The 230,686-nt window shown below is 43.0% G+C and carries 192 protein-coding genes, 4 tRNA genes and 3 rRNA genes (1 of these 199 cut by a window edge); 120 read left to right on the top strand and 79 right to left on the bottom strand.

Annotated features, from left to right (window positions below):
* Positions 1-30: 30 nt before the first annotated feature.
* Positions 31-121, bottom strand: a tRNA-Ser gene (locus Q6344_13745).
* Between the two features lie 158 nt (positions 122-279).
* Between Q6344_13745 and Q6344_13740 the strand changes: the two genes are divergently transcribed.
* From Q6344_13740 to Q6344_13730, 3 genes are all read left to right on the top strand, one after another.
* Positions 280-1,143 carry a DNA/RNA non-specific endonuclease gene (locus Q6344_13740; GenBank protein WLG13639.1) on the top strand — a complete coding sequence of 288 codons (864 nt, stop codon included), beginning with the start codon at positions 280-282 and terminating at the stop codon, positions 1,141-1,143.
* 87 nt (positions 1,144-1,230) lie between these two features.
* Positions 1,231-1,494, top strand: a complete 264-nt coding sequence (locus Q6344_13735) for a hypothetical protein (protein WLG13638.1) — start codon at positions 1,231-1,233, stop codon at positions 1,492-1,494.
* Positions 1,495-1,751: 257 nt separating this feature from the next.
* On the top strand, positions 1,752-2,135 hold the full coding sequence (locus tag Q6344_13730) for a DUF2147 domain-containing protein (protein WLG13637.1): 384 nt from the start codon (positions 1,752-1,754) through the stop codon (positions 2,133-2,135).
* A gap of 115 nt (positions 2,136-2,250) precedes the next feature.
* Here Q6344_13730 and Q6344_13725 read toward each other — a convergent pair whose 3' ends face one another.
* The 4 genes from Q6344_13725 to Q6344_13710 form a co-directional block, all read right to left on the bottom strand.
* Positions 2,251-3,513, bottom strand: coding sequence for an ammonium transporter (locus tag Q6344_13725; protein WLG13636.1), 1,263 nt, complete (start codon positions 3,511-3,513; stop codon positions 2,251-2,253).
* A 75-nt stretch (positions 3,514-3,588) separates the two neighbouring features.
* The gene (locus Q6344_13720; protein WLG13635.1) at positions 3,589-3,927 is read right to left on the bottom strand and encodes a P-II family nitrogen regulator; all 339 of its coding nucleotides are present in this window, start codon (positions 3,925-3,927) and stop codon (positions 3,589-3,591) included.
* 455 nt (positions 3,928-4,382) lie between these two features.
* Positions 4,383-5,237, bottom strand: a complete 855-nt coding sequence (locus tag Q6344_13715; protein WLG13634.1) for a universal stress protein — start codon at positions 5,235-5,237, stop codon at positions 4,383-4,385.
* 174 nt (positions 5,238-5,411) lie between these two features.
* The gene (locus Q6344_13710; protein WLG13633.1) at positions 5,412-6,911 is read right to left on the bottom strand and encodes a SulP family inorganic anion transporter; all 1,500 of its coding nucleotides are present in this window, start codon (positions 6,909-6,911) and stop codon (positions 5,412-5,414) included.
* Between the two features lie 662 nt (positions 6,912-7,573).
* Between Q6344_13710 and murD the strand changes: the two genes are divergently transcribed.
* Both murD and ftsW read left to right on the top strand, forming a co-directional pair.
* Complete coding sequence (gene murD, locus Q6344_13705) at positions 7,574-9,010, top strand: UDP-N-acetylmuramoyl-L-alanine--D-glutamate ligase (protein WLG13632.1); 1,437 nt, start codon at positions 7,574-7,576, stop codon at positions 9,008-9,010.
* Between the two features lie 389 nt (positions 9,011-9,399).
* Positions 9,400-10,524 (top strand): putative lipid II flippase FtsW, encoded by a 1,125-nt coding sequence (gene ftsW / locus Q6344_13700; GenBank protein ID WLG13631.1) that lies wholly within the window; start codon positions 9,400-9,402, stop codon positions 10,522-10,524.
* 92 nt (positions 10,525-10,616) lie between these two features.
* Here the strand turns inward: ftsW and gluQRS are convergent, their stop codons facing one another.
* The 6 genes from gluQRS to Q6344_13670 all read right to left on the bottom strand — a co-directional run bounded on the left by gluQRS (position 10,617) and on the right by Q6344_13670 (position 16,230).
* A complete protein-coding gene (gluQRS, locus tag Q6344_13695; GenBank protein WLG13630.1) occupies positions 10,617-11,558 on the bottom strand; it encodes a tRNA glutamyl-Q(34) synthetase GluQRS in 942 nt (313 codons plus the stop codon).
* A 247-nt stretch (positions 11,559-11,805) separates the two neighbouring features.
* Entirely contained in the window at positions 11,806-12,243 is a 438-nt protein-coding gene (dksA, locus tag Q6344_13690; GenBank protein ID WLG13629.1) for an RNA polymerase-binding protein DksA, read from the bottom strand.
* A gap of 493 nt (positions 12,244-12,736) precedes the next feature.
* Positions 12,737-13,582, bottom strand: a complete 846-nt coding sequence (locus Q6344_13685; protein WLG13628.1) for a metallophosphoesterase — start codon at positions 13,580-13,582, stop codon at positions 12,737-12,739.
* A gap of 251 nt (positions 13,583-13,833) precedes the next feature.
* Positions 13,834-14,652, bottom strand: a complete 819-nt coding sequence (locus Q6344_13680) for a metal ABC transporter permease (GenBank protein ID WLG13627.1) — start codon at positions 14,650-14,652, stop codon at positions 13,834-13,836.
* A gap of 106 nt (positions 14,653-14,758) precedes the next feature.
* Positions 14,759-15,556 (bottom strand): metal ABC transporter ATP-binding protein, encoded by a 798-nt coding sequence (locus Q6344_13675; GenBank protein WLG13626.1) that lies wholly within the window; start codon positions 15,554-15,556, stop codon positions 14,759-14,761.
* Between the two features lie 80 nt (positions 15,557-15,636).
* Positions 15,637-16,230, bottom strand: a complete 594-nt coding sequence (locus Q6344_13670; protein WLG13625.1) for a transcriptional repressor — start codon at positions 16,228-16,230, stop codon at positions 15,637-15,639.
* Positions 16,231-16,424: 194 nt separating this feature from the next.
* Between Q6344_13670 and Q6344_13665 the strand changes: the two genes are divergently transcribed.
* From Q6344_13665 to Q6344_13605, 13 genes are all read left to right on the top strand, one after another.
* Positions 16,425-17,315, top strand: a complete 891-nt coding sequence (locus Q6344_13665; GenBank protein ID WLG13624.1) for a zinc ABC transporter substrate-binding protein — start codon at positions 16,425-16,427, stop codon at positions 17,313-17,315.
* A gap of 291 nt (positions 17,316-17,606) precedes the next feature.
* Positions 17,607-18,005: an ATP synthase subunit I gene (locus tag Q6344_13660; GenBank protein ID WLG13623.1), complete on the top strand. Its 399-nt coding sequence runs from the start codon at positions 17,607-17,609 to the stop codon at positions 18,003-18,005.
* Between the two features lie 684 nt (positions 18,006-18,689).
* The gene (atpB, locus tag Q6344_13655; protein WLG13622.1) at positions 18,690-19,556 is read left to right on the top strand and encodes a F0F1 ATP synthase subunit A; all 867 of its coding nucleotides are present in this window, start codon (positions 18,690-18,692) and stop codon (positions 19,554-19,556) included.
* 33 nt (positions 19,557-19,589) lie between these two features.
* Positions 19,590-19,838: a F0F1 ATP synthase subunit C gene (gene atpE, locus Q6344_13650; protein ID WLG13621.1), complete on the top strand. Its 249-nt coding sequence runs from the start codon at positions 19,590-19,592 to the stop codon at positions 19,836-19,838.
* A 117-nt stretch (positions 19,839-19,955) separates the two neighbouring features.
* Entirely contained in the window at positions 19,956-20,426 is a 471-nt protein-coding gene (locus Q6344_13645; protein WLG13620.1) for a F0F1 ATP synthase subunit B, read from the top strand.
* Positions 20,427-20,439: 13 nt separating this feature from the next.
* Positions 20,440-21,063: a F0F1 ATP synthase subunit delta gene (locus tag Q6344_13640; GenBank protein WLG13619.1), complete on the top strand. Its 624-nt coding sequence runs from the start codon at positions 20,440-20,442 to the stop codon at positions 21,061-21,063.
* Positions 21,064-21,156: 93 nt separating this feature from the next.
* Positions 21,157-22,701, top strand: coding sequence for a F0F1 ATP synthase subunit alpha (atpA, locus tag Q6344_13635; protein WLG13618.1), 1,545 nt, complete (start codon positions 21,157-21,159; stop codon positions 22,699-22,701).
* A 226-nt stretch (positions 22,702-22,927) separates the two neighbouring features.
* Entirely contained in the window at positions 22,928-23,809 is an 882-nt protein-coding gene (gene atpG, locus Q6344_13630; GenBank protein WLG13617.1) for a F0F1 ATP synthase subunit gamma, read from the top strand.
* 50 nt (positions 23,810-23,859) lie between these two features.
* On the top strand, positions 23,860-25,293 hold the full coding sequence (atpD, locus tag Q6344_13625) for a F0F1 ATP synthase subunit beta (protein ID WLG13616.1): 1,434 nt from the start codon (positions 23,860-23,862) through the stop codon (positions 25,291-25,293).
* Between the two features lie 104 nt (positions 25,294-25,397).
* Positions 25,398-25,814, top strand: a complete 417-nt coding sequence (locus Q6344_13620) for a F0F1 ATP synthase subunit epsilon (GenBank protein ID WLG13615.1) — start codon at positions 25,398-25,400, stop codon at positions 25,812-25,814.
* Between the two features lie 656 nt (positions 25,815-26,470).
* Positions 26,471-27,187 (top strand): response regulator, encoded by a 717-nt coding sequence (locus Q6344_13615; protein ID WLG13614.1) that lies wholly within the window; start codon positions 26,471-26,473, stop codon positions 27,185-27,187.
* A gap of 314 nt (positions 27,188-27,501) precedes the next feature.
* A complete protein-coding gene (locus Q6344_13610) occupies positions 27,502-29,190 on the top strand; it encodes an ATP-binding protein (GenBank protein ID WLG13613.1) in 1,689 nt (562 codons plus the stop codon).
* A 202-nt stretch (positions 29,191-29,392) separates the two neighbouring features.
* A complete protein-coding gene (locus Q6344_13605; protein ID WLG13612.1) occupies positions 29,393-29,572 on the top strand; it encodes a hypothetical protein in 180 nt (59 codons plus the stop codon).
* A 76-nt stretch (positions 29,573-29,648) separates the two neighbouring features.
* On the opposite strand, the gene Q6344_13600 is transcribed toward Q6344_13605, so the two are convergent.
* Positions 29,649-31,127, bottom strand: a complete 1,479-nt coding sequence (locus Q6344_13600; GenBank protein WLG13611.1) for an ATP-binding protein — start codon at positions 31,125-31,127, stop codon at positions 29,649-29,651.
* Between the two features lie 459 nt (positions 31,128-31,586).
* On the opposite strand from Q6344_13600, the gene rpsP reads away from it, so the two are divergent.
* The 4 genes from rpsP to rplS all read left to right on the top strand — a co-directional run bounded on the left by rpsP (position 31,587) and on the right by rplS (position 34,008).
* Positions 31,587-31,856, top strand: a complete 270-nt coding sequence (rpsP, locus tag Q6344_13595) for a 30S ribosomal protein S16 (GenBank protein WLG13610.1) — start codon at positions 31,587-31,589, stop codon at positions 31,854-31,856.
* 185 nt (positions 31,857-32,041) lie between these two features.
* A complete protein-coding gene (gene rimM / locus Q6344_13590; GenBank protein WLG13609.1) occupies positions 32,042-32,575 on the top strand; it encodes a ribosome maturation factor RimM in 534 nt (177 codons plus the stop codon).
* 87 nt (positions 32,576-32,662) lie between these two features.
* Positions 32,663-33,433: a tRNA (guanosine(37)-N1)-methyltransferase TrmD gene (trmD, locus tag Q6344_13585; GenBank protein WLG13608.1), complete on the top strand. Its 771-nt coding sequence runs from the start codon at positions 32,663-32,665 to the stop codon at positions 33,431-33,433.
* Positions 33,434-33,615: 182 nt separating this feature from the next.
* Positions 33,616-34,008, top strand: coding sequence for a 50S ribosomal protein L19 (rplS, locus tag Q6344_13580; GenBank protein WLG13607.1), 393 nt, complete (start codon positions 33,616-33,618; stop codon positions 34,006-34,008).
* Between the two features lie 275 nt (positions 34,009-34,283).
* Here rplS and Q6344_13575 read toward each other — a convergent pair whose 3' ends face one another.
* Positions 34,284-34,841, bottom strand: coding sequence for a DUF4442 domain-containing protein (locus Q6344_13575; protein WLG13606.1), 558 nt, complete (start codon positions 34,839-34,841; stop codon positions 34,284-34,286).
* 515 nt (positions 34,842-35,356) lie between these two features.
* Here Q6344_13575 and Q6344_13570 point away from each other — a divergent pair.
* Positions 35,357-36,883: a DUF3360 family protein gene (locus tag Q6344_13570; protein ID WLG13605.1), complete on the top strand. Its 1,527-nt coding sequence runs from the start codon at positions 35,357-35,359 to the stop codon at positions 36,881-36,883.
* 150 nt (positions 36,884-37,033) lie between these two features.
* Positions 37,034-38,878, top strand: coding sequence for an excinuclease ABC subunit UvrC (gene uvrC / locus Q6344_13565; protein ID WLG13604.1), 1,845 nt, complete (start codon positions 37,034-37,036; stop codon positions 38,876-38,878).
* Between the two features lie 65 nt (positions 38,879-38,943).
* Here the strand turns inward: uvrC and Q6344_13560 are convergent, their stop codons facing one another.
* The 4 genes from Q6344_13560 to lgt form a co-directional block, all read right to left on the bottom strand.
* Positions 38,944-39,297: an energy transducer TonB gene (locus Q6344_13560; GenBank protein WLG13603.1), complete on the bottom strand. Its 354-nt coding sequence runs from the start codon at positions 39,295-39,297 to the stop codon at positions 38,944-38,946.
* Between the two features lie 11 nt (positions 39,298-39,308).
* Positions 39,309-39,878, bottom strand: a complete 570-nt coding sequence (locus Q6344_13555; protein WLG13602.1) for a dihydrofolate reductase — start codon at positions 39,876-39,878, stop codon at positions 39,309-39,311.
* Positions 39,879-39,954: 76 nt separating this feature from the next.
* On the bottom strand, positions 39,955-40,839 hold the full coding sequence (locus Q6344_13550; GenBank protein WLG15225.1) for a thymidylate synthase: 885 nt from the start codon (positions 40,837-40,839) through the stop codon (positions 39,955-39,957).
* Between the two features lie 80 nt (positions 40,840-40,919).
* Positions 40,920-41,804 (bottom strand): prolipoprotein diacylglyceryl transferase, encoded by an 885-nt coding sequence (gene lgt / locus Q6344_13545; protein WLG13601.1) that lies wholly within the window; start codon positions 41,802-41,804, stop codon positions 40,920-40,922.
* 277 nt (positions 41,805-42,081) lie between these two features.
* Between lgt and Q6344_13540 the strand changes: the two genes are divergently transcribed.
* The 3 genes from Q6344_13540 (at position 42,082) to Q6344_13530 (ending at position 45,979) form a co-directional block, all read left to right on the top strand.
* On the top strand, positions 42,082-43,713 hold the full coding sequence (locus tag Q6344_13540) for a DUF4139 domain-containing protein (GenBank protein ID WLG13600.1): 1,632 nt from the start codon (positions 42,082-42,084) through the stop codon (positions 43,711-43,713).
* 78 nt (positions 43,714-43,791) lie between these two features.
* On the top strand, positions 43,792-44,652 hold the full coding sequence (locus tag Q6344_13535) for an NRDE family protein (GenBank protein WLG13599.1): 861 nt from the start codon (positions 43,792-43,794) through the stop codon (positions 44,650-44,652).
* A 232-nt stretch (positions 44,653-44,884) separates the two neighbouring features.
* Positions 44,885-45,979, top strand: coding sequence for an NAD(P)-dependent alcohol dehydrogenase (locus tag Q6344_13530; protein ID WLG13598.1), 1,095 nt, complete (start codon positions 44,885-44,887; stop codon positions 45,977-45,979).
* Positions 45,980-46,075: 96 nt separating this feature from the next.
* On the opposite strand, the gene Q6344_13525 is transcribed toward Q6344_13530, so the two are convergent.
* The gene (locus Q6344_13525; GenBank protein WLG13597.1) at positions 46,076-46,597 is read right to left on the bottom strand and encodes an RNA pyrophosphohydrolase; all 522 of its coding nucleotides are present in this window, start codon (positions 46,595-46,597) and stop codon (positions 46,076-46,078) included.
* A gap of 519 nt (positions 46,598-47,116) precedes the next feature.
* Between Q6344_13525 and Q6344_13520 the strand changes: the two genes are divergently transcribed.
* Complete coding sequence (locus tag Q6344_13520; protein WLG13596.1) at positions 47,117-47,530, top strand: OsmC family protein; 414 nt, start codon at positions 47,117-47,119, stop codon at positions 47,528-47,530.
* A 14-nt stretch (positions 47,531-47,544) separates the two neighbouring features.
* Positions 47,545-47,970 (top strand): MAPEG family protein, encoded by a 426-nt coding sequence (locus Q6344_13515; GenBank protein WLG13595.1) that lies wholly within the window; start codon positions 47,545-47,547, stop codon positions 47,968-47,970.
* A 53-nt stretch (positions 47,971-48,023) separates the two neighbouring features.
* Here the strand turns inward: Q6344_13515 and Q6344_13510 are convergent, their stop codons facing one another.
* The 7 genes from Q6344_13510 to Q6344_13480 all read right to left on the bottom strand — a co-directional run bounded on the left by Q6344_13510 (position 48,024) and on the right by Q6344_13480 (position 54,341).
* Positions 48,024-49,049, bottom strand: a complete 1,026-nt coding sequence (locus Q6344_13510) for a tRNA-dihydrouridine synthase (GenBank protein WLG13594.1) — start codon at positions 49,047-49,049, stop codon at positions 48,024-48,026.
* Positions 49,050-49,153: 104 nt separating this feature from the next.
* Entirely contained in the window at positions 49,154-50,653 is a 1,500-nt protein-coding gene (locus Q6344_13505; protein ID WLG13593.1) for a UvrD-helicase domain-containing protein, read from the bottom strand.
* A gap of 218 nt (positions 50,654-50,871) precedes the next feature.
* Positions 50,872-51,756 carry a twin-arginine translocase subunit TatC gene (gene tatC / locus Q6344_13500; protein ID WLG13592.1) on the bottom strand — a complete coding sequence of 295 codons (885 nt, stop codon included), beginning with the start codon at positions 51,754-51,756 and terminating at the stop codon, positions 50,872-50,874.
* A complete protein-coding gene (gene tatB, locus Q6344_13495) occupies positions 51,756-52,451 on the bottom strand; it encodes a Sec-independent protein translocase protein TatB (GenBank protein WLG13591.1) in 696 nt (231 codons plus the stop codon). Before tatB ends, tatC begins: the two co-directional genes overlap by 1 nt.
* 41 nt (positions 52,452-52,492) lie before the next feature.
* Positions 52,493-52,735, bottom strand: a complete 243-nt coding sequence (tatA, locus tag Q6344_13490; GenBank protein WLG13590.1) for a Sec-independent protein translocase subunit TatA — start codon at positions 52,733-52,735, stop codon at positions 52,493-52,495.
* Positions 52,736-52,923: 188 nt separating this feature from the next.
* A complete protein-coding gene (gene hisIE / locus Q6344_13485) occupies positions 52,924-53,784 on the bottom strand; it encodes a bifunctional phosphoribosyl-AMP cyclohydrolase/phosphoribosyl-ATP diphosphatase HisIE (protein WLG13589.1) in 861 nt (286 codons plus the stop codon).
* Positions 53,785-53,897: 113 nt separating this feature from the next.
* Positions 53,898-54,341: a thioesterase gene (locus tag Q6344_13480; GenBank protein WLG13588.1), complete on the bottom strand. Its 444-nt coding sequence runs from the start codon at positions 54,339-54,341 to the stop codon at positions 53,898-53,900.
* Between the two features lie 598 nt (positions 54,342-54,939).
* On the opposite strand from Q6344_13480, the gene rpmI reads away from it, so the two are divergent.
* From rpmI to Q6344_13455, 5 genes are all read left to right on the top strand, one after another.
* Positions 54,940-55,137 carry a 50S ribosomal protein L35 gene (gene rpmI / locus Q6344_13475; protein WLG13587.1) on the top strand — a complete coding sequence of 66 codons (198 nt, stop codon included), beginning with the start codon at positions 54,940-54,942 and terminating at the stop codon, positions 55,135-55,137.
* Between the two features lie 150 nt (positions 55,138-55,287).
* Positions 55,288-55,644: a 50S ribosomal protein L20 gene (gene rplT / locus Q6344_13470; GenBank protein ID WLG13586.1), complete on the top strand. Its 357-nt coding sequence runs from the start codon at positions 55,288-55,290 to the stop codon at positions 55,642-55,644.
* Positions 55,645-55,996: 352 nt separating this feature from the next.
* Positions 55,997-57,052, top strand: a complete 1,056-nt coding sequence (gene pheS, locus Q6344_13465) for a phenylalanine--tRNA ligase subunit alpha (GenBank protein ID WLG13585.1) — start codon at positions 55,997-55,999, stop codon at positions 57,050-57,052.
* 71 nt (positions 57,053-57,123) lie between these two features.
* On the top strand, positions 57,124-59,538 hold the full coding sequence (gene pheT, locus Q6344_13460) for a phenylalanine--tRNA ligase subunit beta (protein WLG13584.1): 2,415 nt from the start codon (positions 57,124-57,126) through the stop codon (positions 59,536-59,538).
* A gap of 245 nt (positions 59,539-59,783) precedes the next feature.
* Positions 59,784-60,083 carry an integration host factor subunit alpha gene (locus Q6344_13455; GenBank protein WLG13583.1) on the top strand — a complete coding sequence of 100 codons (300 nt, stop codon included), beginning with the start codon at positions 59,784-59,786 and terminating at the stop codon, positions 60,081-60,083.
* 233 nt (positions 60,084-60,316) lie between these two features.
* Here Q6344_13455 and Q6344_13450 read toward each other — a convergent pair whose 3' ends face one another.
* Positions 60,317-60,673 carry a hypothetical protein gene (locus Q6344_13450; protein ID WLG13582.1) on the bottom strand — a complete coding sequence of 119 codons (357 nt, stop codon included), beginning with the start codon at positions 60,671-60,673 and terminating at the stop codon, positions 60,317-60,319.
* A gap of 519 nt (positions 60,674-61,192) precedes the next feature.
* Here Q6344_13450 and Q6344_13445 point away from each other — a divergent pair.
* Positions 61,193-62,083 (top strand): neutral zinc metallopeptidase, encoded by an 891-nt coding sequence (locus tag Q6344_13445; GenBank protein ID WLG13581.1) that lies wholly within the window; start codon positions 61,193-61,195, stop codon positions 62,081-62,083.
* A 184-nt stretch (positions 62,084-62,267) separates the two neighbouring features.
* Here Q6344_13445 and Q6344_13440 read toward each other — a convergent pair whose 3' ends face one another.
* The 3 genes from Q6344_13440 to trxA all read right to left on the bottom strand — a co-directional run bounded on the left by Q6344_13440 (position 62,268) and on the right by trxA (position 65,208).
* Positions 62,268-62,507 (bottom strand): hypothetical protein, encoded by a 240-nt coding sequence (locus Q6344_13440; protein ID WLG13580.1) that lies wholly within the window; start codon positions 62,505-62,507, stop codon positions 62,268-62,270.
* 579 nt (positions 62,508-63,086) lie between these two features.
* Positions 63,087-64,355 carry a transcription termination factor Rho gene (rho, locus tag Q6344_13435; protein ID WLG13579.1) on the bottom strand — a complete coding sequence of 423 codons (1,269 nt, stop codon included), beginning with the start codon at positions 64,353-64,355 and terminating at the stop codon, positions 63,087-63,089.
* Between the two features lie 526 nt (positions 64,356-64,881).
* Complete coding sequence (trxA, locus tag Q6344_13430) at positions 64,882-65,208, bottom strand: thioredoxin (GenBank protein ID WLG13578.1); 327 nt, start codon at positions 65,206-65,208, stop codon at positions 64,882-64,884.
* A 369-nt stretch (positions 65,209-65,577) separates the two neighbouring features.
* Between trxA and Q6344_13425 the strand changes: the two genes are divergently transcribed.
* Both Q6344_13425 and Q6344_13420 read left to right on the top strand, forming a co-directional pair.
* Positions 65,578-66,291 (top strand): RluA family pseudouridine synthase, encoded by a 714-nt coding sequence (locus tag Q6344_13425; GenBank protein ID WLG13577.1) that lies wholly within the window; start codon positions 65,578-65,580, stop codon positions 66,289-66,291.
* 53 nt (positions 66,292-66,344) lie between these two features.
* On the top strand, positions 66,345-67,970 hold the full coding sequence (locus Q6344_13420; GenBank protein ID WLG13576.1) for an NAD(P)/FAD-dependent oxidoreductase: 1,626 nt from the start codon (positions 66,345-66,347) through the stop codon (positions 67,968-67,970).
* Between the two features lie 23 nt (positions 67,971-67,993).
* On the opposite strand, the gene Q6344_13415 is transcribed toward Q6344_13420, so the two are convergent.
* The 3 genes from Q6344_13415 to Q6344_13405 form a co-directional block, all read right to left on the bottom strand.
* Positions 67,994-68,935 carry a D-2-hydroxyacid dehydrogenase gene (locus tag Q6344_13415; GenBank protein WLG13575.1) on the bottom strand — a complete coding sequence of 314 codons (942 nt, stop codon included), beginning with the start codon at positions 68,933-68,935 and terminating at the stop codon, positions 67,994-67,996.
* 199 nt (positions 68,936-69,134) lie between these two features.
* A complete protein-coding gene (locus tag Q6344_13410; protein ID WLG13574.1) occupies positions 69,135-70,091 on the bottom strand; it encodes a response regulator in 957 nt (318 codons plus the stop codon).
* A gap of 79 nt (positions 70,092-70,170) precedes the next feature.
* Positions 70,171-72,483 (bottom strand): ATP-binding protein, encoded by a 2,313-nt coding sequence (locus Q6344_13405; protein ID WLG13573.1) that lies wholly within the window; start codon positions 72,481-72,483, stop codon positions 70,171-70,173.
* 655 nt (positions 72,484-73,138) lie between these two features.
* On the opposite strand from Q6344_13405, the gene rapA reads away from it, so the two are divergent.
* Together rapA and Q6344_13395 are read left to right on the top strand one after the other, a co-directional pair.
* Positions 73,139-76,027 carry an RNA polymerase-associated protein RapA gene (gene rapA, locus Q6344_13400; GenBank protein ID WLG13572.1) on the top strand — a complete coding sequence of 963 codons (2,889 nt, stop codon included), beginning with the start codon at positions 73,139-73,141 and terminating at the stop codon, positions 76,025-76,027.
* A gap of 496 nt (positions 76,028-76,523) precedes the next feature.
* Positions 76,524-77,426, top strand: a complete 903-nt coding sequence (locus Q6344_13395) for an acyl-CoA thioesterase II (GenBank protein ID WLG13571.1) — start codon at positions 76,524-76,526, stop codon at positions 77,424-77,426.
* A 115-nt stretch (positions 77,427-77,541) separates the two neighbouring features.
* On the opposite strand, the gene mutY is transcribed toward Q6344_13395, so the two are convergent.
* A complete protein-coding gene (gene mutY / locus Q6344_13390) occupies positions 77,542-78,810 on the bottom strand; it encodes an A/G-specific adenine glycosylase (protein WLG13570.1) in 1,269 nt (422 codons plus the stop codon).
* A gap of 391 nt (positions 78,811-79,201) precedes the next feature.
* Here mutY and Q6344_13385 point away from each other — a divergent pair, with 391 nt between their 5' ends.
* Positions 79,202-79,717, top strand: coding sequence for a heme-binding protein (locus Q6344_13385; GenBank protein WLG13569.1), 516 nt, complete (start codon positions 79,202-79,204; stop codon positions 79,715-79,717).
* A 93-nt stretch (positions 79,718-79,810) separates the two neighbouring features.
* Here the strand turns inward: Q6344_13385 and Q6344_13380 are convergent, their stop codons facing one another.
* From Q6344_13380 to Q6344_13350, 7 genes are all read right to left on the bottom strand, one after another.
* On the bottom strand, positions 79,811-79,972 hold the full coding sequence (locus Q6344_13380) for a hypothetical protein (GenBank protein ID WLG13568.1): 162 nt from the start codon (positions 79,970-79,972) through the stop codon (positions 79,811-79,813).
* Positions 79,973-80,001: 29 nt separating this feature from the next.
* On the bottom strand, positions 80,002-81,426 hold the full coding sequence (locus tag Q6344_13375) for a P-loop NTPase fold protein (protein WLG13567.1): 1,425 nt from the start codon (positions 81,424-81,426) through the stop codon (positions 80,002-80,004).
* 131 nt (positions 81,427-81,557) lie between these two features.
* Complete coding sequence (ylqF, locus tag Q6344_13370) at positions 81,558-82,514, bottom strand: ribosome biogenesis GTPase YlqF (protein WLG13566.1); 957 nt, start codon at positions 82,512-82,514, stop codon at positions 81,558-81,560.
* Positions 82,515-82,638: 124 nt separating this feature from the next.
* Positions 82,639-85,707, bottom strand: a complete 3,069-nt coding sequence (locus Q6344_13365; protein WLG13565.1) for a DUF2339 domain-containing protein — start codon at positions 85,705-85,707, stop codon at positions 82,639-82,641.
* A gap of 155 nt (positions 85,708-85,862) precedes the next feature.
* A complete protein-coding gene (locus Q6344_13360) occupies positions 85,863-86,333 on the bottom strand; it encodes a hypothetical protein (GenBank protein WLG13564.1) in 471 nt (156 codons plus the stop codon).
* Positions 86,334-86,472: 139 nt separating this feature from the next.
* The gene (locus tag Q6344_13355; GenBank protein WLG13563.1) at positions 86,473-87,264 is read right to left on the bottom strand and encodes an SDR family oxidoreductase; all 792 of its coding nucleotides are present in this window, start codon (positions 87,262-87,264) and stop codon (positions 86,473-86,475) included.
* Between the two features lie 287 nt (positions 87,265-87,551).
* Positions 87,552-88,292, bottom strand: a complete 741-nt coding sequence (locus tag Q6344_13350) for a dienelactone hydrolase family protein (protein WLG13562.1) — start codon at positions 88,290-88,292, stop codon at positions 87,552-87,554.
* 315 nt (positions 88,293-88,607) lie between these two features.
* On the opposite strand from Q6344_13350, the gene Q6344_13345 reads away from it, so the two are divergent.
* Positions 88,608-89,081 carry a YcgN family cysteine cluster protein gene (locus Q6344_13345; GenBank protein WLG15224.1) on the top strand — a complete coding sequence of 158 codons (474 nt, stop codon included), beginning with the start codon at positions 88,608-88,610 and terminating at the stop codon, positions 89,079-89,081.
* A gap of 79 nt (positions 89,082-89,160) precedes the next feature.
* On the opposite strand, the gene Q6344_13340 is transcribed toward Q6344_13345, so the two are convergent.
* The gene (locus Q6344_13340) at positions 89,161-90,522 is read right to left on the bottom strand and encodes a DUF4105 domain-containing protein (GenBank protein ID WLG13561.1); all 1,362 of its coding nucleotides are present in this window, start codon (positions 90,520-90,522) and stop codon (positions 89,161-89,163) included.
* Positions 90,523-90,767: 245 nt separating this feature from the next.
* On the opposite strand from Q6344_13340, the gene Q6344_13335 reads away from it, so the two are divergent.
* The 5 genes from Q6344_13335 to Q6344_13315 all read left to right on the top strand — a co-directional run bounded on the left by Q6344_13335 (position 90,768) and on the right by Q6344_13315 (position 98,226).
* Complete coding sequence (locus tag Q6344_13335; GenBank protein ID WLG13560.1) at positions 90,768-91,667, top strand: transporter associated domain-containing protein; 900 nt, start codon at positions 90,768-90,770, stop codon at positions 91,665-91,667.
* Positions 91,668-91,911: 244 nt separating this feature from the next.
* A complete protein-coding gene (gene lnt, locus Q6344_13330) occupies positions 91,912-93,495 on the top strand; it encodes an apolipoprotein N-acyltransferase (protein ID WLG13559.1) in 1,584 nt (527 codons plus the stop codon).
* Positions 93,496-93,675: 180 nt separating this feature from the next.
* Positions 93,676-94,113, top strand: coding sequence for a hypothetical protein (locus Q6344_13325; protein WLG13558.1), 438 nt, complete (start codon positions 93,676-93,678; stop codon positions 94,111-94,113).
* A gap of 333 nt (positions 94,114-94,446) precedes the next feature.
* Positions 94,447-96,009 carry a peptide MFS transporter gene (locus Q6344_13320; GenBank protein WLG13557.1) on the top strand — a complete coding sequence of 521 codons (1,563 nt, stop codon included), beginning with the start codon at positions 94,447-94,449 and terminating at the stop codon, positions 96,007-96,009.
* Between the two features lie 399 nt (positions 96,010-96,408).
* A complete protein-coding gene (locus Q6344_13315; protein WLG13556.1) occupies positions 96,409-98,226 on the top strand; it encodes an aminopeptidase P family protein in 1,818 nt (605 codons plus the stop codon).
* A gap of 124 nt (positions 98,227-98,350) precedes the next feature.
* Here Q6344_13315 and Q6344_13310 read toward each other — a convergent pair whose 3' ends face one another.
* From Q6344_13310 to Q6344_13300, 3 genes are all read right to left on the bottom strand, one after another.
* Complete coding sequence (locus Q6344_13310) at positions 98,351-99,295, bottom strand: hypothetical protein (protein ID WLG13555.1); 945 nt, start codon at positions 99,293-99,295, stop codon at positions 98,351-98,353.
* Between the two features lie 115 nt (positions 99,296-99,410).
* Positions 99,411-100,661 (bottom strand): beta-ketoacyl-ACP synthase II, encoded by a 1,251-nt coding sequence (gene fabF / locus Q6344_13305; protein WLG15223.1) that lies wholly within the window; start codon positions 100,659-100,661, stop codon positions 99,411-99,413.
* A 225-nt stretch (positions 100,662-100,886) separates the two neighbouring features.
* Positions 100,887-102,239, bottom strand: a complete 1,353-nt coding sequence (locus Q6344_13300; GenBank protein ID WLG13554.1) for an anhydro-N-acetylmuramic acid kinase — start codon at positions 102,237-102,239, stop codon at positions 100,887-100,889.
* 232 nt (positions 102,240-102,471) lie between these two features.
* On the opposite strand from Q6344_13300, the gene tyrS reads away from it, so the two are divergent.
* From tyrS to Q6344_13275, 5 genes are all read left to right on the top strand, one after another.
* The gene (gene tyrS / locus Q6344_13295; protein ID WLG13553.1) at positions 102,472-103,683 is read left to right on the top strand and encodes a tyrosine--tRNA ligase; all 1,212 of its coding nucleotides are present in this window, start codon (positions 102,472-102,474) and stop codon (positions 103,681-103,683) included.
* Positions 103,684-103,777: 94 nt separating this feature from the next.
* A complete protein-coding gene (locus Q6344_13290) occupies positions 103,778-104,905 on the top strand; it encodes an ImmA/IrrE family metallo-endopeptidase (GenBank protein ID WLG13552.1) in 1,128 nt (375 codons plus the stop codon).
* Positions 104,905-105,450 (top strand): DUF4411 family protein, encoded by a 546-nt coding sequence (locus Q6344_13285; protein WLG15222.1) that lies wholly within the window; start codon positions 104,905-104,907, stop codon positions 105,448-105,450. The genes Q6344_13290 and Q6344_13285 overlap by 1 nt, the downstream gene beginning before the upstream one ends.
* 15 nt (positions 105,451-105,465) lie before the next feature.
* Positions 105,466-105,693, top strand: a complete 228-nt coding sequence (locus Q6344_13280) for a DUF1653 domain-containing protein (protein ID WLG13551.1) — start codon at positions 105,466-105,468, stop codon at positions 105,691-105,693.
* A 190-nt stretch (positions 105,694-105,883) separates the two neighbouring features.
* Positions 105,884-106,540 carry a hypothetical protein gene (locus tag Q6344_13275; GenBank protein ID WLG13550.1) on the top strand — a complete coding sequence of 219 codons (657 nt, stop codon included), beginning with the start codon at positions 105,884-105,886 and terminating at the stop codon, positions 106,538-106,540.
* Between the two features lie 24 nt (positions 106,541-106,564).
* Here Q6344_13275 and Q6344_13270 read toward each other — a convergent pair whose 3' ends face one another.
* Positions 106,565-107,317: an SDR family NAD(P)-dependent oxidoreductase gene (locus tag Q6344_13270; GenBank protein ID WLG13549.1), complete on the bottom strand. Its 753-nt coding sequence runs from the start codon at positions 107,315-107,317 to the stop codon at positions 106,565-106,567.
* 80 nt (positions 107,318-107,397) lie between these two features.
* Entirely contained in the window at positions 107,398-108,045 is a 648-nt protein-coding gene (gene upp, locus Q6344_13265; protein WLG13548.1) for a uracil phosphoribosyltransferase, read from the bottom strand.
* Between the two features lie 272 nt (positions 108,046-108,317).
* Between upp and Q6344_13260 the strand changes: the two genes are divergently transcribed.
* The 11 genes from Q6344_13260 (at position 108,318) to Q6344_13210 (ending at position 120,517) form a co-directional block, all read left to right on the top strand.
* A complete protein-coding gene (locus Q6344_13260) occupies positions 108,318-109,016 on the top strand; it encodes a DNA glycosylase (protein ID WLG13547.1) in 699 nt (232 codons plus the stop codon).
* Between the two features lie 727 nt (positions 109,017-109,743).
* Positions 109,744-111,282, top strand: a 16S ribosomal RNA gene (locus tag Q6344_13255).
* Positions 111,283-111,357: 75 nt separating this feature from the next.
* A tRNA-Ile gene (locus tag Q6344_13250) sits at positions 111,358-111,434 on the top strand.
* Between the two features lie 9 nt (positions 111,435-111,443).
* A tRNA-Ala gene (locus Q6344_13245) sits at positions 111,444-111,519 on the top strand.
* Positions 111,520-111,865: 346 nt separating this feature from the next.
* Positions 111,866-114,728 (top strand): 23S ribosomal RNA (locus tag Q6344_13240).
* 187 nt (positions 114,729-114,915) lie between these two features.
* Positions 114,916-115,030, top strand: a 5S ribosomal RNA gene (gene rrf, locus Q6344_13235).
* The 16S, 23S and 5S rRNA genes sit together here with 2 tRNA genes alongside, the layout of an rRNA operon.
* Positions 115,031-115,401: 371 nt before the next feature.
* Complete coding sequence (locus tag Q6344_13230) at positions 115,402-116,463, top strand: TRAP transporter substrate-binding protein (GenBank protein ID WLG13546.1); 1,062 nt, start codon at positions 115,402-115,404, stop codon at positions 116,461-116,463.
* A 17-nt stretch (positions 116,464-116,480) separates the two neighbouring features.
* Entirely contained in the window at positions 116,481-117,008 is a 528-nt protein-coding gene (locus Q6344_13225) for a TRAP transporter small permease subunit (protein WLG13545.1), read from the top strand.
* A complete protein-coding gene (locus Q6344_13220; protein WLG13544.1) occupies positions 117,005-118,294 on the top strand; it encodes a TRAP transporter large permease in 1,290 nt (429 codons plus the stop codon). Before Q6344_13225 ends, Q6344_13220 begins: the two co-directional genes overlap by 4 nt.
* Before the next feature lie 323 nt (positions 118,295-118,617).
* Positions 118,618-119,679 carry a 5'-nucleotidase gene (locus Q6344_13215; GenBank protein WLG13543.1) on the top strand — a complete coding sequence of 354 codons (1,062 nt, stop codon included), beginning with the start codon at positions 118,618-118,620 and terminating at the stop codon, positions 119,677-119,679.
* A gap of 232 nt (positions 119,680-119,911) precedes the next feature.
* A complete protein-coding gene (locus Q6344_13210) occupies positions 119,912-120,517 on the top strand; it encodes a rhomboid family intramembrane serine protease (protein WLG13542.1) in 606 nt (201 codons plus the stop codon).
* 84 nt (positions 120,518-120,601) lie between these two features.
* On the opposite strand, the gene Q6344_13205 is transcribed toward Q6344_13210, so the two are convergent.
* The 3 genes from Q6344_13205 to Q6344_13195 form a co-directional block, all read right to left on the bottom strand.
* The gene (locus tag Q6344_13205) at positions 120,602-121,147 is read right to left on the bottom strand and encodes a hypothetical protein (GenBank protein WLG13541.1); all 546 of its coding nucleotides are present in this window, start codon (positions 121,145-121,147) and stop codon (positions 120,602-120,604) included.
* Between the two features lie 358 nt (positions 121,148-121,505).
* On the bottom strand, positions 121,506-123,374 hold the full coding sequence (locus tag Q6344_13200) for a sodium:solute symporter family protein (protein WLG13540.1): 1,869 nt from the start codon (positions 123,372-123,374) through the stop codon (positions 121,506-121,508).
* A gap of 4 nt (positions 123,375-123,378) precedes the next feature.
* Positions 123,379-123,639, bottom strand: coding sequence for a DUF4212 domain-containing protein (locus Q6344_13195; GenBank protein ID WLG13539.1), 261 nt, complete (start codon positions 123,637-123,639; stop codon positions 123,379-123,381).
* A 1,110-nt stretch (positions 123,640-124,749) separates the two neighbouring features.
* On the opposite strand from Q6344_13195, the gene Q6344_13190 reads away from it, so the two are divergent.
* Positions 124,750-126,246, top strand: a complete 1,497-nt coding sequence (locus tag Q6344_13190; GenBank protein ID WLG13538.1) for an alanine/glycine:cation symporter family protein — start codon at positions 124,750-124,752, stop codon at positions 126,244-126,246.
* A 113-nt stretch (positions 126,247-126,359) separates the two neighbouring features.
* Here the strand turns inward: Q6344_13190 and Q6344_13185 are convergent, their stop codons facing one another.
* Entirely contained in the window at positions 126,360-127,997 is a 1,638-nt protein-coding gene (locus Q6344_13185) for an electron transfer flavoprotein-ubiquinone oxidoreductase (protein WLG15221.1), read from the bottom strand.
* A 613-nt stretch (positions 127,998-128,610) separates the two neighbouring features.
* Between Q6344_13185 and Q6344_13180 the strand changes: the two genes are divergently transcribed.
* The 4 genes from Q6344_13180 to Q6344_13165 all read left to right on the top strand — a co-directional run bounded on the left by Q6344_13180 (position 128,611) and on the right by Q6344_13165 (position 132,328).
* Positions 128,611-129,306 carry a DUF1285 domain-containing protein gene (locus Q6344_13180; GenBank protein ID WLG13537.1) on the top strand — a complete coding sequence of 232 codons (696 nt, stop codon included), beginning with the start codon at positions 128,611-128,613 and terminating at the stop codon, positions 129,304-129,306.
* Between the two features lie 274 nt (positions 129,307-129,580).
* Complete coding sequence (gene murI / locus Q6344_13175) at positions 129,581-130,588, top strand: glutamate racemase (GenBank protein WLG13536.1); 1,008 nt, start codon at positions 129,581-129,583, stop codon at positions 130,586-130,588.
* Positions 130,589-130,753: 165 nt separating this feature from the next.
* The gene (locus Q6344_13170) at positions 130,754-131,752 is read left to right on the top strand and encodes a DUF4062 domain-containing protein (protein ID WLG13535.1); all 999 of its coding nucleotides are present in this window, start codon (positions 130,754-130,756) and stop codon (positions 131,750-131,752) included.
* Between the two features lie 276 nt (positions 131,753-132,028).
* A complete protein-coding gene (locus tag Q6344_13165) occupies positions 132,029-132,328 on the top strand; it encodes a hypothetical protein (protein WLG13534.1) in 300 nt (99 codons plus the stop codon).
* 137 nt (positions 132,329-132,465) lie between these two features.
* On the opposite strand, the gene Q6344_13160 is transcribed toward Q6344_13165, so the two are convergent.
* Complete coding sequence (locus Q6344_13160) at positions 132,466-133,947, bottom strand: lytic murein transglycosylase (protein WLG13533.1); 1,482 nt, start codon at positions 133,945-133,947, stop codon at positions 132,466-132,468.
* Positions 133,948-134,267: 320 nt separating this feature from the next.
* On the opposite strand from Q6344_13160, the gene Q6344_13155 reads away from it, so the two are divergent.
* Complete coding sequence (locus tag Q6344_13155) at positions 134,268-135,983, top strand: DUF262 domain-containing HNH endonuclease family protein (protein WLG13532.1); 1,716 nt, start codon at positions 134,268-134,270, stop codon at positions 135,981-135,983.
* Between the two features lie 99 nt (positions 135,984-136,082).
* Here the strand turns inward: Q6344_13155 and Q6344_13150 are convergent, their stop codons facing one another.
* The 3 genes from Q6344_13150 to msrA form a co-directional block, all read right to left on the bottom strand.
* Positions 136,083-136,796, bottom strand: coding sequence for a DUF1499 domain-containing protein (locus Q6344_13150; protein ID WLG13531.1), 714 nt, complete (start codon positions 136,794-136,796; stop codon positions 136,083-136,085).
* Between the two features lie 61 nt (positions 136,797-136,857).
* Positions 136,858-137,511 (bottom strand): thiopurine S-methyltransferase, encoded by a 654-nt coding sequence (tmpT, locus tag Q6344_13145; protein ID WLG13530.1) that lies wholly within the window; start codon positions 137,509-137,511, stop codon positions 136,858-136,860.
* Between the two features lie 172 nt (positions 137,512-137,683).
* Positions 137,684-138,205 (bottom strand): peptide-methionine (S)-S-oxide reductase MsrA, encoded by a 522-nt coding sequence (msrA, locus tag Q6344_13140; GenBank protein ID WLG13529.1) that lies wholly within the window; start codon positions 138,203-138,205, stop codon positions 137,684-137,686.
* A gap of 203 nt (positions 138,206-138,408) precedes the next feature.
* On the opposite strand from msrA, the gene cmoA reads away from it, so the two are divergent.
* The 4 genes from cmoA (at position 138,409) to Q6344_13120 (ending at position 143,181) form a co-directional block, all read left to right on the top strand.
* Positions 138,409-139,209 (top strand): carboxy-S-adenosyl-L-methionine synthase CmoA, encoded by an 801-nt coding sequence (gene cmoA, locus Q6344_13135; protein WLG13528.1) that lies wholly within the window; start codon positions 138,409-138,411, stop codon positions 139,207-139,209.
* Positions 139,210-139,369: 160 nt separating this feature from the next.
* A complete protein-coding gene (locus Q6344_13130; GenBank protein ID WLG13527.1) occupies positions 139,370-140,728 on the top strand; it encodes a KAP family NTPase in 1,359 nt (452 codons plus the stop codon).
* A gap of 191 nt (positions 140,729-140,919) precedes the next feature.
* Positions 140,920-141,981 (top strand): tRNA 5-methoxyuridine(34)/uridine 5-oxyacetic acid(34) synthase CmoB, encoded by a 1,062-nt coding sequence (gene cmoB / locus Q6344_13125; protein WLG13526.1) that lies wholly within the window; start codon positions 140,920-140,922, stop codon positions 141,979-141,981.
* A gap of 81 nt (positions 141,982-142,062) precedes the next feature.
* A complete protein-coding gene (locus tag Q6344_13120) occupies positions 142,063-143,181 on the top strand; it encodes a DUF1176 domain-containing protein (protein WLG13525.1) in 1,119 nt (372 codons plus the stop codon).
* A gap of 155 nt (positions 143,182-143,336) precedes the next feature.
* Here the strand turns inward: Q6344_13120 and Q6344_13115 are convergent, their stop codons facing one another.
* A complete protein-coding gene (locus Q6344_13115) occupies positions 143,337-143,555 on the bottom strand; it encodes a DUF2788 domain-containing protein (GenBank protein ID WLG13524.1) in 219 nt (72 codons plus the stop codon).
* 726 nt (positions 143,556-144,281) lie between these two features.
* Between Q6344_13115 and argS the strand changes: the two genes are divergently transcribed.
* The 3 genes from argS to Q6344_13100 all read left to right on the top strand — a co-directional run bounded on the left by argS (position 144,282) and on the right by Q6344_13100 (position 148,269).
* Positions 144,282-146,111 (top strand): arginine--tRNA ligase, encoded by a 1,830-nt coding sequence (gene argS, locus Q6344_13110; GenBank protein WLG13523.1) that lies wholly within the window; start codon positions 144,282-144,284, stop codon positions 146,109-146,111.
* Between the two features lie 102 nt (positions 146,112-146,213).
* Positions 146,214-147,029, top strand: coding sequence for an SPOR domain-containing protein (locus tag Q6344_13105; protein ID WLG13522.1), 816 nt, complete (start codon positions 146,214-146,216; stop codon positions 147,027-147,029).
* Between the two features lie 145 nt (positions 147,030-147,174).
* Positions 147,175-148,269, top strand: coding sequence for a PTS sugar transporter subunit IIC (locus Q6344_13100; protein WLG13521.1), 1,095 nt, complete (start codon positions 147,175-147,177; stop codon positions 148,267-148,269).
* 103 nt (positions 148,270-148,372) lie between these two features.
* On the opposite strand, the gene Q6344_13095 is transcribed toward Q6344_13100, so the two are convergent.
* The 6 genes from Q6344_13095 to rdgB all read right to left on the bottom strand — a co-directional run bounded on the left by Q6344_13095 (position 148,373) and on the right by rdgB (position 155,979).
* Positions 148,373-149,323 (bottom strand): c-type cytochrome, encoded by a 951-nt coding sequence (locus tag Q6344_13095; GenBank protein ID WLG13520.1) that lies wholly within the window; start codon positions 149,321-149,323, stop codon positions 148,373-148,375.
* 329 nt (positions 149,324-149,652) lie between these two features.
* Entirely contained in the window at positions 149,653-150,534 is an 882-nt protein-coding gene (locus tag Q6344_13090; protein WLG15220.1) for an SDR family NAD(P)-dependent oxidoreductase, read from the bottom strand.
* A gap of 354 nt (positions 150,535-150,888) precedes the next feature.
* Positions 150,889-152,202 carry an ATP-dependent protease ATP-binding subunit ClpX gene (gene clpX, locus Q6344_13085; protein ID WLG13519.1) on the bottom strand — a complete coding sequence of 438 codons (1,314 nt, stop codon included), beginning with the start codon at positions 152,200-152,202 and terminating at the stop codon, positions 150,889-150,891.
* 115 nt (positions 152,203-152,317) lie between these two features.
* On the bottom strand, positions 152,318-152,965 hold the full coding sequence (clpP, locus tag Q6344_13080; GenBank protein ID WLG15219.1) for an ATP-dependent Clp endopeptidase proteolytic subunit ClpP: 648 nt from the start codon (positions 152,963-152,965) through the stop codon (positions 152,318-152,320).
* Positions 152,966-153,468: 503 nt separating this feature from the next.
* A complete protein-coding gene (gene tig / locus Q6344_13075; protein WLG13518.1) occupies positions 153,469-154,812 on the bottom strand; it encodes a trigger factor in 1,344 nt (447 codons plus the stop codon).
* 513 nt (positions 154,813-155,325) lie between these two features.
* Complete coding sequence (gene rdgB / locus Q6344_13070) at positions 155,326-155,979, bottom strand: RdgB/HAM1 family non-canonical purine NTP pyrophosphatase (GenBank protein WLG13517.1); 654 nt, start codon at positions 155,977-155,979, stop codon at positions 155,326-155,328.
* 575 nt (positions 155,980-156,554) lie between these two features.
* Between rdgB and Q6344_13065 the strand changes: the two genes are divergently transcribed.
* Positions 156,555-157,184 carry a superoxide dismutase gene (locus Q6344_13065; protein WLG13516.1) on the top strand — a complete coding sequence of 210 codons (630 nt, stop codon included), beginning with the start codon at positions 156,555-156,557 and terminating at the stop codon, positions 157,182-157,184.
* A gap of 145 nt (positions 157,185-157,329) precedes the next feature.
* Here the strand turns inward: Q6344_13065 and Q6344_13060 are convergent, their stop codons facing one another.
* The 3 genes from Q6344_13060 to Q6344_13050 all read right to left on the bottom strand — a co-directional run bounded on the left by Q6344_13060 (position 157,330) and on the right by Q6344_13050 (position 160,059).
* A complete protein-coding gene (locus Q6344_13060; GenBank protein WLG13515.1) occupies positions 157,330-157,974 on the bottom strand; it encodes an SLATT domain-containing protein in 645 nt (214 codons plus the stop codon).
* A gap of 115 nt (positions 157,975-158,089) precedes the next feature.
* Positions 158,090-158,908, bottom strand: a complete 819-nt coding sequence (locus Q6344_13055; GenBank protein ID WLG13514.1) for a DUF72 domain-containing protein — start codon at positions 158,906-158,908, stop codon at positions 158,090-158,092.
* Positions 158,909-158,949: 41 nt separating this feature from the next.
* Positions 158,950-160,059 (bottom strand): polyprenyl synthetase family protein, encoded by a 1,110-nt coding sequence (locus Q6344_13050; GenBank protein ID WLG13513.1) that lies wholly within the window; start codon positions 160,057-160,059, stop codon positions 158,950-158,952.
* A 773-nt stretch (positions 160,060-160,832) separates the two neighbouring features.
* Between Q6344_13050 and fadB the strand changes: the two genes are divergently transcribed.
* The 8 genes from fadB (at position 160,833) to Q6344_13010 (ending at position 169,519) form a co-directional block, all read left to right on the top strand.
* Positions 160,833-162,992, top strand: coding sequence for a fatty acid oxidation complex subunit alpha FadB (fadB, locus tag Q6344_13045; protein ID WLG13512.1), 2,160 nt, complete (start codon positions 160,833-160,835; stop codon positions 162,990-162,992).
* Between the two features lie 149 nt (positions 162,993-163,141).
* Positions 163,142-164,314 (top strand): acetyl-CoA C-acyltransferase FadA, encoded by a 1,173-nt coding sequence (gene fadA, locus Q6344_13040; protein WLG13511.1) that lies wholly within the window; start codon positions 163,142-163,144, stop codon positions 164,312-164,314.
* A gap of 124 nt (positions 164,315-164,438) precedes the next feature.
* Positions 164,439-165,368: a hypothetical protein gene (locus Q6344_13035; GenBank protein ID WLG13510.1), complete on the top strand. Its 930-nt coding sequence runs from the start codon at positions 164,439-164,441 to the stop codon at positions 165,366-165,368.
* Positions 165,369-165,385: 17 nt separating this feature from the next.
* Positions 165,386-166,219, top strand: a complete 834-nt coding sequence (locus Q6344_13030) for a hypothetical protein (GenBank protein ID WLG13509.1) — start codon at positions 165,386-165,388, stop codon at positions 166,217-166,219.
* A 6-nt stretch (positions 166,220-166,225) separates the two neighbouring features.
* Positions 166,226-167,104 carry a rhomboid family intramembrane serine protease gene (locus Q6344_13025; GenBank protein ID WLG13508.1) on the top strand — a complete coding sequence of 293 codons (879 nt, stop codon included), beginning with the start codon at positions 166,226-166,228 and terminating at the stop codon, positions 167,102-167,104.
* A gap of 202 nt (positions 167,105-167,306) precedes the next feature.
* Positions 167,307-167,882, top strand: a complete 576-nt coding sequence (locus Q6344_13020; protein ID WLG13507.1) for an isochorismatase family protein — start codon at positions 167,307-167,309, stop codon at positions 167,880-167,882.
* A gap of 286 nt (positions 167,883-168,168) precedes the next feature.
* Positions 168,169-168,798 carry an HD domain-containing protein gene (locus Q6344_13015; GenBank protein ID WLG13506.1) on the top strand — a complete coding sequence of 210 codons (630 nt, stop codon included), beginning with the start codon at positions 168,169-168,171 and terminating at the stop codon, positions 168,796-168,798.
* 115 nt (positions 168,799-168,913) lie between these two features.
* Positions 168,914-169,519 carry a DUF1287 domain-containing protein gene (locus Q6344_13010; GenBank protein ID WLG13505.1) on the top strand — a complete coding sequence of 202 codons (606 nt, stop codon included), beginning with the start codon at positions 168,914-168,916 and terminating at the stop codon, positions 169,517-169,519.
* 290 nt (positions 169,520-169,809) lie between these two features.
* Here Q6344_13010 and asd read toward each other — a convergent pair whose 3' ends face one another.
* Positions 169,810-170,643 carry an archaetidylserine decarboxylase gene (gene asd, locus Q6344_13005; GenBank protein WLG13504.1) on the bottom strand — a complete coding sequence of 278 codons (834 nt, stop codon included), beginning with the start codon at positions 170,641-170,643 and terminating at the stop codon, positions 169,810-169,812.
* A 112-nt stretch (positions 170,644-170,755) separates the two neighbouring features.
* Here asd and dtd point away from each other — a divergent pair, with 112 nt between their 5' ends.
* The 3 genes from dtd (at position 170,756) to phoR (ending at position 173,256) form a co-directional block, all read left to right on the top strand.
* Positions 170,756-171,211: a D-aminoacyl-tRNA deacylase gene (gene dtd / locus Q6344_13000; GenBank protein WLG13503.1), complete on the top strand. Its 456-nt coding sequence runs from the start codon at positions 170,756-170,758 to the stop codon at positions 171,209-171,211.
* A 156-nt stretch (positions 171,212-171,367) separates the two neighbouring features.
* Positions 171,368-172,072 carry a phosphate regulon transcriptional regulator PhoB gene (phoB, locus tag Q6344_12995; protein ID WLG13502.1) on the top strand — a complete coding sequence of 235 codons (705 nt, stop codon included), beginning with the start codon at positions 171,368-171,370 and terminating at the stop codon, positions 172,070-172,072.
* An 80-nt stretch (positions 172,073-172,152) separates the two neighbouring features.
* Entirely contained in the window at positions 172,153-173,256 is a 1,104-nt protein-coding gene (phoR, locus tag Q6344_12990; GenBank protein WLG13501.1) for a phosphate regulon sensor histidine kinase PhoR, read from the top strand.
* Here phoR and Q6344_12985 read toward each other — a convergent pair.
* The gene (locus tag Q6344_12985) at positions 173,253-173,855 is read right to left on the bottom strand and encodes a M23 family metallopeptidase (GenBank protein WLG13500.1); all 603 of its coding nucleotides are present in this window, start codon (positions 173,853-173,855) and stop codon (positions 173,253-173,255) included. The two genes, phoR and Q6344_12985, sit on opposite strands and share 4 nt — an antisense overlap.
* Positions 173,856-174,049: 194 nt before the next feature.
* On the opposite strand from Q6344_12985, the gene Q6344_12980 reads away from it, so the two are divergent.
* A complete protein-coding gene (locus Q6344_12980) occupies positions 174,050-174,736 on the top strand; it encodes a DUF3820 family protein (GenBank protein WLG13499.1) in 687 nt (228 codons plus the stop codon).
* A gap of 39 nt (positions 174,737-174,775) precedes the next feature.
* Here the strand turns inward: Q6344_12980 and Q6344_12975 are convergent, their stop codons facing one another.
* Positions 174,776-175,663: an alpha/beta fold hydrolase gene (locus Q6344_12975; protein WLG13498.1), complete on the bottom strand. Its 888-nt coding sequence runs from the start codon at positions 175,661-175,663 to the stop codon at positions 174,776-174,778.
* 286 nt (positions 175,664-175,949) lie between these two features.
* On the opposite strand from Q6344_12975, the gene Q6344_12970 reads away from it, so the two are divergent.
* On the top strand, positions 175,950-176,627 hold the full coding sequence (locus Q6344_12970) for a TIGR00730 family Rossman fold protein (protein ID WLG13497.1): 678 nt from the start codon (positions 175,950-175,952) through the stop codon (positions 176,625-176,627).
* A gap of 137 nt (positions 176,628-176,764) precedes the next feature.
* Here Q6344_12970 and Q6344_12965 read toward each other — a convergent pair whose 3' ends face one another.
* Entirely contained in the window at positions 176,765-178,381 is a 1,617-nt protein-coding gene (locus Q6344_12965) for an FAD-dependent oxidoreductase (GenBank protein WLG13496.1), read from the bottom strand.
* Positions 178,382-178,909: 528 nt separating this feature from the next.
* Between Q6344_12965 and Q6344_12960 the strand changes: the two genes are divergently transcribed.
* The gene (locus Q6344_12960) at positions 178,910-179,344 is read left to right on the top strand and encodes a hypothetical protein (protein WLG13495.1); all 435 of its coding nucleotides are present in this window, start codon (positions 178,910-178,912) and stop codon (positions 179,342-179,344) included.
* Positions 179,345-179,453: 109 nt separating this feature from the next.
* Here the strand turns inward: Q6344_12960 and Q6344_12955 are convergent, their stop codons facing one another.
* On the bottom strand, positions 179,454-180,542 hold the full coding sequence (locus Q6344_12955; protein WLG13494.1) for a peptidoglycan bridge formation glycyltransferase FemA/FemB family protein: 1,089 nt from the start codon (positions 180,540-180,542) through the stop codon (positions 179,454-179,456).
* 227 nt (positions 180,543-180,769) lie between these two features.
* Positions 180,770-181,393, bottom strand: coding sequence for a YceI family protein (locus Q6344_12950; GenBank protein WLG13493.1), 624 nt, complete (start codon positions 181,391-181,393; stop codon positions 180,770-180,772).
* A 467-nt stretch (positions 181,394-181,860) separates the two neighbouring features.
* Here Q6344_12950 and Q6344_12945 point away from each other — a divergent pair, with 467 nt between their 5' ends.
* The gene (locus Q6344_12945) at positions 181,861-182,142 is read left to right on the top strand and encodes a type B 50S ribosomal protein L31 (GenBank protein WLG13492.1); all 282 of its coding nucleotides are present in this window, start codon (positions 181,861-181,863) and stop codon (positions 182,140-182,142) included.
* A gap of 138 nt (positions 182,143-182,280) precedes the next feature.
* Here Q6344_12945 and Q6344_12940 read toward each other — a convergent pair whose 3' ends face one another.
* The 4 genes from Q6344_12940 to Q6344_12925 form a co-directional block, all read right to left on the bottom strand.
* The gene (locus Q6344_12940; protein ID WLG13491.1) at positions 182,281-183,129 is read right to left on the bottom strand and encodes an SGNH/GDSL hydrolase family protein; all 849 of its coding nucleotides are present in this window, start codon (positions 183,127-183,129) and stop codon (positions 182,281-182,283) included.
* 4 nt (positions 183,130-183,133) lie between these two features.
* Entirely contained in the window at positions 183,134-184,531 is a 1,398-nt protein-coding gene (locus Q6344_12935) for a nicotinate phosphoribosyltransferase (protein WLG13490.1), read from the bottom strand.
* Between the two features lie 133 nt (positions 184,532-184,664).
* Positions 184,665-185,714: a bifunctional nicotinamide-nucleotide adenylyltransferase/Nudix hydroxylase gene (locus tag Q6344_12930; GenBank protein ID WLG13489.1), complete on the bottom strand. Its 1,050-nt coding sequence runs from the start codon at positions 185,712-185,714 to the stop codon at positions 184,665-184,667.
* A gap of 177 nt (positions 185,715-185,891) precedes the next feature.
* The gene (locus Q6344_12925) at positions 185,892-186,851 is read right to left on the bottom strand and encodes an alpha/beta fold hydrolase (GenBank protein WLG13488.1); all 960 of its coding nucleotides are present in this window, start codon (positions 186,849-186,851) and stop codon (positions 185,892-185,894) included.
* An 859-nt stretch (positions 186,852-187,710) separates the two neighbouring features.
* Between Q6344_12925 and nfuA the strand changes: the two genes are divergently transcribed.
* Positions 187,711-188,394 carry a Fe-S biogenesis protein NfuA gene (gene nfuA, locus Q6344_12920; GenBank protein ID WLG13487.1) on the top strand — a complete coding sequence of 228 codons (684 nt, stop codon included), beginning with the start codon at positions 187,711-187,713 and terminating at the stop codon, positions 188,392-188,394.
* Between the two features lie 206 nt (positions 188,395-188,600).
* Positions 188,601-189,917, top strand: coding sequence for an aminotransferase class I/II-fold pyridoxal phosphate-dependent enzyme (locus tag Q6344_12915; GenBank protein ID WLG13486.1), 1,317 nt, complete (start codon positions 188,601-188,603; stop codon positions 189,915-189,917).
* A 147-nt stretch (positions 189,918-190,064) separates the two neighbouring features.
* Here Q6344_12915 and Q6344_12910 read toward each other — a convergent pair whose 3' ends face one another.
* Positions 190,065-191,084, bottom strand: coding sequence for an adenosine kinase (locus Q6344_12910; GenBank protein ID WLG13485.1), 1,020 nt, complete (start codon positions 191,082-191,084; stop codon positions 190,065-190,067).
* 54 nt (positions 191,085-191,138) lie between these two features.
* Positions 191,139-192,107 carry a 16S rRNA (cytidine(1402)-2'-O)-methyltransferase gene (gene rsmI, locus Q6344_12905; protein ID WLG13484.1) on the bottom strand — a complete coding sequence of 323 codons (969 nt, stop codon included), beginning with the start codon at positions 192,105-192,107 and terminating at the stop codon, positions 191,139-191,141.
* Between the two features lie 207 nt (positions 192,108-192,314).
* Between rsmI and Q6344_12900 the strand changes: the two genes are divergently transcribed.
* The 8 genes from Q6344_12900 to hisC all read left to right on the top strand — a co-directional run bounded on the left by Q6344_12900 (position 192,315) and on the right by hisC (position 200,473).
* Complete coding sequence (locus Q6344_12900) at positions 192,315-192,752, top strand: YraN family protein (protein ID WLG13483.1); 438 nt, start codon at positions 192,315-192,317, stop codon at positions 192,750-192,752.
* Positions 192,753-192,968: 216 nt separating this feature from the next.
* Entirely contained in the window at positions 192,969-193,799 is an 831-nt protein-coding gene (locus Q6344_12895; GenBank protein WLG13482.1) for a BON domain-containing protein, read from the top strand.
* 277 nt (positions 193,800-194,076) lie between these two features.
* Positions 194,077-195,084, top strand: a complete 1,008-nt coding sequence (locus tag Q6344_12890; protein ID WLG13481.1) for an alpha/beta hydrolase — start codon at positions 194,077-194,079, stop codon at positions 195,082-195,084.
* A gap of 122 nt (positions 195,085-195,206) precedes the next feature.
* On the top strand, positions 195,207-195,458 hold the full coding sequence (locus Q6344_12885) for a BolA/IbaG family iron-sulfur metabolism protein (GenBank protein WLG13480.1): 252 nt from the start codon (positions 195,207-195,209) through the stop codon (positions 195,456-195,458).
* A 105-nt stretch (positions 195,459-195,563) separates the two neighbouring features.
* Positions 195,564-196,832, top strand: coding sequence for a UDP-N-acetylglucosamine 1-carboxyvinyltransferase (gene murA / locus Q6344_12880; GenBank protein ID WLG13479.1), 1,269 nt, complete (start codon positions 195,564-195,566; stop codon positions 196,830-196,832).
* Between the two features lie 147 nt (positions 196,833-196,979).
* Positions 196,980-197,675 (top strand): ATP phosphoribosyltransferase, encoded by a 696-nt coding sequence (gene hisG / locus Q6344_12875; protein ID WLG13478.1) that lies wholly within the window; start codon positions 196,980-196,982, stop codon positions 197,673-197,675.
* Positions 197,676-197,964: 289 nt separating this feature from the next.
* On the top strand, positions 197,965-199,260 hold the full coding sequence (gene hisD / locus Q6344_12870) for a histidinol dehydrogenase (protein ID WLG13477.1): 1,296 nt from the start codon (positions 197,965-197,967) through the stop codon (positions 199,258-199,260).
* A gap of 79 nt (positions 199,261-199,339) precedes the next feature.
* A complete protein-coding gene (gene hisC, locus Q6344_12865) occupies positions 199,340-200,473 on the top strand; it encodes a histidinol-phosphate transaminase (protein ID WLG13476.1) in 1,134 nt (377 codons plus the stop codon).
* A 123-nt stretch (positions 200,474-200,596) separates the two neighbouring features.
* On the opposite strand, the gene Q6344_12860 is transcribed toward hisC, so the two are convergent.
* Positions 200,597-202,267 carry an anthranilate synthase component I family protein gene (locus tag Q6344_12860; GenBank protein ID WLG13475.1) on the bottom strand — a complete coding sequence of 557 codons (1,671 nt, stop codon included), beginning with the start codon at positions 202,265-202,267 and terminating at the stop codon, positions 200,597-200,599.
* Positions 202,268-202,305: 38 nt separating this feature from the next.
* The gene (locus Q6344_12855) at positions 202,306-203,541 is read right to left on the bottom strand and encodes a beta-ketoacyl-ACP synthase II (protein WLG13474.1); all 1,236 of its coding nucleotides are present in this window, start codon (positions 203,539-203,541) and stop codon (positions 202,306-202,308) included.
* Between the two features lie 496 nt (positions 203,542-204,037).
* On the opposite strand from Q6344_12855, the gene Q6344_12850 reads away from it, so the two are divergent.
* The 15 genes from Q6344_12850 (at position 204,038) to Q6344_12780 (ending at position 224,921) form a co-directional block, all read left to right on the top strand.
* Positions 204,038-205,168 (top strand): EcsC family protein, encoded by a 1,131-nt coding sequence (locus Q6344_12850; GenBank protein WLG13473.1) that lies wholly within the window; start codon positions 204,038-204,040, stop codon positions 205,166-205,168.
* Between the two features lie 512 nt (positions 205,169-205,680).
* A complete protein-coding gene (gene rpsL, locus Q6344_12845) occupies positions 205,681-206,055 on the top strand; it encodes a 30S ribosomal protein S12 (GenBank protein ID WLG13472.1) in 375 nt (124 codons plus the stop codon).
* 206 nt (positions 206,056-206,261) lie between these two features.
* The gene (rpsG, locus tag Q6344_12840) at positions 206,262-206,735 is read left to right on the top strand and encodes a 30S ribosomal protein S7 (GenBank protein WLG13471.1); all 474 of its coding nucleotides are present in this window, start codon (positions 206,262-206,264) and stop codon (positions 206,733-206,735) included.
* A 345-nt stretch (positions 206,736-207,080) separates the two neighbouring features.
* On the top strand, positions 207,081-209,207 hold the full coding sequence (gene fusA / locus Q6344_12835) for an elongation factor G (GenBank protein WLG13470.1): 2,127 nt from the start codon (positions 207,081-207,083) through the stop codon (positions 209,205-209,207).
* A 224-nt stretch (positions 209,208-209,431) separates the two neighbouring features.
* Positions 209,432-210,622, top strand: a complete 1,191-nt coding sequence (gene tuf / locus Q6344_12830; GenBank protein ID WLG13469.1) for an elongation factor Tu — start codon at positions 209,432-209,434, stop codon at positions 210,620-210,622.
* Between the two features lie 378 nt (positions 210,623-211,000).
* Positions 211,001-211,076, top strand: a tRNA-Trp gene (locus Q6344_12825).
* A gap of 51 nt (positions 211,077-211,127) precedes the next feature.
* A complete protein-coding gene (gene secE / locus Q6344_12820; GenBank protein WLG13468.1) occupies positions 211,128-211,616 on the top strand; it encodes a preprotein translocase subunit SecE in 489 nt (162 codons plus the stop codon).
* Positions 211,617-211,673: 57 nt separating this feature from the next.
* Entirely contained in the window at positions 211,674-212,204 is a 531-nt protein-coding gene (gene nusG / locus Q6344_12815; protein WLG13467.1) for a transcription termination/antitermination protein NusG, read from the top strand.
* Between the two features lie 91 nt (positions 212,205-212,295).
* On the top strand, positions 212,296-212,727 hold the full coding sequence (gene rplK / locus Q6344_12810; protein ID WLG13466.1) for a 50S ribosomal protein L11: 432 nt from the start codon (positions 212,296-212,298) through the stop codon (positions 212,725-212,727).
* Positions 212,728-213,429: a 50S ribosomal protein L1 gene (rplA, locus tag Q6344_12805; protein WLG13465.1), complete on the top strand. Its 702-nt coding sequence runs from the start codon at positions 212,728-212,730 to the stop codon at positions 213,427-213,429. It abuts the gene before it with no gap.
* Positions 213,430-213,875: 446 nt separating this feature from the next.
* Positions 213,876-214,403 (top strand): 50S ribosomal protein L10, encoded by a 528-nt coding sequence (rplJ, locus tag Q6344_12800; protein WLG13464.1) that lies wholly within the window; start codon positions 213,876-213,878, stop codon positions 214,401-214,403.
* A gap of 126 nt (positions 214,404-214,529) precedes the next feature.
* Complete coding sequence (gene rplL, locus Q6344_12795) at positions 214,530-214,901, top strand: 50S ribosomal protein L7/L12 (GenBank protein WLG13463.1); 372 nt, start codon at positions 214,530-214,532, stop codon at positions 214,899-214,901.
* Positions 214,902-215,692: 791 nt separating this feature from the next.
* Entirely contained in the window at positions 215,693-219,811 is a 4,119-nt protein-coding gene (rpoB, locus tag Q6344_12790; GenBank protein WLG13462.1) for a DNA-directed RNA polymerase subunit beta, read from the top strand.
* A 188-nt stretch (positions 219,812-219,999) separates the two neighbouring features.
* On the top strand, positions 220,000-224,232 hold the full coding sequence (gene rpoC / locus Q6344_12785; protein ID WLG13461.1) for a DNA-directed RNA polymerase subunit beta': 4,233 nt from the start codon (positions 220,000-220,002) through the stop codon (positions 224,230-224,232).
* Positions 224,233-224,399: 167 nt separating this feature from the next.
* The gene (locus Q6344_12780; protein WLG13460.1) at positions 224,400-224,921 is read left to right on the top strand and encodes a hypothetical protein; all 522 of its coding nucleotides are present in this window, start codon (positions 224,400-224,402) and stop codon (positions 224,919-224,921) included.
* A 185-nt stretch (positions 224,922-225,106) separates the two neighbouring features.
* On the opposite strand, the gene Q6344_12775 is transcribed toward Q6344_12780, so the two are convergent.
* Positions 225,107-227,764, bottom strand: coding sequence for a transglycosylase domain-containing protein (locus Q6344_12775; protein WLG13459.1), 2,658 nt, complete (start codon positions 227,762-227,764; stop codon positions 225,107-225,109).
* Between the two features lie 193 nt (positions 227,765-227,957).
* Between Q6344_12775 and Q6344_12770 the strand changes: the two genes are divergently transcribed.
* The 4 genes in view from Q6344_12770 to Q6344_12755 are tightly spaced (each overlapping or abutting the next) and all read left to right on the top strand, a layout consistent with a single transcriptional unit that may run on beyond the window.
* A complete protein-coding gene (locus Q6344_12770; GenBank protein ID WLG13458.1) occupies positions 227,958-229,013 on the top strand; it encodes a pilus assembly protein PilM in 1,056 nt (351 codons plus the stop codon).
* The gene (locus Q6344_12765; GenBank protein ID WLG13457.1) at positions 229,013-229,675 is read left to right on the top strand and encodes a PilN domain-containing protein; all 663 of its coding nucleotides are present in this window, start codon (positions 229,013-229,015) and stop codon (positions 229,673-229,675) included. Before Q6344_12770 ends, Q6344_12765 begins: the two co-directional genes overlap by 1 nt.
* Complete coding sequence (pilO, locus tag Q6344_12760; protein ID WLG13456.1) at positions 229,672-230,406, top strand: type 4a pilus biogenesis protein PilO; 735 nt, start codon at positions 229,672-229,674, stop codon at positions 230,404-230,406. The genes Q6344_12765 and pilO overlap by 4 nt, the downstream gene beginning before the upstream one ends.
* Positions 230,406-230,686: the 5' portion of a pilus assembly protein PilP gene (locus tag Q6344_12755; GenBank protein WLG13455.1), read on the top strand. The gene runs 253 nt beyond the window's last position; 281 of the gene's 534 nt are visible here — the first part of the coding sequence; the start codon lies at positions 230,406-230,408; the stop codon falls past the right edge of the window. Before pilO ends, Q6344_12755 begins: the two co-directional genes overlap by 1 nt.

The raw sequence follows: 230,686 nt of genomic DNA, 5'->3' as shown, positions 1-230,686 counted from the left end.
AAAAAAATAGGTATTATTATTATATAAGATTGGCGGTGAAGGAGGGATTCGAACCCTCGATACGCTATTAACGCATACACACTTTCCAGGCGTGCGGTTTCAGCCACTCACCCACTTCACCGTTTTTAGACGGCTTAGTATAGCGGATACTGTCTAGAATGTCACGACTTGCACCTTATCTTTCTTTATTTACAAACGCCTGCTACGATAGCGTATACGTAATGACAAGCATAGATGGTTGAAAGTTGAATGATAAGTTTCGGTAGGCTGAATGCCCGTTTGAAAAACAGTATTACAATGACCGTGATGGCGGTGGTCGTAAGTATAACTTCAGCGCATGCTGATGACTTTACTCAGTGTAGCGAGTCTTTTTATGGTGGTGTCTATCCTGAGTTTATTAATACCAAGCTAAGCAACAAAACCCAAGCTTTATGCATGGATGGTTTTGCCATTATGTATTCTGGCGTGTCGCGTACACCGCTTTGGTCGGCAGAATATTTGGATCGCAAGCGTTTACAACAAGCAAAAGAAATTGATCGTGAAGACAGCTTTCATGAAGAAAGTAGGTTACCAAAATCCGCACGCGCCTCATTGTCTGACTATTCAGGCTCTGGCTATGATCGCGGGCATTTAGCGCCCAATGCCGATATGGCGAATCGCAGTCAACAATATGATAGCTTTAGCCTTGCCAATATCGCTCCGCAGTCACCGCGCAACAATCGCTATATCTGGCGTAATATTGAATCAGCCACTCGCTATTTGACCCAGCAATATGGAGAGGTTTATAGCATTACAGGAGTAGCATTTACTGGCAAAACAACCAAGCAATTGGCAGATCGTGTACTGGTGCCCAGTCATTTTTTTAAAGCCGTCTATATACCAGCGATTAATCAAGCAGGGGTCTATTATGCACCCAATGATGAGTCAGAGCGCATAGAGGTTATTAGTATTGATGAACTCTCGACCAGAATTGGTATCGATGTGCTGCCCGTCTTGGATGCCAAAACCAAAACACAGGCATTTGATCTGCCATTAAAGGCGGGTGAAAGCTCCGAGTTGCCCGATGAGCCAACAGAAGAGCCGGCGTGGATGCTGTTTGTTTGGGCGATTCTTGAGTGGGTAATCGCCCAATTGCAAGCATAATGCCTTTGTGACACGAGTCTATATATAATAAAAGGCACAAAAAATCCAAAAATTACGCAAGATATTGTTAATCAAAAGGAGAATCAAATGATTGATCCATTTGCCAATGACCACCAAAGCATGCAAATTGGTGAGCTTATCATCGAAAACCAAACAGATAAAATTATTATATATGGCGATATTGATTTGACTCTTGATGCTACTGGATATGAGCAAGCACAACAGTTACATGAACTAACAAGCAAGATTCTTCAGGCGTTTGAAAATGATGCTATTTACAATAATAGTCAGCATAAGTCAAAAGAAAAAGATGACCGGTTGGATAAAAATATCGACAATCCTTTTTTATAACTATTTGATATAGTTCAATTTTTATAGAAATAATAAACTATAAAAAAATTACTAGGCAAAAGCTTAAAATTGCTTATAATGAGTCAAGACATCGCTTATGTCGTATAAAATTTTGATGAGCAGTTTTTTTAGATGCGCTAATCACTTCCAAAGAGTAGAAAGTCGCATAGCTGTTAATAGGGATTTTAGCGAAGGATAAGCCTAGGAGATCAGAAACATAACGTTTCGAGTAATCATTGTATGAAGGGAATCAGTCTATGAAATTATTTACCAAAACCACTCTAGCTGTTGCAGGTATCAGTTTAGCAAGCATGGCATTCGCCGCTGATCCTTTGGCCAATACCACATGGCAGACATTTGATGAAGGTAAGCCAAAAGGTACCGTAAAGATTACTGAGTCAAATGGTGTACTAACAGGTACGCTTATCGCTACTAACTCAGCCAAAGGTAAAAAGCACGTTGGTACGACCATTATTAAAGGTTTAAAGTCTGATGGTGGTGGCAAATATAGTGGTGGTACGATCACTGATCCTGAAAAAGGCAAAGATTATCGTATGACCGCAAACTTGAGTGGCAACACCTTAAATCTAAAAGGTTATATCGGTCCATTCTCACGCAGTCAAACGTGGAAAAAGAAATAAACCTATCGTTTATTTTTAGTATTAGACCTAATATTTATAAATAAATAAAGATCCCGCAATACCTTTTGGTCATGCGGGATTTTTAGTACATATATTTTAATATTGGCTTCAGAGCTTATCTCACAAATTCTGGATATGCTTCCATACCACACTCTGCTATATCCGCACCTTCATACTCATCTTCTTCAGAGATACGCAGACCAATCACTAATTTGATAACTGCCCAAGTGATTAAGCTGGCGATGAATACCCAAGTAAAGATAGTGGCTGCACCAGCAATCTGACCTACGAACGATGCTGCTGGATTGGTAATTGGTACGATAAGTAGACCGAACAGACCGACTACACCATGAACTGAGATAGCACCCACTGGATCATCTATTTTTATTTTATCCAATGCTAAGATAGATAGCACAACGATAACGCCAGCGATCAAACCAAACAGTGTTGCTTGTAATGCAGATGGGGTTGAGGGTTCTGCTGTGATAGCGACTAATCCTGCGAGTGCACCATTTAAGAGCATGGTTAAGTCAGCTTTGCCAAAGATGATGCGTGCTATTATTAAAGCACCAATTGCACCGCCTGCCGCTGCTGCATTGGTATTTAAAAAGACCATAGCAACCGAGTTAGCACTGGCAATATCACCCAGTTTTAGCACCGAGCCGCCATTGAAACCGAACCAACCCATCCAGAGAATAAGTGTTCCAAGCGCTGCCAGTGGTAAGTTAGCCCCTGGAATGGCGCGTATTTCACCATTAGGGCCATACTTGCCTTTACGTGCACCTAATAATAATACCCCTGCTAATGCAGCCGCAGCACCCGCCATATGGACGATACCAGAACCTGCAAAATCAGAAAAACCCATGTCGCCTAAATTGAACATACCAAATACATCATTGCCACCCCACGTCCAGCTACCCTCTAATGGATAAATGATACCAGTCATCACCACAGCAAATAATAAGAACGACCACAGCTTCATGCGCTCAGCCACCGCTCCTGAAACGATCGACATACAGGTTGCAACAAACACCACTTGGAAGAAAAAATCAGACGCAGCGGAGTAAACAGAATCACCGTCAAAGCCATTTTCAGCGGAGGCTGCTAGGGCATCTGCTACCAGCGTTTCATTACCCGCGATACCGCTCAAGAATAGGTTGCCACCATACATAATGGCATAGCCGCATATCATGTACATGGTACAAGCGGTGGCAAAAAGTGCGATATTTTTGGTTAAAATCTCAACGGTGTTTTTTGAGCGGACGAGTCCAGCTTCTAACATGGTGAAGCCTGCTGCCATCCACATGACGAGCGCCCCGCACATTAAAAAGTAAAACGTGTCAAGTGCGTACTGGAGCTCGAAGATTTGATTTTGCATGTTAATTCCCCCTTGAATTGATGCAATACAGCTATCGGTATGATCTATAAATCTGTGTCTATATGGCCTTGCGCGTTAGATAGCGTCAGGGCCTGTCTCGCCCGTACGAATACGAATAACTTGCTCAAGTGCAGTGACAAAGATTTTGCCGTCACCAATCTTGCCCGTGCTAGCGATGCGAGTGATGGCTTCGATAGCAGGTTCGACCATCTCATCAATAACAGCCACTTCGACTTTTACTTTAGGTAAGAAGTCCACCACGTATTCTGCGCCGCGATAGAGTTCTGTGTGACCTTTTTGGCGACCGAAACCTTTGACTTCAGTAACAGTGACACCTTTAACACCGATGTCAGAAAGCGCTTCACGTACATCATCGAGCTTAAACGGTTTTAAGATCGCAGTGATTAGCTTCATAAAATATTCCTTATTTGTGTGATGCCGCAGGTTGATCGAAGCATTGTGGTGCATCGTATCGCTGCCATGCTTACTATTAGTCATTCAAGAACTGTGCCAATTTACTCAAGGGGGATAGGTAAGATTGGATTTTTTTGTTCAAAAATAGCCATAGTTATGGCAAAAAATACTGGCTATGCTGCAATGGTATAAACCACCGTTATGAGCATAGAGAATGCGAATTAACCTTTAGCGTTGAACTGACGAAAACTTTATTATAACCAACTTTTTAGGTGCTTGGGGAGACCATCCATCTATTTCCTGTGATGATTTGCTAACCTAGTTTGGTATATGAAACGAATCACTTGAGGAGAAAGTAGGGAAAACTGTGTGATACGGTAAGCGGCAGAGCTTAACATTTATGTATAGGCTCTGCGCTCAAAGAGAGAGGGGTGGCTGTGTAGATCGGCTAGAGCCTATACCTTTGGGAAGAGTAGGTAGGGGGTTTTGGTGCTACCGAGCAGTTTTTTTGTGTCGCTACCTTTTAGAAGTTCACGCAGACGAGATTGGCCAAAGGCACCGGTCATCAGCATACCGATATCATTTTCATTTTGATAATAATTCAAAGCCGAAGTGACATCGCGGCAGTCCAGCAAGGCTTTTTTAGACTTGATGCCTGCTTGTTTGAGCCGCGCATAAGCTTCGCGTAGCGCATCGCAATTTTCAGAGTTTTCTTTACCGACCATCACGATATGAACGGTTAATGCGCGCACCAGTGAGGTTTTGCATAGCCAATTGAGCAATTTATGTGAAGTAGGACTGTTGTCAAAAGCAAATAACGCGGTCGTAGGGGGCAAAAATGGTGCATGAGTCACCAAAATGGGGCAGTGGCTGACTCTAATTAACTGGCTCAATGTCGATTTGCAGGTGACATTGTGACCTATAACAATCAATTGTGCTTTGTCATCGACGTAATCGATACTTTCATTGAGGTGTTCATGGCGATGCAGGGTATAGGTTTTTAGTTTTTGTCGCTGCTGCTCGCAATAGGTGGTGGCTTGATGAAGCAAAAGCTTGCCTTGGGCTTTTAGCTCACAATTACTCAAGTGCTCCTTGGTGGTGAATTGCTCAAGCAGCATGTTTTCATCATCGATATTTAGGCAGCCTGAATAATTCACAGCCGCTTTTTGTTGCAAGCTCGGTACAGAATGCAACAGTCCCACAGGTGCTTGTAGACGAGTCGCGGCCCACATGCTGGCTTCTAACACTGCTTGCACGTGGTCTGGGCAGTCCAAGCAGGCAATCACACTATCTGGTTTTAAATTACTCATAAGACCACCACATTATTCCAATATTAAAAAGACAGAATAAAAAGACAGCTGCTTGGCTCAAGGGTGGGGCGATAATGCTTATGCCCAATCCTTTGTACCAATGCAGCTGTTTATTCAACTGTCTATTTATGAGCAGTTAATCAATATTAGCTCAATAAATAGACGTGGCTTTGTTTAATCCAATAAGCCAATATCTCGGCGATCGTGGATAGAGAAGCGATCAATCAGGGTTCGGCTCGCATTATTGAGTCCCACCACTTTGACATCAATGCCCTCACGTTGCAAGCGCATGACCAGTTTGTCCAAGGTGTCTACGGCACTGACATCCCAAAAATGCGCTTGGCTGACATCAATTTGAATACTATCTAAAGCTTCTTTGGTATCGAAGCTGTTTAAGAACTGAGTCGTAGAAGCAAAGAATACTTGTCCTTGCACATAATAATAACGGGTATTAGTACTCTCATCATACTCACTAAATACCGTTAAGAATTGACCAATTTTATTGGCAAACGCCAGCGCCGATAGCAGCACGCCCACGCCCACACCATAAGCTAGGTTGTGCGTAAATACTGTGGTTAAAACAGTCGCTAGCATGACAATATTAAATGACATCGGATGCGTTTTAAATTCGCGAATAGACTGCCAGTTGAAAGTACCAATAGAGACCATAATCATCACAGCGACCAGTGCCGCCATGGGAATTTGACTGACCCATTCACTTAAGAACACTACCATAATGAGCAGTACGATACCTGCCATCAAAGTGGACAGACGTGTACGTCCGCCAGATTTGACGTTGATCATAGATTGACCAATCATGGCACAGCCTGCCATACCACCGAAGAAACCTGATACGACGTTGGCAATCCCTTGACCACGACACTCGCGGTTTTTATCGCTTGGCGTATCTGTCAAATCATCGACGATAGTCGCTGTCATCATCGATTCTAATAAACCAACGATGGCAAGTGCGATAGAGTAAGGCGCGATGATCAGTAAAGTATTTAGGTTCAATGGAATGTCAGGTAATAAGAACATCGGTAATGAATCAGGCAAATCGCCCATACTGCCGACATTACGAATATCGAGATTCATGTACATGGCAACAGCAGTCAAACCAACGATACAGATCAGCGGTGACGGAATCACGCGACCGATTTTAGGAATCAGCGGAAACAAGTAGATAATCGCTAAGCCCGCCGCCGTCATGATATAAACCGTCATGCCAACGCGCTCAGTCATTGGGTTAAGCTCAGGCAGCTGGGCGGCAAAGATCAATATCGCGAGCGCATTGACGAAGCCAATGACTACCGATCGCGACACAAAGCGCATTAAATTACCGAGCTTTAGTATACCCATTATAATCTGAATCCCACCGCACAATAAGGTGGCAGCTAGCAAATACTGCAAACCATGCTCGGCGACTAAGTCAACCATCACCAGTGCCATTGCCCCAGTTGCTGCCGAAATCATGCCTGGACGACCACCGACGAAACTGATCACGACCGCGATACAAAATGAGGCATACAAGCCGACTTTTGGATCAACACCCGCGATAATAGAAAAGGCAATAGCTTCAGGAATCAGCGCTAAGGCAACGACCAAACCGGATAAAACGTCGCCGCGAACATTGGAAAACCACTCGTCACGTAAGTTATCAATAAAAGATGTCATAAGTAAACTGCATAGGGTTAGAGGCAAAAAAAGTAATCATTACTCATTCATAAAATGATCGCATCGCTATAAAAGTAGCTATTCATCTTGCTTTTACGGCAACATGTGCTGTGTCATATTGCGGTATTGAGTTATTAAAGGTCAGTAATAAATAGGTCTATTGATTTACTTACTGGTATCGCTGATACGCTCACCAATAATTGATACGATGATAAATTCAGTGAGACTACCTAAAAAAATAGTTAAAATAAGGTGCTTAAAGCAGGGCGTTTATAAGAGCACCTACAATAACGAATAGCGTCAGCAATGATATGCTGCGGTAGAGGGTAATAAATAATCTATCAAATAAAAATAGCCGCTCGACATGACCCGTCTATAGTAGTAACTTTGCCAAACAGAAGTGACAATAGCGTGCTAACTGTGACAACATGCTAAACTAAAATGCTTGGGTAAATACCCAGTCACTTACAGATTAAGGCAACTATTATAGCATTAGCCACTTAATATAAAAACAGGCGCATAATAGCACATCGTCATAAAAAACCAGTACCGAAATCTGAACGATACCGTTATGATGCGTCTCATCTTGACGGCATCATTTTGCTTCTTTATATACTAGGTTTGTTTGATGCCATTTTGCTCGTCCAATAGAAGGAATAAATATGACCACCAACACTGCAACAGATGCCTTACTTCACAAAGGCAGTGGTCTACAAGTCGTGGTCGGTTTGGGACAATCTGGATTATCAGTTGCGCGCTATTTGGCCAATCAAGGCTATCAGGTTGCTGTCACTGATGCTCAGGTGACACCTAGCTTAGCAGATCAACTGCCCGCTGAGATTAGTGTTCGCCAATTTGGTGCGATTGACGCCGAGCTCTTGCAGCAAGCGGCACGTATTATTATAAGCCCCGGTATCTCACTTGCTACCGAAGCCGTCGCCGCTGCCCGCCAAGCGAATATTCCCGTGGTTAGTGACATTCAGCTATTTTGTCAGGCTTGTACCGTACCAATATTGGCGATTACTGGTTCTAATGCTAAGAGCACCGTGACCACCTTGGTCGGGCAAATGGCCGCGGATGCTGGTGTCAATGTCGGTGTCGGCGGTAATATTGGCGTGCCAGCGCTGACCTTGCTTGATAATCCTGATATGGAACTGGCGGTACTTGAGCTGTCGAGCTTTCAGTTGGAGACGGTGACCAATTTGGGTGCGCAAGTGGCGACAGTTCTGAATATGTCACCTGACCATTTAGATCGCCACGGTGATATGCTGGGCTATCATCAAGCCAAACATCGTATCTTTCAGGGTGCTAAGTCCGTGGTTATCAATCGCGAAGACGCCTTGACGCGTCCGCTAGTGGCTGATAATTTGCCAAGAGTGAGTACCGGTATACATGCTCCTGATAAAGGTCAATATGGTCTTATTACTACTCCTGAAGGCCAGATTTATCTTGCCCACGGTACAGAAAAACTACTGTCGGCAGATAAACTGTTGATTAAAGGTCGTCATAATCTGCTCAATGCACAGGCAGCCTTGGCATTAGGCGAACTTGCTGGTTTGCCATTGGGCAGTATGTTGAATACCTTACAGCAGTTTACTGGACTTGAGCATCGTTGCCAGTATGTGGCAAATGCTGCAGACATTGATTATTTCAATGATTCAAAAGGCACCAATATCGGCTCAACGATGGCAGCTATCGAAGGGCTGGGCGCAGTCTATGCGCCAAAAGATGGCAAGCTACTATTGATTTTGGGTGGACAAGGTAAGGCTCAACAGTTTGGTGAATTGACGCCGTTTATCAATCAGTATGTTAGCCAAGTACTATTCATTGGTGAAGATGCGCCGCTGATCGAACAGCATCTGCGAGCAGCTAAGATAAGCGCCGATGTGGCGTTACATCAATGCCAAACTTTAGAAAATGCCTTTACAACCATTCAACAAATCACGACAAGCAGCCTATCGCAAGTGCAAGCGGTGCTATTGTCACCTGCTTGTGCCAGCTTTGATCAATATAGTGGCTACGCAGCTCGCGGTGAGCATTTCAGTCAGTTGGTTGGTCAATTAGCAACTGAGTCGTCAGATATGATGACTGCCGATTAAAAGGTTTGATGATTTAAGCATTTGCATGATAAGTGCTTAGCGAATATCAGCATTTAATAAAGAGCTCATGTATTTAATAAAGAATAAGGGCAATGCAATAGGATTGCCCTGAATTGACTTTTACGATGTGCGCGCATTTTCTGTATAAATGATTGTTTTGCTTATAGATTGCTGCTACTGTCAATCATAGCCAGCCAGCAACATGAATGGTCAGCTTATTTGCTTAGTAATCTGTCTGGTACTGTCTATTTTCTATTTTTTAAACGGTGGCGTTTAATAGACGCCGTGTTTTTTCGTTCGTTAGTGTATATAAAATTATGGCGCTCTCTTCTCTTTTTCGTTCCTCGTCCCAATCGAAGCAAGTATCTGGCTCAGATGGTATTCTTTCTATGCCGTCAGCACGCGCCATTCTCCTATCGAGTGTTGGCTGTATGTTGGTGCTCAGTTTATTGATGGTGGCTTCCGCTTCTATTCCTTTTGCGCTCAGTCGCGGCATGACAGAGCTGCACTTTTTCAAAAACCAGCTGCTGTATATGATGATCGGTTTGACAGTCGCTACAGTTTCTTATTACAGCGTGTCTCTGCGAACATTATATAAGACTGAAACCCAATTTATCCTATTGGGTATCACTGGCATGCTGCTAGTGGCAACCCTATTTAGTACGCCTATTAACGGCTCCAAGCGTTGGCTGAACCTAGGGGTATTTAATTTTCAGGTGGCAGAGTTGGCCAAGTTAGTGATGATTGTCTTTGTCTCTGATTTTGTGGTGCGTCGCTCTTTTGAAGTTCGTAACGGCTTAGACGGTTTTTTGCGGATTATGTTGGTGGTGGCACTCATCACCATGCTGCTATTGTCACAGCCAGATTTTGGTTCTTTTGTCGTTATTTTAGGTACTATCTTTGCGATTTTTTATATCGCTGGTGCGCCTTACAAGCACTTTTTAGCACTGGGCGCGGCTGCCATCGGTGGTGCGGTATTGATGGTGACGACAGCGCAGTACCGATTGGTACGTGTGATGTCATTTATGGATCCGTTTGATGATGTGCAAGACACGGATTATCAGCTGGCACGTAGTTTGATTGCCTTTGGCCGTGGACAATTTACAGGCGTTGGTTATGGTGAGAGCGTACAAAAACTGTCGCATTTGCCTGAGGCACATACTGATTTTCTATTAGCCATTACAGGGGAAGAGTTAGGCTTTGTTGGGGTTACCATGGTATTGGTGCTCGAAGCGCTGATTATCGGTAGCGCGATGCGTATCAGTTATAACGCGCTCAAACGTCGGCAGATGCGTATGAGTTATACCGCCTTTGGTATCGGCGTGGTGTTCATAGCGCAGACAATTATCAATGCGGCGATGAATATGGGCGCGATTCCAACCAAAGGATTGACCATGCCATTCTTCAGTTATGGCGGCTCTTCGATGTTGATTAGTTTGGTGATGGTTGCGTTATTGCTAAAAATTTATAAAGAAAGCCCTGAAATCGAAAAAAGCCAATGCCGTTATTATTGATAGGTTGAGCATTAGTGATAGGCTCGATGCATCATGACTGGCATTATCCAAAGAAGCGTCGCTCAATAGTGGCGCTTTTTGCTAGCTGGCTTTTATCCATTGGGCATATTTAACTGTTGTTTGCCTTGTAGCGGCGTACTGTTCCATTGAGCAATGGCTTGCTTTAACATACGAGTAGGTGTGTCTCTATCGACGGCTGGTTGCTGTAATAGTTGTAAAGCATCAGCGATAAGTTTACTTGGATCTCGTGTATCAATGGGTTGTGCTAGGTTTTGCTTGGAGAGTTTTTGTCCATCAGCATGACATATCAGTGGCAAGTGATACCAGTGATCGATGGCAGGTAAGCGTGCGGCATCCATGATGCTGATTTGCGCTGTCGTCATGGGTAGGATATCTAGACCGCGCATAATATGTGTCACTTGTTGCAGTCCATCATCAAGGCTGGCAGCCAAAATATAATTGATCATACCATCTTGGCGACGTACCACCATATCACCCAATGTCTGCTGAGGATTATCCCACTGCAATCCTTGAATACCGTCGTTAAAACCAATCTTATAATTCGGTAGCTGTATGCGTAGCTTATGTTGCTCTCTATCAAGGTCAGCGCTGACGCAGCAGCGTGGATAGCGCTTCCTATTTGGTTGCAATGGGTTAGCATCATAAGATGGGCTCAGCTCTTCTTGCGCCCAGTATTGCTCCAAGTCTTTACGCGAGCACTGACAACCATAAGTGAGCGGATGCAGGGCTGAGTGTAGATAATCATTATAAATATCAATACGCTCAGATTGATAAATGATATCACCGTCCCAGTACAATCCAAGCGCTTCCAAATCAATCAAGATTTGCTCAGTAAATTGCTGATCACAGCGTTCGGTATCAGTGTCTTCAATACGCAGTAGCCATTTACCACCAATGGATTTTATATGGCAAAAGCTGGCAAGCGCAGTCGTCAATGAGCCAAGATGCAGTTCACCAGTCGGTGAGGGAGCAAAACGACCAATCGGCTGTACTGGTATGATTGGAGTGGGCATAGGAATAAGGTTAGTTTTCAAAGTAGGAAATTATCGGTAAAAAAGGTAGAAGATAGAATAATAAATATATCCGTAAAAAGATATTTGTGAAATGAGTCTGTTTTGTTAGCAAATCAATATAAGCAAGCTTAAAGCTCTGTATCAGCCATGATCCATTGACTAAAAACCAACCAGCTAAAACGCAATAAGCGACCATGTTATGGTCGCTTATGCTTACATTCTACTATTGAGATGAATCGTAATTCGTTTAAGCGCCTTGATTTTGGCGTTCTTTAATCTCAGACAGGGTCTTACAATCGATACACTGGGTAGCCGTTGGGCGCGCTTCGAGACGACGCAGACCAATCTCTACGCCACAAGTTTCACAAAAACCATAATCATCATTTTCAATTTCTGACATAGATTTATCAATTTTGCGAATGAGCTTACGTTCACGGTCACGCGTACGCAATGCGAGGGCAAACTCTTCTTCTTGGGTGGCACGATCATTGATATCTGGCATAGCACTGGACTCGTCTTGGATATAAGTCTTGGTGCGATCCGCTTCGCCAATCAGTTGGCTCTTCCAATCCAATAATATAGCCTTAAAGTGCTCTAACTGCGCATCAGACATGTACTCTTCGTCTTTGGCAGGCACATAAGGAGTAAACTTAGCTTCACTTGGATTCGTGGTCAGGGTGCTCATATGGGTATCCTACTTTTTTCAAATTAATTCAATAAAACGACGTATCAAAAGACAAGACGCTATCAATGTCATAAACGCTATAATTTGTCCCTTTATAAAACGTTTTACCACTTGGTAACACAAGTAACACAGCGGATCTAATAGTACAGTTATCTTGATATGCTCAAAGCAATCTATCAATGGTCAGGTATATGGTTATGCATATTTTTATTTAAATAGCGTTGTCTTAATAATGCGACAAATCACTGACTGTGAAGACTTAGCTGTGATCGATTTAGCCATCCTAGCTATTATAATTCTACCTAATACCAGATACTAGGCAGTCCTCATTTCGTTTTATACGTTGTATCATTGTTTCTGACAATAATGAAGTCATTTTTCATCATCATGTCGCTTTTACCATGCCAGTCATTGTATTCTGAACTCAGAAATATCAGTCAATAGCTTGGGGTATAAGGGCTCACATCAATATTGGTGTCAATAAATCTGGGCGTCAAGTATCCATTCTTTCTACCCAGCTTGCAACCTTTCCATTGTTGGCTAATTGCAACCAACGGTAACCGGGCGGGACGCTTTTATCATAGGAGAAATCATTCTCATAAGGCTTGAACTGGTAGCAAGTAGATGGCGTACTATAGACCGTGACTCCTTGACGATGGCGAACCTGCTCTTGGTGCGTATGACCACTGATAATGACCTTGAGATGGTCAAATCCTAACAGATGCTGCCAAAAGGCCTCACTATTCTCCGCCATATGCGTGTCAATCCAGTCAGAGTCTACGGGAATGACATGGTGATGTAGAGCAATCAGCGCAGGCTTATCACAAGCATCGAGTCTCTCGCATAACCAGTCAATATCGGTAGGCGTTATCTCGCCCTCGACTTTGCCCGTGATGGATGAGTCTAATAACAACAGCTGCCAACGATCAGTCTCAATGACATGCCGGCTTAGCAAGCGCGGGTCGGCAGGTTGAGCAATCAGTTCGCGCTCAAAGAACGGCAATTCACTGCCTATCTCATCCGTCACATCATGATTGCCTGCGATACAAGCAAAAGGAATATTGGTGGCTTGCAATACCTCAAAAATATGATCGTAAATAGCGGGTTTGACTTCATTGACTAAGTCGCCAGTCACGATAATCAAATCGCAGCGAATGTCGCTACTCAAAGCTTGCTGTAGTACTGTTTCAAAGCACTGCTGACAGACAGAGGCTTCGCTATTGTTAGTATCGCCATCAACACTAGAAGAAACGGGCGTTGATAAATGCAAATCTGTGATTTGTAGTATGTTTACCTGTTCATCTGGTGTGCTAATGTTATTAACAGGATAGCTTAGCATTGGGTCAGTCCCTCATCGAATCGAAACAAGTGATGCTGTTAAAACGAATGATAGATAAATGGATGTCCTGCATCGAGTAGACTAATGAATTTTGGTCTGACCAATATGTTTTTTGGCTTGACGCCGCTAGTATGTCGATGATATTAGGGCAAGTTTATAACATAAAGTCAATGAAAGCTCTATCATATTGATGAAATAAAGTTGGATAAGAGGATAAAAAAACCAGCGGCTTTATGTGAACCATAATCTGTCTAACGGCGCGCTGACCAAATTTTTGCAGTGCTGAGCTTTGAGAAAATCAGCGCGATAAAAAATAAAATGGCTAATATTAATACGATAGCAAGTCCTGTCTGAATATCTAGCCAGATGCTTCCCCAAACGCCTAGCGTCACGCCAAGCTGTGCGATCAGTAGCGATATAACGACCATTTGTTTTGGCGATGATGACCACAAACGTGCCGTTAATGCTGGTAATACCAATAGACCGCTGATTAGTAAACTACCAACCGCTTGCAGGGCAATCGCACAAAATCCCGCCAATACGCCCATGAAGAACAGCCGCTGGCGTGTCGGATTAACACCTTGAATACGCGCCAGTGCTTCATGAGTGGCAAGCTTAATTTGTGCAGGCCATATATACATAAGTAGACCGAGCCCTACCAGCACACTACCGGCAAGTAAGGGCAAGTCTGCCCAATCAAGCTCTAGCAAATTACCAAACAAAAACCCCAGTACGTTTGCTTGTTGGTCAGTCAACTGGGTCAAAGCCAATAAGCCTAAGCATAACAATGACACCGCCACGACGGCCAAAACCGCATCGACAGGCAGGCGCTCATCATCGATTAATACCAGCCCTAGCACCACCATGACGCTGACCAAGGCAATGCCAATGCCCATAGGTAATTGCCACCATACTGCTAAAGCCACGCCAAGCAAGGTGCCATGTGCTAAAGCGTCAGCAAAAAATGCCATGCGTCGCCACAAGACTAAGCAACCTAAAGGCGCTGATAGTAGCGCTAAAATACTGCCAGCGATCCAAGCGGGGGCAATGATGGCTAACCAAGCAGTCATAATAAATATCCGTAAAAGTTTTTATAAAGCTCAACGCTCGATATGTGTTTGATGTATTAAGCTTCGATATATTTTATATTTGTGAATGTTCAACGCGCCTTAATGATTATAGTTCGCTTGGGGCGTGATGCTCACAGGCATGTGGTTGATGTACATAAGGCTGCTCATAATGATGCCCAAATAGCTTTTGAAACTCACTACTAATGGCAAGCTCGCTTGGTTGTCCCTCACAGCAAATATGCTTATTAAGACAAATCACACGTCGACTGCCTTTCATGACCCAATGCAGATCATGCGATACCACCAGCATGGCACAACGCAAAAACTCTGGCAGCTCATCAATAAACTGATAGAGCCAAACCTCAGTATCAGGGTCCAGTCCTTGCATCGGCTCATCTAAAATCAATAAGTTGGGTTTGTCTAACAATGCGCGCGCGAGCAAGACCCTTTGTGTCTCACCACCCGACAGGTGCAGCATTTGTCGCGATAGTAAGTGCGTCAATGACAAGTTATCGAAGATAAATTGACGCTGCTCAGACGTTAAGCGCCTTTTATCCGCTTGTGCCAATAAATCGCAGACTCGTAATGGCAATATCGGCGGTACAGCAAAGCGCTGCGGCACATAGCCAAGCTGTAACTTTTGATGAGAGTTAATGTGCCCTTTAGTTGGCTCAATCAATCCCAAAATAAGTTTAACCAACGTTGACTTGCCAGCGCCATTTGGTCCAATAAGACTGACTGTTTCATTAACCGCAATGTCGATATCAATATGTGAGAGTAAGCGTTGATGCCCAATGTCGTAGCTGATATCGCTTAGGCTCAGCAGTTTACTCGCATTATTAATGGTATTGCCATCAACAGCGGAAAAGTTCGGTTGATTAGACGGTGAGGTAGACAGGCTCATAGTATGACAACCAATAAGTGAATGAGTAATACAAATAAAAAACGGATGACAAAGACTTACGCTTCAGTGGTTAGGGCATGTTACTGGCAGGCTTGGCAACGACCACTCAGCTCAATCACACTGCGTTCCACAATAAAGCCAACGTCTTGCTCAGCAAAACTCATCATTTCCTGTACGGGCACACTGCTACATTCTTGTACACGCTGACATTGACCACAGATTAAAAATGCTGCGGTATGCTGAGCGCGTGGGTGACAGCAGGGCACATAAGCATTGATAGAGGTCAGTTGATGTATCAAGCCTTCACTCAATAGAAACTCCAGACTGCGATAGACAGTGGGTGGCGCGACATTTTTTGGCGCTTGTTTTTTAGAGCTAATTTCTTTAGATGCCGCTTTCATTGGGTGCTGTTGCGAGTTAAGCGCTTCGATGCTGTCATCATTGTTATTGGGCTCTGATAAGCGCATTTGCTGCAATTGCGTGATCAAATCATATGCACCGATAGGTTTATTGGCTGCCAATACCAATTGATATATTTGCTGGCGCAATGGGGTAAAGCGTGCACCGTTCAGGCGACATTGTTCTTTTGCTGCCATTAGGCGCTCGGTCACGTCATGCGGCGTAAAGTCCTGCACATCATGTAAATGTTCGCAGACTGATAAACTGGTGGACATGGTGCAAGCTCCTACAAAAAAATGGCACTGTTATTATAGTAATTTATAATGTTATAGTATAACATACTAAAAATAAGAGCAGATAAGTGATCTTGGCTTATTTATTGATACCTTGATGATCACTCAGATACAACACTGATAACGTCTAAATGTTTCCACTTATATTTTATCTTTCATACATTAAAGAATCTATTATGAACTCAGTTTTCAAATATTTTTTAAGCTCAACCATTATACTACAGCGATGGCTCATCACGGGCATAGTTGCATTAGGCGTCTTTACTGTGAGTGCACAAGCGGCAACAGTCAGCGTGAGTAATTATCCACTGTTTTTATTGAGTCAAGCAGTGACTGAAGGTTCACCGCCCGCCAAGCAGTTATTGCAAGCAGGGGAGGTAGGTCATCATGGCAGTATCAGCCCAGGTGATATTAAAGCCATTCAGGACAGTAAATTTGTCGTGTGGTTTGGTGAGCCACTAGAAAATAACTTGGCGGCAAGCCTTAATACCGCACCCAATGCGATTGCCTTATTTGAATTTGATGCCTTTAATCGTCATCCGCTACGTGACGTCAAAGGCAAGCCTATTACTGGCACGCTTGATCCACATATATGGTTAGATCCTGAAAATGCCAAAGCCATGACTCGTGCCCTTGCCGTGATTCATAGCCATGCTAATCCGCAATATAAAGCACTTTATCACGCCAATGCGCAAAAATTTGCTCAGCGAATGGATAGGGGAGTGGCATCTTTCGTAAAACAAGCTAAAGGCAAGCAGCAAACCGAGCCTTATTGGGCCTATCATGATGCTTATCACTACATCGAATCCAGCACAAACCTAAAGCTTGTTGGCAGTTTAAGCACTGATCACCATCTAGCACCACGAGCAAGCCAAATACGCTGGCTAAATGAGAAGCGTCCAGCTAAGCAAATGTGTCTGGTTAGCCCAAGTCAACCAGCCAAAGGTCTACTCGCTAAGTTACAGCCTGTAAAAACCACTGTGCAACCTGAAGATATGAGCAATAGTAAAGACTTTGTGAGTGGTTGGCAGACGATGGCACAGCAAATCTATCAATGTATATCGTAGGATAACTGATTAACCATAGTGGCTTGCAACGCTTGAGCAGCCATTATGTAGTCATACTTTGGGTGTTATCCATTGGTCAGTAACTATGATGTCTATGAGTGATTCAGCTAGGTCACTGATAAAAGGTATATTTTTCTTGCTTAACGGTGGTATGCCCCTTATAATAAGTGGCGTTTTATTTTGGTTAAAAGGTAACACCTGTAGAGTGAGCCGTTCACGGATAAAAGTGTCGCGACGATGTTATATTGCTACCTTATCCCAATGCTGTAAGGCTATAGGATTGCATTACCGATGACCAAGCCTGCCAAACGCACACAAAAAGATAAAATTGGCATCTATATCAAACGCCAAGCGTGGATATTATTTATCCTTATTATTATTGCTTGGGCTTTAGATACCAGTTGGCTACATAGTGAGCTTACTGTCGCAAAAAGCGCCGCTATTGGTGCGCTACTCAGTTTTGCAACCCAAGCTGTATTTGCTTTTTTTATCTTTTGGTACACTGGATATCGCGCGCGCCAACACATTGTTAGCCAGCTATATCGAGGTCAAATGGCCAAATGGCTATTGACTGTGTTTGGTTTCGCACTAATTTTTATTACCGTACAACCCCTATCTGCGCCTGCGCTATTTATCGGTTTTATGGTAATGCAAATTAGTCACAGTTGGATGTTGTGGCATATACGCTAGCATTAATAGACGATGACTATATCAATAGTTGAGTGCTTAATAGTGCTAGGCAAGTCACCCTGCCGTCCAGCTTCTCTATGACTGATTTCATAAGAAAGTCAAAACATACAAAACTGTCTAAAGACAGCGCCAATGATCATAAAGACTGTGATATGAGCGTTTAAATGAGTATAGCGTGTGATAATGGAGTCGATAGCCAATTATTAGCTATCAGTATTGCCTCTAATTAAATTCTTACAATTTAATTAATCACGCAAAGCTATGTTAGTAAACGTTAATAGTAGCTAACTTATTCATACAGTGCATAAAAAAGTCATAATTGACTTTACACGAATACAACGCTGCATTAATATAGGCAGCTAAATATTTTGCTTATGAACGCTGTATTAAGCGTCGATCGTGGAAACGCGGCAGTAAGTAAACACAGATATAATAATTTCGCGTACATATACAAGGGCTATTACTGAATCATCATAAGCCCTTTTTTGATAGCTAAAATTTATCTTAAGTTATCAAATTGCGCACTAGTAATAGAACTATGGGTTGGATGTTATTGATTACATGAGCGCTTTAGCATGGTTCATCGGCTTGCTAGCAGGTCAAATAGGATCATTAAAACCTCATCAGATGACAACCATATTTTTGGTAGTTGATTAAATCGTTGATTAATAAGAAGCTGACATTATGGCAGGCGAGCAAACAACAACAGACTATATCTCTCACCACTTAACGAACTGGACGTACGGCTATCTGCCGGGCGAAGGCTGGAAAGTTGCCTATACTGCTGAAGAAGCTAGTGCAATGGGCTTTAAAGCCATCCACCTTGATTCTATGCTTTGGTCAATTGGTCTAGGCATTGTTTTCTGCGCCATCTTCTGGATGGTCGCTAGAAAAGTCACTTCAGGCGTGCCGGGTAAAACTCAGGCCGCGGTTGAGATGATCGTTGAGTTCGTTGATAACAACGTTCGTGATTCGTATAGTGGTACCTCAAAGCTGATTGCGCCTTTGGCGTTGACTATCTTTGTATGGATATTCTTAATGAACTTGATGGATTTACTACCCGTCGATTTTATTCCTATGATTGCTGGCCAAATCGGCGCAATGATGGGACATGATCCACATCATGTGTTCTTTAAGATCGTTCCAACGACGGATCCTAATATTACGCTTGGCATGTCTTTTTCTGTCTTTATATTGATTCTGTTCTATAGTATCAAGGAAAAAGGTTTGGGCGGCTTTGTTGGCGAGCTAACACTGCATCCGTTTAGTGCCAAAAACCCTATCGTACAAATTATTTTAATACCCATCAACTTTATCTTAGAGTTTGTTACTTTGATAGCGAAACCTATCTCTTTAGGTCTGCGTCTATTCGGTAACATGTATGCTGGTGAGTTGATTTTCATACTGATTGCTCTAATGCCGTTTTGGATTCAATGGGCGTTATCAGTACCGTGGGCTATTTTCCACATCTTAATTATTACACTTCAAGCGTTCGTATTTATGATGCTGACGATAGTTTATATGTCACTTGCATCATCAACTGAACATTAATTAGACATTCAATAGGTAAATGAGGATACATCCATGGATCCAGTATTAGGTGGTTACACAGTTATCGCAGTAGCACTACTTATCGGTTTAGGTGCACTAGGTACAGGTATTGGTTTTGCTATTCTAGGTGGTAAATTCCTAGAAGGCGTTGCGCGTCAGCCAGAACTTGGTTCACAGCTGCAAACTCGTATGTTCATCGTAGCAGGTCTTCTTGATGCTATTCCGATGATCGGTGTTGGTATTGCTATGCTATTGTTGTTCGCTAACCCTCTAGCAGGTTAATCAGAAAGCTCAGTTGTAAATGTTTGGTAGTCAAAGTTTGTATCTTAACCATAGCCAAAGTTTGGCTATCAAATATGATCAATGAAACTGATTTTTCATTAACAAAGAGGTGATCACGTGAATATCAATTCTACCCTCATCGGTCAAGCCATTGCTTTTGCAATCTTTGTGATGTTCTGCATGAAATTCGTGTGGCCACCACTTATTGGTGCCATCAATGAGCGTCAGCGTAAAATTGCTGAAGGCCTGAATGCCGCAGAAAAAGCAAAAGCAGATCTGGCAACCGCTGAGCAAGACGTCCAGCAGGAGCTTGATCTTGCAAAGACCAAAGCTGCTGCTTTAATCGAGCAAGCGAACAAGAGTGCTAACCAGCTTGTCGAAGATGCAAAAATGCAGGCCCAAGTGGAAGGCGAGCGCATTCGTCAACAAGCGCAAGCGTCTATCGACCAAGAAATCAATCAAGCGCGTGAATCATTACGTGCCCAAGTTGCTGAACTGGCTGTACTTGGTGCAGAAAAGATTTTGCAAGACAAAGTCGATGTGCAAAAACATGCCAGTATGTTAGACCAACTGGCGGCAAAGCTGTAACTGTGAGGATATAATGGCTGACTTATCAACCTTAGCACGACCCTACGCTAAAGCCGCGTTTGACTATGCCAACGAAAACGGGGCCGTAAACGAGTGGGAAAATTTCTTGTTTGTCGCCAGTGCAATTGTCAATGACAAAGCGTTCCGTACATGGCTAGAAAATCCAGCCGTTACGGCTGAGCATAAGTCAGCTGCTTTGGTTGATCTTTATGACTCACAAGTGGCTGGTGATAGCGACTCTGCTTTTAAACAGCTACTAGGCGAGAGCAAAGGCTCTCGTTATGGTAATAGTATTAGCTATCCTAAAGTGTCACCAGCGCTCAATAATTTTATTAAGCAGTTGGCGCAGCAAGAGCGTCTGGCGCTGCTTCCTGAAGTTTATGAGCATTATCGCCGCCACAAGGCAATAAGCTTAAAGCAGCTTGATGCTTACGTGACCTCTGCCTATCCATTGACTGACGCTCAGCGTGAAATGCTTCAAACGCGCCTTGCTGCATCGTTAAATGCTAGTGTGGTGATTCATGAGTCGGTCGATCCAAGTCTATTGGCAGGCGCTACCATCAAAGTCGGTGACAAAATCATTGATGATTCGATGCGCGGCAAGTTACAACAGTTAAAAACACAGCTAACGGCCTAATGCCATTTACCAGCGCAGTCATCTATGATTTGCGTGAAAGTAAGAGCATTTAAGTCAGTGGGCGGGTTATCATAAATTAAAGGAAACAAGGCAATGCAACAATTGAATCCAGCGGAAATCAGTAACCTGATTAAGCAGCGTATTCAAGACCTTGATGCGGGTGCAACTGCAAAGAATGAAGGCACGATTGTCAAAGTATCTGACGGTATCGTGCAGATTCATGGTCTTGAAGATGCCATGTACGGCGAAATGATTGAGTTTGAAGGCGAAATCTATGGAATGGCGCTTAACTTAGAGCGTGATTCTGTCGGCGCGGTAGTACTTGGTGATTACCTAAAGCTGCAAGAAGGTCAAAAAGCCTATTGTACTGGTCGTATTCTTGAAGTACCAGTAGGTCCTGAGCTGCTAGGTCGTGTTGTTGACGCCTTGGGAAATCCTATTGATGGCAAAGGTCCTATCGATGCCAAAATGACTGACAAAGTCGAAAAAATCGCCCCAGGCGTTATTGATCGTCAGTCAGTAGATCAACCAGTAATGACGGGTTATAAAGCCGTTGATACTATGATTCCAATTGGTCGTGGTCAGCGTGAGCTTATCATTGGTGACCGTCAGACGGGTAAAACCGCGATGGCTATCGATGCGATCATCGCGCAGAAATCATCTGGTATCAAGTGTGTATACGTCGCAATCGGTCAGAAACGTTCTACCATTGCAAACGTCGTACGCAAGCTTGAGCAAACTGGTGCATTAGCATATACCACGGTTGTGGTCGCATCAGCATCAGAGCCTGCAGCACTACAGTATATCGCACCGTATTCAGGTTGTACGATGGGCGAATACTTCCGTGACCGCGGTGAAGACGCACTGATTGTATTTGATGACTTATCAAAACAAGCCGTTGCTTATCGTCAAATTTCACTATTGCTACGTCGTCCGCCAGGTCGTGAAGCGTATCCTGGTGATGTATTCTATTTACATTCACGTTTACTTGAGCGTGCATCACGCGTAAACGCGGCGTACGTAGAAAAGTTCACTAATGGTGAAGTAGTTGGTAAAACCGGTTCTTTAACCGCACTGCCAATTATTGAAACCCAAGCTGGTGACGTATCTGCATTCGTACCGACTAACGTGATTTCAATCACCGATGGTCAGATTTTCTTAGAATCAAGCCTATTCAACTCAGGTATCCGTCCAGCAGTTAACGCTGGTATCTCGGTATCTCGTGTGGGCGGGGCAGCTCAGACTAAGATCATCAAGAAGCTATCTGGTGGTATCCGTACTGCACTAGCTCAGTATCGTGAACTGGCCGCCTTTGCTCAGTTTGCATCAGATCTTGATGACGCGACTCGCGAACAGCTTGATCATGGTGAGCGTGTGACTGAATTGATGAAGCAGAAGCAGTATCAGCCAATGTCAATCTCTGAGCAAGCTGCAGTTATCTATGCATCGAATGAAGGCTTTTTAGCGGACGTTCCTGTCGAAAAAATCGGTTCTTTTGAAGAAGCTTACTTACGCTATATGCATGATGAGCAAAGTGAATTGATGCGTGAGATTGATGATACTGCGAATTATAATGATGATATCGCAGGTCGTTTGAAGTCATCTTTAGAGACCTTTAAACAAAATCACAGTTATTAATTTAACGGGTTAAGCCGAATTGGTTATGGCTGTCTTTGATGGCTGATAAAGTGGCGCATTGTCTTGTATTTTTTTATTAAGACAGTAGCGCCACTATTCTAACCATTGACGGTATTAGATCGCGTCATGCACAAAATATATAACATTAATCTGTTAGATCGATGTTATATACTAAATAATTGTCGCATGCGCCAATGCTTTTTAACCCTCTTATATTGGAATCATTATGGCAAGCTTAAAAGAGATACGTGCCAAAGTCACCAGTATTAAAAGCACCCAAAAAATTACTCGTGCTATGCAAATGGTTGCGGCAAGTAAAATGCGCCGTGCCCAAGAGCGCATGGAAGTGGGTCGCCCGTATGCTGATAGTATGCGCCGGGTTATTTCACATTTGGTGCATGCCTCATCAGACTATAAACATCCGTATATGGTCTCGCGTCCAGTCAATAAGGTTGGCTATATTGTCATTACCTCTGATCGCGGTCTGGCGGGTGGTTTGAATATTAACTTATTCAAAGCTTTATCTAAGAGTATCCAGCAGTATCAAGATCAATCTGTACAAACTGAGTTTGCAGTCATTGGCGCTAAAGGTGTGAGTTTTTTCAAAAACTTTGGTGGTAAAGTGACCTCGGCAGTAACCGATTATGGTGATAAGCCAACGTTTGAGCAGATAAACGCACCGGTTCAAGCGATGCTTGACGATTATACTAACGGTAAAATAGACCGCATCTATGTGGTTTATAATAAGTTTGTTAATGCGATGACCCAAAAGCCAACTGTCAATCAGTTGGTACCTTTACCAGACAGTGCGTTTGGTGAAGAAGAGAGCGGCATTCAAACAGAACTGAGCTGGGATTATATCTACGAGCCTGATATCAAAACATTGATTGATGAGTTGCTTGGCCGCTATATTGAGTCGATTGTGTATCAAGCGGTAATGGAAAACATTGCCTCTGAGCAGTCCTCACGTATGGTTGCGATGAAAGCGGCGACAGATAATGCTGGTGACCTAATTAACGATTTACAGTTGGTTTATAACAAGCTGCGTCAAGCGGCGATTACCCGAGAAATCTCGGAAATCGTTGGCGGTGCTGCTGCTGTTTCATAATTGAAACCCCTTATGAAACCCACTATATACAGAAGTTCAAGGAGAACGCAATGAGTAGCGGTCGTATTGTACAGATTATTGGCGCGGTTCTTGACGTTGAGTTCAACCGTAGTGAAGTTCCTCAGATTTATGATGCCTTGCAAGTAGATGGTACCGAAACCACCCTAGAAGTACAGCAACAACTAGGTGATGGCATCGTCCGTACTATCGCAATGGGTTCAACTGAAGGCCTAAAGCGTAACTTAACAGTCACTAACACTGGTGCGCCTATTGCTGTGCCTGTTGGTATTGGTACGCTTGGCCGTATCATGGATGTTCTTGGTCGTCCTATCGATGAAGAAGGTCCTGTAGAGGCTGATGAAAAATGGTCTATCCACCGTGAAGCGCCAAGCTACGCGGATCAGTCAAACAGCACTGAGCTGTTAGAAACTGGTATTAAAGTTATTGATCTACTTTGCCCGTTTGCTAAAGGTGGTAAAGTTGGTCTGTTTGGTGGTGCTGGTGTTGGTAAAACCGTTAACATGATGGAGCTGATCAATAACATCGCTCTAAAACATGAAGGTTTGTCAGTATTTGCTGGTGTTGGTGAGCGTACACGTGAAGGTAACGATTTCTATCACGAAATGCAAGAAGCGGGCGTTGTAAACACTGAAGACTTTAGCAAATCTAAAGTTGCGATGGTATACGGCCAGATGAATGAGCCACCGGGTAACCGCTTGCGTGTTGCGTTGTCTGGTTTGACCATGGCTGAATACTTCCGTGATACGAAAGATCCTGCCACTGGCAAAGGTCGTGACGTATTGCTGTTTGTTGATAACATCTACCGTTATACACTAGCCGGTACTGAAGTATCAGCACTACTTGGTCGTATGCCATCTGCGGTTGGTTATCAGCCAACACTTGCTGAAGAGATGGGTATGCTACAAGAGCGTATTACTTCAACTCAGTCAGGTTCTATTACTTCTGTGCAAGCAGTATATGTTCCTGCCGATGATTTGACGGATCCATCACCAGCAACGACGTTTGCGCATTTGGATGCAACGGTTGTATTGAGTCGTGATATTGCTTCACAAGGTATCTATCCTGCGGTTGATCCGCTAGATTCAACCTCGCGTCAGCTAGATCCATTAGTCATTGGCGAAGAGCATTATAACGTTGCTCGTGGCGTGCAAGAGATTTTGCAGCGCTATCGTGAGCTAAAAGACATCATCGCTATCTTGGGTATGGATGAGTTATCAGAAGAAGATAAACTAGTCGTTTATCGTTCGCGTAAGATTCAGCGCTTCTTGTCACAGCCATTCCACGTTGCTGAAGTCTTTACTGGCGCACCTGGTAAATATGTACCACTACGCGATACCATTGCTAGCTTTAAAGCAATCATCGCTGGTGAATACGATGACCTACCAGAGCAAGCGTTCTATATGGCTGGTGGCATCGACGAAGTTGTTGCTAAAGCAGAAAAAATGAAATCTACTGCAGCGTAAGTTGTGTTAGCATTTGCTAAAGGGCAGATAGGCTATAAAAAGTCTATTTGCCAGTTAGTAACGCCTCGCAGTTTTGATTGTGTTTTGATCGTAAGGAGTTAAGTATGGCAACGTTACAATGTCGCGTCGTAAGTGCTCGTGAAGAGTTGTATTCAGGCGAAATTAGCATGTTAATAGCTACTGGTACCGAAGGCGAGATTGGTGTATTGCCAGGTCACACACCGCTTATTACTTTGTTAAAACCGGGTGCGATGCGAGTGCAAACACCAAACGGTGAAGAAGAAGTGATTTATGTATCAGGCGGTGTTTTAGAAGTACAGCCGAAGATGGTTACCGTATTGGCTGATACAGCGATGCGTGCACATAACCTTGATGAAAGCAAAATTGTCGAAGCACGTAAAAAGGCTGAGCAAATGCTGGTTAATCAATCGGATACTGTACAAACTAATGCAGCTTTAGCATCATTAGCAGAGTCTGTCGCACAGCTACAGACTATCCGTAAGTACAAAAACCGCGCTTAATTTTTTGTGGAAAATTTTAGAGTTTCCTTTTGACTCTTACCACAGATATAAAAAAACAGTCCATCATGGGCTGTTTTTTTATGTTTATTATTTAATATTCTATGCTTGTTGATCTAGGATAAATACACGATTTATGATGCAATTTTGAGCTCAACAGCCAGTTTTTTAAATATGAGTGTTAACTAACTATGTATCCACTAACCATGTATTTACTAATTATTTATCGAAGGATAATAGGCAGTACTGGGATAATAGATGAAAAAGTCACTGGCAGCAAAGGTGATATGTCGCTATATTAGACGTAACAGGAATACAAGTATCGGTATCAATCAAGTATCCTATCGCTGTGCGCTACATTAAGATTGACTACTTATAGAAACTAAGGTGAGGAAAGGGTCGTAAAAAAACATTTCACTTGCTATTATTTGTATAAAGCTCATAATTTTTGGACGTAAACTAAAGTTTTAATGGGTGTAGTTTATAGGTTTTGTTAACGACTATAAGCTATAGTATAGGAAGCTGTATGTTTAATAGTATACTGTGCTACCAAGTTTGTAACAGCTATACCAACATCAATTGTGCCACTTAATGGTGCTATTAATTTTACCGCTCTTACTTTTACTGCTTTTAAATGAGATGTATTAGAGGATATAACAATGACAACGAATGAAGAAGACAACACCCCCCGAATTTTGATTGTTGAGGATGATGAGCGTCTGGCCATGTTGACTCAAGATTACTTGGTCAAAAATGGTTTAGAAGTCGCTATCGAAACCGATGGTAATCGTGCTATTCGTCGCATCGTCAGTGAACAACCAGATTTGGTCGTACTTGATGTCATGCTTCCTGGTAGCGATGGACTGACGGTATGTCGTGAAGTACGCCCGCATTATCAGAATCCTATTTTGATGCTGACTGCGCGTACTGAAGATATGGATCAGGTACTGGGTCTTGAGATGGGTGCTGATGATTATGTCGCTAAACCTGCTCAGCCACGTGTCTTGCTAGCACGTATTCGTGCGTTATTACGTCGTTCAGAAAATGCCCCATCAGAAGATGTGCCACAGCGCCTAGAATTTGGTGAACTGGTCATCGACAATGGCGGTCGTTCTGTGAATTTAGGTGATGAGTTGGTTGATTTCACCAGTGCTGAATATGACTTATTATGGTTGCTTGCTTCTAATGCGGGTCGAATTCTTTCGCGTGAAGATATCTTTGAGCGTCTACGTGGTATCGAATATGACGGTCAAGATCGTTCAATTGACGTTCGTATCTCACGCATTCGTCCAAAAATCGGTGATGATCCAGAAAATCCAAAACGTATCAAAACCGTTCGTAGTAAAGGGTATTTGTTCGTTAAAGAAGGCAACTAAGTCAATTTTGCTCCGGCAACGGCTTATTGCTCATTAGCATGACCAAAGAAACCAGCAACTAGGCTGGTTTTTTTGTGGCTAAATTTTAATTTTTGAACTTAAATACAGCGTTATGTGGTTTAATTAAGCAATTATTGTGGGTGCTGCCTAAATGTACATGAGGTAAATGGATTTTAGGTGATGCTCAGTTATAAATTAAAATACAGCAGCCAGAATGGTTTTTTATTCAACAGTGTTTGATATCATTTATCACGCAGCGCTTGTTTGCTGAATGATGTCGGCAGTTTTTATTCATTAAGTTGGTTACGGCACGTATGTCATTAGTCTCTTCTTTAAAACACAGTATCTTTGTTCGTATTTATGCTGGGCTACTCATAGTCTGTTTGTGTGTGGCATTGTTTGCTCAACTGTTGATGGATACCATCAACAAAGAGCGCGTCCAATCCTACCGTGAAAACATGGCAACAGGGGCTTTTCATCTGGTGAGTGAAGGTATCGCTCATCAAGAAAGTGAAGAGCAGCGTGAATATTGGTTGTCTGATGCCAGTAGTTTATTTGGCTCAGAATTCAAAGTTTTGCCTATTGATGAAGTGGACTTTAATGCCAGTGAACTGCGGCGTTTTGAAAATGGCAATACGGTCGTTCGTTATACCGAGCAACCTGTCTATGCCGATGTGTATTATCGTCTACCGGACAATCAAAGCGTTTTGACCGCTAGAATATCGCAAGTGACTGAGCAGCAAGTACGGGCAATCGCTGTATTTCTATTGGATGATTTGTCTTACTATGTGACGTTATCTGACAAGCGTGCCCGTTTGGCTGAACTGGAAAAAAAGTTTTCCTTTCCTTTAGAGTTTAAAGCCGTCAATACACTGGATTTGGATACCGATCAGCTTGCACGATTACGCCGAGATGAAGTGGTTATTTCCTTACAAGATACCAATAGCAGTAAAAGTAATTCGGCTATTAGAGTAGTGGTGCCTTCTGAAATCAATGACATGGCGATATTGATTGGTCCGGTGCCATTATTCAATTGGTTCCCACTTAATCTGATTATTAGTATGATTCTTATCAGCATGTTTTTAATCAGCTTAGGCGTGTATGCGTTGATTTTTCCACTTGAGCGTAAATTGCAGTTGATTCAGGTCGGTGTTAATGAGGTGAGTAAAGGTAATCTTGAAAGTCAAGTTCAAGTCATTGGGCAGGATGAAATTGCCCGTTTAGCCGCGACTTTTAATGCCATGACCTCACATATCAAGCGCCTTATTGAGTCGCAGCGAGAATTAACGCGAGCGGTATCACATGAGCTGCGTACACCGGTGGCTCGTATTCGTTTTGCCGTTGATATGTTGGCTGATACGGATGACGAAGACTCGCGTTTTATGCAGCGTGATTTTATTGATGAAGATATAGAAGCGCTTAATGGTTTGATTGATGAGATTTTGACTTATGCCAAGTTAGAGGAAGGCTCACCAAAGCTGGATTTAGAACCAGTCAATCTTAGAGAGTTATTGGAGCAGATTGAGCGTGAAACCAATGCCTTGGGTAAGCCTATCAAAATAGTGACCAAGCTGCCGAATGCTAAAGTCACCGCTGTCGCAGATAGGCGTTATTTACACCGTGTGATTCAAAATTTGGCGGGCAATGCCTTACGTTATGCAGAGACCACGATTATCATTAGTGCTGGCGTCAGAAAGGGCAATGCTTTTGTTAGTGTTGAGGATGATGGCCATGGTATTCCAGAAGCAGATCGCGAAAAGGTTTTTATTCCATTTTCACGCTTAGATGACAGTCGTACACGCGCTTCAGGCGGTTATGGTTTAGGCTTGTCTATCGTATCGCGCATTGCCTTTTGGTTTAATGGTAGTATGAAAGTCGATGAGAGCCGAGAGCTTGGCGGTGCACGATTTGTCATGACGTGGCCTATCAAACCACTGACACAAATTTTGGCTGCTGATGAACTGACGCAAGAAAAAAGCGAGCGTGGTTTTGAAGATAAATAATGCCACTGCACAGGATTGTCGTTATTTTTTAGTATAAAAATAGCGGCATCAATTAAGCAGTGTGTGACAAATAAACTTGCTCAATTTCTAAGAAGTGTTCTCAATTTCATGTTTAGAATGAATACACACCTTAGATAGAATTGTCGGTTAATTTTTATTATTAACGGTTTAAAGATAGCTTTAAATCAGAGGAGGGCAAAGAATGCCATATTTATTTGGTGGTTTGGTGGTACTAAATGCAATAACGTTGGGCTACTATTTATTCTTGCAGCAGCCATCGACGACGCAAACGTTGACAGCAGCGCAAGAAAATATTACTCAGCCATTAGCGTTTACGAATAGCGCCAAATATATTCCACCTATCATTGGAAACAAAGACTAGATGTGATACACCTAAATAGTCGCAGCGAATTGTTTTGAGCATTTATTAGCTTTAGTGATGAACAATTCAACTGCTATCAGTCTTCTTTGTTCCAAGTCTTGTCATTAAAGACAGGCATTTTTTCTGTATCGTTTGCCATGGTTGTATCTCCAGCAACCTTGGAAAGCAGAGGAATACGCACACACACTTGTAAACCTCCGTCGGGATGATTAATGGCTTCTACCGTCCCATGATGCAATCTGGCAATACGATCGACAATCGCTAGACCTAAACCACTGCCTTGTGTGGTACGTGCTGTCTCTCCGCGCTCAAAAGGCTGCATAATACGTTCTAACTGATCTTCTGCAACGCCATCACCACAGTCACGCACACATATCAGCAATTGTTCTTGCGCTTCTCTATTGACGACATTTTCACTGACGACATCGCTATCTTCCTCTTCAATGGTTTCTATAAAAGTTGGCACAACAGTCGCTGATAGGTAAATGGGCGGTTTGCCATAACGCTTGGCATTATTGACCAGATTGATCACAAGGCGTTTGATAGACATGGGGCGCACAGGAACCACTTTGTGACACTCTGATTGATAGATGAACTCCATTGGTGCAAATTGCACCATAATCTCATTAAAGATGGTATCCAAATTGGTTAGGCTGACTGGCTCATCGGAGCCATCTTTCATAAATGAGATAAACTGCTCTAAAATGGCATCCATGTCTTCAATATCATAAATTAATCCCTCTCGAAAAAAGTCATCAGGTAGCATCTCAGCAGTCAAACGCATACGAGTTAAGGGCGTTCGCAGATCATGCGAGATACCAGCGAGCATAATCGTACGCTCTTTTTGTGCTTGATTTAACGTCGTGAATAGACGATTGAATGCCATGTTGACCTGACGTATCTCCGTAGGGCCTTTTTGTGTTGGCAACGTAGTGGCATGACTGAGCCGAATATAATTGGTCGCAGCACGCTGCAAATATCGTAGCGGACGATTTAATTGCCGCGCCAGTAGAATAATAGTCAGCAGCGATAAAATAGGCAATCCAATGAGAAACAGCACCAACAATGCTGGACTATATTGTGAATAATAAACCACGGGTTCACGAATCCAAAAGCTGTCATCACGGCTGTCTTGCACCCAAAGCTGCGGTGTCGGTTTGAATTTAAAATAAACCTCAACAGGTCGACCCAATTGCGCACCGATTTCGCGTTGTAATACATCAGTGAAGACACCGACAAAGGCCTTATCAGACACTGCTGGAAAGTCATTAGGGTTATTCACTACCACGACATGCGAGTGTTGATAAATCCATTGGCGTACTTCAGGACGATTTTTCCAGTCTTTGTTGACACTATTCATCAACTGCAGCTCGCTCGTTAAGTAACGCGCATGGTTTTTAAGCTCGGGTAAATATAGACTGCGCCAAAAAAACAGAATCGACAAGCTGACACTGATAAGAACAATGAAAGAGACCATCAAGGTTGTCAGCCAAGTGTTGGAGTAAGAGCGCGTGAACCGCCCTTTGCGACGTGGTTGCGATTTTGGTGTGGTCATATGGATCCAACATATTAAAAGATGCTTTATTGAGTTTAGTGTAAAAATGGTGCTTTTTTATGTCGTTCAAACACAACGTGCCATACTTATGAGTAGCGTAATAGTTGTGATTCTTGAGCGATAGCATCATTCACTCGCTGACTATGTCATAGAGTAGCATAATCAATGAATGACACGGATGGCTTTAAAACAGTAGGCAACAATTGAATACTCAAATTTGCACTAATATAGTACTGAGTAATATAGCACCGAATAATACAGCAACGAGCCATTTGGACATGATGTAGAGGCAGTATCTTCAGTTAAAAATCAGTGGTGATGATCAATTGTATTTTACATCGATGGGCATTTAAGCTATTGTTAATAAATAATTAAATAAGTGCAGTTTATGTTTTCAATAAATCAAGACTGTGATATAATTATGCCCTTTTTGGTATACCTGCGAAAGAGAGAATTCACATGGTTGTTATTCGTTTAGCACGGGGCGGTGCCAAGAAACGCCCATTTTATCAAGTAGTTGTTGCTGATCAACGCCGCGCGCGTGACGGTCGCTATATTGAAAACATCGGCTTTTTTAACCCACTCGCTAAAGAGTCTGAAGAAGCAGTACGCCTAAATATGGAAGCGTACAATGCGTGGATCGCAAAAGGTGCACAACCTTCAGATCGCGTTGCTTCATTGGTAAAAGCTTTCAACAAGTCTGTCGCGCAAACTGAAGCAACTGCTTAAGTTTTGTGGTCACTGAGACGCTGATAGCTCGTCTATAAGCAGTCTCGATAGACTTTAGTAAAAAACATAGCGTAACTGGTCTAACTAGGTACGCCATTAACTGTTTATCGCTTTTAACTGCGTTTATCGTTTTTAATTGCTTTTTATTTATCTTCGCTGTGTTCATCATTGTTAGGTTAGCCGTTATGTCTTCTGCTCCAAACGCTAGTGCCCTTATGAAAATTGGTCAGCTCAAAAAGCCTTATGGCATCAAAGGTTGGCTTTGGGTATTTAGTGAGACAGATGATCGTACGGCGATATTTGACATTAAACCTTGGTGGATGAAAACTGCTACCGGCATGAAACCTTTAACCGTTAAGGCTTGGCGTGAGCAAGGCACAGGAATTGTGGCTCAGTTTGAGCAGATTCCTGATCGTAATGTTGCTGAGACTATGAACGGGGTAACTCTTTGGGTCGAGCAAGACATCTTGCCAGAACCCGCTGAAGACGAATATTACTGGTCGGATTTGGTCAGCCTGCGCGTTGTAAATGAGCAGGATGAGTATCTAGGCGACATTACTGAGATGTTTGAGACTGGCGCTCACGCTATTATGCGGGTTGCGGCAAACTCAGACAGCTTAGATGCCGATGAGCGCCTGATTCCATGGCACAAGCAAACTGTAGTACAGGTCAGTTTGACTGAAAAAACAGTGCTAGTGGCATGGCCGAGTGATTATTGATAATAATTTTAACTTTGCGGTTAAGCTTTATCAGTAATAACACCGATTTATTTAGCCAATATTAGCCACTGCGCAAGTAGATACCTAATGTATTTTGCCGTTATTAGTATTTTCCCTGAGATGTTTGCCACGATTCGTGAGTTTGGAATCACGGGTCGAGCAGTCACTCAGAAACAAGTGACGATTGAATGCATTAATCCACGTGATTTTACCAGTGATAATTATCGCCGTATTGATGAACGTCCGTATGGTGGCGGTCCTGGCATGGTGATGATGGCTGAGCCATTATCCCAAGCGATTGAGGATGCGCGCCTGCGAGCAAGTCAGCACGGCTGCCGTGTCGACAAAGCGCACTGTCCGGTGATTTATATGTCGCCACAAGGACAGACGCTGAGTGAGAGTAGCGTGGTCGATATGACTGAGTATGACGGCATGATTATATTATGTGGTCGTTACGAAGGCATTGATGAGCGCCTACTGTCGCAATATGTCGACATGGAAATATCGCTTGGTGATTACGTACTTACCGGTGGTGAGCTACCAGCAATGGTGCTAATGGATAGTGTGATACGTCGTCTGCCTGATATTATGGGTGATGATAAGTCAGCTGAGCAAGACTCGTTCGTCGATGGCTTGCTTGATTGTCCACATTATACTAAGCCGCATGAGTTTGCGGGTATGGCAGTGCCTGAAGTGTTACTTTCAGGTCACCATGCCAATATCGCGAAGTGGCGCTTTAGTCAGCAAGTCGAACGTACGCAAGCGCGTCGTCCAGACTTATGGCAAGCGTTTACGCCAACGGTAGAGCAAGCAAAGTGGCTAAAAGCATTGGCGAAAGCAGATAAAAAACAGCGTTGATAGCGGCTAAAAAGATAAACAGTTAAGCAACAGAATTTTGAGCAACAACAAAACGAGTCATAGCATAATGGCCGTTTGTCATAACCCACTTACGTTGTGTCTCATTAAAAAGATACGATCCATTATTACAAACAGGTGATATGCGTCAAGCCTCTATTATCTAATGTGAGGAGATAACTCTCATGAGCAACAAGCATCCATTGGTTCAGGTCATCGAAAATGCTCAATTGATTGAGCGCCCAAGCTTTGCACCCGGCGATACCGTTGTGGTTCAAGTAAAAGTACGTGAAGGTGAGCGTGAGCGTTTACAGGCTTTTGAAGGCGTTGTAATTGCTAAACGTAACCGCGGTTTAAACTCAGCGTTTACCGTACGTAAAATCTCAAGCGGTGTTGGCGTTGAGCGTGCATTCCAATTGCATTCACCAATCATCGACAGCATCGAAGTGAAACGCCGTGGTGCTGTTCGCCGTGCGAAACTATACTACTTACGTGAGCGCTCTGGTAAATCAGCACGTATTCGCGAAAAGCTTGCTCCGCGTGCACCTAAAGCTGTTAAGCCAAAAGCTAACGCTTAGATTATATCCAGTATCTGCTTTTAAGCATTGTGCTTAATATCGCTTTATTGCTGAACCGTCTATTATGCGATTCGGCAATAGCGAAAAGCCAGATACAAGCCCTTATTCATAGGTTTATCATATAAATAAGCGGGTAGTACCAAAAAAGACAAAACCCCAATCTGTGCGTATGCCAGATTGGGGTTTTTGTTTCTGTCGTTTTAATTAATGCGCTTTAATTAATATGCTTTAAATCACAAATCTAGAGAAACGTTTTAAAAATTGCCCTTAAAGTTCTAACCATCGAAATTTTCGATACGGCTATTTTGGTCTTTAGATTTGCTGTACTTACGCAAGCGTATATAGAGCGTTTTAGTGACGGTAGCGATAACTTTTTGTTGATCATCGACGATATCTGCTTGGTATTCCCGAAATACCGGCTCGCCTTCTTTTGCTAATTCTTGAATCGTGGTGATTTCATTGCTAGGAATTTTTAGGCGTGCAGTGACTTTGCTATTACCAGGCGCAATAAACTCAATATGTGAGCTTTTGTCCCAGACTACGTAACTGCTGCCCAGTTGGTGCATCAGCATTATCATATAGAATGGATCTACCATCGAATACAGGCTGCCGCCAAACTGAGTGCCTACGATGTTTTTGTTCAGCGTATTTAGCCCCATACTTACCACGCACAAACCTTGATCGAGATTGAGGTGATCGATTCTGATACCAGCGCCTACGTACGGTGCATAAGTGTTGATACGCAGCTTCAGTAGGTGAGGTGTCAATAACGGCATGATACTTTGTTTGGCTCTGCGTTTTAGCGTCTCAAAATTGGTAGGTAGCAAACTCATAAATTCGTCCTATTGCTTCTTTTATATTTTTTAGTGATACCGTTTGAATCAAATTTTTTAGTGTACTTCTATCAAAGAGCAGTCACGAAAGGGCATTTATCATAAGTAAAAAATATCAAAACCGCTAGGCTTAAAGCGTAACTGACATGGATTTTCTATAGTTACTTAAAAGTTATAATAAACTATTTATTATAACTATCTTTAATATTTAGTTATGTGATAACAAATATCTAGATACAGATAATTATTAAGAAAAAGGTCATTTATTCTAATTTAAAGTTTATATTAAGTGTGTTTTTTCCTCATGGTTTTCTATTAAGTTCAATTTTGCATTAAATGGAAACTTTAATTTATATATTATAATAGTGTATGGACTTTTTGAGTGGTTCTAAGTTCGCATTTCGAGTTCTTATGTCATACAATGGCTTGCAATTTTTAATGGACGCTTTAGTCACATTAAATTTCACTATCAAATTATCAGTTAAATAAAGCCTCAGTCGACATAAGGAAATGTGATGAGTAACACTCAGATCCCTTCTTCAGGGTCTAATCAGCAGTCATCAAATCCATCTAATTACGACAGCGAACTATCAGGTAGCTACCTTGATTTACACAAACCAAGCGCAAGCTTTGACAGTCGTGACGCTTATCTAAATCATGAATTACAAATCATGCAGCCAAAACGCTGGCGTCCCAATTTGCCGTTTCGTGATTATCGCTTTGAGTATGAAGATACGATTCCTGCAATGGCGGCGACGATTGGTAAAGTGGTTATGGTGGGTGCTATTGCTGCAACATTTGCAGGTCCACTTGGTTTGGGCGATGCGTTCGTTTTAGAAAACGTTCGTTATGAGCTATTAATCGTTTCATTCTTTATCATCTTGTTTTCAGGATTTCTACTCCCGACAGCCAACCTTGCAGGTACTCACGGCCCCCTTATTCCGCTTATTCCTATTGTAGTAGCCGCTGGTGGTCATCCAATGGCCTTTGGTTTACTTATCGGTGCCTTCGGCTTGCTATTGGCAATCAGTAAAGGGGGGAGTCTGCTGGCAAACTTGACCAGTAAAGGCGTGTGCGGTGGCCTCTTGATTTACTTAGGGTTTATCGGTACCACCTCACAGGTCAAAAACCTCTTCGCTTGGGCAGAAGGTATTGGCATGTCGCATATTGCCTTCTTCATTATTCTGGCAACTATCCTACTATATGCATTACTTGAGCACTGGCAAAAACGCTGGCTTGCGGTTCCGCTAAGCTGTGTATTAGGTGGCGGACTTGCATTTGCATTGGGTGCACCATTTGAGTTCAAAACTGCACCAGGCTTGCCGAATATGAACCCGATGTATTGGTGGGGTGAAAATACCGGTTGGATGCTAGGATTACCGACGGTTGAAAGCTTTATTGTCGTACTGCCGTTTGCTATTTTGGCGGTTGCGATGTGGTCACCAGATTTTTTAGGCCATCAGGTCTTTCAAAAAATCAGCTATCCTAAACGTACTGAAAAGGTACTCATGGATATCGATGATACAATGACCAGCGCATCGTTTCGTCAGGTCGTCGGCTCTGTATTGGGCGGTGCTAACTTTGCGTCATCGTGGGGCACTTATATTGTCCCAGCAGCGATTGCCAAACGTCCGATTCCCGCCGGTGCCTTATTGACAGCATTGTTCTGTATTATCGCAGGGGTTTGGGGCTATCCAATGGATTTGGCTATTTGGCAGCCAGTGATGTGTGTGGCATTGATCGTTGGTGTTTTCATTCCACTGCTTGAAGCTGGCATGGAGATGACTCGCGAAGGAAAAACGACTCAGTCTGCTGCAATCGTAGTGTTTGCTTCAGCGCTTGTAAATCCTGCCTTTGGTTGGTCACTCACGTTGTTGCTTGATAACTTAGGCTTGATTGGCTCGAAAGAACGCAGTGCTAATTTAACTAAAATGAGCCGCTGGATCATACCGGGTATTATGTTTGTGGTGTTGACAGGTGTGATGGCTATTGTTGGTATGCTACCGGGCATCCCAGCTTTAATGGCTAACTTCCGTCATTAGTATGTTGCTGAATAAGCGATAATAGAACAAACTAAGTCAGCGAAAGCTGGCTTTTTTATGGGTGATACTATGATAATAATTGGCTTGTAAAACAATGACTCCCGCCCCATAACTAGCAGTATTATAAGACTTTTAAGAGCAATAAATTCTATGGTCAATGTCTCAGAATCGAGTCCCATCGATGACAAGAAAGCCCGTCTTAAGCATTTAATTCAGCGCCTGCCAAATTTGCCAGGGGTCTATAAAATGCTGGGTAAAAATGGCGATATCTTATATGTCGGTAAAGCCAAGTCACTCAAGAGCCGTGTGAACAGCTACTTTACTAAAACCATTGACCATCCAAAAACACGGGCGCTAGTGGCACGGATACATAATATTGAAACCATTATTACCCGTAGTGAGACCGAAGCGTTATTGCTCGAGCAAAACTTGATTAAAGAATATCGTCCGCCTTATAACGTGCTATTGCGTGATGACAAATCTTATCTTTATGTGTTTATTTCAGCGGATAAGCCTTACCCGCGATTGGCTTATGGTCGCGGTAAAGGCAATCACCAGAAAGGGCGCTTTTTCGGTCCTTTCCCCTCTGCTCATGCCGCCAAAGAGACACTGGTGCTGATGCAGAAAATGTTTCAAATGCGCCAATGTACCAATACTTTTTTTAAGCAACGTAAGCGTCCTTGTCTTGAGTATCAGATTAAGCGCTGCCGTGCGCCTTGCGTGGGCTTGGTATCGCCTGAAGAATATATGGAAGACGTCAATAATACTATTCGTTTCCTAAAAGGCGACTCTAGCGATATTCATAGCGCTTTGATTGAAAAAATGGAAGCTTCTGCTGAAGAATTAGACTTTGAAAAGGCAGTGTTTTATCGCGATCAGCTGTCTATGCTGCGCGAAGTACAAGCCAAGCAAGCTGTTTATACTGTGCAAGGCGAGGCGGATGTGATTGCTATTGCCAGTCAAGCAGGGATGACTTGTGTCAACGTCTTGACCGTACGTGGCGGGCGCGTGCTTGGCGGTAAGAATTACTTCCCTGATGTTGATAGCAGCGAGCCACTTGCTGATAATTTATCGGCATTTATTACTTCATTTTATTTTCAGGTGACGGATGACTTGCCACCCGAAATCATGTTGAGTCATGAATTACTGGATCAGGTGGCGGTCAGTGAAGCGCTAGCGAGCCATTTTGGCAGTAAAGTCGTTATAAAAACTAGTGTCCGTGAGCACCGTGCCGAATGGTTAGATTTAGCCAAACTCAATACCAATAATGCGCTAAAAACCAAGCTGGGCGACTATTTAGAGTTGCATGCGCGCTTTGGTGCCTTAAAAGATGTCTTAGCTGACGTCACTGATAGAACCATTGATCGCATAGAGTGTTTTGATATCTCCCATACGATGGGCGAGGCGACCATTGGTAGCTGCGTAGTCTTTGACCAAGGTGGCTCGCGTCGCCGTGATTATCGCCAATATGCGATTCATGACATTGTCGGTGGTGATGATTATGCGGCGATGAAGCAAGTGCTGACACGGCGTTATAAGAAGCAGCCATTGCCTGATTTGTTGCTGATTGATGGTGGTAAAGGGCAGCTTGGCATCGCTAAAGAAGTGCTGACCGAGTTAGGTATTCTTGGTGACACTTTGCTGATTAGCGTGGCAAAAGGCGAAGGACGTAAGGCTGGACTTGAAGTGCTGCATTTTATCGATCATGAGCCGTTAGATTTACCGATGGATAGCAAGGCGCTGCATTTACTGATGCATATTCGCGATGAGGCACATCGTTTTGCGATCACTGCGCATCGTAAAAAGCGTGATAAGCGCCGTTCATCGTCAGTATTAGAGGTGATTCCGGGGCTGGGTGAAAAGCGCCGCCGTGATTTACTCAATCATTTTGGCGGATTGCAACAATTGCTCGGTGCATCGCAGCAAGAATTGGCAGGCGTGCAAGGTATTGGGCCAGTACTTGCAAAAACGGTTTATAAAGTATTGCACGAGTAGGCGTTTACATTCTACCTACCTATCTATCTGTCTGTCTAAATTTTTAGTAGTAGGGTAAACAGTTTTTAATGTATTACATAGGTAATGGGTACAGTAACTTTTGTTGTAATAACCTCATTATCCTTAGTACCGGCTTTGAATATCATTTTTCTAGCATCACGTAGAGCACTTCGGTCTAATGACACGACGCCTGATGACTCAGTAACAGAAATGGAACTAATTTGACCAGATTTATCAATCAACATGCTCAGGACAACTTCATATTCCTCACCAGCTTTCAAACGTCTAGCTGCTCTGTGTGGAACTGTGAACTGAGGTTGACGCAATATTTCAGCAGGCTTAATAACAGGCTCTCTTATCGCTAGACTCTGACAGCCCGATAGTAATATGCCAGTAAAGATAAAGGGTAGTAGTTTCATAACCAGCTGACCTAGTCTGCTTTTATTTTATAAGTCACAAATTTAAAATCTAGTGCACTTTTTTCATCATGCATTTTCTCAGATTCTTCGGCCACTTCAAACTCATTTGGCAATTCAGGATAAAAAGCGTCGCCATCCGTAATCTCAGTATCGACGTGGGTCAGCTCAATGCGATCGGTATACATCAACGCATCGCTAAAAACGCGCTCGCCACCAATTACCCAAATGGTATCCAGATGCGCACCATGTGCCAGACTTGCCGCTTGCGTTAATGCATCATCTAAATTATGCACCACGTAAGCATTGCTTTTACCGACCAAACCTTTTTGTTCGGCATAATCTAGCTGGCTGCTGATGATGAAGCTCACGCGTTTTGGCAAAGGCTTGCTGCCCATGGATTCAAATGTCTTACGACCCATAATGACGATACCTTGGATCGCACCGTCATTTTGTTTAGTCGTCATGCTTTTAAAATGCTGTAAATCTGCTGAGATATGCCACGGTAGCTCATTATCTTTGCCGATACAGCGGTTGCTACTGATAGCTGCGATTTGGGCAACTTCGGTGTGGGCATAACTCATAACGTATCCTTTTTATTGTCTTTAACATGCTACTTGCATTTGCTGCATTTATTTAAAACTTTCAATCAGACAAAGGCTAGACTGCAACCTTTGCCTTAATCGCAGGATGCGACTCGTAACCATCAACGCTAATGTCTTCATATTTGAAAGCAAAAATATCTTTCACATCAGGATTAAGCGTCAGCGTTGGGAGCTTATAAAGCTCACGCGTCAACTGTAATTCAACTTGCTCGCGGTGGTTTTGATAAATATGACAATCGCCACCTGTCCAAATAAATTCGCCCACTTCTAATCCGCATACTTGCGCGACCATATGGGTCAGCAAGGCATAACTGGCAATATTAAATGGCACACCTAAAAATAAATCTGCTGAACGCTGATAGAGCTGGCATGACAGTTTATTATCCGCCACAAAGAACTGAAATAGCGTATGACAAGGCGGCAGCGCAACTTGATCTGCTTCACCGGGATTCCAACCAGACACAATCAAACGTCTTGAATTGGGATTGGTTTTTATTTGTTCAATGACTTGGGTGATTTGATCGACACCATCGTTATTGTAGCTCCCATCTTCACGCTGGCTTGCGCCATAATTGCGCCACTGATGACCGTAGACAGGGCCTAAATCACCAGCAGGGCGGTTAAAGCGCGCTGTCTGTTCAGCCGTAGACCACTCATTCCAAATACGTACGCCATTGGCTTGTAGATAATCAACATGCGTACTGCCACTTAAAAACCAAAATAGCTCATAGACGATAGATTTAAAGTGGACTTTTTTGGTGGTTAATAATGGAAAACCATCAGCTAAATTAAAACGTAGCTGCGCGCCAAAGTGGCTCAGCGTACCAGTGCCAGTACGATCGCCTTTTTCAGTGCCTTCAGTGAGGACAAGATGCAGCAAATCTAGATAGGCTTGCTCATTTTTACGCTGTTTGTTGTTACTAGTAGTGGAGTTGCTCATGGTCATAAAATTGCTCTTCTACGCTATTAAAACGCATAGTTGTATTGTTTTTTAACAGGTTGCTTGATGTGAATTATTGCTTAATAAGCCGACTGCTTACCCCAGTCATAGATACCACGTTTGTAAGCGTATACCAGCATAATGAAACCAATAATAATCATGGGAGCGCTGAGTATCTGCCCTTTGGTCATCCAACCTAGTAATACAAATCCTTGGTCAGCATCTGGTTGGCGGAAAAACTCAATGATGAAGCGGCTGATGCCATAGCCTAATAAAAATACTGCCGATGCTGCCATACGTGGGCGCGGTTTTGATGAATACCACCATAGGAATAGGAATAATAATAACCCTTCGGCAAGTGCTTCATACAGCTGTGAGGGGTGACGAGGTAGCAAATACTGCCCATTTACTTCAAGCATCAACTCTTGTAGCTCAGGGTTGGTTTGCAATTGCTGCATATCAGTAGCAGCTGCTTGCGGGAAGTAGGTAAGCCAGTTGTAGCCACCGTTAGAGACGCGGCCCCATAGCTCGCCATTGATATAATTGCCAATACGACCAAATAATAAGCCTGTTGGCACGCAAGGAACGATAAAGTCCAGCACCTGAAACGGGGTCTTTTTATACTTACGGGCAAAATATAACATGCCCAGTAAGACACCAATCATGCCGCCATGGAAAGACATACCGCCTTCCCAGACTTTGAAAAGGTAAGCGGGGTTTTGTAAAAATTCACCGAATTGATAAAACAATACATAGCCGACACGACCGCCCAAAATGACGCCAAGGGCGCCAAAAAATACCAAATCGGACACCATGTCAGTGTTCCAATTGTCACGTTTGGTGCTGCGATACCAAGCCAGACCAAAGGCGGCGGCAAATGCCAACAAATACATTAGGCCATACCAGTGCACTTCTACTGGACCCAAAGACAGCGCTACAGGATCGTACTGAGGATGTATCATCATAAGGGCATCATAAATTTGGTAATAGAATGCTGCTCATAATAGCAAAAATAGCCAGTGAGGCATACCAAATTACGGTGAGGCTTATCTCATGGTAACAACTTATCTGCTACGGGTAACATCTGGAAAGAAAGCCAGAAAACCGCTAAGATATAAAAAAGCTGCTGAAGATAAGTGCCATCATAAATATTGCCTCATTATATTTAATGAAGCGTTAGATACTGCGCGCTTGCGCTAATGCACCGTATTAATGGATTAACCGTATTTTTAAGGAATGATTATGCAAGCTAAGTTATCAAAAGTAGCAATACTACCTAATTTTTTACCCTCTAAAAAACAGTTGATGCAACTGGGTTTATTTAGCTTAGCGGCTTTAGCTTTGACTCCTGCTCAGGCAGTGAACAGTAGTATTGAGCAAGTGACCATTTATCAGGGCTTAGCCAGCGTAACTCGCGCGTTACCAATCAATGGTAGCGGTGAGCAGACGCTGGTTTTTTCTTGTCTGTCCCCTTATATCGATAAAGACAGCTTGAGCGTGCAAGCAGCAAATGGCGTCAATGTTGGTGAAGTCAGTATTGAGACTTTAAGCGGTGAGCAAGCAGCGCAGTGTCAGTATCAAGGTGAGGCCAGAGTTCAGACGCAGCAGGATAGTTTAGCCGTTATCAATGCTGAATTAGAAGCGGCACGCTTAGCAAAAGCTTACTTGCAGAATTTAACCAAGGTCACGCAAATCAGTACAGATGGCACGCTTGCCAATAATGCGCGCGATCTGGAAACCCAAGCGGTCAGTATTAATAAACGGATACTAGAAATTCAGCAGCGCCAAGCCCGTGCGCAAGATGCGCTCAACCAACTAATGGCGGGCAGCGCGACTTCCACTCAAAATAGTGTGACTCAAGTGAGTGTACGTACTGCCAGTCGAGTACCAAGCAGTGTAAAACTGCACTATCAAGTACGCGGCGCGGGTTGGGAGCCAACGTATCAGGCAAGGCTGAATACTGAAACCAAGCAATTAAATATCATTGCCTCTGCGGTTATTGCCCAGCAGACAGGAGAAAACTGGCTCAATGTCCCTTTGATGCTAAGCTCTGTCAATCCCAATCAAAACACGACCAGCCAATTGCCACGAGTTGAGCGTTTTTCTTTATATGAAGAAGATAGAGAAAACCGGACTATATCTGTACCACCTATGGCGGAAAACATGCCTGTTGTGGTAACTGCAAGAGACAGCTATGGCGGTGCCTCGACACCTAACATGGCGCCGCTGCCAAGCTTTACCGTTAGCAGTCAGAATAAAAACGGCATTACCGAATACCGCTTGCCGCAGCGTATTAGTATTCCAAGCGATGGCAGGCGCGTACGGACGGTCATTGATGAGCAGTCGGGCAGTAGCAAGCTATGGATTCGTAGTACGCCGAGTGTGGAGGCAGCTGGCTATTGGTACGCATCCGCACCGTTTTTGACACCAGCTTGGGTAGATGGTTCGCTACAGCTATACCGTGATGATAATTATGTCGGGCAGGCGCGTTATAGTTACCAAGCGTTAAAAGAGCAAGGTATCGGTTTTGGTATTGACCCTAATACCATCGTAAAGCAGATAGCTGATGAAGATAAGCAGGGTGATAAAGGCGCTTTCAATCGCACGCAAACCTTGACTAAAACACAAGCGTATCAATTTACCAATCAGCACAACCGACCTATGCATTTACAAGTATTGGGCAGTGAGCCGATTAGCCGTGACGATAGTCTTAAAGTAACCATCACTCATACACCGCCAGTGACTGAGCGTGACTGGAACGACAATAAAGGTATGGTTGCGTGGGAGTTCGATTTACCAAGTAAACAATCGAAAGTCATACAGTCGACCTCTCAGATTAGTTATCCTGCTAGCAAAAACTTATCAGTGAACTAATTTGTCAGTGAACTAAGTTCACACTTAAATCAAGCTTGGCTGTTTGCTAAGCATATTTTTAGTAAAATTAGGAGTCTTATGTGTATTGTCGCCATTGCTTGGCAACTGTTTGATGAGCTGCCTTTGGTGTTATTGTCCAATCGCGATGAGTTTTTGCAGCGTCCGACAGAGCCGCTACATCAATGGGAAGATAAGCCTGTTTTTGCAGGCCGCGATGTACAAAGTGGCGGTACTTGGCTGGGTATTCATCAACAGCCCCATCAAGCCAATCATCAGGACGGTCATCAAGCGCCTCAAGAATATTATCAACAAAACGGACGTTGGGCTGCGGTATTGAATTTTCGCGATGGCGTGCAGGCAAGCTCTGATGAGTGCTCACGCGGGGCGCTAGTCACGGATTTCTTAACCAGTGATATAAGCCCGATGGAGTTTGCACGGCAGATTAGTTTGCAAAACTATGCTGGGTTCAATCTCATTATTGGTGATATGACACAAGCCGTTATTGTCAATAATCGTGGTCATGCTCCTATGCCACTATATGCAGGACTGCATGTCATCTCCAATGGTCAGCCTGAGGACAGCTGGTTTAAAACTGAAAAGCTGCGAGGCAGGCTGCGCCAAGAAGTATTGCCACTAATCGCTGAGAATAGCGAACCTGAGTACTGGCAAGAAGCTGCCTTTGCGGTATTGTCTGATAATACGCAAGGGCCAGTGGATAAGCTGCCGGAGACTGGAGTGGCTGTTGAGATTGAGCAGATTCTGTCTTCTATTTATATAGAGCCTGTTGCTTTTAATCATACGCAAAATAATTTGCCAACTTATGCGACACGTACCCAAAGCATTTTAACCCTGAAATGTCATTCTCGGTTGGCAGATTTATCAGTGGATGATATTGCTAGATTAGTAAGCCGAGAGTGTCAGCATGATAGTCATAAGTAGCCTATAGGCTTTTCATCTATTAGCTTTTTTATCTACTCTTAATAAGGCTCACGTACAATTTTCATGAGAAGTTTGATACTACAGTTTTAATATCGAACAAGAGAAAATCACCAATCCCTTTATTAAAGAATGGATTTCACTTTAAATTACTATTTATATGGCGTAAGATAAATATAGATGTCACTAAAGTTCATACCAGCTGAGTAAATGATTATAAAACAAGGAGTGTGAAATGAGCATGATGAAGTCACTGATATTTATTGAACCAGGTAAAATTGAAATTGTAGATAAAAAAATTCCTGATGTAGGCCCTAATGATGCCTTGATAAAAATTACGACTACGACCATTTGCGGTACTGACATCCATATCTTTAAGGGTGAGTATGCCGTTGCAAAAGGCTTGACCATTGGTCACGAGCCAGTAGGTATCATTGAAAAGCTTGGTAGCGCAGTCATGGGCTATGAAGAAGGGCAGCGAGTCATTGCTGGCGCCATTTGCCCAACGTTTACTTCCTATGCCAGTCAAGATGGTTTCCCTTCACAAGACGGTGGTTATCTTGATGCAGATGGTAGATGTTCTTGTCACGGTTATAAAGCCACAGGCGGCTGGCGTTTTGGTAATCACATTGATGGCACGCAAGCAGAGTATGTGCTAGTGCCAGATGCGCAGGCCAATCTATGTCCAGTGCCAGATGGACTGACGGATGAGCAAGTGCTGATGTGCCCTGACATTATGTCAACAGGCTTCAAAGGCGCAGAAAACGCCAATATTCAGATTGGTGATGTGGTTGCTATATTTGCACAAGGACCGATTGGCTTGTGCGCGACAGCTGGGGCAAGGATTAAAGGCGCGTCACTGATTATCGCTGTCGATGGCAATAATGAACGTTTGGCCATGGCAAAGAAACTGGGAGCAGATATTACTCTAAACTTCACAGAAGTTGACGTGGTGGATGAGATCATGAAAATCACTGGTGGTCGTGGGGTGGATAGCAGTATCGAGGCGTTAGGTTTACAGTCTACGTTTGAGCAATGTCTCAAAATATTAAAACCAGGCGGTACACTCTCAAGTTTGGGTGTGTATTCTGAAGATTTAGTCATTCCAATGGCTCATTTCGCCTCTGGTCTTGGCGATCATACGATAAGAACGGCTCTCTGCCCAGGAGGTAAAGAGCGTATGCGCCGATTGATGAATGTCATCGAGTCGGGTCGAGTAGATTTATCAGAGATGGTGACGCATACCTACGCCTTGGATGATATTGTAGAGGCCTATGACTTGTTCATGCATCAGCGTGACGGCGTACTAAAAATTGCTATCAAGCCATAATTATTCCGAAAGATATAATCGCTATATAATAGAAGAGCCTGCATCTAAAGGATACAGGCTCTTCTATTACGTGTTACTTTTAATCAAAATGTCAGTTCATCCTATCAACAAGTGATTGTCTTGTTCAGGAATAATCAGCTCTTGTCTTAGAGGTAGCTCAGGCACTAGCTCTTGCAAGGCACGGCGATAAACGCCTCGTTTAAAATGAATCACTTGTCCAAGTGGATACCAGTAACTGACCCATTGCCAATGATCAAATTCTGGTTTGCCCTCATCAAAGCGGATATGTTGAGTGTTCGTCTCATCTAAGCGTAGCAAAAACCATTTCTGTTTTTGCCCAATACATAAAGGGTGCTGTCCATGCCGCACATAGCGTTTTGGCAGACGATAACGCAACCAATCTTGCGTCACTGCCAATAAGTCTACATGACGCGGATGCAGGCCGACCTCTTCCCAGAGCTCGCGATACATCGCATCCATCGGCGTCTCCCCACGGTCGATACCGCCTTGTGGGAACTGCCAAGCGTTGTGACCAATACGTTTTGCCCACAGAACCTGCCCTTGTGTATTTGCCAAGATGATGCCGACATTGGCGCGAAAGCCGTCTGCATCTATCATGATTAAACCTTTTTAATTTATTTAAAATAGCTTATTTTGAGCTAGAACCGTGACAGCAATCATAATTATTATAAGGTGATGGTTGTCGATATTAGGTCAAAATAAGATTCATTACCGTTATTAAACCAAGAAACAAGCAAAATGTGTAACAGTATTTTGCTATAAAATGTTTCACGAGCTTAACTGTTTAAAATCAACCAGTTATAATTAAACTTTTGTAATGTTTTTTGGGGAATCTTACTGCAAAGAGAGGTTCGAACTATAAGAGGATAAGTTTGAATAATAAACAGTAGGCGGTGTATGAATGTTAATTCACTGCTAAGAAAATTTTAGTAAAAAGGTTTAATTAAAAATAAGGCTGCAAAAGACAAATAGGTGAGCTATTTATAATAATAATGATTTTGGATGATAAGGGCTCGATAAAATGTGCCATTGGCTTATGCTACACTAGCCAAGTAAAACATATTGTCAGAAAATAAAAATCGGGCAACGAGCTAATTAAAATAAGGAATGGTCGAAATGTCAGAGTCAAAAGCAAGTGTAACGTGGCAAGAAAACAAAGCATTTATGGGCGTGTCACCATCAGGGCATAATGTACAGATCGATGCCGATAAAGAAAAAGGCGCAAGTCCGATGGAGCTGATTCTATTGGGGCTTGGTGGGTGTGCTAGCTACGATGTGGTAGCGATTTTACAAAAATCGCGCCAAGAGGTGACAGACGTACGTTGTGAGCTGACCGCTCAGCGTGCTGAAACTGTACCAGCTGTCTATACTGACATTCATATGCATTTTGTGGTGACAGGTCAAGATGTCAAAGAAAGCCAAGTAGAGAAGGCCATAAAACTGTCTGCAGAAAAATATTGCTCAGCCAGTAGAATGTTGGTACAAGGTGGGGTGAACGTCACCCATGATTTCGAAGTGATTGCAGGGTAGGGGCAAGTATACTAATGAATGCACTTCTAGAATTAGTCTCTGATACCGCAGCGTCTGCAATTTGGGCGATGGTCGTAGCAAGTTTACTACCGCTTGCCATGGCATTGACAGCGAAAGCTATTGGCGGCTTTAATTTGGCTGACAATGCCCATCCACGTGATTTTTTACAAGGTACGACGGGCGCGGCCGCACGTGCTAACGCTGCCCAGCAAAACAGTTATGAGACCTTACCGATATTTTTGGCAGCTGTCTTAACGGCGATGCTGTTCTTTGTTCCACAGGCGATTATCAATATATTGGCATGGTTATATGTGCTGATTCGTATTGGTTTTTGCGTGGCTTACATTACTAATTTGGCAACGTTTCGTTCGATACTTTGGGCGTTATCGATGGCTTGCTGTTTAATGCTGTTTTATTTAGCGATTCGAGTGAGTGTATAACGCTTGAGAGTTAAATTCTATCGTGCCTAGATCAACCAAATATCAGTAGGTGATTATTGTTGTATGCTAGATTGTAGCGCACTGATAATCACCGCTTTATTTTTCTCTCGTTTTATACTGTCCCATAAAACTTTTGCTTCGCTATAGCCTTTGATGAGCATCGCAAGCCATTGCTTATAACGACCGACCAATATCACCTCAGTTTTAGCACGACCTTCCAAAAATCTTATCTGATGGGAGACCATTGCCTCCCACGACAACGTTGCTGCATTTAGCATGGCATCATCTGAACCGCAATCCACGCGAGCAACCAAATCTGGACGGGTAACCGCGCCGCGACCTAACATCAGATGTGCTGTACCAGCTTGAGTCATACAGTTTTGCGCGTGCTCTGTATTCCATATTTCACCGTTGGCAATGACTGGAATATCTAGCGTGTTAAAGCTCTGGATTTTGTCCCAATAGGCTGGTGGTTTATAGCCTTGGGTTTTGGTTCGTGCGTGAATGGTTAGCCAATCAGCACCACTGTCTTCAATCGCAGCTTTAATATCATCCATACGACTGGTATCGGTGTAACCTAAACGAATTTTAGCTGAGACTGGAATATGAACGGGAACAGCTTGCCGCACGGCACTGATAATCTGATACATGGTTTCGGGTTCATCCAATAATACCGAACCACCGCGGTGGCTATTGACCGTCTTGGCAGGGCAACCAAAGTTGATGTCAATCGCCGGCGCACCAAGCTCGGCAGCATAAGCAGCATTTTCTGCCATGAGTTGCGCTTCACTACCGAGCAACTGGATATGAATAGGCGTGCCAGAGGCAGTTTTAGCATCATGATGCAGTTCTGGAGCGTATTTATAAAATACATGCGCAGGCAATACGTGCTGAGTCACACGGATAAATTCGCTAACCGACCAATCATAAGGGCGACCCAAGTCTGATGCAATTTGCGTGAGAATTTGACGCATTAATGGGTCGGTCAAGCCTTCCATTGGTGCAAGGAGGCGGACGGGATTGGCGAATAACTGACGGATGGTATTTTGACGTATTTGAAGTTGCTGATTAGTATTCATGCTTGTTGTTCACTGCTAAAAGGGTGCTATTAAAAGGTTGCCATAGAGACAGGTAGGCTAGAGATTTAGAGTGGCAAATACAGAGAGTGACTAACTGAGAAAAATTAAGTATTACCAAAAATCACTTTTTTGCCTGTCTGTAATCCCGATATCAAGTCTTTAATATTATGGATGTCCAAATTGCTCTGGGCACGTGTGCAAGCGACGTAGAGCAAACGCAACTCTTCAGGGCTTATCTTTACCGCATTGGTCGTCACATCATAATAGAAATCATCGTCCAGCTGTACCTTTCCCCATTCGAGCCCTTTCGCCTTATGGGCAGTGGAGATAACATAGTCAGCATTTTCGATACTGGTGAGACTATTGACCGCTTGGCTCAGGACATTGGTGCCATGATCATCGACCAATTTCACCAGTGTTTTTAGATCACTGCCTTCATTGGTTTCAGAATACTCTTGTACATCGCCCCAATTATAAAAATATGCCAGTTCAGGTACACCGTACGCCGATTTACCATTCTTTAAATTTTCGGCTGCCTGACAAAATTTAAGCATACGATCGGTATCGGCTTGTAGCGCCACGCGGTGTCCCAATTTTAATCCAGTTAATAATTGCGACATTGCGGCGGCATTAGTGCGGCAAAGGATGGCATCTTTTTTACTATGTACCATACCCTTATCAGTAGAAGATTGCTTATTAGGATTGCCTTTTAATGGGACGTCTTCTTGCAATGCTTTGAGCAAAGTATTGGCAATCTCAGCAATTGGTTCGCCAAAACGAAATGACTGGGTCAATAAGGTTTGTGGTAAGGGTAGTTTTTTCATCGCATTGACTGCGCCGCGCCATTCATAAATCTGCTGATGAGCGTCACCCACATAAATCACTTGCCGTGGCTGCTGGGTCAAAATTCCCATCATCAAGGGATCGGCATCTTGGGCTTCATCAAACAAAATAAAATCAGCGGGAATGCTTGGTTTTGATAATGCCCAAAGTTTCAGATAAATATCATGCCCGATACCAGCAGGATGGCGTGCATCAATTGACTGTAACCAGCGCTGCTCAACAGCAGGGTAGAGCATTTCACGCAGCTGCTCGGCATCAGAATCATCGAGCCAGCTGGGAAATAATATATGTCTAGGTGCAGGATAACTGGCATGGGTACTACAAAAATTGCTGACAGCATCACTGACGAATCGCGACAGTCGGGCTGGGGTGAGAGTAATATATTTGTTTATACCATCCATTTGCCGACGTACTTGGACGGGCTGCAAACCCAAATCATCACCCAGACGTTTGGGTGAAAAACGCGGCAACGACAGCTTAGCAGTGATATCACGGGCGACATGCCGATAAGCAAGTGAGTGAAAAGTGCGACATTCCACATGCGGTGGAAACTTTGAGCGTGCATCATTGGCAATCGTCTTGTTAAAAGCTAAATATAAGCCACGTCCACGCAAACGCTCACCGATCAGTTTTAAGGTCGTCGTCTTACCAGCACCCGCATAAGCCACCACTTTAAATGACTTGTGATCCATCGCCATGTTAAGTGCGCTCAGCTGCTCATCAGTGGGATCGCTCATATAAGCTGGCATAGATGCGGACATAAAAAATTACCTAAAAGAGTAAAACGGATCAAAAATGACGGGGGTAAAAAAAGCCACTGCATAGACAATGGCTGACTCATCATGTGCACTTGCAAAATGCTTGCAAGCGCACATGACAATAATACAAAAACTCATAGAAAATAAAGGTGGAAATAAGCAGGTTATAGTAACAGATTAGCGCGTTGGCTGTTTTTGGAATAAGTACCTGACAAGTGATGTTATTCTTTACTTAACCCTGTATCGCTTGCTAAGGCAGGACTGTATTCTTCTTTAATTAATACTTTTGCTAAAAATAATCCTAGCTCAAACAACAACCACATCGGAATGGCGAGCATCAACATCGACACCCCATCAGGCGGTGTAACAACCGCAGCAACGGCGAAACAGCCGACAATAATATAACGGCGTTTATCTTCTAGGCTCTGAATGGAGACGACGCCCGTCAATATCAATAGCAAGGTGACGACTGGAATCTCAAAGGTTAAACCAAAGACCATAAAGAGTTTAAGTGCAAAACTTAAATAACTGTCGATATCGGTCATTGGCAAGACGTTCTGCGGCGCGAACATAATAAAGAATTTGAGAACGCCTTTAAGGACAATAAAATAAGAGAAAGCCACACCCGCATAAAATAAAAATATAGAGGACATTAAAACGGGAATAGCGATTTTTTTCTCTTTTTTATAGAGACCAGGAGCGACAAACGACCAGATTTGATACAAGATGTAGGGCATTGCAAAGAATGCAGCGACAAAAACAGTCAGGCGTATCGGTGCCATAAAGTTAGAGGTGATATCCGTCGCGATCATCGTTGCGTTGGCAGGCAACTGGGCAACCAATGGGTTGGACAAAAAATCATAGAGCTCGCGTGAAAATCCGACCAAAGCCAAGAATATGACCAGTACGGCAACACATATCTTAATCAAATGATGACGCAGTTCAATCAAATGCTCGGTAATCGGCATATCGCCAAGTGAGCTTAGGATATCGCCAGAGTCCTCAGTATTGCTGTCGACATTACCATCAAGGGTAGCTGTTGAGGTCTCGATATCTGAATCCGCGACTTTTTCTTGACGGCTTTTTTTACGTTTAAATAAGCCCACTAATGACTCTCCTGCTCATGAACAGAAGCCTGTTTAGGTAAAGGACTGTCTATATGGCTGTTTAGTAAGATATCGGCTTTATAATTTGGTAAGTAGGGCGGTTGCGGCAAACGACGCGCTTTATCATAAGCTCCAAGACGAAACCACATATTTTCCCACGGTCTAGTTGTGATGGTTTGAGACACTGGATTGGCGTTATCACTACAGTCAGTTTTTAGACTATCATTATCGCCTTGTGCCGATGACTGCTCAGGGCTTTCTGGTTTCTCAGCCTGTCTATTACTGTCATAGGCGTAGTCAAACGCTTTTGGCTGCACTGGTCGATTATCATCATTCTCACTACTGGCTTGACTATTTTGTCTAGGCGTACTGTCATCGCCTGGATCACGCGATGCTTTTAAATGCTGGTTTTGCGAGGATTCAAACTCTTGCATACTGCCGCGCATCTCCGCCATCTCACGCCTCATATCTGCTTCAGTCTGGCGAATTTTGGCCAACTCTTTTTGCATAAGCTGGCGGGTCTCTGCCAAATCAAGCTCAGCTTCGATTTCAGATTGCAGGGTGGATACCGTGCGGCGAATTTTGGCATACCACTGCCCAGCGGTACGCGCTGCCTGTGGCAGTTTTTCTGGGCCCAAAACGATTAGGGCGATAACACCAAAAAGGAGTAGTTCAGAAAAGCCGATATCAAACATAATGTTCCGATGTCATTGTCTAAAAGGTCACTGTCTAGAGGCTATACATTATGCGTGTCATCAACCTTGGTGGTTGTTGGGCGCTCTTCAGTGTGTGCATTGCCATCATGATCGAGCACCACATGCTTTTTAGCATGCTCAGTATTTTCGTCTTTGACCGCTTCTTTGAAGCCTTTGACTGCGCCGCCCAAATCTTTGCCAGCATTTCTAAGCTTTGAGGTGCCAAATACGACCACCACTACCACCAATAAAATCAGCCAATGCGTAATAGAAAAACTACCCATAAAGGTATCCTTGTGTCTTGGTTTTCAGTCTTTGTATGCCTACTTTGGGTGTATCGAATATCGTTATACTCAATAAACAGCCTTGGCATACAATGCGAAGTAAAACAGAGCTATATTATAACCTGCACTTGTGACAAAAAGGTGAAATCAACAATAATCAAACAGGGCAATGGTAAAGCTTATAGAAACTATCGAGCCGCCTTTTCATCGATACCTGATAGACCAAAACGTCGACCTAGCTCATTTAATACCGCATCCGACTCAATATCGAACCACGCCAGTCCTACTAATGTATGAAACCAGACATCGGCCACTTCATAGATGAGCTCATGACGAGCGTCATCGTATTGCGCTTTATTGCTATTTTCGTCGCAATTGGCAAAATCTTTGGCGGCAATGATACTTTCAGTACTCTCTTCGCCAACTTTCTCTAGGATTTTATTTAAACCCTTTGCGTATAAGCTTGCTACGTACGAGCTATCAGCATCCGCTTGTTTACGCTCTGCCAATACACCGTCAAGCTGCTGCAAAATAGAGCGATTGGTAGTGTCGTTGTCATGGTGACTGTGACTGTGGTTGGCATCTGAAGGGATTACATCGTGAGCCTGCGTCTCGTTACTTTTAGGAATGGATTTTGCTGCATCGCTTGAATGATAAATATCAGCAGGGTCTTTTAATACCTTATCGACGGTTTGCCATTCCGGCGTTTGGCCCGACAAATCTAAACGCTGATAGAAGCAAGACTCGCGACCAGTATGGCAAGCGATACCGCCAGCCTGAGTGACACTAAGGACAATCACGTCTGCATCACAGTCCAAGCGAATATCATGTACGGTCTGAGTATGACCCGATGACTCGCCCTTATGCCACAATTTGGCACGTGAGCGCGAAAAATAAACCGCTGTCTGCGTTTGCGCGGTTAACTGTAGTGCTTCGGCATTCATCCAAGCCATCATCAAAATACGCCCAGACTTATGATCTTGAGCAATTGCAGGAATCAAACCATCATCATTAAATTTTATGGCAGCCAGCCAAGCAGGTAAAGTCATAATATATCTGTCTTCTTATTTATATAGAAATGAAAGAGGAATAAGTGAATCGTAACGGATTGTATTTATGGTCTGAATAAAAAAGCGGTTGGTGTTAGGGTATGTCCTCAATATCAAATCCTGTAGAGATGTGGGTACAGCGCTTCTTTCATAATTTTATCAAGCGCAATCGACTTATTGAGGCGAAAGTCATAATTGACAAAATGCTGCCGCGCCTTGGCTACTGTTTCTCCATTATGCATACGGGTAATTTTTATCACTATAGTGCCACCATTATCGTATAACGGCTCAACGCCTACTTCAAATAATAGCTCTTCACGCGCCCGTATGCGGCTAACAATACTTAGCTGTAACTCATCGATAATTAAACCGTGATAATCTGCATCGATCTCTTTAATACCTTTAGAGTAAAAAAATCTTTGCCGCGCCTCACATAGCAATGCCGTCAATGATTCGAGCGTCAGGTACTGAGCCATATCAAGCTCAATATGACGCACACGCATCACTGTTTCAAAGACAAATATGTCGTTATCAAAGTCTAATTCTTGTTTTGACACGTTATCTCCTAGATTGATTGCAGGCTATGAGTGCTGCTAATCATGGTGTAGGTTGGTAGCGTCATCATCGTACGATAGGCGCTCGATAAGTGTTATAAATAACTTTGTATTATTAGCGCTCAGCTTATACTAAGGTTCAGTCTCTACTTAAGCACAGCTTAAGCTGACATTCAATCTATTTGGCGGTAAATCCGCAGTTTTATGAGTGTTTTGACTAAAATCTTTATAAATGGGCTCATACCCATTATCCACTGTCATGCCTACTAAGGCGTGTCCTCATTTTAAAAATGATGATAAGAATGAGATAGATTGCCGTCAAACAAGGAAAGTAGAGCAAATAATATCGAGATATGAATCAGCTATTTGACTTAGCTTGGCAAAATCTAACCGTTTTTAGTCCATTTGGTTGCTTTCGTTCAGATTGAGGACACGCCCTAGGCGAGGCGTAAAAGTTTCCTTGGCAAAACAGTGCATTATCTGCTAAAATACCGCCTCCCACCTCGAGGCAAATAGAGGTTTAGTGGGTGTTTTTACAGCCACTATTCGTTATGTACTATTTGACGACCAGGTTCTATCAAAGACAAAGAGGCAAATCATCATGAAAGTTAAGATGAAAACCAGAAGCGGTGCAGCTAAACGCTTCAAAAAAACAGCGAACGGCTTCAAGCGTAAGCAAGCAAACAAAAGCCATATCTTGACCAAGAAATCAGCTAAGCGTATTCGCCAGTTGCGCGGTCTAAAGATGGTGGACAAGTCTGACGAAGCAGCAGTTCGTCGCATGTGCCCATACATCTAGTAGGCTATCGTCATTTAGCTTTAATTAAGCGCTTTTTAATTTATAGCGACTGGATTAAAAATATCTGACTTTGCAATCTGATAGCGATGTCTACTATTCGATGGCATCGTGATTCGTTTAATAATGATTAAAGAAATCTTGGAGTAATTTATGGCCCGTGTAAAACGTGGTGTACAGGCGAATCGTCGTCACAAAAAAATCCTAAAACGCGCAAAAGGCTACTACGGTGCCCGTTCACGTGTTTACCGCGTAGCGGTACAAGCAGTGACCAAAGCTGGTCAATATGCTTATCGTGACCGTCGCAACAAAAAACGTACTTTCCGTCGTCTTTGGATTGCACGTATCAATGCTGGTGCACGCTTAAACGGCTTAAGCTACAGCCGCTTTATCAATGGCATGAAATTGGCTAACATCACTGTCGATCGTCGCGTACTTGCTGACATCGCTATGCATGATGCAGCGACTTTCACAGCGTTGGTCGAAAAAGCAAAAGCGGCATTAGCATAAATATTAACCTTCCTTTAGGGTTGCTGCTTGTTTAGTCAGAATTTACAAGTAGTTATCTATATGGACAGGGATAATATTGATTAATAGTATGATATTAATAAAAGCTACCGCTGGTCGGTGGCTTTTTTTATATCACATTATCTTAATACTTCATGTCACAGCCTTGTTTTAGCACCAACGCTAAATATGCTTTGTTGAGATAGCTTTTATTATCGTCTAAATATTCAAGCCATTCATATCACTGGTATTATTTTTGAATGACTGGGTAAATGGTTTGCAATATTTGGTCAAATCCCTACAATTACCAATCACTATTATTAATAGTCCGTTTAAATCAGGAAGAATGCATCTTATGACTACCCCTGCTGCTACCACCGATTTGTCGGCGCTACCGACCTTGTCCACAGAGCTAAGCGAGCTTAATGAAGCTCAGCTAAATGAGTTGGCCAGTGCCGCTGAAGCCTTGGTTCTACAAGTAACCGATGTGCGTGCGTTGCAAGATTTGCGTGTGCAATTGACCGGTAAAAAGAGCCCATTAACTGGCTGGTCAAAGCAGATGGGTAAACTCAGCAGCGACGATAAAAAAACCTACGGCGGCTGGTTACATCAAATCCGTAGCCGTATTCAAGATGCGTTAACAGCGCAGCAGCAGCAGCTAGAAGTCGCGGCATTAAACGCCAAGCTTGCAAGCGAAAGTATTGATATTACCTTGCCTGCTCGCGGTGGTCAAAAAGGTCATTTGCATCCCGTGACCATGATTACCCAGCGTATGCAGCAGTATTTTATACAAGCAGGTTTCAACGTTGCTACTGGTCCTGAAGTCGAAAGCGACTATTATAACTTTGAGGCGCTTAATATTCCGTCGCATCATCCAGCACGCGCGATGCACGATACCTTCTATTTTGATGCGCATTATCTACTGCGTACGCATACCAGTCCTGTGCAGATTCGCACGATGGAAAAAAACGAACCGCCTATTCGCATTATTTGCCCAGGTCGCGTTTATCGCAATGACTCGGATCAAACGCATTCGCCGATGTTCCATCAGCTAGAAGGTTTAATGGTCACTGAGTCGAGCACTTTTGCCGAGCTAAAAGGCTTGATTAGTGAGTTCTTGGAAGCATTTTTTGCCAAAGAGCTGACTGTACGTTTCCGCCCGTCATTTTTCCCCTTTACCGAGCCGTCAGCTGAAGTGGATATCCTCGATGACAATGGTAAATGGCTTGAGGTTATGGGCTGCGGTATGGTACACCCACAGGTGCTGACCAACTGCGGTATTGATGCCGAAAAATATACTGGCTTTGCTTTTGGAATGGGGATTGAGCGCTTCGCGATGTTATATTACGGCATCGATGATTTGCGTTTATTTTTCCAAAATGACGTACGCTTTTTAAAGCAGTTTGGCTAGATTTTATTATTTAATAATACCTCTACCTTTACTCCAAAACCTTTATTATAAAATTCTGATCTGAGATATTTATGAAAATTAGCGAACAGTGGCTACGTCAATGGGTAAACCCCAACAATACTAGTGAGCAATTGGCCGAACAACTCACGATGGCAGGACTTGAGATTGATGATCGCTATGCGGTTGCCCGTGCCTTCAGTGGTGTGGTCGTCGGTGAAGTCATCAGCGTTGAGCAACATCCAGATGCCGATAAACTGCGCGTTACGCAGGTGAATATTGGTGCAGCTGAACCGTTACAAATCGTCTGCGGCGCACCCAATGTCACCGTTGGTATGAAAGCACCCGTTGCGACCGTTGGTGCCATTTTGCCTTCTGATAATGGTGCAGGTTTTGAAATTAAAAACGGTAACCTACGCGGTGTCGACTCTAACGGTATGCTTTGCGGCGCTTCTGAAATTGATTTAGTCGATGACATCGATGGTCTGCTTGAATTGCCAGCTGATGCACCGATTGGTATGGATATTCGTGAGTATTTAGGTTTAGACAATCAGATATTAGATATCTCTATCACGCCAAATCGCGGTGACTGTTTTAGTGTACGCGGTATTGCACGCGAAATATCAGTTATCAATGATTTGCCAATGCAGCTGCCTGATATTCCTGCCAACGTAGCAGCTAATGAAAACGCTGCTGGTACTGCTACGCCAGCGGTAACGGTTAGTGCAATTGAAGCGTGCCCACGCTATTTACTACAATCAATCAGCAATATTGATCGTAGTATCGATACGCCAAAGTGGATGCAAGATGCGCTGGTTCAATCAGGACTACGCTCGCACAACTTTTTGGTTGATGTGACCAACTATGTGTTGATGGAATTGGGTCAGCCGCTACATGCGTTTGATGCTGATACCATCGTTGGTGATATCGTGGTGCGTTTGGCACAGCCTGAAGAAACGATTGTCTTATTGAACGAGCAAACCATTACCTTAACCGGTGATGAATTGCTCATTGCTGATGATAAAGGCGCACTTGCACTTGCCGGAATCATGGGTGGTCAGCGTAGTAGTGTGACTGATAGCACAACCAATATTGTTGTAGAAAGCGCTTTCTTTGGTCAGTTAGCTATTGCCGCGCGCGCACGCCGTTTTGGGTTACATACCGATGCCTCACAACGTTTTGAGCGTGGGGTAGACTTTGCGTTACCAGAGCTAGCACTGGCACGCGCTGTTGATTTGATTACTAGCGTTACTGGTGGGGAAGCCGGACAAATAGTAAAAGCAGAAAGCAGTGAGCATTTACCAGCTCGCGCACCGATCACTTTACCAATTGCTAAAGTTCGTGATGTCATCGGTATTGAGATTGAGCCAGCAGTGATGGTTCGTATCTTAACCCAATTGGGCTTTGAGATAGTGCAGCAAGCCGATAGCCTGATTTGCACGCCGCCATCGTATCGCTTTGACATGAGTATTAAAGAAGACCTCATCGAAGAAATTGCGCGTATCTATGGCTATGACAATATTCCAAGCGTGTTGCCACATTTGCAAGTCAGTATGGATTATGACGATACCGCAGACTTGACTCACGAGATGAAGCTGGCGCTAATCGATAATGGCTATATGGAAGCCATTAGCTTTAGCTTTAGTGACGCAAAAATAGAAGCCTTGCTCGATGATAAAGCCCTAGGAGAAGTGTTGGCACTGGCCAATCCCATCTCTAGTGACTTAGCCGTGATGCGCCGTACTTTGCTATCAAGCTTATTACCTTGCGTGCAGTACAATCTCAATCGTCAGCAGCCACGCGTTCGTTTCTTTGAAACAGGGCTTAGCTTTGTTGGTCAAAGTATTAGTGAGTTGGTGCAGACACCAAGTATTGCGTTAGTAGCAGTTGGCGATGTCTGGGACGAGCAGGCGTATCAAAACCGTGCGTTAGATTTTTATGATCTTAAGCATGATATTGAGCAGTTATTACCTGCACAAATGGATAGCGCCCGTATTCGCTATGAGCGCAGTGAGCTTGCTTTCTTGCATCCGGGTCAAAGCGCTAAGCTCTATATTGATGATGAATATGTCGGTTGGCTTGGTCAGTTGCATCCTAACACGGCTAAGCAGTTAGATTTGCCGGCTACGTGGGTTGCTCAATTATCACTTGCGCCATTACTGACCCTTGCCCGTGAGCAGCATACCATCACCACCCCAAGCAAATTTCCACAAGTACGCCGTGATATTGCCATTTTAGTAGACAGTGAGATCAGCTTACAGACATTAGAGTCGACGATACGCGCGGCAGCTGGTGAGCTATTGGCTGATCTGTGGCTGTTTGATGTGTATCAAGGCGACAAAGTGCCAGCTGGTCAGCGCTCATTAGCTTTTGCGCTAATATGGCAAGACAATGCACAAACGCTATCTGATGACGCCATCAAAACCGCGACTGACAAAGTGGTACAAGCACTAACTGAGCAACATGCTGCAAAGTTGCGTGACAGCTAACACATAACTCTTATCATAGACATGCTCTGTAGCCTCACTCTTCAAGAGGCTATAGGGCATTGCTATTTATAAGAATTATAATTTTATAAATTTTTTTCATAAAAATAGTTAAGTGGTTATTAATAAAGGATTTTAAAGCAGTCTTTGTTAAAAAGAGGTTAGAAAACCTTTATAATAGCTAGCATTAACCCTCATACCGCTAAACCATGATATTCGACATCACGACATAGCATAGGAGTCGTACTGTGAGCACCTTAACCAAATCTGACATGATTGAGCATTTGATGAGTCATCTTGACCTAACACGCCAAGAAGGCCGCTGTTTGGTAGAGAATTTCTTTGATGAATTGTCAGAGAGTTTAATTGATGGCAAAGAGGTCAAGCTTTCAGGCTTTGGCAACTTCGAGCTTAAAGATAAAAATAGCCGTCCAGGTCGCAACCCTAAGACAGGGGAGCCAGTCGCCGTATCAGCACGCCGTGTGGTGACTTTCAAAACAGGGCAAAAATTCCGTCAACAAGTTGATGAGCGTCTATTTGACGAGTAGCAGTAACTATCAATGATATGAAACTGAACATATAAATATATCATGACTTCATGATGGTTGTTAAAGTTACGCTTTATTATTAATGTGAGATGGTTGATCTACATTTGAAAGCGCCATTAAATATCATATTTAGCTATGAATAACCATGAACGATTGCAAATGACACGCACAAAAAAAGAGAGCTTAGGCTCTCTTTTTTTTACTACAGTATTTCTATCATATAAACGATAAAATTACTGAGCTGGTTCTTCAATAACTACAACTTCGTCAGCTGCGTCTACAGCTGGAGTTTCGCTAGCTACGTCAACGCTAGTAGTAGTACCGTCTACAGGTACTTCAGCATCGATTTCGTCAGTAGCAGTAGCAACTTGAGCATCAGCGATGTCAGCTTCAGCTTCAGCAACAGCAGCGTCAGCATCAGCAGTTACTTCGCCTTCAGCAGCAGCTTCGTTTAGCTCTTCTGATGCATCTTGCACTTCTTCTTGTGCGTCAGATAAATCTTCAGCAGCGTTTTCTTTGTTGCTGTCACAGGCAGTAAGGCCCATAGTTGCAGTCATGATACCAGCTAGAGCAAGTAATTTTAAGTTCATAAGGTTTTCTCCGGGAAAATGAAATGATCAGTAGCAGCAAAAAAGGTTGAAAGCTGAGATTTCTCAGAATTCAACTAGTCTTAGTTACAGCTACTCAGCTTTCACGCATTCTATAGGATTTCTATATAAATAGAAATAGGCTGTACAATTAAGTAACAATAAAATTGTAAATAGTGTTTTACATCACTTATTCGTTATAATTTTTAATACAACGAGCCAAATTAATAGACGTATAATCAATGACATCAACCTATTTTGATGACTTTTTCGATGTCTTGATTTCTACTATGCTTTTTAAACATCTATTGTATCTATTAGGGGTTTAATAGTCATTAAATGTCTTGATTAGTGCAATATCAAGAGCCTAGTAAAGTAGCGTTTATCAAAAATACTTTGGCACTACTTACGTATCAGAAATCGGATTTGATCAAAAAAATAAAGAATTGAGTCAAAATTACACTATATAAAAAATCATCAATACGAGTAGCAATATATATCGTATATTTGAGGAATGAAACAATGAAATGGCAAGGTAGACGCGGCAGTTCCAATGTGCGCACCAGTAGTGGTGGCGGCAAAATGATAGGCGGTGGTATCGGTGGTATTATTATTGCTGGCATTTTATGGCTGGTATTTGGGGTAAATCCAATGACCGCTTTACAGACGGGTCAAGTAGTAGCAGGCGGTGGCAATAGCAGTGCCGCTACCGAACCTGCGACAAGTAACGATCGAGATACGCAGTTTGTCAAAGTAGTCTTGGCTGATACTGAAGAAGTTTGGCATCAGATATTCAAAGAAGCAGGCAGTACCTATCAGGAGCCATCATTGATTCTCTTCAATGGTCAAGTTAGCTCAGCCTGCGGCAGTGCTAGCTCCGCGACGGGCCCGTTTTATTGCCCAGGCGATCAGACTGTCTATTTAGACAAATCTTTCTTTGTAGAAATGCGCCAAAATCTCGGTATCACGGGTGATAAGCAAGGCTCTGGCGACCAAGATAATCAAGGTAAAGCGGGTGATTTTGCACAAGCTTATGTTATTGCGCATGAAGTTGGTCACCACGTACAGACGTTGTTAGGCATCAGCCAGCAAGTTAATGAAGCCAGCCGTCAAGTCACTCGTGCACAAGCCAATAAGCTATCAGTACTACAAGAACTGCAGGCTGATTGTTTTGCTGGGGTTTGGGCACAACGCAACCAAGAGCGTGTACAGTTTTTGGAGGCAGGTGATATCGATGAGGCCATCAATGCCGCTGGTCAAATCGGTGATGATCGTTTAGCGCGCGCTAGCGGTGGAGCAGTCGTACCTGATAATTTCACTCATGGCACCAGTCAGCAGCGTGTTCAGTGGTTCACTCGTGGTTTGGAAAGTGGCAACGTGCAGTCTTGTGATACTTTTAGCGGCGCGCTATAAGTGTATTGGATATCATGATAAGCGGATTTACTTTCAACTCATGAGTTAGAAACAAAAAAGCCTGCAATATCGATTGCAGGCTTTTTGTGTTTTAGAGCGTTTTAGACATATTCAATAGATTTAAAATACACACAGTTGAAATGATTAAAAACGGTCTTGATAGCACCAAATAATCATTTACCGATTATCTGCTGTTGTTAAGAATGTAAGCACCAGCGCCACCTACTGCAGCACCACCAAGTGCGCCACGAGCGATGTCTTTGCTATCGCCGCCACTTCTAATAAGTGCACCAGCAGCAGCGCCGGCAGCAGCACCTTTGGCGGTATTGCTCAAGCCACTATTGTATCCGTTAGTTGCACAGCCACCCATGATAAGGGCAGAGCTAGTAAGGGCAGTCATTGCGATAGTTTTAGCAAATTTCATAGTATCACCTGTTAGGTTATCAAGTTAGTTTATCAAAATCAAAATACGATATTTTTATTACCACTAATTTTAATACCGATAGTAAGCTGTATTAAAATATTTGGGCAAGTATCTTAGAATAATCTATTGTGCTACCGCAAGACATACAAAGGTCTGCATTAGTAAGGATTACATCAAGGATGTTAAATATCTCGAAAATTATACTGCTATCAACACGTGATAGCAGAGTATATCTATACTGGCTCTATACTAACCCATATAATAATTTCTAGGCGTAGTAAAAGCGCTAAGCTTTGCAAATAACCTGTAAAGGATGTTTCTCCACTGTATCGTTGGTAGGGGTTTTGCTTAGGGTTATTGTATTTGTATTGATAGTAAGCTAACTGTTTTTAAAAATAGTACTTTTGGCGTTTAATAGTGAGGTATTAAGGTCTGTTCTCATTTTTATTGCCATTTTTAAATTCAGGACATGCCTGAATATATAAAAAATGAATACAAAACGAAAAGACCGCACGAGTGCGGTCTTTTCTACTTAAGTTACTTATCTATTGAGTATGGCAAAACAGCACGGATCTATCATTAGTTCTGTGATTTACGTTTCATCTGCTCAAAGAATTCATCATTGGTTTTCGCTTCTTTTAAGCGATCCAACAAGAACTCAGTGGCTTGTACGCCATCCATCGGCTGTAATAGCTTGCGTAAAATCCAAACCTTGCGCAGTTTATCTTCATCAAGCAGACGCTCTTCACGGCGTGTACCAGATTTTTTGATATTAATCGCAGGGAAGACACGTTTTTCAGCCAGATCGCGCTCAAGGGTAATCTCTTGGTTACCAGTACCTTTGAATTCTTCAAAGATAACGCTGTCCATTTTACTACCCGTATCGATAAGGGCACTGGCAATAATGGTCAAACTGCCACCTTCTTCGACATTGCGCGCAGCACCGAAGAAGCGTTTTGGGCGCTCTAACGCATTGGCGTCTAGACCACCAGTCAACACTTTACCTGACGACGGAATAACTGTGTTATAAGCACGCGCCAAACGAGTAATTGAATCCAGTAAAATAACCACGTCTTGTTTGTGCTCGACCAAACGTTTGGCTTTTTCGATAACCATTTCAGCGACTTGTACATGACGCTGTGGCGGCTCATCAAAGGTAGAGGCAACCACTTCACCGCGTACCGTACGTACCATTTCGGTGACTTCTTCTGGACGCTCATCAATTAATAGGACGATGAGATAGCATTCAGGGTTATTACGAGTGATCGACTGCGCGATGGTCTGTAGCAGCATCGTTTTACCCGCTTTTGGCGGTGCGACGATGATAGAGCGCTGACCTTTACCAATCGGCGCGATTAGATCGATGATACGACCCGTCAAATCTTCAGTGGTACCGTTACCAAGCTCGAGTTTCAAATGCTCAGTTGGGAATAGGGGTGTCAGGTTTTCAAAGATAAGCTTATGACGTGAGCGATCTGGGGTATCAAAGTTGATTTCGCCAACTTTTAATAACGCAAAATAACGTTCAGAATCTTTTGGTGGACGAATCGTACCAGCGATACTGTCACCCGTCTTCAGACTAAAGCGACGAATTTGGCTAGGGCTGACGTAAATGTCATCAGGACCGGCTAAGTATGAGCCTTCTGATGAGCGTAAAAAGCCAAAACCATCCGGAAGAACCTCAAGTACGCCGTCACCATAAATGGCTTCACCGTTCCGCGCATGGGTTTTTAGGATAGCAAAGATGATGTCTTGTTTACGGCTACGCGCCATATTATCAAGACCCATTTCTTTGGCGATAGCCAATAGCTCAGCGATTGATTTTTTCTTTAATTCAGTAAGATTCATAGATAGGTCATTAGCAATTGATCAGATGAGAGATGCCATTAGCAGCACAAGTCACGACAGTGATTAAAACAACGATAGTATGGTGATAGAGGGTGCGTGCACAGAGCTGGATTTATGTAGTTTGGATATTACGTGTCAGCTTATATACGAATTGCAATCGTTTATGCAAGGTAATAAGAAATAAGGATAAAGAAGTCTACATAAGAGTCTGCGTCAAAAACTCAATATCAGTAATTGTGTTTAGTCATTTCGTTCAGCAATGGTGTTTATAACGACGATTGTGTTTTTGTTGATAAACACGAGGAGAATAGCGATAAGACAGTTAGGAAAACCGTTAGTTTTCTGTTGTCAGCAGACTATACGGTCTTCACAATAGTATTGTCAATAAATTTTGCCAAAAAAGTCGTCTAATTGAGTTTTTTGCATAAAAAACAAGCAAAAAAGCCACTATCTACGTTAGATAATGACTTTTTCGACGGTGATGCTGTCTCTTTAGAATGCTTATGCAAAACGAGCAAGTCTCGATTTAGAGATGCTTGTCTAACACTTTTGCCAATTCAGCTTTTGGCTGTAGACCCATCACTGAGTCAACTTTTTCGCCATCTTTAAAGACAAATAGCGTTGGGATATTACGGATACCAAAACGGCTGGCAGCTTGTGGGTTGCTATCCACATCAACTTTGACGATTTTAACTTTGCCTTGGTACTCAGTGGCTAGATCTTCTAAAATAGGGGCGATTGCTTTACAAGGACCACACCATGCTGCCCAGAAGTCTACCAATACTGGCACATCTGATTGCAATACGTCTTTGTCAAAGTCGGCATCGGTAGTATGTAAAATAAGGTCTGACATAATTTATCTCTCTTGTTTTATTATTTCTATCGCCATCCATCAACTAATATATTTGTTGCATAATAGAATGATGGGTGACCAAAGAAGCGTTTAGAAGTGGTTAAAATGTGCCATTATATTAACATGTTTGCTCAGGGTTAACAGATGCAGGCTGGTTAAATTGTTTAACAATTACGATTAGCACAATAAATCGACACATAACGACACAGGCATGGTTTTATCTGTCACTTGATAATCCTGTCTGTGTCTTTTGTTCAAAAATAAGCGGTTTATAACACTATATCTATACTCTAATATCTACCACTTAAGACAGCTTTCATATGCAAGCTCATTAATCATTCAAGCCCATTTATATAAGTGCCCATTTTTATGCCTTTTACTGCTGAAGAAGTCAACGCCCTCAATGCTCAAGAAAACGCCTATCCGATTGAGTTTTTTCAAGCATTTGCGCAACAGATTACTGTCTACGAAGATGATGATATTTGGGTGGTTGATAAGCCTGTAGGTCTGTTGAGTGTCGATGGCAAAACGCTCAAGGTCAGTTTACTGGCAAGACTTGAGCGTGCCAATCCCGCAGTCAAGCTGATTCATCGTCTGGATATGGATACCTCAGGGCTGCTCATTTTTGCTAAAAATGCTGCCGCGCAAACCCATATTAGTAAGCAATTCATTGAACGTTTGCCACAAAAAAAATATCAGGCACGCGTCTTTGGAGAGTGGGAGCGTGTCGGCGCAAAGGGTGAGATATCCGTACCAGTGCGCTATGAGCCAGAGACGAAACCGCGCCATATCGTCGATCCTAGCTGGTCAAAGCATGCCTTAACTTTATATGAAGTCATCAGCCATGAGCAATGCAACGGTCAGACAGTCACGCGCGTAATGCTAAAGCCTGTCACCGGTCGTAGTCATCAGCTGCGCGTCCATATGGTGCATGTGGGTCATGTGATGATTGGCGATCCTATTTATGCAGAAGGTATGGCTTTAGCGATTGCGCCAAGGCTTAATCTCCATGCTCAGCAATTGCGTCTCAAGCATCCTACGCTTGGTGCGTGGATGGATTGGGAAAGCCCAAGCCCTTTTTAAATGAATTTATGTCAAATTTTTTAAACCCATCATGCAAAAACAAGGAACGTATTATGCTTGATATGACGGCAGCCAAACAGGCAGTTAAGAAACGCTTCAAACCTCAATCGGCACTCTCAGACACACCAGTGGATTATGAAGTACTGATTATCGGTGCAGGAATTGCCGGTATTGGTATGGCGTGCCGATTGCAGCAGCAAAAACACAAAGGACTGTTTGGTCATAAAAATCCAAGTAAGCAGAAACGCAAATCATCAAAGCAACAGCAGAAAAGTGCACAGCGATTTTTGGTGTTAGAAAAACGAGCAGATTTGGGTGGTACATGGGATTTATTCACCTATCCAGGCATCCGCTCTGACTCTGATGCCTTGACGTTTGGCTACAGTTTCAGACCATGGCTAAATCACAGGATTTTGGCAAAAGGCGGTGATATTAAAAACTATATTGCTGATACGGCGCGTGAGTTTGGTATCAGCGAACATATTCGCTATCAGCACGAGGTGCAGCAGCTGTCTTGGTCAAGTAGCCATCAACAATGGACGGCGATGGTAAAAAATCATGCCAGCGGTGAGGTGTTTACGGTAACAGCAAAGTTCGTCGTTGGCGCCACGGGTTACTACGATTATGAGCAAGGTTATCGTCCTTCTTTTAATAAAGAAGCAGATTTTCAAGGTGAAATCATCCATCCGCAGCATTGGCAAAATGTGGATTATGACGATAAGAAGGTAGTTATTATCGGTAGCGGTGCCACAGCGATGACATTGCTGCCAGCTTTGGTGGATGAAAAAGGTGGGCAATGCGCGCGTCACGTCACTATGTTACAGCGTTCTCCCACGTATGTGGCAAGTGTACCGGGCGATGATTATACGCTTGATTGGCTAGCAGGCAAATTTTCACCGTTGTCGAAAGAGCAGGCTTATACGCTGCTGCGTACTCGTAATGTATTGATTCAGCAAGGTACTTATCGAGCGGCTATATTGGCACCCAAGTTTATGAAAGCGTTATTAAAACGCGGTGTCAAAACAGAGCTAAAGGGTAGCGGTATCGATGTGGCGCATTTTGTACCGGACTATAATCCTTGGGATCAGCGAATATGTGCGGTGCCAGACAGTGATTTATTCAAAGCATTGCATGGCAAACGCGCCAGCGTCGTCACCGATCAAATCAGCCATTTTACCAAGACAGGCATTATGCTTGATTCTGGCAAGCATCTCGATGCTGATATCATCGTCACAGCGACAGGATTAAAGCTACAAATGCTCGGCGGTGCCAAAGTATATATTGACGGGCAGGCGATAGATATTGGTTCGCGCATGACTTATAAAGCGGTCATGATTGAAGAGTTGCCAAACATGGTGGCACTGTTTGGTTATACCAACGCCTCATGGACGCTAAAAATCGATTTGGCGTGTCAGTATGTGATGCGACTGCTGGGCTATATGCATCAGCATCGCTATCAAGTGGTATTGCCACAAGCACAGACTAAAGATGCCAAAGCGCTTACGCAGACAGATACAGTGATGGGCGCGCTATCGTCAGGATATGTCAAGCGCGCTCAACATGAGCTACCCAAGCAAGGCGATATATATCCTTGGCGGGTGACAAACAACTATCTAAGCGACCGCATCATGCTCAAACATCGCAAAATAAAAGATGATTGGTTACGTTTTAGTCGTTAAGGTCGCTTGGTTACAGTCGTTTTTTAATGGCTATTAATAAAGTCAGTAACTTGTTTGCTTAAGATCTGCCACAAGGTTTGTTGTGCACTTTTGCTGCCCCACGCATTATGCGGGCTAAATATAACGCGGGGATGCTTGGCAATGGTCAATAAAGGGTCGTCAGCGGTGATTGGCTCTTGTTCAAAAACGTCGCTGGCGTAGCCGATGATTTGCTCATTGTTAATGGCATCAGTCAGCGCTTGGCTATCGACAATACCGCCACGAGCGACATTGACGATGAGCGGCTGTTTGACCATTTTTGCTAAAGTATCTGCATTAATCAGGTGCTGAGTTTTCTCGTTTAATGGGCAATGCAAGCTCAGTACATCAGACTGTGCCAGTACGTCGTCAAACGCAGTATAGTCGTCATTGCGCGGTGCGCGCCCTTGCTGCTCCGCCCATAATACAGTCATTCCAAAAGCGCGCGCAATGTCGGTCACGCGTTTGCCAATAGTGCCAACGCCAATAATACCTAGTGTTTTATTTTCCAAATCTATTAGCGGAATATCCAGTAGGCAAAAATTACCGTTTGCTTGCCATGTGCCATCAGCGACTTTTTGATGATAATAAATACCCGCGCGCATGGCGTTGAGCATGAGCATAAAGGTATGTTCGGGCACGCTTTTGACTGCATAACCTGCGACATTATAAAGCGCCACATGGTGCTCAACACAAGCGTCTTGATCGACGTTGTTCATACCAGTAGCGGTCAGTTGAATGAGCTTGAGCTTGGGCAATTTGCTTATCACTTCAGCGCTGATTTGCACTTTATTGGTGATAATGATGTCAGCGTCTTTGCAGCGCTCTACGATAACAGCAGCATCTTTTGGGGTATCATCATAAGTGAGGTAGTCGCTGATGCCGTTTGGGGCTGGCAAGTCGATGCCATCAGAAAAAGTGCCTTTATCTAAAAAAACCGCGCGCATGGTTATTCCTTATTAAATAGTTATTTTTAAATGATTTTAATAATGATCGACTTAATGTAGCACGTTGGTGATTTTAGTCAAAAAGGTCGTCAAAAAATCCATCAAAAAAGTACAAAGCAAAAAACCTCTACTTCAATATTGAAATAGAGGTTTTGTTGATTGAGACGGTAGTCTTTTGTGCTTATTTGGTTTTATGCACTTATAAAGAAAAGCGTTTACGCAATTTGCCAATAAGGCTACGTACGCGACTACTCAAGTCAATACGCACGTCGTTTTCAGGGTCATGCTCGACTTCATAGCGTTTGACCAAATCAGGGCTGGCTTTCAGCTTCGCATGATGCTGAAATGCACGGTTGACGCTAATCTCAAGCAGGCTGGCGCGCATCGGTTTCGGCAAGCAGCGATAAACCTGACCTTTATTAATCAAATCAATCAGCAAGCCAGCGTCTTGAAATTCAGTCTGTACCAAAACCACCAAATGCGGCGCATCTTGCTTTAAGGTAAAGATAATCGGCGCGATATTCTCACCGCTGACATTGATATCGGTGATACAAACACCGATATCTTCATTCGCCAAATAATCGTACGCTTCCTCTAAACTCTCAGCATGCAGTACTTTATAACTGTGAGAAAATTGCTTACGTATTTGCTCAATCAACTCATTGGTTTCATCAATCACTAGCAGTGTTTGCTTATTACCTGAACTGTCGAATTGGTCGGCATCTTCGTCTGGATTATAGGTCAAGGCGATTTCGGTAGCGCGTCCGACCACGGTGATCAGCTCTTCAGATTTACAAGGCTTAGTCAAATAACGATAAATCTCACCATCGTTAATAGAGCCAATAATGGCGTTTAAATCGGCATAGCCCGTCAATAAAATACGCATGGTGGACGGTGAGACATCTTTTACTTCGCGTAAGATATCCACACCGACTCGCTCAGGCATCCGCTGGTCACTGACCGCCACGTGTACATGGTTGTTCTTGATATAGTCAATATACTCAGTTGGGTCGGTGGTGATAAACACGTCATGGGTCTTACGAAACAGCAGTTTCATAGACCGTAAAATGCGTTGTTCATCGTCGATAAATGCCAACTTCGGCTTTGACTCAGCGCTGCTTTCAACTGTGGTTAAGTCATTTTCTAATTCATTCATGATGATATCCTTATGATGATGAATAATAGTCGTTAAATATCTAAATATGTTCTACGTCACAGGGCAGCTGACCCAGCGCTTACGCGACTAGGTTTTGCTCTGTTAAGTTATTATTAATCGGCAGTATTAACGTAAATGTGGTGCCAACGCCTTCGGTCGATACGACTTTGATATCGCCATTATGTTGCTCCATAATTTGCTGACTGATTGCCATACCAAGACCAGTGCCTTCGCCTGCGCCTTTGGTCGTAAAGAACGGCTCAAAGATTTGATTGAGAACTTCTGGACTCATACCTTTACCGTTGTCGATGACATCAATATAAACATTGTGATCATCGGCACGGGTGCGCACTTCGATTTTGCCATCCTGTTTTTCTCCCATGGCTTGCGCGGCATTGTTCAGTAGATTGACCAAGACTTGGTTGATTTGCGACGGTGAGCATTTCACTTCAGGCGTGGGCGCAAAATCAGTCACAATCTCTTGATGTCTAATGGAGTTGCCAGCGATTTTAAGCGAGGCTTCGATACATTCGCGCACATCAATGGTTTTCACTTTTGACTCATCAAGACGGGCAAAGTTACGTAGGTTCAGCACCATCTCAGTGATTTGCTCGACGCCAAATAACGAATCTTTAATCAGCTCTTTTAATTCAGCTGATAGGTCATCTTCTTGGATTTCATCAGAAGCACGGATAATATCTGCCAATAGCTTGTCAATTTTTCCATCAGTCGCCGCGTCAGTTTTAACGCTTTTTAATCCTTGTACCAATTCAATCAGCTCTTCGTATTGCTCAGTTAACTGACCAATAATTTCAAGATTATTTTGCACGTATGATAAAGGTGTGTTCACTTCATGAGCAACGCCTGCCACCATTTGTCCCAACGTTGCCATTTTTTCTGAACGAATCAATTGCAACTGCGAGTTTTTCAGCTCTTTTAGCGTTTCTTGCAGCTCAGCAGTACGTTCTTCGACTTTAATCTCTAGCTGTTGGTTAATGTTGGCAAGCTTACCTTCGTTAGACTGGATTCGGTCTAGTAGGTCATTAATAGAGCCGTTCACCAGTCCAATCTCGTTGCGACCTTCTGCGAATTTAACCTCGCTCAGCTTATTGTATTGCTTATTATTAATTAAGTTTTCCGCTTCAGAGATTTTATCAGTGGTTTCTTTCAAGGGTTTGAATGCTAAGAAGGTCAGCATGAAGTAAATGACGCCAGCCGTAATCAATAGTGCTAATGCAATCCAGTTAACCAAGTTTTCACTGAGATTATCCGCGATGGCGTTAATTTCAGCATCAGGTTGGACAACGATCAGCTTCCAATAAGTCTCAGGAATCTCAAAGACATAGGCTTGACTGCCGTTGTAGTAACTGTCTTTTGCCAACTCAAAGCTCTGTAATAAGCGGCTGTCCATGGCGTTTTGCTTGTTTTCGCCATTATTTAGGTAAGCGGCGTAGTTCACCAAATAATAACCTTTTGCCGTACCAGTCTCAGCTTTATCAAGCGTGGTCAGTACCTGCTGAACTTGTGGTGAGACGCTAGCGGCGACTTGTTCGATGATCTCATTACGTTGGACATCTAAGAAATCAAGCACGGGTTGCCAAGCAGGGTCTGAGTTGATGACTTGTTTGATATCAAGCGGCGTACCCGTTTTCTCATCAATATAGCTTAAACGTTCAGGGTTAGAGGAGGCGATCACCTTGTCACTATTATCCAAGAGTAGAATGTAGCCTGAGCCTGAGCTTTCGCTTAACTTGACGATGTTTTCTTGTAACTGATTCAGCGTAAAGTTAACCGTACTGGCACCCCAAAACTGATTGTCACGCTCGATTGCCACACCGCAGCTCATCGCAAGCTCGCCTTTGGTTTGGCTGGCGCGCACATGGTTCCAAATGCAGCTCTCAGGTTTGAGCAACTTTAAGACGCTAAACCAATCTTCTTGATAATAAGGATTGGTAGGATTTGGGTCGCTTAACACCGCTTGATAATCACCGTTTTGGCGAACCATCAAAAATGGATGGGTCGCGGTATTTGCCCCAAGTGCGCCTTTTTCAGGCCAAATGCCACCACTACCCAGTAAGTTATAATCACGCTTATCAAAGGCATTGGCAGTACTGGTTTGTAAAATCGCCTCTTCTGTGGGCAAGGTTTGCGCGCTTTGCTGTAGTAGTAAGGCACTACGCATCACCCGATTGATATCGGCTGAAATACTATTTACCGCGGTATTGCCACGTTCAGCCACCAGTTTTGCAGATTCAAGGCGGATTTTCTCATAGCCCTCTTTATCAACAACATAAACGACGACCGCCAGTACGACCGCAAAAGCAATAAATAAAATAGTGGTTACTTGGGTACTGACTTGATTAAAAAAGCCAACTTTTTTGGAGGCACTCATGATGGTGATAGTCCTTGGATAATAGTGACCACGAAGAAGAGTGCCAATGCTAGGTATTGGTGGCAATCAATCAGGTGGTAATGCGTAATCTTAATTAAAATGGTCTGTACATAATGGCAAAAAATTAAAACTATAACTTTACTTTTATAACTTAACGGACTTAACTATTGATATTCTTATAACTTAAAGGACTATGAAAGGCCATGCTATGCCCATAAATCCTTAAGGATAATCAATCATGAATACTAGGCGGCAAAAGAGTATGGGTAGACGTGCGTTTGAATAATTCAGGTAAGAAAGAAGAAGTGTTCTATTGCATTTCTTAACAATACAGAATCAATTTTATAATGACAATATTTTTTCTTTACTTGCGAGTCGTTATCTTATTGTTTTATATGACCAACTTATGCTTGGCGTTGATATAATCTTGCAATAATCTGCTCTTGAAAAGTCAACTTAGCGCACTCATCTAGCTGCTAACGTTATATAATGGTCGGCTTTATCTTGCGACCTAGCTAATGAGCTGACGCTGCCGGTATGGCCGGTGACCTCTCAGACTATTAAGTAATGACATCGCGCTAGTGATTCACGCTAGCAAATCTCATTATGAGCTATCTATTTTTTCCTATTATCTGAGTACAAAAGACATCGCCCTATGACTATCTCTATCGCTTCATTGCACAATACTGAATTTGCCGTTGGTCAACGTTATTTATCTGATACGGAGTCCGAGCTGGGCTTGGGTGTGGTCATCGATGTAGATGACCGATGTGTGCACATTCTATTTCCACAAAGTGAAGAGACGCGCGTCTACGCCAAAAACTCCGCGCCATTATCACGCGTGGTGTTTAAAGTCGGCGATAGTATTTCTGATCAAGCGGGTAAGAGCTATACCGTAACCGCGGTCGAAGAAGTGATGGGTGTACTCAAATATAGTGTCGATGAGCATGAACGAGGCATTATGGAAACCCGTCTTGCTGCCAATATCACGCTTGCTAAGCCACTTGAGCGTCTGCTGGCTGGTCGGATTGAGCGTGGTGATTGGTATGAGCTGCGTCAAGATATCTTGCGTATGCAGTCGGCGCTAGCGGGTCATCCGCTTAAAGGCTTGATGGGTGCGCGTGTCGATATCATTGAGCATCAGCTCTATATCGCTCATGAAGTTGGCAAACGTATCGCACCGCGTGTGTTGCTTGCTGACGAAGTTGGTTTGGGCAAAACCATCGAAGCAGGTTTGATTATTCATCAACAGCTGTTAACAGGCAAAGCTGAGCGTGTGCTCATTCTTGTACCAGACAGTCTACAATATCAGTGGATGATTGAGCTGCGTCGTCGTTTTAATCTAAATTTTGCCTTATTTGATTTGGTACGTGCAGCAGCCATTAAAGAACACGATCCTGAGCAAAACGTCTTTGCCACTGAGCAATGTATCATTGCGGGTATGGATTTACTCCTTGACCACCCTGATTTGTACGACCAAGCAATGGATGCAGGGTTTGATTTATTGGTGGTTGATGAGGCGCATCACCTGCATTGGGATGAGGCGCAAGGCGGCAATGATAAATATGACTTGATTGCTGACTTTGCCGAAGAAACGCCAGGGGTCATGCTATTGACAGCAACGCCAGAACAGCTTGGCGCACAAAGTCACTTTGCTCGTTTGCGTTTGCTTGATCCGGATCGCTTTGATGATTTGGATGAGTTTATCGATGGTCAAGAAGCCTTTGCTGAAACGGCTGCCGTTGCTGGTGTATTGATAGAGGATAAGCCATTAAGCGACAGTCAAATTGTCGCTTTAAGCAGCTTGTTAGACATCAGTCTTGATGAGTTGGCAACGATTAATGATGACGAAAAACTGCGCACCTATGCGCTCAACGAGCTATTAGATCGTCATGGTACAGGTCGTATTCTATTCCGTAATACCCGTGAAAGTGTGAAAGGGTTTTATGGTCGTAGCAGCCAGCCGTACCCACTGGCATTACCTGCCGCATGGAAAGACAGCTATCAAACCAATGGTAAATTGCGTGAGCAGCTATGGGGCGAAGAAAACCAACCTGATGGTGGCTGGCTAGAAGATGACCCACGTGTGCCTTGGTTGATTGATATTTTGCGCGGTGAGCTTAAGCACAAAAAAGTACTGTTGATTGCCCGTAGTGGCGCGACGGTTGAGAGCTTGGAGGCGGTATTACGTCTGCATGCCGGTATTAAAACCGCTATCTTTACTGAGCAGATGACCTTGCTTGAGCGTGACCAAGCAGCGGCGTTCTTTGCCGATAGCGAAGGCGCACAGATATTATTATGCTCGGAGATAGGCTCGGAAGGTCGTAACTTCCAGTTTGCCAGTCAGCTGATATTGTGGGATTTGCCCGCCAATCCAGATACTTTAGAGCAGCGTATTGGTCGCCTAGATCGTATCGGACAAACGCAGCAAATCATGCTGCATGTACCTTATGTACAAGGCACAGCACAAGAGCGTCTGTATAAATGGTATCACGACGCACTGAATATGTTTAATCAAATCTCTCCAACGGCGCAGAGCGTGCAAGAGCAGTATATTCAAGAGCTAAAACCCATGCTTGAAGGCGCGGATACTGACGAGAACCGTGCGATACTACAAGATATCATCGAAGAAGCGAAACAGACGCGATTGGGGTTAGAGGCACAGCTACAAGCGGGTCGTGATCGCCTATTAGAATACAATTCGTGTCGCCCACGTGTTGCTAAACGTATCGCTGACGCCATGCGCGATTTTGATGGTCATAATCTATTGCCGCAGTTTATTGAGCGCTTTTTTGCCTCAGCCAATATCGATCACAATATCCAGCGTGATGGCTCGTGGGTGATTGCTCCGATTGACAGCACTGAAATTAGTGATTATATCGATGGTCTGCCACTCGGTGACGAAGACGGTATGACGTTGACATTCGAGCGTGAGCAAGCACTACAGCGTGAAGATATCGAATTTATCACTCATGAGCATCCATTGATGCGCGCGATTTATGAGTTGGCGAGTACCAGCACCTTTGGTAATACCACGGTGGCGATGCTAAAAAGTTCTGCTGTACCACAAGGTATGGTGCTGCTCGAAGTGAATTTCCGCGTTGAAGCCATTGCGCCAAGGTTGCTCAATTTGCCAGCGACGCTGACCACGCAAAATATTCGTGTATTTATCAGTGAGCAAGGCAGTGATTTGTCCTCGCGTATCAGTGCGGAGATGATTATGCCGCATATTGAACGTCTGGATAAAAACCGTGCTCGCCAAGTCATCAAAGTACGCGGTGATGTGATTGAGCAGCGTTATTATGAAGCGGAAGAGATTGCCCGTCAGCAGCTTGCTGAGATTGGTGAACAAGCCAGTGCCCGTTTTAGCCAGCAGTGGTCACGTGAAATCAAACGCCTAAAGCATCTACAAACGATTAATCCTAATGTACGCCCTGCCGAAATTGAGCGCTTGGAGCAGCTAAAAGCCCAAGGTGAGCAAGCACTAGGTAGTCTGTTATTAGTCCCAGACTCCATCCGTGTGTTAGTGGCAGTGAAGCCATAAATGTAAATGATCAAAAGAACGAGATGCTATTAAACATCTCGTTTTTTTATGATTAATATCGTTTATATTAGGACGCGCCCTAAGGCATGTTAAGCAAAAATATCAACATGATATTGCCAAGTGAGCATCGCTCTCTAGTCAAAGCCATCGATATTGGGTAAGATGTTTATCTTTTCGATTTATAGCCCATTCGCTATAAAAGGGTGACCGCGTCTCGTGTGAAGTATCACATATACCTTTGTACTCGATTGCTTTGTACTTCTTTTAAGCTGAAACAACTATATAATAAATGCTGGTAATAGCGCTGCTATGACCGTGTTTTTTGCGCTAAAATTTTCGTGTTAAATCTCTCTTGTGCATTTTTAGCAAGTGATTTCATATTATTTTACATTCAAATGCAAAGTGTCTTTTGTCTTTCGCTATATGATATTGATATCGTTGGGTGCGTATTTTCAGATGCTTAGCGTTTTTGATAAAAATAAGGAAACATATCGTCATGTCCGATTATTCGCAATTGATTGATGAGCTGCTAGCTACCGTAGCGCTTATTGAAGTGACCCCCGATGTCTTTGAGGGTAAGAGCCATGACTATGTTGGCAGTCGTATTTTTGGTGGACAAGTGCTCGCCCAAGCCATCATGGCGGCGGCGCATACGCTGGATAAAGACAAACCCTGTCATTCACTGCACGGGTATTTTTTGCGCGGTGGTGATATCACGCAGCCAGTGATTTATCAGGTGCGCCGCTTGCGTGACGGTCGTAGTCTGTCTGCGCGTGAAGTGACGGCGATTCAGTATAAAGAGGTGCGTGGTAAAGCGCCTATTGAGCAAGTAATATTTTCAATGATAGCCTCGTTTTCGCCGATGGAAGAGGGTTTAGAGTATCAAGAAGATATGCCTGTCTATCCGCCACCAGAGGATTTACTAGCTGAGCAGGATCTAAAAGAAGAGTATGTCGGAAAAGTTCCAGACGCGCTCAAAGCCCGCTTTATGCGCCGTCGCCATGTCGAAATTAAGCCGGTTAAACCGCGTGATCCGATTCATCCGGAGCCAATGAAACCTAAGCAGGCTAACTGGTTGCGTATCCGCGAATTGGGCAATCAACCTGTTGCGATTCAACAAGCGCTATTGGCATTTTCGTCCGATTTTTATCTGGTTGGTACAGGGCTGATGTCACATGGTGTTAGCTTTATGACCAGCGGCTTGCAAGCGGCCAGTATTGACCACTCGATGCATTTTCATCGTAATTTTGATCTAAATGGTTGGATGCTATACGACATGTGGAGTGATACCACGTCTAATGCCAAGGGCTTAAACCATGGGCAGTTTTGGCAAGACGGTAAGCTGGTTGCTACGGTACAACAAGAAGGCCTGATGCGTTTACGTGTGCCAAAGTCCTAAGCTCTCATCTTCTGATAAATAAAAAAAGCGACTCAAGATACGTTTTGAGTCGCTTTTTTAATGGCGTGTTACGTGTTTTTTTAAGCAGTTCTTTTCAACGATTGCATTCAAAGGATTATTCTAAAATCTTCACCATTGCTCGTGGCAATCCAAGCGTTGCCTGAGCGTCAACAGCATTTAGCCAATTAATATTAATTTGTGCTGCTTCTAAGGCTTCGGTTATTTCGGCAATTTGCTCAGCATTTAGAATCAGCGATTGCGGTGTCAAATACCAATGAAAATGGGTTAGCGAATGTTTAATAGGAGCATCGGCTAATAAAGTTTTACTGACTGCTTTTGCTCTCAATTCATGCTTATCTAACCATTCATTGATAATTTGCTCGGCAGTGGTAAATTCTGCTTCGTATACTTTTTCATTACTGGTCACTTTTAATACTGTATCGTCAATTTCTGTCGTTTTTTCTGCGGCAGTTTTAGTATTCACTTTGCCTGCGGTTTTTTCAACAAACTGTAAAGGTAAACTCCACAGTCCGCCCCAAATGCCATTGTCAGGGCGTTGTAGCCACAGTATTTTGCCATCAATATCTTCAATCAATAACGCATTGCTAAACTTGCTGGGTTTGGGCTGCTTTTTTGCTTTGACTGGATAATCCGTTTCGCGTCCTTGCTCGTGGGCTAGGCAGTCCTCTTGAAGGGGACATAATAGGCAGGCAGGTTTGCTACGCGTGCATAATGTCGCGCCCATATCCATCATCGCTTGCGCGAACAATCCTGAGTCATCGACAGGCGTTAAACGCTCTGCCAATGCCCATAGCTCTTTGGTGGTGGCAGATTTGGTAATATCACCATCGATAGCCGCCCAACGCGTGAGGACGCGTTTGACATTGCCATCACAGATTACGCCATAACGATGCAGTCCCATCGCCATAATCGCGCCAGCGGTCGATGGCCCGACGCCAGATATGGCTTCCCACCCTGCTAGCGTCTGCGGAAAGTCGCCCGTCTCATCAATGACTTCGACCAGTTGTTTCGCGCCTTTATGCAAATTACGCGCACGCGCATAATAACCAAGTCCTGCCCAATGCTCCGCAACCGTATCCCATTCTGCTGCGGCTAAATTTTGCACGGTCGGAAAGGATGCCATAAAACGGGCAAAATAGGGCAGCACTGTCGTTACTTGTGTTTGCTGTAGCATGACTTCGGATAGCCAAACGATATAAGGATTGGGCGCGTCGGTTTGGTGCTGCTGCCAAGGTAGGTCATGGCGACCGTTTTCGGCGAACCAATCGAGTAGGCGCGGGGCGAACGAATCGAGAGAAGTAGAGTATTGAGTAAAATTATTTTCTATCGTTGTGAGGTTTGCAGTGGGGGTAAGCTGAGTCATATCATCAATTTGTGGCATATTAGTGTATGAATTATAACCGATTTTTGAGAGAAGTAAGTTGATATTGCTGTCGTGCGCTGTTTGAGATTACCACGATGTAAGCGTCTTTTGAGTATGAGTGTTAAAAAACAGAGTATGTAACAGAAAACTTAATGTAGAGTTGCAAATTTATAAAGTAAATCTTACAAAATTAAGTGAATTTTGTAGAAAAATTAACTTATCATTATTGTGCTTTTTGCAAGATTATGACTCTTATTCTCGCTAGGGTCGCAAGAGCACCTTTGAGTTAACGATCACTCATTGTCTGGTTTCATCAAATACGATTATTAAAGCTCACCAAGCATCATTTCAAACAAACGCTCACATGTATGAGTAATATTTAGGACTCTTTATGAAGTTAATCTCGAACTACTTATCTAAAGCAATATTGGCGCTAGCAGTCATTGGCTGTTCAGCCAACGTTTTGGCCGCCAAACCAAATCTAGTATTACAACAGCCCAATGTTTCTTTAGAGTTGGCCAATGAATTAATCGATGCCACCATGGCAGCCTGTCACGCAGAGGGCAAATCTGCCGTTGTCGCAGTTGTTGATCGTGCTGGTAATTTAATCGCGCTACAGCGTGATGATAACGTTGGTCCGCACAATACTGATGCTGCTGTTCGCAAGGCATTTACGGCATTATCTACCAAAACGCCTTCACGTACGTTGGCGGATAATGCTCGCGCTAATCCAGACTCAAATAACCTGAATACGGTAAATGATTTACTGCTGATCGGCGGTGGTGTGCCGTTAAAGTTTGGCAATGATGTGATCGGCGCTATTGCAGCGGGCGGCGCAGGCGGTGCAGTACAAGACGAAGCTTGTGCGTTGAAAGCTATCGAAAAAGTCATGCCTAAACAGAAGTAATTGATGACTTAGATATCGCTAGCAGTAGATATAAAAAAAAGCCCTTAGGGGCTTGTTTTGTATGAGCTCTAAAATAATTTTATGCAGCTAACATTATAGACACAAAGGGTTATCGATTTGCTTCCGATTCTTCCGCGTTTTCAAACGACGTAAGCACTTTTCTTCTTCTTTGGCGATTCTTTTCTCTTCAGCAGCCAGAAGTTGCTCGGCGCCGACGAGTTCTTCAGCTTCGGTCATTGCTGGGTTTTCTAACATGATGCTATTAAATAATATAATAAAAATAACTACTTAACAATATTTAAAAGTGAGAGGTTATTGATTGTGTAGTCAACATAATCGTAGATATAGCTATCTTCTGATATATAACTAGAAAAACGGTCTTTTTCCGACTCTAAATTAAATTTATTTAGAATTCTCTCTAGTATAAATTCGCCCTGATTACCTATTCGATGATCTTCTCTAGGAATATAAATATTGCTGTTACTATTTAACTTATTAAATACCACCAAAATTAAACTTCTTACATAGTTCTGTTCTACGATAAGATGGTTTTCAGGCAAAACTAAGCGAGTACACTGCATAAAAACAAAAAAATCTTTGCTAACAATACCTCTGTTTGAGATTTGATTGAATAGCTTTTTATTCATCATATAAACAAAAGATAGAAAGACCATCAAAAGTTGCTCAACAGTTGGTGACTTGCTCTGCTCTTTATCTTCAAACACTACTAGAGTCTCTATACAGCGAACGATTTGCTCAATATTTCGTAAAGATAACGTACCAACATTAAGAAATGTTGGAATCTCATAGATAAATTCATTTTCTTTAAATTCTTGTGGAATGACATTACTCGCTTGTACCGTAGCTCGAAAATAGGTGACGTTATTTTCAATCGATTGATTTTCTGTACCTTTGCTAGTTGTAGGCAAGTTAATTTGATACTTAAAAAATTTATATAAGTAACTGTGTGAATCAGTTTCGCTACCATAACTGTGCTTAATGGTTGCTTTTAATTGCTCAGCATTGGTAATCAAAATAATTTGTACATTTTCAACGTCAAAAACATGCTTGATAGTTTCTAGCATCATCACTGCAAAATCTGGTCGGCAGCGATCAAGTTCATCAATCAGAAGGATAACTGGATTAGTAGCCGCTATATTCTTTAAGGCTTTTTTAAGTGTTGATAGATTCTTTTCAGCTTCTACTTGGTCTTTAATCATTGACTCAAGAGATTGGTCAATAAATGAGTCTGAACCCTCTTCTATAGCTTCCATACCTTCTTGAAATTCGTCAGGAATATCTGCTGCGTATTTGCCAAATGCCAAGCTCGCTATTGCCTTGATACCTATACCTGAGACTAAACGTAAATAGGGAATAGCATTTTTGATAAAGCTTTTTCGCCTATCATCGTCCTCACCATAGAATCCAGCCACCTCAGCTATAAGTGTTAAAAGCGGCTCGTTAGCGTGGTCAGCTTGAAAGGCGTTCACGTAGCCAACTTTGTAATTATTGAGATTATCTGCTTCAATTAGATTTTTGAGTTTAAAGCAAAATTCGGTTTTACCTGTACCCCATTTACCATCAATAATCATTGGAGAAACATCAATTGCAGAATCTAATAGCTTGATGATTTTTTCGGCGATAGGCTCACGTGTGAATTCATCTCTACTACCAAAAGTGAAATCTTTCATTACGTTATAATCTGTCATTACTCATTCTCTATATTTATATTTTAGATATACGATACTGATGTTATACAGAGAATACAGACATAAAAAAAGCCCATAAGGGCTTTTATATAGGCAATTAGTATTTTGAGTAATGAGCCTTTAGGTAAACCCTACTTTCGATTCTTCCGCGTTTTCAAACGACGTAAGCGCTTTTCTTCTTCTTTAGCAATTCTTTTTTCTTCTGCTGCTAAGCGTTGCTCGGCGACGACGAGTTCTTCAGCTTGAGACATAGCTGGCGTCTCAAGCGTAATACGCCCAAGCTTAGCGCTACGTAACTCGTTAATTAAAATCTCAGACATGCGGTAAGTATCGACTTGATTGCCCGAACGTACACAGCCGCGATTGCGTCCAGCGACTTCAAAAAACTCCCAATCAGTCTTTGGTAGTGCTTCAATTTTATAGCGGGTTTTTAGCAGCTCAGGATAGGCTTGCATCAAGTATTCAGCGGTATAGCTGGCGACATCAGCGAAGTCAAAAGCCGTATCACGAATACCACCCGTCGCTGCCAGACGATAGCCAGAGTTTTCGTTCTCGACTTTTGGCCATAGCATACCGGGCGTGTCATAGAGCATGATGTCATCATCAAGTTTAATCAACTGCTGCGACTTAGTAACTGCTGGCTCATCGCCAGTTCTTGCCACGGCGCGTCCTGCCAAAGTGTTAATTAACGTTGATTTACCGACGTTTGGTATGCCCATAATCATGGCTTTAATTTGGCGACCCGTACCGACTTTATTGGGCACGAGTTGTTTACAGATGGCAATGATACGTTTGACATCATTGGCTTTATCAGTATCGCAAGCAATGGCTTTCACCCCGCTTTGCTGCTCAAGATAGTCCATCCACGCTTGGGTCAATTCAGGATCAGCAAGGTCGGCTTTGTTCAGGATTTTGATGACAGGTTTTTCGCCGCGCAATGCCGCGACCATTGGGTTTTCACTACTATATGGGATACGCGCATCGATCACCTCGATGACCAAATCCATCTGCGGCATGATTTCTTTGATTTCGTTACGGGCTTTGTTCATGTGCCCAGGGAACCACTGAATACTTGCTCTCTTATCCATCTGCTTTCATAACCTTTTATAAAAAATGCGCAAAGTAAGACGATCGTCATTTACTTTTCATGGTGTTCAGTTTACTACAGAACCACCTTGCTCACGCTACAATTTCGCCCAACCAGATGCGCGGCTATTCTTGAGCTGGATTTTCTATTTCATCGCGTGCTGGAGGTAACGGTGCCAAATAACCAATGAGCAGAATCAAACTGCCTGCGCCAAGGAAAGATATCACTCGCCAAATCGCTTCTGTCTGTGACAGGTCAACCAATACCAGTTTGAGCACGATGACACCTAATAGCCCGATACCCATAAACCAAAGCGTCCGCTGCCAATAGCGACTGGCGACGATGGTGGCGACTAAAGCCAAGAGCGTCCATAAAATGGTCAATCCTGTCTGTACTTGCTCGCTATTCCATGCGCCGCCCTGAGCGCTGTCCCACAGCGGTGTACCGATAAAGGCATGTAGCGTTCTGACCAACATACTGGAAATCAGCCAAAAGCTGATAAGCCCTAATATAATCAGTGAATTATCAGTAGTGAATATGCGCTTAGTTTGGGGGGCTGCACTTGATTCGATAAGACTCTCATCGCGGCGATGTTGGCTCATGTAATATAGACTAAAACCAACCAATAGCGTCAGCAATGAGGTAATGTCGTATAAATTCAGTAGTGGGAAGTAGGACAGTCCCCAAATCACACCATCATAAGACCAGTTGGTAATGATGACCCAACTTAAAGCAATGGGCGCAAAGATAGCCGCGCAGCTCAATAGCGCTTGTTGCCAATCAAACCAGTATAGTGGGCTTTGCTTGCATGCCTTGTTTGTACGCGTATTTTGCTTACGATAGCTGGCATAACGATGACAGCGCCATAATCCAGCCAATATTAAAATGGCTGGAATCAAGACAGCCATCACGCCAGCGGAATCTGCGAGTCCATAGTGGGCGGCGGCAGCAATGATTAGAATGCTAGCTCCCAGCCAGCTTGTGCCATCATAGCGTGACAACTCGGAATGGTCGTACCATGTCTTTAACCACAACTGTCCGATGACCAACCAACCAATGATTAGACCAGTCAATAGTAGCCAATCTGCTGTCTGCCATATTAAGTGAAACTCGAATTTTTGTGGTAACTGTAGGACGAGCATGAGATAAAAGACGATCGATAGGCCGTGGCTAAGTTGTCTGATTTCTATCCACGAGCGATAACGATTGATTGTCCAATAAATGGCAAGACTGACCAGTGCTGCGAGTGCAATCATGGTCGTCGTTGCCAGTGTCCAACTGACAAACCACTGGTTAAAATCAAGCAGCAGCACTTGTAGGAGCCACGCTATAGCTGTAAAGGTCAAAAATCTTATGAGTATAGGACTGTGCCAAACAAGATTAAACACGGTGCTTTGGTGATTGACTGAGGTTAGCCATTGCTGGGCGGCATGAGTGCTAATACCTAATGCGTCGGCATAGGTTGCTATCGCATCTGGCGTGGCGTTTTGCTCTTGGGAGAATGCTAAGCTATTATTTAAGCTATCATTTAAGTCGTTATCCAAGATGTCGCTGCTATCGTTCAATGTAGTTGGCGAGTTGCTGACGCGTAAGATAAACATCGTTGCTAGATAGCTGATAGCCGAAATGGTTAATGCCAATGTTGGATGATCTTGAATGGCGAAGACTACTTTTACCATCAGCATGCCTATACTGATTAGCTGCAATAACAAACCAAATAGCACTGACCACGCTCGCAATGAACGCCGTCCAAACCACACCAGCGCCAGTCCTTGTACTGACCAGCCAAAAGCAATCCATTCAGCATCTAATGCTAAAGGGATTACCAGCGCCAAAAAACCAAATCCTAAAGCCAGCATGCCTTCGGTGATTAAGGCATAACGTTGGCTACGCTGCACAAACAACCAGCCGAGTCCTAAATAAACAGTGGCTAAAATAGCACTCGCGATGGTTAAAGCGTTAGGAATGTCATCTAATAATGCCGCAAATAAACCAAAGGCTAATATCGGCACTGAAAACAGTAAGCCAGTATCAATAGGGAATACATAGCTATTATTTCTTGCGTGAACGCTATCTAAATGCTTTACGTTGTCTGCGCTATCTGTCTGGATGATGTCTGTTTTATTAAGAGTATTGTAGGCAATGATTTGTTGGGCGTAGCGAATGACGACAAACAGATATAGCAGTAAGTGTAAGGTGACCAGTAGGACTAAAGACCAGCGCTGCGCCTCAATGACCGTGCTCAAATTCTCACTGATGCCCCAGTAGTAAGCCAATCCAAAGGTCACAGTGACACCGAATAAATTCAGTATTTTCCATGGGCGGTAATGCGCGATAATCGCAATCGTCACGTTCAATAGTAGATAGTAACTAAACAATACTACCAAACTGCCCGTGTCTTCACTGGTCAAAATAGGCGCAAAAAACCCACCCGATAATGCCAACAAAGCCAGTGGAAAAGCGTTTTGACGCACGGCGAGTGCAATGGTAATCGCAGATAATAGCCCAAGCCCAATAAAGCTCGGTAGACTAGGCAAGACTTGGTAAACGCCATAGGCAAAAAAGGTCGTTAAATACGCAATCGCTAAGCCTGCGCCTTGTAGGGTGATGCCATAAGCAAAGCGATTTTTTGCCAATTTTAGACCTAATGCTGCCAGACCTAAACCGAGGATGCCTATCGCTAAAAGCTTGGACGCTATCGACACTTCGATATAGTCGCTTAACAAGCGAAGTAGTAGCACCACACCGATAAGTAGGACGATCACGCCAACGCGTACGACCAGATTACCGCCAAAAAACCAGTTTTTGATAGAGTGAATGAGTGAAGTGACGATAGGCAGTGAGCGCTCATCCGGCTCTATGGGCGATGGTTTTTTTGGAGAAGGGGCTGGTTTCGGGTGAATCGTAGCAGTAGATAAAGGAGGTGCTGAGTCAAATAGCTCCTCGATAATAGGTTGGGGCGAGTGAGTCTCAGCTAGCGTTTGAGCCATTGGCTCAGTATGAACGTCTACGTCATTATCGGCATTATCGGCATTATTATTCATAGAGCTGACACGGTGTTGCTGCGCTTGTAACTCATCTTGCAGTTGCGTGATGTCTCGTTGAAGCTGATCAACGCGTCGCTTTAGTTTATTGTAAAAAACGATAATCACTACTAGACAAACAAGCAATACAAACCCGCTGATATCAGACATAGCGCTACCACACCGTTACTCAATATTTGATGGCTTGATGATGACTCGATTTCAAAGCAAACACAAGCAAAGCGCTCATCAAAATAAACGGCTTAGCCCAAGATTATTCGTTCACGATCATGGAGCTGACCTTGATGCTTTATAAACTAAGATATTTATGCGGCATATAATTTATGTCTTTCTGATAATGTGCATTCACGTAGGGTTAGATAATTCACCATACCTGAGACGATACCTGCAATAACACCGATAATAATTAAAGCTGAAATCAAAGATACTTCGACCGTACCTGCGTATTTTTGCCATAGTACAGCAAGAGAGGTCAATACCCCAAAGGTGAAAAATCCATGCTTTATCGTCAACCAAAAAGCGGTTGGGAAGAAGGCTACTTTTTTTTCTTTGATACCAAAATAAGCCACCATAGTTAAAATCATGGCTAACGTAATCGATAAGGTAACGGAGGTACCGAGCACAGTGTCTTCATTATTGGTAATAGAGTCAACAGATATTGCGATTGATGAGTATGCTTTTAAGAAGAAATATTGTATGCCGCCGTTAATGAAAGCATTGATTACGCCAGTAAGCATAGCGCCTTTTAGCAATTTTGCGTTTAATGTTGTTGTCATGGTTTATGTTCCAAGTCCAAGCGAATAGGTTTATGCATAAAAAATACTGAGTAGATAAAATCCTACCCAGTATGGTCGAATGCTCAACACGCCCTAGTATGTATCGTTTATAAATTTATGATTAAAATGATGGCTGAGTTTATGAGGTTGGCATTTTGCTTTTGTAAACACCGCCTCCATTGACGGTCAGTTCAGCACCAGTAATCCAAGACGCTGCATCACTTAATAAAAATGCCATCGCTTGAGCGATATCTGCTGGCAGGCCACGTCGTTTTAGGACGATACCTTTGACCACATTATCGATCATCTCTTGGGTATAACCGGCTTCTTCAGAGGAAGCACCATTATCTACTGTACCAATAATTAATGAGTTAAAGCGCACTTCAGGACCTGATGCGACCGCCATACTTTTTACCATATTTAGCAAGCCCGCTTTAGCTGTGCTGTATTCGATAAATTCTGGCGATGGTGTATTACCAACCATGGATCCAGAAAATACCACAGAGGCGTTTTCTTCTTGTTTTAAATACGGCATACATAAACGAGTCAAATGATAAGATCCCAAGGTGTTGAGCTTATACGCATTGACCATTTTTTCAGTGGTAGATTCCCATAAGGGCGTATTTGCACCCCAACCGACGTTGTTGACTACTGCAGAAATTTTGCCGAATTTTGCAATAGTTGCATCGACCAAGGCTGCAATTTGCGTCTCATCAGTAAAGTCGGTTTTCAGGCCTAAGGTTGCATTGCCTGTTTCTTTTTCGATATCAGCGGCAATTTGCTTCACTTTATCTTCATTTAAATCAGCGAGGACAATGTTGCCTCCTAATGAGCTTAAAAACCGTGCCGCCTCGCTACCAATAGCGCCTGCTGCACCACTGATAATGATGGTTTTATGATGAAAGTCGAATAGTTGTTGGATGGTTTTCATGGTTTTACCTTATTATTAGTGAGTGATTAGAGAGCTATCAGCAAGTGGTGTGACCGATTATATGAATCACGACTGTGCAATAACCATGTTAGCGTCTTAAATCCTTACTAATAGTAAGCCTTTGTAAGTGTGTAATGACCAATATGGATTTGTTTACGATAAAAAAAGCAGAGTGCGGCGGGCGCACTCTGCTATATGTTGGGTTAATAGATAGGGGTTGATAAATAGTGTGTTAATAACCTGAAAACAGCTATTGATATGCCTGATTCAAAGATTATTTACCTAAGTTATTTACCTAAGTTATTTTCCATAAATTCAAGCATGTTTTCCCAGCTTTGCTTGGCAGCAGCTTCGTTGTAGCCAAGATCAACCTCATTTTTAGCAGCGCGCTCATCGGCATGTGGGTTGGTAAAACCATGTTTAGCGTTGTCATAAACATCGATAATATAGTCAACGCCAGCAGCATCTAGTTCTGATTTTAGACCTTCTATTGCTTCCATTGATACCATTGAATCATCGCGACCGTGAGCAACCAATACGTTAGCGGTGAAGTTTTTATCCGCTGGGTGTTTTGGTGTTGGGTTGCCATGGAAAGTGGCGACCGCTTTTAAGGGCATACCTTCGCGAGCCATATCGAGGACGACCTTACCGCCGAAGCAAAAGCCAATCGCTGCTAGATTGTCACCATCAACGGCTAGTTGGTCGCTAAAGTCATTAAGGATTAAACGGCAGCGCGCCATCAGCATATCTTGATCTTCTAATACTTGCTCCATCCACATATTCGCTTGTGCAGCATCGGTGGTCAGCTTGCCTTCACCGTAGACGTCCATTGCGACGGCGGCATAACCTGCTTCTGCCAAGCGCTCGACCACTGATTTTGGGTGATCAACGATACCCCACCATTCTGGCGCTACTAAAATTCCCGCAACAGGATGGTCATCAGATGCATTTTCTGGCAATGCCACATAGCTGATAAGCTGGACACCGTTTTCGGTGGTACTGATTAATTCAAAAGTCTTAATTGACATATTATTATCCTTTTTTATGTGAGGAGTTTTGCGTTATAAAAGTTATTTGTCTGTGTTTTTGCGACATCGTTTTTCTTACTTTTACTACCTTAACGCTCAACCTAGGCAAAAACAGCTATAATACTGTAACGCTCTTTATCAAAATGCTACGGCACCTTTATGACACTAAACTTGTTAAACAACTGTGCAGCCCACCTAGACTCTGACGCAACGTTGCCGCTAAAAGTCACAGAAAAATCAGCTGTGAGCTTATTTCCTGACAGTGGCAATCAAAGTAACAATAATAGCGACCATGACAGTAAGCTCAATGATACATTGCGTCCGAATTTTTGGTCGCGCTTTGCACTGTCAGAACTCAATCATAGCGAATGGGAAGCGTTGTGTGATGGTTGTGGCAGCTGCTGTTTGATTAAGTATATTGACGAAGATGAGAATGGCGATGTGGATGAAGAGTTGGTCGAGTATACCGATGTGACTTGCCAGCTAATGGACTGTACGACGGGTTATTGTCAGCACTATGACACGCGTCAAGAGCATGTGCCAGACTGTATTCAGCTAACCATGGACAATCTCCCGCAGATGATGTGGTTGCCTTCGCACTGCGCCTATAAGCGTTTGTATAAAGGACAAAATTTGCCAAGTTGGCATTTGTTATTGACCCAAGATGCAGTGGTAACGCAGCAACAAATGCGTGCTGCCAATGTTGGCGTGGCTGGGCGCTGTGTTTCTGAGACTGGTATGTCTGATGAAGCGATGGAGGAGCGGGTGGTCAGCTGGGTTAAGCCTTGATAATACTGAGAGTTACTGAAATCAGTGACATCAGTGACGTTGGTATTATTGCAGGGTAAAAGTACAATGCTACTTAATTTTAATAAGAAGCCTGAGCCGCAGATTTGGCTTTTGCCTCAGCATCTTCTTGCGTGTCAGCCAATGGCGGGATAGGAATGTCCTGACGAATTTGCTCAGAGAACTCGCGGCTGTTTTCGTTGCTATTAACGCCAGACTCTAGATTGATTTGATTACTGAATCCTTTAACCTTTGAGTTGATATGGGTACGCTCGTACCATGTATCCATTGACCACGGCTGTCCAGTCTTTTCTGGAGTAGCGTCAAGCATACCGACATCATATAGATAATTTGGCAGCCAGCCAGAGACCCAAATACGATAATCCCACGGCAGGCGATCGCCACTGACGATACGCGCCATATAAAAAATGATATTGGTGCAATTACTGAGTAATGTGTTATACCAAGCAGGCTTGGCATTCAATTCATCGGCAGCGGTTAAATAAGATTCAAATAGTGACTTGACCTCGTGCTGCTGCAAGTTGCTAACGGGAAATAGATAAACTTGCTCGCCACGCGCATTCGTTCGGGTATAAATAATATCACGCTCTTCTGCGGCAATCAGGCTCAGCTCATAGCGTCTAAAAAACCCTGCCAATGCCGAAAACGACTCGCCTTCTTCTTTACGAATCTCAAATGAGAAAGCAAGCGGTCTATCATCTTCAAAACGAAAACTGACCAAAGTATGGGCAATCAGTGGACCCATCCAGTAAGAGTTGGTGACATCGACGCCAGATAGTTTGGACATATCAATGGTACGTGTATCCCAGCGTTCGGTCGCCTCCGTGTCGGTATGCCAATCAAAGTTACGTACATTGGTTAGGGTCACTAAGTCAGGATTGGTTGCATCGCGCTCGTAAGTGACTCTTTCACTTACCTCAGCCATCCAGTCGCGCTCTTGTTGGGGTTCAATAGAAAAAAACCAGCCAACGCCTACCAACCAAATAGCGCCATATAAAGCGGTTAACCATTTATTTGCTGACTTACTATTTATGGTTGCTTCGTTGCTCCATGGTTTACTGCTGCGTTGTTTATGATCAAAGCGCTGAGCTATTTTTGGCCAATAGCGAACGCTTAGTAAGGCTGTCAGTACACCAACAATGAAAATTGCGGCTAACCAAGTGATGGTAGAGCCTGCCCCAAACTGATACCAAATCGCCAGCAATAACCAAACGGCTGACAGTAGCAAGGTAATAATGATGAAAAACTGTATAAGATAATATCGCCATGTAGGTGTCGGTTGGCGACCATTCGCAGTGTTATTTTTTAAGCCGTGTCTATCCGAACCATGATTATTTGACTCAAGCGTGTCCAAGCCGTTATCTGAACGATGGCTATATGAGTGCGGCGTGAGCAGGCGAGAGAAAAAGGAATGTAGCGACATAGGGTGTGCTTTGGTGTGTGAAGGCTTTGACCATAGCAAAGTTTATAACGTACTGACAATACAATTTGAGTGAATTTATCGTTGAATGTCGGTGAGCCTTGCGCTAAAGTGAAGCTACTTTGATCTGCTCCATTTATAATTTAATAATCAAAGATCTGTTTTATTTGCTGTATTCATCCCCATCTACGTCTGTTATTACGTATTATTTTAATTGTTATTAACTAAAGAGGTTAAATCACATCACCATGTCTGACGACACTCCCAGCCCGAGTAGTTGGTCGATGCGCGGCTTAAAACGCTGGCTATCGACCGCCCCCGAAACCCGTGACGAATTGATTCGTCTGGTACAAGACTCGCGCCAGTTCTTAGAGCCTGATACCGTCGATATGTTAGAAGGCGTGCTGGATCTGCCTGCGACACAAGTGCGCGAAATCATGACTCCGCGCCCGCAAGTGGTTGGGCTGCACGAAAGCACCAGTCTCGCTGAGGTGATGGATATCATCCTTGAGACCACCCATTCGCGCTATCCTGTCTTTGACAGTCAAGATGATGATGCCGTCATTGGCATTTTATTGGCAAAAGATTTGATTCCTATTCTTGTGCATATGGTGCGCGATCAAGAAGATAAAATCGATAGCAAACGTTTGAGAGATCTGGTACGTCAGCCGCTATATATTAGTGAGACGGCACGTTCTGATACCTTGTTACGCTCATTGCAGCGTACCCAAGTACATATGGCGATTGTCGTCGACGAATTCGGCAACTTTGGCGGTGTCGTTACCATGGAAGACTTGCTTGAAGAGATCGTCGGCGACATCGTCGATGAGCATGATGACTTCGATGAAGACAGTGATATCAATAACATCGTCGCTGATCCTGAAAAACCAAATACCTGGCGTGTGCAAGCGTCTACCGTGATTGAAGACTGTAACGATGAGCTTGGCAGTCATTTTGATGATACGGATGTCGACACCATGGGTGGTCTGGTCATGCAGGCGCTTGGTTATGTAGGTGATTTGGAAGGTGAAAGCGTAGTGATAGATGATTGGAAAATCACTATTACTGATGTTGAAGGGCGTTTTATCCAAAATCTTGAGCTCACCAAAATCAATCCTGATCAGCAAATATTGATAGGCAGTCATTGATGTGTCGATAGCGACCTAAACATTGTTTGATATACTCAAAAAATCACGATTGCGGTCGTGTTTTTTTTGTGTTTGCTATTGGGTATTTGCTACGCAATGTTACCTATTAATGGGTTGAGACTGGTATCATGGGCGGGTTTAACTTTTAGATACTGTACAAAACATAATACGGTCTGCTTCAGCTTGGTTTTCATCTGAATGTTGACGCTTAAAATTTTGAAAAATATGGTTTTGGATAACTGCTATGCGCCTGTCTACTGTTGATTTACAAAAACGCCTGAACCCTGATAAGCCCAAGGGTTTGCCTATAGCGCTAACGGTATTGATTGCGTTATTGGCAGGTGCGGTGTTTATATTTGCACTTGCGCCTTATGGCATTTGGCCACTGGCGCTAGTGTCGCCTGCTATTTTATATGCCTTATTGATGCCTGATATGAGTGGCAAGCGTGCGTTTCTTATCGGTCAGGCTTACGGTACGGGACTTTGGTGCGTTGGCGCATTTTGGTTATACACCTCTATTCATGTTTATGGCGATACGCCAGCATGGCTTGCGCTGATTATGATTGCGCTGATGGGGCTAGGCATGGGGTTATTCCATGGCTTTTTGGCGTTGGTTTTCAACCGTATGGTCGGTCGTCAGCCGTTGTCTTTTGCGGCGCTATGGATACTCCAAGAGTGGCTAAAAACGTGGTTGTTCACTGGATTTCCGTGGTTGTTTGTCGGTTATGCCTTTACGGAGCAGTATTGGTTATCGTCATTAGCACCAGTCGCTGGCGTCTTTGCTGTCTCCTTCGTTGCGGTATTATTAGCAGCCAGTTTGGTTGAGTTATTGCGTCGCCGTGGCGGCTATATGATTCCGTCGACAGCATTGTTGGTAATTAGCAGCGCGTTATGGTTGATTAATCCGCAATGGACGAAACCAAAAGGCACGCCTGATTTGTCCGTGTCCTTAATCCAAGGTAATATTCCACAAGATTTAAAATGGCTCACCGAATATCAAATAGAAACCCTGAAAATTTATGCAACTCTGACCAGTACTGAGTGGGATCGCGATATCGTCTTATGGCCAGAATCCTCGATTCCTATGTTTCAAGATGAAGCGATTGGCTTTATCAGTGAAATGGTTAAAATGGCCAAAGAAACAGATACCACGTGGGTAACAGGTATTCCCTATAGAGATTTAGAAAACTTTGACCCAAAAACGGATAAATATCCGCCATTTTATAATAGCGTGGTTGCGCTAGGTAGTGACGCTGAAGGGATGTATAAAAAGCAGCGTCTGGTGCCATTTGGTGAATATATTCCCTTCGAAGGCATGTTAGATATCTTGCCAAACCTTGCTGGGAGTCAAGAAATCATGAGCTATAGTCGCGGTAGTGACAACCAATCACCACTGCGTGTACGTGGTCATAATTTGGGCTCAGCAGTCTGTTATGAAGTGGCTTACCCTGATACCACCCGTAAAAACGCGATTGGCACGGACTTCTTATTGACCATCTCAAACGATGCTTGGTTTGGTACGTCGGCAGGTCCATTGCAACATCTGCAAATGGTGCAGATGCGCGCGCTAGAGAATGGGCGTTGGTTTATGCGCGCGACCAATACAGGCGTGACCGCTATCATCGATCATAAAGGTCGTATCGTCGAGCGTGCACCGCAGTTTGAGCGCACAGTATTGCGCGGTGATGTTCAGGCGCGGGTTGGTAATACACCTTTTATGAGCTTCGGTAATTATCCGATGCTCTTTATCATTACGCTGTTACTTGTCTTGAGCTACTTTGGTAAGCGTGGGATGCCGCAACCGCGTTTGGGTAAGTCGCTAAAATAATTGGCTATTATTACCAGTGATAATGAATCGCTCGAATGGGTTATGAGAATTAACCATCAAAGCGAGTGGCAAAGTTTGTTGATAATAAATCCTTTAAATACTTAAGGGTTTTAACAAATCGGTACGAATTGCGATATAATAGACCAATATTTTAAATATTTTGTGCAAGGTGGATAAGGTATGTCAGAACATATTGTCGAAAACAACCCTAAGAAAGAGTTCTTATTTGCTTTAGGCGGTGTTGCCTTATTTTTAGGTATCGTCTTACTTATTGGTATTTCTGGATTTTTGCGTCCAGCAGGCGAGCACATTACTGCTGAGACAACCGAAACGTCAGCGGCGGCTGATGAAGCAGAAGCGATTGCTGCTGAAGACACTGCGCCAGCTGAAACAGCACCTGTAGCCGCGGATGCTACAGCGACTGATACTGCTGCAGATGCAAGCGTCACCCCAGCGACCGATACTGATAGCGCTGTGGTTACCGCAGAATCTGGTACTGCAACTGCTTCTGGTACAGTTAGTCAAACTGCGGTTGCAGATGCTGATCTAACGGCTGAGCAAGCAGACGGTGATTTGGAAGCGGGTGATACCACTGATGAAGCGGTAGCCGCACAGTAATATACGTAAGTCGATGCTACCTTTTTAAAGTATGGCTCGACAAACCGCTTCGCTTAAAGTCCAAGTATTTTTGCTTAAAACCTAAGTATTATGGCAATATTATTGTAATACCATAAGCACAACAGCATCGTCATCAATGCCATTGATGCTAAAAATAAAAGCCCGCTTTCAGCCAATGATAGCGGGCTTTTTTGTGGGTATTTGTGTAATTATTGACCAATTATTTCTTTACTTGATTATATCCAAGTGAAACAATGATGCGCCTATATGACCGCTTGTCGGGATAATTATATATTTGGTCGTTAATACAGTGGTCTTTAAAGGAATAAAGTTATGAGTACAGAATCAAAGTCAGAGGTTAGTGCTGCTGAATTGGCAGCACTAGATAATGGATTTATGGGGCACCCTAAGCCGCTACGTCCATTGTTTTTCACAGAAATGTGGGAGCGATTCTCTTATTATAGTATCCGTCCACTATTAGTATTATTTATGGTAGCGACCGTCGGTAGTGGCGGTTTTGGTTTCGATGAGGTCACAGCTTCTGCTATCTATGGTATTTTTGCTGGTTCGTTATATTTAGCGGCAGTACCGGGTGGCTGGTTGGCTGATAATTGGCTCGGTCAAGAGCGTGCACTCTGGTGGGGTAGTATTATTATCGCCCTTGGTCATTTGTGTATCGCACTATCCGCTATGTTTGGGATGACGCTGTTTTTTGTGGGTTTGATGTGTATCGTTCTCGGTTCAGGCTTATTTAAAACCTGTATCTCTGTGATGGTCGGAACGTTGTACCCCAAAGGCGATGCACGCCGTGATAGTGGCTTCACTCTATTTTATATGGGTATCAATATTGGTGCGCTACTGGCTGCCCTTATCGTTGGCGTATTTAAAGAAAAAGGTATGTGGCATGTAGGCTTTGGTGTCGGTGGTCTTGGCATGTTAGCTTCACTATTGATTTATCGTTTTTCAGCTAAAAAAACCTTAAATCGTTATGCTCGTGCCAAAAACATTACGCCTGAATGGGAACAAACGACTGGACGTTTCAAAAATGTAGGTCGCTGGGTTGGTGGGTTTCTCGCGCTACTTGCTGCCATTACTATCTTAGTGTCGACTGGTATTATGCCATTTAACCCTGAAATGGTTGCTCAGTATATGACTTACCTCATTGCAGCAGTCGTCATACTATACTTTGCTGTCATGTTTATTTCACCGCGATTGGACAAAACTGACAAGCTACGTTTGTTAATTTGTTTTATCTTAATCATCGGCTCGACGCTATTTTGGTCAAGCTTTGAGCAGCAGCCAACGTCTTTTAACTTGTTCGCTGATCGCTATACAGACTTGAATGTTTTAGGCTTTGAAGTGCCTAGTATTTGGTTCCAATCGCTTAATCCCTTATTTATTTTAATATTAGCACCGATCATCAGCATTGTCTGGGTCAAGCTTGCCAATCGAGGTCTTGAGCCAAATAGTATGGTAAAGTTTGCGCTTGGTATGTTGTTTGCCGCCGCAGGCTTTGCTTTGATGATATTTGCCTCAAAAAGCATTTTGACTAGCGATGGTGGATTGGCTTCACCTTTATGGTTGGTGGGTAGTTTATTATTGCTGACCCTTGGTGAGTTGGCGCTCAGTCCTGTTGGTCTGTCTGCAATGACTAAGCTTGCGCCAAAAGGTATGCAAGGTCAGATGATGGGGCTTTTCTTTGCTTCTCTCGCTTTAGGTAATTTGGTTGCTGCGTTCTTTGGTGGTCAAGTATCAGCGGATAAGATCGAAGGGTTGCCGGGCTTATTTACGATGATGACAATCTTTTTGGTGGTCACAGCCGTTGTTTTATTGGCATTAGCCAAACCGATCAATAATATGCTGCAAAAAAGCGAGCGTGCAGATAAGCTGAGCTAATTCAGACACACGATTAACGTGATTTAGTATCAATAGCAATACCAGCAAAAATGTTAGATGGCGAGACGTGTTACCATATCGGTAGCACGTTTTATGGTGACACTTAGTAAGTTATTGCCCCCACGCTATTGAAAGTCCGCTTTCCGCCCAAACATCTAATAATGCTCTGCTGTAATGCTCCTAAAAATAGTTAGCCTTATCTATCTGGTCATTGACAACACTTTAATTTTTAAGACATTGAGCGTCTTACGAAGGTTGTTTAGATGCTAAGCATTCAGTGAATGATAAATAACTAATGCCTAAAACAGTTTACTCGCTCAAATAAGATGACTATCCATAGTCGCCTCACAATATGATTTTTCCAAATCTTATTTTTTAAAATCAATAAGGACACCTTTTATGAATAAACAAAGCATCCACGATCGTATCGACAGCCTACGTCAGGCGTTAGTAGCACAAGATCTGACCGCGATTATCGTACCGTCTGCTGATCCGCATTTATCTGAGTATTTACCAGAATATTGGCAAGCGCGCTTATGGTTATCAGGATTCACAGGCTCAGTCGGTACGCTCGTTGTTACCGCTGATTTTGCTGGATTATGGACGGACAGCCGCTATTGGGTACATGCCGCTGACCAATTAGAAGGTACTGGTATTAGCTTAGAGAAGCTTGCACCGGGTCAGCCAAATCATATTGATTGGCTCGCCGAGCACTTGGCTGAGGGTGATAGCGTGGCAGTGGACGGCAATGTATTGTCTATCTCTGAGCAAGATAGATTGTTGAATGCCTTTGATGCCAATGACATTACCTTAATCACTGAGCGTGACGTATTGACAGAAATATGGAGCGATCGTCCAGCGCTACCAACCGCCAGTCTATATCAACACGATGCGCAGTTTGTCGCGCAGTCTGCTACCTCAAAACTTGCCGCTGTACGTGCAGGTATGGCTGAGGCAGGCGCAACCCATCACTTGCTTTCAAGCTTAGACGATATTGCTTGGTTGACCAATTTACGCGGCGCTGATGTTGATTATAACCCTGTGTTTTTGGCACATATGCTCATTAGCGAACATGACGCGACATTGTTTATCGATAACAATAAAGTCAGTAGCGAGATAGCACAAATCTTAAAAGACAGCGGTATCACCCTTGCATCTTATGATGCTGTGCAAGATGCATTAGGGACATTGAGTGCTGATGACTTATTGCTATTAGACCCAAGTAAAGTGGCAGTGGGTACGTTATCTAAAATGGGCGATGGCATAGGTTTTATTGAGCAAATGGCGCCAAGTACGTTGCTAAAATCGGTTAAATCTGACGCTGATATCGACCATGTGCGTGAAGCCATGCGTCAAGATGGTGCGGCATTAAGTGAGTTTTTTGCCGCATTTGAGCAGCGTTTAGCAGACGGTGAGCGTTTAAGCGAGCTGGATGTTGATAGTATGCTCATCGAAGTGCGCAGTCAGCAGCCACATTATGTATCGCCAAGTTTCCCGACTATCGCAGGCTTTAATGAAAATGGTGCGCTGCCACATTATCGTGCAACACCAGAAAAATTCAGCTACCTAGATGTCAATAAAGGCGAAGGTGGTTTATTGCTCATTGACTCAGGCGCTCAGTATCAAAACGGCACCACAGACATCACCCGTGTGGTCGGTATTGGACAGGTAAGCAGCGAACACAAACGTGACTTTACCACCGTACTCAAAGCCCATATTGCCTTAGCAAAAGCGCATTTCCCTGATGGTATCGCTTCACCACTCATCGATGCGATATGCCGTGCACCATTATGGCAGGCACAGATGGATTATGGTCACGGTACTGGGCATGGCGTTGGTTATTTCTTGAACGTCCATGAAGGCCCACAAGTGATTGCTTATAGTGCCAGCATGCCAAAAGAGCGTGCGATGAAAGAGGGCATGATCTCAAGTAATGAGCCAGGTCTATACCGTGAAGGCAAATACGGTATTCGTATTGAGAACCTGATGGTTAATAAACGTGTTGCCCAACCAGTAGAGACGGAATTTGGCGATTTTCTTAATTTTGAGACCGTCACTTATTGCCCAATTGATACTCGTTTAATTGAGTCGTCATTATTGACTCAAATCGAAATTGATTGGTTGAATAATTATCATAGCCAAGTCTATGCTGAGCTAAAAGACCGCGTTGAAGGTGCGGCACTTGACTGGCTGACTGAGCGTACTAAGGCTATCTAAAGTAAACGCTCATATCGACGAAGCTAAAATGAAAAAACCCCCGTAAAGTTTACGGGGGTTTTTTAGTACTAGGAATTTATTACTGAGGATTTATTGCTAAAAGGTGATGCGTAAGAAGTAGAGTTTAGCTTTTTTTAGACTCTTTGTCAGTTCCTGCTTCATCTTCGCTTAGATTTTGAGTCACTTCAGCACGTAACCAAGATTTTAAATTCTCAGACATCAGCATCATTTGCTCACTGAGATAGTCATCAATTTGCATTTCCAACTCACGGATCATCTCTTGATGCGTGGTACTCAGTTTCGCATCTTTCAGTGCCAGTTTGATGGCGGCGCTGGCTTTGTCATTGACCGCTTTTATACTGTGGTCGTCATTGATATGCTTGTCATTAGCGACATTAGAATGTTCACTGATGGTTTTGTTCTCAGAGCTGGTAACAAGGTTATCATCAGTATTAGATTGCGTCGCAGCCGATTTTTCAACATCTTGGTTTTTTTCAACCGTGTTATCAATACTAAGCGATTCTGAATCACTCGCATCATTGGCGTTCATAGCGGTCGTTTTATCAGCAATATTCTTCTTCTCAGCGGCTATTTGCTCAGTTTTCTGTTGTTCTTTTTGCGCGGTATCTGCTGCTTCTTTTAATCTAGCACTTTCTTTTAATCTAGCACTTTCTTTTAATCTAGCACTTTCTTTTAATCTAGCACTTTCTTTTAATCTAGCACTTTCTTTTAATCTAGCACTTTCTTTTAATCTGGCATCCTCTGCCGCTTTTACTTTTTGTTGTTCTTCTCGCTGTTGTTTTTCAGCAGTCGCTTGCTCTTCGGCCTTTTTGTCAGTAATGGCTTTAGCGATGGCTTGCTCCGCTTCATGGTTTTCGTAGAGCTCATCGATGTGGGTATCCAAATCATGAGTATTAAAGACAAAGCTTTCAAATGGGGTATCGTTTTGCAGTAAGGTGGTGATGTCTTTTAGCTCTTGGGTAATTGCTGCGCGAATAGGTTCAGGCGCACACGTCCAGCGCTGATAAAACTGATGGGAAAATGAGTAGCTTGACATGGTATCGTCCATAAATGTTCCAAAAATTACCCCTTATCATACGCAAATACGATAAGGGGCTGCAAGTGGACAAACGTAGCAAATCTGACACCAAGGTTACAACAACCGATATGATGAGTGTTATACCTTAATGATTCACGGGCCAGCGCGCAAATACTAACGAGCCATTGGTACCACCAAAGCCAAAGCTATTGGATACGGCATACTGTAAGTTTTCAACTTTGCGCGATTGGTTGGCGACATAGTCGAGGTTACAGTTGTCTTCCACATTGTCCAAATTAATGGTGGGTGGCACATGCTGATGCTGTAGGGCAAGGACGGTGAATATGGCTTCAACAGCACCCGCGGCACCAAGCAAATGACCCGTCATCGATTTGGTTGAGCTGACCAAAATGCGGTCTTTAACTGGGGCAAAAACGGTTTCAATAGCAATAGATTCAGCGACATCACCCGCAGGGGTGCTGGTGCCATGAGCATTGACATAACCAACACTCGATGGCTCAATGCCAGCATCATTTAGGGCATTACGCATCGCTCGCGCCGCACCGCTGCCATCTTCAGGCGGTGCTGTGATGTGGCTGGCATCATCACTCATCCCAAAGCCGACCAGTTCAGCGAGTATGGTTGCACCACGTGCTTTGGCGTGAGCGAGGCTTTCTAGTACCACCATACCCGCGCCATCACCGAGCACAAAACCATCACGGTCTTTGTCAAAGGGACGCGAGGCTTTGGTTGGCTCGTCATTGCGAGTTGAGAGGGCATGCATGGCACCAAAACCTGATATGCCAAGTGGGCTTGATCCTTTTTCACTACCACCTGCTAGCATGACATCGGCATCACCATAAGCAATCAAACGTGCAGCGAGACCCATCGCATGGGTAGCGGTGGTACAAGCCGTCGATGTCGCAAGGTTGGGACCTTTTAAGGTATGTTTAATCGCCACTAAGCCTGCTGCCATATTCACAATAGAGCCAGGAATGATAAAGGGCGAAACTTTCATAGCGCCTTTCTCTCGTAGCGTATCGCGACTGTTTTCAATGGTTTGGATACCACCAATACCTGAGCCTAAAATAATGCCGAATCGTTCTTGATTAACCCCGTGTACGGGCGCATCAGCAGCACTTACTTCATCGATAAAACCAGCGTTCTGTAATGCCATACTAGAGGCGGCAATACCATAATGAATAAATTCATCATAGCGTCGCGCGTCTTTGGCATTCATATATTGCTTGGCATCGAAATCCTTGACCACGCCAGCAATTTGAGCGCGATAGCCAGTAGCATCAAAATGTGTAATTGGCGCGATGCCGCTATCACCATTGAGCAGCTTAGTCCATGAGCTATCGACGTCGAGTCCCAAAGGTGTCAACGCACCCATACCCGTAATTACGACGCGCAAGTCATCGCTACGCTCATAGTGCGGTAGTTTCTGACGCGGTTGATGCTCTGCTGTTGCGCTAGCATCATTGGTAGCTTGATCAGTAAGTGAACTGCTGTGTTGGCTCATGCGATATATCCTATACTTACAAGTCCTAAGAGGAGGGTATTTCAGAATTCATTATAAAACACATAAGTGCACGTGTGTAAACTAAAATTTGACCAGTCAGGCGAAACAAACCTGACCCAAAACCACGCCTTTACTCGCGCCAGTGACAGCTGGTAAGTTACCCGTTTCACCTATTAGTGTTTGCCGTGCGAGCCATGCAAAGGCGACGGCTTCGACCCAAGCAGGATTCAGCCCTAAGCTGGCAGTGGTCTCTACTGTGCAATGAGGCAGATGCGCCTGCAAGCGAGTCATCAAATAATCGTTTAATGCACCGCCACCACAGACGTAAACCGAGCTATTTTCATGAGCATTAATAAACATGTTAATTTGCATACTGGCACTCATCGCTGTCAGCTCAGTGAGTGTTGCCTGTACATCGGCAGATGAGTAACGGACATCAGCAGATGCTTGATCGAATTTTTGCAGCTCATCTTGTAGCCAAGCTAGGTTAAAATCTTCGCGCCCTGTACTTTTAGGATAGCTTTTATGAAAAAAAGGATGTTCCAAAAGCTGATTAAGTAGCGGCTCAACCACTTGTCCTGACTGCGCCCATGCGCCGCCCGCATCATAATCTTTTTCGGTATGCAGTGTTGTCCACGCATCTAGCAGTAAATTGGCAGGGCCAGTATCATAACCTACGACACTGTTTATATGCTGATTGTCTGCATTTTCTAAATTGCTATGAGTATCTGCTGGCAAAACGGCTATATTGGCAATACCGCCCAAGTTTAATAACACCCGCATGCTATCAGGCGTGGCAAATAACGCTTGATGAAAAGCTGGCACCAACGGTGCGCCTTGTCCACCAACCGCCATATCACGGCGGCGAAAATCACTGACGACGCTGATGCCAGTACGTTCAGCGATGATATTGGCATCGAGCAATTGCAAGCTAAAGCCCATCTGCGGGCGATGACGCACGGTTTGACCATGACAGCCAATTGCTAGTACCGACTCACTATCAGTATTGGATTGCTGCAATAACGTATTGACCACGTCGCTGGCAAATTCAGCATATGCTTTACTTGCCCAACCGAACCAGTCAAGCTCGCTATTCGGTTCACCCTCTGCTGGTATCAGTTCTTGAACACCATTAGGCTGACATAATGCCAATAATACCTCACGCAAACGTGGCGGGAAATCTTGGCTATGAGTTGCTAATAGTTGCATGGGCTGTTGAGTGGCTTTTTCCCCACTGAATTGACAAAGCACCGCATCCATACCATCTAAGCTGGTGCCTGACATCATGCCGATATATAAGCCATCATCGAAGTTTTCAAACACCTTTTGCTCAAGCGCATCGGTCAAGGTGGCATAGTTTAAATCATCCATATTATTTAAACTGTGCTCTAGATTGAAACTTGTGTCAGTATTATGATGAGTATCAGCAATCGATGCGGGGTTGGTCATGGCAATTTACCTTAAAAAACGCTAGTATATCTGTCAAATTCTAACATCTTTTAGCGGCTACGAAACTTTAATCCCATTGCCAAAAATCAGAGTAGTGATAAACGAGTGCAAGTACTACATTTATTAGATAATAGACCAAACGAGTTTGACGCTGCTAATAATCGTATTTTTGTGCTTGGTATAAATAGCCTAAACGCGTCACCCTTTTAATAAAGACAATAAAGAGAGCATCATGACCACTCAGACCTACACCTTAGAAGAACAACTTGCCCTGATTCAGCGCGGTACCCAAGAGATCCTATCTGAAGACGATTTGGTTAAGAAGTTAAAACTGAATCGCCCGCTACGTATCAAAGCAGGCTTTGATCCCACTGCACCAGACTTGCATTTGGGTCATACCGTGCTGATTAATAAGCTGAAGCATTTTCAAGATTTGGGTCATGAGATTTATTTTCTAATCGGTGATTATACCGCCAAGATTGGCGACCCTTCTGGCAAAAACAGCACGCGTCCGCCATTGACCGATGAGCAAATCAAAGTCAATGCGCAGACTTATGCGGAACAAGTCTTTAAGATTTTGGATAAAGAAAAAACCAAGATTGTCTTTAACTCCGAATGGTTTAAAGACATGTCAGCGGGCGATATGATTCAGCTCTCTAGCCAGCTGACCGTCTCGCGTATGCTTGAGCGCGATGATTTCTCTAAACGCTACGCGGCGCAAACGCCCATTGCTATCCATGAGTTTTTATACCCATTGGTGCAAGGCTATGACTCTATTGCGCTAAAAGCTGACGTCGAGCTTGGTGGTACCGACCAAACTTTTAATATTTTGATGGGACGCACCCTGCAAGGTCGTTACGGACAAGAGCCACAAGTGTGTATCACCGTGCCAATCTTAGAAGGGCTAGACGGCGTCAATAAAATGTCTAAGTCGCTCGGTAACTATGTCGGCATTTATGATGCGCCGGGTACCATGTACCAAAAACTACTATCTATGCCAGATACCTTAATCCGTCGCTACTTCGAGTTTTTAAGCTTTAAGCCGATGGAAGAAGTTGAAGGTTTAATGAAAGAGATGGAAAATGGTCGCAATCCACAAGAAATCAAACGTATCCTTGCTGAAGAATTAATCGAGCGTTTTCACGATGCCGATGCTGCTGCCATTGCGCACAAGTCAGCAGGTAACGTATTAGCTGATGGTGAACTGCCTGTTGATTTGCCAGAAGTGACATTAGATTTGGAAGGTGCTGAGGCGCTATTTATTACTCAAGTACTCAACCAAGCTGGATTGGCTAAAAATAGCTCATCAGCTAAAGATATGATTAAGCGTGGCGCGGTAAAAGTAGATGGTGAAGTCGTCGATGCGAGCTTTAGCTTAACGGCTGGTCAAACGGTCGTTATCCAAGCAGGCAAAAAGGCGTATGCGAAAGTGACGGTGGGTTAGGTTAAAGACAATTCTTTTATAAAATTTAATTTAAAATAGGGCTATAATATTAATTATAGCCTTGTTTAACTCTAAAAGGATATTCTAGGAAGTTATGACAAATCGTCAATTAGTGAGACATTCTCCAATAGCATTGAGTCATTACCGACAACAGATGTCGCTATCTGTAGATTTGCTTGCCAAAAAAACCTCCATTCCTTCTAAAAAAATTGAAAGTGCTGAGGTCGAGAATAATGTTTTCACAATTAAACAGCTCAATAAATTAGCTGACATACTTCTAGTACCAGTTTCTTATTTAACTTTTGATTCAGTAATTAGTCGTGAATTACCTAAAGTCATTGATTTTAGAAATAAGTATGAAGATATATCAGGAGAAGATGAAGAGCAAAGTTATCAATTCCAAAAAGTAGCTCAGGAAGCATATATCGACAGAGACAATCTATTAAGTATTTATGAGTCTTTAGATGAAAATATAAGTAATTTTGGTTTAAATCTCTTAGGAAGTAATGCACAGCACGATGCACAATTAATCATAGATTTCTTAAATTTAGAGGAAGAAAATCTTTTAGAGTCAGGCTCTGATTATTATAAGTCTTGGCGTACTATAGTGGAAAAAAATGATGTAATTGTTTTAGAGAAATCCAATCCTTCTTTAAGCTCAGAAGGTATGTCTTTGTACTATGATAAATTACCTATCATAGTGATTTTAACTACGGGACAGTCACCCGCACGTCGACTTTTTACTCTAATACACGAACTGGTACATTTAGGTTTGAAGCAAAGTGCTTTGGACGGCAACTTGATATATTCTAACTATACTGAAGAGGTTTATTGTAATGAGGTTGCAGGATATGTTTTAGTCCCTAGTTCAATTGTCTATAAATATTACTCTTCGAACTTATCTCTAAGTGAGAACATACTAGCAATTCGAAAAGTTACTAAGGCTAGTCGACCAGCGGTTGCTATTCAGCTTAAACAATTAGGTTTAGTAAAACAAATAGAGCTTGAAGACTACCTAAAAAGCCTTCAAGTTGAAAACTCTGGAGGTTTTGGGGTTAAGAAGAGACACACCACATATAATCATTTTGGTAAAGTTTATTTACAGCAAGTATTTTCAGCTATTTGGAAAGAAGAGCTAACTATTAATTCTGCAATGGACTTGCTGAGAATTCCTAATCGTATTGAGGATTTGAAGTACTTAGAAGATAAGGCGTTTTCTTGATGATAAGAGTCTGTTTAGATACTAATGCTATTATTGATATTTGCTATCGATATTATCCTATTGAAATATTTAAAACAATTTGGGATTCGCTTTTAAACTCGATATCTGCTGGACTTATTAAATTTGTCGTTTCTGAAGATATTAGACAGGAAATTTCCGGTCGAGTAGCGCTTTTCGATGGGTATTCACCTATAGTTTTGGATGATTTTTTCAAATCATTCAACATTGAAGTAATAAGAAAGACGACATATCAAACTCAACTTTTATATCTACAAAATCAAATGATTGAAGAATTACCATTCTTTCAGAACATGAAGGTAGAGAGGCGTTTAAAGAAGGTTAATGGGATTAGTAATGATCTATCTAATATAGCTGTTGCTATAAGCAAAAATGCTTGTGTTTTAACAAGTGAACAAGGGTTTAACAAAGATATATCTAAAGAATTAGTAGGTGACATAAAGATACCTGATACATGTAAATATAAAAGCATAATATGTTATACATGGTTAGATTTATTTAATTACCTCGGAATCAATAAAATTTAATGAGAAAATGATTTTATGACCCAAACCATCCCCCAAGGTATTTACCGCCATTATAAAGGCAGTCTTTACCAAGTCTTGCATACTGCTCAGCATTCAGAAACTGAAGAAATGTTAGTCGTTTATCGCTGCCTATACGGTGAGTATGGCGTTTGGGTGCGACCGCTCGCAATGTTTACGGAAACTGTTGAATTTGATGGTAAGGAAGTACCACGGTTTGAGTTGGTTAAAGTATTAGCTGATTGATATCTCAAAATATTTAAAATTAATTGTTCAAATAAAAAGCGTCTGTTAAGGACGCTTTTTTTATATAAATGAAGCGGTCAAATAAATTTAAGCACGCACTCTATGCCGCTATTCGCTAGCAAATGACTGTAATAGGGGATGTATATAATAGATACTATATGTACTAAGTGATGAATAAGGATAATAGCGCATGGACAAGCTGACGTTACCATCACTTGATAGTAGCCTATATCCACAACTTTGGCAGCAGCAAACATTTACCAATCCGCAGGCTTTGCTGTTAGCAATGCTTACGGTAGATATCACAGTAGATGCTGATGCTTTCACAAATCAGCTGTTAAAAAATGATACTTACCAAGACTGGATTAATAGCAGTGTATTTGGGCGTTACTTGCAGCGTAATTTTACGGCGTTCTCTCAGCAAATAGAAGACAGTTTCAACATTGATATGCCTTCGCTGTTTCGTCAGGAATTGATGCGTCACGCGCAGTATTTACCGCTAGAGCAGGTATTGTTTTTTGCAGGGGATTTGCCAAAAAGCGTGCGTCAAACAAAGGTTTTAAGCACAACCGTTAATCCTGCCACCGTAATCATTGATGCTCAAAAATTAAGTACAAAATCTACCATCAATAATCCGACCATGATTATCAATCAGATAGTGATTAGGGGCAAGCAAGTATTAGGATTTCCGATACGCCATAATAAACGCACTAGCGAGCGCGTGCGTAATGAGGTATTGATTTTGGATTTTCAAGAGTTGCGCTTGGTCAATGAAGAGAATGTTAGTAGCAAAAAAAGAAGCAACATAGGTGAGACTATATTGCTTCGGTCTTATGAACTGCGTTAATGAGCCAAACGGTCAGCTAAAACTTTAAGAATCTTGCTTAGCAATCGTCAGCCCGTTATAAGTTTGCGCGACAGGCATTACCTCCAAACGATTGACGTTAATATGAGCAGGCGACTCAATCAGCCATAATAAAATATCGCCAATATCATCGCCGGTCATGGTTTTAAAGCCGTCGTAAACCTTGGCGGCTTTATCGTCATCGCCATGAAAGCGCACGTTTGAAAACTCAGTACCCGCGACATTACCCGGTTCAAGGTTGGTCACGCGCACTTGCGTACCGATGAGATCCGCGCGCAGATTTAGGCTAAACTGTTTGACAAAGGCTTTGGTCGCACCATAGACGTTACCGCCGAAGTAAGGCCAACTGCCCGCAATTGAACCAACGTTGATAATATAACCGCTATCGCGCGCTACCATTGCTGGCAAGACTGCATGGGTTAGCGCCATCAACCCTTTCACATTGGTATCAGTCATACGCATCCAGTCATCAAGGCTGGCCTTGTACGCAGGTTCTGTACCGAGTGCCAGCCCGGCATTATTCACCAAGACATCGATTTGGTTAAAACCGTCAGGCAAATCAGCGATAATTTGCGGAATAGTAGCCGTGTTACTCACATCCATGACCACAGGTAAAAATGCTTCGCCTAAAGTGTCTGCTAAAGCATTCAGCTTATCGAGGCGTCTGGCACAACCAATCACGCGATGACCATTGGCAACCAAACGCTCGGCCAGCGCTTTACCAAAACCTGCACTTGCGCCTGTAATCAATATGTTCATCTTATATCCTTATCATTGATGTCTTGTGCTTAGGTCATAGTTTTTATGACGACGACTTATCTTGGTTTATTTACTTTTTCTTACTTGTTAAATAGTTGCTTACCAAAGATTTTATCACCCGCATCGCCTAAACCTGGGATGATATAACCATGTTCATCTAAATGACTGTCTAGTGCAGCGGTATAAATGGTCACGTCAGGATGTGCTTCATTGACCACACGTACGCCTTCAGGTGCCGCAACCAATACCAAGGCTTTAATGTTGGTACAGCCGTTTTTCTTCAGCATTTCAATAGTTGCGACCATTGAGCCGCCAGTGGCTAACATTGGGTCAATGATAAGGGCTGGGCGTTTGTCCATGTGGCTGACAAATTTTTCAAAGAATGGCACCGGTTGTAAGGTTTCTTCATCACGCTGTAAACCGACGACAGAAATTTTTGCGGTAGGAATCAAATCGAGCACGCCGTCAAGCATACCAATACCCGCACGTAAAATCGGTACAATCGTTGCAGTCTTACCGATGATTTGTTCACCTGTGATTTCACCACACCAGCCTTGCATTGGGAAGGTTTCGATTTCAAAATCACGGCTTGCTTCATACGCCATCAAGCGTGCAAGCTCTTTGGTCAACGTGCGAAACTTATAAGTACTACAGTCTTTTTCGCGCATAAGGCTGAGTTTATGACGGACTAACGGGTGATCAATGACGGTGATTTTTAAGTCGCTCATAAGGTTTCTCTTGGTTTTTTGGTCCGATGCTTGCGCAGTTACTGCGGTTGCCATTAGTATAAAAGATACAAACACTTACTGCACTTCAACCTTATATCTATCTCACAAATAGTAAGCTTACTGCTTTGATAATAAAGTAAGCCAAATATATTTATGGCAGGGTTGGTTTTATTTAAGCCGACTATGTTTGACTATAATAGCGCCCTAATAAATGAAGCAGTGTTTAGGCTTGCTATGATAGCAAAAAAACCGCTTTTCTGATGAAGAATCTTATGACTACACAACCATATCACACCCATAATAATACGCATCAAACCGATAATAGCTTGATATTATCTGAAGCCCAAGCAGCAGAAGTAGAAACACATCCGTTTGCTCCCGTTTTACCACCTAATGCTACGGTAATGATGATGGGCACTTTTCCACCGACCGCTGATAAATGGGCAATGCCATTTCACTATCCAAACTTTTACAATGACATGTGGCGTATTTATGGCAGTGTATTTTTTGACGATGTGGATTACTTTCGGGTAGGTAAAGAAAAACGCTTCGATCCTGAGCGTATTCGCACCTTTATGTTTGAGCGCGGTATCGCCTCCTGTCCGACCGTCAAGCAAGCGATTCGCGAGACTGGTAATGCTTCAGATAAAAACTTAACGGTTGTCACACCCGTTGACCTAGATAGTATATTGCCAAAAGTGCCAAAGGTTGAAACCTTGTTTACCACGGGCGGTAAGGCAACAGAAGTGCTGCTTGGTTTATTAGCCGAGCCACCTGCCAAGTCTAAGTATCCTAAGACCAATCAAAGTATGGACTATCCTTACCAATGGCAAAGTAACCAAAGTCAAAAAGCGGATGTTAATGATTTAACCTTATATAGGTTACCTTCGACTTCACGTGCATATCCTTTAGCGATAGATAAGAAAATTGCTGCTTATAAAGACTTCTTCAAAAAGATAGGCAAGCTGTAAAAGCGCTTCTATATAAGAAGCGCTAACTGAGAACAAGGGCTGTTGTTGGTAAGGGTAAAACTATTTTTAACCCTAACCGCCTAATAAATAGAAGGTATTGACGACAAATTTAGATAATCTTCAAAATAGTAAATAAACCACCTCAGCCCAGCGCAAATAAACATACACTACTACCCAGTTAAAGCAAAAGTAGCGTCGCCATTCTGCCAATTTAGTCTAATATCCAAGATTATTCAATATTAAGCTAAAATAGCCCTTGACTAAAGATTCAAACCCTCTATAATACGCCCTCATCAAGACGAGCTGGAAGCTTATATGTAAGATACATATAAATAACCCAATTCACTTGAAGAAACAAAACATAAAAAAGCTTGACAAATCAAATCATTATGATAAGATAGTCGGCTCGCTAGATAGCTTGACCCGTAAGGGATTAAGGCTAAATAGCAATAGAATTACCCTATATATCAGTTACTGGACGACAGTGATTGAGCACTATTTAAAAGCATAACTAAAGAACAACTTGTGTGGATTTTTGCTGATTCAGAATGCTAAAAAATAAAGTTGGTTTTAACTCCTTTTCGGAGTTCATTCTAACTATAAAAATTATCATTTAAGACAGCAGAAAAACTCAAAGTTAATTCATTACGAACATAATTTTTAGCGATTTTGCCAGATTAGATGAGCCAAGTTTAGAAGCTTCTTTAAAGAGCTTCATAGCAAGATTAAACTGAAGAGTTTGATCATGGCTCAGATTGAACGCTGGCGGCAGGCTTAACACATGCAAGTCGAGCGGTAACAGGAGAAGCTTGCTTCTCGCTGACGAGCGGCGGACGGGTGAGTAATACTTAGGAATCTACCTAGTAGTGGGGGATAGCACGGGGAAACTCGTATTAATACCGCATACGACCTACGGGAGAAAGGGGGCAGTTTACTGCTCTCGCTATTAGATGAGCCTAAGTCGGATTAGCTAGATGGTGGGGTAAAGGCCTACCATGGCGACGATCTGTAGCTGGTCTGAGAGGATGATCAGCCACACCGGGACTGAGACACGGCCCGGACTCCTACGGGAGGCAGCAGTGGGGAATATTGGACAATGGGGGAAACCCTGATCCAGCCATGCCGCGTGTGTGAAGAAGGCCTTTTGGTTGTAAAGCACTTTAAGCAGTGAAGAAGACTCCATGGTTAATACCCATGGACGATGACATTAGCTGCAGAATAAGCACCGGCTAACTCTGTGCCAGCAGCCGCGGTAATACAGAGGGTGCAAGCGTTAATCGGAATTACTGGGCGTAAAGGGAGCGTAGGTGGCTCTATAAGTCAGATGTGAAATCCCCGGGCTTAACCTGGGAACTGCATCTGAAACTGTAGAGCTAGAGTATGTGAGAGGAAGGTAGAATTCCAGGTGTAGCGGTGAAATGCGTAGAGATCTGGAGGAATACCGATGGCGAAGGCAGCCTTCTGGCATAATACTGACACTGAGGCTCGAAAGCGTGGGTAGCAAACAGGATTAGATACCCTGGTAGTCCACGCCGTAAACGATGTCTACTAGTCGTTGGGTCCCTTGAGGACTTAGTGACGCAGCTAACGCAATAAGTAGACCGCCTGGGGAGTACGGCCGCAAGGTTAAAACTCAAATGAATTGACGGGGGCCCGCACAAGCGGTGGAGCATGTGGTTTAATTCGATGCAACGCGAAGAACCTTACCTGGTCTTGACATATCTAGAATCCTGCAGAGATGCGGGAGTGCCTTCGGGAATTAGAATACAGGTGCTGCATGGCTGTCGTCAGCTCGTGTCGTGAGATGTTGGGTTAAGTCCCGCAACGAGCGCAACCCTTGTCCTTAGTTACCAGCGGGTTAAGCCGGGAACTCTAAGGATACTGCCAGTGACAAACTGGAGGAAGGCGGGGACGACGTCAAGTCATCATGGCCCTTACGACCAGGGCTACACACGTGCTACAATGGTAGGTACAGAGGGCAGCTACACAGCGATGTGATGCGAATCTCAAAAAGCCTATCGTAGTCCAGATTGGAGTCTGCAACTCGACTCCATGAAGTAGGAATCGCTAGTAATCGCGGATCAGAATGCCGCGGTGAATACGTTCCCGGGCCTTGTACACACCGCCCGTCACACCATGGGAGTTGATTGCACCAGAAGTGGATAGCTTAACCTTCGGGGGAGCGTTCACCACGGTGTGGTTGATGACTGGGGTGAAGTCGTAACAAGGTAGCCGTAGGGGAACCTGCGGCTGGATCACCTCCTTATAGATGGCATTCGGTCAGCAAGAATTCACAACAAGTTGTTCTTTAGTTTAAGCTTACGTTTTAACAAGCGTAATTGGGTCTGTAGCTCAGCTGGTTAGAGCACCGTGTTGATAACGCGGGGGTCAGTGGTTCAAGTCCACTTAGACCCACCATTTTATAATGGGGCCATAGCTCAGTTGGTAGAGCGCCTGCCTTGCACGCAGGAGGTCAACGGTTCGACTCCGTTTGGCTCCACCACTATAGACGAATAAGCTTTAAGTGCTAATAGTATAAATAGAAACAAGTGATTTTAACTGATTACTTCTTTCTGTTTTATACAGAATCTGTGACTCGACGAGAGCATAGAGACTATTTAAAAACATAGATATGAGTCTGGGTTAGGAAGAGCGTGTTCACGCGCACTTCTTAACCTTAGTAATCAACCTCTTAACGACATCAGTTGTTATCCCAGGGGTTGATTACTAAAAAAAGTAAAGAGAACTGAATCAAGCGTATAAACATAGGTGATATCGTTATCATAATTAGATCTTATGACACTTTGAAGTCAACACTTATTTATAAGTTAGACTACTTGGGGTTGTATGGTCAAGTAATGAAGCGCACATGGTGGATGCCTTGGCAGTCAGAGGCGATGAAAGACGTGACAGCCTGCGATAAGCTTCGGGGAGGCGGCAATATCCTGTGATCCGGAGATTTCTGAATGGGGAAACCCACCTACCATAAGGTAGGTATCTTGTACTTGTACAAGAAGCGAACGAGGGGAAGTGAAACATCTCAGTACCCTTAGGAATAGACATCAAATGAGATTCCCCTAGTAGCGGCGAGCGAACGGGGAGAAGCCGATTAATGCTAATGTAGAAGAACAGCGTGGGAAAGCTGACCGTAGTAGGTGATAGTCCTGTATTCGAAACATTAGCGTTAACATATTAAGTAGAGCGGGGCACGAGAAATCCTGTTTGAAGATGGGGGGACCATCCTCCAAGGCTAAATACTCCTGACTGACCGATAGTGAACCAGTACCGTGAGGGAAAGGCGAAAAGAACCCCTGTGAGGGGAGTGAAATAGAACCTGAAACCGTGTGCGTACAAGCAGTGGGAGCCTTAATTTATTAGGGTGACCGCGTACCTTTTGTATAATGGGTCAGCGACTTATATTCTGTAGCAAGGTTAACCGTTTAGGGGAGCCGTAGGGAAACCGAGTCTTAATAGGGCGCCATAGTTGCAGGGTATAGACCCGAAACCGAGTGATCTATCCATGAGCAGGTTGAAAGTGCCGTAACAGGCACCGGAGGACCGAACCCACTGTCGTTGAAAAGCCAGGGGATGACTTGTGGATAGGGGTGAAAGGCTAATCAAACTCGGTGATAGCTGGTTCTCCCCGAAAGCTATTTAGGTAGCGCCTCGGACGAACACCATTGGGGGTAGAGCACTGTTTCGGCTAGGGGGTCATACCGACTTACCAAACCGATGCAAACTCCGAATACCGATGAGTGATATCCGGGAGACACACAGTGGGTGCTAACGTCCATTGTGGAGAGGGAAACAACCCAGACCGCCAGCTAAGGCCCCAAATTCCTAGTTAAGTGGGAAACGAGGTGGGAAGGCATAGACAGCTAGGAGGTTGGCTTAGAAGCAGCCATCCTTTAAAGAAAGCGTAATAGCTCACTAGTCGAGTCGGCCCGCGCGGAAGATGTAACGGGGCTCAAACTAGGAGCCGAAGCTGCGGATTTGAATTTGTTTTCAAGTGGTAGGGGAGCGTTGTGTAAGCCTGTGAAGGTGTGTCGTAAGGCATGCTGGAGGTATCACAAGAGCGAATGCTGACGTGAGTAACGATAATGCGAGTGAAAAGCTCGCACGCCGGAAGATCAAGGGTTCCAGTCCAACGTTAATCGGGGCTGGGTGAGTCGACCCCTAAGGCGAGGCCGAAAGGCGTAGTCGATGGGAAATCGGTTAATATTCCGATACTTGTTTATAATGCGATGGAGGGACGGAGAAGGTTATGTCAGCCTGGCGTTGGTTGTCCAGGTGAAAGGATGTAGGCTTACAACTTAGGTAAATCCGGGTTGTTATATGGCTGAGATCTGATAGCAAGCTGTACTTGTACAGTGAAGTGGCAAATACCATGCTTCCAGGAAAAGCTTCTAAGCAATAGTTATAAACGAATCGTACCCTAAACCGACACAGGTGATCAGGTAGAGAATACCAAGGCGCTTGAGAGAACTCTGCTGAAGGAACTAGGCAAAATGGTACCGTAACTTCGGGAGAAGGTACGCTGCTGATGGTGATAGGACACGCTCCTTGAGCTGTTGGCAGTCGCAGATACCAGGCTGCTGCAACTGTTTATTAAAAACACAGCACTCTGCAAACACGAAAGTGGACGTATAGGGTGTGATGTCTGCCCGGTGCTGGAAGGTTAATTGATGGGGTTAGCGTAAGCGAAGCTCTTGATCGAAGCCCCAGTAAACGGCGGCCGTAACTATAACGGTCCTAAGGTAGCGAAATTCCTTGTCGGGTAAGTTCCGACCTGCACGAATGACATAATGATGGCAGCGCTGTCTCCAGCAGAGACTCAGTGAAATCGAAATCGCAGTGAAGATGCTGTGTACCCGCGGCTAGACGGAAAGACCCCGTGAACCTTTACTACAGCTTTACATTGAACTTTGACCTGACTTGTGCAGGATAGGTGGGAGGCTTTGAAGCCGAGACGCTAGTCTCGGTGGAGCCAATCTTGAAATACCACCCTGGTCATGTTGGGGTTCTAACTCAGGTATAACAATACCGAGGACAATGTATGGTGGGTAGTTTGACTGGGGCGGTCTCCTCCTAAAGAGTAACGGAGGAGTACGAAGGTGCGCTCAGACCGGTCGGAAATCGGTCGTAGAGTATAAAGGCAAAAGCGCGCTTAACTGCGAGACCCACAAGTCGAGCAGGTACGAAAGTAGGTCTTAGTGATCCGGTGGTTCTGTATGGAAGGGCCATCGCTCAACGGATAAAAGGTACTCTGGGGATAACAGGCTGATACCGCCCAAGAGTTCATATCGACGGCGGTGTTTGGCACCTCGATGTCGGCTCATCTCATCCTAGGGCTGAAGCAGGTCCTAAGGGTATGGCTGTTCGCCATTTAAAGAGGTACGCGAGCTGGGTTTAGAACGTCGTGAGACAGTTCGGTCCCTATCTACCGTGGGCGTTGGAAATTTGAGAGGATCTGCTCCTAGTACGAGAGGACCAGAGTGGACGAACCTCTGGTGTTCGGGTTGTCACGCCAGTGGCATTGCCCGGTAGCTACGTTCGGATGGGATAACCGCTGAAAGCATCTAAGCGGGAAGCCCACCTCAAGATTAGATTTCCCTAAAGAGCCGTTGAAGACTACGACGTTGATAGGCAGGGTGTGGAAGTGCAGCGATGCATGTAGCTAACCTGTACTAATTGCTCGTTTGGCTTGACCATACAACACCCAAGTGGTTTGTATGAAAGCTCTAATTAATCTATCTTGTATAAGTGAAAGCTTATAGAAACGAGAGAATATTTCGATATCACCTTTAACCTTGATTCAGTTAGGTTACTGTTGGTCGACCATAAACTAAACACTTATAGTCAAACAATAAAAATAACAGACTCATATCTAACCCCCTTTGCTGACGACAATAGCATGATGGCACCACCTGATCCCTTCCCGAACTCAGAAGTGAAACATCATTGCGCCAATGGTAGTGTGGGTTCGCCCATGTGAGAGTAGGTCATCGTCAGCTCTCTATTCAAAGTAAAACCCCCTTCTGCATAAGCAGAAGGGGGTTTTACTTTGGCTGGGGGGTTGAGATTAAGTATAAAGGTTATACTTAATCTAACTTATTTTTATAATTCACACTCTATAAGTATATTTTCTATTTGAATTGACGATTTTTTTGTTTAATTGCTATGCAATTTTATGAATATATTTTCTATTCCTGCCATCAAAATGATTTGACTTATATCATTATAGCTGCTAATTTTAAACTAGATTTTTATTACAGGTATGTAAAAGATATATTTAAAACTTGTAAATTATTACATCTGGTATAGATTGGATTGTTTACCAGTGATGTATTACTCCTATTTTCACAATTATCAAAAGGAATTGATAATGAAGCTAGCTCCTCTTTTTTCAATTGGTGCCTTAGCGGCTGTTAGTCTTTTAGGCTGCTCTAACCAATCTTCTAACATGACTGATGGCTCATCAGCAACCTCTCAAGAAACGACCGTTTTACGCTTCTCTCACTTTTGGCCAGCAACCTCTTCTATCAGCACAGAAGTTTTTGAACCTTGGGCAAAGCAAATTGAAACAGATTCTAATGGTCGCTTAAAAGTAGAGTTGTATCCTTCCGCGGGTCTTGCCAAAGCAGATGTTACGTACGAATCTGCTGCTAAAGGTACGATAGATATCGGCTCACAAGCACATGGTTATACCAGTGGTCGTTTTCCTTTAACTCAAATCACTGAACTTCCTGGTTTATCAAACTCAGCGACTCAAATGGGTTGTATGCTTCAGACTCTTTATGAGGATGGCACGCTTGCTAGTGAGTATGAAGACTCACATCTACTATTCATGTATGGCGCTGGGCCTGGCTCACTGCATACTACGGATAAGTTGATTCGGACTCCTGAAGACATGAAAGGTATGCGCATCCGACGCCCTTCTGCAGTCGCAGGTGATATTATCGAAAGCGCTGGGGCATCACCAGTAGGATTGCCTGCTAATGATATGTATACCTCGCTACAGCGCGGCGTCGTCGATGGGTTGAGTTTTCCATGGGAAGCCGTAACAGCGTTCAAAATTGACGAAATCACCAAATATCATACCAACATTCCTTTTTATAGTTCGGCGCTGATGGTTACTATGAATAAGGATAAATATAACAACTTACCTGATGATTTAAAGCAAGTGTTGGATAAAAACTCAGGAATGGCATTGGCTAATAAAGTTGGTGAAGTGTTTGATAAGCATGATCAAATGGCCATTCAAGCTGCTAAAGCTAAAGGCGATGAGATCGTTGAAATTCCTGATCCATTGAATGATCCTGATTGGAAAGGACCACTTGAAAAGGGTACTAAAAAATATCTAAGTGATGTCAATGCTTTGGGTTTAGATGCTGATAGTGTCTATGAGAAAGCAAAAGCTGCCAGTGCTGCTTGCAAAGTGGTATAACCCATTGGAGGTGTCACATGGCATTTTTAGTAAAAATCAGTATTCTAATCTCTAGATTATGCCAGTTTATCGGTGGTATCAGTCTTATTATTATTGTTCTCACAACGATGCTCGATGTGACTGCTCGTTATATTTTCAAGCTGACTGGTGGTGAGTTTGGCTTTACCGTTAAAGGCAGTGTAGAGATCGTTTCTTACTTCATGCTCTTTGCTTTACTTGCTGCCTTTGGCGCTTTCGTCGAACGCTCACAAATCATCGTTGATGTCTTTACCCAAAAAATGCCGCAAGCCATTAAAGGTTATATGATGGGCGTCTTTATGATGGGCTTTTTTATCATCGGTATCGTCTTTGCTTGGGGTCTGTATGAGAGTGCGGTTGATGCCATAGAGTATGGCAAGGTTACCCAAGACCTTCGATTGTCAATGATGCCCATCTATGCATTTAGTGCATTTTTAAGTCTCTTACTCGCCATTCGCTCATTAATCGAATCTATCAATATCTTTAAAACGGGCGAGTTCTTTGACGCCGAGGAGACAGGTGCATGAGTCCAGAAATTATTGGAGCTATCGGCTTAATCGTCATGATCCTGCTTGTTGTCCTACGAGTTCCAGTGGCGCTTGCCATGTTAGGTGTTGGATTGGTTGGTTTTGGCGCAGTGACGGCGCCCAGTGGTGCACTGCAAATGCTTAAAGATATTCCAGTAGATGTGTTAGCCAAATATGACTTTAGTGCGATTCCCTTATTTATTTTAATGGGAGTTTTTGCCACTCATTCAGGGATGGCAGGGAAGTTATTTGAAGCTACCCGAACTATTTTTGGTGGAGTGAGGGGCAGTTTGGGTATCGCTGGCATAGGATCGTCTGGTATTTTTGCTTCTATCTCAGGTTCATCCTTAGCCACAGCGTCCACTATGACCAAGGTTGCGCTGCCACAAATGGAGAAGTATGGTTATCAACCAGGTTTTGCCTGTGGTATTTTAGCAGCGGGTGGCACGTTAGGTATTATGATTCCGCCTAGCATTGCGCTACTGGTCTATGCCATCTTAACCCAGCAGTCAGTCGGTGACATGTTCATCGCTGGTTTCTTGCCTGGGATTTTGGGCATGGTGATGTATTCAATCACTGTTATGATTATGGTACGCTGGAAGCCGCATTTAGCGCGTCGCGGTGAGCCTACTTCTTGGAAAGCCAAGCTGCTGTCGTTGACGGGACTCATACCATTTAGCTTTATTTTTATTGTGATTATTGCTGGTATTTTCTTTGGGTTATTTACTCCGACAGAAGGAGCGGCAGTCGGTGCGTTTGTCTCTTGGGCTTATGCTTTTGCCAAAGGCATGCGTATAAAAGGTCTAAAGCAATCTTTGATTGAAACGCTTGCATTATCAGCGGTGGTGTTCTTTATGCTGCTGGGTGCAGAAGCCTTGGGTTACTTTATCTCCGTTTCACGCTTGTCTTATACGCTAGCGACTTGGATTGGTACATTAGCAGTTAGCCCGATGATTGTACTGATCTGTATCTTAATCATGTACTTCCTCTTAGGGTTGTTCATGGATGCTTTGGCGATGCTGGTCATTACCATTCCAGTGGTATATCCAATCATTGTGGCGTTAGGGTTTGATCCAGTATGGTTTGGTATCATCGCTGTATTGACAGTAGAGCTTGGACTGATTACGCCGCCGATGGGGATGAATATCTTTGTGATTAAAGCGATGGCACCGCATATTAAGCTGTCTGATATGTTTCGCGGGGTCGCACCGTTCATTGTCTCTGATCTGATTCGACTGGTTATTTTGGTCGCCTTTCCAGCGATATCTTTAGTGCTGCTAACGTAAGCGCTATTGATAAAAGTAAGCTTAGAAGATCATAGCTTCGTCGTTCATCTGTATTGTTCATTAATAGAGCCATATTGTTTTCATAACAATATGGCTTTTTTATGATAAAAGAAAAAGTCGGCGTAATAATTCTATGGTTAAATTATTCCACATAAAGTCACATTATGAGACATTTTTTGAGCGGTCATTTGGATTACTTAAAAGGTGGTTTTTATACTAAATGACATTATACGTGGATAACTTTTCTTATCATTCTAAGGGCTTGTGAATGTAGTAAACTGGTTGGCATTTCCGAATAGATAATTTTATAAGTAGAGAAAATCATGGCAGTCGATTTTAGTAATACGCTCATCGTCGCGATTTCTGCAACGGCACTTTTTGATTTAACCGAATCAGAAAATTATTTACTAGAGCTGCTAGAGCAGAGACCTGTAAGCGCCATAAAAGAGTTTCGAGACTATATGACCAAGCGTGAAAACGATGCTCTCAGTATTGGTGCTGGTTATCCATTAATTAAAGCTCTATTAAATCTGAATAATTATTGCAATGATGGTATGCAAGATTTAGAGGTTGAGACACCTTTGGTGGAAGTGGTCATTGTTTCAAAGAGTAGTCCAGATACGGGCATTCAAGTCCTCAATGCCATTCTTGAACATGAGCTGACTATCTCGCGCTCGGCATTTATTTCAGGCAGTCCTGTTGCTCCTTATATTAAAGACTTCAATGTCGATCTATTTTTGACGACCAATCGCGAAGATGCTCAGCAAGTGGCTGATGCCAATATCTGCGCTTGTGCGATACTCGATGCAACCCCCGTCAATACCTATGAGTTAGATACCGATCAGTTGCGTATTGCTTTTGATGGTGATGCGGTGCTGTTTGATGATTCAGGTGAACTGCTGTACAAGCAAAAAGGACTGCGTGCTTTTCACGATCGCGAAATACAGATGCGTGATTTACCGATTGAAAAAGGCCCCTATGCTGAATTGTTGATTAAACTATCAAACTTACAGGAACGTCTACCCGCTGGTCTCAAGTATTCTCCCATAAAGATTGCATTGGTGACAGCTCGCAACGCACCTGCTGATCTGCGTGCGATTAAGACATTGCGAGAGTGGGGCGTCAATGTTGATATGGCATTTTTCTTAGGAGGTTTAGAAAAAACAGCTGTACTTAGAACGTTTGCACCTCATATCTTTTTTGATGATTCTATCAAACATATCAATGCCGCTCGTCGTTTTGTGCCCACCGCTTTAGTGCCTTATCACTCGACGTCGTTATTACATAGTGACCGTGATTTGATAACTGACAAAGAGGCTGCATTGTTAGATTTTACGCCTGTAAAACGCTCCACTGCTACGCTGAGTCATCAAAACATAGATTAAAACATGAATTAAAACATAGATTAAAACATGAATTAAAACATGAATTAAAACATGAATTAAAACATGAATTAAAACATGAATTAAAACATGAATTAAAACATGAATTAAAACATGAATTAAAACATGAATTAAAACATGAATTAAAACATGAATTAAAACATGAATTAAAACATGAATTAAAACATGAATTAAAACATGAATTAAAACATGAATTAAAAGAATAGGGCATTATATGAATTGGCAGCAACTGCTTAACTTGATTATGATACGAATAAAGCAGGTTATAGGTTTATATGCTTTTGTATTAATACCGATGTGGGGCATGTTTTTTTTAAATGAAGTGGCATTATTTGGCATGTGGAATATCTTTGGGATTGTGCCTCGTGCCTTAGACGTGGGCAGCATGATTGGAGTGTTTGCGTCATGGACGATGCATGGCAATTTTTCACATTTGCTTGGTAACACTTTGACGTTGTTACAAATTTTATTTTTGTTTGGATTGTTTGAGAAGAATGCTTATCGAACAGTGATTAAGCTCATTATCGCGTCTGGATTGGTCACTTGGATCATTGGCTCGCCATTGTCAATTCATGTTGGCGCATCAGGGTTATGCTTCGCGATGCTCGGCTATATGATAGGCGGTACTGTATTTGCGCGGCGTTGGGGTTATTTGATTGCTTGTATTGTCATGGGTGCTGGCTATTGGTTGACCATCAAGCAAGGATTGATGCCGCAACAAGGTATCTCGTTTGCGGCGCACTTCGGTGGTCTATGCGCTGGATTGCTGTTAGGCGCTAATTCTAAGCATACTTATACCGCAACTTCTCAGCGCAATTGAATACATGACTATAATATAAGCCGTCTTAAATCCCTTAATAATCAGATATTTTAGCAGGGTTGTATTTGCATATTTATGAGGAGGTTAGCTTTTACCAGTACAAATACTAATGAACAACGGGTCATCTGTTGCCAACTCTCGCCATGCTGTTGTTTGCCTCACATGTTCATCAATCGTTAGCTTACTGTCTTTTTCGGGGATGACATAATCGGCACGCGCAGGAATACGACAGTTTATAACTTGTGGTACTTTCTGCACACTTCTGCGTCTTTCAAACAGATATAAATTGACCAAATATACATCTGGATTGTCTACTTGTACGCTAGCATTGGCGGTATCGGCAGCGATAAAACGTAATATTTGCGGCTTGACATAAGACCATGGGCGAAACCACTCGGTGCTTTTTGCTACTTTGACGACTTGCACGCCTGCTGGTAACTTGCTCACTTGCTGACCATACCAGTTATACTCTTGGTGTATTTGAAAGGCAAACATACCAATCGCAGCAAACAAAGGAATAAGCCACTTTGGTGCGCGTTTGCCAGCCAGTTTACTGAGGTGAGTTATAATGAGTGCCAGACCAGCCATCCCAAATGCGGCAGCAATGGTAGCGATAAACTCAAAAAGCATAAAATCTTCCTTAATGCGTTAAGCACTTTTAATTGAGCGCTTTTAACTAGGGCGTGTCCTCATTTTAAAAATGGTCATAAAAATGAGATAAATTGCCGTCAAACAAGGAAAGTAGCGCAAATAATATCGAGATATTGATAAGCTATTGACGGTGTTTGGCAAAATTTAGCCATTTTTAGCCCATTTAGAGGGTAATCGATTTAATTGAGAACACGCCCTAAGCATAGTTAATAAAGTATATTCAATAAAGCAAAAATCTAACATTTTTTATAATAAGTAAGAGATAAAAAATCACTCACAAGCAGCTACTGCCTGTGAGTGATATATAGTAACTGAAGATATATTCTCATTTATACACTTAGTGGTCGACTGCACCGCCTGCGCCACGTGGAGAGCGGACACTTTCAACCAACTCTTGAATGTGTAATGGTGGCGGAGCAGTAGCATAAGAGACAGCAAACGCTACGATAAAGTTAAGCAATGCCCCAATCGCACCAAATGATAGTGGTGAGATACCAAACAACCAATACTCTGCCGTATCAGGGAAGTTCGCTGTACCGCTAATGAAGAACCAACCTTTAAAGACAAAGATATAAACAAGGATACTGATCAGACCTGTTAGCATACCAGCGATGGCACCAACATTATTGATCCGTTTAGAGAAAATACCCATCATTAGTGCAGGGAAGAGCGATGCACCAGCGATACCGAATGCTAATGCGACTACCTGTGCGGCAAACCCTGGTGGATTTATTCCTAACCAAGTAGCAACTACAATCGCAACACCCATCGTAATACGCGCAACTCTCAATTCGCCTTTATCAGTAATGTTTGGATTAAGGTTTCGTTTAATCAAGTCATGACTGATCGCTGACGAAATAGCGAGTAATAGGCCTGCTGCTGTTGAGAGCGCTGCTGCCAAGCCACCTGCGGCGATAAGACCAATAACCCATGGTGGAAGATTCGCAATTTCTGGGTTAGCTAATACTAAGATATCGGCATTGACATCCAGCTCATTACCCTTCCAGCCTGCTGCGGTAAAGCGTCCATCAAGTTCTAGATCCTGTGCGACACGTGCAGTCTCTACGGCTGCAGTGGCAGCGGCTACATCGCCACCATCCGCTTGTGCAGCACTCAAGGCAAGCTCAGCGGCACCAAGCCCACTGTCGTTGTACATTTGGATACGACCATCATTATTAAGATCATTATATTTAATAAGACCGGTATCTTCCCATGTCTTCATCCAATCTGGACGTTGATCATAGTTTATAGGTGCTTCTGCTACCCCTTGTGGATAAATCGTATCAATCAGGTTTAAACGTGCCATTGCACCTACAGCAGGAGCAGTGAAGTATAATAGCGAGATAAATACCAATGTCCAACCAGCGGTCCAACGCGCATCAGCGACTTTAGGTACGGTGAAGAAACGGATGATAACGTGTGGTAGACCTGCTGTACCGATCATGAGTGATAAGGTAAATAGCACCATGTTTAGCTTGTTAGGAACGTCAGCGGTATAAGCGGTGAAACCCAAGTCAGTAACCACCTGATCTAGCTTGGTTAGGATAGGAACGCCTGCTTCCACATGGTTTGAAAACAAGCCCAAACCTGGAATTGGATTGCCTGTTAATTCAAGTGAGATGAAAACAGCAGGAATGGTATATGCAATCATTAGAACCACATACTGCGCTACCTGCGTATAAGTAATCCCTTTCATACCACCAAGTACAGCATAGAAGAAGACAACAACCGCAGCAATCAGTAGACCAGTCGTGTTTTCAACTTCCAAGAAGCGTGAGAAAGCGACACCGGCACCTGTCATCTGACCGATAACGTATGTGGTTGAGGCGATAATCAAACAAATTACGGCAATCATTGCTGCCGTTTTTGAATAAAAACGGTCGCCGATGAAGTCAGGTACCGTAAACTTACCAAATTTACGTAAATAAGGCGCTAGGAGCATTGCCAGTAGTACATAACCACCTGTCCAACCCATCAAATAAGTTGATGCGCCATAACCGCCAGCGGCAAGAATACCTGCCATCGAAATAAATGACGCAGCACTCATCCAGTCAGCAGCCGTTGCCATACCGTTGACGACAGGGTGAACACCGCCGCCTGCTACGTAGAATTCACTCGTTGTGCCAGCACGTGCCCAAATTGCAATACCGAAGTATAGAGCGAAAGATAGACCTACAAAAATAATATTAATCGTAAATTGACTCATGGGGCTATTCCTCGTCTACGCCGTATTGTTTATCTAACTTATTCATACGCCAAGCGTAGAAGAAAATTAAAACGATAAATACCCCAATGGATCCTTGCTGAGCAAACCAAAAGCCCAAGTCGGTACCACCGATTTTAATACCTGCTAAGAGAGGACGTAACAAAATACCAAACCCGTATGAGCATAGCGCCCAAATAAATAGGCTACCTAAAATGAGACGGACATTGGCACGCCAATAACCGGATGGATCGTTGTGGTTTTCCATAGGACAACTCCTTTTGCCTAACATAAAAACAAGATTACTGATTTGAGCCTGACAAGTTATTTTGCTTTAGCATGTATCACATGATGGAAGACAGTTCGATACGTTGTCTATAAACGGATCCTAAAATCAGTTTATAGACTGATAAAGCAGAATGACCAACCAGTAGTAAGTAACCCAATATTATCGAAAAAAAAGCAGATTTCTAGCAATCAAAGCACTGCGAAAAATACTTTTATGTGGTTCGATTTTGCTAAAAATTACATTGTAAAATATGGCTGTGGGTCGACTATAACCTAAACATCTAACAAGATTTATGGGCTATAGAATGACTGGATTTATAGTATATAGAGATGAGGATTTATGGAGGAGGGTCGTTATTGATTGACAGTCCTCTGTCTTATTATGCTCATCATCCCTGATGATATTGTCTGAATATTTCAACTTATTATTCATGCCAATAAGTATTGCAATAAATATTTATGAACTTATTGGGAATATATACAATATTGACTTAATTAACAATAAATAAATTTTATTTACTTTATGTAACTAAATGTTTGCTTTATGGAAACCATGGTCAACTTATGTTAGAGAGAGTAGCTAAAAAAACGGCTGTTGTTCAGGTGCTGTGCTAAAACCTTATTTATATTAAGGATTTAGTTTTATAGAGGTATTAGAGCATTATTAGCAATAAAAGTCATTCATTCTATAAATATAGCCTATACTTTGCTTAATAAATATTATGACAGTGACTATTTTTTTTGGAATGATGTTTATATGAATACGTTTTAAAATCTAACTGTTGTACCTAGTCTTAAAAGTTTTCTTTAGTATTCCATAAAAAAAATATTTTTTTGATCTTTATAGAAATACCTTGCAAAAGTTCGTAATTATTTAATTTTTATAATAGAGGTTTGAAATAGTTAAATAATCTCTAGTCAGTTAAAATGTAGCGACAGGATGTTAGTGATTTACTTTGCCAGTATATTGATCAGATATTTACTGTTTCATGAGTAGGCAGAGGGATTAGTAAGCATTTTTAAATATCATTAATCACATCAATCCATAAAATATACTAGCAGTATAAAATGTAAGTGAGAGGATAGCAGTATGGGTGAAGGGATAGCAGGTTGGTTTAATAGCATCGTCAATTATGGTGTCAGCATCATTTGGGGCAACAATGATTGGTTGATTGCGAGTAACCCTTGGTATGGATTACTGATGTTCGTACTAATTGGTGCGGGTCTTTATTTTACCATTGCCACACGTTTTATTCAGTTTCGCCACTTTGGGCATATGTGGCAGCTATTGCGCGTGTCCAATCAAGGGCGTAAAGATGGCGGCATCAGCTCATTTGAGGCGCTGATGACCTCATTGGCAGCGCGGGTCGGTACAGGTAACTTGGCAGGGGTCGCAATCGCGATTTACCTTGGCGGTCCGGGTGCAGTATTTTGGATGTGGATGACTGCGATCGTCGGTATGTCGACCAGCTTTATCGAATCAACATTAGCACAAGCCTATAAAGTGCCGCACAATGACAATGTGTACCGCGGTGGACCAGCTTATTATATCGAAAAAGGTCTCGGTCAGCGCTGGCTAGCGATATTTTTCTCATTATGCTTATTAGTAGCGTTCGGCTTAGCCTTTAATGGCGTGCAGTCAAATACCATCGCACAAGCGACCAACGAAGCATTTGGGGTTCCAACGTGGATGACAGGCTTGGTATTGGTTGTATTAGTTGCACCAGTGGTATTCGGTGGTTTGCGCTCGGTTGCTCGTATCGCGGGTAAAATCGTACCCGTGATGGCGATTCTCTATATCCTATTAGCCTTGTTCATTATCGTGACGAATTTTAGTCAATTCCCAGCGGCGATTGTGTTAATTGTTAAATCAGCATTTGGTTTTGAGCAAGCAGCAGGCGGGGTGATTGGTTATGGTATTGCTCAGGCAATGATTAACGGTATCAAGCGTGGTCTGTTTTCAAACGAAGCGGGTATGGGTTCAGCGCCTAATGCGGCGGCAACGGCGAAGAGTCATCCCGATCATCCAGCGGTGCAAGGATTTATGCAAATGCTGGGTGTATTTATGGATACGCTTGTCATTTGTACGGCAACGGCGTCGATTATTATTTTGTCCGGTGTGGTCGATCCTAGTGTTGAGCAAGAAGGTATTCAGCTGACTCAGTTGGCACTGTCGCAGTATGTGGGTGATATGGGTGTTATCTTCGTTGCGATTGCTATTTTCTTCTTCTCTTTCACCTCTATCATTGCCAATTATAGCTATGGTGAGTCAAATCTTGAATTCATCTCTGGTGCCAAAAATGCCAAAGTCATGATCATGATATTCCGCTTTATGGTACTTGGTATGGTATTTGTGGGTGCTATTGCCAGTCTTCCTGCCATATGGAACTTCGCTGACTTATCAATGGGTCTAATGGCACTCGTTAACTTAGTGGCTATTTTAATCTTGTCACCCGTAGCGCTGCGCATATTGCGTGATTACGAGCGTCAGATTAAAGAAGGTAAAACTGGCGATCAAATTAAGTTTAATCCTGATGACTTTGTGAAGCTTAAAGACGAAGCCAATCGTGATGCATGGACAGATTAATCTCACCTGATTAAAGATAAACTTGTCTCATGTGTCGAAGTTAAAAAAACCGCCCTTATGAATTCATAAGAGCGGTTTTTAGTATCAGAGATTAATCCTAATATTGTTTATATTTACATATTAGGATAGTTAGGGCCACCGCCACCTTCTGGCGTTACCCAAGTGATATTCTGTGAAGGATCTTTGATATCACAAGTCTTACAATGCACACAGTTTTGCGCATTGATCACAAACTTAGCTCCTTCGGCATCTTTTACCACTTCATATACCCCAGCTGGGCAGTATAAACGGGCAGGCTCAGCATATAGCGGTAAGTTAATTGAAACAGGTACCGTTGGATCAGTCAGTTTCAAATGTACCGGCTGGTCTTCTGCATGATTAGTATTAGAGATAAATACCGATGACAGCTTGTCAAATACCAGTTTGCCATCAGGCTTGAGGTAGGTTGGCTGAAAAGCATGATTGGCACGCTCTAACTGATCATAATCTGGCAGGCTGTCATGTAAGGTAAGCGGCATTTTACCCTTTAATAAGTTGTGCTCGATAAAGGTAAAAGCACCGCCCATAAACAGACCCATGCGATGTATTGCAGGCGAGAAGTTACGTGACTCATAGTTGTCTTGATACAACCATGACTCTTTATACATGGTGGTATAAGCAACGACTTCATCATGCTGACGATCGGCCTGTAGTGCCTCAAAGATGGCTTCGGCGGCTAACATGCCTGACTTCATCGATGTGTGTGTGCCTTTGATTTTAGCAGGGTTCAAGAATCCAGCATCATCACCGACCAATACACCACCTGGGAAAGTAAATTTCGGTAGAGAGTTTAAGCCACCTTTGGTCAAAGCACGTGCGCCATAAGAGATACGCTTGCCGCCTTCCAATACGTTTTTGATGACGGGATGGGTTTTTAGGCGCTGCATCTCATCGAATGGCGACATATATGGGTTGTGGTAAGACAAGTCAGCGACAAGACCAAAGCTTACTTGGTTGTTTTCGTCGAAATATAACCACCAGCCACCAGTAGAGCCTGTTTCGGTCAATGGCCAGCCAAGACCGTGCATGACCACGCCTTGCTCGTGTTTCTCAGGGGCTACGTCCCACAGCTCTTTTAGACCGATACCATAATGCTGAGGATCTGAGTCTTTATCAAGATCAAAACGGCTGATTAAGCGCTTACCTAAATGACCACGGCTGCCTTCGGCAAAAATAGTGTATTTAGCAAGTAGCTCATAACCTGGCTCAAAGCTAGGCTTGGCTTCGCCATTGGCAGCCACACCCATATCGCCCGTTAAGACACCACGTACAGAACCGTCGTCGTTATATAAAATATCATCTGCAGGGAAGCCTGGGAACATCATGACTTCAAGCTCTTCAGCTTGTACCGCCAACCAGCGCACCACATTGCCCAAGGAGACAATATAGTTGCCATTGTTGTGCATCGGTCCTGGAATCAACGAGTCAGGTACTTTAGTAGAGCGCGTGGCTGAGTTTAGATAATAAAAGCGATCTTCGGTCGCTGGCACATTAAGCGGCGCGCCTTTTTCTTTCCAGTCTGGTATCAGCTCGTTCAAGGCGCGTGGTTCGATGACAGCACCTGATAAGGTATGCGCACCAAACTCAGAACCTTTTTCGACCACACAAACCATAAACTCATCATTACCAGCAGCGATAGCGAGCTGACGCAGGCGGATAGCAGCAGATAGCCCAGCAGGTCCACCACCAACGATGATAACGTCAAATTCCATGGATTCACGTTCAATCTCAGGCTCTGCCGCGACAGCTTCTACTACTGGCTCTGGCGCTTTGTCGATAGCGACTGTTTCAGCTGGCGCTTCTTGGGTCACAACGGCTGACTCTGCTTTATCTAGATTTGCCGTCTCTGTCGCTACTGATGGGTCAGTATTCACAGTGTCACTATCAATGACTGGCTTTTGATTGTCTTGCTCTTGCATACCTACTCCTAAACTTTTAGTGGCTTATCTCAGGGCATCATTAGCTTAACAATTGAATAATAGACTTGCGGCGCTAACATTACTCAGACATATGGCTGCCCGATAAAAACTTTCTTTGCGACATCAATTGACCATGTTACTGTCGAGATCCATGTATTTAAGGATATCAACACATCACGTAAAATGTGTCATTAACACAACACCCACTTGACCATTTCAATAAAAAATCGTTACTCATTATAAAAGAAAAGTCCTACAAACACGATACGCATTTATGAGTATCGATGTTAAGGTAAGATTGAACTAATGAGGGTGCTAAGATGATATGTTTTCATCATACCCGAAACTAAAATTTATAGTAATAATAGATTTGCCAAACTTTGAATGCTAAGTAAAGGATTATACGATGAATAACAATAATGAAGACATAATTCAAAACGATGAAACGGCAGCTAAACCGCCAAAAGACGTACTATCTGAGCTAAATAATATAGATTCTCTCAGTCAGTATCTAAAGTCTACCGTAGGCAAACGTGAAGGACGTGCCATCCCACCATTGGATAAATGGCACCCAAAAGATGTGGCCGATATGGATCTGGTCATAAAAGCAAATGGCGAGTGGTGGCATGAAGGCGGGCAAATGACCAGAGAGTCATTGGTGAGCTTATTTGCGACTATTCTATGGAAAGAAGACAATAATGGCATCATTGAATATTTTTTGAAGACGCCAGTACAGAAAATTCGTATCCAAGTTGAAGATGCCCCTTTATTAATCAATGACGTCGGTATCGTCAACGAAGGCAATAACCGTTGGCTAGAATTTACCACAACGACTGGCGATGTGGTGCGTTTAGATGATGAGCACACCATCACATTAAAGGCGTATAATCCTACAGGCAATGATACGATTGATCAGCAGACAGCAATGGATATGCAGGTACGTCCTTATATGCCCGTTAGAAATGGTTTGGACGCACTTGTTGGGCGTAATACTTTTTATCATTTGACCGAAATTGGCGAATTGACAGAGCAAAATGGTGAGACGATACTGACGTTACAAAGTGGCGGAAAATCCTATGAGCTGTCGATGCCAGCCAGTTAACGCAAGGGCTCAAAGCTATGTATCTGTCAAATAATTTACGGTTTAGATATAGTCAATCCCATATAAATCACATACGGTGTCAGACTCGCTTAGTCTACTATTTGTAGTACTTTCGCTTGTCCTCCTTGTATCCAAATTATATTGAACCGACTATAGCGATAAATCACCAGATAATTACTGTAGTATGCTAAACAGCAAACAGCAAACAGCAAACAGCAAACAGCAAACAGCATAAAGATGACAATATGTATATAAAAATGGCAGTAGAGTAGTGATGGATATTGCTGCAAGTAATAGCTTAAATAGGGTGAAAATGCGCTCAGATAGCTTTGATGGTAAACATGTTGAGCATGTCGAGAGTGCAACTAATGCTAAAGCTGACATCCATAAAACGAATATTGGCACAGTTATAAATAATAAAAAGCGCAATGCGCCAATCGGATTGTTTGACTCTGGTGTCGGTGGACTGTCAGTTTATCTACATTTGGCACAGCAGTTGCCTGCCGAGCGTTATGTCTATTATGCAGACACCTTAAATGTGCCTTATGGTAATCGTGATAGCGCCGATATTGAAGCGTTGACTTTAACAGCCGTTGATTGGTTGTATGAGCAGGGCTGCAAGCTCATTGTTATTGCTTGTAATAGCGCCTCAGCTTATGCTTTGGAAACAGCCAGACGGCGTTATCCGCAGCTGCCTATCGTCGGATTAGTCCCGGCGCTAAAGCCCGCCATATCGGCGAGCAAAACTGGTCGCGTGGTCGTTTTAGCGACTAAGGCTACCTTGAATGGCACATTGCTTAATGAGGTCATCGATCACTTTGCTAAACCCAACAATACGGTAGTGACCAAATATTTTGATCCGCAATTGGTACCTTGGGTAGAGGCGGGAATGCCAGAGCAGGATGATACTGCTTTAAGATTACGCCAGCAGCTCACATTATTTGCTCATGATGGCGTTGATCAATTGGTACTAGGCTGTACGCACTATCCATTTTTCAAAACGTTTTTGTTAGATGAGATTGCTCAGCAGCAATTGGCGATGCAGGTCGTTGATTCTGGACAAGCCATTGCTGAGCGAGTTAAGCAGCTATTGGCTGCAAACCAGCTGTCTGCATTGGTTGACAATACCCCAGATGATCATTGTTTAGAAACAACTGACAAAACAAAAGTTGTCATTCGACCGCCATTGATTTTTTATGCGACTAAGTTCGATGATAAACTGGGTACTTTAATAGCGCGTTTGCTTGGCAAAGACGCCATCTTGCAATACTGTTCTGAATAGGCGCAGCTAAAGGTGTTTATATCAAACCCATAACCATAATATTGATATATTAAAAATAAATTGAGCTTATTTTTATAAGATTATGCTAGGCTGTGCAACACAAGATATTTGTGCTCTATTTTATATCATATTATTCTATGTCATGACCTAAGCTTAGAGGTGATTGTGCCAAACCGTCGCTATCATATTCACATCATATGCGCTGACAATGATCAATTGTTGGTCTTGGACAGCTTGGCGATATTTTTTCAGTCGCGGGCTTTCTTGACCTATGATGTGTCGAGCCAATTGCCAAAAGCATCGCTATATGGTCGACAATGTATCGACTCCTGCGATTATGCACTGATGCTCATTGGAGACAGTTATGGCACCGTGCAAAGGAATGGCGTTAGCCAAATGCATTTGAGCTATTTGAATGCCAAAGCCAAGCTCAAACCGTTAATCATCTTAATCAAAAATCATCATCCAGATGCGAGTATCAGTCGTCAACTGCAAGAATTTATTAAGTCGGTAACTCGGCAGGACAATACGATATATTATTATGATACAGAAACGGATATTGAGCCATTACTTGTACAAGCTTACTATAATGCAGTGACCAATCATCAGGTCGTTGGTGGATGGCTGAGAGCTAATGAGGAGATGATTAAATTTAGCAAGCAAACCGTGGCGGAACGGTTTGCAGATCTATTGTCTACTGACAAAACGCTAAAGGAAAATAGCCCCCCTGCTGATGAGTTCGTCTCTGATGATGTGAGTAAGCCCATTGTATTGTTAGAAGCTTTTGATATTCAATATAGTGCTCAAGCTTATGCAGGTGGCAACCTAACCGATGTTACCAGACCCTTGACCTTAACATGGCAAGAGATATTGATCGCCTTGATGAAAATACCAGCGACCTTTTCGAGCTATGGCTTGCAAAATGCTGTGAATCGCTTGATAGCGTCAAAAGCTGAGCAAGACATCAAAAAAGAGATGCCGAATGTCCATGCCGTCTCGCGCTGCCAAATTTCTCAAGATGATTTGAACCAGCTACAACGTCAGCTAGTGAGTGCAAACTGGATACAGCTCACAACCTATGGCACTCGCGTCTCGCAAGAACTTTGGAAGTTGACCTTCCATGCAAAAAATCTATTGAACGAAGTCCATCATAACTCCCAATGATTCGTATTTTGCACTAATAATATTCCTGCCTTCCTTATTTAAAAGTAGTCATAGCCTATCTGCTGTAAAGAGCACACGTGTGGCTGTGACTACGTTTTGTAATACAAAGCATACGCGTCAACGGTTGTGAATCCATTTAAGACTGGTAATATTAAGACTAATCAGAGATTGATAATAAATACATTATTTATATTAAAATTACTGACGTATATATTGTATACATACAAATCGAATGTATATAAATCGCATAATAATACCGACTAAGGAGAGCACCTGATGAGTAACGCTAAAAACGATGCATTAAAAAAAGAGCTTGATGGCTTAGAAGAATCTATGCATGCTGCCGAGCAGTTTCATACCTTAGAAGAGCAAGTAGCGGACATGAAGCGTCGCGGTATCGACCCTAGCCAAGCTTACAAAAACTTGGACAGAAAAGAAGAAGATGCTGATTGGGGCGATGCTACTTGGAAAGAGAATGGCAAGTGGGAACCAAAAACGCCTGCTGATCTAGATGAAAAAGCACGTGAGAACTGGGATGGTGACAATGGTAAACCAAACCCACCACCGATCGTTTAAGTTAAAAGCTGACTAAAAAATCAAAAATAAATCCTATGAAAAAAGCCACGTTATTATTAACGTGGCTTTTTTTATGTGCTTAATCTAGGGCGTGCTTAGCCTAGTATGTGCTTAACCTAAGATACATCCGCGGAATACTAAGAACCTTCGTCAACACGAACGAGCTTCACCACACCGTCGCTACCAGTGACACGGCGATAGCGTGTGTTACCAGAGGTAGGTGATTGTGCAGAAGGCTGCGTCGAGTAAGTATTAGGAGTACTCGTTTGCTGCTGAATCAACTGTCCCATACGATCAGCAGAGGCAGGGTTTAAAGGCTGGCTATTCGACGGCTGTCCGTATTGATTGCCGTATTGCGTACTTTTCGGGGCTGTGTTTCCAGCATCTCCAATGATTGCGCGGTAGAATTTCTGTCCTGCGCGGCCATCCGCTGGCAAGATACCACGACTAGATTGGTATTGCTGAATCGCGATACGGGTATTGTCGCCAATAATGCCGTCAACACCACCAATATCGTAACCCGCGTTCAATAACGCCTGCTGGATATCTTTGGCTTGCTGGCGACTGATACCAGGGTCATCGGTAGGCCATGCCGTGACAAAGTCAGTTTTGCTGCTGTCCTCTTTAGTGATTAAGTCTGATAAATGGGCGATTGCCAATGCATAATTTTCTGACGCATTATAAGAATAAAACGTATCAAAGTTTTTACCGACTAAGAAAGCAGGACCATCTTTGCCAGCGGGTAATAATAGACCAGCACTACTCAAATCGTTTGGCAATGGACTGCCATTGGCGAGCGTGATACCTTGATTGCGCCAGTGGCTAATAGACTTCTTGTTTTTACGGTCAGACGCTGCCCAAAACCCACTGGGTAGCTTGACTTCGTAACCCCAAGGCTCGCCCGTGCGATAGCCGCGCTTATCTAAGAAGTTGGCGGTAGAGGCTAGCGCGTCAGGCACACTATTGACCAAATCACGGCGACCATCGCCATCAAAATCAACTGCCAACTCTAAAAAGGTACTTGGCATAAATTGCGTTTGCCCAAAAGCGCCCGCCCATGAGCCTGTCATATCACTTGGCGCGATATCACCGTTTTGGACGATTTTTAGCGCATTAGCGTATTCACCTTGGAAGTAGCTCTGACGGCGATCAAAACAAGACAGCGTCGCCAAAGACTCAAACAAAGGTTTTTTGCCCAATGTCTGCCCAAAGTTTGACTCAACGCCCCATACACCTAGTACGTGCTCGGCTTTGACGCCATAGCGTGATTCAATTTGACGTAGCGTATCCGCCCATTGGCGCTTGGCACGGATGCCATCTTCTACACGCTCTTTATCGACCAGTGAAGATAAATAATCCCAAACGTCTTTTTGAAACTCTGGCTGATAATTCAATGACTGAATCACGCTAGGATCAGGCTGGCTAGGGCGATAGTTATTAAAAGTAGAGCTATCAACGCCTCGAAATTTGCTAGAGTTTTTCAAACCGTCTAAGCATTGTTGAAACTCGGCATTAGATAAGTCTGGCGCTGGTGGTTTGGCTGCTTGAGCAGTGCTAGCAAAACTCAGCCCAACAGCAAGGCTAAGTAGCGATAAAGTAGAAACTGGAGTCAAACGCATGAAAATATCCTATAAACGTTGAAATAGTTATTAAAAGAGAAAGCAAAGCAGATTGGTGCAGTTTGGACTTAGAGTAACCAATCTCATTGGTAAAGAAAAGGTATCGAAGTAAGCTGTTACTATAAATTGACGGTGGCGTGAGGTTGAGAGAGGGTTTAAGTGAAATGACTGCTTCAACTAAAGTTGTTTACTCACATTAACAGGTCACATTATTTATTCTGGCGTTGTTATACTATTGATACAGTTACAAAACCTACAACCATAAATAATGTTACTTTTCAAAATACTGAATTAATCACTTAATCCTTTTAGGAAAAACTATGACAATGAATTTCAATACGACAAATAGCACTTTTCGTCAGTTATTAGGTAATGGTCTACGTTATAGTGTACCTGCTTTTCAGCGTGATTATTCATGGTCAGACCTAGAGTGGGAAGAGTTGTGGCAAGATATAGAGGCACTATTTATCGAAGATGCTGAATCTGCACATTATATGGGGTATTTAGTACTGCAAACTACAAATAATAAACAGTTTGATATTATCGATGGTCAGCAGCGATTAACAACACTTAGTATTCTAATTCTAGCAGGTCTAAGTTTTTTAAAAGATATGGTAAGTAATAGTGTCGACGCTGACCGTAATGGCCAACGTTTACATCAGTTGAAAAATGACTATATTGGCTATACTGACCCAGTTACTCTGATTGAAACACCAATCTTAAAGCTGAACAGGCACAATGATAAGTATTATCGTAATCACTTAATCACATTGGATAAGCTGCCACAACGTGGATTACATGCTTCTGAACATAGAATTCGTAAAGCTTTTGATTGGTTTAAAAATAAAATTAAGCAGAAGTTTGGGATGGAAAGTTCTAGTGGTCAGAATTTTGCACAGTTTCTAGATGATTTAGTAGATAAATTGTTTTTCACAGTTATTACTGTGAACGATGAGCTCAATGCTTTTAAAGTATTTGAGACGCTCAACGCGCGAGGTGTTCGTCTTTCTTCTACTGACCTATTAAAAAATTATTTATTCTCTTTAGCTAGTGCTGACGAATTGCATGATACTCAAATAAAACACTTAGAAGAACGGTGGGAAAGCATTGTTACGTTATTAGGAAACGAGAGTTTTCCTGAATTCTTAAGAGTCTATTGGAATAGTAGACATAAACTCATACGCAAAACAGATTTATTCAAAACGATTCGTAAACATATTAAAAGTAAAGAGGACGCGTTTAAGCTTGTCAAAGAAATTGAGTTGTCGGCTGACGCTTATACTGCCTTGAAGGACATACAAGATGTTCGATGGTCGGAAGAATCAAAGTATTTGAAACAATTAAGTATGTACAGGGTTAAACAGCCTTTCTCGGTACTACTTGCAAGCTATGAAAATTTTTTTGAAAGTGATAGAAAAGGATTTTTATCAATCGTACGTGCGATAAGCATATTATCATTCCGTTATAATGTAATTTGCAATAATCCACCTAATGAACAAGAGCGATTTTACAACAAAATAGCAGTTAGAATTGAATGCAAAGAGTTAAGCTCTGCAAGCTTAGTAATTAAAGCGTTAGATGAAATCTATCCTAAAGATGAGGTTTTTAAAAGTGCATTTGCTGCCAAGCAACTAAAAACTACAGACAATCGCAATAAAAAAATTGTTCGTCACATTCTATGTGAAATTGAGAAAAATGTTAGTGGAGTTGGTAGAGATGAAAATGATGATAAGTTTAATATCGAACATGTCTTACCTGAGAATCCCGATGACTCTTGGGATGATATTGACGATACTAAGATTGACTCGATGACTTATCGATTAGGTAATATGACTCTGCTGGAAACTAGTAATAATCGTGAGGCATCCAATAAGTCATATCAAGAAAAATTGATGATTTATTCTAGAAGTAGTCTAACTATGACTCAAAATTTACCGAAAAATTATAATAAATGGAATTTAAATAGCATTGACAGCCGTCAAAAAAAGCTAGCAAACCTTGCCACTAGTATTTGGAAGATATCAGAATTATCTTAAAACTGTAATAGATATTAAAGATAATCTTATTCAAATAAGATTGACGATTCTAAGTATTTCTAAAGCCTCAAACCAAGTTTGAGGTTAAGCTGCACCCAACTACTCCACCAAAACCCCATCCAACTCATTAATAAAGTCATGAATACGCTCAGCATTTTTACCCAAATCGCTCCCACCAACCCGTGACTTGCTACGAATATCTACTAGACGTTCACTACTGTTATCCGTAATACGCACGACGACATCATCTTTAAAACCGAACCAAGCAGTCGTATCGGTCGCTTCAATGACACCTTTGTCAGCATCGATATTGACAAGCTCCCAACCTAAATTATCGATGGCTTGTTTGGTTGCCTCAATCAACTGAGATTTTGACTGGCTATAGCGCAATGTTTGTAATTCAGGGTAGGCGGCGCGCTGCTGCGTTGCAGTCTCTACACCTGCATACTCAACTGGGTTTGGTGCATTAGCGCGCAGTGGGGCAATGGCCACAAATTCAGGTGGATTCACTAGGTCGGTTGAAATATCGTGAATGGGCGGTACATTTTTGGCGCTATTCATCATGCTTAGTGGAATAGCAATGGCAGTGATAGCAAGCGCTGCTGATGTTAATACGCTACCAAGGCTAGCCGTGTCTCGTTTAAATAAAAGCTGTATGACTAATAGTACCAATGCTGCGATACCAGTAAATACACCAAACTTAAACCCTGCAAACGCAGTCGCTAAATCGATTAAGCCAAATTTGTACAGCGGACCTGCGAGTGTGACTAGTAAAATAGAGATTAAACTTATCAGCCCAACGAATATTTTCATTCAATTTCTCCATCATAATTTAGTACTGATTAATCGCTACGCAAACGGCTTTATTAACCACTCATTTCAACAACCAAACATGCTCAGAGGCTGTTAGCTCAGGTGCCGATCCTATAGAAGTAGGTTCACTCGTCAGTTCGTTGATATGATAGTTATCGCCATAATATTGCTGTATTTGCTCGCTACTGATAGAGAACGGCGGTCCCGCTTTTTTGCTTTGGTCATAAGCGAGAGTGATGATAAATTGTGGTGCATTAGCACTGAGCTGGTACATTTGCGCACTATATTGCACACGCATATCAGCCGGTAGCGCAATCAATGCGGCTTTGTCATATACGGCATTTACAGATCCAATATCCTCAGTCGTTAATGCAAAAATATCAGCAACCCATAAGGTAATGGTTTGTCCTAATAACTGACCTTGATAGTATTTAATCGCTGAATTGTCGACATGCTGGTGCACAGTAGGGGAGATATTCTGCTCAGTAAAGAATGCTTGTACAGCTGTTTCCACCAATTCAACGCCTACAACGTCGTAGCCTTGCGCCGCCAGCCAAGCCATATCAATCGATTTACCGCAAAGAGGGACAAAGACACGGCTACCAGCTGGCAGGTTTAACTGCTTAAAGTAATTTATTAATAATGGGTTCACTGCAGACTGATTAAAGCCAATGCGTTTCTCTTGCCAGCGGCTGTGCCAAAATTCAGCGTTCATACCTTTGCCTTTATTCGTTGAGGGTTATATTTGAGTTGTTTCTATCATAACTGTTTGAGTGAGAATGCTAAAGATGTTAAAAAGCCAAACGCTCATACAATAAGCGTTTGGCTATAATGAAATACTAAGATATTTTTTTATTCCAAATAAAGAAATATCTTCATTTTGTGGTTTAGCTCACCATATATTGACTAAACTCTTTACGCAATTTGGCAAGCTTTGGCGGTATGGCAAAGTTGCAATACCCTTGTCCTGGATTCTTCTTAAAGAAATCCTGATGGGTCTCTTCTGCTTGATAAAACTCAACAGCTGGATGTACTTCGGTGACCACATTGACGCCCATATCGCGCAGTTTGTTGATAGTGCGGTCAATCGTTGGTTTCTGATTTTCTTCGGTATAAAAAACCACGCTGCGGTACTGGCTACCGACGTCATTGCCTTGACGATCCATTGTGGTGGGATCATGGGTGGCAAAGAAAACATCAAGTATCACTTCTAACGGGACGATAGAGTCATCGAACTCAACTTTAATGACTTCAACGTGCCCTGTATTGCCACTACAGACCGCTTCGTAGTTGGCAGAAACAGCGTCACCGCCCATGTAGCCTGAGACGACAGATTGCACACCTTTTACGGATAAAAATACCGATTCGGTACACCAAAAACAGCCGCCACCCAAAATAATGGTTTGCATAATCTTTCCTATTTTTATAAATATAAAATGCGAGCCAAGTGTTTTTTACTTAGCAATACGTATTTAGCTTAGCAGGGCATCTGACTGCGATAAGTAACAAACAGTAATGTTATAATGGGCTTTTGCTACGTCGTGCCGCTTTCAGCTAATAATGACAAGCAAGACCATCAATTATCTCCTAATTTAAGTTCTATCATCACAAAATGAGTCGCACCATGAGTCAATCTAAGCCTGCTATTGTTAAACACGACACCCTATTTGACAAACCGTTTACCACGCCACTTGATAAAGCGGCACGCTTCTCTTTTGATGAGCAAGTGGTGGCTTGTTTCCCTGATATGATTCGTCGCAGTGTGCCCGGTTATGGTCAGGTGCTAGCGATGCTGCCCATATTTGCCCGACGCCATTGTAAGTATCGTCAACAGAGCGATAGTGGTCAGCGCGTCAGTCGAGTGTATGATTTGGGCTGTTCACTTGGCGCAGCAAGTATGACGTTGGCGGGTGAGTTTGAGCCGCAAGATTTGCAGATTAAAGCGATTGATATCTCACCAGCGATGACGACCGAAGCGACCACGCTATTGAGTGAAAATTATCCTGCGCATGACATCGAAGTGATTACCGCTGATATTCGCGATGTGGAACTTGAACCCTGCGATATGGTGATTTTAAATTTAACGCTACAGTTTTTGCCCGCTGCCGATAGAGTCGCAGTATTAGAGAAAATTTATGCAGCGTTAAGTGAAGGCGGGATACTGGTATTAACTGAAAAAACCCATGCTTTTGATGAGCAATATGATGCATGGTTGGTTGAGCGTTATTATGACTTCAAGCGTGCCAATGGTTATAGCGAGATGGAAATCAGCGGCAAACGTAATGCGTTAGAAAACGTATTAATTACTGATACGTTAGACGAGCATCATGCACGTTTGAATGACGTTGGCTTTCAGCGGCATCTCACATGGTTTCAGTTTTTGAACTTTGTGTCTATTGTGGCGTTTAAATAGTGGGGTTTGAATACATAATGGGAGTTGATCCTTCCATCTGCTATTACCTGCGTTTCACACATTAGTTGAAATAGGCATTCATTTTCTCAGTGTGCTAGATGCGCTTTACAGCATCGCATATTTTTGCTGAGCTAGATTGAAATTAAGAAGGAACGATAAAATGGATATGGACATTACGGCAAAAACATTCGATGGACAAGGTGGGCGTGACGAATTTCAACGTAAAAGTATCGCTGAAAAAGCTATTAAGCTCCTAAAATCTAATATAGATATTTCACCAATGGTTATTGATGGCAGCTGGGGCACAGGTAAAACCGAGTTTTGCCATAAACTTATAAATCTAATGAAGCAAGATGATACACACAATATAATTTATATTGACGCTTTCAAAGCTGATCATGTTGATGAGCCTTTGATGACTGTATTAGCAGAAATTATTAAAATCTTACCTGAAGGGCCACGTAGAAAAGCTTTTATAAACAGAGTATTGCCAGCTGTACGGTACACCCTAAAAACAGTTGCTAAAGCTGGCGTTTCTCATCTTCTGAGACAAGATTTTGCTGACGTTGCAAATGATTTTGATGAAGTAATTCAAAAAACAGCTGATGATTCAATAGATAAAGCAGCAGAGTTGATACTCAAAGATCATGTGGAGGCAGAAAAGAGTTTAAAAACATTACAAACCGCTCTAACTGCCATTGCATCCCAAGACCCTATTATTATATTTATAGATGAACTTGATCGTTGTAGACCAAACTTCGCGGTCGATATGCTTGAGATAATCAAACATACCTTTGATGTAGAAGGTGTTAGCTTTGTACTTATCACTAATACCCAGCAGTTAAGAGCTTCTATAAACCATTGTTATGGTCAGGCAGTTGATGCACAACGCTACTTAGATAAGTTTATAAAGTTTAGGTTTGAATTACCTTCTCTTTCTAGTAGGGGTTATCAATCTCCTGTTTTAGCTGCTAAACAGCATTTTTTCAAACTAGCGTCAGAAAAAAAGTGTTTACCTGCTGATTATTTAAACGATAATTATTTTGAAGCAGCGATTGAGGATTTAGTTCGCTCTCGTAGTCTATCTCTTAGAGAAATAGAGACGTTGATTTTACATATACAAATTGCACAGACTCTATCTGAATCAGCAATATTTGCTGAACGACAATATTTAGGTTATAAGCTGCTCCGATTAATTGGTATCTTATTAGTATGTTATAGACCAGAGCTATTAGATCAGGTTAAAAAAGGGATTATTGATGCCAAGTTATTGGGTGAATTTCTAGGAGTTAAAAAGCTCCCTACTTTTGAGTCAGGTGTAGGTGCACCAAAACCCTTCGAAGTAATTATGTTTATTATAGCTAAGGGTTGTACTGAAAATGCTGAGTGGTATAAGCCGTCGGAGGAGAAAAAAGAACTTTGGGACTCATATGAGAGTGGTTTTATGGGAAATTTTCCAGTTCCTCAAAAAGCGATAAATGAAATTATAGAAACAGCAAATATAATGGCTTTCGAATAATATATAAGTTTAAACCTTAGGATTGGGTGATAACGAAACGTAAACTGAGTTATTAAAGATAGATAACCTATGCCACGCATATTTCATGATCTCTGAAGAATTCATATATTGAGGTGTATTTTCTTTTATTTTATTTTAACTTTTTCTTAATTTTATTCATTTAAATATAAATCAACTCGAACTGAAATTTTATGCTTAACGACACTATCACCCACGCCGAACGCGAATTATATTTAACCTTGTTGGAGTTAGCCCAGCAGCAGCCAAGTGCTTATGAATGGCTTACGCGCTTGCCAACATGGTTAAATGATATCAAAGACAAAGCCAACTACGCGCATGCACCTGCTTATCAAGCGTCAGTCGCTCGTTTGCCAACATTAACCGTCAATAATGTCGATCTGAACAGTGATGTCCTGACGATTGAGGCAAATCTTAGTGAGTCTCAGCGCAAACAAACAATGGCACTGTTAAAGCAGCTGATGCCGTGGCGTAAAGGACCTTTTCAAATTGGTGGTCAGCTCGAAAATCAAATTGATAGTGGTCAGAATGAAGACCAACAAGCCGCGCCAATATTGATTGATACCGAATGGCACAGTGATTGGAAGTGGCAACGAGTCGCACCGCATTTGGGAAATTTAAAAGGTCGTCGCGTATTGGATGTGGGCGGTGGCTCTGGCTATCACGGCTGGCGTATGGCTGGCGCTGGCGCGGATACAGTCATTATCATTGATCCGTCTTGCTTGTTCTATCATCAGTTTATGGCGATTCGTCATTTTGTCGGGGCAGCTGATAGCTATAAAACGCATTATATCCCCGTACCACTTGAAGCCTTGCCCGAGCATAGCCAATTATTTGATACCGTATTTAGCATGGGTGTGCTCTATCATCGCCAATCGCCGTTTGAGCATTTACAACAGCTTAAAGGGCAGTTGGTCAAAGGCGGTGAGCTGGTGCTTGAAACCTTGGTTATCGAAGGTGATGCCAATACCGTACTGGTGCCACACGACCGCTATGCCCAGATGAATAACGTGTATTTTTTACCATCAGTCGCCGCATTGATAGGCTGGCTAGAAAAAGCAGGATTCTCAGAGGTATGCTGCGTTGATGTCGCAGTGACTTCAATAGAAGAGCAGCGCAAAACGGAGTGGATGACCTATCATTCGCTATCCGACTTCTTAGATCCTAATGATTCCAGCAAAACCCTTGAAGGCTATCCTGCGCCGATGCGTGCGACTTTGATTGCCAAAAGATAGTTTTTTAGGGTAGCAGAGACGCCATCAGTCAATATAATCAGCAGTGGAAATGGACTGCAAATATAGCAAGGATGAGAGATTATGAAAAAAATAATGGCTTGTATGACGATTGGTCTATTCTCGCTACCTGCTATGGCATCAGATGCGTATGGTGATCCCTTTGAAGGTTGGGGGTTTGTTAAAGATGATTGGCAAGTGGTTTGTGATAATACATTGACTTGTCGCGCAGCAGGTTATGCAGAGGAGGATCAGTTAGATACTTCTGCCTCAATATTGCTCACAGTATTACCTAAAGTTTCTTTACCAAGTGCCACAGTACAGTTTTTACCAGAGGTTCCAAAGCAGAATAATACCGAGGCTGAGCTTTGGTTAAATGGTAAGAACTATGGCGAGATACAGGCAGATGCGGACGGTTACGCCTATGATTTAACCACCAAGCAAACTCAGCAACTTCTGAGTCATTCGCGTCAAAATACTAAGATAGAGATAAGAGCAGGTGATAAAAATTGGTCTATTAGTGACAAAGGCATGAGTGCCGTGCTGCTAAAACTTGATGAGGTGCAAGGTCGCGTCGGCACACCGTTGGCACTGGTTAGTAAAAACAATCCAAATCGGCAAACGCCTAAAGCAGCAAAAGCGAAACCTGTGATTAAAAAAGCATATGCCTATGCTGACAACAAGCAACTGGAGTCGTCAAAGTTGGCTTATTTTCAAGCGAATATAAATAAGTGGATCGATATTGATGCCAAGGAGCTTATAGGCTCTGAAGATGATATGGGAGACTGTGAGCTGATTAATCCAAAAACCGAAGTGTATCAACGAATGCAAGAGTATGGTGTTGATAGACTGGATTGGACGTTTACACCCGTAGATGCCACCCATACGCTTGCTAGCCACCTGTGCTGGCAAGGCGCATATAATGAAAGTTCAGGTTATTGGCTTATTAATCATGACAAACCAAGCAAGCCAAAACTGATCACTACGGCAGGCAATGACTATTCTGATGGCGAGATTTGGGCTGTGCATAAAGATCGAGGCTTGGGTGATTGCTGGAATCATGCGATATGGGTTTGGAATGGTCAAACATTTGCCAAATCGGAAGATTCCAGCTCAGGAATGTGTCGCGGTTTTGCTGGTGGTGCGTGGGATTTACCAACTTACGTGAGTGAAGTCGTAAAAAATGATAGCAAGGCTCAGTGAGTGATATCCTGATAGGAATGATTGACACACTATAAAGTGAAGCCGTCATGAGCCATGCATTTTTTAATTGATTATTTAACCGTCTATTTACAGTGATAGGCGAGTTATTTATTACCTATCATTGACAGTGAAGACACGGCTTAATTATATAAAAATTATATCAACCACCTTTTAAAAGCGACTTCCAACAATAGCTTGAGTAAGAAGCCCACAAACCCTGCGCCTAGTGCTAAGAAAATCCAAAATGTGCCCGCGCGCCCAGCTTGAGATTCTTTAGAGATATCCCACATAATAAAAAATAAGAAGGCGATGAATATGGGTAGTAAAACATACAATCCCCAACTGGTAACTGTACTGGCAGCAATAGCAAACATGGCATAATCCTATAAAGTAGTAACGCCGTCTTTATTTATTTCTATTATTTTATGGATCTTTTAATAATAATTGCCTTCAAAATGAAGTATCACCATTCATGATATAAGCAGTAATCCATAAAATAAGTCAGAAAAAAGCAGGCAGCAATACAAACCGTTATTATAACGCGGAAGCGAGCAGGTATAAACTGCTGCTAAGTATGAGACAACAGTAACGCTACAATTTGCAGGGCTGACTGATCGGTAACAGCGCTAAATGCTGATCTATTTAAAATATTTCAATCTGACTTATCGTGAGTGAAAGCACAGACAACGCCTGTTAGAGCGTGTCTTCAATTCAATCGATTAACCTCTAAATGGGCTAAAAATGGCTAAATTTTGCCAAACATCGTCAAATAGCTTATCAATATATCGATATTATTTGCGCTATTTTCCTTGTTTAGCGGCAATTTATCTCCTTTTTATCACCATTTTTACAATGAGGACACGACCTAGTCACCTAAATTATCAGTGTTAACTGTCATAACCGTAAGATTTTAGTGCTAATTTTGGTGCAAATGGTGCAATGCAGGGCAAAGATTGTTATATTTACAGGTTACTTATCTTTTTTGTATTATTTTATCCCCTGCAATGTCGGTCGCTATTATAATAGGCAGTTATTGGCTGCTCGCATTCGCCACATTTTTATACCGTTTTTGTTGTTTATTTAATTGAGTTCAAATCCTTATGTCACAAGCCCAAATTGATACACTTGCATCACTATTTAACGATGCGATTCAAACCCTACAAGCAGATGGCACGTTACCAAGCGATTGGCAAAATAATAGCCAAATCACCCGTACTAAAGACTTAAGCCATGGTGATTTCGCCAGTAATATCGCGCTGACAGCGGCCAAAGCTGCCAAGGTTAATCCACGACAGCTTGCCGAAAAAATCGTCAATGCGCTGCCTGAAAACCAAGACATTCGCCAAGTAGAAATCGCAGGTCCAGGCTTTATTAACGTGTTCTTAAATGCGGAAGCCAAGTTTGCGGTATTAGATGATATCTTTGCCTTGCAAGATCGCTTTGGTTTAAGCGATCAGTTTGATGGGCAAAAAATTCAGGTTGAGTTTGTCTCTGCCAATCCAACGTCAAGTTTGCACGTTGGGCATGGTCGCGGTGCAGCGTTCGGTATGAGCGTGGCAAACCTGCTGGAAGCGATTGGTTATGACGTCACGCGTGAGTATTACGTCAACGATGCGGGTCGGCAGATGGATATCTTGGCGACCAGTACCTATTTGCGTTATCTAGAAAGCAACGGTGAGCAAATAATCTTCCCAGTCAATGGCTATCAAGGTGATTATGTCAGTGACATCGCCCAAACGTTAAAAGCGCAACACGGCGATCATTACGTTCATAGCTTTGCAGCAATCGCCAAAGATGTGCCAGCAGATGCTGAGTTTGAGATTAATGTGGACGGCGAAAAAACATTGCTGTCAGGTGACAAAGAAGCACATATTGATGGCTTGATTGCCAACAGTAAAGCCTTGCTTGGTGAAGGTTATGAGCTGTTTTTAAATGCGGCATTGAGCAGTATTTTAGCCGATATCAAAGATGACTTAAATGACTTTGGTGTGCGTTACGAGTGCTGGTTTAGCGAAAGATCGATCGATAGCGAGATTGAGCCAGTCTTGCAAACCTTAGATGAAAAAGGCTATCTATACGAAAAAGACGGTAATATTTGGTTTAAATCAACCGATTTTGGTGATGAAAAAGACCGTGTTGTGCGCCGTGCCAATGGTCAATCTACTTATTTTGCTTCTGATATTGCGTATCACAAAAATAAATTTGATCGTGGTTTTGATAAAGTGGTCAATGTTTGGGGTGCCGATCACCATGGTTATGTGCCACGCGTAAAAGCCGCTTTATTGGCGCTTGGTATTGATGCCGAGCGTTTAGATGTGGTGCTTGTGCAATTTGTTGCACTATGGCGTGGCAGTGAAAAAGTGCAAATGTCCTCGCGTTCAGGTCAATTTGTCACCCTGCGTGATTTACGTACCGAAGTTGGTAACGACGCCGCGCGTTTTTATTATGTCGCCCGTAAGCCTGAAGTGCATATTGATTTTGATTTGGAGCTGGCTAAATCACAAAGCAAAGACAATCAAGTGTATTACATTCAATACGCGCATGCTCGTGTTTGCCGAGTATTAGAAAAGCTACAAAATAGTGGTCTTGTGGTAGACGATGCGATTGGTTTAGAACATCAAAACTTACTTAGCGCACCAAACGAAGACGAGCTGATTAAATTATTAGCAGGATATCCAGCGACATTATTACGCGCCGCGACGGGTTATGAGCCACATGTCTTGACCAATTATCTTAAAGAGTTGGCAGCGCTATTTCATGGTTGGTATGACAGCAATCGCATTTTGCCAGTGAGTTTGACCTCAGGTGAGACACCAAGCTCGGATGAGATGGAATTGATGCAAGCCCGTTTGCGTTTGTCTAAAGCCGTACGTCAAGTATTGGCCAATGGTCTTAGTTTGTTAGGGTTGTCGGCACCATCTAGCATGTAGTTTTTTTCTAGTATATAGTAACTTTCTAACATGTAGTACGAGTATAGATGACTGCCAGCCATAATTTGATGATAGTTAGATTCAGTAGGGAGAACCAGATCCATGCTAGCCAAAAAACCTAAAGGTGCGACTGAAAAACGCAAAACAAGTAGCGTATCAGGCTTATTGTGGATGTTTGTCGGGGCGGTATTGACCCTTATGATAGGGGTATTTATATACTTGTCACCATTATTTGATTTCAGTCCCGCTGACAGCACCGCTGGTAATGATCCTGATCGTCAGGTGCAGCCACGTGTCGACACTGATACTGATAATGGTGATTATGAGTTCTATGATATTTTGCCCAATCAAGAGATGGCGACTATTCCTGATGAAGATATTGCTGAGACAGGCAATGATCGCATAGGGGATATCAGCGCCTTTGAGCCTGATGTGGTGGTGACTCAACCTGAAGATGGTTCAGCCAGTCGCAATGATGATACTGGTAACTTTGGTATCTCTGAAAACACGGTCATTGCGCCCAGTCGTGGAAATAACGCTGCTACCAGTAATAGCGGCGATGACATTGTGATCGTTGAAGAAGACGCGACCTATGATGGATCGACGCCTGCTAGTAGCAATAATACGTCCACCAATAATGCAGGCGCAGGTACTGCTAGCGTCCAGGCTGCAAAACCTGCGGCAACATATATTTTGCAGATCAACAGCTTCGGTGATGCGGATGAAGCAGATCGCCGCCGTGCTCAAGTGTTGATGGCAGGTGTAGACGCTCGCGTGGTCAAGAATACGACGGGTAATGGTTTGCCAATCTATCAAGTTATTTCTCGCCCGATGAATAACCGCCAAGCAGTAACCACTGCTCAGCAGCGTTTACAAAATAACGGTATTGACTCCATTATTGTTGAACAGCGTCGTTAAGTTGCGCTGTTTAATAACAGTTATAGTTCTTTATGAATAATAAAAAAAGCGTCGCAATGACGTTTTTTTTATCTCTGATTTTTAGCAAAGTTATTTTTCTGCTGGTTTATTACCTTTCATCAAAAATTTTATAAAGAGCATGGCTATGACAGTCTCTCATTTAGCAACACCGCCTACTGGCTTCATTAAAGCATTTTTCCAAAAGTATTTTATTGATGCGTTTACTGGCATGGCTTTAGGGCTATTTGTCACATTGATTGCTGGTCTAATCATCTCGCAAATCGGTGGCTGGTTAGATTTGCCCGCATTGGTTGCGGTGGGCAAGCTTGCCTCAGTATTAATGGGTGCGGGTATCGGAGTAGGTATCGCCTATTACCTTAAAGCACCGACGCTCGTCATGCTCAGCTGCTTGGTCGCCGGTATGCTTGGCGCACACTCTGAAGCATTAATGGCAGGGACGTTATTTACGCCCCAAGTAGGCGGACCTGCGACCTTTGCCGCCTTACCGGGCAATCCGATAGGGGCGTATTTGACCTCGGTATTTGCTTATCGTGCTGGTACTTGGGTCGCTGGCAAAACCAAGCTTGATATTCTATTGGTTCCTCTATTGGTATGCGCGGTAGCATTAGCAGTTTGCGCACTATTGAATCCACCTATCGTCGCTGCGGTCGCTGCCATTGGTCAAGGTATTCAAGCAGCCACTGAGTTACAGCCTCTGTTAATGGGTATTGTGATTGCAGTGGTGGTGGGTATTTTATTGACATTGCCAACGTCCAGCGCTGCTATTTGTATCGCAATTGGGCTTGGTGGCGTAGCAGGCGGGGCAGCAGTGGTAGGCTGTGCGGCACACATGATTGGCTTTGCCGTTGCAAGCTATAAAGACAACGGCGTCAGTGGCGTGATATCTCAAGGTCTGGGCACCAGTATGCTACAGATTCCTAATGTGTTAAAAAAACCGCTGGTGTTGTTGCCTGCTGTGATTGCTAGCGCCATCGTTGGTCCTATTGCGACAGTAGGCTTTGGACTGGCATGTACAGCAACGGGTGCAGGTATGGGTACCGCCGGATTGGTCGGCGTATTTGGAGTCATTGAAGCGTCACAAGACATAATGAGTACGGGTCAATTATGGACAGCGATTATCCTGTTGATGTTTGTATTACCTGCCCTAATTGCAGGGGTGGTCGCTCATGTGATGCGCCGCGTGGGCTGGCTGGTTGATGGTGATATGAAATTGCCTTAAATTAAAGATAAAGGATGCAAATTGTCCTAACTATCCATAATAAAAAAGCCCAGCTATTAAATAACTGGGCTTTTTTATTATATAAATTATGAGCTTTTTTTAATTAACGGCGTACATCTTTAGGGGCATCACCATTGGGCCAGTCTTTGTCTTTATTGGCTTTGATAGGTCGCGGCAGATGGGTAAAGTAAGCAGCAATATCGACCGCTTCTTGGTCACTAAGCGAGTTACCTTGACCAAAGGGCATTTTGCCTTTGATAAAGGCCGCTGCTGTATAAGTTCGCGCCATACCTGCGCCATCGTTGAAGGACTTGTCTCCGGCTACTGCTGGATAGATATAAGTGCCATCGTCGTTATATTGACCTTCGCCGTTTTCACCATGGCAAACGCTACATTTTTCAGCAAACAGCTTTTTGCCATTGTCCGTATTTGGCTCTAAAGTTTTGTCTACCTTAACAAAACCGCGACCTTCAGGCGAAACACCATAAGGCAAGCCCTGTGATAGCCAGCTCATATAAGACACCATCGCATTCATATCATCTGAACCTAGGTCAAGTGCTTTGCCATTCATTGAGCGTTCAAAACAGCCATTGATGCGCTCTTGTATTGAATTCACGCGACCAGCACGTGACCGATAAATAGGATAAATGCCCGGCATACCATTCCAAGGCGCCGCGTAGGCCTCTGAGCCATTACCCAAGTGACAGCTGGTACAGTTCAACTGGTTGCCGACATTGTCAGGCATCTCTTTATAAGTATGATTGGCGATTTGTAAGCCGCGACGTACTGCTGCGCCAAACTCATCATCTGGAATAGTGGACTCATCTGGCATGCTAACGCTCAGTTTGGCGCTTGGATTTGCAGCCATCTCGTCTTTAATTTCTGCGGCACGTGCCTCAAGTGACTTAACACGGGCTAATGCTTCAGCTTCTTCGACACGGTCGACAGCCTTGGTATCTGATTCACTACAGCCTGACAGGCTAACCGCACCAATAGCAAAGATAGCAGCCAGTAAAACGGAGGAAGAGGGTTTGACCCTTAAAAGTATTTTCATTGGAATATCCTTATTATCAAAAATAATATGTAATAATATATTTTTATGATAATTTAGCTGTCAAAGTGACAGAAGTAATCTTAATTTTTGTGCAAAAAATCTGAATGAGTCATCAATCTGTAAGTTGCTAGAAACATAATTGTACCAAATATTAAATAATTAAAGTATATAAATAGATAAAGTGTTTTGGCTTTAGAGAGATATGAATTAATTTCATACCGTATGAAGAACCATATTGAAAGACAGTGTTGAAATACTACCCACAAAAAAGCGCTTAAATATTATCAATATTTAAGCGCTTTTTTGTGGGCAAATACTCTTAGAATATATTATTTTGGTGTGCTTGGTTTTTTATGGCGGCGTGGTTTGAGCTTACGAGAGAGCTTATGGACATCGTTCAATATTTGACTGTATGTCGCTGGAAAGACACGCTGTACCGCGTCGATTATCTTGGCATCATTGCCAATCAGACAGCGCGGTTGATTGGTCGCGGCAGCCTGCAAAATAATCAAAGCGGCATTGCTTGCATCAAATTTCAGGAATTTATTAAAGCTCTGAATGGCTTTGGGGCCAGTACGCATGCCAATATCATTGATACTGTCATTACCACGGGCACTATTGGCAATATTGGTTTTAATACCGCCGGGATGGATGCAGGTCGCTGACACACCGCAGCGCTGAATATCTAGCTCTTGACGCAAGCTTTCAGTAAAGCCGCGTACAGCAAATTTACTGGCGTTATACGCAGATTGTGACGGCTGCGCAGTCAAGCCAAACAGGCTTGAGATATTAATGATGTGACCATGCTCGTTAAATTGGCGCGATCTGTTTTTTTTGCTGCCATTCGTCGATTCGCTTTGTTTGACACTATTTTTAATCAATGGCAAAAATGCCTTGGTGCCATAGACCACACCCCAAAAATTGATGTCCATCACCCATTCAAGCTCGCTAATGCTACTGCCTTCTACGGTCGAATATAGCGCCACGCCTGCATTATTAAAGATGAAGTTTACTTTGCCATGGTCTGCCATGACGCTATCTGCCCACGCTTCCACGGCTTTATTGTCTGAGACATCAAGTACTGTCATGGTCGCTTTGATAGCATAACCAACGAGCAATTCTTTTGTCTGTGCCAGTTGCGCCGCGTTGATATCAGAGAGCGCCACGTGGCAGCCCATCTTTGCCAAATGAATAGCCAACTCGCGCCCCATACCAGAGCCAGCACCAGTAATAGCCGCGACATGATTATGATAATAAGGGGCGATATCTTGGTCTATCGTGGTATGAAAAGGCAAGTGTTGACGTAATGAGGTTGCGATAGAAGTAACATTGTTAAGCATGATAAACAGTCCTTTGTTTCATCAGTGATAGGTGTTGGTAGCACATTTACCTTAGCATGCTTTGTGGTTTTAGCTATGAACGATTGATAGACGCCGCTGTCACTTTACTCATACATTGGCTGTCATAAAAAAATCATAAGTGAGCAGCCATAAAAAAACGTCTAGCATAAGATATGCTAGACGCCTTTACTTCAATGACAGTTTTAATAAAGCTGATAACAACCGCTAAGCATCTATCGCTATTTGCTCTGAGTCGTCGGTAGAAAAGATGATTTCAGGTGTTTTACCTTCATTAATCACTTGCTCATCGACGATGACAGTCTTGGCATTTTTCATCGAAGGCAACTCGTACATAGTCTCAAGGAGCGCATTTTCAACGATAGAACGCAAACCACGAGCACCAGTCTTACGCGCCATGGCTTTTTTGGCAATCGCATCGAGCGCTTCTTTGGTAAAGCTAATGTCAGCGCCTTCCATATCGAATAGATACTTATATTGCTTAACCAAAGCGTTTTTTGGTTCTGTCAATATCTGCACCAATGCGTCCTCGTCCAGCTCTGTGAGCGCAGCAAGAACAGGAAGACGACCGATGAGCTCAGGAATAAGACCAAATTTGATCAAATCTTCAGGCTCTACTTGTTGCAGTAATTCTGAGCTGCGTTTGCTATCGTCTTTTGAGCTGACATCGGCGTTAAAGCCGATACCGCCTTTTTCTGTACGCTGCTGAATAACCGCATCAAGACCGGCAAACGCCCCGCCGACGATGATTAAAATGTTACTCGTATCAACTTGGATCAGCTCTTGCTGTGGATGCTTACGACCACCATGTGGCGGAATGGCAGCGACCGTACCTTCGATAAGCTTTAGCAACGCTTGCTGTACGCCTTCGCCTGACACATCACGGGTGATAGACGGATTGTCGCCTTTCTTACTGATTTTATCAATCTCATCGATATAGATGATGCCTTGTTCCGCTTTGCTCACATCATAATCTGATGCTTGCAAAAGTTTTTGCACGATGTTTTCGACATCTTCACCGACATAACCTGCTTCGGTCAAGGTCGTCGCATCGGCCATCGCAAAAGGCACATCCAGTAGACGCGCCAAGGTTTGCGCCAGTAAGGTCTTACCAGAACCCGTTGGGCCAATCAGCAAGATATTGCTCTTAGCCAATTCAACCATGGCATCGTCAGCGCCAATCTTCGCTTTTTTGCTGTCATTGGCTAAGGTTTGGCTAACTTTTAGACGCTTATAATGGTTATAGACGGCAACTGCTAGTGCTTTTTTAGCAGCGTCTTGTCCAATGACGTATTCGTCAAGCTTGGCACGCAGCTCTTTTGGTGTTGGTAGCTTTTTATTGACCCAAGACGTATCAATGTCGCTGTCATCATTGCCATCTTCAGCGCTATCAGCGATTAAATCGGTACATAGCTCAATACATTCATTACAGATATTGGCATCGTCAGCGGCAATCAGCTGCTGTACATCGCTTTTGGCTTTGCCGCAAAACGAGCAATGCGGGGTGTTATCTTCTGCCATAAAAGGCGCTCCTAAAATTTAAAACTTACAAATATTTTGATTTTTTACATCAAAGCCAAAACGTATAACGCTCAGGCTTTTGATGCCCATCAAAGCTTTTGCTCTTATGCGGTAATTATAAAGAAGTAGGGCGGCGCTCTAATACTTCATCGACCAGACCGTATTCTTTGGCTTCTTTCGCATCTAACCAAAAGTCACGCTCAACGTCTTTTTCGATTTTCTCTAATGGTTGACCAGTACGTTCTGCCAAAATCTCATTTAAACGGGCACGCGTTTTTAGAATTTCACGCGCATTAATTTCGATATCGGTTGCTTGACCTTGCGCACCGCCTGAAGGCTGATGAATCATGACACGAGCATTGGCAAGAGAATAACGCTTGCCTTTTTGACCAGCCGCGAGCAAGAACGAGCCCATGCTATAAGCGCCGCCCATACAGATGGTCGATACTTCAGGCTTGATGAAGTTCATGGTATCAAAGATTGCCAAGCCTGCACTCACTGAGCCGCCTGGTGAATTGATATACAAATGAATGTCTTTGTCTGGGTTTTCCGCTTCTAAAAATAGCAACTGTGCAACAATCAGATTGGCCATATGGTCTTCGACTTGACCGGTCAAAAAGATAACGCGCTCACGCAATAGACGCGAGAAAATATCAAACGAGCGTTCACCGCGAGAGGATTGTTCAACGACCATTGGCACCAATGCAGCTTGAGGGGCGCTTTGGGTATATTGCATGCCTTGTGCGTCATTGTGCGCACTCATCAGCATATCAAAATGTGGGTTGGCAGTGATGCGATCATAATCTGTCATAAAGATGTCCTGTTTATAAGTACATAAAATAAAGGGATTGAAGCTAGCGAGCGGCTACGCTTGTATGGCTGCTCATCATGCTAGATGTTGCCGCTTTTTAATAATATTCGCTGGCTGAAATAATAAGCGCCAGATATCGCTAAAAATAATTGAGCTAATGGTAACTTTTTTATTGAGGCAATAGTAACTTTTTCATGTGAAAAATAATTTTCTATTTATAACATGAATGCTATTAATAAAATGATTGACTCACTATTAATAAGGCGTCTGTAACCATTTATCAAGGGGCTTGGTTATAAACTGTCCATAAAGATAGCATATAAATGCCCAATAAAAATGCCCTAACACATATGTTAGAGCATTGCGTTAGAGCATTATGTTAGAGCCTGTTTAGATTGAGATTAGCAATTTGCCATTTGCCATTGAATGGCAAATTGCTAAGTTATCTCACTAAATTACATGCCTTGCTGCTGTTGTTGCTGTGCAGCTAATAGGTCTTGGTAGCTAACTTCTTTGTCAGTTACTTTACCTTGCTCGATTAGATAATCAACTACTTGGTCTTCTAGTACTACAGACTCAATGTTCGCGCGCTGCTGCTTGTCATTGGTGTAATACTCGATGACTTCACTTGGATCTTCGTAGTTTTCAGCCGCTTCTTTGATGAACGTTTCAACACGTTCTTGATCGACTTCTAAGCCTTTGGTATCGATAACGCGAGCAACGATGATGCCAAGACGAGCAGCACGTAGCGCTTGCTCTTCAAATAGCTCATTTGGTAGCATGTCTTTATCGAAGCTATCAGCATTGGCACCAAACTGCTGAGAAAAACGTTGCATCATCATGTTGCGTTGACGCTCGATTTCTTGCTCTAGCATCGCGTTTGGTACGTCAAACTCGTTCTTTTCTAGCAATGCGTCAAAAGTCGCTTGCTTAACTTGGCTACGCGCCGCGTTTTTGATTTCGCGTTCCATGTTTTTGCGAACGTCTTCTTTCAACTTCTCAACGCCGCCTTCTTTCACACCGAATAGCTCAAGGAACTCTTCGTTGATTTCTGGTAGCTTAGATTTTTCAACCAATTTTACATTGATTTTGAACTGAGCTTCTTTACCCGCTAAGTTTTCAGCTTGGTAATCTTCTGGGAAAGTGACGTCGATAACTTTCTCTTCGCCAGCTTTCATGCCTTTGATACCCGCTTCAAAACCAGGAATCATCTGGTTGCTACCGATAACCAGTTTGAAATCTTCAGCAGAACCGCCTTCGAATTTTTCGCCATCGATAGAGCCTTCAAAGTCAAAAGTTACTTGATTGCCTTTGTCCGCTTTACCTTTTTTCTCAACGAATTCTTCACGTTGCTTTTGAAGGTTTTCGATCATCGTGTCGACGTCTTCTTCGCTTACTTTAGCCGTGTGACGCTCAACTTCGATCTCATTGATACCTTGTACGTCTACTTCTGGGAAGATTTCAACAGTGGCTTGATAAACCAAGAAATCGTCTTCAAGTTTTACATCGTCGATGTTAGGCATGCCAACCGCGCGGATGTCTTCAGATTTGATCGCTTCAAAAACGGTATCACGGATCACATCGTTGATGACTTCTTGTTGAATGCCAGCACCGTACTGTGAACGGATATGTGACATAGGGACGTTACCCTTACGGAAACCGTCAATCTTGGCAGTTTTCGCAACTTGGCGAATACGACCTTCGACTTTGTTTTGAATTTTTTCGACAGGTACTTTAACTGTCAATTGGGTTTCTTTATTAGATAGCTTGTTGGTTGTGACTTGTAAATCTGTAGCCATGTTAATTACACCTTTAGGATTAAATAGTACGTTTGATTAAATAGTACTTAGGGTTAAATGGTAATAGACAAACCGTGCCTCAAATTACGGGCATGTATCATGGGTTGCCGTTGGAATAAATAGGGGATAGCGATAGCGCGCAATGTCAAAGTCAGTACCTTGAGCAATCGCCTTTGGTCACCACTGGCGCTGACTGATACTAAAATGTGAAACGGTTATCTTAGTAATAGGCGCTATCAGATATCAATAATAAACCGTTAATGCACCGCATAATAACGCTTTTTGGTGAATTATACAGACAAATAACGGCTTTCAACAAAATTTTAAAAGTAGAACAGTATAATCTATCTGTTTATTAAAGTAAAAATTATCTCTTTATCGTCAATTCACTTTGAATCTGCTACATCGTCAATCTCGCTTAAACTACGATTTGTACCTCTGCGCTAGACTGTCTTGTATTAGCATTAATAGCTAAAGGAATAAATTGAATCCACTATAAGATTTAAGGGTTATCTACAACGGCAACTGCGTCAATAATTGCTGAATCGCTTGCCCCCGATGACTAATGCTATTTTTATCAGCAGCACTTAAGCTCGCGGCGCTAGCTTGCAACTCTGGCAACCAAAACAGCGGATCATAACCAAAACCGCCGTCACCATGCGCTGTCTCTAAAATCTCACCCTGCCATAGACCTTGCGCGATAATCGGCAATGGATCATCAGCATGGCGCACCATCGCCAGTACGCAAACAAATAATCCTTTAATAGGCTCGTTAGCGTGCTCAGCACGAATAGGCTGTAAATCAGCGATGAGCTTGGCGTTATTTTTACTATCATTGCCATGCTCACTGGCATAGCGAGCGGAGTAGATGCCCGGTGCGTTACCTAATACTGGCACACATAATCCTGAGTCATCAGCAATCGCAGGCATTCCGCTGATACGGCTGGCATGACGGGCTTTGATAATGGCATTTTCTACAAAGCTCAACCCATCTTCAATCGCATCGTCGATATCAAGCTGACCTTGCGGGATGATAGTCACATCCAAATCTGCCTCGGCAAACAGCCTTTTAAACTCAGCCAGTTTGCCTTTATTATTACTGGCGAGCACCCATTGATTATCAAGGGTCGATTGGGTAGAGGATCGTGAGGTATTCGTGGTGCTCATAGGGTTATTCCGTTATGTCATTATTAAGAATATGGTTAGTGAAAGTATCATTATTGAAAGTATGGTCAGTTTTTAAATTATAGCTGTCTCTTAATACCATTTTTATCAGTTTTATCAGTTTTATCAGTTTATCGGTCAGCTAAGTGCCTAGCACGGTTGGCATGGCAAGGCATTCTGCGCTTAGTCTATAGACAACCAAAGGCTATACTAACAGTGTTATCCATAACATTTGGTAACTGATATTTGTCGCCACTGTTGCTATAATAGCCGCCAAGCTACAGTGAATGATATCTTATGGCTTGTGAATATTAAGTTAATAAATGCTTATGAAGTCAAGCACTTGGCTTTTGAGCAAACTGTAACAAAAGTAAGTTAATTTTGGATTCATAATAATACGTGATACTGTGTTAAACAATAAATGGTATTAAGCAATAACATTCATTTCAAACAATAAACTCAGCCAATTTAGTTCGTTATTTTATAGTGTTTTTTATGATGTAAAAATAGCGTAAAATTCAGTTTCTATAATGAGTTTTTATCAAATGACGGCTAAAAAAAGCAAGGATAAAATAACTATGTCAAACATTACTTTACCAGAGCTACCATACGCAAAAGACGCACTAGAGCCACATATCAGTGCCGAGACGCTAGAGTATCATCACGACAAGCATCATAATGCCTACGTGACTAAGCTCAACGAATTGCTACCAGGTTCTGGTCTGGAAGACAAAACATTGCCAGAAATCATCGTAGCGACTGCTAAAGATGACAGTAAGCAAGGTATGTTTAACCAAGCAGCCCAAGTATGGAACCACACGTTCTATTGGAACTGCATGACGCCAACCAATGGCGGCGGCGAACCTACTGGCGATCTAAAAGCTAAAATCGAAGAAGACTTCGGTAGCTATGATAAGTTCCGTGAAGAGTTCAAAAACGCAGCATTGACTCAGTTTGGTTCAGGTTGGGCATGGTTAGTCGCTGATAAAGTCGGTGGCAAACTGTCTATCGCCAAAACTGCTAACGCTGACACGCCACTTGCACATGACCAAATCGCGGTATTGACTTGTGATGTATGGGAACATGCGTACTACATCGATTATCGCAACCGTCGTCCTGATTATGTCGACACGTTCCTAGACAAACTAGTGAACTGGGACTACGCAAATGCGAAATATAAAGGTCAAGATGCTGGTGTTGAAGAGTAATCTTTAACTACTAAGTATTTGATTTAAAAAAAGGACGCTGAGAGGCGTCCTTTTTTTTGGTTCAATTTTTCTGAAAATATAGTTGCTTACTTAGATGTAAGAGGCTGTATAGAGGTAGTCGATGTTTCAATATTTTTTATGATAGTTAATTCCAAAACCAAACCCAGTCAAACCACATCCAATAAAGTACTAAAACCAAAGCACCTATTACTAATATGTAAGAAGAAAAGTCCAAAAAATGAGTCCAATATACATAAAATTTAGAGCGATACCAGTCAGCACCTTTTATAGTGTAGTTTTCGGGCATATCAAGTTTTGCACGAGTATAATCACCACGAAAATCATTATTTGAGTGAGTTTCAAATAATTTTAATATCTGATGATATGAATCTCTAAAACCATCATATAAGGTTTGATTATGCTTTTCATCTAGATATGGATGTATCCCTTGTTTAAGTTCGCCAAGTTTTGATGCACAAGAATACATTTTTTCAGACAAGTTAGAGTAGTCGTTTTTATCAATTAAAAGTGAGTAAACCAGTACTGCAATGGTAGAAAATATTTGAATCAAGGCTACTAAGTCATTATCTATATTTTTTCCCAATCTATAAGCCTGCATCAAAGATATGAGAATTAATCCTAAGGAAATTAACACAACTGTATAGGTTGAAAACTTACTATGGAATCTTAAGCGCCGAGATGCATGAAATCTTGTTTTTGAAGTTGCATCTATTTTCTTATATAGATTATTGAAACTTTCCTCTTTCTTTAATGTTTTTTCCGTACTCAAATTTTATTCCTCGCAAAAAAATATTAAGTTTTCATAATATACTTGCTTATTTGTTGTCATAGAGTGTGGTTTTAATTAGCGATTGAATGGACTGCTACACTTTAGTAAGAACATCCTACATCACCTCAAACCCAAACTTACCCAATACTTCCCTCAACATCGCAATATTATAAAAAGCATGCGCATTCACCGTATTTTGAAAGAAGATATATAACGTATCAAAATGCTGACGCTGATTGGCAATCGCTTGAGCCCAATCGTGCATTTCAGCTTCGCTATAACGGTAATCATGACGGTCAGCAGCACTCATCGCATCCCACCAGTTTAGATTATTACCATGCATACGCAGGTAGCCAGTACGCTCGGTAAATATTAGCCGCGACGGTGGTAAGCCACTGACTTTGGGATAATCAACGCTACACCAAATTAGACCTTGTTTGATAAAGCTATCGACCACTTGCGGCGTATGCCAACCGTTATGACGGAACTCAACGGCTAATGGATAATCCTTAAACCAACTGACGAGATTTGCTAGATAGAGCCGATGCTCGCGAGTACGGTCAAAGCCATGTGGGAATTGCAATAATAATGGCGCTAGAGCATTGGATTCGATAAGTGGCGTGAGCGCAGTAAGGAAAGCTTGCGCGTGCTCGGCAGTGCCTTTACGTGCATGAGTAAAGTCTTGATGCAGCTTGACCGCGAATTTCAATTCACTATTTGCTTCGGCATAGGCTTTATTGACCATACCTGCAAAGGCTTTTTGTCCGATGGGCGCATAGAAGGTGCTATTAATCTCAACTGCGCCGTATTGCTTGGCGTACTCCCGTAAGAAGTCCGTTTTCTTTGTGCCAGTAGGATACAGCGTACCGAGCAAATCGGTATCGCTATAACCGCCAGTGCCAAGGTAAATACGCGGGGTAGGGTTACTGTCCATGTTGACCACTCACTGCCGTTCTTTGATGGTTAAATTTTTGGCTATTTTTTACGTGCCCATAGCCATTCTATTAATGCCAGTAAAGCATCATTGTTTGCGTCACTGCCAAGCTCGCTACTGCTTGATTCATGACGACTCAGTTCACGAATGATGGCTGTGCGTCCATCATTAAATAGCGATTGCGCATAGCTAGTCGCGTTTTCGACACCCATCAATTTCACATAGGTGGATTTATCTAGTTTCTCATCGCTGCCAGCAGGTTTGCCAAGGGTATCGGTGCTAGTCGTCACATCTAAGATATCGTCTTGTACTTGAAAGGCGAGACCAATATGCTGGGCGCACTCTTGTAATGCCATACGCTGTGGAGCGGTCGCACCCGCACAGATACCGCCCATAAGCATAGCGGCTTCAATCAATGCGCCTGTTTTATCACGGTGGATAGCTTCTAGATCGCTTTGTGAAATATTAGCACTAGCCTCAGCATTCAGGTCAAGCATTTGACCAGAAACCATACGCCGTGCACGTGGTGCAAATATTGCGATAAGCTGGCTGGCGATAGCTGAATCAAAGGGCGCAAAAGTGGGCAACTCCGCGGTCAATACTTCAAAGGCTAATGTTTGCAATACGTCGCCAGCGAGTAGGGCGGTCGACTCTTCAAAGACGATATGAGCCGTTGGCTGACCACGGCGCAAGTCATCATCGTCCATACAGGGCAAGTCGTCATGTACTAATGAATAGGTATGCAGCAGCTCCACTGCCAATGCCGCACGGCGCGCCATATCATAATCGGAGTCATTTTCTAATAGCCCTTCCAAATCGCTATTTTGCTGAATTTGCTTAGCTTCTTTATCAGGGTTTTTATCAGCATCGTTCGTATTATCATTAACATTATTGTGATTAACACTGTCAAAGGCACTGGCAACCAATAGTGGACGCACCAATTTACCTTGACCAGTCATCACATAACGACAGGCATCAATCAACGGGCTTGGCAGGTTGGCATAAGCAAACAGCACGTCTATATCTTGTGCAAGTTGCGCGCGCACGGCGCTATGAAATTGCTCGGTGTTGTTATTAAAGCTAGTAAAAGATACAAGTCTTGAAGGCATAAGGCTTTCAGGTATAAAGCTTGGCGTAGAAGAAACAGTCATAACCCAACCATTTATCAGGTGAATAATAAAAATATCGCTAGTGTAGCATGATAGATTATATAGCTTATGGGGTGAGCATCATCAATGCTATGTTTTTGGCAGCTTACTGTTAAAAATTCGATTAAGCACGCCGAAATAATGCAACAAGCCCTCGTTACGTATTGGTGATTTAACTTAGTCAGTGGATATGTTTTGATAAAGAATCAAGTTAAGCGTGTGACGGCGGGTGACGATAAGCATCTGTCATTATAATCTTTAAAAGACGAATTTTTAGTATACAATTTCAGTATACAAACCGTCACCTAAAGCACATTACTAGTCAGGTAAAGGGCTGCTGCTGATTTAAGAGTGACTTGTGAGTATGGTATTAGCTTGTGACAGTTAGGGGCATAATCCCCTACACTAATTGGCGTAAAAATGATCTGATGATTTAGGGCTGGAGGTTTGCGTGCTTATTTCAGCGAAAAATTTGCTCAAATCTCAGTCCATATTTTTAATGCTAGTATGTTCAATATCAGTACTGGTCACAATATATATAAATGAAGCGCCGTATTCACTTGTGCTAACGCGGTAACATTAAGCATAAAAAATGAATATATAACCATGAGCGCTGGATAATAAAGACATCTTCACTGCTTACTCTATACTGACTTTATAACACAGTATATTGGCAGTGTTATTACTCGTTTTTCTAACAATAACTGGCTATGACCTTTAATTTTAAAACTTTTAATTTTAAAACGTAGCTTTCGTTATATAGCAAGGAGTTCCAAATGGTATACCAAGGAAATCGCATCACGGTGACAATGCTAGAGGATGGCATCGCCAACATGCAGTACAACGCCGAAAATGAGAGCGTGAACAAGTTTGATGCTGAGACCAACAAGCAATTTGGTGAAGCGGTTACTGCCTTAGAAAAAGCTGACGACGTCAAAGGTTTAATCGTGACCTCAGGCAAAGGCGTCTTTATCGCTGGTGCTGATATCACAGAATTCGTTGGCTCTTTTAAAAAGCCAGAAAGCGAGATTAAAGATTGGGTCGTAGGTATCAATGACGCCTTTAACCGCTTTGAAGACCTGCCTTTCCCGAAAGTAGCCGCCATCAATGGCGCGGCGCTTGGCGGTGGTTGTGAGATGACCTTGGTTTGTGAATATCGCGTCATGAGCGACAAAGCCATCATCGGTCTACCAGAAACCCAACTGGGTATTTTCCCAGGTTTCGGTGGTACGGTTCGTACCACGCGTGTGATTGGTATCGACAATGCGCTTGAGCTGATTGCGACGGGTACACCAAAAAAACCACTTGATGCTCTAAAATTGGGCTTGGTAGATGCGACTGTTGCTGCTGATGATTTGCAAGATGCTGCCATTGATTTGGTCAAAAAATGTATCTCAGGTGAGCTTGATTGGAAAGCGAAGCGTGAAGAGAAGCTGAATCCAGTTAAATTGAATCAGCTTGAGCAAGCGATGGCATTTAACAGCGCTAAAGGTATGATCTTTGCCAAAGCCAATCCTAAACAGTACCCAGCACCAGCACTTGCTATCGCTGCGATGGAAAAACACGTTAACTTACCACGTGATAAAGCGATTGAAGTAGAAGCCGCAGGTTTTGCAAAAGCGGCGAAAACGCCACAAGCAGAAAGCTTGGTTGGTTTGTTCTTAAGCGATCAGTTGGTTAAAAAATTAGCCAAGCAGCATAGCAAAAAAGCACATGAAATCAATGAAGCGGCAGTACTAGGCGCAGGCATCATGGGCGGCGGTATTGCTTATCAAGCCGCTAGTAAAGGCTTGCCAATCATTATGAAAGACATCAAGTCTGAGCAATTAGATCTTGGTATGGGAGAAGCCAGCAAGTTACTTGGCAAAATGGTTGATCGCGGCAAAATGACCCCAGCAAAAATGGGCGAAACCTTAAGCCGTATCCGTCCTACTTTGAATTACGGCGATTTTTCTGAGACTGATATCGTTATCGAAGCAGTGGTAGAAAATCCAAACGTGAAGCGTGCGGTTCTTAAAGAAGTTGAAGGCTTAGTAAAAGACGATTGTATCCTAGCGTCAAACACCTCGACCATCTCTATTACTTTCTTGGCTGAAGCACTTGAGCGTCCAGAAAACTTCGTGGGTATGCATTTCTTTAACCCAGTACACCGTATGCCATTGGTTGAAGTTATCCGCGGTGAGAAGTCCTCTGAAGAAGCGATTGCGACCACGGTAGCGCTAGCCTCTAAAATGGGTAAAGTACCTGTTGTGGTTAATGACTGCCCAGGTTTCTTAGTCAACCGTGTGTTGTTCCCATATTTTGGTGCCTTTGATTTGCTATTGAAGCAAGGTGCAGATTTTGCTCATGTCGATAAAGTCATGGAAAAATTTGGCTGGCCGATGGGTCCTGCTTATCTAATCGACGTGGTCGGTCTAGACACGGGTGTTCACGGCGCAGAAGTCATGGCAGAAGGTTTCCCTGATCGCATGAAGCCTGATTATAAAGGCGCTATTGAGCTTTTATATGAAAACAAACGCTTAGGTCAGAAAAACGGCGTTGGTTTCTATAAGTATGAAATGGACAAACGCGGCAAGCCAAAGAAAGTTGCTGATGAAGCCACCTATGAGCTATTAAAAACCACCACAGATAGCGACAAGCAAACGTTTGAAGATCAAGCGATTATTGACCGCACCATGCTGGCTTTCTGTAATGAGACTGTACGTTGCCTAGAAGACAACATCGTCAGCACGCCGTCAGAAGCGGATATGGCGATGATTATGGGCGTTGGTTTCCCGCCATTCCGCGGTGGACCTTGCCGTTATATCGACCAAATGGGTCTAGATAACTACTTGGCACTGTGTGAAAAATACGCATACCTTGGCAAAGCTTATGAAGCCCCGCAAAAAATTCGCGATATGGCAGCAGCAGGCGAGACCTTTTACGCCACCGCGTAATGGGCAGTCATTACTAGGATGAAGTGCAGTACACAAGCTCGATAAAATTACTGGTGATTTATTTATTATCAATGATCTTAATTTTCTAAATTAGATAAGCGAGCATTGTGGTACTGCCACTGACAATAAAAATTGAAAAGGAAGATAGTATGACAATTTTAAGTCCAAAAGACGTGGTCATCGTAGATGGCGTACGCTCAGCGATGGGTAAAACCAAAAACGGTATGTTCCGTCATGTCCGCGCTGATAGCATGTCTGCTGAATTGGTTCGTGCATTGGTTGAGCGTAATGACTTTGACCCACGTGACGTCGAAGACATCATTTGGGGCTGTGTCAATCAGACCCTAGAGCAAGGCTTGAACATCGGTCGTAACATCGGTCTGCTGGCGGGTATTCCAAAGACTGCTGGCGGTCAAACCGTTAACCGTCTATGCGGTTCATCTATGCAGGCGCTACACACTGCTGCTGCTCAAATCATGACCGGTCAAGGTGATGTATTCATCATCGGTGGTGTTGAGCATATGGGTCACGTCGGCATGATGCATGGCGTTGATCTTAACCCTGAAGCGTCAAAGCATTATGCTAAAGCCTCAAACATGATGGGCTTGACCGCTGAAATGCTTGGTCGCATGAATAATATCACCCGTGAAGAGCAAGATGCCTTTGGTCTTGAGTCGCATCGCCGTGCATGGGCTGCGACCACCGAAGGTCGTTTTGATAATGAAATCATCGGTATCGAAGGTCATGACGAAGCGGGTCGCCTGCAACTATGTACTGTCGATGAAGTGATTCGTCCTGATGCGACGATGGAGCAAATGCAAAAGCTACGTCCAGCCTTTGATCCAGTAGGTGGCACAGTGACTGCTGCTACCTCATCTGCACTATCTGATGGTGCCTCAGCAATGCTAATCATGAGCGCGCAAAAAGCCAAAGAATTAGGTCTTAAGCCACGTGCTCGTATTCGTAGCATGGCTGTTGCTGGTTGTGATGCGGCTATCATGGGCTACGGTCCAGTACCTGCAACGCAAAAAGCCCTTAAGCGTGCTGGCATGAGCATCGATGATATGCAAACAATCGAGCTAAACGAAGCATTTGCAGCCCAGGGCTTATCAGTACTAAAAGCCTTAAACTTGACGGACAAGCAAGACATCGTCAACATTAATGGTGGCGCGATTGCATTAGGACATCCACTAGGGTGTTCAGGTGCTCGTATCACGGTTACGTTGCTAAACGCCATGGAGCAATCAGATACTGAAATCGGTCTAGCGACCATGTGTATCGGTCTTGGTCAAGGTATCGCGACTATTATTGAGCGTGTTTAAGTTTCAGCTAAGCTAATATTTGTTGATTAATATGTTTTAATATCTTGTAAGATGAGCGCCTCTAACTTAATGTTGGAGGCGCTTTTTTTTGGTTTAAGTCATAGTAATGAAAGGTAGAGTATAAATGGCACATCATAAATCGTCAGATAAGAGGCGCTTAGATTTAGAGGTGTTTAAGTTAAAAATGCGCTATATCTTTCTTCCTTTTTTAGGTTTTAGTATTGGCGCCATTTTATTCTACAACATCATAAGATGGATGTTAGACATCTGTCTAGGGATATGGCCTCTAAAAGATACGGTCTGGAACTTAATTATCCCAATAATTATCAGTGTTATTTTAGTGCTTGTCATAATGCGAACAAGGATTCGACTGCTAAGATTTGAATTATTTGACGATAATAGCGCTAATGTATTTTACTTGGTGATGATACTTGCTTTATTTCCACCTATATCAATCAGTCAAGCTTACTTATATGAAGCAGCATATGACATTATTGATATAAGTAATATAAGTGACATTAAATTATATCCAAAACAAAAATACTTCCAATTTGATAATAAAAGTATTGAGAAACAAGGGGTTGTTTCTTACTTCAATACTAGGGAGATGGGGAAATCTAGACAAGAGTTAAAAATATACTTATATTTTGCTACTCCTTTTTATGGAGATAAAGATATCTGGTGGGGACAGGCTTTTACTAAGGTTATTGATAATGATCTTGAAGAAAAAGAGAAAGTTCAACAAATAGAAAATTTTAAAAAGATTTCTAGACAACAATATGCAAATGAAGAGATATCTGCTGCTGATTATTTTGAAAAATTGCAAAACTCAGATACTAAGCATGGTTATTTAGAAGCGATTAGATTGTCAGGTCAGCAACATATTAATGACCCAATAATACTTGTATCTCAGTTGGGCACACTTAACGAAAAAGCATATAAAGAGTTAGCAAAATTCTTTAGGTTTTTTATCATTGGAATGTTTATTTGCTTACTATTAGTCTTAAAAGCAACGATTGATAAAAAAGCATTTCAACAGTTTAAGGTACGCTAGATTAGTGGTGATAGTGCATGGATAATAATAAGCGAAGCCAGTATAGGTATAAGAATAAAAATAGAAGCAGAAACAAAAAAAAAGTAAGCAAAAGGGATAAACAGAAGCGCATACAAAGCCTAAGCGCTAAAGAATCGATCAAACTAAAACTAAAGCAAGTATTCTTACCATATTTAGGTCTTAGTATCCTGACTATTCTGCTTTTTGGGGCTTTACGCTGGTTGCTTGATATTTATCTAGATGTTCTACCTTTAAAGGAGGGCTATTGGGATTTTGGTATTCCTTTTCTGTTATCTGTTTTAGTCGTTAGTATTTGGATGTGGCCGAGGTATGAGCTTTTAACCTTAAAGTGGGTTAAGCGCAGTAGTTCAGGCTACTTTTTTATAACGATGGTTCTAGCATTAGTGATACCGCTCGTTCTCAGCCAAAACTATTTGTCTAAAGCGGCTTACGAGGTCATTGAAGTAAATAGCTTGAATGATATTCGTCATTATCCAAAGCAAAAGTATTTCAGAGTAAATGATTTTGAGCCACTCAAATTAGAGAGCGTTTCTTATATAGAAACACAAGTAATCAGTGGACGAAATTTTGACTCAACATTGCATATTGATTATTACATTGCGACGCCATTTACAGCCGCTGAGAATATTTGGCTAGGTTCTAGCTACCACACGAAATACGATAATCGTGCAGACCAAAGTATTAAAGACAGTCAATATTCAGCATTTATTAACGACTCGCGCCATAAGTACGAAGCCAACGACCTCTCTACTATCAGCTACTTTAAGAAACTTAAATCATCAAATAGCAGAAATGCTTACTTACACACGATTTCTACGGCTAATAGGTAATCTAATTTGCCACCCTTGATATTGAAGCCAGAAACAGGATTACTTGCTGACAGTTTAGGTCGTGATTTCGTTTGGGGGTTTGGTTCGTTTTTTATTGGTATGGTTCTGTGCTTGTTGCTCGTTCTCGCAGCAGAATTTGATAGTCAAGAAAAGAAAAGTACGCAAAAACATATACAAAAGCGAAAACATATACAAAAACAAAAGCCCGTAAAAAAACGAGCACCAGTAAGTGATGTATCAAAGAGCCTAGTAGTTTGGTTTAGAAGTAATAAAGAGCGACCTGCGACGTTGGTGTTAATACTGACCTGTATAGGTGCATTTATACTGACCGTATTCATGGGTATGGATATCATTGATCCTTTATCTAGACAGGTAAATAGTGCAGGTGGGTTGACGATGGACGCGCTGCAAGCTGGTAAGCATTGGCGAGTAGTGACATCGCTTTTTGTACACGCAGGGATTATGCATTTAGTAATGAGTCTAGGGATGCTGTTTGCTACAGGTTATATTTTGGAAAAAGTATTGGGTCCTATACGTTTTACGATTGCGTTTTTTATATGTGGTATTTTCGCTAATGTTTTAGGGGTGATATATTTTGATATGGACATGGCAGGTGTTTGGGGTGCTACATTTGGCTTGTTTGGTATCGCGATACCGTTGGTGGCCTTTAAGATTTTTAATAAAAAATATCGAGAGCTATTCGGCGGTACTATCGCTGCGATATTAATCATTACTTTAACCAGCATGTTCTTTGCATTTATAAACACGCTCAGTTATATGGTGTATTATCTTTTAACCTTGTGTTTTGGTATTGTTTTCGGTGTGGTCATAGTCATGACTCAAAAACAGTTTTTATTACGTAATGCTAGGCGTCATAATATATAGTTATTGGCTACTCTTCATTAAGAAACTATATCAAGCAGTATGAATCAAACGTGATGAATTGTTATTAATCATTATTAGAGACTATCTCCATTGACGCCCTCAGCAAACTATGACTAAATAAGAGTAAGGCTAATAAAGACAATATCAATGATAAAACTAACATAGCCTTTAACAATAAAGTCAGCCGTACAAGGAGTGTGCCATGTCTACTATGATTACCGACCGTACCTATCGAATCGCTCGCGAAAATACCCAAGCGATGATAATCGATGTTCAAGAACGCTTAACACCGCATATTTATGACCATGAAAACATCGTCAAAAAAACAGTGACGCTTATTAAAGGTCTACAAGCACTGAATATCCCTATCATGCTCAATGAACAGTATAAAAAAGGGCTCGGCGATACGCTACCTGAAATACGCGAGGTGTTAGAAGGCGATAACGCTAAAAGCTTTGAAAAGGTCACCTTTAGCGCTTGTGATAATGATGATTCGTGGCATTATTTAGCGCAGCAAAATCGAAGTATTGTTTTGCTATTTGGAGTAGAGACACATGTCTGTGTACTACAAACAGCGCTTGATTTGCTAGATAATGGTATGCAGCCCGTCATCATTGGTGATGCGGTCGGCTCACGCTTTCCGTATGATAAAAAGCAAGCAATACGCCGTATTCGCCGTGCTGGTGGCGTGATTACCACAGTTGAAACCATTCTGTTTGAGCTTTGCCGTAGTAGTCAAGACCCTGCGTTTAAAACCATTAGTAACTTGATTAAATAGTTCTTTTATTCAAGATATAAAAAATAGCGCTTACTCACATAAGCGCTATTTTTTATAGTGGTGTTCATTAGCTATAGGTTGGCATGCTCTTTTATAGCGCTCATAAAATATATAATATAGTCAAGGAATTTTAGAATCGCTACAAGGCGACCGACCGCAGATAGTACACTGATTACATCTAGGGTGGGTAACACCGTAGCGGTTTAAAAGTGCTCTAACTATACTTGCTTATGCGTAAAGGTAAAATGAAGCGCTATATATTCGTAGAAAAATTAAGAGAAAATTTATGCCATCAACCAAACCCCTTTTATTAACCAACCCAACGCTTGCCTCAAACATTGATATAGATCATGTTACTCATTTCTTATTAGAGCTTGATGCGCTTAAACGTATCAATCGTCGTAGCTATGTGACGCATACCACACGCAAAGAAAACTCTGCCGAACATTCATGGCATTTAGCCATGGCGTGCTGGTCTATCGCTGAACAGTTTGAGCTAGATGTCAATCATGAAAAACTACTCAAGATGGCATTGGTACATGACTTGGGTGAGATTGACGCTGGCGATACGTTTTTATTCGCAAACAGTCGTAGCGAGGCGCACATTGAAGAACGCGCTGGTATTGCTCGATTGCAAGCTGAGCGTGGCAATGGCATCATGGATTTAAATGAGATTTGGGAAGAGCAGGAGACGGGTAGTAGTAAAGAAACCCAGCTGATCAGAGTGGTTGATCGCTTATTGCCTTTTTTATTGAATTTAAATACCAATGGAAAAACGTGGATTGATGCTAACATCACGCGTTCGCAAGTGACTGCGGCACTTGCTTTTATCAAAGACAGCTTTCCTTCCATTCATGATTGGCTATCAAAAAATATCGACTATGCGACCCAGCAAGGATGGTTGGTTGATGCTTAAGTAAAGCCATCATTTTGCCGTTTACATGTTTGCAAATATTTGTATTTTTTAAATATTAAAGTATTTAGAATTAGCTAAATGAGCGATTAAGTACATTATATAGAGAGATTATTAAATGAGAGTCACTGGCACTTATAAGGTTTTTGCTAAATCGCTCGTCTTTGTTAGCCTATTAACTTTGGCGCAACTAACTCAGGCTGCCGCACCTATTAGTAATGGTGATAAACTGGCGCACGATGCCAAAAAACAGATCGGCATTACCACTAGCTATGATCCTGCTTACCGCAAGTTGGATTTTCCGCGTGGCGATGTGCCGATAGAAACTGGCGTCTGTACCGATGTTATCGTCCGTGCTTATCGCTTGCAAAATATAGATCTACAGCAATTAGTCAACCATGATATGAAGTCAAATTGGTCGGCTTATCCAAAGACTTGGGGGCTCAAATCAACCGACAAGAATATCGATCATCGCCGAGTGCCCAATCTTGAAGTGTTTTTTGCGCGTCACGCAAAGACATTATCGACGACTGATAAAGCCAGTTTTCAAGCAGGGGATGTGGTGACGTGGCGGCTACCGAATGGTAATTTGCCGCATACAGGTATCGTCTCCGATAAAGTCGCTGCGGATGGTACACCGCTGATTATTCACAATATCGGACGCGGTACGCAAGAAGAAAATATCTTATTTGCTTATCCTATTCTCAAACACTTTCGTTATTAACTACTTTCTTTATTAACTAGGGTGTGTCATCAATTAGATTGTGAGGCTTAAAATGAGAAAAATTGTAGATAAACAAGGAAGAAATTGCCGTTAATATGAACATATTGATAAAATTTCTGACGATATTTAGCAAAATTTAGCTATTTTAAGACCACTAAATGTATTCATGTGCTAATTGATGACACGCCCTAATATGTTGCGATGAGATAGTTACCCACAATAAAAAGCTCAGTTCAACATAGATTAGGATGCTGGACTGAGCTTTTTTGAGTCATTAAATCGCTCAGCTATTAAGCGTGAGTAGTCCCTAGTAGCTGTCCCATTTTTACCACACTATCGGCTTTCATACTGTCTTGCCAATCCGCTTTTGCGCCTTTTGGTAGAATGACAATTGCGGTTGAGCCTAAATAAAAACGACCCAGCTCGTCGCCTTTCTTAAAGCTCATATTGTGCTCAGCTTCTTGAATATCATCAGTGCGGGCAATTTTACCAGTCGCCACTGTTTCGATACCAGCGACAATCATCGCCCCAACCATCACCACCGCTGCTTTGCCATATTCTGTATCAAACAGACAAACCAAGCGTTCATTACGCGCAAATAAGTCCGGCACGTTCGCCGCCGTAGTATTGTTGACCGAAAACAGCGTGCCCGGTACATAACGGGTTTTGGTTAGAGTACCGGCGAAGGGCATATGTACACGGTGATAGTTACTGGGCGCAAGATAAACCGTCGCAAAACTGCCATCCGCAAAATAGCGGCCATCTTCACTGGCAGCAAGCAGTTGACCAACGTCATAATAGCGACCTTTTGCTTGGAGCAATTTATGGTCGTCAATTTGACCCAACTGCGAGATAATACCATCGGCAGGACTGACGATACCATGAGGCGTCATGTCGATAGGGCGCGCGTCTTCTTTTAGCTCACGAGTAAAAAAATCGTTAAAGCTCTCATAGGCGTTGAGACTTTGGCGCTCATACTCGTCCAAGCTGACGTTATAGGCTTTAGCAAAGCTACGGATAAACGTGCGTTTAACATAAGGATGGCGGCTAGCGGCTAGACGCCCAGCAACTTTACTCAGTTGCTGCTGCGGGACAAGCTGTTGTAAAGTAGTGAATACATTCATAATGAGGCTACCAAAATAGGGTGTGATGTAATAATTAATAAGCAAGAGAATGGCCGTATTTTATCATGGACGGCGTATTATTGTATGGGCATAATTGGTAAGGAATCCGTAAATGAAAGCACTTATACAGCGCGTACGCCGTGCTAGTGTCACCGTCGATGCGCAGTGTGTTGGTACGATTGAGCAAGGCATATTGGCTTATATTGGTTTAGGGCCTGATGACGACCTAACAAGCGCCCAGCGCATGGTAGATAAAATCCTCACCTATCGTATTTTTGACAATGATGATGATCCTGCCAAGTACGGCAAACTGGATAAAAATGTCCAGCAAGTTGGTGGCGGACTATTATTGGTATCACAGTTTACGCTAATGGCAAAAACAGACAAGGGTCGTCGCCCTGACTTTGGTGGTGCGATGGCACCTGATGCGGCTCAAGCATTGTTTGCGCAATTGGTCGCCTATGCCAACACGCAACATTCAAACGTGGCAACTGGTCAGTTTGGCGCTAATATGCAAGTGTCGAGCGTCAATGATGGGCCATTGAATTTCTTGTTAGAAGTGAATTGAGTAAACTAAGCATTAGCCGTCACGAGACCTATGAACCGCTTAAAAGTTGAATGTCATTAAACTGTCATAATTACCCCGTTTAATAGAGAGCAGCAGGCGAGCATTTATCGCCTTTTTTGTCAGCCAAATGTTGTCCTCTAACACTGAGAATGCCGTATGTATAATGAGCAAATTTTGATTGTTGAAGATGAACCGGCGATTCGTGAAATGATCGTCATGACGCTAGAGATGGCGGGATTTGATAGTCTGCAGGCAGCGGATGTATCTGAGGCGCACCAACAAGTGGTCGATCACCGCCCTGCGCTGATTTTGCTAGATTGGATGCTACCCGGCGATAAAAGTGGCATTGATTTTTGCCGATTGCTCAAAAACGATGAGCTACTTGCTGAGATACCAGTCATTATGTTGACGGCTAAAAGTGAAGAGGACAGCAAGGTGCATGGCCTCGATGCTGGTGCTGATGATTATATGACCAAGCCTTTTTCGACACGTGAGTTGATATCTAGAATCAAAGCAGTATTGCGGCGTAGTAACGCGCTCAGTAGTGATAAATCTATCGAAATCGGCAATCTGAGCCTTGATCCCAAAAGTCAGCGGGTGACAGCGGCTGGTAAAGTGGTTGATGTTGGTCCTACGGAATATCGATTACTGGCATTTTTTATGAGTCATCCAGAGCGTGCCTATACGCGGACGCAGCTGCTAGACCAAGTATGGGGCGGTAATGTATATATCGAAGATAGAACCATTGATGTGCATATCAAACGTTTGCGGACATTATTACGACCGCATCAATGTGATACGTTGATACAGACAGTACGTGGGACAGGCTATCGATTTTCTAGCTTTATTGAACCAATTTAACGGACGGTTTTTATTCGCTATAAAAGCAGCATGTTAATCGCAGCACAGTGAAAAACGGCGAATAGTGATAAGGATGATGGATGAACACCCTAATATCGGCTCAAGGCGACCAACAAAATAAGTCACTGCTAGCAACTCAGCAGAATACAACGGATCAACTCAAAAAAATTAGAAGCGCACTACGCGCATTGCGAGATGCGGTGGTTTTGCTCAATGACGATGATGGGCTCGAATGGTGGAATCAGGCCGCCGAAGATTTAATGTTGTTACAGTTGTCAGATAAAGGTAAGTGCATTTTTGACTTTATTAGTGCGCCTGAATTTCGTCAGTATTATCAGGCGACGACCAACCCTAACGATGGTGCTCAGGATGGTGTGCACATTGTCTCGTGGCGCGCGCCCAAGCGTTATCTAAAGTGTGAGCTCACGCCTTTTGGCGATGAGAAGCTGCTCATTATTTATGATGTGACGCGCTTGCATCATTTAGAGGAGATGCGCCGCGATTTTGTGGCGAATGTCTCGCATGAGTTACGCACACCGTTGACCGTCATGATGGGCTATCTAGAAAATTTTTCGGATCAGCCAGATATGCCGCCGCATTGGAAGCGCGGGTTTGAGCTGATGAGCCAACAGACTGCGCGTATGAATAGAATTGTAAATGACTTATTGCTGTTATCTCGCATCGAAATCGAAGAAACCCATGAGCTCAGTTATATTGATATGACCAAGCTGCTGACCCATGTTTATGATGATGCGCAAGCGTACAATCAAGAGTATGGGCATACCATTCACTTGCAGATAGATACTTATGACGGACTGTATGGCTCAGAGATGTATCTAAATAGCGCGCTTTCTAATCTGGTGATTAATGCCATCAAATACACGCCCAAGGGCGGTAATATCGCCATTAGTTGGACAAAAACGTCAGAAGGTTGCCGATTTGCCGTCGAAGACAACGGTATTGGTATTGCACCTGAGCATATCGCACGGTTGACGGAGCGCTTTTATCGTATTGATAAAGGTCGTAGTCGGGCGACTGGCGGCACAGGGCTAGGTTTGGCAATCGTTAAACACGTTTTATATCAGCATGAAGCCAATTTACAAATTGAATCAGTAGAAGGGGTAGGCTCGACGTTCAGCATGGTATTTCCAGCTGCCCACATTAGATCAGCTGCGATACCCTAATTTTTTTGTAAAAGTGGATAGGGGTTCACTGCACTGCCGCTGATATAAATACCGTAATGCACATGTGGCGGCGTACCTTTTGCATTGCCACTGTCGCCGACGTAGCCGATGATATCGCCGGCATTAACCCAGTCGTTTGGACTAATATCTGCATAATCTTCTAAATGCGCATAATAATGCCCTGCGCCGCCTGGTCCAACCACGACCACCACACGACCGCCTAACGTATTTTCACCAACTTTGCTGACGATGCCTTGTGTCGTGGCTCGTATTGGTGTGCCTCGTGCGGCAAAGATATCGATACCTTCATGACTGCGACCTTGACTGCGTGCAGCGCCCCATGTATCTGTTAGATGTTGTTCTGGAAGTGGACTGGGTAAGCTGTTTTCCGTCGGTAGTTCTTGCTGTAATAAGCTGAGCTGTTGCCATTTTGCCATCACAAATGACTGAGTTTGTTGGCTGATACTGGGTAAGAGCCTATCAAATACAAATAATAGCATCAACAATACAGCCGCTTTAATGAGCACACTGAGTACACGGCTTAAAAAAGTTAGCCTTTTCTTTTGTTTTAATTGCGGGTTACTGCTATCTGCTGGCATCTATCTCTCTTTAGTTTTTTAAATAGTTTCCCTTATTATTATATAAGTGAAGTCGTCTATTCTTTGTATGCCATTGTTATCTCAGGTTTTTATCCCCATAAAGATAACGTTTCTTTTAAAGTTTACGTATTTTTAAAACGTTACATAAAATACCAATGTTGCTATCTATTATTGTTATCCATGGCTGAACTTTTATGACTGACACTGCGCTGATTATCGATACCGAAACCGATCAAGGTCGTGATCCGCGTCCGATTCAAGTGGCGACTATTAATGCGATGACGGGTTTTGAGTGGATGAAGTACTTTAATAGTGGTCGTTCGATATCACCAGTTGTCATTAGAATTCATGGCATTACTGATGATGATGTCGCTGGTCTTGAGCGCTTTGATTTAGAGGCGTTTGAGTTGCCACAGTATTTGATTGGTCATAATGTCCGCTTTGATTGGCGGGTTATTGGCAGTCCATCTACTAAGTTGATATGTACGGTTCGGTTGGCGCGTGTGGCTTTTCCAGAGTGGAGTGCTTATGGTCAGTCCAAATGTATCGAGCAATTATTAGGCAAAGAGGAAGCAAGTAGGATGACGATTGCCGCTCATGATGCGCTGGGTGATGCGCGTATGTGTTATCTGCTTTATCGGGCGTGTTGTGAGCGCCTAGCCATTGCATCGACGGATTTTGCTGCTGTCCATGCTATCGCTAATAAAGCCAATCCAGTGAGCAAAATGCCCTTTGGCAAACATAAGGGCACGCTGATTAAAGACGTGCCAATCAGCTACGTAAAATGGATGCTGGGTAATATCCATAACATGCAGCCGTCGCTTTATTCTGCCTTAACCAAGCGTGTCAAAGCAGAACAGGCAGCAAAAAATACGCCCTAAATAGAATTGCACTTGAATAGGTTAACTAAACAGAACTTATTACTGCTTAGCTAGCCAATCAACCGCCATTTGCCAAAGCTGTGGGGCTTTAGCATTGGTTCTGCTAATAAAATAGCGCATATGACCGATACTGTTTAGACCAAAGTCTTTGGGATCTAAAAACTGCTTTTCGACTGGCATTTTAGTAAAAACACGAATCATATCATCCATATTTTTGCTATTGGCAATGTCATCATCACTAAACCCCAGCCATAATGATGGCATAGTAATGTCATCATAAAAGTGCGTTTGTATAATTTTGCCAAAGGCTGTTTTGATATAGCCTGCGCCATTACACCATTCGCGCCACTGCCGAGACACGCCCCGTGGTAGCGGTTCGCCCATACCAATTTTATCTGACGGCGTGTACCCTAACGCCAAGTTGGCGAGTGGAATAAAGGCATCCATAAACCCTATCGCTTTGAGTTTATAAGGCATGCTCATATTTTTAATACGACCTGATGAGCAGGCGACATTGAATACTGAAGCGAGCGCACTATAATTTGGCATCAAACCTATCAGCTGACCGCCTGCACTATGACCAATTAAATGATAAGTGGCGTCGGCAAATTCATCTTGCAACGCATCAAGGACGGCTGGCATATCATGGCGACCCCAGCTAATCAGCGATGCATCGCATTTAGCCAATGCAGACGACAGCGATTCACCGATGCCTTCATTGTCAAAGGTTAGTACACCAAAGCCATTTTCTGCTAAGTGAGTGGCAAAATTGTGATAAAACTGGCGCTTGATACCCGTTGCTGGCGCGATCATAACCGCTTTTTTTACCTCATTTTTAGGGCGATAGACAGTCGCTGCCAATGCCTGATTGCGCTCAGTCATGATACTCAGTGAATAAATATCCGTCTGATACTGTTTATTTTCCATGCTGTAACCTTCATATTGTTAGGGTTGTATGCGGTGTGGATTGGCTATTTATTTGCAATTATTTATCAATAATTTGCTCTTAAAATGTAGTCATTACGTAGTGATAAACCGCTTAAATTAGCTGATAACCACCTGATAGCATCGCTTATGTTAAGATAAATGCTGGTAAGCAAGGCGTTCAATTGTGACTTTCAAGTTCTATGCTATTTATCTGGGGTGGTATTATCCATGAGGGTTTTAACGAGTATTTAACAAAAACAATCGATATAAAAATTAAGGAAGCTATATGCAAATGAAAATTAACAATGACACTTATGAAGTCATTACCAGTCAAGACATTACCAATATTGAAAAAGCAGTGGATAAATCAACGTTAACGATGCCGTTGGTAGCGGTTTATTGTGGTTCGCGTTTGGGCAATAATGAAGTCTATGAGCAGGCAGCCCGCGAGTTGGGTAGTGCGCTTGCTGACAATGGCATGGGTTTGGTCTACGGCGGCGCGAGCATCGGGCTGATGGGTGCCGTTGCAGATGAGGTGATTCAAGGCGGCGCGCAAGCGGTCGGTGTGATTCCAACCTTTATGCTCAAACATGAGATTGCTCATGAGCAGCTGACTCGCTTGCATTTGACCGATACCATGCATACCCGTAAAACCGTGATGGCAGAGTATGCGGATGCCTTTATTACCTTGCCGGGCGGGCTTGGTACCTTAGAGGAAATTATGGAAATCGCCACGTGGCGTCAGCTCTATCAACATGAAAAACCGATGATTATTTTGAATATCAATGGTTTCTATGATCGTATGATCGAGCACTTAAAATATACGGCTGACCAAGGTTTTATGAAGCAAGAAGATCTGGAGCGTTTGGTGGTATGTAACACGATTAATGAAGCCATTGAGCTATTAAAAACAGTCGTAAAAATAGACGATGCAGTCGATACCGAAAAAATGGCTGGTAATTAAGAGTACATATTCTTATTTATAAATGCTTTGATCTGTAAATGCTTTTATATATAAATATTTCATCTATAAAAAAGGAGAGAAGGGCTGATCATTAGCCATTCTCTCCTTTTTTTGTTCAATTTTTAATAGAACGCTTTTTATATCTCAGTAGCACCTGCATCATTAACCGTGTTGAAACCCTTTAAAGTTGTCTCGCCAATACCGTGATTCACATCAGCCATTGCCAATGGAAAGCCTCGTTGCTCAGCCAGTGTACGCGCGACTTCATCAATCGCCATGCTATCGTGTTTTGTCAAATACGACCAATTATGAGCATAACGATTGCGGTTGGCTGGCGTGTCATGATCGATTAAGCCAAGTTCAGTCAATTCATCAACGATTTGGTCGGCAGCAATCAAAGTCGAGGATGCTTTGACGTTTTCCGCTCGAGCATAGCGAATATTAGAGTATAAGCTGACATCAGCCACTCGCAGCGTATCGTCTTGACCGGGTATTTGCTGCCCACCATATAGCGCGTTACCGACCGTACGTGCGCTATGGAAGGTCGGTACAAACTCCGCTACATAATCAATCGCTTGCTGACTACGCGCTTGTAACGGTGCCTTATCCCAGCCATCTTCGATATAGTGCACATACTGCGGCGGCAGCTTAGGTTGGGCGCTGTCTTTGCTAGAGGCCACCAATCCATCATCGAATAGCGTGATAAATTTGCTCATGCCATGTATTTGAAAATAACCACCGGGGTAAGGCGTGAGTTGTGCCATGCCTTCAGGTGTGCCGCGACTGCCATAAACGATAATCTCTGGTATCTGTCCGCCAGTATCATCCCAGTGGGTGATATAAGACGATTTAAACTCGACCATACGCGTGACTTTGACCCCGACCATATCGTCGATGACGCCCGTACGAAAACCGCAAGCGTTGATTAAATAATCCACTTCGATAGATTCAGTTGTATTTTCAGTTGCAAATTTGGTTGTAAGCTGAGTTTCAGAGCTGGCAGCTCGTTGATAATCAATACGCCATTTAGTGACGTGGTGGTCTGCGTTTGAGCAGTTTTCACAATCAACAGGCATGACTTGCTTAACCTGTGTATCGGTAAAGACGTGTGCATGCTCATAATCTGCTAATGCCAATTGCGCAGAGGCCGCCAAGCGAAAAATATTCCAGCCGTACTCTTGCACGACAATCAGTGGAAACTTGACTTTATTCAAGTCCAAATACTTAGCGACTGGTATCATCCATTCATCAACTGACCGCGGCACAGTGACTTGTTCACGTTCTGACAGCGCAATGAGTTGCTCATGGCTATAAAGCTGATAATAGTTTTCAGGTTCGCCCAACACTTTGTTATTAGCATCTTCGGCGATAAGCTTACGATACGCATCAGTCAAGATATCAAGACGTGGTAGCAAGTCTTCTGGCAAGCCTTCATCGCGGGTTGGCACAGCAAATACTGTTGGGCGAACATCGATGGTATAAGGATAAAGGCGCAATATATCAATACATTGTTTGAGGAGAGACACACAATCTTCATCAGGGATTTCACGGTATAGATTGCCGCCAGCATGCAAGTGACACATCGGTGGACCATCAATCAGCGATTTGTTTTTTTCAAATACATAAGTTTCAAGCCCCAATGCCGCAAGGCGAATAGCAATGGTTGCTCCTGCCGTACCGCCACCAAGAATACCGACGCGTTTGGCAGAGTGCGCTTGGTTTTTCACTGGGTTTTTAATGAAAGAGTGAGTCATTGTCGTTGTTATATCCTTAATAGCAGTTACAGCAGGTCATGCTCGGTGTATTTGTTAAATGTTTTGCTCTAAAAATCTTATGTTAAAAATTTTTGTCCTAATGGATGTTGTTCTAAGCCATTTATAACTATTGATATGCGTGCAAAGGACGTCAAGTTCAATATGCATATGAAGCCGCAAGGGTCATATTTATCATTGTGTAGTAATTCTTAAGCTGTATAGGGTATTCTACGAAAAATGATAACCAATATGACGGCAAATGCGTAAGTAGATAGGTGAGTTTTGTCAATGAATGGCTATGGCGCTTGATAGTAATGGCTATGCCAGTTTAACCAATTTGTAAATACATAAGCTTTTGTAAATTTATATATGGATAGAAACGACTGCGCTGTTGCATATGCTATATTAAAACTGCTCAAAGTCAGCGATAGGTTTTTTTGCCGTTTAAATGGTCTGACGATGAGAAAAATCCAAATTGAAATTTATGATCACAATCATAATCACAATCAAAATGACAAGGAAGTTATTATGAAACGTATGCTTATATTATCGGCTCTCACCGGTGTTTTAACGCTTACTGGTTGTACTACATTAAACAATGTATTCGGCAATGATGATTCTGGCATGCATGATGTACAAGCCACCAATAAAAATACCGCGCCAGTCGCGAGTAAAAACGGCATGTTAGTCGATGCAAGCAATCACATGACTTTATATACCTTTGACAAAGATGGGATGAACAAATCAGAGTGTGGTAGTGCCTGTCTAATTGCTTGGCCCGCATTTATGGCACCGAGTAATGCCAAAGCATCAGGGCAGTTTGCAGCATTTCAACGTGAAGATGGCAAGTATCAATGGGCGGTAAATGGTAAACCGTTATATTTCTATGCTAATGATACAAAGGTGGGCGATAAAGATGGTGACAATAAACTGGGCGTTTGGCATATCGTCAAAACCAAGTAAAGTAAGCCCATTGTCTACCGAAATGAAAGACAATTAGCATCAAAAAAGCAGCCATCGTAATGGCTGCTTTTTTATTGGCTTGAATGATTAGAATCGTAAAATAACGCGATCAAATATCTGCCAAAGCTTCAGCTTGTTCAGTCTCCAAGATAGTTTCTTTAGTAGGCTCTTTTCTATATAAAGGGAAAAAGTCGGAGCGTAAATCATTTTCGGTGAACCAGCTATCAGCGACTAATGCTGCGTATTTTGCTGGATTAACGACGAGTCTATAGGTTTTGAATAATAACTCTTGTGAGCTAAACCCTTTTTTATACTCGTATAAAGAATCTAGATTAGAGCCTACGCCGCCGCCAAGATGCAGTAATTTGTAATGATTGGTTCGGCCCCAATCACGAGCCACATGGGTAATGAGTTTGGAAGGTTGTAGATGGGTATAAGCGTTGAGCGTGCCTCCGAGATGAAATTGCATAATGCCCGATTCTTTACAGATTGTGTAGATAGAGGAACCAATGGCTTTATTATCCTGATAGGCAGTTATCAGTAGTATTCTGTCTTGCAGATTTTCGAGCAAATTAAAAAAGTAATCATCATCAAAGAAGTAGTACTGATCTGCCTTCACCTGCGCCATCGTTTCTTTATATATATTGGAAAATACCACTGCATTTTCTCTGGTTAAACGCTCAATTTTTGTCACTACATCCATTTTTAAGGCTTTTTTAATGCCTCTACGATGACGATTTTGAGTCTCGCTCCAGTGCTCCTCTTCAGATTTACTCAAGTCAGACATCAATGTCAATCCATGAGTGAGTGCTTTACCGACCGTTGGTAGCCACTCTTTATTTATGATTGGATGTAGTCGCATGAATAAAGACACACAGCCTTTTGCTAAGAGAAAGCCCCTTACTTCTGCCAATATTATGTCTAATTCGGCATCAGTGAGAGACTTATCCATGACAGGACCGCCGTAACCATAAGTAGAAGTCGCATCCCAATGCTCTGAGTCGAGTTCTCTTATAATGAGAGGCAAAAAGATCTTTTTATTGTTATAAGTGGCAATCACTCCTTGAGGAGTGCCTTTATCGACAATAGCTGACGCAGCAATCCAACCAGATAAGTGATAAATATCAAAGTGATAATCAGCGATGTTTTTATCCCAGTCTTTATTTATCTCGGCAAAGTCTACCTGTACTGTATCCATCTTTCTGCTCCCTCAGCGTTATGCTTTATATTCGTAAATCCGTATATATGAATATAACAATAAAAACTGAGGTTAACAAGCAAATGGAAAGTATTTATGCGATTTATTGAATATATATAAATGTCGAGTGAGTTGATTCATTATTGTCAAAAAAGCAGCCATTATGATGGCTGCTTTTTTTAGAGTACGTAGAGGAGGGGGCGATTTGTGCTTGGCTAAAATTAGACTTATTTAGATTTTTTGTTGGTTTGCGCTTTTTTCTCTATCAACTCACCATCGATTTGGATCGGGACACTGGTGGTAATGCCATCTGCGAAAGCTGTCATACCATAGGCTGCGCGATCAATATTACCCGTTGCACGGAAGCCAATAACTGGCTCTTTGGTAAGAGGACTGTTGGCGATTTTATTCAAAGTCACATCCAAAGTTAATGGTTTGGTTTGACCTAACATAGTAAAGTCACCTGTGACCTTGGCTTGTTGCGGATTTATAAATTTTACGTTGGTTGATTTAAAGGTCATGGTTGGATATTTGGCGACGTTAAAAAATTCAGCCTTTTTTAAATGCTCATCACGTGCATCCCAATTGGTGTCAATGCTATCGGTTGCAATGGTGAAGCTCATATTGGTTTTACTGGGTGCTTTAACATCGTAATTTACGACCCCTTTGACGTCGTTAAAATGACCCATGGTGGTCGAAAATCCTAAGTGATTGACAGAAAACCCCACACGGGTGTGCGAGTCGTCTAATTGCCATTGATTAGGTAATGCCGCACCTGCAACAGTAGTGAGTGCCAGTGCTGAACTGATAAGCAGGGCTTTTGCGCTATTCTTCATAACAGTATTTATCATTATATTGTCCTTAGTGAGTGTTTATAAATAGTGAGTGCTTGATTAATGAGGCGAAATAAGACGGTATCCATCATTATTGAAAAATGACAAATATTAAAAACAAATTATTAACTAAATCTAAACTTAAAATAATTATTGATTATTTAAACTAATTTGATATTATACTTACATAGCGTATACCTCTCAACAAAATAGAGATTTTGGTGACAACTTATCACATATATCACTCACAACTGCTGCTTGCGTCTAGCGGTAAAAACCGTTAAAATCGCGGTTTGATTTTCCCGCTGGGGAAAGGCTAAGTGAGCAGAGGAATGGTGTTGGGTGCTGGAATAAGCCAGTGACGCAGCTGCCATACTTATCAATGTCCCTTAGTGCCTCAGTTACGTATGTCATGACTTGTTTGACACATCGTCTAAGATGGTGTTCAAGAGTGCTATACATACATCGGACATAGAGAGTTTATTATGCGTAAAGATATCCATCCTAATTACCAAGAAGTTTTATTCCATGACACTAACGCTGACGTGTTTTTCTTAACTCGTTCAACCGTTAAAACCAAAACCACTCGTGAATACGAAGGGTCAGAATATCCATACTACCCACTTGATATCTCAAGTGCGTCGCATCCATTCTATACTGGCGAACAACGTAAAACTTCTACTGAAGGTCGTGTTGCTAGCTTCAACAAACGCTTTGGTGCATTTGGTGGCCGTAAGAAAGCTGCTGATACTGACGCTGCAGAATAATTCACACGTATTGAGTGATATTATTTTGGGCATGTGTTTTCTCAAACATGCACAGCTATAGTATTAAGAACAAAAAAACCGCTGACTATTCAGCGGTTTTTTTTGTTTAGATTTTTAGAATTAACGGCTCAATGGTTTTTAATCAGTCAACTCAGCATCGGAAAGGGAAGGGTTCAGTAACTGTATAATCAACTCTGACAATTGCTGCGCCCAATAGCCATACATGAGGCTGCTAGGATGAAAACCGTCACTGGCAAACATCACTTTGATATCGATTGGAGTACCGTTCGAATGCTCTGCTATCATTCGTGGAAAGTCAGTGGCCATGTAGGTGACACTATCATGAGCGGCGCAAACTTGCTGCAATATCTTATCAAGGATAGAGGCTTTAGCACCCACAAAGTTACTTAGCGGGGCAGGTATCGCAGGCATTTGTGCCATCGGCGGCAGGCTTAAAAAAATCAACTCTAGCACGCCAAATTTACGCTGAGCGATAGCAATGATATTTTCAATTTGCTGTTGCCATTTATCCACCGAGACTTTAGAGGTGGTGTCGTTAACGCCGACACTCAGCACCATCACATCAACAGGCTGGCTAGGCGCGGGTAGAACATAAAGCCTACGCAAGATATCAAAGCTGGTATGCCCCGTCGTCGCTTGCAATGACCAGTTCAGTATATCAAACTGATTTTGGATAGCAGACTGCTGCGTCAGAACAGGAATTAAGTTACCGACAAGCGCTTCTTGCTGCGTCTCACTACCGACGCCAGCCGCCGCCGAATCGCCAACGACCATTAGGTTTAATGTTCGCTTGTGCGCATCTTTTGGCGACTCAATCGCGTCATTTAATTGAACTTGCCCGTGCCTTTCACCATTTGGCTCAGGTAGACGTACCGTATCACGCTTAATTTTGCGCCCTTGATAAAGATAAATAGGAGCAAGCAGTACATCTCTTGCCACCGAGGCGATTTTATTGCTATTTATCATATTGCTACCATCCTGCACGCTCCCGAATAGTGGTGAGATTGTCTTCAATTAATAATTTACCATCGACATAAATATCACGCAGTAGGTTATCTGCGTCTGCAGCTAGGTCTTCAGCCTTGATGGTTTTTAGCTGTCCATTGTTGTTTTTGACCAGCGCCAAACGTCCCTTCTTTGAGCGTTTAGAGCGGCTGGTAATCGGGTCTTTATAGATGTCTGTCCATGTGCCATCGATAGAGATAGCGCTGGCTTTCATTGCCCAGCTCATGGTGTCGCGGTTGACTTGCTGTAATAGACCACCGCCCATACCAAAGGTCACATTCTCTGCGCTAAACCCTGCTTTCATGACCACATCAATGATCTTAGTTAAGCTTTGTGGGCTGATGCCATCCCCTTGGATGACACGTACATAATCAGGCAGCACTTTATAGCCTTTACTATTAATTGTCGTTCCAAATTTTACTGCCAAGCGCTCTAAGGCTTCGCGAACCACTTTGGCAGGCTCACCACTATCGGGTCGGATAACCAAAGTCCCGCCCATATTTTTGACGTCGTCTTTTAGGCTGCCGCCCCAAATATTATCAATGGCGTTCCATAAGTCATAGCTGTCAGAGACCACTGAGAAGCTTTTACCAGCGCCGCCAAACTGCTCAATCATATTGGTAAAAGCAGCGGTTTCGCCATCACGACCCCACGCGATCATGGTGCTATGCTCAGCGGCAGGAATAGAAAACGCGGGCATGTCCTTATCCATGTGATACCAGCGGCTGGCAGCCACCAACGCTGTCATCGAATCGGTTCCAGCAAAGTTCACTAAATGCGCTAAGCTGCCGAGCGCGACAGACTCTTGACTAGATGCCCCGCGCGAGCCGAAATCGTGCAAACGAAAAGTGAGCGATTCGGTATTGTCCGCAGATTTTTCTAACGCCTGACGAATAATGCCTTTGCAATAATGCGAGACACTAGCGACGGTTGATGGATACCAAATGGCACGGAGTAGCGCCGTTTCGATATAGCTTGGCAGCCAATAAAACTCTGGATCAGTATTGATAACTTGGCAGACCACATTGGATACTGGCACGATGCTACCTTCAGGTATGGCTTCGATGCGCAGTGGCATGTAGCCGCCATGTTTATCAACCAAACGCTCCCAGCCAGCACGGTTAAAGGTCAAACCGTGTGCTTGAATGACCATTTCGGCTTCATCAATGTCTTGATGAGTGATTGGCGTGCTTAGATATTCTTTAATAAAGGCTTGCAAGCCAAAGAACACCACATCGTAGTCGCCTTTACGCGCCTCAATATAGCTGGACAGGTACTCACTACCTTTTGGGTATTGCACCCAATGTGAGGTTTTGTAGCTGTCGCTATTTAGAATTAAATTGTTTAAATTGCTGGTATACATCACAGAACTCCTCTGCTTTGAGATGCCGTAGCTGCATTAATGAAAGAACAGTTACGGCGGTTAGCCCTTGCCGTCTATCAGCTTGGGCGTGGAAAAGTGTTAATGAAAAATCGGATAATCATCTGATAAAATCCTACAAACCAACCATTTTAGTAATGATCGCATAATGGTCTTCAAACATCATGGTGGCGTCAAGCTCAGCGAGTGGTAGCCAAAAAGCCGTGGCTGCATCGTCGCCGCCTTTCACTTTTGGCAAGCCTTTTGGGTCATTTTTAAGTTGAAAGTAAAAGGCTTGGGTAATTGTACGACCACGTGCTGAGCGATATGGGTCATCAAAGGTATGCTGACTATGACAAGAGCCGCGCAATACTGGTTCAGGGACTTTTAGGCGAGTCTCCTCACGTAGCTCACGGATACAGGCATCGAATAAGGTCTCTTTTGGATTCAAAAATCCGCCTGGTAATGCCCACAGTCCGCGCCCTGGCATGCTGCGGCGCTCAACCAATAGAATATGTCCTGACTGGACAATCAGAGCATCTGCTGTCATAAAGGTTGGTGGATAAGGCGCTGATTCCCACTGTCTTTTATATTTATCAATAAAGTCCGCTTCTTCGTGCAGATTTTGATATTCGTCTGTCTTTTTGAAGTCATTCAAAACCTTGCGCGTCGACTCAGGCGTGCGTTCAGGAGTCGGGGTCGCGCCCATTAGATAGCTATCACGAATTGGGGTGGCGGATAGATTGTGATAGCTCGGTACTGAGACGGACGCCCAGTTGGGGAATAGCGATAAATAATATGAGGAGCTGTCTTTGGAATGACCAATCAAGCCGATATCAGTTTGCAAATCACCAGTGACAGACTTCACGCCTGCTTGCACGTACTGTAGCCAGCGCGTGTCGTTGTAGAGTGCATCATCTAGAGCAACGCAGTGAATACGTGCTGCTTCTGCTGCTGAATATGCGCCTTTAATCATGGCAGCACGCTCAGCGACGCTGAATGGATTGCGTAAACTACGCGGTAAGTTAGCAGAGCCGATCAACATAATGACATTATCAGCACGCTTTAATGCTTCGTCGATAACCGCTTTATGTCCACGATGGAAGGGCTGGAAACGCCCGATAAAAACCAAATAACGATAGTGTTTATTGTCTTTAGCTGAACTTTGCTCTGATGATTCGCTCATATACGCCACTTTCCTACTACGGATATTTCATTGGTTAAAATTTATTGAGTAAAAAGTAATGACGCCAATACTGACACAGCCCATCACTCGCTGACAAGTATAAAGATGTTTAGAGGCGTGCGGTTTTTGGTTATAGTCCGTACCATGCTGTAGTTAGGCTACAACTGCACCGCTATTTTAACGGGCATGCTGCTCAATCCACGCGGTAACTGTTGGCCAAATCTCTGTCGCCGCATTGCGACTGATCATAATGCGGCTGTGCGTATAATCGTCCAAGTCTCCATGGCTGAGCGAGTATTCTCGAAAAATATTGGCAGGGTTTTTAAAGGGTTCAAAAAATAGCTGACAACCACAAGTAGGGGAGATGAAATTGTCGCCTTTTGCGCTGATAGCATAGATAGGTATCGTGATTTTTGGCATCTGTTGCCGGTAGTCTAAAGGTGCATCATCAGCGGTGCATGTATCCATGCTGGTTGTCTTAAATGTACGTTGCTTAAGAAAACTGCTGTTAAAGTTCTTTTGTAGATTCCAGTCGTACCACTGGTTCATCATATGATAGCTTTCATTAAAAGGTCCTAGCTTGATTTTTTTAGCAGGGATATAGCCAACCATCCGCGTGAATAATTTTGCTACAAGAATTTTAGTATGATTTATCGGATTTATTGCAGCGCCATAAGCTTGGCAGGCAAACATGCTGGCACTATTAATTTTATCGATATAGCAGGGATGCTGGATCAAAAACATCGTTAAACCAACCCCGCCGCCGCTGTGGGTGACGCAATGTAGATTATCGAGTTTTAATTCCTCAAAAAGATAGCGAAAAGTCGCTTCATAGTCATAGGTTGCAACCGTTTCGAAGTTGAATTTTTCTTTGGGTATTGAGCTTGCGCCATGACCGCGCCATTCCATGATGTAGCAATGATGACCGAGGCGGGCTAGATACTCAGCGATTTTCAGACAGGTTTGTTTGTCCGAAAACGTGCCGTGCGTCAAAAATATGTTTTGCGATTTTATGGCAAAGGTATTGGTGGTAGAGGTATCGCTCTTTGTTTCGTCTTTTGTATTATCCACAATCTTCCAAACGGCGATTTGTTCGTCGTCTTTGGTCGTTACTAGATTCAGTGTTTGTGTCATCATAAGATTGATTCAACTAAAATATGAAGTTTCTGCTAGCTTAAATGTAATGTTTAACAATGAAAATTATAGTAATAAATATAAAGATGCTAAAAAATTGCGTTATAAAATAACGTTTGAACATCCTCTTTTCTTCGATATCTAAGCGATCTCTATAGTCAATATAAAAGAATATCAACTGGAGTAATGGATTACGAAAAAATACCAACGCTACATGAATTTTGATATAGCGAGACATAATTTCTTTTACAGCTTTGGTATAGTCAACACCCTCCGGTACTAAAAGCGCGACGACTATAATAAGGGCAACAAGAATGCCTAATATAATGATCAATAAGTAAACCTATAAGAAGATATTTAGGACAATACACTTTACCTTGTAAATAGATCTAAAACTAGCGCTAGAAAATAGCAAGCATGATAAGTGCTTTGGTTGTATGGTTTCACACAGTGTTAGACATGCCGTAGCATTCGGAAGAAAGTAGGTGGTTAGTTAGTGTTCTAGGTGCTTGATAATCACGGTAGCTGTCTTTATATAGTAGGGGATATATCAATCATTAGATAAGCGCTATTTATCGTAACTATTTCGTCATTGTTAATAAAGCATTAATAAAACCGATAGCAGTCATTTGTGAGCATTTTGGTTTAATTCACAGTAGCGCAGTCGGAATTGTCGTCTGAGTACGTTATAATAGCTGCTATAAATTGAGCAAAATGTTATAACAACGGCAGTCCGCATTTTAATACAACAGACCGTAATGATTGATAGCCCGCATAACTTATACCCGCTACCTAATTTTAAATTCACGACACAGTAGCCATGACAGATATAGCGTTTGTGTCATAACGCATAGGACATATTATGAGTGAGCACAACCAAGCTGAGAGCCAACTAGACCAGTCAGCAGACTATGAATCAGCGCTAGATACTGAGCAAACTGTAGCAAAGAGCAATATTACTATTACTGAGTCAGCCCAAAGCTACTTAGCAGATTTGTTATCCAAGCAGGATACCGATGGTATCGGCGTGCGTATTTTCGTTGAGCATCCAGGTACGCCGCGTGCAGAGTGCTGTATGGCTTATAACCAACCGGGCGAAGAGGATAGCGCTGACCTGCGTTTTACGTATGACAGTTTTTCTGCCTTTATCGAAGCGGCGTCTGTTCCTTATTTAGAGGATGCGGTGATTGATTATAATAAAGACCGTTTTGGTGGTCAGCTGACTTTCCGTGCACCAAACTCTAAAGTACCTAAAGTGGGTGCGGATGCCAGTGTCGAAGAGCGTATCAACTACGTATTGCAGTCAGAGATTAATCCCGGTCTGGCCGCCCATGGTGGTGACGTACAGTTGCTTGAGCTGATTGATGAAGAAGGCGTTGGTCTGACTGCGGTCTTGAAATTCGGTGGTGGTTGCCAAGGCTGTTCAGCCGTTGACATGACCTTACGTCAAGGCGTTGAAGTGCAGCTGAAACAACAAATTCCAGAGCTGACCCAAGTGATTGATGAAACCGATCATACCCGTACCGAAAACGCTTACTATAAATAGAAATCTCAGTAAAAGCCAAAGCGTTAAGTAATATCTGAAGAGTTATTTTAATTAAAAAGCCAAGTTTTGATGAACTTGGCTTTTTTTATTGCTATGATTTGGTAAATTGTTTTTTAGCTGAATTTTCAGTGGTAGATTGTTAATTAATAATTTGTTGATTAGTCATTTATTGATTAATAACTTTTATCGAAATAAAGGAATATATAATGAGTGACGAACAAGCAGCCCAAAAATCAGCGACTCCTCAACGTCTTGAGACCTTGGCGATTCACGCCGGTTACAGCGTTGAGCCAACGACCAAAGCGGTCGCAGTGCCCATTTATCACACCAGCTCGTACGCCTTTGATAACACTCAGCATGGTGCTGATTTGTTTGATCTAAAAGTTGCAGGCAATATTTATACCCGTATTATGAACCCTACCAATGCCGTGTTGGAGGAACGCGTCGCGGCACTCGAAGGCGGTATCGGTGCCCTTGCAGTAGCATCTGGCATGGCAGCCATTACTTATGCGATTCAAACCATCTGTGAAGCGGGCGATAATATCGTTGCTGTGTCGACCTTGTATGGCGGTACTTATAATTTGTTTGCCCATGCATTGCCGCGTCAAGGTATCGAAGTCCGCTTCTTTGATCACAAAAACCCTGAGGCGATTCGTGATTTGATTGATGACAAAACCAAAATGGTCTTTGCCGAAAGCATAGGTAATCCATTAGGCAACATCGTTGATATTCAGGCATTAAGTGATATCGCACATGAATATGGTGTGCCAGTCGTGATTGATAGTACGGTTGCGACGCCTGCGTTATGTCGTCCTTTTGAGTTTGGTGCGGATATCGTGATTCATTCATTGACCAAATACATGAGTGGTACGGGAACCTCGATTGGTGGTGCGATTGTCGATAGTGGTAAATTCGCATGGGGCGACTATCCTGAGCGTTTTCCCTTATTGAACACGCCAGATCATAGTTATCACGGTGTGAACTTTGTCAAAGATGTCGGTGCAGCAGCCTTTATCGCTCGTGCTCGTGTGGCACCGCTGCGTAATACTGGCGCGGCACTTAGCCCGCTCAATGCTTTTGGTATTTTGCAGGGCATGGAGACATTGAGTCTACGTATGGAGCGCCATGTACAGAACGCCCAAGCCGTTGCAGAATATCTACGTGACCATGATAAAGTTGCCTGGGTAAAGTATGCGGGTTTACCGGATCATCCTGAGCACGAGCTTGCCAAAAAATACATGAAAGGTACGCCATCTGCTATTTTAACCTTTGGGGTGAAGGGTGGCTTGGAAGCTGGTGCTCGCTTTATCGATGCGCTGCAATTGATTACTCGCTTGGTCAATATCGGTGATGCCAAATCACTAGCCTGTCATCCAGCGACGACGACGCATCGTCAGCTCAATGAGCAAGAGCTCGAAAATGCGGGTGTGAGCACTGATATGGTACGTCTATCAATTGGTATCGAGCACATCGAAGATATCAAAGCGGATCTTGCGCAAGCATTAGCCTCGGCTGAGTATTAAACGCTTTTTATTGAACTGAGCAATGTGAACTGAGCAATGTGAACTGAGCAATGTGAATTGAATAACTTGTCTCATAATTAATAATAAAAAAGCCCATATCGATTGATATGGGCTTTTTTATTATCGGCAATGACAGATTTTTATAAGCTAAGCAGATAGTACACGCTTTGCAATATCTCTATAATCTTGTGAGGCTAACCGTGGTCCAAACTGTTGAATCACCTGCGCCGCCACTACGCTGGCAAGACGACCACATTCAGGCAAGCTATAGTGCTGCGACAACGCGTATAAAAATGCTCCTGCGTAATTATCACCGGCACCGTTGGTATCAATGACATTAGTAACGATTGGTGTAGCAACTTCATAAATCTCAATTTCTGATTTATCATCAGCTTTATGGGCGATCGTTGCACCATTGGCACCATCAGTGACCACTGCCGTTTGGCAGTACTCAAGCAGTGCGCGTGCGGCTGCCTTGACTTGTTTTTTGTCTGTAAAGAGCTTGGCTTCCTCACTATTACAGAATATCACTGCCACTTTATTGCCCAGCATATTGAGTAAACCGTCTTTGGCAAACTTCACCACGGCAGGATCAGCAAAACTTACGGCAATTTTTGCAGAATGAATCCCTGCTTGTTGACGCAACTGAGTCATGGCAGCCTGAATACTCTCAGTCATGGCCAAGTAGCCTTCTATATATAACCAGTCAGCTTGTGTCAGCGCGTCAAAATCGACATTTTCTGCGGTGATTTCGCTTGAAGTGCCGAGATAAGTTTGCATGGTACGCTCGCCATCTTCGGTCACTGCGACCACACATGAACCCGTTACTCCGCCTGCATGGATAGATTTCTCTGAAGTTGCAACACCTGCTTCATGTAAGTCTTTGAGATAAAACTCGCCTTGTTGATCGTCACCGACGCGGCACGCATAAAATGGCTTGCCGCCTAAACTGGCAAAGGTATACATCGTATTAGCCGCTGAGCCACCACCAGCCTGCTTTGATGGTGCAATTTCTGCCAGTTTAAAATACGCCAATAATTGCTGTTGCTCGTCGATACCTGCCAGCGTCATATTGCCTTTGGTCAAATCAGTCTCTTCTAGCGCCGCATCTGACAATACATATTCATGGTCAACCAATGCGTTGCCTATCGCCATTACATTGTACATTGCTCACTTCTCCTCAATGGGTTTATAACTGTCTGTAATATTAATATCCAAAAATTATTCAGCTTGTAGCTCAAGTAAGCGCTGATATAGCGCATTCTTTTTGACGCCAGTGATATCAGCGCCCAATGCAGCGGCTTTTTTAACCGATAAGTCCTCAAGCAAGCGCTGCAATAATTTATCATGAATACTGATGTCATCCGCATCCTGCGCCACATTCACGCCAGCGACGACCACGACTATCTCACCGCGCTGTTGATTGTCATCAGCTTTGACAAATTCCACCAAATCCCCAAGGGTGCTTTTATGGACAGTTTCAAAGGTCTTAGTCAATTCACGGCAAAACGTCACTTCACGATCTGCGCCAAATACCGCCGCCATGTCTTCTAAACTGGCGATAATACGGTGCGGTGCTTCATAAAATATCAGCGTTTCAGTACGTGTGTTTAGAGCGGTAAGCTGTTTTTGGCGACCGTGGGTTTTGGCGGGTAAAAACCCAATAAAGCTAAAGCGGTCTGAGGGCAATCCTGCGACTGACAGTGCAGCAATGGCAGCAGAGGCACCAATGATAGGAGAGACTCTAACGCCTGCGGCATGAGCGGCCTGTACCAGTTGATAACCTGGGTCACTTATGAGTGGCGTACCGGCATCACTAATCAAAGCAACCGAATGACCTTGCTCGATCATCTCGATAATTTTGGGTGTTTGAATGGCACTATTGTGCTCATGATATGCCCAAAGCTTGTTATGACCTTTTTGCTTGGTCACGGTATCAGCGTCTGTCACGTTATTATCGGTATTATTTTTAGTGTTGGGAGCTTCTGACTCTTTTTCGTCGTCGGCTTTACTGCCTTTGGTATCAATGCCAAAATGCGACAATAGCTTACCTGAAGTACGGGTGTCTTCACAGGCAATGATGGCGACTTGCTTTAAAACGTCAATGGCATGCGGCGTCATATCGCTCATATTGCCAATCGGCGTGGCAACGATATATAGACAAGCTGGCATCGCGGTAGGGCTAGACATGAAAACCTCGGAGTATTAAAAGCGGGAATTAAAATATAATGTGGCGAGCTGACTGAAAAAACTGGTTAATAACAAATGCAAAAGTGCTTCATCAAATAGGGCTTAAGCAAAGCATAAAACACCATGCCAGCATCTGCACGCGAAAGTGGCTAGTTTAGCATGATGTGCTATGATAATTCTGAAATGTTAATAAGACCAATCGACCTTATGTGCAGTCATAAACCTTTGAACCTCACTTCACCAAAGCAGCGCCAAGGCAGTCTGTTCGAGCAGCAGGCGTGTGAGTTTTTACAATCGCAAGGATTGATTTTGATTGCCCAAAATTGGCAGCAGCCCAAAGTGGGTGAGCTGGATTTGATTATGCTGGAGACAGGTTCAGCATGGTCGACACTGGTATTCATTGAAGTGCGTCAACGGCAGTGTTCAGGTTTTGGTGGTGCTGCACTGAGCGTGACGGCAAGCAAACAACGTAAAGTGATTAAAACGGCGCAATATTTTTTGCAACAGCATCCTGAGTATGAGGATTATGACTGCCGGTTTGATGTCATCGCTTATGATACGGTAGGTAATCATATTAAGACCAGTGGTCAAAACATAGAAAATCAACCACAATGGCTCAAAGGTGCTTTTATAGCAGATACGTGATATTAGGATGCAAAAGCAATCTAACTAGAAGGTAGTAAGTACTTATCATCGAGTGAGCGTTACCAAAAACCTAACCGCTGATAGTAAAAATTAAGTAAAGTAGCTAAGTTGTTATTAACTGAATTAACAATTGTCAAAACAAACGTTACTAGATTAAAACTGGCTCAATCAATTGACTTTATACGATCGTCACACTCATGTTCTAAGAGGTAAATCATGACACGGATGCATTTGCGCACTGCTATTTTTGGCTCATCACGCCGCACCGCGATAGGCGTCATGCTAATGACCAGCATCGTCACTACGGGCTGTACCACCAATTATTTGACCAACAGTACAGAAGGTACGTATGGTGTGCCGATGACAGAGCGTACCATTCCGCAGCGACTACTGGATCGCAGTATTGAACATACCGTCAAAATCAATGTTTATGGGTTAAAAGAAGACCTGCAACAAACCAGCCGTATGGGTATTGATAGCTTTAATAGTGAAGTGTTATTGACAGGCGAAGTACCGACTGAGGCCATCAAAGTAGAAGTCGAAAAAGTCGTCAGCTCTATGCCAGATGTGCGTCATGTCTATAATGAGCTAAACGTCAGCGCGTCTAAAGGCTATAGCTCGACGGTTCATGATGGATATATCACCTCAAAGCTGCTGGCAAAAGTCGCCGCGAGTGATGGCGTCAAAGCCTCACAGATCAAAGCCGTGACCAATGATGGTGTGGTTTATATTATGGGACGTATGACACCGACTCAGCAGAGTCACCTAATCGATATTGCCAATAGCACCGTTGGTGTGACTGAGCTGGTGCTGCTGACGACCGTCGTTGATGACAGGGGCGTAAAGATAAGTAAAGACGACATTATGTCTGAAAATAACTTGGTAAATCCTGCTTCAGCGCCAGTCGTTGTGGATGCTGCTAGCGTTAATAATTCTGAAGCGCCAGCGTCCGTTGGCACATCGATTCCTATCGTCGTGACCGAAGATGGCACAACCGTTGAGCAACCGTCATCAAGCCCATACATAGACCTGTATCAAGATCCGTAAAAAGTGTTCTAAAACACAGCTGTTATTTATTAATAAAACAAAAAAACAGTGGCTAAATAGCTTGTAGGGTAAGCTATTTGCCCCGTCAGTTTAAACCGTGTTTAATGACAAGAAACCTAAACACTGTTAACAGGAAAAACACGAGAACTTCTGAGCCAGCCAGTAAGATATAAAAAGCGAAGAAATAGACAAGACAGTATTAGCGCTTATTTTATAAAAGGGCTGTCTCAACGCTATTACTTTTGATCCATGTATAAATATAATAGGGATACTGGCAATGAAGGATGCAAACAAGCGCTTAGAATATAATAAAAGCCGTCAAAAAATAATTAATGAAAGCATGATTAATAATACTGCTAGCAAAGTAGGCATTCTAAAATTCACAGGTGTCGCCGCCTTAGCACTGGGTAGTGTTGCCCTAGCCACCCAGAATGCGCAAGCTCTATCGCCACTGGCTATCGTCAATGGCATTACTGCTAGTGGCGGCGTTGGCGTCAGCAAAAATATTCTCTATGGTGATGAGCCCGATCAAGATTTGGATATTTATTATCCCAAGCCATTAGCACAAGCGATGAAAGCCCAAAGCGCCATCAATGATGGTGCGATTAATGATAGCTATCCGATGGTGGTGTTTGTCCACGGTGGCTCATGGGAGAGTGGTAATAAAGAACAGTATGCCTTTGTCGGTCAGAGTTTGGCGCAAGCAGGTTATGTCACCGCCGTAATTAATTATCGTAAAGCGCCTGAGCATGTGTACCCTGATTATGTCAAAGATACGGCGCAAGCGATTGCTTGGAGTATCAATAATGCTCCGAGCTTACATGCTGATCCTAAACGCTTGGCGGTAATTGGACATTCTGCTGGTGCATTTAACGTGGTTGCAGCGGTCGCCAATGAAGATTTTTTAGCGCCTTATGGTATTAAGCCAAAGGATATTACTGCGGTCGTGGGTATTGCTGGCCCTTATAGTTATGACTTCCGTAAATTTGATAGCGCCACCGCCTTTGCTGCTGATGCTACGCCAGACGAGGTCATGCCAGACCGTCAAATCAAAGGTGAGCAGCCCCCGTATTTATTGTTGACTGCCGAAAAAGACAAAGTAGTGTACGCGACCAATACGATTAAAATGACCAAAGCGTTGCAAGAGGCGGGCGTCACCGTAGAAAATGGTGAAATAAAAGGTGCCAGTCATGCGACCAGTATTGGTGCGATGGCACCGCCGCTACGTTGGGTCAATGATGTACGCGCGCAAGTACTGACGTACTTGGATAAAATGCTCAAATAATGGACGGCAATCAGAAGTTAGGTGCAGTTGCGTAAGACAGTACTGTAAGATGCTTAAACTCTTGTTATAATGTCGTCACTTTAAATCTATACCCTATCTGACACTTTAAGGCAGAATATTCTATGAGCATGAACGCTGACGATTTGATTGCATTTTTACAGACTCACTTCCCAGACGCTTTTATTCAAGCTGCCAATCAAGGTAATAAGTTTGATGTACGCGTGGTTGATGCCAGCTTTGAAGGTAAGCGTGCCGTGCAACGTCAGCAGGCGATTTATGCATTAGTCAATGATAAGATCGCCAGTGGCGATATTCATGCGCTCAATATTCAAGCGCTGACGCCTGCTGAATGGGACGTTCAATCCAAAGGCTAGACCGTTATACATATGATTTGGCTTATTAGACTGGCTATTATATTGGCTGGGTGTGATTGGTCTGATTTTCACTATTTTAATACTCATCGTTAGGTTGTCACTTCTATGGATCAATTTTTAATCACTGGTAGTAGTCGTATCGCAGGGGAAGTTACTATCTCAGGCGCCAAAAATGCTGCTTTGCCGTTACTTGCCGCTATGATATTGGCCGAGACGCCAACGACATTGCACAATGTGCCATCGTTACAAGATGTGCGGACCTTGATTGAATTGATCGGTGGCATGGGTATCAAAATCCAAAAGCAGGACGATACTGTCACCTGCGATACCAAGAATATCGATAATTTCTATGCACCGTATGATTTAGTAAAGACCATGCGCGCCTCGATTTTAGTGCTTGGACCATTGCTGGCACGTTTTGGTGAGGCAGAAGTGTCATTGCCCGGCGGCTGTGCCATTGGTTCACGTCCTGTTGACCAACACCTAAAAGCCTTTGAGGCGATGGGTGCTGAGATTAGTGTCGAAAATGGTTACGTAAAAGCACAAGCGCCAAAAGGCGGTAAGCTGATTGGCTGTAACTACTCTTTTGATATGATTACCGTGGGCGGTACTGAAAACGTCATTATGGCAGCCGCACTTGCCAAAGGTACGACCGTTTTAGGTAATTGTGCCCTTGAGCCAGAAGTCGTTGATTTGGCCAATATGTTGGTCGCGATGGGCGCTAAAATCAGCGGTATCGGCACTTCGATTATGACCATCGAAGGTGTCGAGCGCTTACATGGCTGTGAGTATTCAGTGGTACCAGACCGTATCGAAACAGGCTCTTACCTTGCTGGTGCACTCATGACGCGTGGCGATGTGTTGACTAAAAACACCTCTGCGCTATTACTAACACCTGTGTTAGAAAAATTCGAAGATATGGGTGCCATTATTACCACTGGTGATGGTTGGATTCGTGCGCAGATGAAAGGTCGCCCTAAAGCGGTTGATATCCGTACTCAGCCGCATCCAGGTTTCCCGACCGATATGCAAGCGCAGGTCATGGCTATTGCGTGTCTGGCGGATGGTACGAGTACCTTTATCGAAAATATCTTTGAAAACCGCTATATGCATGTCCCTGAGCTTAATCGTCTAGGCGCTTCTATCCAAGTAGATGGTCATACGGCCGTAGTAAAAGGCGTCGAAAACTTCACTGCTGCCCCTGTGATGGCGACTGATTTACGTGCGTCTATGTCATTGGTGATGGCAGCGGCAACTGCTGAAGGTGAAAGTTTAATCGACCGCATTTATCATATCGATCGTGGTTATGAGCATGTCGAAGAAAAGCTGCGTGCGCTTGGGGTCAATATCGAACGTATCAATACTAACGACTAATATCGATTTACTTATCAAATCCATGACCTCAATGATTGATACGATTGGCGTTGATATGAATAGCGTAGTAGTCTAGCACTATTAGTAACCTACCACTAAAAGCCCCCTTCAGCGGGGGTGTTAACTGCATATGGACACAATGTCATTATGACTGAAGCAAGCAATAGCCTACCAAATGATGGTTTATTAAATGAAGTAAATGATGAGTTTTCAGGCTTAACACTGGCCTTATCAAAAGGTCGTATTCTAGAAGAGACCATGCCACTGCTACGCGCAGCTGGTGTTGAGTTATTAGAAGATCCTGAAGCCTCACGCAAACTTATTTTTCCAACCTCAAACCCCAATGTGCGTGTATTGATTTTGCGTGCCAGTGATGTGCCAACCTACGTTGAGCATGGTGCGGCTGACTTTGGGGTGGCGGGTAAAGATGTGTTGCTTGAACATGGTGCCAACCATGTCTATGAATTGCTTGATTTGCAAATTGCTCAGTGTAAGTTGATGACAGCTGGCGTGAAAGATGCGCCGCTACCCAATCGTCGCCTACGTATTGCGACCAAATACGTCAATGTTGCCCGCGCTTACTTTGCCAGCCAAGGTCAGCAAGTGGATGTGATTAAACTGTATGGCTCTATGGAGCTTGCGCCGTTGGTCGGATTGGGTGATTTGATCGTCGATGTGGTTGATACAGGTAATACGTTGCGCGCCAACGGTCTTGAAGCACGCGATCATATTTGCGATGTGTCCTCACGCCTTATCGTCAATCAAGTGAGCTACAAGCGTAAATTTGCGTTACTTGAGCCGATTTTAGATAGTTTCAAAAACAGTATTGCCAGCGCTTCATAAATTAATTCCTAATGAATCAATGTCTTATCAATCGATACTAATCATTGGTAATCTCAAGCATTGTCATACAAATTTTTAAACCAGTTTAGCGCTATAAGATAGATATAGCGTGCTAAACTGGTTTTGTTGTATTTGCTTGCCAGAAAGTATGAGGTTAGTATAATCTGAACAAACTAAATATATAGAAACTGGTATATCAGCCATCACAATTATTATTAATACTCAAGACCCCTCATTTTTACGTCGCTAATTTTCAGCAGTCTTTTATGCCCAGATATAGGATTAAGTCATGCGCCAACTAAGTACCCAAGATGCCGATTTTGACAGTCAATTGACAGAGTTACTTGCCTTTGAAACCGTCAATGATGCCGATTTGTTAAAGACCGTTGATGATATCATCGCGCAAGTTCGGCATGATGGCGATCGCGTCGTACTGGCGTTAACCCAGCAATTCGATCAGCATCCGGCGACGACGATGCAAGAGCTAGAGCTGTCTAAAGAGGCGCTTGCTGAAGCGTTTGCGAATCTTGATGATACAGTGAAATCCGCATTGACCACCGCAGCAACGCGTGTGCAGACCTTTCATGAGCGCCAAGTACAAGAGACTTGGCAGTATGAAGATGAGCTTGGTAATCGCTTGGGTCAAAAAGTCACCGCACTTGATCGAGTAGGCATCTATGTCCCTGGTGGTTTGGCCTCTTATCCATCTTCTGTATTGATGAATGCCATTCCTGCCAAAGTGGCGGGTGTTAAAGAGGTCATCATGGTGGTGCCAGCGCCAAAAGGCGTGCTCAATCCATTGGTGTTAGCCGCCGCACATTTGGCACAAGTCGACCGTGTCTTTACCATAGGCGGTGCGCAAGCGGTTGCTGCCTTGGCATATGGTACCGAAACGATTCCAGCGGTGGATAAGATCACTGGCCCTGGTAATAAATATGTTGCAGCGGCAAAGCGCGCGGTATTTGGTCAAGTTGGGATTGATATGATCGCTGGTCCCTCTGAAGTATTGGTCTATGCAGAAGGCGAGGCGCAAGATCGCGCCGATTGGTTGGCGATGGATTTATTGTCACAAGCTGAACATGACCGTATCGCTCAAGCTATCTTTGTCACGACCAGTGAACAGCAGCTTGCAGACGTAGCGGCTGAAATTGAAAAAGCGCTGGCAGAGTTGCCAAAAGCCGATATCGCCCGCGATTCCCTAAAAAATCGTGGCGCACTTATTTTAGTCAAAGACCGCGTTGAAGGTATGGCTGTGATTAATCGCGTTGCCCCAGAACATTTAGAGTTGTCAGTTGATCATCCTGATGCGCTACTCAACGATATTCGTCATGCAGGTGCTATTTTCATGGGGCGTCACACGCCTGAGGCGATTGGTGACTACTGCGCAGGACCCAATCACGTGTTGCCAACCTCTGGCACTGCGCGTTTCTCTTCACCGCTTGGTGTTTATGATTTCCAAAAGAAATCCTCTATTATTTATTGTACTGAAGCCGGTAGTAAGCCATTGGCTGAGACCGCAGATATTTTAGCGCAACGTGAGGACTTAGAAGCCCATGCGCGCTCAGCCCGTTATCGTTATCAGTAACGTGGCTTAATGATTACTTTTGAATTGTACTTTTGAGATTTATATTTAATAATTTATGTGGCTAATAGTAGGATAACTTATGAGTGAGTTAAAGATAGACACCAGACTTTGGTCATCTAAAGCGCGTAATTTGTCACCTTACGTTCCTGGTGAGCAGCCTCAGCATGAAAATTTATGCAAATTAAATACCAATGAAAACCCATTCCCGCCGTCACCAAAAGTAGGCGAGGCAATCGCAAAAGTCCTAGAGCAGCAAGCGGATGATCTGCGTTTATATCCAGCGCCTGAGTCTGATGATTTGCGTGCCGCATTGGCACAACTCTATGATATTGATATCAACCAAGTGTTTGTTGGCAATGGCTCTGATGAAGTATTGGCACTAGTATTTGCCAGCTTTTTCCTAAAAGAGCGACCTGTTTTAGCACCCGATATCAGCTATAGTTTCTATCCAGTCTATGCGCAGACCTTTGGTATCGAGCTGGTACAAATTGCCTTGGAAGAAGATTTTAGTATTGATCCTGATGCTTATCGCCAGCCTTGTAGCGGCATTATCATTGCCAATCCAAATGCCCCAACTGGATTATTATTATCGCTTGCCGATATTCGCAAGCTGGCTAGTGAGCACTCAAACTCAGTGATTGTGATTGATGAGGCTTACATTGATTTTGCGCGGGCAGCTGACGGTAGCTCAGATGCAGAAATTTCAGCAGTGAGCTTAATCAATGAGTTTGACAACATTCTTGTGACCCAAACCTTTTCAAAGTCACGTTCGCTCGCTGGATTACGTGTTGGTATGGCTTTTGGTAATGCCTCATTGATTGAAGCCTTAACCCGTATGAAAAACAGCTTTAATAGCTATCCACTGGATAAGCTGGCGCAAGTAGGGGCGACTGCCAGTGTATTGGATGTTGAGTATTTTACCCAGACCTGCCAGCAAGTCATCGACTTACGCCACTCTCTGACAGCAGAGCTGACAGCGTTAGGTTTTGATGTCTTGCCATCACATGCCAACTTTATTTTTGCCCGCCCTAAAGACGGTAATGCCAATGCGGTAGCGAATGCGTTACGTGAGCAAGGTATCATCGTCCGTCATTTTGACAAGCCACGCATCAATGAGTATTTGCGTATCACTACCGGTACAGCAGAGCAAAACAACCGTTTGATAGATGCTTTACAGACGTTGCAGAAAGAGGCTGAAATTATTGCTGATTAATATCTGGTTCGCGATTTAAATCTTGATAATTGAATCACGATGCTTGTATTGATAAAAAGCCTGCCAACATCATGTTGCGCAGGCTTTTTTATGGATTTATCTGGTCGTACTTTTATAACAACCTTAAGGATGTTTGTGTATATTTTCTTGAGTTAAAACGCTTAATAGATTACCGACTTTATCCAAACATTCTTGGTATTCAGCATCGCAATCAGAGGCGACAGTGATACCACCGCCTGCCCATAAGCTGATATGTCTTTTTTTATCCAACTCATTATGTGATGAAGTGTTAGCTTGCAGCGTACGAATGAGCACATTCCATTGACCACTGCCATCAAAGTTCATATAGCCCAATGTGCCGCAATAAGCACCGCGCGGTGTAGTTTCTAGCTCAGATATAATTTCAACCGCCCGCTTTTTTGGGGTGCCAGTAATCGAGCCAGCAGGCAAACTACCAAACAAAACGGCGAGTGGGTGAGTGTCCGTCTGTAATTCTGCGGTAATGGTGCTGACCATATGGTGCACATTACTAAAACTCTCAATCGCGAATAACTGCGGCACTTTTACGCTACCTATCTTGGCATATTTACCCAAGTCATTACGCAATAAATCGACAATCATCACATTTTCGGCGCGATCCTTTTCACTATCAGTCAGTTGCTGTTTATAAGCATGGTCTTGTTGAATATTGGTGCTGCGCGGCATGGTCCCTTTGATGGGCTTAGTGATGATATGGTGCTTGCCAGTATCGATATCCTTGGTAAATGTAAAAAACAACTCAGGCGAGCAGCTCAATAATTCAAACGGATGCTGGGACGTATTATCTTTGATTTCACGGTTAAAGGGATTAACCGCTAAGTATCCGGTAAAAGGTGCTTGGGTATTACGATGTAGAGCAGGTAAATAATCAATCAGCATCGGCAAGGTGCCATTATCACTAGGATTATGATCAAAAAAACCTTGCCATTCTTGGGTTAGGTTGATTTGATAACAGTCGCCTTGCTGTAGATAGTTTTGGGTTTGATTAAATGCTTGTTGATAGTCTTGTTTGCGCCATCGTGATTTTAACACTAAAGGAGCAGGCAGTGGTGATGCTGTCAGTTGCGTTTTATTGAGACAGTTATCAGCCAGCTTTTTATCTACTATATCTAAATAAGAGACAAGTGCCGTGATTATTTTATTTTTTTGCTGATTATTAAAGTCGTTTTCAGAGTCGTTAGCAGTTGCCTTTATCGTTAATTTCCAACCTATGTTGCCATGATTTCCATCAGGTGCTAGGTAAATATCGTAATGCCCTAATACGGCACAAGGCTGTGCTGCTCGCTTAATTTTGGCGGCCGGACTTAGCTCATGAGCCGCAATATCATAACCAATAAAACCTATCAGACCATGATGATAACTTGGTTCTTCATTTAAATCGCTTACTGATTCTGAGTTTTCATTATCAGTATCATAAGTTTGACTATAACTGATTAATTCATCTTGCCAGTCGCTATAACTCCTATAAGTGACAGTGATATCATTGTGAACGGCGTCACGATAGGTTTTTGTGACTTGATAAAGAACTGCTTGTTCGTTCGAATCAGGCGTGTTTTCAGCACAATCTTGAACAGACCAGCTTACTTTTGGCAATAAGCCAATCACCGGTCGGCCATCATTGTTGAGCCAAACCAATTGCCAGTTTGCCTTAGTATCTTGTGCGATTAAATACTGCTGTAGCAGCGGCATAAGTTCTGCAGCCGATAGGTCACCAAAACGCCAGCTAGGTTTAGTAGCTGGCGATGGGTCAGACATTATCTGCTCAATTTTGAGAGGATGTGCTGCGAGCATAGTTAGGCGTCAAACTTTTTAATGATTAATGTGGCATTAGTACCGCCAAAGCCAAAGCTGTTGCTCATTAGTGTCTCAAGCTTGGCTTCACGCATTTCGGTGACAATATCAAAGCCTTCAGCCGCAGGGTCTAAATTATCAACATTGATACTGGGCGCAATGAAGCCTTCTTGTAGCATCAATAAGCAATAAATCAGCTCTTGCGCACCAACGGCACCAAGGCTATGACCTGTCATAGATTTAGTAGAGCTGATCGCAGGTACTTGACTGATATCATCGCCAAATGCTTTAGCAATGGCTTTAAGCTCAGTGATGTCACCTAACGGCGTGCTGGTACCGTGGCTGTTTATATAGTCGACAGTTTGCAAACCAGCTTCGGCCAGTGCTTGCTGCATACAGCGCACGGCACCTTCACCACTTGGCGCAACCATTTCAGCACCATCAGAGCTGGCACCATAACCGACGATTTCAGCCAGTATGTTGGCGCCACGTGCTTGGGCATGCTCTAGACTTTCAACCACTACCATCGCACCACCAGCAGCAATCACAAAGCCATCACGATCTTTATCATAAGCTCTTGAGGCGCGCTGCGGTGTCTCATTATACTGCGTACTGACTGCACCCATCGCATCAAACATACAAGACTGTGTCCAATGTTCCGCTTCACTACCACCCGCGAGTATCACATCTGCTTTGCCTAACTGAATAAGTTCAGCCGCATGACCGATGCAATGGGTTGAGGTGGCACAAGCAGAGGTGAGCGAGTATGATATGCCTTGGATTTTTAGACCGGTAGCAAGCGCCGCTGATACTGAGCTGCCCATCGTTTTTGGCACAGCCATCGCGCCGACACCGCGCAGACCTTTATCCCGCATGGCATCTATGGCATTGACAATATTCTCTGTCGATGCGCCGCCAGAGCTTGCGACCACGCCCACGCGTGGATTATTATTGATGGTTTCAAGCGACAAACCAGACTGCTCAATGGCGTTTAAAGCACTGACATAAGCGTATAGACTGGCATCACTAAAAAACCGCTTCAACTTACGATCGATACCACTGGTATCAAGCGTCGACTGGTCGATACTGCCGCTAACGTGTGATTTAAACCCATGCTCAGCATAAGCCTCATTAAATGTAATGCCAGACTGCCCTTGCTTTAGAGCGGCAGTAACCGTGGCTAAATCATGTCCGATACAAGAGACGATCCCTGCTCCAGTGATAACAACGCGGCGCATATTCTATTCCTTATGAGTAACGATTTTTCACAATCACTTTTAATAATCGTTTTTAAGTATGTATTTCTATTATTTAATATTAGGGTGTATTGAGCGTCAAAGCCTCATTTTACAATCATTGTGATGATCATAGTAAAACTATATGCTTGGTCACTGATTATCTATAAGTAACGGATTACTTATAAATATAAGTACAAGTGTACTGTGAGTTATGGCACATGATAACGTATCGAGCGTCCAAAATCTTTGTACAAGTGCAAAATAACGACAAAATCGCGCTTGCTATCTAAAGCCATCTAAAAAGACTATTTGGTTGAAGACAGCTTATCTGATGGTATCAATCATACATCAAGTGATACTTTTGGATACAAAATTTGTGATTGCGATAACATTGTTCGCACTGACATCGATTATAGTGATTGACTAGAATGGCACATCTATTATTATAAATCGCTTACAATAAAACAAAATTACTCATCACATTAAGGACATCACGATGGCGAAGCGTAGCACTCTCTCTAAAGGTATCACTACCGTTGGCTCTTTTACTCGCAATAATCTAGAGCGCGTGGGCGCTATGATTGATAGCATGAATGCTAAGACGGGCAAACCGCGTCAATACAAAGCAGTCAACTTAGGCGATGAAGACTATCAGCAGGATTTGTTCCGTGAGCAAACGTTAAGAGCCACTCAGCAATTGTTAGGGCCACGTTTTGCCACCTATGGTAAATATGCCAAAAAAGTAGTGCCAAACAGTTTTTTTCAGTCGACGGTCGATGGCGCTTTTGCACAAGTGGCAAACCTTGCCTCTAATTGGAGTCAGATTGATTTACCTAATGAGCATCGTTTCGCCAATATCGCAAGCTTGGATGATGAAGAGCGCTATGCATTAGCCACTGATATCGCCAATCAAAACCGTGCATTGGCAACGATAGGGGGCTTAACAGGTTTGGCTGGGCTTCCTGGTTTGCTGGCTGATACGCTATGGCTTTTATTGGTATCATTACGTACCGTCTATCAGTTGGGTGCTGTCTACAATAAACCCCTCACAGGTAAGCAAGGTGTCAAAATGGCATACGAGCTGCTAGCAAATGCTGATCTGAGCAAGATGCAAGAAAAACAAGCATTGCTAGCAGGTATTGGCATTGGTAAAGGTTTATTGGATAATGCCCAAAGCAGTGGTCTACACAATGAGCTAAAAAACCTAGGTCTAAAGGATAAAAATGTCAACTTTTATGCAGAACAAGTTGACAGTATTGCCAGTCAGGTCGGTATTGACTTGGATAAAATCAATTTAACATGGATACGCAAATTCTTACCAGTTACCGCTGTTATCGTTGGTATGCGCTACAACAGCCAGCTCATTGATGAAGTGATTGGCGTGGCTCAAGCGACTTTTGCCCCAGAAGCCAAACTTGCCAATCGCGCAATCACTGATGATAGCGGTAATGAAGCTAAGGTAAACAAAACAGCTGACAATGACAAGCAGCAAGATGCTGAGAAAGAGTCAAGCAAGGATACCGATAGCAAGAAAGATACTGCTGAAGAAAAAAACAACCATCAAGAAACTGATGAAAAGGTCGTAAAAAAAACGCAGAAAGACGACAATGACAAGCAAGGCAGTTAGAACAAATCCTCTGACAGCAAATCAAACAAGACGGCTAACAAGAAAAGCAAATAAGAGCGCCTAAATAATCAGACTTACCTGTTTTCTTTCTTCAGCCAGCTTGCATCATAGAAGGATTATGGGCTGGATATCTACTACCAATTTTGGCGATAGTGTCTTCTTTCTCTTGAAAAACAAGATAATATCGCCATTTAGTACTTATAAATTGCTATTTATTTATAGTCAAACATCTTATTTAAATCGTTCGTGACGCTACTTTCGATATACTGTATGACAATCTACTTTTTAGCTGATTTTTAACTAAAAATAGATAAAGTGTTATAGTAGTAGGGTGAATGCATATCTATCAAATGTTGTAAAGTGCAATCACGCATAAGTGGTTGAAATAGCAGTAACAACTCTTTATAATACACTGTCCTAAAAATGGGTGTACCAAAATCTGTCGTTAAAGTCAGATAGATGGTGCGTTTCCCCATTTTTTTGTTTTATACCAAACGGGAGAAGGATGCCTCATGGCAACAACTAACCAATTGATTCGTAAAGGTCGCAAAACCATCAAGGAAAAGTCAAAAGTTCCTGCGTTGGAAGCGTGCCCACAACGTCGTGGTGTATGTACTCGCGTATATACTACTACCCCTAAAAAACCTAACTCAGCCATGCGTAAAGTATGTCGTGTACGTTTGACTTCAGGTTATGAAGTATCAAGCTACATCGGCGGCGAAGGTCATAACCTACAAGAGCACAGTGTTGTTCTTATCCGTGGTGGTCGTGTAAAAGATCTACCAGGTGTACGTTATCACACCGTTCGTGGTGCATTGGATTGCGCAGGCGTAAAAGACCGTAAGCAAGGTCGCTCTAAATATGGTGCTAAGAAGCCTAAAGTTTAATAACTAATCGTTATTAGCTAAGCTTTTTTATACCAAACATTAACTGTGCATGGGTCTGGTGTTGACAGCATTATTAAATTAGTAATTCACTGTTAAAACATACCGCCGTGCAGTAAGGCTGACTGACAACTCGATATAACGCCATCCAATATTAATTGGTGCGAGATTGTGAATGTCAGACACTCCTGAAGAAAAGGATTATTATTATGCCAAGACGTCGCGTCGTTGCTACCCGTGAGATCCTACCGGATCCTAAGTTTGGTAGCCAAACTGTTGCAAAATTCATCAACCATGTAATGAGTCATGGTAAAAAATCTACTGCTGAGCGTATCGTTTATGGTGCACTTGAAACAGTAAGCGAAAAACGTAAAATCGAAGATCCAGTATCTTTCTTCGAAGAAGTTTTAGAAAATGTACGCCCAATGGTAGAAGTGAAAGCTCGCCGCGTTGGTGGTGCAACCTACCAAGTACCAATGGAAGTACGCCCCTCCCGTCGTACTGCCTTGGCTATGCGTTGGTTAGCTGAAGCTGCTGCTAAGCGTTCTGAAAAATCAATGGCTTTGCGTTTGGCTGGCGAATTGAATGATGCTGCTGATGGCAAAGGCGCTGCTATGAAAAAGCGTGACGAAGTTCACCGCATGGCAGATGCTAACAAAGCGTTCTCTCATTACCGCTTCTAAGCTACTGTTTATTAGTAGTAGCTTTAGATTAGCTGGCTGAAGTCAGCTAATCTAACATTGTTATTTATTCTATTGATTGCCGCCATCGTTTATCTTGTTGTAACTAGTTTTTGACTATCAACAACGAGATGGCGGACATCTATCAAGATGTCTCTCTTAATTAAGTATGCTTGTCACAAGAGAGCATCCCAAATCTGATGCCGCACTATTCTTAGTATTTGCTCTTTTTTTGTCCGTATTAGGCTCAATAATCAGTAAGTAATATGAAGCTGACCGCTTTGTCATAGAGTATGAGGTAGAGACACAATACATTATTATATACACGACTTTTCCTAGGAAAACACTATGGCTCGTAAAACTCCCCTAAAACGCTATCGCAACATTGGTATCTCAGCGCACATCGATGCTGGTAAGACAACCACTACTGAGCGTGTTTTATTTTATACCGGTGTTAGTCACAAACTTGGTGAAGTACATGATGGCGCAGCCACTATGGACTGGATGGAGCAAGAACAAGAGCGCGGTATTACTATTACCTCAGCGGCGACGACTTGTTTTTGGTCAGGTATGGCAAAACAGTTTGACGAACATCGTATCAACATCATTGACACCCCAGGTCACGTTGACTTCACGATCGAAGTTGAACGTTCTATGCGTGTACTTGATGGCGCTTGCATGGTTTATTGTGCAGTAGGCGGCGTTCAGCCACAGTCTGAGACCGTATGGCGTCAGGCAAATAAATATAAAGTTCCACGTCTTGCATTTGTAAACAAAATGGATCGCGTTGGCGCTGATTTCTATCGTGTCATTGAGCAGATCAAAACTCGTCTAGGTGGTAATCCTGTGCCATTGGTTATTCCAATTGGTAAAGAAGATGACTTCGAAGGCGTTATCGATCTAGTTACAATGAAAGCTCTTTATTGGGATGAAGCATCTCAAGGTATGGAGTTTGAAGAGCGCGAAATCCCAGCTGAATTGCAAGAAAAAGCAGAAGAGTATCGTGAGATTCTTGTAGAAAATGCGGCTGAAGCAACAGAAGAATTGATGAATGAGTATTTAGAAAATGGCGAGTTGTCTGTAGAGCAGATCAACGTTGCTATTCGTCAATTGACTATTGATAACCAAATTATTCCATTACTTTGTGGTACTGCCTTTAAAAACAAAGGTGTACAAAAGATGTTGGATGCGGTTATTCAGTATCTTCCAGCACCAATGGATGTACCTGCTATTAAAGGTATCCTTGATGACAAAGATGAAACTGAAGGCACTCGTGAAGCGTCAGATGAAGCGCCATTCTCAGCTTTAGCATTTAAAATCATGAATGACAAATTCGTTGGTAACTTAACCTTCGTTCGTGTTTATTCAGGTGTTTTGACGCAAGGCAGCAGTGTTTATAATCCAGTTAAAATGAAGCGTGAGCGCGTTGGTCGTATCGTACAGATGATGGCTAACTCTCAAGAAGAGTTGCAAGAAATCCGTACTGGTGATATCGCTGCATTGGTCGGCATGAAAGACGTAACGACTGGTGATACGCTATGTGATGAGCAAAATGTTATCACGCTTGAGCGCATGGAATTTCCAGATCCAGTTATTAGCCTAGCGGTTGAACCTAAGACCAAAGCTGACCAAGAAAGAATGTCAATTGCTTTAGGTCGTTTGGCGAAAGAAGATCCATCGTTCCGTGTACATACTGACGAAGAGTCTGGCCAGACAATCATCAGTGGTATGGGTGAGCTGCATCTAGAGATTCTTGTTGATCGTATGAAGCGTGAGTTTAACGTTGAAGCGAACATCGGTGCGCCGCAGGTTGCTTATCGTGAAACGATTCGTAACACGGTTGAGCAAGAAGGCAAATTCGTACGTCAGACTGGTGGTCGTGGTAAATTCGGTCACGTTTGGTTACGTCTTGAGCCACTTGATCCAGCGGGCGATACTGAATATGAATTCGCTGAAGAAGTTGTTGGTGGTACTGTACCGAAAGAATTCCATGGTGCTGTTGATAAAGGTATCCGAGAACGCATGAAAAATGGCGTACTTGCTGGTTATCCAGTGGTTGGCGTAAAAGCGACCTTGTATGACGGTTCTTACCATGACGTCGACTCGGATGAGCTATCATTTAAGATGGCTGGTTCTATGGCATTCAGAAAAGGCTTCATGGCAGCAGATCCAGCGCTACTTGAGCCAATCATGAAAGTTGAAGTTGAAACGCCTGAAGATTATATGGGCGATATCATGGGCGATCTTAACCGTCGTCGTGGTTTGGTACAGGGTATGGAAGACCTACCTGGCGGTACTAAGCAGATCCGTGCTGAAGTGCCATTAGCAGAAATGTTTGGTTATGCCACACAAATGCGCTCAATGTCACAAGGCCGTGCTACTTATTCAATGGAATTCCAAAAGTACGCTGAGATTCCAAAATCAGTTGCTGCTGACATCATCTCTAAATTCAACAATAAAGATGATGACGAGTAAGTAATCGTCTATTAAATATGACAATGTAGCTATTATCTCTATGTTGTCATAGAAGAATACGCCAATAATTGGTTAAAAGACTTGTTATTGGCGGTGATTTTCTTATAATATCTGCACATTAGTATGTGTACCCTTTTAACAATTATCTTAATGTGGTCAAGATCGTCTTTGTTATCGTATTTATACGAGCTTAGCATTTGACCCCAAAAAAAGAGGAAATACCCATGGCAAAGGCCAAGTTTGAACGCGTAAAGCCACACGTCAACGTCGGTACAATCGGACACGTTGACCACGGTAAAACAACCCTAACAGCTGCCATCGCAACTGTAGCAGCAATCACCTCTGGTGGCGAAGCCAAAGACTACGCGTCTATTGACTCAGCACCAGAAGAAAAAGCACGTGGCATCACCATCAACACCTCACACGTAGAATATGACACCCCAGCACGTCACTACGCTCACGTCGATTGCCCAGGTCACGCCGATTATGTTAAAAACATGATCACTGGTGCCGCTCAAATGGACGGCGCAATCCTAGTCGTATCAGCAACTGACGGCCCAATGCCACAAACCCGTGAGCACATCTTGCTTTCACGTCAGGTTGGCGTACCGTACATCATCGTATTCATGAACAAATGTGATGTTGTTGATGACGAAGAATTGCTAGAACTCGTAGAAATGGAAGTTCGTGAACTTCTTAATGACTACGACTTCCCAGGTGATGATACCCCAATCATCCATGGTTCAGCGACTGAAGCCCTAAAAGGCTCACAAGAAAAATACGGCCAACCAGCGGTTGTAGAACTTCTTAACGTTCTTGACACCTACATCCCAGAGCCAGAGCGTGACGTTGACAAAGCATTCCTAATGCCAATCGAAGACGTATTCTCAATCTCAGGCCGTGGTACTGTTGTAACAGGTCGTGTTGAATCTGGTATCGTACGCGTAGGCGACGAAATCGAAATCGTCGGTATCCGTGACACTCAAAAAACCACCTGTACTGGTGTAGAGATGTTCCGTAAACTGCTTGACGAAGGTCGTGCAGGCGAAAACTGTGGCGTACTACTACGTGGTACTAAGCGTGAAGACGTACAACGTGGCCAAGTACTAGCTAAGCCAGGTTCAATCACGCCTCACACCAAGTTTGACGCTGAAGTATATGTATTGAGCAAAGAAGAGGGTGGTCGTCACACACCATTCCTAAACGGCTATCGTCCACAGTTCTACTTCCGTACTACTGACGTAACTGGCGCAATCCAATTACAAGACGGTACTGAAATGGTCATGCCTGGTGATAACGTTGAGATGGGCGTAGAGCTTATCCACCCAATCGCTATGGACAAAGGTCTTCGCTTCGCTATTCGTGAAGGCGGCCGTACTGTAGGCGCTGGTGTTGTTGCTAACGTACTAAACTAATCTATCCGTCTCAGTAATGAGCTTGTAAGTTAGTCATAAAAAGCCATCCTTGTTTAAGGGTGGCTTTTTTTAGATCAAATGATCAGGAAATATGGTTATTCTTCAGTAGTATGATCAAACCTTTCGTTGTCTTAGCAACATGATTAGCCAGTTATACCTATAACGTTTATAATTTACTTTCCCATCTATTGTAATTCTTAGCGGAGCTTGCTATATTAACGCTGCTTCTTATTAGTCGCTTGCATCTTCATTTTGTTAAAGTAATGATGATTCAATAGCACATTCAAATAAGAGCAAAACTAGGTAAAAATAATAATTTTACCGCTAAAGGCTTGCATTTTATATCAAATATTGTATAATGCTGTCCTTTACACCCATAGGCGATTGGCTCAATTGGTAGAGCATCGGTCTCCAAAACCGAGGGTTGTAGGTTCGAGTCCTACATCGCCTGCCATCTTCTTATCACATCTTTGTTATACCTCACCATCTCCGAAGCGAGTTCTTTATGAGCAATGATCAAGATAACCTCGAGACTAAGTTATCTGATGCCAAGGCGGGTGCTGGTGGAATGCTGTCTAAAGGTAAGCACATCTCAGCGGGCAATCAAACAACTGCTGTTGAAGTGGCTAAAACAGGCTCAATAAAAGATGTGATATTGTGGCTACTTGCCGCAGCAGTATTAATCGGGGCGACGTTAGTTAATCAGTACTTACCTGGCTATTGGCAACCTGCCAATGATGTCTGGGTACGTATTGGTATTATCGTTGCCCTTATTGTATTCGCCTTAGTATGCTTGGCATTAACGCATCAAGGCCGCGCTTTTAAAATATTATTGAAAGACGCTGCTGTTGAATTGCGCCGAGTGACATGGCCAGGTAAGGATGAAACGTTTCAATATACCTGGCAGGTCATTGTCATGATTGCCATTGTTGGTTTTCTGGTTTGGTTATTAGATAACTTTTTCAATTGGTTCGTTGGCATCTTTATTGGTTAGTCGCACGTATTAGTGAGTCTTACCCCAAAATTTACTTATAATGATCAGGAGCGTGATATGCGTTGGTATATTGTCCAAGCGTTTTCAGGATATGAAAAGCAAGTACAGCGTTCATTAACTGATCGTATTAATCGTAGTGACTTTGCTGAATCATTCGGTGACGTATTGGTTCCTACTGAAGAAGTCGTTGAAATGAAAGACGGCAAAAAGCGTAAGAGTGAGCGTAAGTTCTTTCCGGGTTATGTATTGATCCAGATGGAAATGAACGACAATACTTGGCACATCGTTAAAGAGTGCCCACGTATTATGGGTTTCATAGGTGGTACACCTGAAACACCAGCGCCAATTACGCAAGTAGAAGCGGATCGTATTTTAAACCGTTTGAATCAAACTGAAACTGACCCACGTCCTAAGACTCTATTTGAGCCGGGCGAAGAGCTGTTGGTTATCGATGGTCCATTTACTGACTTTAAAGGGTTGGTAGAAAAAGTGGATTACGAGAAGTCTAAACTGCATTTAACGGTAAACGTATTTAATCGACCGACTCAGGTCGAGCTTGAATTTAGTAAAGTTGAAAAGCTAGACTAAATCAGCAAAAAAGTTCATCAACCGGGGAGCTGTTAGTCAATAAGGTTTATACCACATTGATTTGGCGCTATTACCCATTTAGGAGAAAATCATGGCTAAGAAGATTGATGGTTACATCAAACTACAAGTCCCTGCAGGTAAAGCAAATCCTTCACCACCGATTGGTCCAGCATTGGGTCAAAAAGGCGTGAACATCATGGCGTTCTGTAAAGAATTTAACGCTGCGACCTCAAACCAAGAGCCGGGTCTACCGATTCCTACTGAGATCACTGTATATAGCGATAAGTCTTTTACTTTCATTATGAAGTCACCACCAGCTGCATACTTACTACGTAAGGCTGCTGGTATCGCTAAAGGTTCTGGTACACCAAATACCGCTAAAGTCGGTAAAGTTGACCGTGCACAACTAGAAGACATCGTTAAGACCAAAGATGCAGATTTAACTGCTGCTGATCTTGATGCTGCTGTTCGTACCATCGCTGGTACTGCACGTTCAATGGGTATTACCGTGGAGGGTGTGTAAATGAGCAAGCTAACCAAACGTCAAAAAGAAATTCAAAGCCGTATCGTACATGAAAAGCAGTATACAGTTGAAGAAGCGGTTCAAATCCTAAACGATTTACCACCTCTTAAATTCAAAGAGTCAATTGATATTGCGATTAACTTGGGTGTTGACCCACGTAAATCTGATCAAGTGGTTCGTGGCGCTACCAACCTACCTGCTGGTACTGGTAAAACCAAACGCGTTGCTGTATTTGCTCAAGGTGCTGCTGCTGAAGCCGCCAAAGAAGCTGGTGCAGATATCGTTGGTTTTGAAGACCTAGCAGAATCAATCAAAGCTGGTAACATGGACTTTGATATCGTTATTGCTGCTCCTGATGCAATGCGTGTTGTTGGTCAACTAGGTACTATCCTAGGTCCACGTGGTCTAATGCCTAACCCTAAAGTCGGTACGGTTACGCCTAACGTCGCTGAAGCGGTTACTAACGCTAAAGCCGGTCAAGCACAGTATCGTGTAGACAAAGCAGGTATCATCCACACGACTATCGGTCAAGTTGGCTTTACTGCTGAGCAAGTAATCCAGAATGCTGAAGCACTGATTGCAGATTTAAGACGTGCTAAGCCTGCTACTTCTAAAGGTACTTTCATTAAGAAAATTACCTTGTCTAGCACGATGGGTCCTGGTCTAAGTATTGATCCAGTTCCATATCGCACAGCAAAATAATTAGATATGTGCCTTTATTTGACAATTTTAAATAAAGGCTGCAAAAATATTTTAAAGAATTAGGTCAGCGTAGCAAACGCTATGCTGTCTAAGACCGTAGGTAGAAAGCGGTTTTACGTTTTTATTAATTTTTTTCGGATCATTAGTAATAACAACGAGCTGCTTTTGTTAATCGACGAAAGATGAAAATCTTAGTTGTCCTACGCAGACGGTGACCCACCCAGTTGTTGATAAGAGCCGATAGTTCAATCTATTACTTGATGTCATTCTGATAACGGTGCCGTAATCAGTCGTTATGAGTAAATTTATTATTAATAAATATGCTGATAACGTGTCGTATCAAGTCAGTCTAAGCGATTCGTTTAATTATTGAATGCCAATGCTTAAAAGCTTAGGTTTAAATGATTAAATATTCAGCTGATTGATAAGATTAAAGGAGTCAACTTATGGCATTAACGCTAGAGCAAAAACAACAAGTTGTGGCTGAAGTGTCTGAAGTTGCTGCTAATGCTTACTCAGCAGTAGCTGCCGAATATCATGGTATTGGTGTTGCAAAGCTTACTAAGCTGCGCGAACAAGCCCGTGAAAAAGGCGTCGTTTTGAAAGTGGTAAAAAATACCCTAGCAAAACGTGCGTTTGAAGGCACTAAGTTTGAGAGCATGTCAGACCGTATGACTGGTCCATTACTTTTGGCTTTCTCTATGGAAGATTTGGGATCTGCTGCTCGAGTTGTTTTCGAGTTCAGTAAAGATCACAAAGCTTTAGAGACCAAATTGGTATCAGTTGGTGGTGTTGTTTATGGTCCAGAAGAGCTAGAGCGCGTATCGAAGCTACCAACTCGCGACGAAGCAATCTCTATCTTGATGGCTACTATGAATGCACCAGTTACCAAGCTTGTTCAAACTATGAACGCTGTTCCTAGTAAGCTTGTTCGCACGGTAGCAGCAATCAAAGACGCAAAAGAAGCTGCTTAATTGCTTGTTTTAACGTAACTTTGACATCGCCGATTGCACTTTATTGCTAACACTATTTGAAAATTTGGCAAGCAATCTAAGCGATTTTAAAATCAATTAATTTTTATCAGATAACGGAGAGTTCTCATGGCACTATCTAAAGATGACGTGTTAAACGCAATCGCTGAAATGTCAGTAATGGATATCGTTGAATTAATCAGCGCTATGGAAGAAAAATTCGGCGTAACAGCTGCTGTTGCTGCTGCACCTGCTGCTGCTGGCCCTGCTGCTGCTGCTGCTGAAGAAAAAGACGAGTTTGACGTAGTTCTTGCCAGCTTTGGCGAGAAGAAAGTTGGCGTAATTAAAGCCGTACGTGAAGCTACTGGTCTTGGCTTGAAAGAAGCGAAAGATTTGGTTGAAAGCGCTCCAGCTCCAATCAAAGAAGGCGTTAACAAAGCTGAAGCTGAAGAGTTGAAAAAGAAACTTGAAGAAGCTGGTGCAACTGTTGAACTAAAATAAGCTTCGCTTATCTTAGTGTTGTACAAAAAAAGCTGGTAATGCCTTGCATTGCCAGCTTTTTTTTACTATAATTCGTAGCTTGACCTTTTGTGTCTGCCAACAGTCGTATGCAACATCACGGTGGATACCCATCAAAAGGACAGACGATATACATGCAAGCACACATGCCAGTTTTTGAAATCAGTTAATTTAAGCTAAACGTCCATAGATGTTTGGCATTTTTTTGTGTCTGCATGCTTTCCCATTAACACTATAGTTTATACTGATTCTAAAAGTTATAGTTACCCCGATTATTATTAATTCTGAAAAGCTATTAAGTTTAGGTTGTCCGTTTCGCAGAGTATTACTGTCAGTAGTTAGGCTTATAGACGGTACATATCAGCGACGATATTAGTTTTGATAGAATTGTTGGTTTTGAAAGAGCCTGTTTTTCGAAAGAAAAATGACTAAATACAATCAGTTTTGATAGCAGATAACTTAGAAACACCCTTGAACGAGTCATTTTTTCTTACCTCTATGAGTAAGTTTTGCCTAAAAAGTAATATGTTTTAGATGATATGATATTGAATTTGGTTGTCTAAGTGGTCATATAGACTGACTTAGATACTGATCATAAAATGAAAGTAAGGGTGCTAAGTAAGCACTGATAGCAGAAGTAGTAATTGACAAAAGATATCAACTGAACACGATTACCTGTTTTATATTATCGTTTACGTCGCCAAGTTTGCATCGTATTTATGCACGCTGGCCACGCTTTTAATTTGTTTCCACGTTTACTGTAAGGACTCTCGATGGCATATTCTTATACTGAAAAAAAGCGTATTCGCAAAAGTTTTGCTGAATTGCCCACTGTGATGGACATTCCCTATTTACTGTCTATTCAAGTAGATTCTTACGAGCAATTTTTGCAAGAGCACAAAAAGCCAAAAGCTCGTGAGAATACTGGTTTGCAAGCTGCGTATTCCTCTATTTTCCCAATTGAGAGTCACTCTGGTAACGCAGAGCTACAATTCGTTGAATATTATTTAGGCACGCCTGAATTTGACGAGCGTGAGTGTATCTTGCGTGGCTCAACGTTTGCTGCACCGATGCGTGTCAAAATCCGTCTGATCATTAAAGACAAAGACAGCAAAGACAAAGACAGCAAAGCGGCTATCAAAGATATTCGTGAGCAAAGTGTCTATATGGGCGAGATGCCTTTGATGACAGCTAACGGTACTTTTATTATCAATGGTACTGAGCGTGTTATCGTCTCTCAGCTACATCGTTCACCTGGTGTGTTCTTTGATCATGATAAAGGTAAGTCGCATTCAAGTGGTAAAGTGCTTTATAACGCACGTATTATCCCTTACCGTGGTTCATGGTTAGATTTTGAATTTGATGCCAAAGACTTAGTTTTTGCTCGTATTGACCGTCGTCGTAAGCTATTGGCTTCAATTATTTTACGTGCGCTTGGTCTAACAACGTCTGAAATCTTAGATTTGTTCTTTGATAAAGTAGCCGTTTATAAAGGTGAAGAGCAGTTCGAGATTGATCTGGTTGCTGATCGCTTGCGCGGTGAGATGGCTCAGTTCGATATCGTATCACCAGAAGGTGATGTCATCGTAGAGCAGGGCAAGCGTATTAATGCACGCCGTATTCGTCAGCTTGAAGAAGCAGGTATGACGAAGATTGCGATACCTGATGAGTATCTCTATGAGCGTATTTTAGCTGAAGATATCGTGGTGAATGACGAAGTTATCGCTAAAGCGAATACCCTAATTGACCATGAATTATTGGTTAAATTAAGTGCATTTGAAGCCAGCGAGTCTATCAAAGAATTCAGCATTCTATTCACCAATGATATCGATCAAGGCAGTTATATTGCCGACACTTTGCGTGCTGATAGTACGTCAAGCCGTGAAGAAGCATTGATTGAAATCTATAAAGTCATGCGTCCAGGTGAGCCACCAACGGTTGAGACCGCTGAAAAACTATTTGACAGCATGTTCTTTAACGCTGATCGTTATGACTTATCGAACGTCGGTCGTATGAAATTTAACCGTCGTTTAGGGTTAGAGTTTGATAATACTGATGATCCAGATATCCAACGCGCTCGTAGCGTATTGACCAATGCCGATATCGTTAATGTCCTAAAAGAATTGATTGAGATTCGTAATGGTCGCGGCGAAGTCGATGATATTGACCATTTAGGTAACCGCCGTATTCGTTCGGTTGGCGAGATGGCAGAAAACCAATTCCGTGTTGGTCTAGTACGTGTCGAGCGTGCAGTCAAAGAGCGTTTAAGCTCAGCGGAATCTGATAACTTGTCACCACAAGATTTGATTAACTCAAAACCTGTTGCTGCTGCGGTCAAAGAATTCTTTGGTTCAAGCCAGTTATCGCAGTTTATGGATCAGAACAATCCATTGTCTGAAGTTACCCATAAACGCCGTGTCTCAGCTCTAGGACCTGGTGGTCTGACCCGTGAACGTGCAGGCTTTGAAGTACGTGACGTACATGATACCCATTATGGTCGCGTATGTCCGATTGAAACTCCTGAAGGTCCAAACATTGGCCTTATTAACTCATTAGCAACTTTTGCTAAAACCAACAGCTTTGGCTTCTTAGAAACGCCTTATCGCCGTGTGGTTGATGGTAAAGTAACTGATGTCATTGAGTATCTATCAGCGATTGAAGAAGTAGGTACGGTCATTGCACAGGCTGATTCACCAGTAACCGCAGAAGGCGCGTTATCTGATGAGATGGTCAGTGTACGTAGCTATGGTGAATTTGTCCGTATGCCACCGGAAAAAGTGACGCATATGGACGTGTCGCCAAGTCAGGTTGTATCGGTAGCTGCTGGTCTAATTCCATTCCTAGAGCATGATGATGCTAACCGAGCGCTTATGGGCTCGAACATGCAGCGTCAGGCAGTTCCTACGCTACGTGCTGATAAGCCGTTAGTAGGTACGGGCATGGAGCGTCACGTTGCGCGTGACTCAGGTGTTTGTGTGATCGCTAAGCGTGGCGGTGTGATCGAAGATGTTGATGCCTCACGTGTTGTGGTTCGTGTCAATGAAGATGAGATGATTGCTGGTGAAGCTGGTATTGATATCTATAACCTCGTTAAATACACGCGTTCTAACCAAAATACTTGTATCAACCAACGTATTATCGTCAACCAAGGTGATGCTATTGCTGTAGGTGATATCTTGGCTGATGGTCCGTCAACGGATCTTGGTGAGCTTGCATTGGGTCAGAACATTCGCATCGCATTTATGCCATGGAATGGTTACAACTTCGAAGATTCAATCTTGCTGTCTGAAAAAGTGGTTAAAGAAGATCGTTTCACGACCATTCATATCCAAGAATTGACCTGTGTGGCACGTGATACCAAGCTAGGTACTGAAGAAATTACCGCCGATATTCCAAACGTTGGCGAAGCGGCGCTATCAAGTCTTGATGAAGCAGGTATCGTTTATATCGGTGCTGAAGTTGACGCTGGTGATATCTTAGTTGGTAAAGTGACGCCAAAAGGTGAAACACAACTGACGCCAGAAGAGAAATTGCTCCGGGCTATCTTTGGTGAAAAAGCGGCTGATGTTAAAGACACGTCGCTACGTGTACCAACATCAAGCAAAGGCACGGTTATTGATGTTCAAGTCTTTACTCGTGACGGCGTTGAAAAAGACGCACGTGCAAGAGCAATTGAAAAATCACAGCTTGATAGCTATCGTAAAGATTTAAAAGAAGAGCTACGTATCTTTGAAGAAGCAGCTCGTGGGCGTATTGGTAACTTGTTAGATGGTCAAAAAGTCAGCGGTGGTTCTGGTCTAAAAGCCGGTACAGTGATGGCATTGGCTGATATGAAAGATATGAGCCTTGAGACCTTACTGGATATCCAACCAGTTGAAGAAGAAATCTCTGAGCGTCTAACGCAAATCGCTGAGTATTTGGTTGATAAGCAAAAAGATATCGATGTGAAGTTTGCTGAGAAAAAACGCAAATTAACCGCTGGTGATGACCTACAACATGGCGTACAAAAAATCGTTAAGGTATATCTAGCGGTTAAGCGTCGTATTCAGCCTGGTGATAAAATGGCTGGTCGTCATGGTAACAAAGGTGTGGTATCGCGCATTATGCCAGTTGAAGACATGCCTTATGATGAAAATGGTAATACCGTTGACATCGTCTTGAACCCACTTGGTGTACCATCGCGTATGAACATCGGTCAGGTTCTAGAAACGCATTTGGGTATGGCAGCGAAAGGTTTGGGCGAGAAGATCGATGGTATGCTCAAATCGCAAGCAGCGATCAAAGATTTACGTGACTTCTTAGACAAAATCTATAACCAAGTCGGCGGTGAGCAAGTTGATCTTGATAGCTTGAGTGATGATGACATCATGGCGCTAGCAGATAACTTGCGCGCTGGTGTACCAATGGGCACAGCAGTATTTGACGGCGCAAGAGAAAGCCAAGTTAAGGATCTGTTAGAGCTTGCTGGTATGGATCGCGATGGTCAACAGACGTTGTATGATGGTCGTACTGGTCAGAAGTTTGATCGTAAAGTAACCGTTGGTTATATGTACATGCTGAAACTTAACCATTTGGTTGACGACAAAATGCATGCGCGTTCAACCGGTTCTTACTCATTAGTGACGCAGCAGCCACTCGGCGGTAAAGCTCAGTTTGGTGGTCAGCGCTTCGGTGAGATGGAAGTGTGGGCACTAGAAGCTTACGGCGCGACTTATACGCTACAAGAGATGCTGACTGTGAAGTCGGATGACGTTGAAGGCCGTACGCGTATGTACAAAAACATCGTTGATGGTGAGCAGTATATGGATCCAGGTATGCCTGAATCGTTTAACGTACTGACCAAAGAAATCAAATCATTGGGTATTAATATTGAGTTAAAACAAACCCATTAAGCACGGCTGATTGAGACTATTGTTAACATGGTCTCAGTTGATTATTATCCTTAGTGGTCAACCTAAAAGCAGTATGCGCATCGCTGCTGCTTTTAGTGATTTGTCTCAACCCTATTCATTGCCTTCATTCATCTTATTTGCGTCAATAATACGCTATCAGATGATTATAAAGATAACGGAGAAGCAACTTGAAAGATTTACTCGATATCATGCAAAGCCCTACCGGCAACGGTAATCAAGAGTTTGATAGCATTCAAATTACTTTAGCCTCACCTGACGTCATTAAGTCATGGTCACATGGCGAAGTAAAAAAGCCTGAAACTATTAACTATCGCACGTTCAAGCCTGAACGTGATGGTCTTTTTTGTGCCAAAATTTTTGGTCCAGTAAAAGACTTTGAATGTTTATGTGGTAAATATAAGCGCCGTAAGTTCCAAGGCGTTATCTGTGAGAAATGTGGCGTAGAAGTGACGACGGCTAAAGTTCGTCGTGACCGTATGGGTCACATCGACTTGGCTAGCCCAGTTGCGCATATTTGGTTTTTAAAATCATTACCAAGCCGCATCGGTCTATTGTTAGACATGACGCTACGTGATATCGAGCGCGTTCTGTATTTTGAAAGCTATATTGTTACTGAACCTGGTTTAACTTCTTTAGAGAAGTATCAATTGCTTGATGATGAAGACTATTATAAAGCCCTTGAAGAATTTGGCGATGAATTCACTGCCAAAATGGGTGCTGAAGCGGTTCAAGACCTATTGAAAGATATCGATTTGGATCTTGAAATCGATGATTTGCGCGAAGCGATTCCGCAAACGGGTTCTGAAACCAAGCTTAAAAAGATGTCTAAGCGTCTTAAATTATTAGAAGCCTTCCGTGATTCTAATAACAAGCCTGAGTGGATGGTGATGAACATCTTGCCAGTACTACCACCAGATTTACGTCCGCTAGTACCACTAGAAGGTGGTCGTTTTGCGACTTCAGATCTAAACGATCTATATCGCCGTGTGATCAACCGTAATAACCGTCTAAAGCGTCTGCTTGAGCTGAGCGCACCTGATATCATCGTACGTAACGAAAAGCGTATGTTGCAAGAATCAGTGGATGCCTTGCTTGATAACGGTCGTCGCGGTCGTGCGATTACGGGTAGTAACAAGCGTCCATTGAAATCTTTGGCTGATATGATCAAAGGTAAGCAAGGTCGTTTCCGTCAAAACTTACTTGGTAAACGTGTTGACTACTCTGGTCGTTCGGTGATCGTTGTTGGTCCAACGCTACGTCTACATCAGTGCGGTTTACCAAAGAAAATGGCACTTGAATTATTCAAACCATTTACTTATAACAAATTATTGTCTCATGGTCTAGCCACGACAATTAAAGCTGCCAAAAAGATGGTAGAGCGTGAAGAGCCGCAAGTGTGGGATATGCTGGCCATGGTTATCCGTGAGCATCCAGTGCTTCTTAACCGTGCACCAACGCTTCACCGTTTGGGTCTACAAGCATTTGAACCAGTACTTATCGAAGGTAAAGCAATCCAATTGCATCCGCTCGTTTGTACCGCGTTTAACGCCGATTTCGATGGTGACCAAATGGCCGTTCACGTGCCATTGACCCTAGAAGCACAGCTTGAATCACGTGCGCTAATGATGTCTACCAATAACATCTTGTCGCCTGCGAATGGTGATCCAATCATTGTACCGTCGCAAGATGTGGTACTTGGTCTTTACTATATTAGCCGCTCATCAATCAATTCTAAAGGCGAGGGCATGATTTTTGCCACCGTTAATGAAGCATTGCGTGCGATTGGTTCAAACGATTTGCATGTAAACGCTAAGATCAAAGTGCGTGTCACCGAGACGCATATCGATGAAGACGGCAATGAGACTAAAGAAATCAGCTTAAAAGAAACGGTTGCAGGTCGTTTATTGATCTGGAACATCATGCCTAAAGGTATGTCTTTTGATGAATGTAACCAAGAAATGACGAAGAAAAATATTTCTCGTTTGATTAACTCTTGCTACCGTAAAGTTGGCGTTAAAGAAAGTGTCATGTTTGCTGACCAATTGATGTATCTTGGTTTTGCCCAAGCGACGTTGTCAGGCGTGTCTATCGGTATTGATGACATGGTCATTCCACCACTGAAAAAGCAAATCATTGAAGTGGCAGAAGGCGAAGTTCGCGAAATCGAAGATCAATTCGAGCAAGGTTTTGTGACCGCTGGTGAGCGCTATAATAAAGTGGTTGATATCTGGTCACGTACCAATGACAAAGTCGCTAAAGCGATGATGGACAACTTAGCCACTGATAAAATCATGAACGCCAAAGGTGAAGAAGAAGAGCAGAAGTCATTCAACTCTATCTTTATCATGTCAGATTCTGGTGCTCGTGGTAGTGCGGCTCAGATTCGTCAGTTGGCTGGTATGCGTGGTTTGATGGCTAAGCCAGATGGTTCAATTATCGAAACGCCAATTAAAGCAAACTTCCGTGAAGGCTTGACCGTACTTCAGTACTTTATTTCAACGCATGGTGCACGTAAAGGTCTTGCGGATACGGCACTGAAAACGGCTAACTCAGGTTACTTAACGCGTCGTTTGGTTGATGTGGCACAAGATTTGGTTATTACCAGTGATGACTGTGGTACTGAGCAAGGCTTGCTCATGAAACCACATATTCAAGGTGGTGAAATCATTGAGAAGCTAGGTGAACTAGTACTAGGTCGTGTGACGGCTCGTGATGTGACTTATAACGATGATGCTGATAAGGTATTGATTCCAGCAGGTACTTTGATCGATGAGCATTGGGTAAACGTGCTTGATAACAATGCGATTGATGATATCTGGGTACGCTCAGTTATTACTTGTAATGTTGAGCATGGTGTTTGTTCACAGTGTTATGGTCGTGATTTGGCTCGTGGTCATAAAGTGAATATCGGCGAATCAGTCGGTGTTATGGCGGCACAGTCTATCGGTGAACCAGGTACTCAGTTAACGATGCGTACATTCCACGTGGGCGGGGCAGCAAGCTCAGCATCAGTGGATAACAGCATCTCAGTTCGTAGTGCTGGTCAAGCGCATTTCGAAAATATGAAAACGGTTCAACATACCGATGGCCACTTAGTCATCGTATCGCGTTCAGCTGAAATCGCCTTGACCGATGAGCTTGGTCGTGAGCGTGAGCGCTATAAAGTGCCTTATGGTTCTAGCGTGCTTGTGAAACACGAAGATCAGGTTGATGCTGGTCAAACCATCGCTAAATGGGATCCGCACACGCATCCTATTATCACAGAATTTGCTGGTACTGCACGCTTCAGTGAGATTACTGATGGCTTAACTGCTACCGTAAAAGTTGATGATGCGACGGGTATGAGCTCATTTGAGATTCTTGCCACTCGTGACCGTTCAAGTTCAGCAAAAGACTTACGTCCTGCGATTATCTTGAACACTGATGAAGGCAAAGAAGTGGTTTACTTCTTACCAGCTGAAACCATCATTCGCGTCAGCGATGGTGAAAAAGTAGCAGCCGGTTCGATTTTGGGTCGTGTACCACAAGCCTCTTCAGGTACTAAAGATATTACCGGTGGTCTACCACGTGTTGCTGACTTGTTCGAAGCACGTCGTCCGAAAGATCACGCCATCATGGCAGAAATGACAGGTGTGGTTAGCTTTGGTAAAGAGACCAAAGGTAAAAACCGCTTCATCATCACCAATGAAGATGGTGAGATTCATGAAGAGCTAATCCCGAAATGGCGTCAAATCAACGTCTTTGAAAATGAAACGGTAGCACGTGGTGAAGTGATCGCTGATGGTCCACAGAATCCACATGATATCTTGCGTTTGAAAGGTCAGACTGCACTTGCTGATTACATCGTTAACGAAGTACAGGACGTTTATCGCTTGCAGGGTGTAAAAATCAACGATAAGCATATCGAAGTTATCATTCGTCAGATGCTGCGTAAAGTTGAAATTACCGATGGCGGCGATTCAAACCACTTTAAAGGCGATCAAGCAGAGTACTCTGATATCAAAGCATTGAATGCTAAGCTGGAAGCGGAAGATAAATTCCCAGTACAGTTCGAGCGTCAATTACTAGGTATCACCAAAGCAAGTCTGGCAACAGAAAGCTTTATCTCAGCAGCATCATTCCAGGAGACGACCCGTGTACTAACTGCGGCTGCCGTGACTGGTAAAGTGGATGAACTACGTGGTCTGAAAGAGAACGTCGTTGTTGGTCGCTTGATTCCTGCTGGTACTGGTTTGGCTTATCATAAAGCACGCAAAGAGAAAGCGGAGCAAAAACTGCTAGATAAAGATCTTAAAGCAGGGTTTGACAATGCAGCATTTGATATGTCAGCGAGCACGGATAGTAAAGACTTTGCAAGCTTTGATGAAGCCTTTGCACAAGAGCTTAATCAGGATAATTAATAGTATTAAGCGTCTTTGATTTATTGTTAATTTGATAAAAAGCCAGCCTAAGTTGCTGGCTTTTTTGTGTGTGCAATAAAGTGAGAAATGCATGGTACTGTTATCTAAAAAAATAGTACACTGGAAAATATGCCCTAATTTACACTTTATATAAGGATAAGTCGCAAATGGCAGGTAAAACCCGCGTTGCCAAGTATCAAGCAGATAGAACCAATCAAAAACTGTATTTCTGTCGTCTATCCTGCCAAGCAGCGGGAAATACCGATGATAAGCAGCTATACCAAGCCCATTGTGAAACTGCTATTTTTCATCTATACGGTGCCTTTCTCGCATTTACCCAAGAGCTAGGTTATTTTTATAGTTTAAACATGAGCGCACCAACATTGTCAGATATTGAGCAAGCATTGAGCGAGCGTACCCAAGTATCGCCTGAGATTCAGCGGTTACAGCAGTTACAGCAGCAGGGTTTTTTGGCCAATATAGAGCGGGCATATCAGCGTTGTTTGTACGCCGTGCCGCCAGATACTATCGTAGATCAAACACCAAGCAATACTGCCTCACCTGATCTTATTGTTAACGTTGTGACCTTGTCAAATCAATGGCTGCCAGATGAGACGACAATACGAGAATGGCGTCAGCAGTTTTTAGAGCTGATTGAGCAACTACGTGCTGGTATGGTTGAGTTCTAAAAATAGTTATTAAAATTTTATCTCATTTTTATCACCATTTTTGAAATGAAGACATGTCCTAGTTAACTGATGACTGTCCTTTAATAGAGTCGTATTGATTAAAGTATTGAGTATAAAAAAGGCTTATTTAGCGAGTGCTAAATAAGCCTTTTTTTGCGTCATAAGTTTATATCATTAATGGTTGTCTACTCTGGTATCGGTGGCATGCGCTCAACGGGTGTTACCGATAAAGGGTTTTGCGGCACACTATCATTACTACGACTGTTACTAGGTTTGGCTGCTTGAGAGCTAGTTTGTACTTCAACAGGCTCAGCTGGTGGTGATTTACGCTGTTGAGTCTGCGTCTTAACTGGTTTTTCTGATTCGCTGCTATCCGTATCTTCATCATCGGCCAGAATACCATCATCAGTCATTTCTATAATTTTTTGCTTTTGTTTTTTCGATTTGGCGCGGTTATTGATAGACACCCATTGATGAGGCGTGTCTTTAAGTTGGGCTTTCATAAAATCCATCCAAACGGGTAGAGCTGCCACACCACCATATTCGCGACGACCCATGGTTGATGGTTGATCAAAACCCATCCACACGACAGTTGCATTGGTAGGATGAAAACCTGCAAACCAAGCGTCTTTTGCTTCATTGGTGGTACCGGTCTTGCCACCAATATCATCACGACCTAAAGCCTTGGCTCGTACTGCCGTACCACGCTGTACGACGTCACGTAAGATATCTGCCATCTCAAAAGCGACTCTGGGTTGTAAGATTCGAGGTGCTTGCTTAGCCACTGCATATTGAACCGCTGGTGCTTTTAAGCGATCGGCCTGTGGACTAGCATCATAAACCTTTAGATTTAGCGCTTTACCGCTTTGTTCAATGTTATCAATATCATCATTGTTCTCTAAATTTTGTTCTTTAACCATCACTTCATCATCGATAGCACTGTCTTCATTTTCAATTGACTTCTTATAATCTTCGATGAGATTTCTATTGAGGTCTTCAAGTTTTTCATTGAAGCAGGTGGCACACGCTTGGCGTGGGTTTGCCTGAAAGAGGAGGTTATTATTATAATTATAAATTTGTTCGATAAAATACGGCTGTACACGGTGACCGCCATTTGCAAACGTGGCATAAGCTGTTGCCATCTGTAATGGTGTAGCCTGTCCTGTGCCTAGCGCTAACGACAAAGTCGTCGGCAGCTTTTCTTTATCAAGACCGAATTCATCTAACAGGTCGCGCACATCAGAGATGCCCACAGCCTGTAGCAATCGAATAGACACTAAGTTACGTGACCGATATAGAGCACGACGTAAAGTAATATCTCCCAAAAATCTTCCATCAGAATTTTTCGGTTTCCAATCACCTACTTGAATCGGTCGATCCGAAACAATGCTATCTGGGCGATAGCCTTTTTCTAGAGCAGCGGTATAGACAAGTGGTTTAATGGTTGAGCCTGGTTGACGCCAGCCTTGTAGAGCACGATTGAATTTACTGTGATTAAAGTCAAAGCCACCGACCAATGCCTTAACAGCACCAGTTTCTGGATTCAAGGAGACCAGACTTCCTTGTAGTTTGGGAATTTGTCCCAACTGCCAATTACCATTCGCGGTCGGTATCAAACGAATGATATCGTTTTTATTGACAATTTGGCGGGCGTTGTCAGGAAAGTAACCGATACGATTGGCAGAAATATACTTGCGTGCCCAGCTCATCCCAGACCAACCAACGGTCACATTTTCACCAGAAGGCATTGTCGCCTCAAAACTGCGAGCATTAACCTTGGTGACTTTGGCAGGAGTCATATTGCTATAGCGGCGGAAATTTTCTAGCGGTTCATCATTTGCTTCAGCCCCGCGCCAACCATGACGATGTTCGTAAGCCACCAAACCGGTCAGTACCGCCGCTTCCGCATCTGTCTGTGCTTTGCTATCAACGGTAAGACGTACCCGCCATCCACTATGCATCACTTGCTCACCATAGCGATCAACTAAGGTAGAGCGTGTCATTTCTGCCAAATACGGCATATTGACGTCGAGCTTCTCTTTATAGAGGTTAATGCCTACTGGTGAGCTGATCGCTTCGTCGCGTTGTGCTTTAGTGATATAGCCTAATTCGTGCATGCGTCCAATGATCCAGTTGCGGCGAGTCAGCGCGCGACTGGGATTGGCAACAGGATTGTATTTAGAAGGGGCTTTGGGCAGGCCTGCCAACATTGCTGTTTCAGCAATAGTGAGGTTTTCTAGGGATTTACTATAGTATTTTTTGGCCGCCGCGCGGATACCATAAGCGCCTTCGCCTAGATAGATTTTGTTGACATAAAGCGTCAAGATATCATTTTTACTGAGCTCATCTTCTATTTTACGTGCTAAAAATAGCTCGACCAATTTGCGATTTAAGGTACGCTCTGGACTTAAGAAGTAGTTTTTGGCAACCTGCATAGTAATGGTAGAGCCACCCGTTTGGCTGTCGTCATCAGTTACTACTTCTGTCACCGCGCGACCAAGACCCTTAATACTAATACCGCTGTGCTGAAAAAAGGACGCATCTTCTGCTGCTAAAAAAGCATGAGTCAAATTTTCAGGAATATCTTCAAAAGTAACGGGTAAAGACAAACGGTTACCATATTGACCAATGAGTTTGTCATCACTACTATATATCTGTAATGGCATCTCTAAATTTGCTGTTTTAATCTCTTGAATGCTAGGCAGGGTAGGCGATAAATACATCGCCATCCCATAAAAACCAATGGGCACAGCAAGTGCTAAGATAACTGCCAATGCCAAGCAGGCAATAACAAGCCCCACCAAAAAGTGAATGAGACGGGCGGTAGCATTTTTTTTGGTCATAAGAAGACTTATCAATTAAAATTTGCAACAGATAATGTATTATACCTTGAACAAAATCAGCAGGTCATAATAAATGTGTAAGTTGACCTTAATAACTTATTTAAATGCTTGAATCTATCTGTTAAGTAAAGTATTGTACTGAATTATTACAAATAACTATCAGATTGTACACTTAATATAAGGTATAGAGTTTGTGAGGCTATTTACTTCAAAAAGTCGACATTTGATTGGTGTTGATATCTGTGCCACTTCAGTAAAGTTGGTTGACATAGAGCGCCAACAAGGTATGTTTCATCTAAAATCTTATGGCATCGAAAGACTGCCAGAAGGTATAGTTGTCGATAAACTTCTTGTAGACACCGAAGCGGTCGGTCATATTATTGCTGGCTTAGCTAAGCGCTGTCACGTCTCTGGTAGTAGTGCTGCAACTGCCGTATCAGGGTCAGCAGTGATTACTAAAATTATTGATATGGATGCTGCGCTAAGCGATGTTGAGCGCGAAGCTCAAATACGTTTAGATGCTGATCAATACATACCTTATCCATTAGAAGACGTCAACTTAGACTTTGAAGTTTTAGGACCTTCTTTAGTAAGTGATGATATGGTGCAAGTCTTACTTGCCGCATCACGCTCGGAGAATGTTGACCAAAGAGTTGATGCCTTGACCTTTGGTGGTCTTCAAACGAAGGTTATGGATATCGAATCTCATGCGATAGAACGTGCTTTTGGACTCATGGTAGATAACTTACCAAATGCCCCTGAATTAGTGGCTTTGATAGATATTGGTCATAATCAAACGACTTTATATATCGCTAAGAATGGTGAGTTTATCTATAGCCGTGAACAACTATTTGGTGGTGTTCAGTTGACAGAAGCGATACAAAATCGTTATGGACTATCTGCTGAAGAAGCGGCTATCAGTAAGCGTGAGCGTACCTTACCAGATGACTACTATCTTGATGTATTGACGCCTTTCATTGAGAATACCATTCAACAAATTACTCGCTCATTGCAATTTTACTTCTCTTCAAGCCAATACAGTAGTATCGATCATGTGGTTCTTGCTGGTGGTAGTAGCTCTATTGCTGGTCTTGCTGGCATGGCACAGCAAAAACTTGGGGTGACTGTTAGTATTGCAAACCCTTTTATCAATATGACTATTGCACCAAATATCGATAATGAGCAACTGGCCATTGATGCACCAAGTTTAATGGCTGCATGCGGTCTTGCGTTAAGGAGCTTCGACTAATGGCTCGTATTAACCTATTACCTTGGCGCCAAGAAGAGCGCGAGCGTCGCAATAAAGAATTTCTCACGTTAGTAGTGGCAGTAACTTTGCTTACTTTATTGGCTGCATTTGCTTCATGGAGCTACTTTAACAACGAGCTTGATGAACAACTTGATGCGAACGCATTGATTGAAAAAGAAAATGCGCTTCTAGATACGGCTTTGACTGAAATTGATAGTCTGGAGCAGCGCCGTGAGGATATTATTTCACGTATGCAAGTCATTCAAGACTTGCAGGGTCGACGTCCTGTGCCTGTTCGTTTATGGGATGATCTTGCTAAAGCCATTCCGCCGGCACTCTATTTGAATAATCTCAAGCGTGAAGGCGATGTTTTGACGCTGACAGGTCGAGCTGATAATCCTAATATTGTATCAAGTTTGATTCGTAATCTTGATGATAGTAAATGGATGGGTGATTCAGCCGTTAGTAATATCCAACAAAATATCAGTGCTTATGAATCTGCACCAGTGCTTAATAATACGGTCACCGCTGGTGAACAGCCGCGTCCTATTTATCCTGAAGACAGTTATGTACAGTTTGTGATCACGACCAAAGTACAGTCGGAAACAGCCGTTCCTGTAGAAGGTGCTGACGGTACCACTGTACCTGGAGGTGAGTTATGAAGCTTAACCGTAAAAAAAGCCTGATTAAAACCAAAAAAACAGCCTTGAAACCAAAGCAACAGTTTGATTTACAGGAGTTTCGCCGCAGTTTTGAGTCGTTAGACTCTGAAAACTACGGCAGCTGGCCATTACCTGTAAAGGTAACGGTAATAGGGCTTATCATTACGCTCATCGCAGCGTTGGCGTGGGCTTTACCGATTAGTAGTAAGATCGACGAGATCAATGCTGCTGAGAGCCAGCAACAAACGTTACTTGATAGCTATCGTGAAAAAGAATCACGCGCGCGTCATTTAAAAGCTTACCAAGAGCAAGTTGTCCAAATGGAAGCTGAGTTCAATACCTTACTCGATCAGCTACCAAAAGATACTCGTGTATCAGAGCTGGTAGAGGGCATTAACATGACGGGTGTCGGCAGCAATATACGTTTTCAAGACATTTCAGTAGAGCCTGAGATTGAAAACGAATTTTTTATTGAGCAACCTATCCGCATTGCTGCTTTGGGCGAATATCATCAGTTTGGTAGCTTTATTAGTGGTCTTGCCGCCTTACCACGAATCATTACTATGCATGATTTTGAGGTCAGCAATCCGCAGCCGACATTGGATGTTTTACCGGAGCTTAATTTGGTATTACAAACCAAAACCTATCGTTCAAAAGAAGCTGACCCTGAGGGTGATGAAACGGTTGCTGTCACTGACGCTGCGACCACTGATAATGCAGGAGGCAACTAATGAATATTCAAAAACTGCCTACGCTATTGGTTTTAAGCATGGCTGTATTGTCCATAACAGGGTGTGCGGATCGCATTGGTATGGCAGAGCAATCTATGACCGATATCCGTAATCAGCCAGCTCAACCTATTGAACCACCGCCCAAAGCTGAGCTAGTAGAAGACTTTGTTTATAGTGCCAGCGCACAGCGCAGTCCATTCTTACCACCGAGTTTAGTCAATGTCCAAGGTCCTACCACCTCCATCGATGGTGTGCGTCCTGACATTACCAGAGTGAAAGA

The sequence above is a fragment of the Psychrobacter cibarius genome, from assembly GCA_030686115.1.
Lineage (GTDB): Bacteria > Pseudomonadota > Gammaproteobacteria > Pseudomonadales > Moraxellaceae > Psychrobacter > Psychrobacter cibarius_C.
The sequence above is the reverse complement of the archived record's forward strand: the minus strand, read 5'-3'. Positions and strand labels throughout refer to the sequence as shown.

Bases quoted from the DNA above. Each gene is read 5' to 3' on its own strand.
- Q6344_13735 (WLG13638.1), top strand. From the start codon at position 1,231: ATGATTGATCCATTTGCCAATGACCACCAAAGCATGCAAATTGGTGAG.
- Q6344_13730 (WLG13637.1), top strand. From the start codon at position 1,752: ATGAAATTATTTACCAAAACCACTCTAGCTGTTGCAGGTATCAGTTTA.
- Q6344_13725 (WLG13636.1), bottom strand. From the start codon at position 3,513: ATGCAAAATCAAATCTTCGAGCTCCAGTACGCACTTGACACGTTTTAC.
- Q6344_13720 (WLG13635.1), bottom strand. From the start codon at position 3,927: ATGAAGCTAATCACTGCGATCTTAAAACCGTTTAAGCTCGATGATGTA.
- Q6344_13715 (WLG13634.1), bottom strand. From the start codon at position 5,237: ATGAGTAATTTAAAACCAGATAGTGTGATTGCCTGCTTGGACTGCCCA.
- Q6344_13710 (WLG13633.1), bottom strand. From the start codon at position 6,911: ATGACATCTTTTATTGATAACTTACGTGACGAGTGGTTTTCCAATGTT.
- murD (WLG13632.1), top strand. From the start codon at position 7,574: ATGACCACCAACACTGCAACAGATGCCTTACTTCACAAAGGCAGTGGT.
- ftsW (WLG13631.1), top strand. From the start codon at position 9,400: ATGCCGTCAGCACGCGCCATTCTCCTATCGAGTGTTGGCTGTATGTTG.
- gluQRS (WLG13630.1), bottom strand. From the start codon at position 11,558: ATGCCCACTCCAATCATACCAGTACAGCCGATTGGTCGTTTTGCTCCC.
- dksA (WLG13629.1), bottom strand. From the start codon at position 12,243: ATGAGCACCCTGACCACGAATCCAAGTGAAGCTAAGTTTACTCCTTAT.
- Q6344_13685 (WLG13628.1), bottom strand. From the start codon at position 13,582: ATGCTAAGCTATCCTGTTAATAACATTAGCACACCAGATGAACAGGTA.
- Q6344_13680 (WLG13627.1), bottom strand. From the start codon at position 14,652: ATGACTGCTTGGTTAGCCATCATTGCCCCCGCTTGGATCGCTGGCAGT.
- Q6344_13675 (WLG13626.1), bottom strand. From the start codon at position 15,556: ATGAGCCTGTCTACCTCACCGTCTAATCAACCGAACTTTTCCGCTGTT.
- Q6344_13670 (WLG13625.1), bottom strand. From the start codon at position 16,230: ATGTCCACCAGTTTATCAGTCTGCGAACATTTACATGATGTGCAGGAC.
- Q6344_13665 (WLG13624.1), top strand. From the start codon at position 16,425: ATGAACTCAGTTTTCAAATATTTTTTAAGCTCAACCATTATACTACAG.
- Q6344_13660 (WLG13623.1), top strand. From the start codon at position 17,607: ATGACCAAGCCTGCCAAACGCACACAAAAAGATAAAATTGGCATCTAT.
- atpB (WLG13622.1), top strand. From the start codon at position 18,690: ATGGCAGGCGAGCAAACAACAACAGACTATATCTCTCACCACTTAACG.
- atpE (WLG13621.1), top strand. From the start codon at position 19,590: ATGGATCCAGTATTAGGTGGTTACACAGTTATCGCAGTAGCACTACTT.
- Q6344_13640 (WLG13619.1), top strand. From the start codon at position 20,440: ATGGCTGACTTATCAACCTTAGCACGACCCTACGCTAAAGCCGCGTTT.
- atpA (WLG13618.1), top strand. From the start codon at position 21,157: ATGCAACAATTGAATCCAGCGGAAATCAGTAACCTGATTAAGCAGCGT.
- atpG (WLG13617.1), top strand. From the start codon at position 22,928: ATGGCAAGCTTAAAAGAGATACGTGCCAAAGTCACCAGTATTAAAAGC.
- atpD (WLG13616.1), top strand. From the start codon at position 23,860: ATGAGTAGCGGTCGTATTGTACAGATTATTGGCGCGGTTCTTGACGTT.
- Q6344_13620 (WLG13615.1), top strand. From the start codon at position 25,398: ATGGCAACGTTACAATGTCGCGTCGTAAGTGCTCGTGAAGAGTTGTAT.
- Q6344_13615 (WLG13614.1), top strand. From the start codon at position 26,471: ATGACAACGAATGAAGAAGACAACACCCCCCGAATTTTGATTGTTGAG.
- Q6344_13610 (WLG13613.1), top strand. From the start codon at position 27,502: ATGTCATTAGTCTCTTCTTTAAAACACAGTATCTTTGTTCGTATTTAT.
- Q6344_13605 (WLG13612.1), top strand. From the start codon at position 29,393: ATGCCATATTTATTTGGTGGTTTGGTGGTACTAAATGCAATAACGTTG.
- Q6344_13600 (WLG13611.1), bottom strand. From the start codon at position 31,127: ATGACCACACCAAAATCGCAACCACGTCGCAAAGGGCGGTTCACGCGC.
- rpsP (WLG13610.1), top strand. From the start codon at position 31,587: ATGGTTGTTATTCGTTTAGCACGGGGCGGTGCCAAGAAACGCCCATTT.
- rimM (WLG13609.1), top strand. From the start codon at position 32,042: ATGTCTTCTGCTCCAAACGCTAGTGCCCTTATGAAAATTGGTCAGCTC.
- trmD (WLG13608.1), top strand. From the start codon at position 32,663: ATGTATTTTGCCGTTATTAGTATTTTCCCTGAGATGTTTGCCACGATT.
- rplS (WLG13607.1), top strand. From the start codon at position 33,616: ATGAGCAACAAGCATCCATTGGTTCAGGTCATCGAAAATGCTCAATTG.
- Q6344_13575 (WLG13606.1), bottom strand. From the start codon at position 34,841: ATGAGTTTGCTACCTACCAATTTTGAGACGCTAAAACGCAGAGCCAAA.
- Q6344_13570 (WLG13605.1), top strand. From the start codon at position 35,357: ATGAGTAACACTCAGATCCCTTCTTCAGGGTCTAATCAGCAGTCATCA.
- uvrC (WLG13604.1), top strand. From the start codon at position 37,034: ATGGTCAATGTCTCAGAATCGAGTCCCATCGATGACAAGAAAGCCCGT.
- Q6344_13560 (WLG13603.1), bottom strand. From the start codon at position 39,297: ATGAAACTACTACCCTTTATCTTTACTGGCATATTACTATCGGGCTGT.
- Q6344_13555 (WLG13602.1), bottom strand. From the start codon at position 39,878: ATGAGTTATGCCCACACCGAAGTTGCCCAAATCGCAGCTATCAGTAGC.
- Q6344_13550 (WLG15225.1), bottom strand. From the start codon at position 40,839: ATGAGCAACTCCACTACTAGTAACAACAAACAGCGTAAAAATGAGCAA.
- lgt (WLG13601.1), bottom strand. From the start codon at position 41,804: ATGATGATACATCCTCAGTACGATCCTGTAGCGCTGTCTTTGGGTCCA.
- Q6344_13540 (WLG13600.1), top strand. From the start codon at position 42,082: ATGCAAGCTAAGTTATCAAAAGTAGCAATACTACCTAATTTTTTACCC.
- Q6344_13535 (WLG13599.1), top strand. From the start codon at position 43,792: ATGTGTATTGTCGCCATTGCTTGGCAACTGTTTGATGAGCTGCCTTTG.
- Q6344_13530 (WLG13598.1), top strand. From the start codon at position 44,885: ATGAGCATGATGAAGTCACTGATATTTATTGAACCAGGTAAAATTGAA.
- Q6344_13525 (WLG13597.1), bottom strand. From the start codon at position 46,597: ATGATAGATGCAGACGGCTTTCGCGCCAATGTCGGCATCATCTTGGCA.
- Q6344_13520 (WLG13596.1), top strand. From the start codon at position 47,117: ATGTCAGAGTCAAAAGCAAGTGTAACGTGGCAAGAAAACAAAGCATTT.
- Q6344_13515 (WLG13595.1), top strand. From the start codon at position 47,545: ATGAATGCACTTCTAGAATTAGTCTCTGATACCGCAGCGTCTGCAATT.
- Q6344_13510 (WLG13594.1), bottom strand. From the start codon at position 49,049: ATGAATACTAATCAGCAACTTCAAATACGTCAAAATACCATCCGTCAG.
- Q6344_13505 (WLG13593.1), bottom strand. From the start codon at position 50,653: ATGTCCGCATCTATGCCAGCTTATATGAGCGATCCCACTGATGAGCAG.
- tatB (WLG13591.1), bottom strand. From the start codon at position 52,451: ATGTTTGATATCGGCTTTTCTGAACTACTCCTTTTTGGTGTTATCGCC.
- tatA (WLG13590.1), bottom strand. From the start codon at position 52,735: ATGGGTAGTTTTTCTATTACGCATTGGCTGATTTTATTGGTGGTAGTG.
- hisIE (WLG13589.1), bottom strand. From the start codon at position 53,784: ATGACTTTACCTGCTTGGCTGGCTGCCATAAAATTTAATGATGATGGT.
- rpmI (WLG13587.1), top strand. From the start codon at position 54,940: ATGAAAGTTAAGATGAAAACCAGAAGCGGTGCAGCTAAACGCTTCAAA.
- rplT (WLG13586.1), top strand. From the start codon at position 55,288: ATGGCCCGTGTAAAACGTGGTGTACAGGCGAATCGTCGTCACAAAAAA.
- pheS (WLG13585.1), top strand. From the start codon at position 55,997: ATGACTACCCCTGCTGCTACCACCGATTTGTCGGCGCTACCGACCTTG.
- pheT (WLG13584.1), top strand. From the start codon at position 57,124: ATGAAAATTAGCGAACAGTGGCTACGTCAATGGGTAAACCCCAACAAT.
- Q6344_13450 (WLG13582.1), bottom strand. From the start codon at position 60,673: ATGAACTTAAAATTACTTGCTCTAGCTGGTATCATGACTGCAACTATG.
- Q6344_13445 (WLG13581.1), top strand. From the start codon at position 61,193: ATGAAATGGCAAGGTAGACGCGGCAGTTCCAATGTGCGCACCAGTAGT.
- Q6344_13440 (WLG13580.1), bottom strand. From the start codon at position 62,507: ATGAAATTTGCTAAAACTATCGCAATGACTGCCCTTACTAGCTCTGCC.
- rho (WLG13579.1), bottom strand. From the start codon at position 64,355: ATGAATCTTACTGAATTAAAGAAAAAATCAATCGCTGAGCTATTGGCT.
- trxA (WLG13578.1), bottom strand. From the start codon at position 65,208: ATGTCAGACCTTATTTTACATACTACCGATGCCGACTTTGACAAAGAC.
- Q6344_13425 (WLG13577.1), top strand. From the start codon at position 65,578: ATGCCTTTTACTGCTGAAGAAGTCAACGCCCTCAATGCTCAAGAAAAC.
- Q6344_13420 (WLG13576.1), top strand. From the start codon at position 66,345: ATGCTTGATATGACGGCAGCCAAACAGGCAGTTAAGAAACGCTTCAAA.
- Q6344_13415 (WLG13575.1), bottom strand. From the start codon at position 68,935: ATGCGCGCGGTTTTTTTAGATAAAGGCACTTTTTCTGATGGCATCGAC.
- Q6344_13410 (WLG13574.1), bottom strand. From the start codon at position 70,091: ATGAATGAATTAGAAAATGACTTAACCACAGTTGAAAGCAGCGCTGAG.
- Q6344_13405 (WLG13573.1), bottom strand. From the start codon at position 72,483: ATGAGTGCCTCCAAAAAAGTTGGCTTTTTTAATCAAGTCAGTACCCAA.
- rapA (WLG13572.1), top strand. From the start codon at position 73,139: ATGACTATCTCTATCGCTTCATTGCACAATACTGAATTTGCCGTTGGT.
- Q6344_13395 (WLG13571.1), top strand. From the start codon at position 76,524: ATGTCCGATTATTCGCAATTGATTGATGAGCTGCTAGCTACCGTAGCG.
- mutY (WLG13570.1), bottom strand. From the start codon at position 78,810: ATGACTCAGCTTACCCCCACTGCAAACCTCACAACGATAGAAAATAAT.
- Q6344_13385 (WLG13569.1), top strand. From the start codon at position 79,202: ATGAAGTTAATCTCGAACTACTTATCTAAAGCAATATTGGCGCTAGCA.
- Q6344_13380 (WLG13568.1), bottom strand. From the start codon at position 79,972: ATGTTAGAAAACCCAGCAATGACCGAAGCTGAAGAACTCGTCGGCGCC.
- Q6344_13375 (WLG13567.1), bottom strand. From the start codon at position 81,426: ATGACAGATTATAACGTAATGAAAGATTTCACTTTTGGTAGTAGAGAT.
- ylqF (WLG13566.1), bottom strand. From the start codon at position 82,514: ATGGATAAGAGAGCAAGTATTCAGTGGTTCCCTGGGCACATGAACAAA.
- Q6344_13365 (WLG13565.1), bottom strand. From the start codon at position 85,707: ATGTCTGATATCAGCGGGTTTGTATTGCTTGTTTGTCTAGTAGTGATT.
- Q6344_13360 (WLG13564.1), bottom strand. From the start codon at position 86,333: ATGACAACAACATTAAACGCAAAATTGCTAAAAGGCGCTATGCTTACT.
- Q6344_13355 (WLG13563.1), bottom strand. From the start codon at position 87,264: ATGAAAACCATCCAACAACTATTCGACTTTCATCATAAAACCATCATT.
- Q6344_13350 (WLG13562.1), bottom strand. From the start codon at position 88,292: ATGTCAATTAAGACTTTTGAATTAATCAGTACCACCGAAAACGGTGTC.
- Q6344_13340 (WLG13561.1), bottom strand. From the start codon at position 90,522: ATGTCGCTACATTCCTTTTTCTCTCGCCTGCTCACGCCGCACTCATAT.
- Q6344_13335 (WLG13560.1), top strand. From the start codon at position 90,768: ATGTCTGACGACACTCCCAGCCCGAGTAGTTGGTCGATGCGCGGCTTA.
- lnt (WLG13559.1), top strand. From the start codon at position 91,912: ATGCGCCTGTCTACTGTTGATTTACAAAAACGCCTGAACCCTGATAAG.
- Q6344_13325 (WLG13558.1), top strand. From the start codon at position 93,676: ATGTCAGAACATATTGTCGAAAACAACCCTAAGAAAGAGTTCTTATTT.
- Q6344_13320 (WLG13557.1), top strand. From the start codon at position 94,447: ATGAGTACAGAATCAAAGTCAGAGGTTAGTGCTGCTGAATTGGCAGCA.
- Q6344_13315 (WLG13556.1), top strand. From the start codon at position 96,409: ATGAATAAACAAAGCATCCACGATCGTATCGACAGCCTACGTCAGGCG.
- Q6344_13310 (WLG13555.1), bottom strand. From the start codon at position 99,295: ATGGACGATACCATGTCAAGCTACTCATTTTCCCATCAGTTTTATCAG.
- fabF (WLG15223.1), bottom strand. From the start codon at position 100,661: ATGGGTGCGTTGACACCTTTGGGACTCGACGTCGATAGCTCATGGACT.
- Q6344_13300 (WLG13554.1), bottom strand. From the start codon at position 102,239: ATGACCAACCCCGCATCGATTGCTGATACTCATCATAATACTGACACA.
- tyrS (WLG13553.1), top strand. From the start codon at position 102,472: ATGACCACTCAGACCTACACCTTAGAAGAACAACTTGCCCTGATTCAG.
- Q6344_13290 (WLG13552.1), top strand. From the start codon at position 103,778: ATGACAAATCGTCAATTAGTGAGACATTCTCCAATAGCATTGAGTCAT.
- Q6344_13285 (WLG15222.1), top strand. From the start codon at position 104,905: ATGATAAGAGTCTGTTTAGATACTAATGCTATTATTGATATTTGCTAT.
- Q6344_13280 (WLG13551.1), top strand. From the start codon at position 105,466: ATGACCCAAACCATCCCCCAAGGTATTTACCGCCATTATAAAGGCAGT.
- Q6344_13275 (WLG13550.1), top strand. From the start codon at position 105,884: ATGGACAAGCTGACGTTACCATCACTTGATAGTAGCCTATATCCACAA.
- Q6344_13270 (WLG13549.1), bottom strand. From the start codon at position 107,317: ATGAACATATTGATTACAGGCGCAAGTGCAGGTTTTGGTAAAGCGCTG.
- upp (WLG13548.1), bottom strand. From the start codon at position 108,045: ATGAGCGACTTAAAAATCACCGTCATTGATCACCCGTTAGTCCGTCAT.
- Q6344_13260 (WLG13547.1), top strand. From the start codon at position 108,318: ATGACTACACAACCATATCACACCCATAATAATACGCATCAAACCGAT.
- Q6344_13230 (WLG13546.1), top strand. From the start codon at position 115,402: ATGAAGCTAGCTCCTCTTTTTTCAATTGGTGCCTTAGCGGCTGTTAGT.
- Q6344_13225 (WLG13545.1), top strand. From the start codon at position 116,481: ATGGCATTTTTAGTAAAAATCAGTATTCTAATCTCTAGATTATGCCAG.
- Q6344_13220 (WLG13544.1), top strand. From the start codon at position 117,005: ATGAGTCCAGAAATTATTGGAGCTATCGGCTTAATCGTCATGATCCTG.
- Q6344_13215 (WLG13543.1), top strand. From the start codon at position 118,618: ATGGCAGTCGATTTTAGTAATACGCTCATCGTCGCGATTTCTGCAACG.
- Q6344_13210 (WLG13542.1), top strand. From the start codon at position 119,912: ATGAATTGGCAGCAACTGCTTAACTTGATTATGATACGAATAAAGCAG.
- Q6344_13205 (WLG13541.1), bottom strand. From the start codon at position 121,147: ATGCTTTTTGAGTTTATCGCTACCATTGCTGCCGCATTTGGGATGGCT.
- Q6344_13200 (WLG13540.1), bottom strand. From the start codon at position 123,374: ATGAGTCAATTTACGATTAATATTATTTTTGTAGGTCTATCTTTCGCT.
- Q6344_13195 (WLG13539.1), bottom strand. From the start codon at position 123,639: ATGGAAAACCACAACGATCCATCCGGTTATTGGCGTGCCAATGTCCGT.
- Q6344_13190 (WLG13538.1), top strand. From the start codon at position 124,750: ATGGGTGAAGGGATAGCAGGTTGGTTTAATAGCATCGTCAATTATGGT.
- Q6344_13185 (WLG15221.1), bottom strand. From the start codon at position 127,997: ATGGAATTTGACGTTATCATCGTTGGTGGTGGACCTGCTGGGCTATCT.
- Q6344_13180 (WLG13537.1), top strand. From the start codon at position 128,611: ATGAATAACAATAATGAAGACATAATTCAAAACGATGAAACGGCAGCT.
- murI (WLG13536.1), top strand. From the start codon at position 129,581: ATGGATATTGCTGCAAGTAATAGCTTAAATAGGGTGAAAATGCGCTCA.
- Q6344_13165 (WLG13534.1), top strand. From the start codon at position 132,029: ATGAGTAACGCTAAAAACGATGCATTAAAAAAAGAGCTTGATGGCTTA.
- Q6344_13160 (WLG13533.1), bottom strand. From the start codon at position 133,947: ATGCGTTTGACTCCAGTTTCTACTTTATCGCTACTTAGCCTTGCTGTT.
- Q6344_13155 (WLG13532.1), top strand. From the start codon at position 134,268: ATGACAATGAATTTCAATACGACAAATAGCACTTTTCGTCAGTTATTA.
- Q6344_13150 (WLG13531.1), bottom strand. From the start codon at position 136,796: ATGAAAATATTCGTTGGGCTGATAAGTTTAATCTCTATTTTACTAGTC.
- tmpT (WLG13530.1), bottom strand. From the start codon at position 137,511: ATGAACGCTGAATTTTGGCACAGCCGCTGGCAAGAGAAACGCATTGGC.
- msrA (WLG13529.1), bottom strand. From the start codon at position 138,205: ATGCAAACCATTATTTTGGGTGGCGGCTGTTTTTGGTGTACCGAATCG.
- cmoA (WLG13528.1), top strand. From the start codon at position 138,409: ATGAGTCGCACCATGAGTCAATCTAAGCCTGCTATTGTTAAACACGAC.
- Q6344_13130 (WLG13527.1), top strand. From the start codon at position 139,370: ATGGATATGGACATTACGGCAAAAACATTCGATGGACAAGGTGGGCGT.
- cmoB (WLG13526.1), top strand. From the start codon at position 140,920: ATGCTTAACGACACTATCACCCACGCCGAACGCGAATTATATTTAACC.
- Q6344_13120 (WLG13525.1), top strand. From the start codon at position 142,063: ATGAAAAAAATAATGGCTTGTATGACGATTGGTCTATTCTCGCTACCT.
- Q6344_13115 (WLG13524.1), bottom strand. From the start codon at position 143,555: ATGTTTGCTATTGCTGCCAGTACAGTTACCAGTTGGGGATTGTATGTT.
- argS (WLG13523.1), top strand. From the start codon at position 144,282: ATGTCACAAGCCCAAATTGATACACTTGCATCACTATTTAACGATGCG.
- Q6344_13105 (WLG13522.1), top strand. From the start codon at position 146,214: ATGCTAGCCAAAAAACCTAAAGGTGCGACTGAAAAACGCAAAACAAGT.
- Q6344_13100 (WLG13521.1), top strand. From the start codon at position 147,175: ATGACAGTCTCTCATTTAGCAACACCGCCTACTGGCTTCATTAAAGCA.
- Q6344_13095 (WLG13520.1), bottom strand. From the start codon at position 149,323: ATGAAAATACTTTTAAGGGTCAAACCCTCTTCCTCCGTTTTACTGGCT.
- Q6344_13090 (WLG15220.1), bottom strand. From the start codon at position 150,534: ATGGGGCGCGAGTTGGCTATTCATTTGGCAAAGATGGGCTGCCACGTG.
- clpX (WLG13519.1), bottom strand. From the start codon at position 152,202: ATGGCAGAAGATAACACCCCGCATTGCTCGTTTTGCGGCAAAGCCAAA.
- clpP (WLG15219.1), bottom strand. From the start codon at position 152,965: ATGAGTGCGCACAATGACGCACAAGGCATGCAATATACCCAAAGCGCC.
- tig (WLG13518.1), bottom strand. From the start codon at position 154,812: ATGGCTACAGATTTACAAGTCACAACCAACAAGCTATCTAATAAAGAA.
- rdgB (WLG13517.1), bottom strand. From the start codon at position 155,979: ATGAGCACCACGAATACCTCACGATCCTCTACCCAATCGACCCTTGAT.
- Q6344_13065 (WLG13516.1), top strand. From the start codon at position 156,555: ATGTCAAACATTACTTTACCAGAGCTACCATACGCAAAAGACGCACTA.
- Q6344_13055 (WLG13514.1), bottom strand. From the start codon at position 158,908: ATGGACAGTAACCCTACCCCGCGTATTTACCTTGGCACTGGCGGTTAT.
- Q6344_13050 (WLG13513.1), bottom strand. From the start codon at position 160,059: ATGACTGTTTCTTCTACGCCAAGCTTTATACCTGAAAGCCTTATGCCT.
- fadB (WLG13512.1), top strand. From the start codon at position 160,833: ATGGTATACCAAGGAAATCGCATCACGGTGACAATGCTAGAGGATGGC.
- fadA (WLG13511.1), top strand. From the start codon at position 163,142: ATGACAATTTTAAGTCCAAAAGACGTGGTCATCGTAGATGGCGTACGC.
- Q6344_13035 (WLG13510.1), top strand. From the start codon at position 164,439: ATGGCACATCATAAATCGTCAGATAAGAGGCGCTTAGATTTAGAGGTG.
- Q6344_13030 (WLG13509.1), top strand. From the start codon at position 165,386: ATGGATAATAATAAGCGAAGCCAGTATAGGTATAAGAATAAAAATAGA.
- Q6344_13020 (WLG13507.1), top strand. From the start codon at position 167,307: ATGTCTACTATGATTACCGACCGTACCTATCGAATCGCTCGCGAAAAT.
- Q6344_13015 (WLG13506.1), top strand. From the start codon at position 168,169: ATGCCATCAACCAAACCCCTTTTATTAACCAACCCAACGCTTGCCTCA.
- Q6344_13010 (WLG13505.1), top strand. From the start codon at position 168,914: ATGAGAGTCACTGGCACTTATAAGGTTTTTGCTAAATCGCTCGTCTTT.
- asd (WLG13504.1), bottom strand. From the start codon at position 170,643: ATGAATGTATTCACTACTTTACAACAGCTTGTCCCGCAGCAGCAACTG.
- dtd (WLG13503.1), top strand. From the start codon at position 170,756: ATGAAAGCACTTATACAGCGCGTACGCCGTGCTAGTGTCACCGTCGAT.
- phoB (WLG13502.1), top strand. From the start codon at position 171,368: ATGTATAATGAGCAAATTTTGATTGTTGAAGATGAACCGGCGATTCGT.
- phoR (WLG13501.1), top strand. From the start codon at position 172,153: ATGAACACCCTAATATCGGCTCAAGGCGACCAACAAAATAAGTCACTG.
- Q6344_12985 (WLG13500.1), bottom strand. From the start codon at position 173,855: ATGCCAGCAGATAGCAGTAACCCGCAATTAAAACAAAAGAAAAGGCTA.
- Q6344_12980 (WLG13499.1), top strand. From the start codon at position 174,050: ATGACTGACACTGCGCTGATTATCGATACCGAAACCGATCAAGGTCGT.
- Q6344_12975 (WLG13498.1), bottom strand. From the start codon at position 175,663: ATGGAAAATAAACAGTATCAGACGGATATTTATTCACTGAGTATCATG.
- Q6344_12970 (WLG13497.1), top strand. From the start codon at position 175,950: ATGCAAATGAAAATTAACAATGACACTTATGAAGTCATTACCAGTCAA.
- Q6344_12965 (WLG13496.1), bottom strand. From the start codon at position 178,381: ATGACTCACTCTTTCATTAAAAACCCAGTGAAAAACCAAGCGCACTCT.
- Q6344_12960 (WLG13495.1), top strand. From the start codon at position 178,910: ATGAAACGTATGCTTATATTATCGGCTCTCACCGGTGTTTTAACGCTT.
- Q6344_12955 (WLG13494.1), bottom strand. From the start codon at position 180,542: ATGGATACAGTACAGGTAGACTTTGCCGAGATAAATAAAGACTGGGAT.
- Q6344_12950 (WLG13493.1), bottom strand. From the start codon at position 181,393: ATGATAAATACTGTTATGAAGAATAGCGCAAAAGCCCTGCTTATCAGT.
- Q6344_12945 (WLG13492.1), top strand. From the start codon at position 181,861: ATGCGTAAAGATATCCATCCTAATTACCAAGAAGTTTTATTCCATGAC.
- Q6344_12940 (WLG13491.1), bottom strand. From the start codon at position 183,129: ATGATAAATAGCAATAAAATCGCCTCGGTGGCAAGAGATGTACTGCTT.
- Q6344_12935 (WLG13490.1), bottom strand. From the start codon at position 184,531: ATGTATACCAGCAATTTAAACAATTTAATTCTAAATAGCGACAGCTAC.
- Q6344_12930 (WLG13489.1), bottom strand. From the start codon at position 185,714: ATGAGCGAATCATCAGAGCAAAGTTCAGCTAAAGACAATAAACACTAT.
- Q6344_12925 (WLG13488.1), bottom strand. From the start codon at position 186,851: ATGATGACACAAACACTGAATCTAGTAACGACCAAAGACGACGAACAA.
- nfuA (WLG13487.1), top strand. From the start codon at position 187,711: ATGAGTGAGCACAACCAAGCTGAGAGCCAACTAGACCAGTCAGCAGAC.
- Q6344_12915 (WLG13486.1), top strand. From the start codon at position 188,601: ATGAGTGACGAACAAGCAGCCCAAAAATCAGCGACTCCTCAACGTCTT.
- Q6344_12910 (WLG13485.1), bottom strand. From the start codon at position 191,084: ATGTACAATGTAATGGCGATAGGCAACGCATTGGTTGACCATGAATAT.
- rsmI (WLG13484.1), bottom strand. From the start codon at position 192,107: ATGTCTAGCCCTACCGCGATGCCAGCTTGTCTATATATCGTTGCCACG.
- Q6344_12900 (WLG13483.1), top strand. From the start codon at position 192,315: ATGTGCAGTCATAAACCTTTGAACCTCACTTCACCAAAGCAGCGCCAA.
- Q6344_12895 (WLG13482.1), top strand. From the start codon at position 192,969: ATGACACGGATGCATTTGCGCACTGCTATTTTTGGCTCATCACGCCGC.
- Q6344_12890 (WLG13481.1), top strand. From the start codon at position 194,077: ATGAAGGATGCAAACAAGCGCTTAGAATATAATAAAAGCCGTCAAAAA.
- Q6344_12885 (WLG13480.1), top strand. From the start codon at position 195,207: ATGAGCATGAACGCTGACGATTTGATTGCATTTTTACAGACTCACTTC.
- murA (WLG13479.1), top strand. From the start codon at position 195,564: ATGGATCAATTTTTAATCACTGGTAGTAGTCGTATCGCAGGGGAAGTT.
- hisG (WLG13478.1), top strand. From the start codon at position 196,980: ATGACTGAAGCAAGCAATAGCCTACCAAATGATGGTTTATTAAATGAA.
- hisD (WLG13477.1), top strand. From the start codon at position 197,965: ATGCGCCAACTAAGTACCCAAGATGCCGATTTTGACAGTCAATTGACA.
- hisC (WLG13476.1), top strand. From the start codon at position 199,340: ATGAGTGAGTTAAAGATAGACACCAGACTTTGGTCATCTAAAGCGCGT.
- Q6344_12860 (WLG13475.1), bottom strand. From the start codon at position 202,267: ATGTCTGACCCATCGCCAGCTACTAAACCTAGCTGGCGTTTTGGTGAC.
- Q6344_12855 (WLG13474.1), bottom strand. From the start codon at position 203,541: ATGCGCCGCGTTGTTATCACTGGAGCAGGGATCGTCTCTTGTATCGGA.
- Q6344_12850 (WLG13473.1), top strand. From the start codon at position 204,038: ATGGCGAAGCGTAGCACTCTCTCTAAAGGTATCACTACCGTTGGCTCT.
- rpsL (WLG13472.1), top strand. From the start codon at position 205,681: ATGGCAACAACTAACCAATTGATTCGTAAAGGTCGCAAAACCATCAAG.
- rpsG (WLG13471.1), top strand. From the start codon at position 206,262: ATGCCAAGACGTCGCGTCGTTGCTACCCGTGAGATCCTACCGGATCCT.
- fusA (WLG13470.1), top strand. From the start codon at position 207,081: ATGGCTCGTAAAACTCCCCTAAAACGCTATCGCAACATTGGTATCTCA.
- tuf (WLG13469.1), top strand. From the start codon at position 209,432: ATGGCAAAGGCCAAGTTTGAACGCGTAAAGCCACACGTCAACGTCGGT.
- secE (WLG13468.1), top strand. From the start codon at position 211,128: ATGAGCAATGATCAAGATAACCTCGAGACTAAGTTATCTGATGCCAAG.
- nusG (WLG13467.1), top strand. From the start codon at position 211,674: ATGCGTTGGTATATTGTCCAAGCGTTTTCAGGATATGAAAAGCAAGTA.
- rplK (WLG13466.1), top strand. From the start codon at position 212,296: ATGGCTAAGAAGATTGATGGTTACATCAAACTACAAGTCCCTGCAGGT.
- rplA (WLG13465.1), top strand. From the start codon at position 212,728: ATGAGCAAGCTAACCAAACGTCAAAAAGAAATTCAAAGCCGTATCGTA.
- rplJ (WLG13464.1), top strand. From the start codon at position 213,876: ATGGCATTAACGCTAGAGCAAAAACAACAAGTTGTGGCTGAAGTGTCT.
- rplL (WLG13463.1), top strand. From the start codon at position 214,530: ATGGCACTATCTAAAGATGACGTGTTAAACGCAATCGCTGAAATGTCA.
- rpoB (WLG13462.1), top strand. From the start codon at position 215,693: ATGGCATATTCTTATACTGAAAAAAAGCGTATTCGCAAAAGTTTTGCT.
- Q6344_12780 (WLG13460.1), top strand. From the start codon at position 224,400: ATGGCAGGTAAAACCCGCGTTGCCAAGTATCAAGCAGATAGAACCAAT.
- Q6344_12775 (WLG13459.1), bottom strand. From the start codon at position 227,764: ATGACCAAAAAAAATGCTACCGCCCGTCTCATTCACTTTTTGGTGGGG.
- Q6344_12765 (WLG13457.1), top strand. From the start codon at position 229,013: ATGGCTCGTATTAACCTATTACCTTGGCGCCAAGAAGAGCGCGAGCGT.
- pilO (WLG13456.1), top strand. From the start codon at position 229,672: ATGAAGCTTAACCGTAAAAAAAGCCTGATTAAAACCAAAAAAACAGCC.